147 protein-coding genes (1 of these 147 running past the window's edge) are annotated in these 174715 nt (G+C 57.0%); 73 read left to right on the top strand and 74 right to left on the bottom strand.

Going from position 1 to position 174715, the window contains the following annotated elements; genetic code table 11:
- Both SFX18_02335 and SFX18_02330 read left to right on the top strand, forming a co-directional pair.
- A partial coding sequence (locus SFX18_02335) for an IS3 family transposase (GenBank protein ID MDX1961962.1) occupies positions 1–1040 on the top strand: 1040 nt, incomplete at its 5' end.
- 275 nt (positions 1041–1315) lie between these two features.
- Positions 1316–1909 carry a hypothetical protein gene (locus SFX18_02330; protein MDX1961961.1) on the top strand — a complete coding sequence of 198 codons (594 nt, stop codon included), beginning with the start codon at positions 1316–1318 and terminating at the stop codon, positions 1907–1909.
- 1153 nt (positions 1910–3062) lie between these two features.
- Here SFX18_02330 and SFX18_02325 read toward each other — a convergent pair.
- The 4 genes from SFX18_02325 to SFX18_02310 form a co-directional block, all read right to left on the bottom strand.
- Positions 3063–6956: an AAA family ATPase gene (locus tag SFX18_02325; protein ID MDX1961960.1), complete on the bottom strand. Its 3894-nt coding sequence runs from the start codon at positions 6954–6956 to the stop codon at positions 3063–3065.
- Between the two features lie 112 nt (positions 6957–7068).
- On the bottom strand, positions 7069–8877 hold the full coding sequence (locus tag SFX18_02320) for a flagellar basal body P-ring protein FlgI (GenBank protein MDX1961959.1): 1809 nt from the start codon (positions 8875–8877) through the stop codon (positions 7069–7071).
- Positions 8878–9237: 360 nt separating this feature from the next.
- Positions 9238–9993, bottom strand: a complete 756-nt coding sequence (locus tag SFX18_02315) for a glycosyltransferase (GenBank protein ID MDX1961958.1) — start codon at positions 9991–9993, stop codon at positions 9238–9240.
- Between the two features lie 300 nt (positions 9994–10293).
- Positions 10294–10737 carry a flagellar export chaperone FliS gene (locus SFX18_02310; GenBank protein ID MDX1961957.1) on the bottom strand — a complete coding sequence of 148 codons (444 nt, stop codon included), beginning with the start codon at positions 10735–10737 and terminating at the stop codon, positions 10294–10296.
- A 299-nt stretch (positions 10738–11036) separates the two neighbouring features.
- Between SFX18_02310 and tmk the strand changes: the two genes are divergently transcribed.
- The gene (tmk, locus tag SFX18_02305) at positions 11037–11654 is read left to right on the top strand and encodes a dTMP kinase (protein ID MDX1961956.1); all 618 of its coding nucleotides are present in this window, start codon (positions 11037–11039) and stop codon (positions 11652–11654) included.
- A gap of 78 nt (positions 11655–11732) precedes the next feature.
- On the opposite strand, the gene SFX18_02300 is transcribed toward tmk, so the two are convergent.
- Together SFX18_02300 and SFX18_02295 are read right to left on the bottom strand one after the other, a co-directional pair.
- Positions 11733–12236 (bottom strand): helix-turn-helix transcriptional regulator, encoded by a 504-nt coding sequence (locus tag SFX18_02300; protein MDX1961955.1) that lies wholly within the window; start codon positions 12234–12236, stop codon positions 11733–11735.
- 49 nt (positions 12237–12285) lie between these two features.
- Positions 12286–12615, bottom strand: a complete 330-nt coding sequence (locus SFX18_02295; protein MDX1961954.1) for a hypothetical protein — start codon at positions 12613–12615, stop codon at positions 12286–12288.
- A 287-nt stretch (positions 12616–12902) separates the two neighbouring features.
- Between SFX18_02295 and SFX18_02290 the strand changes: the two genes are divergently transcribed.
- Positions 12903–13790, top strand: a complete 888-nt coding sequence (locus tag SFX18_02290; GenBank protein MDX1961953.1) for a carbon-nitrogen hydrolase — start codon at positions 12903–12905, stop codon at positions 13788–13790.
- Positions 13791–13964: 174 nt separating this feature from the next.
- Here the strand turns inward: SFX18_02290 and SFX18_02285 are convergent, their stop codons facing one another.
- Entirely contained in the window at positions 13965–15887 is a 1923-nt protein-coding gene (locus tag SFX18_02285; protein MDX1961952.1) for a LamG-like jellyroll fold domain-containing protein, read from the bottom strand.
- Between the two features lie 295 nt (positions 15888–16182).
- Positions 16183–17295 carry a fatty acid desaturase gene (locus SFX18_02280; protein MDX1961951.1) on the bottom strand — a complete coding sequence of 371 codons (1113 nt, stop codon included), beginning with the start codon at positions 17293–17295 and terminating at the stop codon, positions 16183–16185.
- Positions 17296–17547: 252 nt separating this feature from the next.
- Here SFX18_02280 and SFX18_02275 point away from each other — a divergent pair, with 252 nt between their 5' ends.
- The 5 genes from SFX18_02275 to SFX18_02255 all read left to right on the top strand — a co-directional run bounded on the left by SFX18_02275 (position 17548) and on the right by SFX18_02255 (position 22245).
- Positions 17548–18462, top strand: coding sequence for a hypothetical protein (locus tag SFX18_02275; protein ID MDX1961950.1), 915 nt, complete (start codon positions 17548–17550; stop codon positions 18460–18462).
- Between the two features lie 66 nt (positions 18463–18528).
- Entirely contained in the window at positions 18529–19365 is an 837-nt protein-coding gene (locus SFX18_02270) for a phytanoyl-CoA dioxygenase family protein (protein ID MDX1961949.1), read from the top strand.
- 265 nt (positions 19366–19630) lie between these two features.
- Positions 19631–20746 (top strand): Gfo/Idh/MocA family oxidoreductase, encoded by a 1116-nt coding sequence (locus SFX18_02265; GenBank protein ID MDX1961948.1) that lies wholly within the window; start codon positions 19631–19633, stop codon positions 20744–20746.
- 147 nt (positions 20747–20893) lie between these two features.
- Positions 20894–21718, top strand: coding sequence for a sugar phosphate isomerase/epimerase family protein (locus tag SFX18_02260; protein MDX1961947.1), 825 nt, complete (start codon positions 20894–20896; stop codon positions 21716–21718).
- Between the two features lie 263 nt (positions 21719–21981).
- Complete coding sequence (locus SFX18_02255; GenBank protein MDX1961946.1) at positions 21982–22245, top strand: hypothetical protein; 264 nt, start codon at positions 21982–21984, stop codon at positions 22243–22245.
- Positions 22246–22590: 345 nt separating this feature from the next.
- On the opposite strand, the gene SFX18_02250 is transcribed toward SFX18_02255, so the two are convergent.
- Together SFX18_02250 and SFX18_02245 are read right to left on the bottom strand one after the other, a co-directional pair.
- Positions 22591–22857, bottom strand: coding sequence for a hypothetical protein (locus tag SFX18_02250; protein ID MDX1961945.1), 267 nt, complete (start codon positions 22855–22857; stop codon positions 22591–22593).
- A gap of 71 nt (positions 22858–22928) precedes the next feature.
- Entirely contained in the window at positions 22929–25331 is a 2403-nt protein-coding gene (locus SFX18_02245) for a TolC family protein (protein ID MDX1961944.1), read from the bottom strand.
- 560 nt (positions 25332–25891) lie between these two features.
- Between SFX18_02245 and SFX18_02240 the strand changes: the two genes are divergently transcribed.
- From SFX18_02240 to uvrA, 4 genes are all read left to right on the top strand, one after another.
- Positions 25892–28336 (top strand): HlyD family efflux transporter periplasmic adaptor subunit, encoded by a 2445-nt coding sequence (locus SFX18_02240; GenBank protein MDX1961943.1) that lies wholly within the window; start codon positions 25892–25894, stop codon positions 28334–28336.
- A 231-nt stretch (positions 28337–28567) separates the two neighbouring features.
- Entirely contained in the window at positions 28568–29740 is a 1173-nt protein-coding gene (gene metK / locus SFX18_02235) for a methionine adenosyltransferase (GenBank protein MDX1961942.1), read from the top strand.
- 154 nt (positions 29741–29894) lie between these two features.
- Entirely contained in the window at positions 29895–30803 is a 909-nt protein-coding gene (locus tag SFX18_02230; GenBank protein MDX1961941.1) for a hypothetical protein, read from the top strand.
- Positions 30804–30824: 21 nt separating this feature from the next.
- Complete coding sequence (gene uvrA, locus SFX18_02225; protein MDX1961940.1) at positions 30825–33692, top strand: excinuclease ABC subunit UvrA; 2868 nt, start codon at positions 30825–30827, stop codon at positions 33690–33692.
- 92 nt (positions 33693–33784) lie between these two features.
- Here the strand turns inward: uvrA and SFX18_02220 are convergent, their stop codons facing one another.
- The 4 genes from SFX18_02220 to SFX18_02205 form a co-directional block, all read right to left on the bottom strand.
- Positions 33785–35767: a DUF1559 domain-containing protein gene (locus SFX18_02220; GenBank protein ID MDX1961939.1), complete on the bottom strand. Its 1983-nt coding sequence runs from the start codon at positions 35765–35767 to the stop codon at positions 33785–33787.
- A 167-nt stretch (positions 35768–35934) separates the two neighbouring features.
- Positions 35935–36348, bottom strand: a complete 414-nt coding sequence (locus SFX18_02215; protein MDX1961938.1) for a DUF4440 domain-containing protein — start codon at positions 36346–36348, stop codon at positions 35935–35937.
- A 228-nt stretch (positions 36349–36576) separates the two neighbouring features.
- The gene (locus SFX18_02210) at positions 36577–36975 is read right to left on the bottom strand and encodes a DUF309 domain-containing protein (GenBank protein ID MDX1961937.1); all 399 of its coding nucleotides are present in this window, start codon (positions 36973–36975) and stop codon (positions 36577–36579) included.
- 344 nt (positions 36976–37319) lie between these two features.
- The gene (locus SFX18_02205; GenBank protein MDX1961936.1) at positions 37320–38081 is read right to left on the bottom strand and encodes a Bax inhibitor-1 family protein; all 762 of its coding nucleotides are present in this window, start codon (positions 38079–38081) and stop codon (positions 37320–37322) included.
- Positions 38082–38566: 485 nt separating this feature from the next.
- On the opposite strand from SFX18_02205, the gene SFX18_02200 reads away from it, so the two are divergent.
- From SFX18_02200 to SFX18_02190, 3 genes are all read left to right on the top strand, one after another.
- Positions 38567–39640: a DUF1559 domain-containing protein gene (locus SFX18_02200; protein ID MDX1961935.1), complete on the top strand. Its 1074-nt coding sequence runs from the start codon at positions 38567–38569 to the stop codon at positions 39638–39640.
- Positions 39641–39668: 28 nt separating this feature from the next.
- Positions 39669–40670 carry a DUF1559 domain-containing protein gene (locus SFX18_02195; GenBank protein ID MDX1961934.1) on the top strand — a complete coding sequence of 334 codons (1002 nt, stop codon included), beginning with the start codon at positions 39669–39671 and terminating at the stop codon, positions 40668–40670.
- An 87-nt stretch (positions 40671–40757) separates the two neighbouring features.
- A complete protein-coding gene (locus SFX18_02190) occupies positions 40758–41816 on the top strand; it encodes a DUF1559 domain-containing protein (protein ID MDX1961933.1) in 1059 nt (352 codons plus the stop codon).
- A 79-nt stretch (positions 41817–41895) separates the two neighbouring features.
- Here SFX18_02190 and SFX18_02185 read toward each other — a convergent pair whose 3' ends face one another.
- Complete coding sequence (locus SFX18_02185; protein ID MDX1961932.1) at positions 41896–42615, bottom strand: ABC transporter ATP-binding protein; 720 nt, start codon at positions 42613–42615, stop codon at positions 41896–41898.
- Positions 42616–42786: 171 nt separating this feature from the next.
- On the opposite strand from SFX18_02185, the gene SFX18_02180 reads away from it, so the two are divergent.
- The 12 genes from SFX18_02180 to SFX18_02125 all read left to right on the top strand — a co-directional run bounded on the left by SFX18_02180 (position 42787) and on the right by SFX18_02125 (position 51892).
- A complete protein-coding gene (locus tag SFX18_02180; GenBank protein ID MDX1961931.1) occupies positions 42787–43797 on the top strand; it encodes a hypothetical protein in 1011 nt (336 codons plus the stop codon).
- Between the two features lie 125 nt (positions 43798–43922).
- Complete coding sequence (locus SFX18_02175; GenBank protein ID MDX1961930.1) at positions 43923–44435, top strand: histidine phosphatase family protein; 513 nt, start codon at positions 43923–43925, stop codon at positions 44433–44435.
- Between the two features lie 771 nt (positions 44436–45206).
- Positions 45207–45890 carry an aquaporin gene (locus SFX18_02170; protein MDX1961929.1) on the top strand — a complete coding sequence of 228 codons (684 nt, stop codon included), beginning with the start codon at positions 45207–45209 and terminating at the stop codon, positions 45888–45890.
- A 132-nt stretch (positions 45891–46022) separates the two neighbouring features.
- Entirely contained in the window at positions 46023–47138 is a 1116-nt protein-coding gene (locus tag SFX18_02165) for an SAM-dependent methyltransferase (GenBank protein MDX1961928.1), read from the top strand.
- A gap of 257 nt (positions 47139–47395) precedes the next feature.
- Positions 47396–48076, top strand: a complete 681-nt coding sequence (locus SFX18_02160) for a hypothetical protein (GenBank protein MDX1961927.1) — start codon at positions 47396–47398, stop codon at positions 48074–48076.
- Positions 48077–48654: 578 nt separating this feature from the next.
- Positions 48655–49119, top strand: coding sequence for a hypothetical protein (locus tag SFX18_02155; GenBank protein MDX1961926.1), 465 nt, complete (start codon positions 48655–48657; stop codon positions 49117–49119).
- Positions 49120–49260: 141 nt separating this feature from the next.
- Entirely contained in the window at positions 49261–49890 is a 630-nt protein-coding gene (locus SFX18_02150) for a hypothetical protein (protein ID MDX1961925.1), read from the top strand.
- A gap of 446 nt (positions 49891–50336) precedes the next feature.
- Entirely contained in the window at positions 50337–50555 is a 219-nt protein-coding gene (locus SFX18_02145; GenBank protein MDX1961924.1) for an addiction module protein, read from the top strand.
- Entirely contained in the window at positions 50552–50851 is a 300-nt protein-coding gene (locus tag SFX18_02140; protein MDX1961923.1) for a type II toxin-antitoxin system RelE/ParE family toxin, read from the top strand. The genes SFX18_02145 and SFX18_02140 overlap by 4 nt, the downstream gene beginning before the upstream one ends.
- Position 50852: 1 nt before the next feature.
- Positions 50853–51353 carry a hypothetical protein gene (locus SFX18_02135; GenBank protein MDX1961922.1) on the top strand — a complete coding sequence of 167 codons (501 nt, stop codon included), beginning with the start codon at positions 50853–50855 and terminating at the stop codon, positions 51351–51353.
- Positions 51340–51576 (top strand): DUF433 domain-containing protein, encoded by a 237-nt coding sequence (locus SFX18_02130; protein ID MDX1961921.1) that lies wholly within the window; start codon positions 51340–51342, stop codon positions 51574–51576. The genes SFX18_02135 and SFX18_02130 overlap by 14 nt, the downstream gene beginning before the upstream one ends.
- Positions 51560–51892 carry a DUF5615 family PIN-like protein gene (locus SFX18_02125; GenBank protein MDX1961920.1) on the top strand — a complete coding sequence of 111 codons (333 nt, stop codon included), beginning with the start codon at positions 51560–51562 and terminating at the stop codon, positions 51890–51892. Before SFX18_02130 ends, SFX18_02125 begins: the two co-directional genes overlap by 17 nt.
- A gap of 32 nt (positions 51893–51924) precedes the next feature.
- On the opposite strand, the gene SFX18_02120 is transcribed toward SFX18_02125, so the two are convergent.
- Positions 51925–52806 carry a biotin--[acetyl-CoA-carboxylase] ligase gene (locus SFX18_02120; protein MDX1961919.1) on the bottom strand — a complete coding sequence of 294 codons (882 nt, stop codon included), beginning with the start codon at positions 52804–52806 and terminating at the stop codon, positions 51925–51927.
- A 487-nt stretch (positions 52807–53293) separates the two neighbouring features.
- Between SFX18_02120 and ilvN the strand changes: the two genes are divergently transcribed.
- From ilvN to SFX18_02105, 3 genes are all read left to right on the top strand, one after another.
- The gene (ilvN, locus tag SFX18_02115) at positions 53294–53851 is read left to right on the top strand and encodes an acetolactate synthase small subunit (GenBank protein MDX1961918.1); all 558 of its coding nucleotides are present in this window, start codon (positions 53294–53296) and stop codon (positions 53849–53851) included.
- Positions 53852–53966: 115 nt separating this feature from the next.
- Complete coding sequence (ilvC, locus tag SFX18_02110; GenBank protein MDX1961917.1) at positions 53967–54971, top strand: ketol-acid reductoisomerase; 1005 nt, start codon at positions 53967–53969, stop codon at positions 54969–54971.
- Positions 54972–55129: 158 nt separating this feature from the next.
- Positions 55130–55405 carry a hypothetical protein gene (locus SFX18_02105; protein MDX1961916.1) on the top strand — a complete coding sequence of 92 codons (276 nt, stop codon included), beginning with the start codon at positions 55130–55132 and terminating at the stop codon, positions 55403–55405.
- A 23-nt stretch (positions 55406–55428) separates the two neighbouring features.
- Here SFX18_02105 and SFX18_02100 read toward each other — a convergent pair whose 3' ends face one another.
- Together SFX18_02100 and SFX18_02095 are read right to left on the bottom strand one after the other, a co-directional pair.
- The gene (locus SFX18_02100; protein MDX1961915.1) at positions 55429–57273 is read right to left on the bottom strand and encodes a hypothetical protein; all 1845 of its coding nucleotides are present in this window, start codon (positions 57271–57273) and stop codon (positions 55429–55431) included.
- 234 nt (positions 57274–57507) lie between these two features.
- A complete protein-coding gene (locus tag SFX18_02095) occupies positions 57508–58485 on the bottom strand; it encodes a C-terminal binding protein (protein MDX1961914.1) in 978 nt (325 codons plus the stop codon).
- A gap of 176 nt (positions 58486–58661) precedes the next feature.
- Here SFX18_02095 and SFX18_02090 point away from each other — a divergent pair, with 176 nt between their 5' ends.
- Together SFX18_02090 and SFX18_02085 are read left to right on the top strand one after the other, a co-directional pair.
- Positions 58662–59096, top strand: a complete 435-nt coding sequence (locus SFX18_02090; GenBank protein ID MDX1961913.1) for a putative quinol monooxygenase — start codon at positions 58662–58664, stop codon at positions 59094–59096.
- Between the two features lie 68 nt (positions 59097–59164).
- On the top strand, positions 59165–60598 hold the full coding sequence (locus SFX18_02085; protein ID MDX1961912.1) for a PQQ-binding-like beta-propeller repeat protein: 1434 nt from the start codon (positions 59165–59167) through the stop codon (positions 60596–60598).
- Positions 60599–60710: 112 nt separating this feature from the next.
- Here the strand turns inward: SFX18_02085 and SFX18_02080 are convergent, their stop codons facing one another.
- Positions 60711–63362 (bottom strand): hypothetical protein, encoded by a 2652-nt coding sequence (locus SFX18_02080; protein ID MDX1961911.1) that lies wholly within the window; start codon positions 63360–63362, stop codon positions 60711–60713.
- A gap of 259 nt (positions 63363–63621) precedes the next feature.
- Here SFX18_02080 and xerD point away from each other — a divergent pair, with 259 nt between their 5' ends.
- Entirely contained in the window at positions 63622–64623 is a 1002-nt protein-coding gene (gene xerD / locus SFX18_02075; GenBank protein ID MDX1961910.1) for a site-specific tyrosine recombinase XerD, read from the top strand.
- Positions 64624–64990: 367 nt separating this feature from the next.
- On the opposite strand, the gene SFX18_02070 is transcribed toward xerD, so the two are convergent.
- The 7 genes from SFX18_02070 to SFX18_02040 form a co-directional block, all read right to left on the bottom strand.
- Positions 64991–65779 (bottom strand): hypothetical protein, encoded by a 789-nt coding sequence (locus tag SFX18_02070; protein ID MDX1961909.1) that lies wholly within the window; start codon positions 65777–65779, stop codon positions 64991–64993.
- Between the two features lie 144 nt (positions 65780–65923).
- Complete coding sequence (locus SFX18_02065; protein ID MDX1961908.1) at positions 65924–67252, bottom strand: hypothetical protein; 1329 nt, start codon at positions 67250–67252, stop codon at positions 65924–65926.
- A gap of 276 nt (positions 67253–67528) precedes the next feature.
- Positions 67529–68293 carry a hypothetical protein gene (locus SFX18_02060; protein ID MDX1961907.1) on the bottom strand — a complete coding sequence of 255 codons (765 nt, stop codon included), beginning with the start codon at positions 68291–68293 and terminating at the stop codon, positions 67529–67531.
- A 181-nt stretch (positions 68294–68474) separates the two neighbouring features.
- Complete coding sequence (locus tag SFX18_02055; GenBank protein MDX1961906.1) at positions 68475–68789, bottom strand: hypothetical protein; 315 nt, start codon at positions 68787–68789, stop codon at positions 68475–68477.
- Between the two features lie 187 nt (positions 68790–68976).
- Positions 68977–70074: a hypothetical protein gene (locus SFX18_02050; GenBank protein ID MDX1961905.1), complete on the bottom strand. Its 1098-nt coding sequence runs from the start codon at positions 70072–70074 to the stop codon at positions 68977–68979.
- A 229-nt stretch (positions 70075–70303) separates the two neighbouring features.
- Entirely contained in the window at positions 70304–71761 is a 1458-nt protein-coding gene (locus SFX18_02045; GenBank protein MDX1961904.1) for a hypothetical protein, read from the bottom strand.
- 31 nt (positions 71762–71792) lie between these two features.
- Positions 71793–74246 (bottom strand): MMPL family transporter, encoded by a 2454-nt coding sequence (locus SFX18_02040; GenBank protein MDX1961903.1) that lies wholly within the window; start codon positions 74244–74246, stop codon positions 71793–71795.
- 658 nt (positions 74247–74904) lie between these two features.
- Between SFX18_02040 and SFX18_02035 the strand changes: the two genes are divergently transcribed.
- The 4 genes from SFX18_02035 to SFX18_02020 all read left to right on the top strand — a co-directional run bounded on the left by SFX18_02035 (position 74905) and on the right by SFX18_02020 (position 79157).
- Positions 74905–75678, top strand: a complete 774-nt coding sequence (locus SFX18_02035; protein ID MDX1961902.1) for a UDP-2,3-diacylglucosamine diphosphatase — start codon at positions 74905–74907, stop codon at positions 75676–75678.
- A gap of 465 nt (positions 75679–76143) precedes the next feature.
- Positions 76144–77337: a BtaA family protein gene (locus SFX18_02030; protein MDX1961901.1), complete on the top strand. Its 1194-nt coding sequence runs from the start codon at positions 76144–76146 to the stop codon at positions 77335–77337.
- A gap of 541 nt (positions 77338–77878) precedes the next feature.
- Positions 77879–78601, top strand: a complete 723-nt coding sequence (locus SFX18_02025; GenBank protein MDX1961900.1) for a methyltransferase domain-containing protein — start codon at positions 77879–77881, stop codon at positions 78599–78601.
- Positions 78602–78812: 211 nt separating this feature from the next.
- Positions 78813–79157, top strand: coding sequence for a hypothetical protein (locus SFX18_02020; protein MDX1961899.1), 345 nt, complete (start codon positions 78813–78815; stop codon positions 79155–79157).
- 268 nt (positions 79158–79425) lie between these two features.
- Here SFX18_02020 and SFX18_02015 read toward each other — a convergent pair whose 3' ends face one another.
- Positions 79426–80550 carry a sugar phosphate nucleotidyltransferase gene (locus SFX18_02015; GenBank protein MDX1961898.1) on the bottom strand — a complete coding sequence of 375 codons (1125 nt, stop codon included), beginning with the start codon at positions 80548–80550 and terminating at the stop codon, positions 79426–79428.
- Positions 80551–80859: 309 nt separating this feature from the next.
- Between SFX18_02015 and SFX18_02010 the strand changes: the two genes are divergently transcribed.
- A complete protein-coding gene (locus SFX18_02010) occupies positions 80860–81903 on the top strand; it encodes a cyclopropane-fatty-acyl-phospholipid synthase family protein (protein ID MDX1961897.1) in 1044 nt (347 codons plus the stop codon).
- 148 nt (positions 81904–82051) lie between these two features.
- Positions 82052–82420, top strand: a complete 369-nt coding sequence (locus SFX18_02005) for a DUF433 domain-containing protein (protein MDX1961896.1) — start codon at positions 82052–82054, stop codon at positions 82418–82420.
- 609 nt (positions 82421–83029) lie between these two features.
- Here SFX18_02005 and SFX18_02000 read toward each other — a convergent pair.
- The gene (locus SFX18_02000) at positions 83030–83944 is read right to left on the bottom strand and encodes a dihydrodipicolinate synthase family protein (protein MDX1961895.1); all 915 of its coding nucleotides are present in this window, start codon (positions 83942–83944) and stop codon (positions 83030–83032) included.
- Positions 83945–84077: 133 nt separating this feature from the next.
- Complete coding sequence (locus SFX18_01995) at positions 84078–85400, bottom strand: DEAD/DEAH box helicase (protein MDX1961894.1); 1323 nt, start codon at positions 85398–85400, stop codon at positions 84078–84080.
- 1211 nt (positions 85401–86611) lie between these two features.
- On the opposite strand from SFX18_01995, the gene SFX18_01990 reads away from it, so the two are divergent.
- Positions 86612–88993, top strand: a complete 2382-nt coding sequence (locus SFX18_01990; protein ID MDX1961893.1) for a hypothetical protein — start codon at positions 86612–86614, stop codon at positions 88991–88993.
- A gap of 99 nt (positions 88994–89092) precedes the next feature.
- Here SFX18_01990 and SFX18_01985 read toward each other — a convergent pair whose 3' ends face one another.
- Positions 89093–89878 (bottom strand): phosphoadenylyl-sulfate reductase, encoded by a 786-nt coding sequence (locus SFX18_01985; GenBank protein MDX1961892.1) that lies wholly within the window; start codon positions 89876–89878, stop codon positions 89093–89095.
- A gap of 313 nt (positions 89879–90191) precedes the next feature.
- Between SFX18_01985 and SFX18_01980 the strand changes: the two genes are divergently transcribed.
- Complete coding sequence (locus SFX18_01980) at positions 90192–91715, top strand: rhamnulokinase family protein (protein MDX1961891.1); 1524 nt, start codon at positions 90192–90194, stop codon at positions 91713–91715.
- A gap of 535 nt (positions 91716–92250) precedes the next feature.
- On the opposite strand, the gene SFX18_01975 is transcribed toward SFX18_01980, so the two are convergent.
- Together SFX18_01975 and SFX18_01970 are read right to left on the bottom strand one after the other, a co-directional pair.
- The gene (locus SFX18_01975; GenBank protein ID MDX1961890.1) at positions 92251–93087 is read right to left on the bottom strand and encodes a hypothetical protein; all 837 of its coding nucleotides are present in this window, start codon (positions 93085–93087) and stop codon (positions 92251–92253) included.
- 832 nt (positions 93088–93919) lie between these two features.
- Positions 93920–94180 (bottom strand): hypothetical protein, encoded by a 261-nt coding sequence (locus SFX18_01970; GenBank protein MDX1961889.1) that lies wholly within the window; start codon positions 94178–94180, stop codon positions 93920–93922.
- Positions 94181–94848: 668 nt separating this feature from the next.
- Here SFX18_01970 and pgk point away from each other — a divergent pair.
- Entirely contained in the window at positions 94849–96243 is a 1395-nt protein-coding gene (pgk, locus tag SFX18_01965) for a phosphoglycerate kinase (protein MDX1961888.1), read from the top strand.
- Between the two features lie 122 nt (positions 96244–96365).
- Here the strand turns inward: pgk and SFX18_01960 are convergent, their stop codons facing one another.
- Positions 96366–96701 (bottom strand): Hpt domain-containing protein, encoded by a 336-nt coding sequence (locus SFX18_01960; protein MDX1961887.1) that lies wholly within the window; start codon positions 96699–96701, stop codon positions 96366–96368.
- Positions 96702–96977: 276 nt separating this feature from the next.
- Between SFX18_01960 and SFX18_01955 the strand changes: the two genes are divergently transcribed.
- Positions 96978–97421: a response regulator gene (locus tag SFX18_01955; GenBank protein MDX1961886.1), complete on the top strand. Its 444-nt coding sequence runs from the start codon at positions 96978–96980 to the stop codon at positions 97419–97421.
- 36 nt (positions 97422–97457) lie between these two features.
- Here the strand turns inward: SFX18_01955 and SFX18_01950 are convergent, their stop codons facing one another.
- Entirely contained in the window at positions 97458–97841 is a 384-nt protein-coding gene (locus SFX18_01950) for a 4a-hydroxytetrahydrobiopterin dehydratase (protein ID MDX1961885.1), read from the bottom strand.
- Positions 97842–98101: 260 nt separating this feature from the next.
- On the opposite strand from SFX18_01950, the gene SFX18_01945 reads away from it, so the two are divergent.
- From SFX18_01945 to SFX18_01935, 3 genes are all read left to right on the top strand, one after another.
- Positions 98102–99013, top strand: coding sequence for an alpha/beta hydrolase (locus SFX18_01945; protein MDX1961884.1), 912 nt, complete (start codon positions 98102–98104; stop codon positions 99011–99013).
- Between the two features lie 176 nt (positions 99014–99189).
- A complete protein-coding gene (locus tag SFX18_01940; protein ID MDX1961883.1) occupies positions 99190–100206 on the top strand; it encodes a deoxyribonuclease IV in 1017 nt (338 codons plus the stop codon).
- A gap of 179 nt (positions 100207–100385) precedes the next feature.
- The gene (locus SFX18_01935; protein MDX1961882.1) at positions 100386–101615 is read left to right on the top strand and encodes a DUF1207 domain-containing protein; all 1230 of its coding nucleotides are present in this window, start codon (positions 100386–100388) and stop codon (positions 101613–101615) included.
- 107 nt (positions 101616–101722) lie between these two features.
- On the opposite strand, the gene SFX18_01930 is transcribed toward SFX18_01935, so the two are convergent.
- The 3 genes from SFX18_01930 to SFX18_01920 form a co-directional block, all read right to left on the bottom strand.
- Positions 101723–101908 (bottom strand): hypothetical protein, encoded by a 186-nt coding sequence (locus SFX18_01930; protein ID MDX1961881.1) that lies wholly within the window; start codon positions 101906–101908, stop codon positions 101723–101725.
- 304 nt (positions 101909–102212) lie between these two features.
- Positions 102213–103016 carry a hypothetical protein gene (locus SFX18_01925; protein MDX1961880.1) on the bottom strand — a complete coding sequence of 268 codons (804 nt, stop codon included), beginning with the start codon at positions 103014–103016 and terminating at the stop codon, positions 102213–102215.
- Between the two features lie 125 nt (positions 103017–103141).
- Positions 103142–103447, bottom strand: a complete 306-nt coding sequence (locus SFX18_01920; protein ID MDX1961879.1) for a hypothetical protein — start codon at positions 103445–103447, stop codon at positions 103142–103144.
- A gap of 363 nt (positions 103448–103810) precedes the next feature.
- Here SFX18_01920 and SFX18_01915 point away from each other — a divergent pair, with 363 nt between their 5' ends.
- Together SFX18_01915 and SFX18_01910 are read left to right on the top strand one after the other, a co-directional pair.
- Positions 103811–104362, top strand: coding sequence for a hypothetical protein (locus tag SFX18_01915; GenBank protein MDX1961878.1), 552 nt, complete (start codon positions 103811–103813; stop codon positions 104360–104362).
- 171 nt (positions 104363–104533) lie between these two features.
- Positions 104534–104815, top strand: coding sequence for a winged helix-turn-helix transcriptional regulator (locus SFX18_01910; GenBank protein ID MDX1961877.1), 282 nt, complete (start codon positions 104534–104536; stop codon positions 104813–104815).
- A 110-nt stretch (positions 104816–104925) separates the two neighbouring features.
- On the opposite strand, the gene dgt is transcribed toward SFX18_01910, so the two are convergent.
- Entirely contained in the window at positions 104926–106101 is a 1176-nt protein-coding gene (gene dgt, locus SFX18_01905) for a dNTP triphosphohydrolase (protein ID MDX1961876.1), read from the bottom strand.
- A 480-nt stretch (positions 106102–106581) separates the two neighbouring features.
- Between dgt and SFX18_01900 the strand changes: the two genes are divergently transcribed.
- The 5 genes from SFX18_01900 (at position 106582) to SFX18_01880 (ending at position 112478) form a co-directional block, all read left to right on the top strand.
- Entirely contained in the window at positions 106582–106956 is a 375-nt protein-coding gene (locus SFX18_01900; protein ID MDX1961875.1) for a calmodulin-binding protein, read from the top strand.
- Positions 106957–107170: 214 nt separating this feature from the next.
- Positions 107171–108214, top strand: a complete 1044-nt coding sequence (locus SFX18_01895; protein MDX1961874.1) for a proline racemase family protein — start codon at positions 107171–107173, stop codon at positions 108212–108214.
- Positions 108215–108275: 61 nt separating this feature from the next.
- Entirely contained in the window at positions 108276–109538 is a 1263-nt protein-coding gene (locus SFX18_01890) for an FAD-dependent oxidoreductase (GenBank protein MDX1961873.1), read from the top strand.
- Positions 109539–110167: 629 nt separating this feature from the next.
- Positions 110168–111145, top strand: a complete 978-nt coding sequence (locus SFX18_01885; protein ID MDX1961872.1) for a hypothetical protein — start codon at positions 110168–110170, stop codon at positions 111143–111145.
- A 529-nt stretch (positions 111146–111674) separates the two neighbouring features.
- Positions 111675–112478, top strand: a complete 804-nt coding sequence (locus tag SFX18_01880; GenBank protein MDX1961871.1) for a class I SAM-dependent methyltransferase — start codon at positions 111675–111677, stop codon at positions 112476–112478.
- A 5-nt stretch (positions 112479–112483) separates the two neighbouring features.
- Here the strand turns inward: SFX18_01880 and infA are convergent, their stop codons facing one another.
- Positions 112484–112705: a translation initiation factor IF-1 gene (gene infA / locus SFX18_01875; protein ID MDX1961870.1), complete on the bottom strand. Its 222-nt coding sequence runs from the start codon at positions 112703–112705 to the stop codon at positions 112484–112486.
- Positions 112706–113166: 461 nt separating this feature from the next.
- Here infA and SFX18_01870 point away from each other — a divergent pair, with 461 nt between their 5' ends.
- The 6 genes from SFX18_01870 to solA all read left to right on the top strand — a co-directional run bounded on the left by SFX18_01870 (position 113167) and on the right by solA (position 120102).
- Positions 113167–113493 carry a hypothetical protein gene (locus tag SFX18_01870; protein MDX1961869.1) on the top strand — a complete coding sequence of 109 codons (327 nt, stop codon included), beginning with the start codon at positions 113167–113169 and terminating at the stop codon, positions 113491–113493.
- A 192-nt stretch (positions 113494–113685) separates the two neighbouring features.
- Positions 113686–114714, top strand: a complete 1029-nt coding sequence (locus SFX18_01865; protein MDX1961868.1) for an ABC transporter ATP-binding protein — start codon at positions 113686–113688, stop codon at positions 114712–114714.
- A gap of 90 nt (positions 114715–114804) precedes the next feature.
- Positions 114805–117153 (top strand): LpqB family beta-propeller domain-containing protein, encoded by a 2349-nt coding sequence (locus tag SFX18_01860; protein MDX1961867.1) that lies wholly within the window; start codon positions 114805–114807, stop codon positions 117151–117153.
- 140 nt (positions 117154–117293) lie between these two features.
- The gene (locus SFX18_01855; GenBank protein MDX1961866.1) at positions 117294–118457 is read left to right on the top strand and encodes a tetratricopeptide repeat protein; all 1164 of its coding nucleotides are present in this window, start codon (positions 117294–117296) and stop codon (positions 118455–118457) included.
- A gap of 64 nt (positions 118458–118521) precedes the next feature.
- Positions 118522–118941 (top strand): DUF2007 domain-containing protein, encoded by a 420-nt coding sequence (locus SFX18_01850; protein MDX1961865.1) that lies wholly within the window; start codon positions 118522–118524, stop codon positions 118939–118941.
- A gap of 21 nt (positions 118942–118962) precedes the next feature.
- Entirely contained in the window at positions 118963–120102 is a 1140-nt protein-coding gene (solA, locus tag SFX18_01845; GenBank protein ID MDX1961864.1) for an N-methyl-L-tryptophan oxidase, read from the top strand.
- A 217-nt stretch (positions 120103–120319) separates the two neighbouring features.
- On the opposite strand, the gene SFX18_01840 is transcribed toward solA, so the two are convergent.
- From SFX18_01840 to SFX18_01825, 4 genes are read right to left on the bottom strand one after another with little or no spacing between them, the layout of a single operon-like run.
- The gene (locus tag SFX18_01840; protein ID MDX1961863.1) at positions 120320–120892 is read right to left on the bottom strand and encodes a quercetin 2,3-dioxygenase; all 573 of its coding nucleotides are present in this window, start codon (positions 120890–120892) and stop codon (positions 120320–120322) included.
- A 12-nt stretch (positions 120893–120904) separates the two neighbouring features.
- On the bottom strand, positions 120905–121294 hold the full coding sequence (locus SFX18_01835) for a YciI family protein (GenBank protein MDX1961862.1): 390 nt from the start codon (positions 121292–121294) through the stop codon (positions 120905–120907).
- A 5-nt stretch (positions 121295–121299) separates the two neighbouring features.
- Positions 121300–121911 (bottom strand): isochorismatase family protein, encoded by a 612-nt coding sequence (locus tag SFX18_01830; protein ID MDX1961861.1) that lies wholly within the window; start codon positions 121909–121911, stop codon positions 121300–121302.
- A gap of 19 nt (positions 121912–121930) precedes the next feature.
- Positions 121931–123013 (bottom strand): alkene reductase, encoded by a 1083-nt coding sequence (locus SFX18_01825; protein MDX1961860.1) that lies wholly within the window; start codon positions 123011–123013, stop codon positions 121931–121933.
- Positions 123014–123134: 121 nt separating this feature from the next.
- On the opposite strand from SFX18_01825, the gene SFX18_01820 reads away from it, so the two are divergent.
- Complete coding sequence (locus SFX18_01820) at positions 123135–123506, top strand: helix-turn-helix domain-containing protein (protein ID MDX1961859.1); 372 nt, start codon at positions 123135–123137, stop codon at positions 123504–123506.
- Between the two features lie 176 nt (positions 123507–123682).
- On the opposite strand, the gene SFX18_01815 is transcribed toward SFX18_01820, so the two are convergent.
- The 6 genes from SFX18_01815 to SFX18_01790 all read right to left on the bottom strand — a co-directional run bounded on the left by SFX18_01815 (position 123683) and on the right by SFX18_01790 (position 128060).
- Complete coding sequence (locus tag SFX18_01815) at positions 123683–124288, bottom strand: pyridoxamine 5'-phosphate oxidase family protein (GenBank protein MDX1961858.1); 606 nt, start codon at positions 124286–124288, stop codon at positions 123683–123685.
- 245 nt (positions 124289–124533) lie between these two features.
- Entirely contained in the window at positions 124534–125082 is a 549-nt protein-coding gene (locus SFX18_01810; GenBank protein ID MDX1961857.1) for a carboxymuconolactone decarboxylase family protein, read from the bottom strand.
- A 117-nt stretch (positions 125083–125199) separates the two neighbouring features.
- The gene (locus SFX18_01805) at positions 125200–125661 is read right to left on the bottom strand and encodes a nuclear transport factor 2 family protein (protein MDX1961856.1); all 462 of its coding nucleotides are present in this window, start codon (positions 125659–125661) and stop codon (positions 125200–125202) included.
- Positions 125662–125744: 83 nt separating this feature from the next.
- The gene (locus tag SFX18_01800) at positions 125745–126329 is read right to left on the bottom strand and encodes a carboxymuconolactone decarboxylase family protein (protein ID MDX1961855.1); all 585 of its coding nucleotides are present in this window, start codon (positions 126327–126329) and stop codon (positions 125745–125747) included.
- 112 nt (positions 126330–126441) lie between these two features.
- Complete coding sequence (locus SFX18_01795; protein ID MDX1961854.1) at positions 126442–127404, bottom strand: alpha/beta hydrolase; 963 nt, start codon at positions 127402–127404, stop codon at positions 126442–126444.
- Positions 127405–127475: 71 nt separating this feature from the next.
- Positions 127476–128060 carry a TetR/AcrR family transcriptional regulator gene (locus SFX18_01790; GenBank protein MDX1961853.1) on the bottom strand — a complete coding sequence of 195 codons (585 nt, stop codon included), beginning with the start codon at positions 128058–128060 and terminating at the stop codon, positions 127476–127478.
- 106 nt (positions 128061–128166) lie between these two features.
- Between SFX18_01790 and SFX18_01785 the strand changes: the two genes are divergently transcribed.
- Positions 128167–129114, top strand: coding sequence for an integrase core domain-containing protein (locus tag SFX18_01785; protein MDX1961852.1), 948 nt, complete (start codon positions 128167–128169; stop codon positions 129112–129114).
- A gap of 213 nt (positions 129115–129327) precedes the next feature.
- Here SFX18_01785 and SFX18_01780 read toward each other — a convergent pair whose 3' ends face one another.
- The 5 genes from SFX18_01780 to SFX18_01760 form a co-directional block, all read right to left on the bottom strand.
- The gene (locus SFX18_01780) at positions 129328–129768 is read right to left on the bottom strand and encodes a hypothetical protein (GenBank protein ID MDX1961851.1); all 441 of its coding nucleotides are present in this window, start codon (positions 129766–129768) and stop codon (positions 129328–129330) included.
- Positions 129769–130754: 986 nt separating this feature from the next.
- A complete protein-coding gene (locus SFX18_01775; GenBank protein ID MDX1961850.1) occupies positions 130755–131477 on the bottom strand; it encodes a hypothetical protein in 723 nt (240 codons plus the stop codon).
- Positions 131478–131711: 234 nt separating this feature from the next.
- Entirely contained in the window at positions 131712–134549 is a 2838-nt protein-coding gene (locus tag SFX18_01770; protein MDX1961849.1) for a calcium-binding protein, read from the bottom strand.
- Between the two features lie 739 nt (positions 134550–135288).
- Complete coding sequence (pdeM, locus tag SFX18_01765; GenBank protein ID MDX1961848.1) at positions 135289–135990, bottom strand: ligase-associated DNA damage response endonuclease PdeM; 702 nt, start codon at positions 135988–135990, stop codon at positions 135289–135291.
- 193 nt (positions 135991–136183) lie between these two features.
- Positions 136184–136324, bottom strand: a complete 141-nt coding sequence (locus SFX18_01760; protein ID MDX1961847.1) for a hypothetical protein — start codon at positions 136322–136324, stop codon at positions 136184–136186.
- 78 nt (positions 136325–136402) lie between these two features.
- On the opposite strand from SFX18_01760, the gene SFX18_01755 reads away from it, so the two are divergent.
- The 6 genes from SFX18_01755 to SFX18_01730 all read left to right on the top strand — a co-directional run bounded on the left by SFX18_01755 (position 136403) and on the right by SFX18_01730 (position 145082).
- Positions 136403–137092: an RNA polymerase sigma factor gene (locus SFX18_01755; protein MDX1961846.1), complete on the top strand. Its 690-nt coding sequence runs from the start codon at positions 136403–136405 to the stop codon at positions 137090–137092.
- Positions 137093–137140: 48 nt separating this feature from the next.
- A complete protein-coding gene (locus SFX18_01750; GenBank protein ID MDX1961845.1) occupies positions 137141–138043 on the top strand; it encodes a hypothetical protein in 903 nt (300 codons plus the stop codon).
- A gap of 111 nt (positions 138044–138154) precedes the next feature.
- A complete protein-coding gene (locus tag SFX18_01745) occupies positions 138155–140701 on the top strand; it encodes a DUF1559 domain-containing protein (protein MDX1961844.1) in 2547 nt (848 codons plus the stop codon).
- A 429-nt stretch (positions 140702–141130) separates the two neighbouring features.
- Positions 141131–142504: a hypothetical protein gene (locus SFX18_01740; protein ID MDX1961843.1), complete on the top strand. Its 1374-nt coding sequence runs from the start codon at positions 141131–141133 to the stop codon at positions 142502–142504.
- A gap of 30 nt (positions 142505–142534) precedes the next feature.
- Positions 142535–143728 (top strand): DUF6268 family outer membrane beta-barrel protein, encoded by a 1194-nt coding sequence (locus SFX18_01735; GenBank protein MDX1961842.1) that lies wholly within the window; start codon positions 142535–142537, stop codon positions 143726–143728.
- 58 nt (positions 143729–143786) lie between these two features.
- On the top strand, positions 143787–145082 hold the full coding sequence (locus SFX18_01730; protein ID MDX1961841.1) for a DUF6268 family outer membrane beta-barrel protein: 1296 nt from the start codon (positions 143787–143789) through the stop codon (positions 145080–145082).
- A 15-nt stretch (positions 145083–145097) separates the two neighbouring features.
- On the opposite strand, the gene SFX18_01725 is transcribed toward SFX18_01730, so the two are convergent.
- The gene (locus tag SFX18_01725) at positions 145098–146225 is read right to left on the bottom strand and encodes a GNAT family N-acetyltransferase (GenBank protein ID MDX1961840.1); all 1128 of its coding nucleotides are present in this window, start codon (positions 146223–146225) and stop codon (positions 145098–145100) included.
- 284 nt (positions 146226–146509) lie between these two features.
- Here SFX18_01725 and SFX18_01720 point away from each other — a divergent pair, with 284 nt between their 5' ends.
- The gene (locus SFX18_01720) at positions 146510–147757 is read left to right on the top strand and encodes a hypothetical protein (GenBank protein ID MDX1961839.1); all 1248 of its coding nucleotides are present in this window, start codon (positions 146510–146512) and stop codon (positions 147755–147757) included.
- A 17-nt stretch (positions 147758–147774) separates the two neighbouring features.
- Here SFX18_01720 and SFX18_01715 read toward each other — a convergent pair whose 3' ends face one another.
- The 15 genes from SFX18_01715 to SFX18_01645 all read right to left on the bottom strand — a co-directional run bounded on the left by SFX18_01715 (position 147775) and on the right by SFX18_01645 (position 163245).
- Positions 147775–148104, bottom strand: a complete 330-nt coding sequence (locus SFX18_01715; GenBank protein MDX1961838.1) for a hypothetical protein — start codon at positions 148102–148104, stop codon at positions 147775–147777.
- Between the two features lie 38 nt (positions 148105–148142).
- Positions 148143–148355, bottom strand: a complete 213-nt coding sequence (locus SFX18_01710) for a hypothetical protein (GenBank protein MDX1961837.1) — start codon at positions 148353–148355, stop codon at positions 148143–148145.
- Positions 148356–148555: 200 nt separating this feature from the next.
- The gene (locus SFX18_01705) at positions 148556–150034 is read right to left on the bottom strand and encodes a hypothetical protein (GenBank protein MDX1961836.1); all 1479 of its coding nucleotides are present in this window, start codon (positions 150032–150034) and stop codon (positions 148556–148558) included.
- A 294-nt stretch (positions 150035–150328) separates the two neighbouring features.
- Entirely contained in the window at positions 150329–150652 is a 324-nt protein-coding gene (locus SFX18_01700) for a hypothetical protein (protein ID MDX1961835.1), read from the bottom strand.
- Positions 150653–150847: 195 nt separating this feature from the next.
- The gene (locus tag SFX18_01695) at positions 150848–152005 is read right to left on the bottom strand and encodes a hypothetical protein (protein MDX1961834.1); all 1158 of its coding nucleotides are present in this window, start codon (positions 152003–152005) and stop codon (positions 150848–150850) included.
- 233 nt (positions 152006–152238) lie between these two features.
- On the bottom strand, positions 152239–152712 hold the full coding sequence (locus SFX18_01690) for a hypothetical protein (protein MDX1961833.1): 474 nt from the start codon (positions 152710–152712) through the stop codon (positions 152239–152241).
- A gap of 242 nt (positions 152713–152954) precedes the next feature.
- On the bottom strand, positions 152955–153923 hold the full coding sequence (locus SFX18_01685) for a hypothetical protein (protein ID MDX1961832.1): 969 nt from the start codon (positions 153921–153923) through the stop codon (positions 152955–152957).
- Between the two features lie 219 nt (positions 153924–154142).
- Positions 154143–155501: a phage portal protein gene (locus tag SFX18_01680; GenBank protein MDX1961831.1), complete on the bottom strand. Its 1359-nt coding sequence runs from the start codon at positions 155499–155501 to the stop codon at positions 154143–154145.
- A gap of 242 nt (positions 155502–155743) precedes the next feature.
- A complete protein-coding gene (locus SFX18_01675) occupies positions 155744–157324 on the bottom strand; it encodes a hypothetical protein (protein ID MDX1961830.1) in 1581 nt (526 codons plus the stop codon).
- Between the two features lie 89 nt (positions 157325–157413).
- Positions 157414–157857, bottom strand: a complete 444-nt coding sequence (locus tag SFX18_01670; protein ID MDX1961829.1) for a hypothetical protein — start codon at positions 157855–157857, stop codon at positions 157414–157416.
- 118 nt (positions 157858–157975) lie between these two features.
- Positions 157976–159136: a GNAT family N-acetyltransferase gene (locus tag SFX18_01665; protein ID MDX1961828.1), complete on the bottom strand. Its 1161-nt coding sequence runs from the start codon at positions 159134–159136 to the stop codon at positions 157976–157978.
- Between the two features lie 300 nt (positions 159137–159436).
- A complete protein-coding gene (locus tag SFX18_01660) occupies positions 159437–160759 on the bottom strand; it encodes a hypothetical protein (protein MDX1961827.1) in 1323 nt (440 codons plus the stop codon).
- A 90-nt stretch (positions 160760–160849) separates the two neighbouring features.
- Positions 160850–161479 (bottom strand): hypothetical protein, encoded by a 630-nt coding sequence (locus tag SFX18_01655; GenBank protein ID MDX1961826.1) that lies wholly within the window; start codon positions 161477–161479, stop codon positions 160850–160852.
- Between the two features lie 688 nt (positions 161480–162167).
- Complete coding sequence (locus SFX18_01650; GenBank protein ID MDX1961825.1) at positions 162168–162725, bottom strand: SseB family protein; 558 nt, start codon at positions 162723–162725, stop codon at positions 162168–162170.
- Positions 162726–163104: 379 nt separating this feature from the next.
- Entirely contained in the window at positions 163105–163245 is a 141-nt protein-coding gene (locus SFX18_01645) for a hypothetical protein (protein MDX1961824.1), read from the bottom strand.
- 163 nt (positions 163246–163408) lie between these two features.
- Here SFX18_01645 and SFX18_01640 point away from each other — a divergent pair, with 163 nt between their 5' ends.
- A complete protein-coding gene (locus SFX18_01640) occupies positions 163409–164788 on the top strand; it encodes a hypothetical protein (protein ID MDX1961823.1) in 1380 nt (459 codons plus the stop codon).
- Positions 164789–165341: 553 nt separating this feature from the next.
- Entirely contained in the window at positions 165342–166199 is an 858-nt protein-coding gene (locus tag SFX18_01635; protein MDX1961822.1) for a hypothetical protein, read from the top strand.
- Positions 166200–166367: 168 nt separating this feature from the next.
- Here the strand turns inward: SFX18_01635 and SFX18_01630 are convergent, their stop codons facing one another.
- Positions 166368–166754 (bottom strand): hypothetical protein, encoded by a 387-nt coding sequence (locus tag SFX18_01630; protein ID MDX1961821.1) that lies wholly within the window; start codon positions 166752–166754, stop codon positions 166368–166370.
- Between the two features lie 172 nt (positions 166755–166926).
- The gene (locus SFX18_01625) at positions 166927–167253 is read right to left on the bottom strand and encodes a hypothetical protein (GenBank protein ID MDX1961820.1); all 327 of its coding nucleotides are present in this window, start codon (positions 167251–167253) and stop codon (positions 166927–166929) included.
- A gap of 710 nt (positions 167254–167963) precedes the next feature.
- Here SFX18_01625 and SFX18_01620 point away from each other — a divergent pair.
- Together SFX18_01620 and SFX18_01615 are read left to right on the top strand one after the other, a co-directional pair.
- Entirely contained in the window at positions 167964–170387 is a 2424-nt protein-coding gene (locus tag SFX18_01620) for a PQQ-binding-like beta-propeller repeat protein (GenBank protein ID MDX1961819.1), read from the top strand.
- A 58-nt stretch (positions 170388–170445) separates the two neighbouring features.
- Positions 170446–172278, top strand: coding sequence for a PQQ-binding-like beta-propeller repeat protein (locus tag SFX18_01615; GenBank protein ID MDX1961818.1), 1833 nt, complete (start codon positions 170446–170448; stop codon positions 172276–172278).
- A gap of 305 nt (positions 172279–172583) precedes the next feature.
- On the opposite strand, the gene SFX18_01610 is transcribed toward SFX18_01615, so the two are convergent.
- Both SFX18_01610 and gltB read right to left on the bottom strand, forming a co-directional pair.
- Positions 172584–174071, bottom strand: coding sequence for a glutamate synthase subunit beta (locus SFX18_01610; GenBank protein MDX1961817.1), 1488 nt, complete (start codon positions 174069–174071; stop codon positions 172584–172586).
- Between the two features lie 389 nt (positions 174072–174460).
- Positions 174461–174715, bottom strand: the 3' end of a protein-coding gene (gltB, locus tag SFX18_01605; protein MDX1961816.1) for a glutamate synthase large subunit. It continues 4323 nt past the right edge of the window; only the last 255 of its 4578 coding nucleotides appear in the window; its start codon lies off the right edge, out of view — the gene reads right to left on this strand; it ends in the stop codon at positions 174461–174463.

Below are 174715 nucleotides of genomic sequence, written 5' to 3'. Positions count from 1 at the left end.
GCCAAGCTGGCCAAAAAAGACGAGGTCATCGTCGAACTCTTGCAGGACCACGTGCAGTTAAAAAAAGAACTTGGGGAGCCCTGAAGGGAGTTTGGGTTCCCCACGACACCCGCGACCAGGTTGTCGATTATGTCCACCACTGGCACGAACGGACCGAACTCCCCGTGGGCCGGTTCGTCTCGTGGCTGGGCGTGGCCAAAAGTAAGTTCTACACCTGGCGGGAACGCTACGGCAAAGCCAACGAACACAACGGGCGGATCCCCCGCGATCATTGGCTGGCACCGGGGGAGAAGGCGGCCATCCTCGACTTTCACGACCGCCATCCACTAGAAGGCTATCGGCGGCTGGCGTTCATGATGCTCGACCAAAATGTCGCGGCGGTCAGCCCCGCCAGTGTCTATCGCGTCCTCAAGCAAGCCGGGCGGTTGGACCGCAAATGGCAAAAACCCTCGAAAAAAGGGACCGGATTTGAGCAACCGCTGGCCGCCCAAGAGCACTGGCACATCGACATCGCCTACGTCAACGTGGGCGGGACGTTTTACTTCCTGTGCACGGTCCTGGACGGTTACAGCCGCGCGATTGTGCATTGGGAACTGCGGGAAACCATGCGGGAACACGAGGTCGAGACGATCCTGCAACGCGCGCGGGAGAAGTATCCGACCGCGACGCCGCGGATCATCAGCGACAACGGCCCGCAGTTCATCGCGCGGGATTTTAAGGAGTTTATTCGGGTCAGCGGCATGACGCATGTGCGGACCAGCCCTTTTTATCCGCAAAGCAACGGCAAGCTGGAACGCTACCACCGGACCGTGAAGGGAACCTGCCTGCGGGCCGGTTGTTTCGCCAATGTCGCGGCGGTCCGCCAGGCCTTGGCCAAGTTCGTCGCGTATTACAACGAGGTCCGGTTGCATAGCGCGCTGGGGTACATCGCGCCGGCGGACAAGCTGGCCGGGCGGGAAGTGGAAATCGTCGCCGCACGCGACGCCAAGCTCGAAGCCGCGCGGGAAGGGAGGCGGCAACGGCGGTTGGCGGCGGCCTAAGGCTGGCCCGGCATGAAGTCAGGCTCGTCGTGGCTTGCCGTGGCCCGATCAGCGACGTAAGATCACCAATGCCTGGGCGGAGGATAAGGCTCTGCGGGGACGCAACCTGAGCGCCGACCCAGGGTTAAAGTGAGAAGCGGCGCGCTGGCGCCCTCCCCGCTCACTTTAACTCGATGCGAAAAATCCAAACCGTGGCCACGTTAACAGACGTTGACCTAGCCCCACTCCCCATAAACCACAACCCGACTTTGTTCTGTTTACGCTGAACCAGTACAGTGGATGGAAGTGTGGAGGAAAAGTACCCCAACATCACCACCGCCGAACAACTTTATGAAAACGAACCCAGCTATGCGAATCCCGCGGATGGTGATACGTATGATTTTGATCGCTCGAATAGACGTATCATTCAACGAAATATGCGGGGTGAGTTCAAGGGGGTGATTCCGATCAAGCAAGCAAATGACCTTCATGATTTTGCAATCTCACCGGATGGCAATCACTTTACACTGGCGGGCGTCGTACTAAGCAGGCAAACAAGTGGCAAGGATGATAATGCGGATACGATGGAATGGAAAACAGTGGTAAAATTGCCACTGCCTGGGTGTCCCCCGGCGTTTACGGCCGATTCCGCCAATCTTGTCTGCCGCTGCCAAAGGAGATTCCTGTACTATTCCATTAAAGATGATGAGTTATCTGAAATTCAAGCCGAAGGCGCGGAAATCCAGGCAGCTATGGAAGACACATACGATACCACCAAGCATATTGCATTTTTAATTCAGGATTTTCAAGTTACTGCGGACATGCGGTATCTGTTGTACTCAAACTATCATAATGTTTGGGTTTTTGAATTGGACAAGGTCACCCGGTAACATACACTTTTTTAAACGAAGGAAGAGTCATGGCAGGTCAATCACAGCGTACTTTTGAATTCCTGGAATACCGAATCGCATTTTCGTTAGATGGCTCACTTTATGATGAGGAGAATTTATTCAAATGGTACAAGGATGCGGCGGGGTGGCACCGACAAAATTCCCATTTTATTTAGCGTTGCCCCGTTCTTGCTGATTCCATTTCCTTGCACACCCACGAACAACCAAACAACTTGGCCATTATGTGAAGCCGTCGTGTGCCACTGGTGGAACACCCGTGCCAAGCATTAAAATCGGGTCGAACCCGCTAAGAACACTGGCTAATACAAATTCCAAGTAATCATAGTGCGGTTATTACCCTGCTTACCCAAAGTTGACTCAACTCCGTTGGAGGAGGGGTCAATAATTTCGCCCTTTTCTCCCAAGGTTGTTCGCTGTGCTCCATCCCGTGGGCTATGATCCATTGCATGGCTAATGAATAGGGCGCTTCACGGTACTCCCTCTCCCTCTAGCAGCCTGTTGAAAAGCCTTAGTTCACATAATTTATCGTGGTTTTGGCGAACCCAAAACTCCCACTGGCCGGGCAAGTCGTTTAAGTTACAATAAGCAACTAAGTAAACTTCATGCGGTTTGAAATTGCAACCTGATCCAAGTATAAATCAAAAGCAATTGAACCACTAATCCACACTGATCTTCACTAATCCAGCCAAGATTTTCCAGCTAACATACTGTATAGATTGATTATGGCTGCAAAACGACATTCTGGATTAGTGTTGATAAGCGAAGATTAGTGTTCACAAATTCTTTTGCAATAACCTTTTTCACTTTTCACTTGCGATCTGTTGAAATGTAATTGCTGATCCAAAATGTCGTGGTTTTTACGAACAAACAGCAACCAGTTTCTGAGCATGCTGCTTGTAATTCAACAGACTGCTAGGAAAAGGCCGGGGTGAAGGAATCTACCGCGAAGCGGTTATAGTCCACAATCCTGGGTTGCAGAACAGCGGCTATCGAGGGAATATTGCTACGGTCAAAAAACTCTGTACTACGGGGTATTCTTAGCAATTGAGCATGCTGCTTCTTCCGGGGAACACCCGGCATCCAAGTCTTGCTTGCCCCTCGCCCCTATTCCCTGACCCCTATTCGTATCCGCTCACGCCGCGTCCGGGGCGGCGGTCCCAGGGGTTGCCACGCGAATCTCGCCGTTCTCATGAACATCCTCAAACCGGACCGAGACCCGCTTGCTGATGCCGGATTCCTGCATGGTGACCCCGTACAGGGTGTGCCCACAGGCCATGGTTTTTTTAGAATGGGTGACGACAATAAACTGCGTCCAGTTCAAAAATTCCTTGAGCACGCTGACAAAGCGTTCGATGTTGGCCTCGTCCAGGGCGGCGTCCACCTCGTCCAAGACACAGAAGGGGCTGGGTCGGCTGCGAAAGATGGAAAGCAAGAGCGCGACGCAGGTGAGGGTTTTTTCTCCGCCGCTCAGCAGGGAAATGTTGCGCGGTTCCTTGCCCGGGGGGCGGGCGACGATCTCGATCCCGCTCTCGAGGATGTCTTCTCCCTCTTCCAGAACGATATCCGCGCGGCCGCCGCCAAACAACTTGCGAAACAGTGACTGAAAGTGCTCTTTCACCTGCTCGAGGGTTTCTAAAAACAGGCGGCGGCTGTCCACGTTGATTTTGTGGATGATCTGTTCGAGCGCGGCTTTTCCCTGGGTCAAATCCCGAAACTGCATTGATAAATGCTCGTAACGCGTTTCCAGTTCCGCCGCCTCCTGCAGGGCTTCCAGGTTCACGCCCCCCAGGTTGGTCAGTTTTCGCCGTAGATCTGAAATCTCCTCTTCCACCGCCGCTCGTTCGCGGGCCTCTTCCGCGGTCGGGGGAGCGGTCAACTCCGCCAGTTCAATCCCGTAATCCTCGCGCAGCCGCGCGGCCAGGGTCGCGCGCTCGTGCCGGACCGCCTCGGCGGCTAATTCCCGCTTGTGCCGTTTTTCCTCTTGTTTATGGGCTTTTTGCCGCAGGCGTTGGGCGGCTTGCAGGGAGGCGGCCCGGGTTTGCTGGAATCCCCCCCGCGCCGCTAGTAACTCTTGCGTATCCTCATGAAAGGTTTCTTTCTTTAGCGTGAAGAGCGCATAATGCTGTTCATTGGCCAGGAGGGTCTCCTCCGCCTGATTGATGCGCTCCTGGGTCTCGGCGATTTGGGCGGTTAATTCCGCCAGGCCGCGCTGCCGCTCCGCCTGGTCCTGTTCAAATTGGCGTAATTGCCGCCGCAAATTTTCCACCTGCTGTTCCGTGCGGGCCAGCTCCACCTTGACGCTCATCGCTTCGCGCTGCCGCTGCTGGCGAGTTTCTTCCAGTTGATCGAGCCTGCGCGCGTTTTCTTGCTGGCGGCTTTCGGCCTGGGCTAATTGCAATTGCCCTTGCTCCAACTTTAGTTCGGCCTGGGTGCGCGTTTGGATGACGGCCTGGCTTTGCTCCGCCGCGGCCAAGGCATCCGCGGCCAACAAGCGCAATTGTTCGGCAAACTGCGCCTGGCGCTCTTGGTCCGCGCTTATCTTGGCCCGAAGTTCAGCCAGTTCCGCTTGGCATTGTTGTTCCGCCGCGGTCATCTCTTGAACGTGCCGCTCGCGTTCGCTCGCTTGTCGCTGCAACGCTTCCGCTTGTTCCCGCAAATCTCGCAAAGCCGTTTCCCCGGTTTGCAATTCTTGCCGCAATTCCCGCAACTCGCTCCGCCGCGAGATCAACCCCCCCGGTCCATGGCGCACGCCCAGGGTCACCATTCCGCTAGGCCACAGGACCTCTCCCGCGGGTGTGACAAAGGTCGGGCGCAGGGGCAATGTTTTAGCTGAAATAGAGTCCACGGTAGCGGCGGTTTCATCCCGCACAGGTTGCGTACCCCGGGGATATGCGCCGCCAGAGGGATGACTATCGGCATTCGGCTTGTCAAGCCAAGCGGGAGGGATGGGCGCCCCGGTCAAAATAACTTGCGGGGAAGATCCCTCGATGGTGGGAGCCTGGGGGTCGGGATGGTGGGGACGATGAAGCGGGTTTTGCGCGGAGTTCGCGGTAACGGCTGCCTGTGGCGGCCAAGCGCTGGCTAATTCGTGGGCGACGGATAAATCGCGCACTAGCCAGCAATTGCCAAGCAGGCGCTCAAACAGGGGGCGATACTCGCTGGCGGTCTCTAACAAATCCCGCACATGGCCCAATACGCCGGGATAAGCTCTTAAATCGACGATCGCCGCTAAGTCCGCGGCATTTTCCCGGGGGGAAGTTTCCGGTAAGTTAGCCCCCCAGGGCAAAAAACTGACCCGACCCGGCCATCTTCGCGGCGCGCGCAGATATTCGTCAAATTCGGCACTGGGGACATACACCAAGGCTTGGGCGTGTTCGGCTAAAATCGCCTCGATGGCGGGGGCGGAGGAAACCGAGGTATGAAACAGTTCGGCCAGCATGCCGCGAATCTGGCGCAAGGGTCCCGCTGGTTCCTGCCGGGCCAGGTTGAGCAGGGCCTTGACCCCTTCCTCCACACCCGCTTGCTGGGCATCCCACGCGGACAACAGTTGGGCGCGTTCTTGGAGGCGGCTGACATGTTCACTGGCGGCGGCGGCGGCCGCCTGACATTCGGCGGTCCGGGCGCGGGTGTCGGCCAGTTCGCCGCGCGCGGTTTGGCCGCGGAGCTGAAGCGCATGGAGCTGATCGGTCAACTGCCCGCGGTTGGTTAATTGGGTGGTCAAGGCCTCGCTGCAAGAGCCATGCAGGGTTTCGACCTCGGCCAGGCGGCGCAGGCATTTATCGCGGCGTTCTTCGCTTCTGGCAAGTTGCGCTTGGAGGCCGCTAATTTCGTTGGCCAGGGCGGCCACGCCGCGCAGTTGTTCCAGATACTGCGCGCGGGCTTGTTCATTTTCGCCGCGTAGCTGATCCACCTGGGCATTTAATGTGGTTAGATGGCGTTCTTCATCGGCTAGGCGACTGCCGCAAATTCGTTGCTGTTGTTGTGCGGTGGCCAGGGCGGCGGTGACTTCCTGGTGGGTGCCGGCTAAATCCCCCGCGCGCGAATGCAGGGCCAGCCATTGCCGCCGATACCGGGACAAATTTTCCTCCAAATCATGCGCCCGGCCCCGGTCCAGTTCTTGCGCGGCTTCGAGCGCGGCCAATCGTTCGCGATTGCGGGCGGCGTGGGCGGCGTCTGTTTGTAATGTCTGCTCCAGGGTTTGAATTTCCGCGTCAAGGGCCTGCGCGGCTCCCTCCTGGGCTTCGGCCTGGGTCAGCAAACCCTGCCATTCGGCATGCAGTTCGGCCAGTTCGGTCTCGTGCTGGGTGATTTGGTCTGTTAGCGAACGCCAGTCCGTCCAGGCCACCTGCGTCCGCAGGGTTTGCAGGCGTTCGGCGTATTCCTGATAGCGACGGGCCTTGGTCGCCTGCAGGCGAACGGACTTGAGGCGGTTTTCAACCTCGTCGACAATGTCCGACAGCCGCAGCAGATTTTGGTCAACTCGTTCCAGCCGCCGCTGGCATTCCAGCTTTTTAGCCTTAAAGCGGCTGATCCCCGCCGCTTCTTCAAAGATCAGCCGTCGATCCCGCGGAGAGGATTGTAACAAAATGTCGACTTTGCCCTGCTCGATAACTGAGTAAGCCTCGGTCGCGACCCCCGTCCCGGCAAATAAATCGCGAAAATCCCGCAATCGGCAAGGAGTGTTGTTCAGCAGGTACTCCCCCTCGCCGCTGCGATATACCCGCCGCGTGACCGCCACTTCGGGCGTGTCCAGACCCAACCGCCGCTGGGCATTATCAAAGACCAGCGTCACTTCGGCCATGTTCAGGGGCTTGCGCCCGGCCGCGCCATTAAAGATGACGTCGATCATCTCTTTGCCGCGCAGGCTTTTGACGCTTTGCTCGCCTAACACCCACTTGATGGCGTCGACAATGTTGGATTTGCCAGAGCCATTAGGCCCGACGACCACGGTGATGCCGGGGGGAAACTCCAGGCGGGTCCGTTCCGCAAAGCTCTTGAAGCCAACGAGTTCGAGAGCCTTGAGCATGGGAAAAAATACAAGGAACGCCGCCAACCCCTTGCGCGACACCGCAAAGGGCAAAACATTTCAGATCACTTTTATTTTACTTGGACCGAGAAGGATCGTCAGGCGGGTAACGTCAGTTTTTCGTGGAATTTTGCGGTTCTTCCGGGACTTCCAGGGGTGTTTCCACGGTTTGTGCCTGCCGACCGCCAAACAGATTAGGCAACGCCCAGGAGACTTCGTAGGCCTCATCCTCGGTATGGGCGGTGTCCTCGTGCTTGGTGCGGTCATAACGGCGGCCGGTTTGGGGCAGTTTGTCCACCTCAAAGCGGCAATTGAGCGCTTGCTGGCGGTTGGCCTCTGTTAAAAAGTGGACCACGTCGGGATACTTGCCGCCAATTTCCACGATTTTGCGGATGACTTCGCCCAGGTCATTGGGGCATTCCAGGCGTTGGTCGGGTTCGCCGGGTAAAAAGCGGCTCAGGACGATCCGTTCGGGGGAGTCGACCCGGACGATGATGCTTTGCCCGGCTTCGATGGACAAGGTGGCGGTAAGCTGGTGCGCTGCGCCAAACAGCACAATTTCGGGCCGGCCCTGGCGGGAGACGTGCACCAGCGCGGGGGCCTGGCTGGCGATGCGATGCAGCCAGACTTTGTTCCCTAAAAACTCTCCGCGAATGGCCGGGTCTGCGGCGTTCATCCCCCACAGCGCGCGGAACGCCCCGTAGCGGGTCTCCGCGCTGGGGGAGTCCAAGAGGGCCTTTAGTTCATCACTGGCGGCGATATCGTCCATTGTCGACAGCGCTGTTAGGGCAAAGACGCGGAACGCCGGTTCATCGCGGGCGGCCAGGGCCAACGGTCCGGCCGCGTGAGAATCATCCAGATACGCCAGGGCCTCGGCGGCGTAAAAACGGACTTCGGGGACGGTGGATTCCAACCCTTTGCGCAGGACGGGGACGGCTTCTTTGCCGATCGCCTCCAGCCGGATCGCCGCATTGGGAGCGGTGATCGGATCCAGCAGTTGCCGTTCCAGCAGTTCCAGCCGGGCCAGGCGCTGGGGGCTATTTTCGGACAGGGGGACCGCCCGCACCACGCGGATGTAGCGCGGCAAGTTATGCTTGTACCGGGGATGCGCCTCTAGTTCGATGTATTCATCGCTTTTGGGGTTGGCAATGCCGTGTTTAGTCCCGTGTTGATGGGTGTGAAAGCGTTTATTCAGCGCATCGCCGATTTGCTTGCTTAAAAAGACCGACTTGTCCTCGCGCTTGAGCACCAGGCCCAGCTTGCGGGCTTTTTTTACCCGAGCGCCGCTAAGGACGCGCCCCTTGGTGCGGGGGGAAGAGTCCGAGTTGTCCAGTGACGGGTTGACCAGGACCGCCCCTTCCGCTTCGGCCATGACATGCCCCGTGTGAATGGCGTTATTGACCGCCACCATCTCCTTGAGCGAAACTTCCATCAGCCAGCCGCCGCTCAGATCGGTGGTTTCGTTTCCTTCCGGCACGCGAATTTCCAAATCGAGTTCGTCGCCGACCTGCGCTCCCGGAGGAAGCCAGGTCTGCACCCACACCAACGAGGTTTGGGGACTGGCCAACAGTTTGTTCGGCTCGTGCACATTGCGGGCCAGCATGTCGGCCATCAGCTGCGACCGCTGGGACGAAGGGGGGGGATCGCTGCCGGTGTTTTTTAACCCCACGACCAGGCCGGGAGCCTCAACCTTGACATAATTGAGTCCATAAGGGCCCGAGACATCCCCAACCAGCCGCGTTTTTTCGGCGGATTCATCGTCCAGCGTGGCGATTTCCGGACTTTGGTTGCGCAAGGTAAAGGAGGAGCAGCCCAGGGTCAGGGAGACGCCCAGGCAAGAACTTCCCCACAGGGCTGCGGTCAAAAATGTTCGCCGCGCGATAACATCGCGGGGGAGCGCGGGGGGTACGCTGGATGGCATCGACAAAACTCGGGGCTAGTCCGCCGTCGGAGCCATCCACGCCAAACAGGGGCCGGGGCCGCCAGGCAACGTGGAGGGCAGGTACCGCGCGCCGGGACCATCCCTGATCCACGAGGAGAGCGCGCGGGGAGCCGAATGTGCGGAAGTCGGCAGAGGATAAAATCCACGTCCACGCCGGTCAAGAGAGATTCCCCGCTGTAGCCGCAGTAAATGCTAGCAAACACGTAGCATGGCCATCTTGGCATGAGTGGTGAGATGCCATGCGGGGTATTAGCTATCGCCTAGGCGAAGCGCGAGGGCGCCATTCATGGGCGCGACGCTTATGCTACGCTGCGGGGATGTGTATGCCACGTGGCTTGCCTATTTCCCTAACGGCAGTTGCATGCTGCCATGCAGCGGGAAGGAGAGCGGTGGCACAACCGCCCGGCTTTTCAGCAGGGATTTTTGTTTGGCCGCTTCTTGCGTCGCCAGTTGAGCGCGGTATTCATCCCGATAGCGAAACCAGATTCCCGCGTGGGGATGATTGAGATATTGTTCAAACCAGGGACCGCCGTTGGTGTAGTGGATCAGTTGCGTTTGCTCATCCATCCAATCCAGCGTGTTCCACGTTTTTGGCAGTTCGCCAATTTGCGCGTCCGGAATATCCTGAAAGCGGTGCAGGTACGCTCCGGTTTGGGTCTCGACCAGTTCCTTGGTCCAAAGCCGCAATTTGGCACAGTCCATCAGCATCATGCTGGACCAGTTTTTGCGGGGGTAGCTGGTTTGCACCGCGCCATACATTTTCACCGTGTTTGTCGGCTGATAATCATGCTGCACCACCCGCAAGGCGTAGTTGGTCATGTCCAACTCGGCCAAGGGGCGGACATCGCCCAGGCACAGCATGTCGTTATCGACAAAAAGGGCCTTGCCCTGAAAATTGCACAGATGCGGCACCAAAAACCGGCTATAAGTGAACTCGGTCGAGGCCAGCGGATCATGCGCGCGGTTCAAGCCCAGCTCTGATAACTTTAGATAGCGAATCTCCAGCGGAATGCTAGCATGCTTGCGAAAACTATAAGCCAGGACATCCGCCGGTTCGGGAAAACGCGAATCAAATCCAATAAATATGCGCAACATGCTGGCACCTGAAAGAAAGACAATTTGGCAGCAGAACCGGACGTTCCGCGAATGTCAAAGAAGGGAGTTCGCACAAACTTTGCCGCGCAATATCTTTCGGCAAGAACTGTCCGGGAAATTCAGCAATTGCCCAATTGCTTTTCGCGCGCGTAACCGCGCGCTGGGCGCGGGCCGGACTGGAAAGCTGTGACGCGGTGGCAAGGGGCGGGGAAAATCGCCAGTTTTTCCCCGGCCCGGGGAACGCTAGCGACAATGGTTCCCTTGCTAGCGGGTTTTTTAGATGCTCGAATGCTGGCTGGCTTAGGCCTGAAACGAATATCCCGAACTGGCCAATTGATCCGTCGTGGCTGTCCCCATCGTGTCGGTCCCCAGTTTTTCGCACAATTGCTGCCAGGTTTCCCGCTCGATTTCCAAGATGTCCATGACGGTGGCGATTTTTTCGGCGTCATGCTGGACATGCGCGATGACCAATTGCCGAAATAAAAAGTTGTATAGCCCGACGATCCGCCTTCCCAGCGGGTTTTGGTCGGCCCCTTGGCGCGCGGCGGACATAATTTCGGTAAAGATTTCTTGCGCTTTCAGCAGGGGCTCTCCCCCGGCGATAAACTCGCCGTGGGCGTAATCGTCCGCGGCCCGGCGACAGTGCCGCAACGCCGCGTCAATGAGCATCAATTGCAGCTTTTGGGGTGTCGCCGTCAAGACCTGTGTCGTCCAGTATTCATCACACGTCAAACGCTCTAACATGCCGTTGTGCATAGCTTGCCAGGCCACCTAAAGAGGGTTCTCGCCACGTATCCCCGCTTGCTCTTCCCCTATATCGGTCAAGGCGGAGAAAGGCTTGCGACACCCTCCCCAAAACGGGATTGGCCAATTCACCATAACTTTGACGCCTGGGCGGTTTCTTTTAACTGGGAAAACTTGGTATAAAGGGCAAGGTTTGACTTTTGGCCGCCCGCCCTCGGGCGCTTCACCCCCTGCATCCCTGTCAGGGAGTTATAGCAACCACAACCTCGCCGGTTTTTTTATATTGATTTGCCTCAATTATGTTTTTTGCATTTGATGGGTTGGATGGCGTGGGCAAGTCCACCCAGATTCAACAATTTTGCCAGTGGCTGTCGGAACAAGGCCATACCGTGGCGACCTGCCGTGATCCCGGGAGCACCCCCCTGGGGGAGGCGATTCGCGATTTGCTGCTGCATCGGGCGGAATTGACGATCGACCGGCCGGCGGAGATGTTTTTGTACATGGCGGCGCGCGCCCAATTGGTGCAAAGTGTGATACAACCCGCGCTCGCGCGGGGAGAAATTGTGGTGAGCGACCGGTATTTGCTGGCCAATGTGGTGTACCAGGGCTACGCCGGGGGGCTGGATGTGGAATTACTATGGCAAATTGGCAAAACTGCCACGGCGGGTCTATTGCCCGATCTCACTTTTGTGCTCGATCTTTCTCCCGCGGCGGCCGCAGCGCGACTGAATCGCCCGTTGGATCGCATGGAGCAACAAGGGGCGGACTTTGCCACCAAACTGCGGGCGGGCTTTTTAGCGGAGGCCCTGCGCCAGCCGGACCGCATCGCCGTGGTTGATGCCGACCGTCCGGTGGAAGAAATCCAGCAAGAAATTCGCCAAATCGCCGCCGAGGTCCTGGATTTGGATCGAGGCTAAAAGTTACTAGCAAAACCCCGATTCCACTCATCTAAATTTACTCCAGCAAGCAGAGTAGAAATGAAGCTGCCCCATGAATTATTCCCCGGGCCATATCTCTTGGCATGAGACACCTAGCGAATTAGCTATCCGCTCGATAGTGCGCCGTTGTGGTCGGCAACCACGATTGAGCAAGTTGGAAATCGCCGGTTGGCCCACATCGATCGCTTGAGCCAGCATTTCCTGGGTGATTCCTTTTTCGGCCATGAGTTGCTTAACACGGGTTGAAAAATACTCTTGCTCGGACCGCAGCGCTGTTGACGCCTCGATTCCGGCGGGAGATTTTAGCCGTTGGTGATACGAATTTAGTTCGTCGGCTGTGATGCTAGGAAATAATGCGCTCAGCAGCGCATCCGCAGCCAACTGGCGTTCGTCGTCCGTGGAGTCCTCAGCCGATAAAATAGCGCTCATTTCCAGTGCTAACTCTTGCATTTCACGGTTGCACTCGACAAAAGCTGTCAAGAACTTGGCGATTTCGCGGGGGTCGTAAGGCGCGACGGAAACGTTATTTCCGGGCGAAACATGAGAGATCGTTTGAGTCATCGTTGCCTCGTTTATGTTACCTGGATTTGTGGAATACGCGGGCGGTCCTTTAAGCCCCGGGAAGATCGGCGTAATGACGCGCCACCACGATGTCGCGCATCGCTCGAAAAGCAGCGATTTCCTTGCCTGAAAAATCGTCCCTTTTCTTTTGATATACAGTCAACGTCCAAATTCGTGGTAAAGGATCACCCGACAATATCTTGTTCGCCTTAAAAAAGATCACACGCAAATTGTTTTGTTGGGCAATCGTCTCGTGAATTCGTAATTCACCCACCCGTTTTGCTTCTAGCGATTTAATCCAATCCCAATCGATGTCAGCATCCTTTGGCCAAAATGCCAGCTTAAGGGCATGCGCGCGGATTTTTTGGTATTCGCGCATACTATTACCACAGAGAGACCAAGCACGCGCACAGGCCGAGGCCGTCGGCTTGACGTAATAACTTCCATAAAGCGACATCATCCAACCTCCTTGTCATTCATCGATACACTTATGTACAATATCACATAATCCGCCCTGTTACAAACAAAAATATCACACAAAATCTAGTCTGGTTAATCACATTCATAATGATTCTAAAACCATAAATCTATTATCATCAATGGTTTAAGTTGCTTTATTACCGTTAATTCAACCCTCTCCTCCTTTCTCAGCGTTCTATCCCGCCCATGCCAAACAAAATCACCCTGGGCCTCGTGCAAATGCGGTGCGTGGCCGATAAGCAACAAAATTTGGACAAGGCCTTAGCGCGGATAGGCGAAGCGGCCGCCGCGGGGGCTAATGTCGTCTGCCTGCAGGAACTGTTTGGCAGTCAATATTTTTGCCAGACGGAGGATCACTGCCAGTTTGACCTGGCCGAGCCGATCCCCGGCCCCGCCACGCGGGCCCTCAGCGCCGCCGCCAAAACCCACGAGGTCGTTGTGGTGGCGTCCCTCTTTGAACGCCGCGCGCCGGGACTGTATCACAACACAGCGGTCCTGTTCGACGCCGATGGCAGTCAATTGGGCCTGTACCGCAAGATGCACATTCCCGACGATCCGCGCTACTACGAAAAGTTTTACTTTACACCGGGCGACCTGGGCTTTCGCAAATTTGACACGCGGCACGGGCCCCTGGGGACGTGTGTTTGTTGGGACCAGTGGTATCCCGAAGCGGCGCGGTTAACCGCGCTGGCCGGGGCGCAGGTGTTGTTTTATCCCACGGCGATCGGTTGGCTGGTCGAGGAAAAAGCCGAGTACGGCGCGAGCCAGCATGCGGCCTGGGAAACCATGATGCGCAGCCACGCCATTGCCAATGGCGTCTTTGTGGCGGCGGTCAACCGTGTTGGCATAGAAAATGAACCAGGAAGCACGCGCAACGGGATTGAGTTTTGGGGGGCCAGCTTTGTCGCCGATCCAAATGGCAATATTCTGGCCCGCGCGTCCCATGACCAAGAAGAAACATTGCTCGTGGAATGCGACTTGGACAAGATCGACGTGGTACGAACCCACTGGCCGTTCCTGCGTGATCGGCGGATCGACGCTTATGGCGACCTGACCAAGCGGTATTTGGATTAAGAACCCCCGCCGTACATACGCGAATCGGGGCAAGGACTAGCGCACGGCAGCCAATCATGGATGCAATTTGGCGGCAACATCCTGGTTATGCTGCGCCTGGGAGAATAACGCGGGGTTACGCCCATTGTCCGCACGGTATTTATGTGCTTTGGCTTCTGCTTTGCCCTGGAACACTTACCGGTCGGCGTCCTTGGTCAGTTCAAACGTGTCGAACAAACGTTCTTCCACGTCGTAGGCCTTGAACTGAATCGTCCGGTCATGGATGACCGCCATGCAGTAATGATGCGCCCGTTTGAATTCCAAATTGAACCAGGTTCGCTGTGGTGTTGATTGTTCCAGTCCACCCCCGCCGCCGCCGCTGGTGATATAGCGGACCCCTTTCTTTTGATTAATGGTCATCCGGTAGATTGGCCAGGTCCGCTCGTACACGTGGATATGCCCGTTAAAGGCGATATCCACGCCGTATTTTTCGTACAGCGGGATCACGTGCTGCGCGTTGGTGTCGCCATAGGTTGGCTGGCCCCGGTAGTTGCCGGTGTTGTGGTCGCCATAGTCATTTTCGTCCGAGCTAAAGCAGGGATGGTGGTGGCAGGTAAACTTCCAGGTGGCTTTGCTTTTGGCCAGTTCGCTGTCGAGCCACTTGTATTGCTCCGAATTGGGCGCGAGTGACTTGTTGCTATCCACCATAAAGAACTGCGCGTTGCCGTAGGTAAAGGTGTAATAATACTCAGGCTGCGGCAAGTGAAAGTAATCATAGTACCAGTGCGAGTTCCCCTCGTGGTTGCCAATAGTGGGAAACATCGGCGCGCGGGCCAGTAACGGGTGCATCGGCTCAAAGAGGTCCTTCAGCCATTGATTCTTGGCATAACCATCGTCCACCACGTCGCCGCAATGAATCAGCATATTCGGCCGGTGCGAATAAATCCCCTCCGCGCATTTGCGCGTGATCGCGGGATTACGTTGTGTGTCGCCGATGATCCCGAACGCCCAGGCGTGTTCCGGTCCGCGATCGGTTTGCAGCGAAAAGAGGCCGCTTTGGACGCTATTTTCGGGATCGGCCTCGTCAACGCAGGTCACGCGATAAAACTGCGGTTCCCCTTGGGGCAGGTTCTCTAGGATGCAGGTGTGAATGAGACCAGGCTTATCGCTGGTGAGCTTATTGGCCAGCGGTTGCTTGGGCCCGTATTCCACGGTCATCTTTGCCGGGCGGTTGGTCTCGCACATGACGGCCATGCTGGTGCGCGTGCCAAATTGCAAATAGGGCTGCACCAAGAACTTGACTTGTTTGGTCGCGGGATTGACATATTTGGTCAGGTTGTCGTTTTTCGCCGCGATCTTAACAAAGTCCTCCGCCGGCAACGCGCGATTGTACAGTTTGGCTTCGTAGATTGAGCCTTCCAGCATGTACTTTTCATCATTGTCATGAAAAGCGCCCATGACAAACGCGGACTTGGGCGGGTAGTGGATTTCCCCCGATTGCTCCGTCGATTCAGCGTCCAACTGGCCGTTGACGTACAGCCGCATCGTCTTGCCGTCGTACACTCCGGCAACATGGTACCAGCGGCCCAGTTCGATCGGCGTTTTACCTTTCATGTAGGTTAGCTTTCCCTGGCCGTCATCTCCCCCCGTGGTCGCCAGGGCCAGGGAAAAGCGGTTATTGTTAAAGCCCAGAAGCCAACCTTGTTCGCTCCCCCCATTATCCTGGATCGTGCCAATGATCCCGCCATAGGCGTCCTCGGCGCGGGCCAGATTCACCCAGGCGGCGGCGGTGAATTCCTTGGTTGGCAGGGCGGCTTTGGCGGCGGAATAGTCCTCGGCGAGCAGCAAAAACTCATCCGTGCCGTTAAAAGTCAGCCCTTCGGCCGGGCCGAGCGTTTGCAGCTTTGGCTGGCCGACCAGTTTGGCCGTAACGTGATGCGTTTGGTCGCTGATGGCGCCGTTTTCTATCGGGTGGCCCGTGGCGACAAAGTGAAACAAGAGACCCGGTTCTTCATGATCAGGATGGGCTAACACCGTGTTGCGAAGCCCTCCCCAACACAACGCCAGACAGACCAAAAAGCAAAAACCGGCGTAAATACAACCAGGGCGAATTGGCATCGGGTGGCCTCTTGTTCGGTAACGATCGCAAAATATGTAAGGCAAATGATCCAGGAAGATCTACCAAGCCTTGATTATTCCGGTTGAGACCGCATAAGGCAACGGATTTTTGCGCGGAGCTACGTGCTATTTTACTTTGCTTCACGCAATCCACACGCGGGAGTAATAGTCTCCTAACAAATCTCCATTCCTCGCTTATTCAACTTTTCAACGACTCCCCGCTCCACCAATGCATCCTGCGCTATCTCTTGGCCCAAAATCAAGCGCGGGCGGGCAAAATTTTTAATTCCGTTGGCTATGTAAACGAACTTTTTGCCAACACCAGCGGCAGTTCCACCGTCCGGCTGCTGGTCGGCTCCCCGCCAAAGCTCAGCCAGCAGTGATTCTCAAAATCGTACAACTGACACACCCGCTGGGTATAAGAAAAGCTGCGCCAGGTGAACACATGCTTGACCGGGTGATGCGTGGCGTCCAGGTTTTCTTGCGCCTCAGGCAGGTTATACAGGGGAATGCGCGGGTCCACATGATGCGCCGTGTGCTCCATCACATTATGTATCCAGCCATTAATTCCCCTGGGAAAATGCGTGTGCGTCGTCCCCCGCACCTGGCCCAGGTAAAACGACCATTCGGCGGACTTTTGAAACCAGGGGATCGCCGGGTGGGTGTGCTGCAAATAGGTAATCAGCGCGACAAACCAGTTGCAAAAAAACATCGGCAACACCTGCGCGGCTAAAATAATCGCCCACGCGGGGGCGGGTGTCTGCCAATAACGGGCCAGGACCACCAATCCCCAGCCCTGGGCGAGAAGCATCACCACCAGCAGCAGGTCGTCCGCCAGCCACCGCAGCCGCGCTTTGCGGCGTTTGACCTCTGGCTGAATAAGCCAGATTTTTTTCCAAAGAATTTCCACCAGGTAATACAGGCCAAAGCCGGGCCAATAGCGACACAGGCGAACCCAAGCCTGCCCCACCGGGGAAAGCCGCTGGTACTCCGCCAGCGACAGCGGCGCCCAGACATAGTCCCGCGGTTGAAAATTCGTCCAGCCATGATGCACATGATTATGCGCATGCACCCAACCGGTATACGGATGCCAGGCGGGTAAGAATGACAGCCGGGCTAAAAGCTGGTTTGCCCAGCGGGAGGGGGTCAGCACATCATGCGCGGCATCGTGGGCCAGAATAAACAAGAGCGCTGCGGCCAAACTGGTTAGCAGTATTAGCGGGGGCCACGCCCAAGGGGAGGTGAGGAGGATCGCGGCCAGGGAAAGCAGATAAAATGCCGCGCTGGGGAGCCAAACCGCGGCGGCGCGGCTCCAACGGCGGACATGCGCGAACGGTGGAAAGACCGCGCGGACCTGCCCGGCGTTGGGATGATGGGGATTGATGGGAGTTCTTCGTGTAAAAAGCAATTAAATTTATGATTTGGTATTATGTCAGACAAAGCTAGCGGTTTGCCAGTGAATTTTACCGTATGATTGCGAGATATTAAAATTTGCGGATGATGCTGAGACTGTCTGCCAGTGCTGCTGTAATTTAATTTTGCGGGGTGAGCGGTTGTTACAGATTGCCAGGGACTTTTTTAGTTACCGGAATTCGAGCTGGCCGTGTGTGGCAGGTAGTGATAACAGGAGCAGTTGCCTCGTTTGCGATAGGACCACAGCATGCCGGAATCGCCTGAAACAATTACCCCGGACGTGAAGGAAGCCTATGGGTACACATTGGCCCAGATTTTGCCACTGTGGATATTGGGGTCGGTGGTGCCGCCATTCTTAAACCCGTTGCTACACCAGCTCCATTACGAATTTCTGGCTCTCATGAGCGCGGGACTCTCCGTGGGCAGTTTTCTGGGCATGACAATTTTTGTTGCTAGCTTGGTGCTATTTAGTCCATTCTCCTTTGTGAATCGAAATATTCTAAGTCAAATATTGATCGTTCTAATAGCTTTCTTTCACGCATTATCATGGAGGTTGCAAGTTTTTCCAGCGATTTGGTTTTTTCATTTGCTGTGTTGTTTTTTGGCTCAAAGTGTGTTGTTATTTGTAAAGCTATGGCTCGGTATCGAGCTCTGCTATCATGGGCGACCGATAACGTTCTCGCAGCGGCACACCCAATTTCACATCAGCCATATCCTTATGTATATGGCAATCTCGGCCCTGATGATTAGTCTATCTCAGTTCTTGATCGGGAGTATTGAAATCAAATCTGCTTTGAAAGCCATTGGTGGCCTATTTATCTTATTTGGCTTTATTACGGTACCGGGGTTTTTGATCGCGATAGCGGTTTACTTATGGACATTTTGCGGTGGCAGCTTTGTGGTCGCATTGCTTAAAAGTTTGGTTGTTTGGTTTTGCATCAGTTTTTGCCAGTACGCTTTGCTAAATTTTATCGACTTTGCTGATATGCCTTTGTATATATTTTTACCACTCAATTTCAGCATTGCACTCTGGATGGTCGCCACCGCCGCTATCCTGCGGCGAAACGGTTTTTCAGTCGGGCGCGTGGCAGGTAAGAAGGATAACCTAACTCCTACACCCCAGGGAATTGAGCCAGGGGGGAGTGACCTGCTTGAATCCTAATACTACCTGAATTATAACGCATTTCACTGCTCCGCCGCACGCCTCTTTTTTTATTCATGGTGTCTCATGCCCCAACCGCTGACTGACCAGGAAGTTCAGGAATACCACCGCGAAGGCTATTACCTGGCCCGGGGGATGTTTGAGCCGGACGAGATTGACCTGTTGCGCCGCGCGGCCAAGGAAGACCGCCAGCTTGACCAGCACAGCTTTGGCAAGGCGGATGGCGAAGGAGGAAACGTCCGGCTGTCGCTGTGGAATCATCCCGGCAACGGCATTTATGGAATGTTTGCCCGCTGCGAGCGCATCGTCGCCAGTGCCGAGAAACTGCTGGCCGACGAGGCGTACCATTACCACAGCAAAATGATCATGAAAGACGCCAAGGTCGGCGGCGCGTGGACGTGGCACCAGGATTACGGCTATTGGTACCAGAATGGGGTCATCTGGCCCAACCTGACCAGTGTGTCGATTGCCGTCGATCCCGCCACGCGCGAAAACGGTTGCCTGCAGGTTATCCCCCGCAGCCACCAGATTGGCCGCATTGAGCATGTCTTGACCGGCGACCAGGCGGGGGCCAACATGGAGCGGGTCAACGCCATTCTCGAACGCCTGCCCGTGGTGTACTGCGAAATGTCCCCCGGCGACGCGCTTTTCTTTCATGCGAATCTGTTGCACCGGTCCGACCAGAACAAATCCGACCACCCCCGCTGGTCGATGATCTGCTGCTACAACGCCAAAAGCAACGATCCGTATAAAGAGGCCCACCATCCACGTTACACTCCCCTGTCGCGCGTGCCGGATAGCGCGATCCGCGAGGTCGGGATCAAACGCTTTGCCGACGACACGGCGGAAGTCGCCTGGCTGCAAGACGCGAAGGACCAATCCGCCCGGACGCTCAGTCGTTGACGTTGGTTAAGGGGAACGGGGAATAGGGATCAGGGGATGGGGAACGGGGAACAGGGAATGGCAATTACAAAGCCGCCGATGGTATCGGCGGAATGGGAGACGAGAGACGGGAGATGGGAGACGAGAGGCGGGAGGCGAGAGAGAGGCGGGGCAAAACTTGCTTTTGCCCCCGTGATAGCAAGTTAGCAGTGAGAATGCAGAGTACGGAATGCCTGCAATTTCATTCTTCATTCTTCATTTTTAATTCTTAATTGCACACCCCCCCATGCCCCTCAAGCTCAACTACCTCCCCACGCTGCCGCGCGACCGTTCTCCCGGCATTGGCTGCATTGGCGCGGGATTTATCATGGCCGATTGCCACCTGGTCGCCTACAGCGCCGCCGGCTTTAACCCCGTGGCGATTTCCTCCCACTCCGGCAAATCCGCCCAAGCGGCGGCCAAACGGCATAAAATTCCCCACGCCACCAGCGACTATCTGGCCGTTCTGGACGATCCCGCCGTTAGCATCGTCGATGTCGCCGTCCCGCCCGATAACCAGTTTGACGTGATTAAGCAAATCGTCAAACGTAAAGGAAAAATTCGCGGCATCCTGGCCCAAAAGCCGTTGGGCGTGAATTATCCCCAGGCCAAAAAGATCGTCGATCTGTGCCAGCGGGCGGGGATCACGCTGGTCGTCAACCAAAACATGCGTTATGACCAGTCGATTCGGGCCTGCCACAGCTTGCTCGCCCAAGGGGCCTTGGGTGAGCCAGTCTTGGCCACGATCGACATGCGGGCGATCCCGCATTGGATGCCGTGGCAAGAGCGACAGGGGTGGGTCACGCTGCGAATCATGTCGATTCACCACCTGGACACGTTTCGCTTTTGGTTTGGGACGCCGACGCGGATATTTGCCTCGATCCGGCCCGATCCCCGCACGGCCAAACGCTTTGTCCATATGGACGGGATTTGCCTGTACATTCTAGAGTATGAGCGCGGCAGCCAGCATCCTGGACTGCGCTGTTCCTCGTGGGATGATGTTTGGGCGGGTCCGGCGCGCGAGGGGGCGGGGGCGGATTTGGGGATTCGCTGGCGGGTGGAGGGGACCACGGGGCTGGCACAGGGGACGATCGGCTGGCCGGAGTATCCCAAGCCCACGCCGTCGACGCTGGATTATACGACGACAGCGGGCAAGCGGTGGCACCGCCCGCGTTGGAACAAGGTGTGGTTTCCGGACGCGTTTGCAGGTCCGATGGCGGAGCTACTCTGCGCGGTGGAGGGTTCGGCCCCGGCGACGATGACGGGGGAGGATAATTTGCAAACGATGGCGCTCGTGGACGCGGCGTATCTATCGGCCAAACAACACCGCGCGGTGGAGGTGGGGGAGATAATTACAAATTAAAAATTACGAATTGAATATGGTGATTTTATTATTGCCATAAAGATTTCGACCCGCCGGGCCTAATACGTCCTCCCTACCCTCGTCCCGCGACCCCCGTCTCCCATCTCCCACCTCCCGTCTCCCACCTCTAACCTCCACTCCTCCAACATGGAACTCGGACTGATCAATTCGGCGTTCGCCCAAGCGGGCCAAGGGACCAAATTTGGCCTGGAACAGACCAAGAAAATCGGTTTCGACACGGTCGATATTTTCGCCGATCCGCTGGACATGGATGTGCGCGAGCGGCGGTTGATCGCCGAAACATGCGAAGAGCTGGGCCTTCCCATCCGCAGCGTCGCCTGCGTGGCCGTGGGGCTGATTGACTTTAATCCCAGTGTGCAGCGGTTTCATCTGGATCGCTGCCGCCGGTATCTGGACCTGTGCTATGAATACCGCTGTGCGAATTTGCTCTTGGTCCTGGGGGAATACATCTGGCAACAGGAAGTCATTCCGCCGCCGGAGCAGTGGCGCATGGGCGTGGACAACGTCCGCGCGCTTGGCGAATACGCGGCGCAACTGGACCTAAAAATCGCCCTGGAGCTTGAGCCATTTAGATTGTCGCTGATTAATGATGTGGACACCATCCTGCGGTTTATCGGCGATGTGGGCCTGCCAAACACGGTCCGGGCGAACTGCGATATTTCGCACTTGAGCCTGATGGGCGTCCAACCGGACCAGGTCGCGCGGCTAAAGGGGCTCATCGAGCATGTGCATCTTAGCGACTGCAACGGCCGCGTGCATGGGGACCTGCCGCCGGGGCGGGGCGTGGTGCCGATCCGCGAATACCTGGCCGCGATCCGCGACACAGGTTTTGACCAGACGGTCAGCATCGAGCTAGAGTATTCGCCCGAGCCGGATAAAATCGTCGCTTGGGTGGCCGAGGCGTACGACAAAACGGCGGAAATGCTGGCGGAGTTGGGCGTGCGTGGCTAAAGTTGCAAGCACCGTCCCGGTGCCGAGGTAAAGTAGCAAGCACCGTCCCGTGCCGTGCGAGTGTAGCAGGCACCGTCCCGTGTCGTGGTAATGTAGCAGGCACCGTCCCGGTGCCGTGACAAGGTGGGAGTAGGAGACGTGAGATGAGAGACGGGAGAGTTAAACTTACTTTTAGACCCGTGTAAATTTGCCAAACCATCTTAATTGCACGCAAAAAATCTATTTCGGGGGTTGCCGCCGCTCTTTCATTCTAACTGCGCATCATGAACGACGAAAATCCTTATCAATCACCGGAAATTTTGTCCTTGCCCGCTCCGAAACACAAGAGTGGGAGCAAATTGACAATTGCAATTTCAATTCTGCAATTTATCATACTTGGCTTAATTGTGATTGCCTCGCTAGAGGTGCAAAACTCGATTGATATTTATTTGGGGTCGCTGCCTTTAGTCAACAATCGTGTACCGGGATATAGCCATATCCCAGTAATTTCAAAAGCAATTTGCCGCTTAGGGGCGCACGATAAATAACTTCCCGGTGAAAACACGCCAAATATCGTGCTAGCAGGCATTCGGAGTATCATAATCCGGGTCCTTATTTTTCGAGCGATCCTTAATTATTGCATTCGCATTAGGAATCTTTGTTCTTGAAATTTTTAAGCATCTTTGGGCCTATTGGACTTCAAAGAGACATACGAAGAAACTTAATGCAACTAATTTGCCTTAACTTTGAAAATTTTGGTAGGGAGTCATGGAGATTGTATGGGCTAAAAGGGGTACGTCATATGCCCCACGTAATTTATCGCACCCATAACGCGGTTACGCGCATAGCCCCGCAGTTGTCACACAGCGGTTACCCATAAAAAGGGTACGCCCTTACCGCGCGTGTTCATACACGGAAAAGGCCAGTTCCTTGCCAAGCAGAGCGTTATCATCCAGAGCCAAAGCTTGGCGTGTGCTAACCGCCCGCAGCCCGGGGACATGTCCACTCATTGATTCGCCCGCCAATTCGATCGGCCCCCAGGGTTTGTCATCCAACGACAACTCGTATTGGCCCGCGCAGATATAACCGGGGCCAGAGGTGATGTGACCACAAAGCATCGTTTGACCATTGGCCAAATGAAAAACTTCGGCAATTCGCATTTTGAAGGATTTATCTACCATCAATAAAATTTTATCAGAAGGTATCACATTTAAACTACATTACCCCCCCTTTATCGCACCGGCGGCAGGCGCTCCGCTGGCTCATTGGGCAAGGGGGCATAGGTCGTCCGCAGGATGACCGGCGCGGGGGGTGGCGGCAAATTGAGCATGGAATTCGGGGTGGCCGCGCCTAATGGCGCCGCTGGCACGTTTGTTCTATTGCCAAATTGTCCCGGTTGAGCCGGGGAATGCGTTAAGGGGGCGGGGGACGGGATGAGTTGTGTTTCCGCCGGAACGCTCTTTGCTGTTTTAATATGCGGATTAACCGCGGCAGGCGCCGCGACACGCGGACTGGTCGGGGGGGCGGGAATCGGTTCCACACGACGAACAGGAGCAGCAGTATTTGCCGGAGGTTGTGGAGGAGCCGCTTTCCCTGGTGGGACGCTTTCCCCTGAAGTTGCGGGGGGCTGTGCTTTTGGTGGCTCTGTTCCCGCTGGCTGCGTGGCGGCCAGCAAATGCGGCTCGGTATCTTGCGGGACGGGGCCGTCATTGATGGCGGGCCCGCGACGCATGACGTAATTGAGCGGCCAGGGGGGTTTGCCCTTGCCATCGCGGCGAACGGCGTCCGCCAGGGCCTCGGTTGGCCAGGGGCCTTCCGCTAAAAAGATTTCGTTATGGTCGAGCAGCGTCCCTTTTTCAAAGTGGACGTTTTTGATCGCCAGCGAATAATCGACCAGCGACCCATGAAACCGACTTTCAGATTCGGCGGCCCGCCGCTGCGCGTCCAAGAGTAAGTCCAGGGGGGCTTTATCCGCCTCAAACGCCACCTCCACCGCCACCAGTTGCTCCTTGGCGGCGACGCGGCGGTTGTAGTTGGTCTGGGCGACCATGTAGGCCCGCTCCACTTCGGCAATCGCGTTGCTGAGGCCCAGTTGCACGTCCCGTTCTTGTTCGTGCAAAATCGCCCGGTCGCGGGCCAGTTGCAGTTGCGCGTGCCTTAAAGCGGCGTATCCCCGGCGAAAGCCGAGCGGCATGTTTAGTTCCATGCCCAACTGCCATTCCTGAAAATCGCCGCCAAAGAGGTTGTCGTAGGCGTTGTCAAACGGCCCCACGCCGACGCTGTTGGGATCGAGCAGGTTCTTGCCAAAGCCGCGCCAGCGGTAACGCCCGGTGGCATCCAGGTTGGGCAAGAGGAAATTCCGCGCGGCGACCAATTCCAGTTCGCGGCGTTTGATGATCCAGCTTTGTTTACGCAGTTCGGCCCGCCGCACCAGGGATTCTTGCAACGCCTGGTCCCAGTCAAACACCACTTTGGACATCTTGGGCTGGTCGGCGGGACGGATTAGCCGTCCATCGCTAATTGGTAGGCCAATGATCAGCCGCAGCCGCCGCTCGGCCAGATGCACGCCCGACGTCGCGCGAAAGGTGCCGCCACTGCTGCCGTTGTTGGTTTGGGTGCCGTCGACCAGCCGACCCGTAAGGGCGTTTTGGGCTTCTTCCTCAAAGCGAAAGTATTGTTCGCGGGCCTCGGCTTCCCGTTCGGCCTCGCCCCCTTTACGGCCAGTCTGGTTGAGAGCCTGCACCCGCCGCCAGCTTTCCAGCGCGGCGTCGCGAGCGGCGATTTTGGCATCCAGGTCCCGATAGGCAAAGTACAAATCCCAATAGGCGTTTTCGACGTTGCTGACCAAATCGCGCACGCCCAACTCAAAGTCGGCGATGGCCGTGTCGGTGTTGGTGCGGGCGAGGAGCACACCGGTGTAATAGCCGGGGGTGCTATTTGGCCCGGCGGTGCGATTGAACAGGGAGCCGGCGTTTTGTAACAGTGGTTGGCGGACTTCGGCCTCAAAGTTGGCGTTCCACGCACTGCCAAAGATATTGGCCGGCGCGCTGTTGGCGTCGTAGTCGATATTATGCCGCGCGGTAAACAGCGTGCCGCTGGCGGCCCGCTTTTGCAATTGCGCCTGGGCGATCCCTAGATCTTGCTTAAAAAAGTTCGTCCCGCCCCCTAGCAACAGGTTATTCAGCGCGCGGTCGTTCTTTTCCCAACTGGTGCGGGCGGCAAAGGTAGCGTCAAATTCCGATAATGCCGCCTCCACGCCAAACCGCGGGTCAAGTTCGGCGATGGCCGGGGTGTGTATGCTGCGGGTGGTGGCGGGAGAGCGCAGCACAAAGCCACCCAGGTCGCGCATCACGCGGGAATTTTGCAGGCAAAGTTGCACCGCCTGTTCCAGCGGCAAATCCCAAAAGGCCAAAGGTTGGGCGTTAATCGTGACGGGGGGGCCGGTATCCGGCGGAGGCGGGGTACAATGCTGGTCGGGGTATTCCACCCGCGTGGCGACCCGTTGGTAATGCTGAAAAGCGTCGTGGTTAAACTTGACCTGATCCTGATTCCGCGCGCAGCCCGCCAGCCCGATCGACAATATTAGCAGCCCAGAAAGCCAGGCGCGCGGCTGTAAATGTGCGAATGGGGGCATGCTGGCAAAAGTGGAAAAGTGGGCAAGGTCCGCCCAAGCGGAATCCTGGGCAAAACAGCCAAAGCTTGGTTCATCATCGGCATGCCTAAAAGCGTTAGAAGTAGAAATAACACCAAGAGCGTCAGAGATTTCCTAATTTGCCTGGTTTAGCAGGTTGGATATGCCAGCTTCTTGCCGCGTCGATCCTTAAAAAATCAAGTTTAAATCTGCTATGCCCTCGAAAATCAGGCTGATATAATAAATTTACGGATGAAATGAACCTAAATCCGCTGACGAATTTTGTTCCACAACCGTTGCTGGCCCAGGATCTTGCCAGAGTTCCGCATCCTGCTGTCAATGTGGATGTGAGCAAGCTGGAAGAGAGCCAAATGGATGACTGCCATTTGGATGCCGAGGTTCCTAATTTTGTCCCCACGATTCCAAAATTTGTGCGACGGGTAAAGTGTCGAGTTATTGGCAAAAAGAAGTTAACACCTCATCGATTGTGAGATGACTGTGTTTTTGATGAATAAATAAGACTTGTTTATTGTCAAAATAACTGTTCGTGAATCAATAACTCCATGTCTTCACGAACACAACTTCCGCATCTTCCTCCCGGATCGACTCGCGATCGTCACGAGGCCCAACTTTCGTTGGCTGAACCCGCCGACTGGGAATCGCAGCTTGCCAAGTTGGACCAAATGTTATCCGCCGGGGACATTCCCGCGTTGTGGCGTGAGATTCTGTCCAGCGCGCTAGGCATCACCCGGGCTTTAGTAGCCACGCTCGCTTACAAAAATGAGCGCTCGCGTTGGGAAATCCTGGATTCGTTGAATCTTGGTGCTGGTCTAAGCCCCACACCGAATACGCCAAATTCTGAAAATAACGCCGCTTCTCAAGAGTTAGCGGCTGATTCACAACAGACGAAAGCACCCACGGCGCAACAGCTTGCCCGTTGGGAGCAATCGCTAAATCATCACGGCACAACATCCCCGCCGGCGCTCGAACCACGTTTGTCTCGTCTCCCGGAAAACGGCAATCTTGTCACCCTCATTCAGTCCATCGAATCGGGCGAAACGCTTCTCTGGGAATTGCTTCTTCCCGCGGATTCGCCGCCGCTGGCTCCCGCCGCAACGCAGTATCTGCTGGCGCTGGTGGACATTGCCGCCGATGGTTTGCGCCGTTGGCGGCTGGCCCGCCTGCCCGACGAACATACCCGCTGGCGGACTTTATGGCGGTTGACACAGCGATTGGCGGCGGCACCCACGTTGATTGCGGCCGCGCAAACCGCCGTCCAGGACCTGACCGCCGCGCTGGTTTGCGACCGGGTGGCGATCTTGACCACTCGCGGCGAAACCGCCAGTGATCCTTATATGCCGCTGGCGGTTAGCGGCTCTGCGCGGGCGGATGCCCGCAGTCGGACCGCGCAGCTTTGGCGGCAATTGGCCACGGAATTCAGCTTGCATCCCCAACCGCGGTGGTTTGGCCATGTCCCCCCGACATACCTACAAAATGATGTCGCTTTTGCAAACTGTGCGGAGACATCCGAACAAGCCGCTCATCCAACCCCACTGACGCAGTGGTGGGAACGCTATGTCGAAGAGACCGCGGCCATTGGGCTGCTGGCGATTCCCTGGCAGGCGTGCCCTCTTCCCCCCGCTTCCCAGGCTGCGCGCTCCGACGCCACGACATCGCCCCGTGCCAACGGTCAAGTCCTTCACCCAACCCTGGATGATCAAGGGGTCGCGGTCGATACCTTGCGAATTGCGGTGCGTCTTGCTGGATGGGCGGGGCCCCCGACGGTTGATATCCCCGCCGCGGACCTGACAGAAAACCCTTTTGTCCCCCGGGGACTATTTATTATCGAGTGGTTCCAAACGCCAACCGCCAACGACGCTCTATCCCCATCCTCGGCAATATCCGGCCACACCTCCGAGCCGAAATCACTTTGGCCCCCCCTGCTCCAATCCGCCGCCGCGCAACTAGAGCAACGCCGAGTGACGGACGACTTGCCGGGTATTAAACTTTTACGCTGGTGGGGTAACGCCGGGCGGCGCGCGCGCCGTCGCGGACTGACCATGGGCCGACTGGCGGGACTAGCGGCCGTGGGTTTACTGGCCGCCCTGTGTCTGGTGCCAGCGGAACTGCAAATTACCGTCCGAGGAACATTATGGCCGCGCGACCGGCGGCAGATTTTTGCCCCGGAACCAGCTATCGTGTCATCCATTACCGTTGGACATGGCGATCAGGTCCAACAAAATGAACTGCTGGCTCAACTTGAAAGCCCCGAATTGACACAGCAGCAGTTGCAATTAATAGGGGAAATCGCCACCGCCGAAAAACGGGCGCAAAGCCTGCTAGCCTTGCGGTTGCAATCCGGATCCACGCCTAACCCGGACCCCGCCCAGCGGGAACGCCTGACCGCGGAGGAAGCCGAAATCGCCGCCACATTGCAATCCGCCCAAGCACAGTTGACGATTGTCAATGAGCGCCTGGCCAGCCTTAAACTGCTCAGTCCCATGCGGGGAACTATTCTTACCTGGAACCCCCAGTCCGATTGGCGGGGACGACCCGTCGCCAGGGGCCAGGCGCTCTTAACCGTGGCCGATTGTGCTGGGCCCTGGCAGGCCGAACTGCGCATTCCGGACGAAGTGCTGGGTTATGTAAAATCCGCCCGGTCGAAATCTGAAGATGGTTTAGCGATCACCCTTTATCCCCAGCTTAACCCGGATGTACAGTGGAGCGGCACGCTGACCAGTCTGGCCCTGCGCAGCGAAACCGATCCTGTCTGGGGGACGGGGGTGTTGGGTGTGGCCATGATTTCCACTTCATTGCACGGCAATACCCCGGATCGTTCAGCGATTAGCCTGGATAATGCCAAAAAACTGTCAACGGTAGATAGCGATGCGCATCCGGCGTTAACTCCGGGGGGCGAAGTAGTAGCCAGAATTCCCTGCGGCAGACATCCCTGGGGGTTTGTGCTCTTTCACGAAGTCTATGACGCGGTGCGCCGTTGGTGGTGGTAAGGCTATTCCCGGCAATGACTTAGGGTAATTGCTGCCTTATGCGGCGGGCATTCGCGGCGACCGCGCAAAGCGCCGCGGCCCATGTTCGGTGGGGAACGCGCCCCGCATTCCCCTCTGGCGGAAAAGTTCTTATACTCTAACTTTGATCACGGTTCAGCGATTTTTGCCTGATCGCGGCACGCCACCATTTTGGCGTTTTTTGCCCTTTTTTTGCTTGAGGAGTGGGTCAACGTGGCTTCTGGAAAATACTTGTTCACCAGCGAATCCGTCAGCATGGGCCACCCCGACAAACTGGCCGACCAAATCTCGGACGGAATTTTAGATGCCATGTTGGCCCAAGACCCGCTGAGTCGCGTGGCGTGCGAAACGCTGGTTACCACCGGCGTGGCGGTGGTCGCGGGAGAAATCACCAGCAACGCGGTGATTGATTATCAACAAATCGTGCGCGGCGTCATACGGGACGTGGGCTATACCGACGACCAAATGGGGATCTGCGCCGATACCTGCGCCGTCATGGTGACCTTGGATAAGCAAAGCCCCGACATCGCCCAGGGGGTGAACGACAACACCGCCGCGGGGAAGGATGTGGGAGCGGGGGACCAGGGGCTGATGTTTGGCTATGCGTGCAACGACACTCCCGAGCTCATGCCGCTACCGATCGCGCTCGCGCATCGGATTATCAATCGCCTGACCGAGGCCCGGCAACTACGGCATGTCAATTGGCTGCGGCCCGACACCAAAAGCCAGGTGACGGTGGAATTTGAGGGGAACAAACCAGTGCGGATCGACACGGTCGTGGTCTCTACCCAGCATAATGAGGAAGTGAGCCACGCGTCGATTCAGGAATATGTTATTAAACAAATCGTGGAACCCGCCCTGCCGGCGGAGTTGGTCAAAGGGAATATTAAATACCATATCAATCCCACGGGGCGGTTTGTGGTGGGGGGGCCGCAGGGGGATTGCGGCCTGACGGGGCGCAAGATCATCGTCGATACCTATGGCGGTTGGGGTCGGCATGGCGGCGGAGCGTTTAGCGGCAAGGACCCGACCAAGGTGGACCGCAGCGCGGCGTACATGGCCCGGCATGTGGCTAAGAACCTGGTGGCCGCTGGTTTGGCCGATCGCTGTGAAGTGCAATTGGCCTATGCCATTGGCGTGTCCGATCCGGTCAGTGTGCATGTCGATAGCCAGGGGACCGGCAAAATCAGCGATGAAAAGCTGTGTGCCATCGCCCGCGAGTTATTCCCCCTAAGCCCCAGTGGCATTATTAAGTATTTGGATTTGCGGCGGCCCATTTATCGGCCGACGGCGGCGGGGGGGCATTTTGGCCGCACGGGGAAACCGGGCGAATTTACCTGGGAAAGTACGCACCGCAAGGACGAACTGGCCAAAGCGGCCAAGTAGTTCCAGTGGCCTGTGTGTGATAACGTATATTTTGGAACTTTGGCAAGTTCCGCTACGGATTTGGCACGCAGCCTGTGCCTACCGCGATACGGAGCACGCCATGGCTTTCCCCTCGACTTTTTCCACACATCCATTCCCTCCCTCTAGCTCATCCATGCGGCCTTGGGCCTTTCCCACCTGGGCTGGACGCTGGGCCTGGGGCCTACTAGCGGCTTGGCTGGGATTGGCCTGCTTGCTATGGTTGCGGCGGATCGCGGGGGCGTTTTCTACGCCGCTGACTTGGAGGGAATATTTGCTCTTGGCCTTGCTCTGGCCGCTTTGTAGTGTGGGCTTGCGCCTAGGCCTGCGCGGCTGGACAAATTCTATCCCATTGCCAGGCAAAGATCGCGCCCTGGCGGCGCAACTCTTGCCCAGCGTGGGATTGGCGCTGCTGGGAGCGGCGGTCACCTACGGAACGAGCGCGCTGGGGATCACGCTCCTCTGGGTGGCGATAGGTAGCGAAATCTTGCTGGGGGCGGCAGGACCATGGACACTCCCCTGGCTCTCCCGGCGGCCGCTTGTACAAAGAATCCGGCGGCGAATCTTGGATCTCACACCAGAAACAGCGTCACCACTGGTAAACTCGGCACACGAAATAACCGCCGGAACGGAATCAACCGAATACCCGCAAGTCACGGAACAAATTTTGGAAATTGCGGACGATGAACGCCCTTGGCTGTGGTCGGAACCGGCGGCCACGCAGGAACAGCGGCGGCTGCGGCTGGAGAATGGCCAGGAGGTAATTGTCGGCTCGGTCCGCGTGATCCTGGACGCGACGCAAGAGTTGGCCTGGGCGCATGTGGCTTTTTGTCCGCCGCTCTGTACGGTGGCGGAGGTGGAAATCGAAATGCAGGAACCGGCCGCGGCTAAGATTAAGACCGCCCAGGTGCTGCCGCAGGGGATCCGGTTTGAAGTGAAGTTGCCACTGGCGGCCACCACACGGGAGGTTGTCTGGTCCTATGCCGCGCAAACAACCAGCACGCAAACAACAGTCACCTCACCCATCGCTGGCGGCGCTCCTTGACCAGCGCGGGAACAATCGCGGATGAATCACCCGTCCCAGTCGCCGGATGCAGCCCCCCCCAGCGGTTCCGCGCTGCGCCTGCGCGGCGCGCGGACGCATAATCTGAAAAACCTGGACGTGGACATCCCCCGCGATCGGTTGGTCGTGATCACGGGACCCAGCGGCTCCGGCAAAAGCTCTCTGGCGTTTGACACGCTCTTTGCCGAAGGACAACGCCAATACCTGGAAAGCGTTAGCATTTCCGCGCGCAAGCTGATCCAGCAGCTCGAACGGCCCGATATCGACTGGCTGGATGGCCTGCAACCCACCCTGGCGATCGACCAGCGCGCCGGCAACCAAAATCCCCGCAGCACCGTCGGCACCATCACTGAAATTTACGACTTTTTACGCGTGCTCTTTGCCCGCCTGGGCGTGCCGCATTGCCCCCGTTGCCAGATTCCCATCCGCCCCCGCCCCGCCGAGGAAATCGAGCGCGACCTGACTGAACGCCCCGTGGGGACAAAGCTGATGCTGTTGGCCCCGCGGGTATTGGCCCAGAAAGGGAAGCATCTGGACGAGTTTGAGCAGATTCGCAAGGCGGGGTTTCTGCGCGCGCGGGTGGATGGGGCGGTGGTGGATATCGATCCCCCGCCCGAGCTCAATCCCCGGCAAAGCCACACCATCGAGGCGGTGATCGACCGGATCATCATCCGCGAACAGATCCAAAAGCGGCTGGCGGAATCGCTGCGGCTGGCCATTGACCAGGGAAACGGCGCGGTCATTGTGTGCGAGTTGCCCGCTGGCGCGGAACTGGTCAAGCATCCCGATGGACGCGACGCCACGGTCTGGACCGAGACGCTGTTTAGCACGCTCTCCGCCTGTCCCGGGTGCCAAACCAGCTATCCCGAGATCGAGCCGCGCTCGTTCAGCTTTGGCAGCCCGCAAGGAGCCTGCCCCGACTGCCAGGGACTGGGCAACCGACACGAGTTGGACCCGCGACTGGTGTTGCCGGATGAAACGCGATCATTGGCGGACGGGGCCTGCGCCGCCTGGCGCGGGCTGTCGTCAAAACGGTTGGCCGCCTATCATGCCGCGCTGCAACCGTGGCTGGACGCGCATCAACTCGCGCTTAACACCCCCCTGGCCGATTATCCCGCTAGCTTGCGCGGGGAACTTTGGCGGGGTGTTCCAAATGGATTTATCGGGCTTAAGAATCTGCTGGAACAAGAATACGTCACCACGCTGCGCCCCGCGCGGCGCGAAGAACTGGCTGGCTTGCGCGCGGAAGTCCGCTGCCCCGGTTGCGACGGTAGCCGCCTGCAACCCCTGTCCCGCGCGGTTCGCTGGCAAGGGATCACCCTCCCCGAGCTGATATCCCTGGCCTGCGCGGAATTAGCCGCCTGGTTTGACAGCCTGGATGTCCCCCCCCGCGACCGCCCCGTCTTTGAGCCCTTGGCGCGGGAGATCACCAGCCGCTTGGCCTTCTTGCGGCGCGTGGGCCTCTCTTATCTGACGCTTTCCCGCCCAGCCAGCACGCTGAGCGGCGGCGAACTGCAGCGCGTCCGGCTGGCGACTAGCATCGGGTCCGGCTTGGTGGGGGTGTGCTACATTTTGGACGAACCCTCGATCGGGCTGCACCCCCGCGATAACGAATGGTTGATCGAATCCCTCCGCGATCTGCAAACCCAGGGAAATAGCGTCATCGTGGTCGAACATGACGCCGCCACCATGCTAGCCGCGGATTATTTGATCGATATGGGCCCGGGCGCCGGCGTGCATGGAGGTCGAATTGTCTCCTTGGGGACGCCGGACCAGGTTTGCGCGGATGCGGGTTCCTTGACCGGCGGCTACCTCAGCGGGCGGCTGCGCGTGCCGCGGCCAAGGGCGCGGCGACCGGTCAAAAGTTCGCGGCAATTGGTCATCAGCGGTTGTCGGGCCAACAATCTACAAAATCTGGATGTGACGATTCCCTTGGGCTTGCTGGTCTGCGTGACGGGGGTAAGCGGTTCGGGTAAAAGCACTTTGATTAATGGGACACTCGCGCGGGAGGTCGCCCGGCAGTTGCACGGCGCCACGCAGCAACCCGGGGAATTTGATAGCTTGCGGGGAGTGCGGCAGTTGGAGCGAATCGTGCGAATCGACCAGCAGCCCATTGGCCGGACCGCCCGTAGCACGCCCGCGACGTATTGCGGACTGCTGGATGAAATCCGGCGGTTGTTTGCCCTGACCAAATTGGCCAAGCAGCGCGGTTATCGGCCAAATCGGTTTAGCTTTAACGTCAAGGGGGGCCGCTGCGAGGATTGCCAGGGACTAGGGGAACGGCGCGTGGCGATGAGCTTTTTGCCCGATGCGCTGATCCCCTGCGCGGCGTGCCAGGGGACGCGCTATAACGCCGCCACGCGGGAAGTTTTTTACCGTGGACACTCCATCGACCAGGTTCTGGAACTGTCGTGCGAGGCGGCCGCGGCGTTCTTTGCCAATGTGCCGCTGCTCGCGCCGATGTTGACTTGCCTATGCGAGGTCGGGTTGGGATACCTGACACTGGGCCAGTCCGGGGGGACGCTATCCGGAGGAGAAGCGCAGCGCATCAAGCTGGCGGCGGAACTGGGCCGAGGGGCGGCGGGCAAGACCCTGTTTGTGTTGGATGAGCCCACCACGGGGTTGCACTTTGCCGATATCGCCCGGTTGTTGGAGGTTTTGCAGCGGTTGGTGGATGCCGGGCACACGGTGCTGGTCATCGAACATAACGTGGATGTGATGTTAGCCGCGGATTATCTGATTGATTTGGGACCAGAAGGTGGCGCCGCGGGGGGGCGGGTTGTCGTGTGTGGCACGCCGGAGGAAGTCGCCACCTGCGATGCCAGCCATACCGGGCGGCATTTGCACCAGGTGTTGGCGGCACTTTCGTGACAAAAACGACAGGCGGGGTTTTCCTGCTGGAAAAGCCCCGCCGGGACGAATCTACGGTTACTTGATCGTTAGCAAGTTTCCCCCAACAGGTGTTACCGGGGAGTGGCCGGGGCCTTTTGGGTTTCGACCCTCTTGGGCGGGGGAACCGCGTCCGACCCGCGCAATCCGCCAGGAGGGGGCAATGCCTGGGCGCCCGGAGGCGGAACAGCCCCTGGTGCTCCCCCGGGAAATGCGCCCGGAGGGGGCAAAGGTTGCCCGCCGGGAGGTGGTAACGCACCCGGTCCTCCACCCGGAAATGCTCCCGGAGGGGCGTTAAAGTTCGCTGGCGGCCGGGGACGACGAGCTTTTTCCTCCTCGGTCAGGGCATCGTCGATATTGACCAACTGGCCGTCGGACTTACTCGCCAAATTCCAAAACACCGTGGGGTCCACATCCGTCTTTAGGCTATACGACGCCCCGTCGGCCGTCGCGGAGATAAAGTATTTGGCATCTTTTGCACCCAGCATGGGGACTTTTCCCTTTTCCACGCTGATGTCCTCGGGCTTGGTCCAGGGAATTTCCCGGGTGGCCTCGACTACCAAGAGCGTATTGCTGGTACCGTCGGTGATGGTGGTAAACTTTGACCCGGCTTTGGCCGGTTCGGCGGTAAAAATGCCTCCCGCGGATGTCAACACATAGTAATTGCTATGCACGCTGTCGCGCTTAGCCTTGACCGAACGAAACACCGCTGGCATCTTGGCCAGGACTTTTTTGTTGTTCTCGCTATCCCACGGTTCGTCCAGTTTGTATTCATTGTACAACTTCCCATCCTCTAAAAATGGCAGGATCGCCACGCGCCAGCTATGGGGGGTCTTGCCATCCGGGCCTAGGACCACCGCCGGGGGCATATGCCCGTGCGCTTGCTCATAATTCATCATCGCGAGCGCGATTTGCCGCACGTTGTTCATTTCGCGCATGCGGTCGGCTTCGGCGCGGGCCTGCTTGAGGACCGGCTCCAAAAACTTAACCGCCAGCGGCATGAGTGTCTCGCTGGTCTTTACGGTCAGGTTGACGGTGTTGGCCGATTGTTTGATCTCCACATTTTTGACCAGTTGTTCCAGCTCGGCAAAGAACTTCTCCCCGGGCTTTTCGGGGTTATTGGCGTCCAGCTTGAGCATTTGTTGCTTGGCAACCGGTAGGAACGACTTACCCAGGGCGATCAACCCCTTGATGGTCCCTTCGACCCGCTTAGCCCCTTTTTCATCCGGGCAGATGGCCAAGGCATTCAGTTGCGGCACGGGGTAAAACTCGACACTCCCCACGGCAAAGTCGGACTGCTCCCACAGGGTGGCAAAGCTGTTAAAAATCATCCCTTCCATCCCCTCGGGCCTGCGGTCCCCCATCTGGGCTTTGACCAATTCCCGAACTTGCTTGAGATCGACCACGCCCACGAGCGGTTTGTTGGCCATTTTGGCAAATTCCGCCCCCCATTCGGGTTTATCGACGGGAGCGCCGTTGAGGGCCTGCACGGTATTGGCCAGTTTGGCATCCATGACAAAGACCAGCGTCCGGTCATCGGTCTGGATAAAGGTGTTTTGGATTTTTTCGACCTGTTGGGTTTGGGGGTTCCAGGTATCGGCCTCCCGTTGCAAGGTGGGAAAATTTCCCAGCTTTTCGCCGGGTTGAAAGTTTTTAAGCATGGTCGCGGCGTAGGACTGCAGCGCGGCGGGCGTCGCAAAGCGTATGCTAAAGCCCCCCTGGGGGGCCTGGACTTGGCGGGGGTCTGCGACCACCAGGGCGGATTTGACGGAATCCACATCGGCCAGCGTGATGCCGGTCGATTCCTTCATCTCGGAAAGTTCCTCGAACATTTTGGCCAGCTTGGCCAAGTCGGGGTTCTGCAAGGCCGGACCGGGGCTGGCCCAACCCGCAAAAAGCGGTTCGGCGGGAAGAAAGTGCGTGTTATGAACCGCGGCGGGCGCGGGGGTCGGGGCAAGCTGGGCATGAACGGGGGTGGGAAATAAGTGAACAGCCACAAAGAGGCATGCCACTGCCAGGCCAGACTTATACAAGTGATTGAAATAGGGTGTGCGCATTAGTTGATCCAATAGTGAGTGTGAAAGTGTGTGATTGAAACGAGTGTTGAGGATGGACTGGTGACTCATTCGATGACTTAAATCCAATCTTGCGATTTCGTTGGTAGTTTTTAAAGTAAAAAAATTAATGACATGTCGCGTAATTGTTAAAAATCTTTAACTCCCCCCTATCCCGGCAGCGACCGGTGCACATGCGTCAGTTTCCAGCCCCCGGACTGCTTGTGCCAGACGCGGGTTTCCTCCACCCGTTTGGTTACCGGACCGCTGGGCGTGACCACCTGCGTTAGCCGGGTGTACAGCACCAGGGCCGCGTCACTTCCCAGGGGACGGACCACGGGACTGGCCATCGTCACCTGGATCTGTGTCGCCGGGCCCCCCGCGGGGAGATCAAAATAATACTTATGAAACGGCAATCCCGTGATCAAATGCCCCAGCCCCTCCGGCTCAAAACAGGTCAGCCCCGGATCGCACAATTCGGCGTAGGTTTTCCAGTCCCCCGCAAAAATGGCGTCCAGTAACCGCTGGTTGTGCTCCAACAGGGTCGCGGTCAATTCGGTCTGTGCGGCGTGATGGTCGGGCATGGGCGATAAAATGAAAACAACAGACGGGGGGGAACGACTCCCTGAGCATGGACTCCTGGGGCATTTTCCCCGATCCCGCCCTCAAAGAAAAGCGTTTTTTACAAAATATTTATCAAGAGAACCAAACTGGCATTTCCGCCAGGTTGAGAGTCCCGCGTCCGTGTTAGCAGGGGGCCAGCTCGCCGCCAGGGATGTTTTTTGGACCCAGCCACGAAAACGCACCCGGATTTACGCGGCTTCGGGCGCGAGATGAATTTCGGGGATTAAATCGGGATCGATCTCGATTTGGGGAAATTCCTCGGTACTGGCGGCCACTTGGGCAAAGCAAGCTTCAAATTCGGACAAAAACTTTTCCAAGTCCAGGCCCAGGTAGTGGGGGCGGTACGGTTCGAGGTACCCTTTGACGCTATGGTACAGTTTTTTGGCTCCGCGAATGTTGCCATTGCCAAAATGAAACAGGCCCACGGCGGCTTGGATCAGGCCTTGATAGTATTGGCGGGCGGGTCCCCGATATTCGGTCCAAAGTTCTTCCCAGACCTCGTGCGCTTCAAAAAAGTCGCAGACGTTAAAATGCTCGATCCCCTGCAAATAAAGCGGATCGCGCGTGTCGGGTTCGGCGGGAGGCATGGGGAGCAAGTGGGAAGTAGATGGTGGAAAGTGGATGGTGAAGAGCGGAAAGGTTAGCCGCGACGCGTAGCGGAGCGCGGACCAACGCGTGGTATTGGTGGCTTGAGTTTGGAGGAGTGGAGTATGGCATTTGGTTGATGGAATTTAGTCATTAGCACATAACCCAACTAAACAGCACAAGCGGCACCGCTGATTTAACAGGGTGCCGCTTGTGTAAAAAAGTCCATGAGCCGCCACCAGTCATGATTGGCAAAAAACGCCAGGACCCGTATTGCCCATCAATCGCGGGTCGGGGCAAACCCAATCCCGCGACTGCGTGAATCCAGCCCCGCGACAGCGTAAATCTAGTCTCGCGACTGCAGCTTCATCAGGAAAATCAAAATCTGATAGAACAGCATAATGACCGAAGCAAACAGTTCGAGCGCGGCGCCCACATAACGGTCCTCGGTATAGTGATGCAGGATCATCGAGGTGTCGTACATGATGTAACCGCATGCCAGGGCGATCATCAATCCTGTAAACCAGATCCCCAGCGTAAACCCAAAGATCATTCCCACGATGATGGTCGCAAAGGCGGTGATCCCCACCACGGTCAAAATCTTGCCCATAAAGGACAAATCGACCTTGGTAAACCATACCACCGCCGTCAACCCGGCAAACACCGCCACCGTGATCAGCGCGGCTGACTCAATCAGATGCTGCCCCGGAAATGAATGATTCGCGACGTATAACAGCGGCGCCGCCACTAGCGATTGGGCCACCACGTACAATCCCAAGCCAGCGTATTGCACCGGCAAGGAAATCGCGCTATGGGCCCAGTAACTGGCCAGCCAGCTCGCGCCGATCATCATGCCCAGCAGGATGAATGTCCCGTAATGGGTTCCGTAAAAGAAACCGGTCAGGGTTGCCGCGGCAGGGGTATTTAACAGCACAAACTGCAACGCTGCAAAGGCCAGCACCGCGCCAAACATGTGGGTGTAAACCCGGCGGATAAACGTTGTGCGGGTCGATTCCTCGGCCAGGGCGACCGGTGTCCCGCCTAAAAAGGCGTACGGATTGTCCCGACCTGATCTTAGCCAATCTTGCGAATTATTATTTTCCGACATCGACAACCTCCTAAGGAAAGTGCCCAAAAATATGAATTGTGTGGGTTGAAGTTCTAAATTATTAAGTTGCCAGGACGCGGTCTGGCGTCACAGGCAGGCCGTGCAGGGGATCAAGGCCGCCCCGGGAGGGGATCTCCCCGTTATTTACCATCCTATTTACGCGGGCCGTGGGGGAGGAGTGCGGAAAGCGCGAAATATATTCGTTTGAACGCCCCAAATATACCTTTTTTCTGGGTGGTTTACCAGAAAAATCGGCCAACTAGGTAAAAAAGGCCGATCTCGTGGATTTTGCCAAATTTTGCGCAAGCGAATGCCCCCCGCAGTACGGTTATTTCGCCATTTCCTTGACTTCTCCCAAACGTGGGGAGATAATCGACTTTGGGCCAGCCCGGGCTATCAAGGGCGGGTCTGGACTTATCTCTGCAAGCGAAACTTTTTGGCGAGAGCGGGGGGCGCTAGCCATAAATTGATTCGCCAGGAACACTATGAAGGCATCTGTCAAACAACACGGCTTCACCCTGGTGGAGTTGTTGGTGGTGATTTCGATCATTGGCATTCTGGTGTCAATGCTCTTGCCCGCGGTGCAACAAGCCCGGGAAACCGCCCGTCGTGCACAATGCGCTAACAATGTGCGCAACATGACCCAAGCCTGTCTGCAACATCTTTCCCAACACAAGCATTATCCCACGGGTGGCTGGGGGTATCGCTGGGCGGGGGATCCGGATTTGGGGTTTAGCCGCAAACAGCCGGGTGGGTGGATGTACAACATCCTGCCGTTTATTGAAGAAGGTCCGCTGCATGACCAGGGGAAGGGACAGGCGCAACTGGCCAAGGAACAAGCCGCGGGCCGGCGCATGGCAACCCCTATTTCATTGTATAGCTGTCCCACCCGCCGTCGGGCCGAGACCCGCCCATTTAAAAAATTTGATTACATCAATGCCCAGGATCCGACGCAGATTGCCACCAATGATTACGCGGGCAATGGGGGGAACTTGGGTTTTGAGAACTGGAGCGGCAACCAAGTCAGCGGCCCAGAGAGCCTGACATTCTTAACCAACGTGCTAAAGAACACGCCCGGCGCGGGCAAGGCTGTGGATAATTTTTATAACGGAACAAACTTGCTGAACCATAATGGCATTACCTACATTCGCAGCGAAGTAACCGCCGCGATGGTCCGCGATGGCACCTCCAAAACCTATATCCTAGGCGAGAGGTATTTGCATTTCACCACCTATGACACGGGAAACCCATCGGATGACGACCAAAGCTGGGATTCCGGGTATGACTGGGACGTTAATCGGTGGACTGGCGAAAAGCGCGGCAATACGGTCAGTGTTATTCCCCCGCTGAATGATCAAATGGTCCCGGCCAACCGCCAAGGGGAAGGAAACCAGAACTTTGGTTCCGCGCACACGACCACCTTTAACATGGGCATGTGCGATGGGGCGGTAAAACAAATATCCCACGAAATCAATACCCGTGTGCATTTTGTGTTAGGTGGTCGAGACGACGGGCAATTGTTCAATAACGTCATGCAAAGCACGGAAAGCATTGAATAAGCTTCGCACTTTTGTAGGCATTTTTTCCATGATAAATAAAAATACACTTAACGGCTTCACCCTGGTGGAGTTGTTGGTGGTGATTTCGATCATTGGCATTCTGGTGTCAATGCTCTTGCCCGCGGTGCAACAAGCGCGGGAAAGCGCGAATCGCTTGTCCTGCCAAAATAATTTAAAAAACCTGGCGACCGCCTGTAAAAGCCACTTGCAAACACAGCGTTTTTTGCCATCGGGTGGTTGGGGGTACCGCTGGACGGGCGATCCCGACCGGGGGTTTACTCGTCGGCAAGTTGGCGGGTGGATTTACAATTTGCTCCCCTATTTAGAGGAAAACGCGCTGCATGACTTGGGCAAAGGCCAGCCCGAAGCCATCAAGCGCGAGCAAGGGCGCATCCGGACTGAAACCCCGCTCACGTTCATGAATTGTCCTTCGCGGCGCATTCCCCAAGGTTTGCCGTTCAAGCTGCCGGGACTGTTTCATAACATTAATAACCCCCGACTGATTGGACGCACGGATTACGCCGCCAATGCCGGCGATCTCGGCCAGGGGGACCACGAAGGGGCGGGCCCCAATCTGCTCAATGGCAAACCCGCCGCGATCGATGCCGCTAGTTATGCCCCGGGTTTAAATGCCACGGGGGTGATTTATGTCCGGAGCGAATGCACCCCGGCCATGATCAAGGATGGTTCCAGCAAAACCTATCTCATGGGAGAAAGGCACATCTATAGCAGTGATTATGAATCGGGTGAGGCCAACGACGATAACGAAGGCTGGAACACCGGCTACAATAACGACAGCACGCGCTGGACGCATCGTGCCCCGGAAAACGACTTTATCCGGATTAGCAACGACCGCTGGGAATTATTTGGCTCGGCGCATACCACAACCTTTAACATGGCGTTTTGCGATGGCAGCGTGCAGTCGCTAGCCTACACCATTAATAAGGATTTGAATCGGGTCCTGGGAAATCGCGCCGACGGCCAGCAGATCAATGGCCGCTTTATCGACTCGAGCGAGATTGCCCAATAAATCCCGCCACTTTTGTCATTTTTCCCTGATTTTCAACGTTTTTGCGGATCGCTCCGCGCCCATTCCGCCAACACCAAGAACCATCCGATGATCCATTCCCTGCCCGCAAATCGTTGTTCACGCCCCGTCACGCGCGGCTTTACCCTGGTTGAGTTGTTGGTGGTGATTTCGATCATCGGCATCTTGGTGTCGATGCTCTTGCCCGCGGTGCAACAAGCTCGCGAAAGCGGCAACCGCGTCCAGTGCAAAAACAACCTGCGCAACCTGGGGACCGGGGCTAAGCTCCATGAAACTGCGCAAAAGTTTTATCCAACGGGGGGTTGGGGTTGGGGCTGGGCGGGGGACGCCGACCGGGGATTTACCCGCAAGCAACCCGGAAGTTGGTTTTATAATATTTTGCCCTACATTGAAGAACCCGCGTTGCATGACTTAGGCAAGGGCGTGGTAAATCAAACCCTAAAACATCAGCAGCACGCCAAGCGGGCCGCGACGCCCGTGGCTGTCTTTAATTGTCCCACCCGCCGCCGCGCATTGACGTGGGCCATGCCCAATCCCCGTTATGTGAATATGGACAATAACCTGATACGCAACGGCATCGCTCGCACGGATTATGCGGCGAACGGAGGGGATGTGGCCTTTGCGGGAATTCCTGAATTTGGTCCGCAAGCAAATGCACTCACGTTTACCAACGCACAATGGAAACCCCTGGAAACCGCGGGAAATAATTACTCTAGGGACCACAACACCACGGGGATTGTTTCGATCCGCAGTGAGTGGACCTCCAGTGCGATCAAGGATGGCCAGTCCAAGACCTATTTGGCCGGAGAGCGCTATATTGACGCCGCTTTGTACGAAAGCGGCCAGGCCTCGGATGATGACCAAGGTTGGGATGTCGCCTATGATTGGGACAACATCCGCGGTACCCAAAATCCGCCGCAGTTTGACGTCAATGCAAATAACGGCGGCGGGGCCGACTTTTTTGGCTCCGCTCACACGACCGTTTTTAACATGGTAATGTGCGATGGCAGCGTACAAACGCTTAGTTACGATGTTAATCGCTTTGTCCACCGCGTCCTAGGTCACCGGGCGGATGGACAAATGTTTATGGGAACTTTGTACGAAACATCCTCTGTCCTGGGTCAATAATCGCTGGCAATGGACAGAAATCGCTGGCGATGCGAAGAGGCGTGTGGGGCATATCAGGGGACGTGACGTTGATGGGGGGTTACCTGCCGGAGCCAACTCCCCCCGCGCTCGGCGTTGGGGTCGTGGCCTGTCGCGGCCGCACCGCCAAATTCAATTCCTCCAGGTTGACCACCCGTTCAAACTGGCTGGCCACCTCGGGCGCGTGCGTGACCAATAGTAAGCTCACCTGGTCCTGGGCGCAGCATTCGCGAATCAGATCAATCACCCCCTGCTGGTTGCGGGTGTCCACATTTGCCGTCGGCTCGTCGGCCAAAAGCAGTTTAGGACGGTTGGCCAGCGCCCGCGCTACCGCGACGCGCTGGCGTTCTCCCACGGATAATTGCCCCGGCTTGTGCTGCAGGCGATGGCCCAGGCCGACCCGTGCGAGTAGTTCTTCCGCCCGCGCACGATCAGCCCCCTTGCTGGAAAACGTCATGCCGAGTAGCACGTTTTCGAGGGCGGAAAACGCTGGCAGCAGGTTGAACGTTTGAAACACGTAGCCAATTTTACTGGCGCGAAAGCGGTCGCGGACCGCCTCGCCCAGTTTGGTGATGTCGGTTTGATCGACCAGCACTTCTCCGGCATCGGGACGGATGATTCCCGCGATCGTGTGCAAGAGGGTCGTTTTTCCACAGCCGCTGCGCCCAACCAGGACCGTCTGTCCTCCGGCGGGAATGTCAAACTGGGTAATTTCTAATATGGGCATTTCCCCGCCGGCGGGATCACGATAGGACTTACGCAAATTGGTGATTCGCAGCATGATAAGGTACGCGGGGTGGGCGAAGTTTAGATGGCACGGGCAATTGGCTATTTAACCTACTTCCCAGGATACTAGCTAGCCAGTATCCCGGCTAGATGCGGCGGCTGGCCCCGGCAAGTCTAGGCAAATGGCAGTTTCCATAACTTTTCCTATTGTTCATGGCGGTGCCTTATGATTTTGATTGGCTGGGATGAGGCGGGCTATGGGCCGCCGCTGGGTCCCTTGGTGGTGGCCGTCAGCGCGTGGCGGGTACCGGATGATTGCCCCTGTTTAAGTTTGTATCATCGGTTGCGGCGGTTTATCAGCCCTGCGCCTCCCGAGCCTGACAACGCCGGCCCCGTCCCCCCGTTGTGGATCGCCGATTCCAAGCTCGTGCATGGGCGGGGGGGATTTTCCGAGTTAGAGCGGGGTGTCTTGTCGCTGTCCCGGGTCGCGGCCGAGTGGCTAGCGCGGCAAAGCGCCTCACCCACGGTGGCCAGCCATCAGCCAGTCTCGACCGACTTGCTAAATTTTTTGGCCGGGTTGGGGATGTTCCCGGACTCGACGCGGCAGCCGTGGGAATGGCGCGAAGAGTGTGCCCTGCCCCTCGCTCAAACCCCCGAGGAATTATTTCCCGCAGACAAATTGGCCCGTGAATTGCGGAATGAGAGTGTGGAACTGTTGCAGCTACGGGCGGCCGCGCTCTGGCCGGCGGAGTACAATGCGCAACTGGCGCGAAATGCACAAAATAAAAGCCTGTTGTTGTTTGACGTGGGGGCAAAACTGGTTCGAGAACTATTGAACCAGTATGCCGCGGAACCGGTGGAGATTTTTGCCGACAAGCAAGGCGCGCGTAATCGTTATGGGGCCATGCTGCAAAACGAGTGGGAACTGGACTGGATCAACGTGGAATTGGAATCACAGGAAGCCAGTCATTATACTTGGCGGACTGACGGCGTTTCGCGCGGGGCGCACTTTTTGGTGAATGGCGAACGGGCCTTGCCGACCGCGGCGGCCTCCATGACGGCCAAGTATGTGCGCGAATTGGCCATGCGTGGTTGGAACCATTTTTGGTGCGGGCAAATGGAACAGTTGCGCCCCACCGCCGGTTACACGGTCGATGCCCGGCGGTTTATCCTGGAGATTCGTCCCCGGCTAAGCGAACTGGCCATCGCCGATGAACAGGTCATTCGCTGGAAGTGAGTGGTGCGTGCATCAGCCGTCGGGCGCTAGCCCACGGTTCCTATAAGTAAGTGGTAAATTGCAAAACACGAGTGCGTTGATTGATATTCTGCTTCCATGCGCGAAAACACCAATCGGAACCGACCATGATCTTATACCTGATGCGGCACGCCTGGGCGGGGGACTTTGGCGATCCGCGGTATCCCGACGATCGCCAGCGGCCCCTGACCGCCGAGGGACGCAAGCGCTTTATCCGCTGGCTCAATTATCTGGAACCGGCGGATATCCGCCCGCGCGTCATATTTACCAGCCCCTATGTTCGCTGCCGCCAAACGGCGGACCTCTTGGCCGAATGGCTGGCCGACACGCACAAATATTCCGCCACCGTGATTTCAATCGATGAACTAGGCTGCGGCGCGCGTCCCCGCGATGTCTGGACCACAACCCAGGGACATCCAGCGAATGCCCTGGCCGAAGATCAGGCCTGGGTGGGGCACATGCCCGATATGTCCAGCATGTGCGGGGCTTGGCTGGGCCTTAGCGGCGGAGGGCTGCACTTTACCAAAGGGGCCATTGCCGCCATCCGTTGCGATCCGCCGCCCCAACTAGGCCAGGGGGAATTGCTATGGTTGGCCTCGCCCAAGATGGCGGATGTGTAGGGGGGGTGGAGAGTAATGGAGTTTGGAGTAATGGAGTCTGGTATTTGGTTTACACGGTGAAAGCGTATTAGGCAAAGGGGCTAGTTCGCGGAATACTCCTGTCCCTCTACGCCTTGTCACCGGAATGAAATTTTAGCCGCGCAGCGGCGTCAGTATTCTAGCCGGGGGTGCAAACCCCCGGATCGCAGGATGGATTGGACCCAGAGCCGCGCAGCGGCGGCGTGGCACACTCTCATAACCAAAAACGCACTCCAACCTGATACGACTTCGCGGCTTTAAGGCTGATTTTTTTGAATTTTCCAAATTGATTCGTGAAATTCAGCTGATGAATCGGGCCGTTGGCCCTTCCCTTTATACTTTTCCATTATCCTAGGGCGACGCTGCGCTTGCCCTAGGCTGGGATAGGTCGGGCCTTTGGCCCACAAGGCTCACTGCGGTACGGGCTTCAGCCTGTAAACCTAGAGATTCGGGGTCGGGAGTCTGACACGGTGAAAGCGTATTAGGCAAACGAGCTAGTTCGCGGCAGACTCCTGTCCCTCTACGCCTTGTCAATACATTCGGAATTCTGGCGAATTCCGCTACGCGACCAAACTTATCCGTAGCGGAACTTGCAAAAGTTCCGTAACGATCCGTTTTATTGACATCTTTATAGTGCCCCCTCGGAATTCTGGCGAATTCCGCTACCATTCCCCGGTTGCACTTTTTTTTAGTAGCAGGCTATACTGCGGTGCAACTTTGCTATTTCCTTGATCTTTTCCCAGGTGGAATCTTATGGACAAGACGTTTCCAGCGGCCGTGGCGGAGTTTCTTGGCACGTTTACACTCGTCTTTCTCGGCGCGGGGGCGGGGGCGCTGGCTGGCAGCAACGGCGCGGGGATCGTCGGTGTGGCGCTCGCCCACGGCTTTGCCTTGGTGGTAATTATCTACACCTGGGGTTGGATTTCCGGGGCGCATGTCAATCCGGCGGTGACCCTGGCGCTACTGCTCACCGGCAAAATTGACATTGGCAAGTCAATTGTTTACTGGATCGCCCAAATGGCGGGCGGTGCCGCCGCTGGCTATCTGCTGCTGTATATTCTGGGACCCGATAGTGACCTCGGGCAAACGCTCGGCTCGCTCTCTCCGGGAAAAGCCAACGCCGACCCCACCAAACTGGTCGTTGTCGAGGCTGTCCTAACCTTCTTTCTGATCTGTGCGGTCTTTGCCAATGGCGTCGCGCTCAAAAGCGGCAACATCATCGGCGTGGCCATCGCCTTTACCCTGGTCGCGGATATCCTCATGGGCGGGGCACTCACCGGGGCCAGCATGAATCCCGCCCGCACTTTTGGGCCGGCACTTGCCAAGAATGACCTTTCCTACCTGCATTTGTACATCATCGGGCCCGCCATCGGTGCGGTCGTGGGGGGCATTTTGTACAATGTGATGTTCCTCAGCAACGAGCCTGAACAGCGCTAAGTTTGCCCCCATTTTATTTTCATACCCTAGGGCGGCGCTAGGGGTGCTAATGGGCAGGGCAAGCTGGTAAACTGGGTAGTTTGTGTTTATTCCTTTTCGTGCAAATACCCATTTGCCCAGGTCGCTTGCCTTATGGCCGCCGCGCCGCGTTTTTTACTGGCCACGTGCCAACGGGGGGCCGAGGCTCCGTTAAAACAAGAATTGGCCTTACGCTGGCCGGGCCTGTCCGCCAGTTTTTCCCGTCCGGGATTTGTAACGTTCAAGGTTTCGCCGGATTTGGCGTTGCCAGACGACCTGGATCTGGGAACGACGTTTGCCAGATCATGGAACTGGTCGCTGGGCAAGCTGGCGGGGTCGCCGGCGGAATGGGGGGCCCAAGGGGAAACCGTGGCCCCGCGGCTAGCGGAAATGGCGGCTAAAAGCCACGACGCCCTGGATAAGCAGGGGACGCTGTTGCCGTTTGAGCAAGTGTTTGTCTCGTGCCGCGATGCGCAGACCGTGGGGGATCACGGTTATGAGCCGGGGCCGACCGCGGAAACGATCGCCGCCACGGAATTTTTGCGGACACTGTTGCCCGGGGAAATCTTGCGTAGGAATAGTGATGGGGACGCGCTGCCGCTGCGCGCCGGACAGCGGGTGCTGGAGGTGATTCAGGTGGAGCCCGACGAATGGTGGTGTGGGTGGCACACGATCCGCCGGGGAGCTCCCTGGACGCGCTGGCCGGGGGGAATCTTTCAGTGTGAGCCGCCGCCGGATATGGTCTCGCGGGCGTATGTGAAAATGCGCGAAGCGCTGGCCACGTGGCGGTTCCCGATTGAACGGAACCAGATCGCGCTCGAGATTGGCAGCGCGCCCGGCGGAGCCAGCCAGGCGCTCTTACGCGCGGGGTTGCGGGTCATTGGCGTGGATCCGGCCCAAATGGACGAGCGCGTGTTGGCGGAGCGAAAGTTCAAGCATTGGCGCAGACGCGGGCATGAAATTCGCAAAACAGCCTTGCGCGGCGTGCGCTGGATCACGGCGGATATCAATGTCACCCCGCAATATACGCTGGACACCATCGGCGGCATCGTGACGAACCAGCATGTGCGGGCCGAGGGATTGATTTTGACGCTGAAGCTGCCGGACTATCGACTGGCGGCGGAATTGCCCGATTTTTTGGCAACTGTGAAAAGCTGGGGGTACGCCCACGTGCAGGCCCGGCAACTGAGCCACAATCGGCAAGAATGCTGCGTCGCGGCCTTACGCTAGGGAAAGTGCCGGAATTTTCTGGCAATTTTCCAGTATTCGCGATCTTAGCGTTATAGGACTGATTTGGCGGATTATGGAGGGACAACCTGCAAAATCGTTGACATGAATAAAATTAGCAACTAACCTTCAGCTTAGCTTTTACGTCATTTTGTGTTTGCTTTTTTGGGAAACGCTACTGAGTTTCACACCTTTTACGGGCCACTGATCCGCCAGCGTAAAGGATTTCGCGCCGGAAAGCAGGCCCACGGAGTTGCCTCATGAATTTCAATTTGGGTTGGTTGCGTCCATTGTGGTTGGGCGTGATGGTCGCGGGCATGTTTTGCCAGACAAGCGGGATGGCTGTCGCGGCGACAAGCACTTACACATCTTCCGCGGATTTCTTTACCGCGCTGGGGGCCACCCCCTTTGTGACCGAGACTTACGAAAGCTACCCCATCAACAGCACGATTCCCGCGGGCACGCTACTTAATGGAATCAACTATGATTCCTTCCCCATCGGCGCGGATGGCCGCGTGGATAACAATTACAATCGCCTGGGGGACGCCAGTCTGGCTTTGCAGCGGGGACTGAATAGCTTTGCCTTTTTCTTTCCGGGCGAAAGCTTTAGCGTCACGTTTGAAAATCCCGTCTACGGCGTCGGGATTTTCTTTAATGTGGTTGAGAGCCCGGTGGATTCGTTATTTATTAATACGCCCGTGGGGAATGCCCTAACCGGTGGCGCGACCTACGATCAAGGCACGCTGTATTTCGCGGGATTGATTTCCGATACGCCGTTTAGCTCGGTGACGATCGGTGGCGATGCGACGATTGGCAGCGGGTATAATGTGGACAATTTGACGTATGTCACCAATCCCATTCCCGAACCGAGCGCATGGATGGTCACGGCGGGACTATTGGGTCTTGCCTGCTGGGTGCGCCGCGGGGCAACCCGGGCGTAAGGGGTTGGGGTGGGTAGCCGTAGGTCGGATCACGATCCGACATGACCGTGGTGTTGTATCAACGATTAATCAACTCACCCAGGTTTGTTCGCTCCGCTCCAACTCTTGGGCGATGATACACGGTATTGCCCATTAGCAGGGCGTAGCGAGGTACCCCCTCTCCCACCGGAGAGTGCTGGGGAGAGGGAACTCTACCGCAACGCGGTTACATAACTCAGCCCTGGGTTGCCGCGTAGCGGCTACCCAGGGGGCCATAATACAAAAAGTTCAACCGCAACGCGGTTGCGTAAATTCCGCAACTAACAATCAATTCTTCGTGCCTTTACAAAATGCCAGCCACGCTTTATTTAGCTAGATAGAGTATTATTTTGAATTTGCAATTTGTTGACTCTTGGTATACGCACCACGGTACGATAAGAGAAAATTGCTTTAATGCTGAATTGGGCCATATAAGTAGCCGCGTGGAAGGCGTGAATGAGGCAATATTTGGCAATTAAAGGTCGTGCCCATTGAGATCATTCCCAATATCCAACTGCGTGTTCTGCTTTGTTGTCCTGCTGTTTGCGTCGTGGTGCGTGATGACCGTTATTCACGAATCGGGGCATGTCGTCTGCGGGTGGCTGGGGGGCGGGACATTGCGGGAAGCCGATCTTGCTCCATGGCGCCTGCCCCAGAGTCGCTTTGCCCCCGATCCTCAACCGCTTTTCACGCTATGGGGCGGTCCCGTGATTGGCGTGTTGGCGCCATTGATCGCCGCGTTGGTCATCAGGCAGCGCTGGATGTGGTTTATCGCGTATTTTTGTATCCTGGCGAATGGCGTGTATTTGGCCATCGCTTGGATGTCAGGGCATCAACAGCTCGACACGGCTCGTTTGCTGCGTCATGGCGCCAGTCCCATTTCGATTGCCGCCTTCTGTGTTGTCACTATCGCCATTGGTTACGTAGGCTTTCGGAGAGAGTGCCTTGACCTGCTCGCAGACGGGCAAAAAGATCGCGATGCGCCAGGGAACGCCGAACCAGACGTTGGAACGGACACTCGATAGCAAGCTATGGTATAATAAGCCAGTCGGCCGCGGTTTGGACGATTATTTCCATTGTTTTGATAGAAAGCGAGGATACCCGCCTTCGATTACGCAAAACTTGAGTTAGCAATTTCCATTAGCAGTCAATGTTACAAGCTGCTGATGTGGATCAGCGACGCCATTGACAAAGGATTGATTCAGCCTTCTAGAGTTGCTCATCACTCCGGAGGACCGGAGGCAGCGACAGAATGGCTGCGGTCCAATTACCACCATCTTCCCAATCATCTACGTCCGCAAGAAGAAGAGCTCGACGAATTTGGGGCCTTCTTCAGCACGTACCTTTTGTCGTCATTTGACATCGTTGAAAAACCGGGGACAAAGGGAATTGGTCCAACACCAGTATTATGTCGATGTGAACTTTGCATGCGAATCGTCAATGCATCCCACCTGCATCCCAAGAAGCTTTACGCTAGGGATAAGCGACGGGCGGATTATTTGATGTCAGAATGTATTGCGGAGCTGGCCAGCGAGAATGGGTTAAAGATTGATGAAGAGATGACGACGCGTCTCGTGACTGATGAAAAGACGAGGAGAAATTGTGCGTACCTTGCGTATGGTCATTGGCTGATCAAACGCCTTTCCGGCGAATCGGATGGTCCCGCTATACTTGCGCTCTGGCGACTGATCGCGTGGGACTCACGCGGTGGCATGCGCAGCGGATTCACGCTACAACTGAATGACTTTCACATGGCTGAAACGGAACTAATCTCGACAATAAAAAACGCGATATAGCAATCAAATTCAACGGAGTGTGGCCCGCTGACGCATACCATTCAGCGGCGGAATGATCACCACGGACTTGGTTTCCCAGATAAGGAGAATGTTATGGCCGACGAACAATCGCGTCCTTGTCCCGAGTGCGATGGGACCATGGCCCCGATTCAGCTCCACGACAAAACGCACCCCACCGGACACCACCAGGCCGTCGAGTACTCGCTGCCCGGCGGCCGGCCGAGCTTTTGGCTGGGCCGCTACCCGGTGGCCGGGACAGTCGCCGCGTTCATGTGTGGCGAGTGTGGGCGGATTAACCTCTATGGGATGTTAAAAGCCTAGTAACGCAGGAGATAGTCGCGATAATCCAGACGCTGACTTTTTTTGCGGCGGAGGATTTGCCGGGAATTTTGAGAAATGCTATCCTTTAATTCTAAGCATCCTCTTTTCCAATACACATTGTTAACATGGCAAGCATCACTTCCCTCGAATTCTTATCGATTCAGGAAAAATTGGCGTTGATGGAAGAACTCTGGGCGGATTTATCCCGCCAGCCCGCGGATATTACCACCCCCGCTTGGCATGGCGGAGTATTGGCAGAGCGCATTGCGGCTGTTCAGGCTGGCCAAATACAATTTGGCGATTGGGAAGCGGCTAAGGAACGCTTACGAAAGCGTTGCTCATGAAGATTGTAATTCTCCCGCAAGCCGAACATGATCTAGAAATAGGCGCGGATTTTTATGAATCACAACGTGAAAGACTGGGTAAATATTTTACCGATTGCCTGCTTACAGATATTGATTCGTTACTCATCTATGCGGGAGTGCATGAACGGGTGCAAGGGTTATATCGTTGTAATTCCAAAAGATTTCCTTTTGCAATTTATTACGATATTCGCGAGAACGAAATCGAAATTTACGCCGTCCTTGATTGTCGGCAAGACCCCGATAAAATTTCCGCTAAGCTCAAAGGCTTAAAATGACATGGAACAGTTTATCGAGCTCCATGACACGACTCTGGTATCGGTTACCAATACTGGCCACGAGACTCAAGTGGAGCTTTTGGCCATGCTGCATCGATCGCCCAATGATCCAGAAAAGCATACAGTTTGGTTACAGCTGGTTATACTCTCGTTATCTGTGAGTAAATTTACCCCGCCTCCCGCGGATTTGCCGCTATGGATAGCGGATGGTTTCTTGCGCTTGAACGACGTTGTGCATGAGAATGTCATTCCCGATATTCGTGAATTTCAAGGTGATATTGAGCTTGCAGTTGTCTTGGTAAGTAGCGAGTCCTGGACTGTCCGGGCCGATGCCCTGCAGATAAAATATGTGGGGGAGCCAAAATTTTTAGAAAAATTCCCAGCTTGCCCCATATCATCGATGGATCATAACGTGGTCACCGTCAATATAAGGCATGTTACCCATTGCCAATCTTGCCTAAAGCAGAGCGTTCAAGTAAAATATAATTATGAACTATCGTGAACGAATTATCATCGATCCTGAAATTCGGAGTGGCAAACCGTGCATTCGCGGCACGCGCATCGCTGTGGTGGATGTTTTTGATTATTTAGGAGGCGGTCTCTCCATCGCGGAAGTGCTGGAAGATTTTCCCGATCTAACTTATGAGGACATTCAAGCCTGCTTTGCTTTTGCCGCCGATCGCGACCGCCGTTTAACTATCGTGCCGCATGAAGCTGCTCTTTGACGAAAATTTATCGCCCAAGCTGCCGAGATTGTTAGCGAATCTGTATCCAAGTAGTGTGCATGCCCGTGACTGTGGGCTTTTAGGTGGCACTGATACCGCACTCTGGGAATTTGCGCGAGATCAGGGGTATTGTCTGGTTTCCAAAGATAGTGATTTCCAGCAACGCAGTTTACTTTATGGTCATCCGCCAAAGTTCATATGGCTAAGGATTGGGAATTGCAGTCTATTGCAGCTAAAGGATTTGCTAACTTTTCATCACTTAGAAATACATAAATTTGAAATTGATCCCTTAACCTCAATATTGAGTATTTCGTAGTTATCCTACTGCTATTCTCTAGTACACCTCCACTACTCCCGCCTCAAACTTCCGCTCGTAAATTCCCGCTCTCCTGCCGGCAGTTGCAGTCGTAACGCCCCGTTCGTCGCGATCCCCAGGCAGCGGCCGATGTATTGGGCGGTCCCCTGATACAGCGTCAGCGTTTCGCCCCGTTGCAGACAGTGCCGGTCAAATTCCTCCCCCAGACGTTCCGGGTGCGCATACAGTAGTTCCAGCGCCGCGCGTAGCTCCGCCATCCAAGCGAGTAAAAATTGCGTGTGGTCGAGCGCTTCCCCCGTCAGGTCCACCAGAGCGCAAGCGCTTTCCCGCAACTCGACTGGCGATGGATTCTCCGCCACTAAAAATGAATTATTGGTGTTCACGCCCACGCCGATGATCAGCCGGCCTCCGGGGAGCGCCTCGATTAAAATCCCCCCCACCTTTTTGCGGGAAAATTGCCTGCTGGAATCCGCGGTCCCCGCCGTGGAACCAGCCGGGGCTATCAGCGATGACCGGGAGTTCTGAGCCACGTCACAATACAGATCGTTGGGCCAGTGCAGCCCGATGTTGATTTGGGGGGAAGTTTGCTGGATGACCTCAACCAGCGATACGCCCACGGCCAGGGATAATTGCGGCACCGGTTGGTTGGTACCACCAAATTGGCGCGGGTCCAGCAGCAGACTACAGGCCAGCGCGCCCGCGCCGGTCCACCAGCGATGGCTTCCCCGTCCCTGACCGGCGGATTGTTCGTTAGCCCCGATGAGCAGCGGTAATTCTTGATCCGGCAGCGTCTGGCTGTGTTGGCGGGCCAGGATTTGCGTGGAATCCAACCGCTCATGCCATTCCACCCGCCGCAACCACGATTGCGCGCATAATGTCTGAGCGTTTGGTGCTTTTAATGTCGCGGGATGCATGGATTTGGGATATTTCCTAGATGCAAAGGGGACGCACTGTATTACCAGGATTATCGATTACGGGAAAAATGAAAAAACTCCGGCAGGGAAAGCAAACATACGGCGGACCGTGGACCCTCACGATTATCCCAGGCCGTGGGCAAATTCAATGCGGCAATGCCAAAAATAAAGCCGCTGCGGTCCGAACCTCGCACCCGGGGGAGTGCTCATGGCACAACGAAGCATCCTTTTTGGCAGAGGGCTGGAACCAGCCTGGCCCATCGAATCTTGTTGGCGGACCCTGGATTTTGGCGAATTTTTTGCCGCTCGGACGTCCGCCAACTAAGAAAATTACCGCATTTTCAGGGAAACGCCGGGCCAATCTCCCTGCGTCCTACCCTTGTGGCCAGCGGCAGGCCCGATTATCCTACTGGTTTAGCCAATTTTGGGGAAAGATTTCCCCGATCCAGTAATTTTAGGCCATTTTTTATTTTACACGAGCGGCATCATGAGCCAGCGCCACGTTCTTTCGGCAGTTGTCCAAAACGTCCCGGGCGTTTTGGCGCATATCTCAGGCATGTTAGCCAGTCGTGGTTACAATATTGACAGTTTGGCGGTGGGAACGACCGAAAACAAAGAATTTTCGCGGATGACGCTGGTCGTGGTGGGTGATGACCGCGTCCTAGAGCAGGTGCGCCGCCAACTGGAAAAGATCGTCACGATTGTAAAAGTGGACGATTTTGTCAATCAAAACTATATCGAGCGGGACCTGATGTTGATCAAGGTCAAGGCTCCGGGGGGAGCCCGTAGCGAGATTCGCGAATTGACGGATATCTTTCGGGGGCGGATCGTGGATGTGGCCCCGCGCGAGGTCATCATCGAAATCAGCGGCCAAGAACGCAAGGTCGAGGCGTTTATCGACCTGATGCGTCCGTTTGGCATTTTAGAATTGGTCCGGACCGGGCGGATTGCCATGGTGCGCGGCAACAACAAGCTGGAAGAGGAAATCCCCAGCGGCTTTGAAATGCCCGTGGATGACGAAGTCGTCCGCGGTTCCTTTGCCTAACTGAACTCTCCCTCTTGCCAAACATCCCGCGGTTATCCCGTTGCGGGATCGGCGGCTTATCACTGTATTACATTACCCTTATTTGTTTCCACTTTTTTCCCCATCCAAAGACTCCATGGCCGCGACCATTTACTACGACAAAGACGCCGATCTGTCCCATTTGCAGGGAAAAACCATCGCCATTCTGGGCTATGGGTCGCAGGGACACGCCCAGGCGCAAAACCTGCGTGATAGCGGGTTAAAAGTCATTATTGGGCAGCGACCGGGGGGGCCGAATTATGAATTGGCCCAAAGCCATGGTTTTCAACCGATGAGCGTCGAGGAGGCTAGCAAGGCGGCGGATGTGATTAACATTTTGCTGCCGGACGAAGTGCAAGGGGACATTTATCGGCAGCATGTCAAGCCAAATCTCAAGGCTGGCAATGTGCTGATGTGCTCACACGGGTTTAATGTGCACTTTGGCCAGATAGAGCCCCCGACCGGGGTGGATATTGTGCTGGTCGCGCCCAAGGGGCCGGGGCATTTGGTGCGGAGTGAATTTGAAAAAGGAGGGGGCGTGCCGTGCTTGATCGCGTTGAGTCCCGGTGCCAGCGAAACGAGCAAAAAGATCGGCTTGGCCTATGCCAAGGGGATCGGCGGCACCCGCGCTGGCGTGATCGAGACGTCAATCGCCGAAGAGACCGAGACTGACCTGTTTGGCGAGCAAGCGGTGCTGTGCGGCGGCGTCAGCGCGCTGGTCAAGGCTGGTTATGAGACGTTGGTCGAAGCGGGTTATCAGCCGGAAATGGCCTACTTTGAATGCATGCACGAGCTCAAGCTGATTGTGGATCTGTTTTACCAGGGGGGCCTGAACTACATGCGTTATAGCGTGTCGAACACGGCCGAATTTGGCGATTACACCCGCGGCCCCCGGATTGTGACGGAACAGACCAAGGCCGAGATGAAAAAGATTTTGCACGAAATTCGCAGCGGCCAGTTCGCCCGCGAATGGATTTTAGAAAACAAAGCCAACGCCCCGGCGTTCAAGGCGACCCGCCGCCAAGAACGCGAACACCCGATTGAGGTCGTCGGTAAGCAACTTCGCCGCCTGATGAGTTGGATCAAAGCGAAAGAAGTGTAATGTAGCCGGCATCGTCCCGATGCCGGAGTGCTAACGTAGCTGCCATCGTCCCGCTGCCAAGGCTAGGGGATAGGGGTCAGGGAACAGGGGTTAGGGTCAGCGAGCAAGCGACAATGCAACTTTTTTTACATCCAATTTTTAATTCATAATTACTGCCCATGTCCGCTCCTTTGCAGCCCGCCGTTTATCATCCCGCCAATTTGCAGGCGGGGGACACCGTGGAGGTCACGCACGAGGTCAAAGTTGGCCTGAAACGCTGGTCCACGGTAACCCGGGGAAAGGTGCTGCGGATTGAGCGCCGTCGGCATGGTTTGCACTTTCGCCGCAATCCCGACGACAAAGTCTATAGCGATCTTTTGGTGCTGGACCGGGGGGATGGCGAACTAACCACCGTCACCTTGGACGAATTTAGCGCGGTGCGCAAAGTGGGGTAGTATGCGGGTCAGTTTGGCGCGCTTTACCCGTTATTTTCCTTGAGTCCCAGTCGGGCCAGCCACCTGCCCCCGAACGATTTTTTATCGGCGTCGCTCTTGGGCGGGGAGTTATCTTGCACTTTGACGGGGGGCGGGGGAGTATTGGGAAGATGTTGCAATCTTTCCTCAAGTTCGGCGCGGTCGCGGGCCAGGCGCGCCCGTTCCAGTGAAATTTCCACTTCGGCGGCACGTAATTTATCTCGCCACTCGTCTTGGGCGGCCTTGAGCCGTTCCCGTTCGGACAAGATCAGTTCGTCGTGGTCGAGTACGTTAGCCACCGCCGCGGCCCCCAGGGCCATATCGCCCAGGTTGTTGCTTTGCTCCTCCAGCAATTGGCGCAAGTCGGCGATCTCGCGATCCTTGATGGCGACGATTTCCGTGGTTTTTTGGATGGCGTCTTCGACTTGCAGGCGTTCCTGCTTACTGATTTCGCCGTCGCTGGATTCCAGTTCGGCCAAGAGTTTCTTTTTCATCGATTCCCAACTGCCGCCACCAACGTCAACTTCGCCGGTGTTTTTTCGCGCGGCAGATAGCTGGGATTCTAGTTCGGCGTTTTTGCGTTTGAGTCCGCGCACATCGTCAAGCGCCATTTCAAACCGCCGCTGCAGGTCGGCGATATGTTCGGGATCTTCCTCGACGGCGGCTTGCTGCGTTAGCTTGATTTCGGCGGCGGCAGCGCGTTCTTCGGCCGCCTCCAGACGGGCTTGCAGCGCGGTTCGCTCGGCCACCAGCGCGCTCCATTCGGCGGCGTGCAGGTCCGAGTCCGCGTTCTGCAATTCGGCGGCCCGCACCCGATCGGCCAGGGCGTCGCGCTCTGTCCGCAAGGATTGCCACTGTGCCGCTTGTCCGCGCAGCTCTGCCAGTTCCGCTTCGATCTCCGCGGGCAATCCGGGATGGGGGGCGGGGGCCTGTTCGAGCAGCGCTTGCGCGGCCAATAGTTCCTCGGCTTGGGTGGAGATGGCGGTCTCCAATTCGGCAATCCGGCTTTCCAGTTTTTGCCGCTCTGGCTGCCATTCTTCCTCGCCGGACTTGGTTTTTCCCCCTTTGGCGGCGGCTTGTTTGCGGGCTTGCTCCAGCTCTGACCGCATTTGGCGGGTTTGTTCGGCGTGTAGAGTTTCCTGTTGCTGCAGTTGGGCCCGCAGCGAGGTCAACTCTCGTTCGCTCTCTTTGCGGGTTGTCTCGCGCAGCACGTCGATCTCGCGCCGCTTTAGCTCCAATTCGGTCAATTGGGCCGCGCGTTCCGCTTTTAGTCGATCCGACACGCGCTTGCGCTGCTCGCGGGTTTCGGCTTTGCGGGCCTCCAACTCGGCAAATTCCCGCTCCAGGCGCTTTTGTTGTTCCTCAAACCGCTGCTGGTCCCGCTTGCACTGTTCGGCCTCCGCTTCAAATTCCTCGCGGTCGGTTTCCAACTGTTGCCGCTCTTGGCGGTTTTGCGAGGCCAGCGCGGTTAATTCCCCTTCTTGCCGGGCCAGCTCTCCCTCTCGTTCTGTCAATTCCTGGTCCCGCGCGCTTAGCTCTTCCGCCCAGCTTTGCAGTTGATTGGCGGTCTCGGTTTGGGCGGTGACCAATTCCTCTTGCTGTTGGGCCAGTTCGTTCCGGCTGGCGGACAGTTTTGCCCGTTCGCTGTCCAGTTCGACGGCCAGTTCCCGCTGGATGGTCTCGCTGAGGGCTTGAATTTCGTTGTTCAGGCGGTTGCCCAGATCCTCGACCCGGCCCCGGCCGCGCGCCAGCAATTCCACGACCTTCCGCCGCTGGTCCTGCAAATACAGGCCCAGTTGGTCGCTGGAAAGTTCCGTCGACGGTGTCGCGCTCTGTTGAGGTACTTCCATGGATGCGTGCCGTGACTCTGTCCGCGTGACGCGCAAGCCAAAACGGCCGCCGCCCAGAACTTCACGCGGGAAAGAGTATCCCTTATTGAGCTATAGGTTACGAAACGTCCATGAGCAAGCAAAAACGCCGGGATCGGAGCGGAATGGGGGGGTTGTATCCGTGGTGGCGGATATGTCGTTTATGACGTTGGCGGCAACGCCGCGACGGCGAGGGAAAAAGAGCCCGCGACCAGGTCAAGAATGCCCGCCAGCCCCCAAGGTTTGCGGGTTGACCACGTTTTCTGGCGTTTTACCCGTCAGCCGGTCCGCCACCTGCCGCGCCGCACGGCTGCGCAGATTTGCCAGCGACTCGCGCGAGACAAACGCCGCGTGCGGCGTCACTATCACCCGCGGGTCATTGTAGGGAGCCTGAGTCAGGTCCGGCGGTTCCGGGACTTGCACATCTAGTCCAGCTCCAGCGATTTTATTGGCCGCCAATGCCGCCGCCAGGGCCGCGTGATCAACCAAGCCCCCGCGCGAGGTATTAATCAAAAACGCTGTGGGTTTCATCTGCGCCAGCTCCGGCCCGCTGATCATATCCCGTGTTTCGGGTGTCAGCGGTACATGCAAAGAAACATAGTCGCTGTTTCGCAGCAATTCGGGGATGGCCGCCCACGCGGCACCCGGGGGAAGCTCGCGGCGGGTGCGGCTGTTGACCAAGACGCGCAGGCCCAGCGCGAGGGCTTTTTGTGCCAGTTTTTGGCCGATATTGCCATAGCCAAAGATGCCCAGCGTTTGCCCCTCCAGGCGGCGCAGCTCTGGCCCGGATTGCAGTTGATAGGTGCCCGACTGGGTGGCGTGATGGTAATGGCCAATATTGCGCCCCAAGGCCAGGAGAATCGCGAGCGTGTGTTCGGCGACTTCGATCAGGCAATAATCCGGCACATTAGTCACGGGAATGCCCAGTTGGGTGCAGCGGGCGACGTCGATATTATCCAGGCCGATCCCCAGACGACTGACAATTTTCAGGCGGGGGCCGGCGTCAATGACGCTAGCGGAAACTTGCGCCCAACATGTCATGATGGCATCCGCCGATGTGGCCAGGCGGGCCAGCGTGGCGGGCTGGGTGTCGGGGGGGACGATCAATTCGGCGTCGATCTCCCGCAGGGTTTCGCGCTCGATGTCAATCTCGGGCCAGGCATAATCCGTGAGGAGTACTTGAAAACGGGGCATAAGGCAAAAGAAAAAAAGTACAAAAACCGTAAAATCACCGTCCCGCCACTTTACCAAAACCCGCCCGGGAAAAAAACTTGCCATCTTTCTTTGAGCGCGATTCTCCCCTAAGATAACACAAGTTTGCTGATTGCGGGATTTGGATGTTTTTTTACATTTCACGCGGAGAAAAAATCATGCGGTCATGGTTGCTGGCGCTGGGGTTATTGGGCTGTGGATGTTGGCTGGTCACGAATGGTTTAACCGCCAAAGAGGATCAACCGGCTCCCGGATTGCCGGAACAATTGGCCAAGCTGGGCCTAGCGGACAAAACATTTACCCTGATCGTGGAAGTCAAGGTCAAGCCGGAGAGCATCAAAAAAATGGAAGCCCTGATGGTCAAGGCGGCGACAAACACCCACAAAGAACCAGGCTGCGAGATGTACGACATTCACCGCGATCCGGCCAATCCCGGGACGTACTACTTTTTAGAGCGTTTTCAGGGGGTCAAGGGATTGCAGGCCCACCTGGATACGGACTACACCAAGGAATTGTTGGCGGCGTTCGGCAGTGAAGCCGCCAGCCCGCCGCAGATCAAGATTATCGAGCAATTTAGTCCCGCTAAAAAGTAAGCAGGGGATTGCCGGTCGTTCCCCGCGTTTTTTCTATTATCATTCCTGTCTTACCGCGAGCTTGCATCATGTTGACCCGCGTGCAAAATCTCAATACCGATTCTTCGGACTTGGCTGCCATGTTTTCCCGCAGCCGTGCAGGTTCGTTTTCGGGGAGATTGTTATTGCTGCTCGTGACGTTTTTATTGCTAACCGGGGCTTGGGGGGCGCCCGTCCTGGCCGAGGATTGGCCCCAGTGGCAAGGCCCCCGTCGGGACAGCGTTTGGCAAGAAACCGGTTTGCTAACTAAATTTCCCGCCAGCGGGCCTAAGGTGCTCTGGAAGGCCCCGCTCAACGTGGGTTATGCCGGACCGGCGGTGTCGCAGGGAAGGGTGGTGGTGTTGGATTTTGCCAACGAAGAACCGGATATCGTCGGCCTGGGTTTTCAACAAAAGAAAATTCCCGGCCAGGAACGCGTGGTCTGCCTGGACGCCAAGACAGGGGACAAACTGTGGCATCACGCGTACGAAACAACCTATAACATTCAATATCCCAGCGGCCCCCGTTGCACCCCAACCATCCATGACGGTTTGGTCTACGCCCTGGGGGCGATGGGTGATTTAACCTGCCTGCGGTTGGCCGACGGGCAAGTCGTTTGGTCCAAAAACTTTGTCAAGGATTTTGGTTCCGAGGTTCCTGTTTGGGGTTATGCGGGTCACCCGTTGGTCCATGGCGATTTGTTGATTGTCAGCCCCGGGGGCGAAGGGAACAGTACCGTGGCCTTTGACCGCAAGACCGGCGCGGTGCGCTGGAAAGCGCTTACCGCCAAGGATCCGGGGTATTCTCCCCCGACCGTGATCAAGCATAACGGCCAAGAGCAACTGCTGATCTGGAATACCGATGGCCTATTTTCACTTAATCCCCTCACCGGCGCGGAATATTGGTCGCTGCCGATCAAGGTTGATTACAACATGCCCGTTATGACGCCGCGACTCGCGGGGGATAACCTGTTTGTGAGCGGCGTGGAAGCCACCAGCGCGTGGATCGCCCTAGGCAAAGCCGAATCAGGCGGTGGAAAAAGCCCCACGGCCGAAATTGCCTGGCGGGGCACGCCCAAGAACTCGCTGGCGACGGTGAATAGCGCCCCCTTTGTACAGGGGGACTATGTGTACGGCAGCCATGTCAGCGGGCCGTTCCGTTGTGTCAAACTTGCGGATGGTGCGGTGCAATGGGAGGCATTTGAACCGACCGTGGGTAAGGACCTGGGGGGACAAAAAAGCCGCAGCGGCACGGCGTTTGTGGTCAAAAACGGCGAGCGATTTTTAATTTTTAGCGAGACGGGAGATTTGATCATCGCGCAACTCTTGCCGGAAAAATATACCGAAATCAGCCGAGCCAAGATCATCGAACCAACCGGCACCGCCTGGGGCCGGGCCTTGGTTTGGAGCCATCCGGCCTTTGCCAACAAATGCGTCTTTGCCCGCAACGATAAAGAAATCGTGTGTGTGTCGCTAGCGGAATAGCGAGGCAGTTAAATTAGGAATTACAAATTTTGGCATTTGCCCGCGGTAGTTTTCGCGGGCATTTCTGCATTCTGATCCCCCTCGCCCCTGATCCCTGTTCCCCTACCCCTCCTTACCGCCGCATCGATTCTCCCCGTACTGATTTTGTCAGCTCCTCGTAATCGCGCGCTTTATCCGCGTTCCCCATAGTCTGATGCATCGACGCCAAATTGCCATACGGAACGCCCAGGGCTGATTCCGGCAACGCGTGGGCGTGGACGGCTTTGACCATCCAGTCGATCCCTTGTTCGGTCAGGCGGACCGCCTCGGGCTGGCGGCCAATCTCCCAGTAGCTCAGGCCTATACTGACCAGCGTTTCCCCTTGACGGCCCCAGTCAGCCGGTTGGGCGTTGATGGCGGCCCGTTCCAACAGTGGCAGGCTTTTGTCATACCAATAAGCGGCGGTTCGATGGTCCGCTTTATCCAGGGCAAAAATCGCCCCAATGCGAAAGTAAAGCCGTCCCAGGACAAAATCGTCGTGGTCGGATTGCTCGCGGGTTTGGCTTCCTTCTTCCAGATACTTGACCACTAGCGCGCTATTCGCCAGGGCATGGCTTTGCACGCCGCGGGCTTGATCCGCTTGCAGCGCGTCGTACAGCGCGTGGCCCAGCTCCCAATCGATCTGGCGTTTGCGCCAGGGATCGTTGGTATCGGCCAGCAATTGCTTGCTGGTGGCAAGCGCTGATTTGGTCCAGGGGGTGGGATCTACGGTACCTTGGGTGCCAGCGCAGGCGGCCAGCGCCTGCCGCGCGACGGCCAGCCGGGGATAGGCATCCCAACCTTCTTCCTTGATTAAGTTGTTTGCAACCGCCGTGGATCGTTCCAGCCACTTAGTTACGGCAAATTCCTTATTCTGAAAGTTCCCCCAGGCGATGTCGTTGGCGGTGGCCAGATTTGCGTTCAGTAGTATCTGCTTCATCGTGCGGCGCAGCTTGGGATTGGCCGCCGTGATGTGCGCCTCGGCCAGTTTGATCGCCCGCAGGTGATGCTCCAGCGCCAAGGTGTAGTCCCGCGCTTCCCCCAGGGTGTAGGCCTCTCCCAGGTGGTATTCCGCCGCAGCCTGGATATCGGGGGATAAATCCGGCATTTGCAGGACATTCTTTAGCGTTTGCAGCGCTTGGGCCTCGCTGCCGGTGGACAGCCAGACTTCGGCCTGGGTCACCATCCAGCGTGGTTCGTTAGGTTCGGATTTGCGTGCGGATTGCGCGGCGGCGCGGGCGGCGGTGTGATGCCCCAGGTCCTTGTAAATTTTGGCCAAATACGCCCAGGCGGACGCGCATTTGCCATTTAGCCGCAAGGCCTGTAACAAGTCCGCCGTCGCGCGTAACGGCTGCGTCGGCAGGTCTTCCTCAGCCCGCCACACAAACATGTCAGCGGAAAGGGGTTCCAGCAGAATCGTTTTTACCGCCGTGCCGGCGTCATCCAGGCTCAGGACGACTCCCCGATCGGGAAAGGAGACGCCCAGGGGCAATCCCGCGTCATCGGTGATAATGACCGAACGCAGTTCATCCAGGCCCAGCTGTTTGAGCGCGGCGTCGGGGTCCAGGGGAGTGCCCGTTTCAACCTGAATCGCGGCGACTTGTTCGTGGTGGATTGTGACTTCCAGGTATTCAAACGGGGGAAAGTCAAACCGCGCGGTCCCTTGACCTTCTTGGATCCTGGTTTCGCGCGGTTGGCCAAATTTGGAAAGCGCGGTTTGCCAACTGCTTTTGCCCGGCTGAATACCGTCCATCTCGGATGCTTCCGGAGAAACGGATTTTAGTGTTTTTAAATCCCGCTGGCGCAGGGCGGCCATCGCCGCGGCGTCTGCGGCGGGCCGCGCGGTGGAATTCGCAGTTCGGGCGCGGGATAGCGCGGCCAGGTTGGTGACGGGGCGCACTTGGGAATCGACGGCATTCCCGCGCGGTGTTTCGACTTGTCGAGGTGTTTGGTCTGGAAAGCCAGGAGTGGAGGCATTTGCCCCGCTATCAAGTAACGGGGCGGGGGGATGCTCGTCCGGCGGCAAATCAAAAGGGGCCGCGCTGCTCTCTGGATTTCCATGGGGGGAAAGGGCTGTCTCGGTTTGGTCCTGCGCCCAGGAAGGGGGCGCGCTCGGGTCCATCGGCGGCTGATCCTCCGCCACCGCGATGGCGCGGGGCGGGGTGTAGGCCAGGGGATTGCCGGGTCGATTAGCCGGGGGGGCCTCCGGAGGAGCTAATTCCTGGACGGGTGGGGCGGGCGTTGACCAACTTGCCGCGGGGGGAGCGGTTGTAGTGGGTGCCGTGCCGGTGGGCGTGATCTTTGCGGGAAATTGGGGAACGGGGTTGGAATTAACGGCGCCAGGAGCAGACTTTTGTAATGTTTGGGGAACGGTCGCGGGATTTAAATGGGGCCGAGGTTGGCGAAAAAGCGCCGACGGACCACTTTGCGGAGGGGTCTTTTGCCCTGGACGGGGCAAGAGCGACGGTGGCGCGGGAGGGTCCGTGTTCACCGGCCCACCCGGAGAAAAGTGGGGAGATTCCCCGGAAGGCATTCCCCGCGCGGCGTTCGTTTCCCGTGGGTGCCGGGACAAGGATTCCCCCGAATTCGTGGCGGAAAGCTCGGGTAGCGGGTCGTTGCGGACCGCCGGACCGGCATAAAACTGCTTCCCTTGCGCCGCGGATTCTGGCAGGCCCAGGCCCGCCAGCAGCAGCCAAACATGCCAGCAGTTTTTCCACATATCCAGTTCCTCCTGAACAAACCGCATTCGGGGATCGGCCCGCCAGGGCGCGTTCCATGCGCGCACCGCGACAGGCAGTTTTTGTCGGGGAAAAGGTTACCCAGGTTGCCGGGCAGCGTAAAGAGCATTCAGGCTGGCGCGGCTGCGCGGGGTGCGAAAGTGACGGCTGTTGCTTCCGGAAGTTCCGCATAATCGTTGCTGTTTGCCAAGTTGCCAAGGTTGCTAGCAAAGTTGGACTAGGGGGGAGCGTGCCTGGGTGTCGATGAAACCACTGGAGCAAGCACTTATGGCAAAATCTCAAATCCCCAAAGCAACGCCAGCGCTTCCAAATGCCGTCCCTTCCTCCACGCGGCCCGGGGTACCACCCCGCCCGGCAGCCCCCATCAGCGCGGGAACACGGTACGTGGCCGCTTTTGTGGATTATTCCCGCACCGAGTGCCACCTGGCCGAAAACACCGTCGCTGCCTATCGGCGTGATCTGAGTAAATTTGCGCAGTGGCTGGGGAACCGCCCTATTCCGCGTTTGACGATCCAAGAGCTATCCGATTATGTCGGTTGGCTGGGAAAAAAATCGCTCGCTCCCGCCAGCATCGCGCGGCATCTGGTCTCGCTTAAGCTCTTTTTTCGGTATTTGCAGTTGGAAGGGGTCTTGCGGGAGAACCTGGCCGAACTTTTGGGCAGTCAAAAGTTGTGGGAGCGCGTGCCAAAGGTATTATCGACGGGGCAGATTGACGCGCTGCTGACTGCTCCCCTGCCCCGCGACAAGTGCTGGCAGCGGGACCGCGCGCTGCTCGAATTGTTGTACGCCACCGGCTGCCGCGCCAGCGAGGTTTCCAACCTGCGCGTGGGAGATCTGCAACTCAAGGAGGGATATTGCCGCTGCCGGGGAAAAGGGGACAAGGAGCGAATCGTCCCGCTAGGCCGCCGCGCGATCGAGGCGATTCAGGCGTATCTAACGCAGGAGCGGCCGGCCCTGTGGGAAAAAAGCGCGGCTAGGCAGATTGGCGGGCCCAATTGGCTGCTGCTGACTCGGCGGGGATTGCGCTTTCGCCGCGAGCGAATTTGGGAGTTGGTCAAACAATATGCCTTGCGGGCGAATGTGCCCGCCGCCATCAGCCCCCACACGTTGCGGCACAGCTTTGCCACGCATTTGTTGGCGGGAGGGGCCGACCTGCGACTGGTTCAAGAAATGCTAGGCCACGCCAGCATCGCCACCACGCAAATTTACACGCACGTCGATCCCGCGCGCCTCAAAAAAGTGCACCAGCAGTTTCATCCCCGTGGGTGAGTCGGGAGACGGGAGGGTTGGGGGCAAAAAAGTGGGTGGCGGAAAACGAGCCTGGGCGAGGGCCCCGGAGGAAAGTGAGAATTCAGAATGAGGAAGTCAGAATTGCAGAAATCCCAGTCTGCATTCACCCTGCATTTATATGGGCTGGCGAGAGAGATGATGAAAAAAAGCCGCCGATGGTATCGGCGGAATTCGGTTTGGGAACTGGTCTGAGGGGTGAGGAGTCAGACAGACCACGGATCGTAGAATAAGGTCGCTCCAAAAGAGCGAATTCTTAAAAGAAAAAATCCACCAACGTAAACGTCACCTCTCAGATAAAAGCAGCTTGCCGCGGCCCCAATTTGTCATTCGTAACTCGTCATTAATATTACCGTTTTTCAGCTGCTTCTAGAACGTACAGCACTTCGCCGCTGGCGTCGACCGCTTTTTGATTTGAAAGCTTGAACGTACCAGTAAACTTCTGCAGAAATTCGCTAAAGTTGATCCCCTCTTTTCCGTCCAAAAGCACTAGCACCCGATCGGTGATTTTGGGATTACCGCCAAAGCAACAATCCCCTTTATCACGACAGAGCAAGAACGCCGTAAGTCCCTGCTTTTTTTCGCCGGGATATATAAAGCCCTTTAAAAAGACATCTTTGCCATCCCAGGATTTTAGGTTCTCATACCAGCCTTGGGGGTTGCGTTCATCCGGTTGCAGGTCGGCAAAATTCAGCCGAACAAATCCGGTCGGCACCTCGGTGGCATATACATACACATGGTAGCCCAACCCGCCAACCAACCCTACCGCCGCCAAGCCCAGTCCCAGCATGGCATAAACGCCGCCGCGCATTTCTCCATTGGATTGGCTAATCGAGCGTAGCGCGAAACATGCCAATCCTCCCGCAATCAAGGGAACCACGCCGATGAGCGGTTCGATAAAGGTTAAAAGTCCCAGCACCGCGACGACCACGCTTCCGACGGCCAACAGCGACAACGGCTGGTAATCTTGCCAGTCGTCGTCATTTGAAGAAGGGGCGGGGTCGTTTTGTAAGGTCGTCTCCCCCGGATAAGAGTCCAACATTTCCGCCATGACCGGTACATCCCTCCCCTCGGTGTCAGCTTTGACTCTTTCCAGGGTGTCCGTCGCAGGCAGGGAGGCGGTGGCGGAGGAGAGCATGGCTATTTCCAATAAATAAAGTCCACGGGAAAGTCCTGGTCGATCGCGATTTTGCGGGATATGGCATCCATAGCCGGTAATTCGGCAATCCTTTTACGCAATGCGCTTGCAGTTTGTTCAAAAGTTCCTAAGCAGTTCAATGTGTTACTTGGTGCGAAATTCTGCTGCCGAGGGCGTGTCGGAGGAGGTCGGGGAATTTGCTTTTATCGCGGAATCGCCCGGGGGTGGGTCGGAGCTGGGGGTTGCCGGGGGACTGGCTCCCTTAACGGGGGCGGTGGCTCCTTCGGTTTTTTTGGCTCCTAATCCGGGGATTGCGCGGAAAAGCTTGGCCCGTTTAAAGGCATCCGGGTCGATCCGCTCCATTTCCAACAAGTTTACCTTGGCCTGGGGATGGGGGCAGACCTCCATAAATTTGACGGCTGGCTCGCGGACAAAGGGGGCCTCGCCGTTTTCGTCCTTATATAAGGCCATGATCTGGTCCATGCTGTCCCAATCTTGCCAGCGCGCCAGATCGGGAATCACCAAATCGGCGTACTTGGGATATTTCAGCCATTGTCGGACAATCGGGATGATTTTTTCCCGCGAAATTTGCCCTCCGTCGTCCCCGTGATAGCGCAGGGCCAGCAGTACCCGATATAGTTCGGTGAATTTATCCCCTTGAAGACCGGGGCGGATCAGTTTTTCATCCAAGAACGCCAACCCCGACTCTCCCCGGAGTGTCAAATACGCCCCCGACAACGCGTCCAGACGTTTGCGCTGGCGATCATCCGCGCTAGTCATTCGCTGTTCTAACAAGGGGACGTCGCCTAAATCCCCGCACAGGCCCAACAATGTGTAATTGAGGGCAAGCTGGCTTTCCTCGGACTCGATATTTGCCACTCCAGACCGAATTTGCGCCAAGTCAAATTTACTTTTGACCGCTTGCAAATCCTTGTAATCCGTAATGGCAAATTCGTTATAGGCATCCTGCCGGACAATGGGATCACCGGATAACAAATGTTTTTGCAAGAGCACCGCCCGCTCTCCCCGATCCTTGGGATACTTGAGCACGTCAAAAAGGTATTTTTCCAACTCGTCGGTCAGCGTGATCGGCGTGGACCATTCTTGCTTGGGCTGCAATGCCCCATATAGCAAAAACTTTTTTCCCAAGGGTCCGTCGCCAAAATAAATCGCTTCGATTTCCATTCCGGCCTGGATGACCCCGCCTCCCTTGATGACATGCAGCACTTCAAAGGTTGCTCGGGGGGGATTTAAATTTTGGGTTTCGATGGCCGTTTTTTCCGGCTCAACGGGCAGTTTGACCAGTTTGGCCGTTACCGCTAGATCAGCCAAGTCGATCTCTTCGGTGAACGTGGCGTTGATCGCCCCGCAAAAGGGGCAAGCCAGCGCTCGACCGGCAAACGTGGAAATCAGCAGCAGATTCAGGACCGTGGTAGACCATCCGGCCCACGATCGCTGGTTACGTAAGCTCATCACAACAATCACCTGGAAGGTTTAGGGGAGGAATGGTTTGGACTTATTCTATTTTAGAAAAGTATGCCTAAGGAAACGAAGCCCTTGCCCCACAAAAACAAAAAATGAGCCAAGTTTTTTGACAAACTTGGCTTACGTGGTGGTGATTTGCGCTGTGTTTTCCCCGCCCAGTATTGCAAAAGCAAGGTGCCAGCGGTCAAGCCACCGGGACGGGAAAGGTGGCAGTTCCGCGTTGTTTATGTTGTTGTTACGTGGAAAGTGGAACAAGCAGACAGGTTAACGCCAGTTTTGCGTGGCTCCGGGGATTGCCATCGGCTGGCCCGTATAGGGATTGATTTGGTAACCGGCGGTTGAGCCATAAGGCCTGCCCGTGTAAGGATTTACCCCGCCATAGCTTTGTTGATATTGCCCTGTCAGGGGGTTATAAGTGGTGCTGCTGCCGTTTACCTGGCCTGTCAGGGGGTTATACGATTTGAGGTACGTCGATTCCTCTCCCGTCAGGGGATTGACCACCTTGGCCGAGGTTTGAACTTCACCCGTGTAAGGATTGCGGGTAACCGTAGTCGCAACTTGTTCTCCTGTCAGCGGGTTGTAGCTTTGATCGCCATAAACGGGACCCACCGGACGATAGCTGGTATAGGGTTGCGGCGGAATTCCAGGTCGCACGCGGTCCGGCCGGTAGGGACTTTGACCGAGGGGATAATTACCCAGGTTAGGGGGATAATAGCCCTGCTGGTAACCAGGGAGTTGCTGGACCTGGTATTGTCCGGCTTGGGGATATTGTACAAACCCAGGATTAACGGCAGCCGGGGCGTGGTACACCTGCTGACCACCGGTATAAGGATTCACCCGTGACAGCGTGGTTTGCGTTTTACCTGTAAAGCCATTATAGGGGACGCCATTGGGCATGCGCTGATAACGCTGGATTTGACTGCTATATCCGGGAAATTGGGCCTGTGCGGCCAAAGGCAGGCACAGAAATAAGCTAGCGGCGACAGTGACGGTAAAGCATGGCCAGCGATTGTATTTTATGTAAAGCATGGTGACACCCTTTCCAGTAAGGTGTGACAGAGAAGATTATCCAGAATGGCCGACGCAATGTGTGTAATCGCGTCACTTTACCTATCTTAGCGATTATGCCAGCGGAGAGGGGACAAAAGAAATTTAAATCCGCCTTTTAGGGTGGAGATTATCTTTGATTGCCAAGGTGGTAATGGGGCAATTATTGCGCCCCGGTGGCCTTAAAAAAGACTTCGGGCTTGAGTTCCGCCTCTCCCACCTTGCTCAGGTCCACCTTGCCCCGCAATTTAAGGGCATCGCCGATCCTGCCGTCCGGGTCAATTGAGTAAAAATACAACGTGGCGTTGCGGGTGTTGGTAACAATCAGATTAGTCCCGTCGGAAGAAACCACGCGAAACTCGGGATAGTTGGCCACGCCGACGGGGGCCGGATTCTGGCCTTCCCCGCGATTGGTCATGAGGCACACCATTACCAGGGCAATACCCGCCACAATCAGGGTTGTTTTATGAAAATTCATTTTCGCATCCTCCCCAAAGAAAAATACAGTGATCGACACGTGGTAGATAACGGCCGCCGCGATGCCTTGCCAGGCGAAACACCTGATCCTGGCAGAAGAGGCCCGTCCCGAAACTCCCCTTGTTATATGCCGCGGTTACAGCGGTGGCCAGCAATAGGCAAAGATTTTCCCCACGAGGGAAGAATTTTTAGCGATAGTTTCCCGGTACCGCCGTTTGTCCAACCGTGGCACTAGGGGAGCTGCCATAAGGAGTTGTCCCCGCGCCAGCGGGATAACCAGAACTGGGCGGATATCCTGGGCTGGCGGCATAACCGGAATTGTTAGGGAGCGGCTGCAAGGGGGAAGCTTGTCCACTGTAGCCCATGGGATTTGCCACGCCGGCGTTCGTGATCGGTTGAGGATAGGATTGCGCAGGCGCGCTAGGGGGAGGGTAATTGGGAGCTGGCTGAACCGGCGCAGGATAGGTCCCCGGATACGGCTGGCCATAGCCATTTGTCGGCGGGGGGGCTGGCGCATAACCAGGAGGCGGGTTTGTCGCCGGATATGCCCCGTAATACGCGGGATTTTGCGCAGGTTGGTAGGGTGGATTGCCGGGTTGGGGTTGCTGTGTGCTGGCGGCGGGGTTACTCCAGTTGGGATAACCCTGGGCAGGCGGGGTGGCGGCGGGATATGCGGGTGGGTAATTCCCCGGTGGCGTATTCGCCCAAGAGGAAGCTGCCTGTTGCGGTGTGGTAAATCCCCCCGGGGCTTGGTAACCGGCGTTGGGATTGGCGGGGGGTTGAGCTTGATAGCCAGGCGCAGAGTGATACCCCGTGGTATTGGAGGCGGCGTAGCCCCCGCCGGTATACCCCGCGGGGGGCTGGTTCCAATTTTGCCGGGGAGGTAAAGATGTCTGCGGGGCTATGGCGGATCCTGGGGAATTTGTCCAGCCGCCTAACGACACGGCAGGATTCCCCTGTTGGCTAGCGTTAGGACCGCTAGGTTGATTCGTATTCGTGGCGGCCACTTGGGGTCCGGCGGTCCCTAGCGGTTTTCCTTCCCGCAGATTTTTTATCTCTTGCAGGGTCTTATCCTTATATTGATTCAGCTTGACCCGGTCCAAACGCAAACTAGGAGTGCCGTTCTCCCACGAAAGCGAAATGATGCCCAGGGTCAGGCCCACGATGAGGACGATTATTGTTAAGCGAAAAAGCGTGGAGTTTCCCAAGACGATGCGCGCCGGTGGCGGCAATGTCGTCCCCGCCAGATAGGTGATGGTGTCGAGGGTATTGTTGGAACGGGCCATGGGTCATCCTTGACTAGCAAACACGGCGTGCCGTGTCCGCAATAATTTGGCGAGTGGTTCGCCGCCACAAATCCGGCTAAGCCGCGCAACCGGCAAGCAGAGAGATTTCGCGGGACGCAAAATCGTCCCGCAACCCGCCGAATGTGTCAAGGTCGATTACCGCCATCCCGCTAGCTAGCAAAAAGGTGCCGTACCTAAGATGCGGCGGGATCAAACAGTCGGCGAGGGGTTATTGCACCCGATCATGCAGTACGGGGGGGAGTTCGGCCAGGGGTAATTGCCAGGCGGCTGTGGTCCGCCGCTCTTGCCATTGGGTGCAGAGTTCGTCACAAGCGGCAACCTCGGCGGGGCAGCGGTCAACCACGTTATTGACTTCAGCATCGTCATCGGGATGGACATACAGCCGGGAAGTTGTCAACTCGGCTTGTTGCCCGGTGGGCAGCGACCTCCAGTAACGCCAATGCTCCGTGGAGACACCCAGCGTTTCCCTCCCCCCTTTTTCCTGGGGAGAGTTATCCTCCATCGCGGCTTGGCCAATTTGCGCAAGCAGGTACTGCCGATCGCGCAACGGGCGGGTCACCTCGGCCACGCCATCCAACCACGATTGACCGCAAACGGCGGCTGGCCAGACCGTCTCCCCTTTTAGATCGGATGCAGGAAGTGGCGCAGCCAGCATCTGTTCTAGCGTGGGCCGGATATCGCACGGTTGGGTCAAACCAACCAACCGCTCTCCCGCTCCGCTCCCCCATTCTGGCATGAATCCGGTAAATCCCCGGGGAGGGCGCAGCATGCCCACACAGGAAGTGAGTTCGCGATGGGGAAGGGGTGGCGTCCGCCCCCAGACGCCATGTTCGGCCAGGGGATAGCCGCCGCTGGACAATAAAAGCCACCACGCGGCGGCGGTTGCGGAAAGTTGCGCCGCGTTGTCGCTAAACGCCGCCAGGCATTCATCAAGCACCTGAATTTGCGCCGCGTATGATTGTCTGCAACCGAGGAGTAAATCAGGATCGGGATCCAGCGTGAAGCCCCGTGGCGGCAGCAGATCGCGCGGCGGATCGGGATCATCCTCATCCGCCAGTGCCCCCCGCATCTCATACGGAGCATCCCAGGTGCGCAGCAAACTGCCGGTATGCAGCCAGACAGCCCAGGGTTGAGGAGCGGCGGCCAGAGCTTCGGTCAGGGTGGCAAAAATCTGGGCGAGTTGGGTGCCGGTCCAATCGCTGGCGGCGGTCGCCGGCAAGGGGAGTTCCAGCCAGAGTTGCTCGACAAATTCGCTAGCCGCGGGCAATTGTAAAACCGCCGGTTCATCCGTGATAAGCAACGTATGATAACCGGCCGCGCGTAATTTTTGCCATAAGAGCGCGCTATTCGACGACAATGATGGCCGTGGCTGGAAAGCTGGCCCAGACACGGGCGGGCAGTGAGTGTAGAGGCTTTCCAAATCGTCGGGTAAATTCATTAGCCAGGCGGGAAAACCGGCCCAGGCGGCGGTGGTAAAGTCCGCGGCAATCTGACTAATGGCGGGATCGGCGGATTGGGCCGCGCGGTCCAGGTGTAAGCGTTCAAGCAGCAATGACTCCGCCGCCAAGCGGTTCCAGGCGGGTGTCGCCACCCACGTGTTGCCATAGGGGCCTAAAAACGCGGGTTGCAAGCCATCAAAGACCAGCGTCAGCAGATTATGGGGCATGCGGTTATGGAAAAAATTGCGGAAAACCCGGTTATTTGACGGGAACGGGATCGACAGGTGAAAAGTCCAGCGATTCCACCGCGACGGGGGGCGCGTTTGCCCTCGCTCGCAAATACAATTCCCAACCGCTGGGGACCAGAATCGTCCGCACAACCAGCGTATCCAATAACACGCCTAAGGTCAGCGCAAAGCCCAATTCGACGATCGAGCGCAGTTCCCCGGCAATCATCGCGACAAACGACGCAGCCATGATCAGCCCGCAACTGGTGATGATTCCCCCCGTGCGGGCCAATCCCCGGCGCAGGGCTAGCGCGGGGGGGTGGCGTTCTTGCTCTTCCAGTACACGGGTAACCAAATAAATATTATAGTCCTGACCCACCGCGATCAGAATCACATATAAAAACAGCGGCACTTTCCAGTCGATGCCGCTGGTGCCCGCCCCCCACCACCAGGTAAATACCTGCGCCGTGATGCCCAGGGTGGCAAAGTAACTGACCAGCACCGTCACCATCAGATAAAAGCATAACAGCGGTTGGCGCAGCAAGACAAGCGTTACGCCCAGCACGCCCAACCACGCCAGGATCATAATCCGATTTTGATCGCTGTTGGTTACCGCGGCCAAGTCGCGGGTGGCGGCGGTAATCCCCCCCAGATGATAAGTCAATTCTGGCCACGCGGCGGGGGAACTTTGTATTTCCGCCAAGACGGCTTCTATTTCTTGCAAAGCCGCGACTGCTCCGGGAGAGAATGGGTCTTCGATTAATTGCAGTTCAAAGCGGGTGGCCTGGCCCGCCAAGGGCCCCGTGGCACTGAGGTAGTAATCCCGCGCGGCTTGCGTTTTTTCCGCTAGTAACAAACTGGCGCGTCCCGGCCGCAAAAGATCCGCCACGCGGGGTGTAGCCCCTAGGGGTTGAGTTAAACTGCGCACCACCGCGACACTAGGCAGGTTGCGCAGCTTGTGGCTAAGTTCGCGGATCCATTCTTTGCCCTCCTCGCCAGCCAGGCTTTTTTTGGAACTTTCCACGATCAAGGTGACCGGTCCGGTCATGCCCGCCGGAAAGTGACGGCTCAGTAGTTCAAATCCTTGTACTCCGGGTCGCTCTGAACCGAGATCGCGCATTTGATCGTAACGCACGGGCACCTGCCAACCCCACCAGACCGGCAAGGCAAATAATGCCAGCGTTCCCAACCAGCCCAGCCCCGGATAGGCCAAAACGCGGTCGCTGAAACTGCGCCAAAAGCGATCCGACGCCGTCAACCCCGCCAGGGATAACGCGGGCGGGGCGATGAGGTGGTTCCCCTGTAAAAATTTGTTCCGCTCGCTCGGGGGGGCGGAACCCCAGCCCGCATTCCAAAACAGTCCATTTCCACAGATCAGCAGCAGTGCCGGGGCTAGCGTGATCGAGACTAAATAGGTAATTAATAAGCAACCGGCGATGGCCACCCCGGCGATTTGAAATTTGCCAAAATCGGCAAACGCCAAAATCCCCACCCCGACAACCGTCGTTAACGCGCTCCCCAATAGTGCCGAATGCACCCCCGCCACGGCGGAGTCCAGCGCGGCGGCATGCCGCAGGCCAGGAGGGCTAGATGCAACGCCATAATGGAGTTCTTCTTTATAGCGGGCGATCAAAAATAGGCAGTAATCCGTTCCCGAACCAAACACCAGCACCGTGATGAAGATGCGGACCGTGGTAAACAGCTCCCAGCGCAAGCCAAGATGACTCCACAGGTTGTGCCATTGCGTACTCCAGGTTAATAAATGGATCCCGCACCACCAGGCAACGCCAATGGCCGCCAGCGGCACCAACGCCAACAACGGGGCGCGATACACCAATAGCAAAAATCCCAACACCAATGCGATGGTGATCCACTCGGTCGCTTGCAAGCTTTCACGGGCGGCGGACAGCAGATCCGCCCCCAACACGGTCGATCCCGTCAACCCCCAGGCCACTCCCGGCATAAAATCCGACTGCTGCGCGACATCCTGGCCCGCCTGCGCCACGAATTGTCGAGCCAACTCCACCAAACGCAGATTATCCACCTCCATAAAATCCTGCCGCACTTGGGCCATGACCAGGATCGCCCGCAAATTTCCCTCTTCGTCCGCCGCCTTTAGTTGATTCCCCACCACTTCGGTGTGGTGCGTCCATACATGCGAAAGCCGCAGTTCCGCGGCGTTCTCTTGCCAGGCCTCCGCCACCTGGGCGGCAAATTCAAAGTCGCTGGCGGTTAGCGTCGCGCTCGAGGATGACGGGTCAAGCGGGTCCCCCTCGCGCGCCACGACCAATACCAACTGACTGCGGGCATTTTGTTCGGGAAAAGCCCGCGCCAGCAGGGCCTGGGCCCGGGGGCTGGTCATTTCTTGGGGAAGATAGCTCAGGTTGTCATCATGGACGACCTCGTCCCAGGGAGGAGCCGCCAGGCGCAGCATGATCGCCAGCCCCACCCAGACGATTATCCAAATCCATGACGACGCACGCATGCCAATTGCCTTATTTATCCACACACTAGCGTGGAACACCCCGAACTTGGCTAAGAGCAGTCATAACTAATGGTCAAACCCCCCTATTGGGAAATCCTTGACTCGCCTTATCGTAACATAATTTAAATACCCGTAGGTAGCCTGTCGCAAAACTCCCCGCAACACCTCTCCTGGCACGGGTGGGATGGCCTGGATGTTACACGCTAAGGGCCTGCTAGCATGAAATTTATCTCCCGCTGGCTGCTATTTGATCATGCAAAAATTCGGGCAATTTGATAAAAGTGCCACCAGAAACGGGGAATTCACCAACAAATTTTCCACATTCACATAAAACTCATCTGCTCCACATCCTGGCTGAATTCTTGCGGACGATAATAGTGATACAAGGTTGTCCTGAAACAGTGCCATTTTTGAGGATGCATTGGCACGATCAGGCCAGTTGGATTTGTTAGGACAGGTCGGTTTTGCTGGGTTCGTCTGTTTTGTTTGGTATGTCAGGGTTTGTCGACTGCGTCAGGGAAGACGTTGGCTCGCAACCAGGCTGCCCCTCTGGGATTGCGGGTAGTCGCCGCGCCTCTCTTCCCCCACCGGTATGGCTTATTTCAAGGGCCACAACATTTCGCCAGAGACCACAATTTTCGCAAAGAGCGATTTGCCCATGCGACATTTTGACACGGTCGTGATCAGCGACCTGCATTTGGGTGCCAGAAATTCACGGACGACTGACATCCTCCATTTTTTAGGTAGCATCCACGCCGAGCAGTGGATCGTGAACGGCGATTTATTTGAAGACCCGCGGCTGCGTGGTCTGCGCTGCGCCGATGTGGCGGTGTTGGACGCCTTGCGGGGAATCGCGGCGCACTCGCAATTGATTTTGCTCAAGGGAAACCACGACCCCGAGCCCCACTGGTATGGCGGACTATTGGGCCTGCCAGTTCGGGAGGAAATAACAATTCAAGTTGGATCGCGGCGGTATCTGGTTTGTCATGGTGATCGCTGGGACGGGGCGATGCAACTACCCGGCTGGTTGATTGGCATTGCGGACGCCATTTATTTGGGATCGCAGCGGATTGATCCCTCGCATCGATTGGCCAAGGTGCTGAAGCGCAAATGCAAGACATTCGTCCGCGCTGTCAAGAATTTGCGCGAGCGGGCCGCCGCTGTTGCCCGCGAGCGCGGATTTGACGGGATCATCCTGGGCCATACGCACATGCCGGAGGATGTGCACCTGGAGGGCGTGCATTATTTGAATAGCGGTTGCTGGACCGAGCGGCCGACGGGATACATAGGCGTGCGTCAAGGTCGGGCGGCATGTTACTCTTGGACGGGACAGCCCGAGGGGCGGATCGAATCACGGGACTACGTGCCAGCGATCGAGAGCGCGACGCGGAAAGAGTTAGACCCGACCGGTTGGGCTTTGGCGGGCGTGTAAAGCTGTACAATGCCGCCGATGGGTGGCGGGAGACGGGAGGCGGGAGACGGGAAGTTTAGCCGCGACGCGCAGCGGAGCGCGAAATGACGGGAGACGGGAGTTAGTGGACAAATGTCAGGGAGATAGGGAGCTGGGGCAGAGGTGCGGAGGAGACGCAATCTCAAATTTAAAATTATCAAATCTGAAATTTGTAACTAGTAATTCGTAATTTGTAATAAATTGGATGCTTAGGTTGACGAAGCGGCCAGCCGAGGGCTATTCTGCTAGAGTGGATTGGGGACAGGGGATCGCCTGGCGGAGCCAGCACGCGGTAGTCGGCAGGTACGGTGGAACCAAGACCAACAGGGAGGTTGCCATGCCCGAAATTCCAAGGAATTCCCGCTCCTGCGGCGAACATCCCCCCCGCTGCGAATCTGTCTCGCGGCGGAAACTCCCAACCGAGTTTGACCAGCAAAGGAATCCGGAATGCGATTGTGGGAAAGCTTTCAACAGCGTTGTTTTCATTGGGTCCATGGTAGTAATCTGGTTTACAACGCCTGCTGGGAAGATCCCCGGCTCGATCGCGTGGCCCTCCAGTTGGGTCCCGCCGACACCGTGGCTGTGATCACCTCCGCCGGTTGCAACGCCCTGGACTATGTGCTGCAAAGTCCCCGGGCCGTGTACACCATTGACATGAACCCCCGCCAGAACGCCCTGCTCGAACTCAAGCTGGCCGGCATCCGCGCGCTCGATTATGAAACCTTTTTTCGGATGTTCGGCCAGGGAAAAGTCGCCAACCCCCGCCAAGTTTACGAACAACAATTGCGCCGGCACCTGTCGCCAGTGTCGCAAAAGTATTGGGACCGCTTTCATTACTTTTTTTCCGGACGCGGATTTCGGCCCTCGTTCTATTTTCACGGCACCGCGGGAGCCTTTGCCCGGGGCATGAATTTTTACATCGACCGGTTGGTTCGCTTGCGCGGACCCGTGCAGGACTTGCTCGCCGCCGGATCCGTCGCCGAACAGCGCGACATTTATGAACGCCAAATCAAACCCGTCTTTTGGAGCAAGCCCCTTCGCTGGGCGTTAGGCCGCAACTCAACCCTCAGCATGCTGGGCGTTCCCCCGCCGCAAGTCAAACAAGTCGAAAAGCACTTTGGGGGGATCGCGGGCTTTATGCAATCCTGCGTCGAGGCGGTCTTTGCCGAACTCCCCATCGCGGATAATTATTTTTGGCGGGTCTACCTGACCGGCTCTTATACACCGGACTGTTGCCCCGAATACCTCAAACCCGAAAATTTTGCCAAATTACAGGGGGGACTGGTCGATCGCGTCCGCCCCTACACCGGCACGGTCGAAGAATTTTTGCTGCAACATCCCGAACCCCTCACGCGACTGATCTTGCTGGACCACATGGACTGGCTGAGCACGCACCGCACGGACCTATTGCGCAGCGAATGGCAGGCCATTGTCGAGCGGGCCGCCCCCGGCGCGCGGATTTTGTGGCGCAGCGGCGGGCTGGAAACCCCCTTTGTCGATGAACAAATCGTCCAAGTCCACGGGCGAAATGTCAAAGTGGGCGAGCTCCTCACCTACAATAAACCGCTGGCCGAGGAACTTCACCGCCAAGATCGCGTCCACACCTATGGCTGCTTTAACATCGCCGAACTGGCGGTGTGAGTGAGGGAGACGAGAGACGAGAGACGAGAGACGCGGGTGGCAGGGGTCGAGCCTTGGCGAGGACCCTGGGTGAAGTGAGAAGTAGGAATGAGGAATTCGGAATTGCTGCAATTCAATTTTACCTTCTGCATTCATACTTCTGCCTTGGAATTGGGGGCAAGCCTCGGCTAGCTCCCCGTGGGTATCGAAGGGGCAGGGTAATTTGCATCATTCCTAAGACTCCCCACCAATACTTACCACCCACTATCCACTCCCCACTACCCACTAACATTTCATTTCGCGCGGCGGTCGCGCGAAACTTGGTACGGATGCCATCACCCGGAACGGACGTATGCGGCTATTAACCCTCACCGGCGGCCCTCCGCGGCCACGAACTGCCGACTGGCGGCGATTGCTGCTATAATTTGTTCCATCACCCCAGGGAGCGTCACCCCCGGGGTGGCGTCGCTTATGCTGTTGACTTGCACCACCGCGCTTGCAGTATCCGGCGCAAAAACCCGCCTTCCCAGCCTGGAAGACCTTTTGGCCGGCGCCCTCCGTTATGTCACTCACGCAAGATTTAAAAACGCTCTATCATTTATCGCTCTCCCCGATTCGGGGACAGACCCACGCCGAACGGCTGAAAAGCTTTTACGGCAAACAGGCGGAAGGTTACGACGACTTCCGCCGCCGACTGCTCCCCGGTCGCGAAACCCTCTACCGCGCCCTCCCCGCCCCCGCTGGGGGACGCTGGCTGGAAATGGGTGGCGGCACCGGGGCCAATCTCGAATTCCTGGGCGAGCGGATTCGTGACCTGGGCCATGTCGATATTGTCGACCTGTGTGGGCCGCTGCTGGAGATCGCCCAGCGGCGGATCGCCGACCGGGGTTGGACCAACGTCCACACCACCGAATATGACGCAACCACTTTCCAGGCCGAACCTTATGACGTGATCACGTTTTCCTACTCGTTGACGATGATTCCCGACTGGTTCGCCGCGCTCGAGCGGGCCACCGCGCTGCTCAAACCCGGCGGCATGCTGGGCGTGGTCGACTTTTACGTCTCGCGCAAGCATCCCGACCAGGGGCGTGCCCGGCATGGCTGGCTGACCCGCAGCTTTTGGCCGTTTTGGTTCAACCGGGATAATGTGTTTCCCAACCCGGACCATCTGCCCTATTTGCAGCGGCATTTCACGCTGGAACTGCTAGAGGAAGGCCGCGCCAAGGTTCCGTATGTCCCCTTCGCCCGCGTGCCGTATTATGTGTTTGTGGGACGGAAGGGGTGAGAGGGTAGTAGGTCCCGGCCGCCGGACGGGACTGATGCGACGAGAGCGCGGGCGACGTCAACAAAGCCGCCGATGGTATCGGCGGAATAGAGGGACGCGGGGTGCGGGACGTGGGTTGTAGGAGACGGAGGCAAACTTTCCCGCTCCGTAGGAGCGAAATCTTTATTGCGATCGGGCAACGGCATAAAATCTAATAATCAACAGCCCCCCGATGGAAAATCCCTACCAGTCCCCGCAAACGGTTGATACACCCCCGCGAGTGGCGGCGGATGGTAAAAAATCACTCTTGCCGCTGATCAGCCCGGTACTGGTATTTTGGGTGGGGTCTGCGTTTTGGCATTACGTGACCACCTCGATCATGTTCAAACGGTCTGCAACCATTTTTGATTGGTTTATCCTCGCCGCAAATCTGATCGCCCTTCTCCCCCTGGCCTGCTATTGCGCCTGTTACGGAATTCATGCGCTCCAGCGCCACCTCGTGACGGTGGTAATCATCGCGATCTTATTGGGCGTGGAGCTTGTCGTGGTACTGGTCTGGATTGCGTTTTTTAGTTAGAAAGGGGGACTTGCTAGATTCATTATTCCTACTTCTCACTTCTCTCCACGGGGTCCTCGCCGTGGCTCGACCACCAGCCACCCGCGTATTAATTAAGAATGAAGAATTAAAAATTATGAATTGATTCCGGTCATTCTGCATTCATCATTCTGAATTCTACACTTGCCATGCTGGGGGCTCGCTAAGGCTCGAACGCCAGCCACCGTGCTGACGACTTTGCTCTCATCTCCCACCTCCCTGCCTACCAGTCCCGTCCGGCGGACGGGACCTACAAATATTCCCGCCAGCCGCGCTCCTCAAGCTCCTTAACCACTTGGCGGATGCCTTCCTCGTCTTGTTTGCGGGCGACCAGCGTCGCGTCCGCCGTGCGGACCACCACGCAATCTTGCAGGCCCAGCGTCACGATCAAATGTTCATCGTCGCTGCGGACAATCGTGCCGGTGGTGTTGATGCCCAGGTGTTTGGCACGAATGGTATTGCCGGCGGCATCGGCCCCTTCCAGTCGGGCGATGGCCTGCCAACTCCCCACGTCGTCCCATTGAAAAGGAGCCTCGATCACCAGCACATCGCGGGCGTGTTCCATGACGGCGTAATCGATGGAAATTCCCCGCATCGCGCTAAATTCCCGCTCCAGCACGGTGGCAAAGTCCGGCCGGCCCAGGGCCGCCTGGATGGTCATCAGTTGCCGCGCCAGTTCTGGTTGATAGCGGTGCAGCGCGGCCAAAATGGTCGCCGCGCTCCAGACAAAAATCCCGGAGTTCCACAAAAATTTGCCCGATTCCAGGTACTCCCGCGCCACGCTGGCGGCGGGCTTTTCGCGAAAGTGGGCGACGCGGCTCACGACCAGATTGGCGGCAAGGCCGCCGGGCGCGGCGGCGGGCAGATCGCTGTTGGGGACGATGGCCCCCCGTTCGATATAGCCAAAGCACTCCGCGGGGTACGTCGGCTTGATGCCAAAGGTTACAAACCGTTCAGGGCGTTGGCGGACGATTTCCGCCGCGGCCATGATCGCCTGTTGAAACAGTTCATCACTGTGAATCACATGGTCGGAGGGCATGACGGCCATGATCGCTTCCGGATCGCGGCGCAAGAGCGTTATCGCCGCCAGGCCAATGCACGCCGCCGTGTCCCTTTTGCACGGTTCGACCAACATTTGTCCGGACCGCGGCGGGGAGGCCCAGCCGGGCAATTCCTGGCGGATCGTATCCGCCAGGGCGTGCCCCGTGGCAATCCAGACCCGTTCGGACGGTATGATTTTGCCCAAGCGATCAATCGTGGCGGCTAACAGGGTCCGGTCCCCGGCCAGTTTTAGCAGTTGCTTGGGCCGCAGGTTGCGGCTGGCGGGCCAAAAGCGGGTTCCCGACCCTCCGGCCATGATCACGGCATGCAGCATGGCGATTCTCCCGGAAGTAAATGGCAAAGTTGAGTGGGGTGCATCGCGCGGAACGCGAGTGATTTGACGTAGCGGAACTCGCCCGAGTTCTGGAATTGTTCGTAAAACGGAATTCTTGCGAATTCCGCTACTTGTGGCGAATGTGAAAGGTTTAAGTTCTAAGTACTAGTGACAGGATTGTCACAATTCGATTGACGCCCATAATACACTTTAGCATAAGCGGCATTTTTTCCCCAGGGGAATCGCCGGGGCAAAGTTTGCGGCCGCGGCGTTGGCCCGTCATGCGACCTATCTTTGGATCATTTGTCAATGTCATTCACCGTGGAACTGGCCGAGCGGGGCTGGCTGCCGGATGCCGTGCTGCGCTGGGGGATGAGGCGATTGTTAGCGCAGCGTTTGCGCGACTCTGTCCCTAAAAATGGGGGGGGCCGCGCGGCGCAAAACCGGCAATTGGCCGCGGAGCTGTGCGCCGGACCGATCGCCGTCCAAACCGCCGCCGCCAATGAGCAGCACTACGAGGTTCCCGCCCGTTTTTTTGAATTGATTCTAGGCCCCCGGCTGAAATACAGTGGTTGCCTGTATCCCCCCGGCGTGTCGGACTTGGCCGCGGCGGAGGAAGAGATGCTGCGGCTAACCTGTGCGCGGGGGGAAATCGCCGATGGTCAGCGGATTTTGGAATTGGGCTGCGGCTGGGGGTCGTTGTCTCTCTGGCTGGCGGAGCATTATCCCCATGCCGCGATCACCGGAGTTTCCAATTCCCACGGCCAACGCGCGTTCATCATGGCGCGGGCCCAAGCGCGGGGACTAAAAAATCTATCGATCATCACGGCGGATATAAATGACTTTGTGCCGACGGGCCAGTTTGACCGGGTGGTCAGTGTGGAGATGTTTGAGCATTTACGGAATCATGAATTGCTTTTAAAACGAATCGCCGAGTGGTTGCAACCGGAGGGGCTGTTGTTTGTGCATCACTTTTGCCATCGGGACGCGGCGTATTTGTTTGAAGAAACCGGTCCCGCGGCTAGTGGCCAAAACTGGATGACGCGGCATTTTTTTCGCGGGGGAATCATGCCCAGCGCGGATTGGCTAAGCCACTTTGATCGCCATCTCAAGTTGCGCCGGCAATGGTTGGTGGATGGTAAGCATTATTGCCGGACGCTCTTGGCATGGCTAAAAAACCTGGATGAGCGGCGGGCCGAGATTGTCCCCTTGTTGGCGGCAACGTATGGTCCGGGGGCCGCCCCGCGCGTGCTGCAACGCTGGCGGATGTTTATCCTGGCCTGTGCCGAGTTATTCGGCTATGCCGATGGCACCGAGTGGCAGGTGGGACATTATGTGTTGGAGAAAGTGTGACAAACGAGGGAAATCTTTATACCAATAGGCAGAGTTGTCGGGTACCTTGGCACTTTCGCTAAATTAGGGGTATAATTAATGCAACTAAAACATTGATAAGAACCAAAAATGATCCTAATTCCGTCACCAGCGGATGCAAAAAGCGGACATGTCGCCAGAAACCAACAATTCCCCCATTATCAACCGTGGACGCGGTCCGGAAATCTCTGGAACCCGCATTACCGTGTATGATATTTTGGATTATCAGCAGCAGGGTTGGACGCCGCTGCAAGTCGCCGCTTTATTTCGTATTAGTTCTAAAAAGATACAAGCCGCTTTTGAATATATCGAACTGCATCGTGAATCGGTTTTAGCCGAGTACCAACAAATTTTGGCACGTCAAGAAAATTACGCCTATCAACCGGCGGACCTCGCCCGGATCGAGAAGGTGCGCCAGGCGGCCGCGATTCGGTTGGAGGAAATCCGCGCAAAAATACGCAATACATATAACGATGCCAAAGATCATGGCGGATCATGACGTGGAAGGCCAACTACAAGTGTTGATCCATATTTGGTCGACACCTGTTTGGCGAGATGTCGCCGGTGCTTGTTTTGAATCGCTGGAGACATTTGCTAGTTTAGGTCTTTCTCCAAGCGCGCAAGATTCCAGAAATATGGCATACTTGCCAGTCGCAAGATACTATCTTAATAACCGGCAATCGAAATGCCGATGGTCCCCATTCGTTGGAATCTACCATTCGTGAGTACGGAACGTCGAGCAGCTACCCCGTCATTACCATTTCCCATCCCGACCGAGTTTTGCGCGACCGCGATTATGCGGAACGCGCAGCAGTCCAGTTGCTAGAGTTTCTGTTAGAAATAAAATCACTCAGAGGAACGGGGCGCCTGTATGTTCCCTAACTGAATTGGCATGGACTATCGAAGAATTAGCATTCTAAAAATCTCTTGAACACTAATTTGCTCTTAACCACGCTAATCCAGCCAAGCTGACAGTAGAAACCGACCAAGAGCGGTTCGCGCGTGGCAACCCAGTTGCGTGGCACCCCGCAAATCCACGCTTTGAGGCCAAATCACGTGGAATAACCGGGGTTTTGTCCGTATGGAACGTGCGTCAGTTCATGGCGGATCATGACATAACTGGCCGCGTATCCAATCCCCGGCGAATGATGCGCAAGATGCGATCCCGTTCCTCGCCGACCAGGGGCAACCGCGGCGGACGGGTCAGTTCATTGCCATAGCCACAAACTTGCACGGCCAGCTTGATATATTGCACCAGCTTGACATGAGTATCTAGGTGCAGTAACGGCGTGTACCAGCGGTACAGTTGGAGCGCCGCCTCCCACTGGCCCGCCTGCGCGAGATCCCACAGGCGGCGGTTTTCCACGGGAAAAGCGTTGACCAGCCCGCTCACCCAGCCCTTGGCCCCTAGTAGCAGGCTTTCCAGTATCAGATCATCCACGCCGCAAAAAAGGATATAACGGTCATTGCAGACATTGCGGATGTCGGTGATCCGCCGCACATTATCGGAGGATTCCTTGACCGCGACAAACTTGGGTTCGTCCGCCAGTTCCAGCAGCAACTCCGGCCAAAGGTCCACATGGTACGCCACGGGATTATTATAAATCATGATCGGCAGATCGCTGGCCCCCGCCACCGCGCGAAAGTGCGTGACCGCCTCCCGCGCGTCGGCCTTGTAGATCATCGCGGGAAGCACCATTAGCCCATCCACGCCGATCGCACTGGCGTCCGCGGCAAACCGGCAGGCCGCCCGGGTCGTGGTCTCCGCCACACCGGAAAGCACCGGCACCCGCCCGGCCACGTGTTCCACCACCGCCCGCAGGACTTCCCGTTTTTCTTCCGCTTCCAGGGCCGTGTTTTCTCCCACCGATCCTAGCATGATCAGTCCATGCACGCCGGATTTTAGCATGACCTCGACGTGTCCCAGCGTGGCGGGCAAATTAAGGCCAAAGTCATCATGAAAATGGGTGACGGCGGCGGGAAAAACTCCCTGCCAGTTGGCGGCTGCGGCAAGTAGGGACATGGATCGCCAGGAAAGAATAAATGGCCGGTAACAAACAGCTTCTGGCCAAGGAGTGGCCAAAAAAAGCGGTCACCGACCAATGTAACAAAAATCCGCCCGGGGGAAAGAATGATCCGGCGGCCTGGGCCTGATTTTAAAGCGCGCGGCGGTATTTTTTACGCACCTGATTGGCGGGGCCCGAAATTTTTGATTCCTCTGGCTCGCCAGACGGAAAGCCATCCCCCACAATTTTACCACGCACCGGGCTGGCATGGGGGCGGCTGACGGCGGCAAAGCCCTCGATCTCGTCCCTGATCAACTGCTTATTGATGCGCACTTCGATCCGCGTGAGTTGGGGGCCTTCTTCCGGAGTGACAAATGTGTAGGCCACCCCTTCCCGTCCCATGCGTCCCGTCCGGCCCACACGATGAACGTAATCATCGCAAAATTCGGGGACGTCGTAGTTAATAATGTGCGAAATCCCCGACACGTCGATGCCCCGTCCCACGACATCCGTCGCCACCAGGGCCAACACCGTCCCCGCGCGAAAACCGGCCATCACGCGGTCGCGGGCTCCCTGGCCCAGATCGCCATGAATGCAGCCGACTTGGTGTTTCAATTTTTTGGCCAGCTTGGTGTATACCTTGTCCGTGCCGCGCTTGGTCCGGCAAAAAATGATCGCCTGGCGGGGCTTTTCCCGGAATAGCAGCCGGCACAACAGGTCGAATTTGCGGTCGGCGTCCACCGTAAAGTAAAACTGCTCGATCGTGTCGTGCGAAATATCCTTGGGCGAGAAATTCATCACCTGCGGATCGATCATGTACCGCTTGGCCAGTTTTTCGACCGGCGGGGGGACCGTCGCGCTCAGGAGCAGCGTTTGTCGCTGGGTGGGACAGCGTTTAAGGATTTTTTCAATATCGGGCCGAAAGCCAATGTCCAACATCCGATCCGCTTCGTCCAGAACGACCGTGGTCAGTTGATCCAGCTTCAGCGTTCCCCGACCCAGGTGATCCAGCACCCGTCCCGGCGTGCCCACCACGACTTCGCACCCTTTTTGCATCTTGGTGATTTGCGCCTTGATCGGTTTGCCGCCATACAAGGGAACACAGTGGATATGTTGCCCATGCGACAGCTTTTCCACTTCGTCCTTCACCTGTACCGCCAATTCCCGCGTGGGGACGAGGATTAGCACTTGCACGGGAGGGTGTTTTTGCCCCCCTTTGATCCGTTCCAGCACGGGTATCACAAAGGCGGCGGTCTTGCCGGTCCCGGTACGGGCCTGGCCCAGGACATCCCCCCCTGCCAGGGCCACGGGAATGAGGCCAGCCTGAATCGGTGTGGGCGAGGTATAGCCCGCATACTCCAAGGCTTTTTGCATCGCCGGAGAAAGGGGCATGTCCCGATACAACAAGGGAGTGGCCGGTTCGACCACGGGTGCTACAAGAGTGTCAGCGGAAAGCTCGATGGCGGAATTCATACCTAAAAAAAGTGATCCTGGATGAGACCCTCATTGCGCAGGATCGAAACCTAATGAAAAATAATCTGTCCCCTCTAAAATAGCTTGCGATGGGGCAATTGGTCAACGTGTCAGCCCCTTTAAAAGCAGAACGAACGCTTGGTCAAAAGCTATCGATGGGGCGTTAGTCAAACCACCCGCAGGGCGTTTGGCATGGGTTTTTTTACCCTTTTAACCGACGGCCAGCTCCCACCGCGTATCGAAAAATCAAGCGTTGACGGAACACCAAGCAGCCCAGAGAAATTGAATTAAAGGCCGTCCAGACCAAGTCGCGCCGCGAAAAATCTATGTTAAACTGGGTAGTTTAGATCCTTTTCCAGCGGAATGATAAGAGACCCCAAGGTCTTTTTAGTAAAATTTCCGTCTCTGTAAAGATTCATAAGTGCATGAAAAATATAGTCTTACGTCGCTAATAAAAGACTAACACGATATTGTACAAAAATGCCTAGGTTAGCCCTTGGCTTTTTGATACACCTGTGTAATATTGCTTGTGTTGGCGGTTAGGAACTAGAGGTTTTCTCTTGTTGAGACACATTTGGGACTGACCAGCCGACAAATTGGATATGCGAGAGAGTTGAGAACATAGCAGCGAATCATAGACCTGTTTCCCCTGCGGATCTTCTTCCCCCTACTCCCGAACGCAGTTGAACGGTCTATTTGTAAAGCACTCCAGCGCCCCCGCTGGAGTGCTTTTTTTATTGGCACAAAGCCACCGATGGCAGTAGGTCCCGTCCGCCGGACGGGACTAGTGTGACGGGCGACGTTTACCGCGCGCAGCCACACAAAGCCGCCGATGATATCGGCGGAACTGGCGGTTGCTCGTCAAACTCCACATATCTATTACTCCAAACTCTATTGAGCTAATTCTCCAGTCCCCTCACCCCGGCCCTCTCCCGATGGGAATTTTTTACATAAGGGAACGTCGCTATCGGGAGAGGGAGGAAAGCAGGGAGACGGTAGGCTGCTCCTCCACTGCTCCACTTCTCCATTACTCCACTCCTCCACTCGTGGCCGAAATGATTTGCTAGCATGGGATTTCGCAAAAAAATCCCTGTTGGGGCAATCGCCGCGTGTCGCTATGATTGGCCCGTTTTCTTTTTGAAATAGTTTTCCGCGCGCGTTCCGGTCGCAAGTTCTTTACGCCCACGCGCCTTAGAGCAGGAGGCTCTGTCATGGCAAAAATATCCGCCGGTTGTTGCAGGTTGGGTCTCATCCTGGGCGTGACGCTTTCGCTGCTGGCTGAATTTGCCCGGGCGGAAGAAGCACTTACCTGGCCGGGCATCAGCCTGGCGGAAAGTGTCCCGGTGTGGACTCGCGTGCCAGTGGTTTATAGCTCTGTCCCTGGCGACTCTGCACAAGAGTGGGAAGATAAACCATTTGCCTCTTACCTTGCATTTTCGCCTTACAGTACTCCGATCAGTATTAAGTTTGTGGTGCCGGGCAAGGAAAAACATAATCCCCCAAATATGAGCCGACTTGTACAACTTGGGGCTGTCCGGATAGTAGAATCTTTTGCGGATGGGTCTTCAAGATTGTATGACTCCCCATGGGAAAACCTGGGCCAAACTTGGGGGGATACCGTGGCCGAGTCATTGTTCGGCCTAAGTAACCGGCATGCCCAGATTGCCAACCATGCCTCTCGACATGCGAGGAATGACTACATCACGCACCCCGCTTTACAAAATCCCTTTGTCACGGGCGAGGCGGCTTCCTGGAAACCTGATAGCGCACAGGTGACTCGGACCCCATCCGCTGGTTTATCCACTCCCACGTGTCCCGGGTGTCCCGCGGCAACTGTGTGCGCGCCAGCCGCAACTTGTCCCCCTCAAGTCGCGGTGATTCATAATCCTTTTGTCGCCCAAAATGCTGGCGAATGCTCCGCTTGTCCCGCCACACCGCCAGAGTTGACCGATATACCTGGCCCACTGGGGGTCCTTCCCTGTCCCGCGCCGATTGCCGCGACGGAATGTGTCGGGATGATCGCCGCTTGTGAGGGTTGCATCGGGGAAGTGGACCCGCTAACGGCTATCGGTGTCAGTGCCGATCCTTCTTGCGCGGCCAACCCGCAAGCGGGGTCCTGGTCTACCGAAACTAATTGGATTGCGGAGCATGGACCACGGGACTTGCTAATCACCCAGCATCACAATATCCCCCTGGATCACGCCATTCCCGCGCCCCTTTTGGAAAGCTCGCCCGTCGCGACGGCACCGCTGAGCACCAATGCCGTGTTGCCATCTGCCGGTGATCCCATCACGGCCACCAGCGCCCCGCAAGAGCTGCCCGTGCCGCCGGAAATGGCGGCGGAATTATCCGGTACGGATATCGCGCTGGTGCAGTCCATTCACCGAGCGCTACGGCACGATATCTACGCCCAGGCACCTTTGTTGCACCCGGATCATCCGGCTGGGGAATTGATTCTACCTGGGAGCATGTCCCAGGTCGAAAAAACTTCTTCGAATTCGACGGCACTGTTGGGCGTGATTGCTGATCACGATGACGACTGCCCGGGCAGCGGACGAACGGATATTCGGCAAGTTACCTGCGAAGTTGGCCAGGAATGTGTTTGTCCGCCAGGGGTCGCGTGCGGCCAATGCCCCGCCAGCGGCACTTGTACACAGCAGAGTCAGTGTGCCCAGCAAGGGAATTGCCATCAGCAGGGCCAGTGTACTCAGCAGAACCTATGTGCGCAGCAAGCGACTTGTACCCCGTCAGCGCAATGCGTGCAGCAGAGTCAGTCTCCGCAGCCCGAAATTTTTACAGAAAGTGACATTTGCGGCTTTACGACTCGCCAGTCTGCCATGACAAATTCGCAGTGCGCAACAGGTAACTGTCCCAGCGGCACTTGCATTTCTAGTGGCGTCTACTTTGAACAAGAAGACTGCACTAGTGAGCCAGGGGAGCCGATCGCGGTTCCTGGTGGTGGGTGTGGAACGCATCTACCGGATACACTCTATGGTTGTCCTCCCCCCGTGGCACCTTCCCCAGCGATTGTGGGGGGTCCTCAACCACCACAGGCGTTTGATCCCTTTCGGAATGGCAACACGCCTGTGCCGTTTGCCCCCAGTCAATTAGGCCAGCCTGGGGAACAGGTTTATTCGCAGCCGATGATGGGTGGGGGCACTGCCGAAATACCTTGCTTGCCTCCGGCACCGCCGCAGACAATGGCGCAACCCGCCATGCCACGATTTCCCGCGGCAGCGCCGTATGCCACCCCACCGGTGCTGGATCCTCTCCCCCCCACTTATATTGCTGCACCGGTGTTTGGCACGCCTCCCACCTTCACCTATAGCACTCAGCCCGTGTATAGTGCGAATCCCAACGGTGGCGAACACCCCGGTCAGGCCGCGGAACTGACGGTTGTATATCGTCAGTTGGACCAATTGGCCGAACGGATGGAAGACCTGCAGCGGTACGCCGACGCGGATCGTTTGCGGGCCATGGCCGCGGAATATCGCCAACAAGTCCGCATGCTAGGCCAGCGAGGAAATGCCACCGCGGCGCATTGGGGTGTGGGACCAACGCCGACGCCACCGGGAATGCATCCGGCTTATTAAGCAAGCGCGGCTTGATTATAGAAAATGATCACATTCAATAAGAATCCCGAGGCGAGCCGTTCGTCCCGGGATTTTTTTATAAAGTGATTCAATGTAGAGTCATTCCGCGGTATGCAGGCCGCACTCTTTTTTGGCAAAGCCGCTCCAGCGCCCCGCGCGTTCGTCCTCGCCATCCATGACTGACCGCGTGCAGGGCCAGCAGCCGATGCTGGTATAACCCTGGTCGTGTAGCGGATTGTAGGGGATCTTATTTTCCGTGATCCACTTCCAAATGTCCTTCTTGGTCGCGTTGGCCAACGGGCTGATCTTGACTAGGCCAAACTTTTTGTCCCAACCCACGATCGCCGCCTTGGCCCGGTCGGGGCTTTGGTCCCGGCGGATGCCGCTCATCCAGGCGGTCCAACCCTGGCTGGCCTTGCGCTTTAGTACGCTGATCTTTCTGTCGAAACAGCACTGATCGGGATTGGTCTTATAAATCGGTCCGCCATGCAATGCCTCATACTGGGCGACGGTGGTTTCCGGCTGGGTCAATTCCACTTCGATCCCGTACTTTTGGGCGATTTCATCCCGCAGCTTTAGCGTTTCGGCAAATTGATAGCCCGTGTCCAGGTTAAAAACATGCACGTCTTTATTGATCCGGGACAGCATCCACAAGATCACGCACCCCTCGGGACCAAAGGCGGTCGCCATTGTCAGCTTGGGGTAGTAGGTTTGCACCGCCCAATCCAGGATTTCTAGCGGGGTGGCGGATTCCAGGCGTTCGCTCTGCCCCCGCAATTCGTCCAAAAAATCAGCGGGGGGGAGCGACGGTAATTCGGGACGAACGGCGACGGGCGAGGGAGTTTCCAACACTTGGAACAAACCAGGAAGGGCGGGGGCTATCATAGGGCACCACAAACACAGGAATGGAATGCCTAATATTACTTATTTCATAAACATAGTCAACAATGATCGGTACGATAGGATTATCGGCAAGGTTTGACCTGTAACATCAGGGATAACGATTGTAACGCGCGGGGAAAAGGCTATGCATAACATGGACTTTGCGTTTAACTCTATTATTGACTTAGTCTTACGCTAATTATTTTGCCATTCTGCCAGATCCTTGTTTCAAAGCCTAAATTCGCTATTTTGAAGCTCTATCAACCCTGCCAGATTCTCGGCAAGGTCCAAATCCCAATTTGGCGGAGCTTTTCTTATGTCGTACGCGGTTTGTCTGGCTATCGATTTGGGAGCCTCCAGTGGGCGGCACGTCGCGGGCAGCTTTGACGGCCAACGGCTGGAACTGGCCGAACTGTACCGCTTTGACAATGGGCCGACCCTGGCCGCCGGGCGGATGTATTGGGATTATTTGCAACTCTGGACCCAACTGCAAAATGGCTTAAAAGTCGCGCACACCAATTACACCGATCAAATCCGCTCGGTCGGCGTTGATACCTGGGGCGTGGACTTTGCCCTGCTCGGCCGCAATGGCGAGATTTTGTCCAACCCCGTCCATTACCGCGACCCCCGAACCACGGGCATGCTGGAACTGGCGGAGTCGATCGTCCCCCGAGCAGAAATCTTTGCCGCCACGGGCGTGCAATTCATGCCCATTAATACGCTGTATCAACTGCTGGCGATGCGTGTGGCCGACTCCCCGGTCTTAGCCGCGGCCCAGACATTCCTGATGATGCCGGACCTGTTTCACTGGCTATTGAGCGGACAACTGGCCAACGAATACACCAACGCCACCACCACGCAAATGCTCAACCCCCGCACGCGCGGTTGGGCCGTGGATTTATTGCAGCGGCTCAATATTCCCACGCAAATGCTAGGCGAGCTGATTCAACCGGGGACGGTGCTGGGGACGTTATTACCCGCGGTGCGCGACTCCACGGGGCTAGGCAATGTCCAGGTTATCGCCCCTGGCACACATGACACCGCGAGCGCCGTCCTGGCGGTGCCGGTGGATGGATCAGCCAGCGCGGCAGATCCCGCCAATAGCGGTCCCGGGCTGGATTGGTGCTATATCAGTTCCGGCACCTGGTCGCTCATGGGCGTGGAAGTCCCCCAACCGATCATCACTGAGCGTTCGCTGCAATGCAACTTTACCAACGAAGGGGGCGTCGGCCAGACGACCCGACTTCTTAAAAATATCGCGGGTCTGTGGCTGGTCCAGGAATGCCGCCGTATCTGGCGCGCCGCGGGGGAAGATCACGATTGGTCGGAGCTGGCCGCGCTGGCCGCCCAGGCCGAGCCGCTTCGCTCGCTAATCAATCCGGATGATCCGGTCTTTTTGGCGCCGGCCAATATGCCCGCCGCCATTCAGGATTTTTGTCGCCGGACCAATCAGCCGGTTCCCGCCACGCCGGGCCAGATCATTCGCACCGCGCTCGAGAGTCTGGCGCTGCGATATCGGCAAGTGCTTGGCTGGTTGCGGGAGCTGACCGGGGGACCGATCCGGACGATTCATATTGTGGGGGGAGGCAGCAATAATGCGCTGCTCAATCAAATGACTGCGGCCGCGACCGGCGCGCGGGTGATCGCCGGGCCGGTCGAAGGGACGGCCATCGGCAACGTGCTGATGCAATTGATCGCCCTGGGGGAAGTTGGCAGTATTACCGAGGCGCGGCAAATCGTGCGGCGGAGTTTTTTGGTCGAGGAAATCACCGCGGGACCGGGACTGGGCACCCCGGCGGAATGGAACGGGGCAGCGGAGCGGTTTGCGAAGTGGAAATAGGGGGGGTGGGCAGGGTTGTTCGCTACGATTCAACCGCTGGGCTGATTGAGAACCGCGTTGCGGTATCCTCTCTCCCTTTGGGAGAGGGCCGGGGTGAGGGAATCATCCGCAACGCGGTTAAGAAACTTAGCCCTGGGTTACCGCGCAGCGGTTACCCAGGGAGTACCGCAACGCGGTTGTGTGGAACTTATTCCGTCGCGGGTGGCATCGGAACTTGTTCCGGTGTGCGCAGCACAAGAAGCCCACAGGATAGAGCGAAAATATTTGAAAAACTGCTTCCGTCCGCTGCGCTGCTCAGGAACAAGTTCCTGAGGTATCCGATAGACACGTGGGCGCTAACCAGGGGTACCCGGTAAGCGGCGCCAAAAGATGTTAAATTCCCATGTTATCATGCTTTATAAATGCCTCATGAAGCAACGCGGCCCAGGAAATCTTTCCTGGGCCGCTCGCGCTTCTCCCGCAAGGCGAACGATTTTTGGTGTCTTCCCAAACTCCGCCTTACAGGGGACTTCCTATTAGTGATAAACCAACCGGCCTAGCGATGGTCGACGACCGTTGGGCGGGTGAGTTTGCCTGGTTTGAAGTCGCTACCGAGGGAACCGCCAACGGCAGAGAAGAACTGATCGATCGGGCTAGCGCCGACGCCGACCACATCGGCGGGCCGTTGCGAGCCAGGTTGCCAGTTGACCGTGAGGCCGCCGTTGGCGCTCGTGCCATGCTGGGGACGACCACCCATGGGCCGGCCGGGCTTTGGTGGGTCTTGGACGGGGACGCGGATTCTCGGCGGAGGATTATTGGCCATCGTCGTGAAGTTCGACAACGGATCAACCTGCGGCGCGTTGCCGTTTCCGGCCCCGCCGGCGGGGGCCTTAGCCCGAACCCAATGATTGCCGGTCCAAACGTAACCTGGCTTGGCGGCGACGGGATTCGAGACGACGACCGGCAATGTATTGTTGGGGCCTTCGGTACCTTTGAGCATGTTTGGCCGATTCGGCTTCAGGTTTTGCAGCGTGATCCCCTGCGATTGCAGTGGTTGGGGATTTAAGTGCGTCGAAAACGGTTTCGCATTTTTCGGCGGTATCTGTTTTCCCAACCCAGCCGAACCGTGCGGTAAATTGAAAGGCCGATTCGACAGCAAGTTCTTTGTCGTGATCCCCTGGGCCAGCAGCGGCTTCTTATTCGACGCGTGATTGTGTGATGACGAACCGTGGCCGCCACCCAGCAGGGCTTGGAACTTAGGCGACGACTGAAACTGTTGCTGCTTGGCGAACTTGGGGGAGGAATTTTGCTGCTTATTATTGTTATGATTGCCTGCCCAAGCAGGACTGGCAACAAGCGTTAGAATAGCCAAAAGTAGGGAAGCCTTTTTCATGGGTCACCGTGTTTTCCTTCAAAAATGGGTGGGGTGAGTTGCGTGACCGTTGAATCACGACCGCATCCGATCAAGCGAAAACCGGTGGAAAATGTTACAGGGCTGATACAAAATGCTAAATAAGCGGGGTTTTGCCCTAAAACCTCTACGCCAAAGGGGCTTTGTCGAGTTGTCTTTAGGTTTAATCCTAGTACTGTCCCTTTCCCTGGCAGACAATACTTTTCAGGTAAATTACTAACCGGTAGTCCGCGGTTGGCACCGGAACTTGTTCCGGTGTGCGCAGCACAAGAAGCCCACAGGATAGAGCGGAAATATTCGAAAAACTGCTTCCGTCCGCTGCGCGGCTCAGAAACAAGTTCCTGAGGTATCCGATAGACACGTGGGCACTAACCGGGGGTACCCGGTAGCTAAATAAACGACTCAGCTCAGCAGTGGCGGGGCACCGGTGAGCAGTGGTCAAGAAAACACATCATATCCCGCTGTCTGACGCCCTGTCTTTTTCAGCGTCTTGCTGTGCTCCCCGCCGATCCCATGCCGTGCCGAGCAGTTCAGCAGCCCAGTGAGATACCACGAACACCGGGACGAACCCAATGGCAAGCCCGACCGCCGTAGTCACAGCATCAGCCCACATAAGCAACGTGGTGGCCGCTACGCCCAGCGTCAGAGACAACAATGCGGCCCCGATTATATGGTCGCGCTGAGACATTATCGCGAGGTCCCACCCTGCTGCCACTGAACCAATAAATATGTGTTGTTAATACTTTGAAAATAGCCGCACGGTCGCACGATGTCAATTTCTAAATGCTCTAACGACGCCTACTTCGCTATGCCTTTACTCCGCGGAGCCGCTGCCGAGCCAGAAGCAGATCGCGGCACCGACCAGTCCGACCGCAGTCAACACGCCGCAGACCCACCACCCACCCGGCTGCATCTGTTCGCCGCTGCAAATGGTCAACATCATCCAGAACACGCCGATAGCGGCGAAGAATGCGAATACAAGGCCAATCGCGTTGGCTGGTCGCCAATCCCGAGTCGCGTCGGGAATGGCGTCGCCCACGCCCTTTACTACGTCTTCAAACCACTCGTGCGGCATATGATCACCCCCTCGCCAATTAACTAATCATTATGTGATCTGCGTACTTTGAAAATATCCGCACAATCTTACCCTGTCAAATTCTTAATACACTAGAAGTTGCCTTGCATTCACCATCACGAATTGATTAGCTAGCGCGAAATGATTTCACAGGTGGGATTGACTGATTCTTACGCGGTGTAGTTTTAATCGAGGAAATCACCGCAGGAACGGTATTAAGCAGGGCAGCGGATGGGGGCGGGGAGTTTAAGCGTTTACCCATTTACTCTGATCCATGCTCAGCGTTGTGGTGTTTACCTAAAACAACCTAGATGAATCGGGCCGTTGGCCCTGCCATTTATTACATTTCCATTATCCTAGGGCGACGCTGCGCTTGCCCTAGGCTGGGATGGGTTGGGCCTTTGGCCCACGATAACCAACCGCCGTTCGATCACACAGCAGCAACTCCCCTTAAACCTTAATAAACAACTATCTTTCACCCGGAATAGTCCCATATTGCCTTGACCCGTCCTAGAAATAGCAAAAATCATCGCGGAATGAAAAGAATATATCGGGATGAAACAGCAGTCACATTTTCAACCCACCCCGCCCCTGCCAAGAGGCCAGCGGATTTGCTAAATTTACAGTCTATTTCCCCACATATTTTCCCGTAACGGTCATTTACCATCATGCCAACACTCTCCACCTCCCAGGCCAAAAACCTCATCCTCACCCTGCTCAATGCCAATCCCGACACGCCCAAGCGCGCCTTGGGCGAGTATTTGGCCGCGATTCCGCGGTTGGCCAGTTTGGCCGATGTTCCCAGCGGGACGCCGGTCCTGGTCCGCGGGGATGTTGACGCCAAACCGGGCAAGATCATCGGCGAGGGGGACGAACGGCTCCGCAGCATGGTCGAGACGCTCAAATTTGGCCAAAGCCGCGGCTGGAAGCAAATCATCATGGGCCATATCGGCCGCAAGCCTGAAGGCTCGCTCAAGGACGTGGCCAAACGCCTGGGCGAACTGCTGAACTGCGAGGTGACGTTGATCAGCGATTGGTGGGACGAAGCAACGCAAACGGTCTTACCGGCGGTGACGGCGACGATTGCCGTGGCGGCTCCGGGAAGTATATTGGTTTTGGAGAATTCGCGTAAATACAAGATCGAGCGTGTGCTGTGGGACGCCACGGCGGAAGACGCCGAAAAGCTGGCCCCGGCCCTGGCCAAGGTGGCCAACGAAGTCGCGGAAAAGATCGCGCGGGTGTATGTTAACGAGGCACTCTCCGCTGGCAGCCTGGACACCAGCAGCACCATTCTGCCCGCGGCGATGGACCGCGTGGCCCTGGGGAGCTATGTGGCAAGCGAGTTTGACGGGCCGATGCAGCAGTGCCTACTGGCGGAGTTGGTCGTCTTTAGCGGATTAAAGATCGACAAGCTGGACGATCTGCAGGCGATGATCGACCGGGGAACCATCAAATGGGTGTTTGCCGCCGGGTCGCTGGCCATGGCGCTGCGCAAGGCCGATGGCGAGCTGGCTGGTCGGCCGGTCAGCATTGGCGTGGCGGAGGACCCCGCCCATGCGGATCAGCCGTACTTTATTCCCGTCGAACGGGTCGAGCAAGCCAAGCGTATGCTGACCGAGGGGCGTGCCAAGGGGATCACCTTTGTGCTGCCGGTCGATTCGATCCTGCAGGATGGCCGCGCGGTCGAGAACATCGGCCCCGGCGAACAGCAATTTGACATTGGGCCCAAATCCTCGGCGCTCTTTAGCGAAAAAGTGGGCGAATTTTTGGCCGCGAATCAGGCGCGCCTGGGCAAGGAGAACAGCCCCGTGGCGTTTCATAATGGCGTGTTTGGGATGTTTGAGGATCCCCGCTTTGAAGAGGGGACGCGCAAGTTTGTCAGCGAACTCAAAAGGCTCAAGGACGCCGGCGTGCGGGTCTTTGTCGGCGGCGGCGAAGGGGGCAAAGCCCTGGAAAAATACGGCCAGCCAGACTGGGTGACCCACTGCTTTACCGCCGGCGGCACGGTGCTGAACGCGCTGGGAAGCAACCCGGTGCCGTACTTGCAAGCGCTGGCGAGGTAATTACGAAATTAATTACAAATTAAGAATTAAAAATTACAGATGGGGGGCTGAGCTAGTTGGCTCAATTTTCCCTAAGCTTAGCACTTCCCACTATCCACTATCAACTATCAACTCACCTCCCCTTACCCGCCAATGCGGATCCGCCCACAGACATCGATGAGTTCCTCATACGACTTACGGATGTCATGCTGCGGCAGGGCGTTGCGGATCCCTTTTTCCAGGCGGGCGGCATACGGTGTGATTTGGTCAAAGCCGTAACTGCCGGCAGCCCCTTTTAGTTGGTGGGCCAGGCGGGCCAGTTGGTCCCAATCTTGATTGTCAAATTGATTTTGCATGTCGCGCACACGGCTTGGCATTGCCTCGACAAACATTTCGATAATCTCGCCCAGGTCGGGATCTTTGGCCAAAGAAGAAAACAGCAATTCCGCGACTGGATTTTCCAAGACGACCGCGTTCATACAAGACTCAAAAAAGAATGAAATTTGTGACAAAACCGCTCACTACAAATTTAGGTTATTTTTTGGACAGAGGTGTGGAATAACCATACCGCGCGACAAATGCCGCTTGACGCTTAAATTAGACGGCGAAATCGCTGAGCGGATGTTTCTTGCGGTTAGCCGCAGTTTTACAATCAATTTATATTATAAGATAAAAATATCCAATAATTATTTAATTGGTATGCGTCGGGGCAAGGGCCGCACATGCCACTTTTCTTATTTTAAGGGGCAGCCGCGATGCAGTCGACGCGCACATTGGTTTTGCACATTGATGACGATATAGAATTTGCCTCCGTGCTGCAGGAACGGTTGCGGCCACTGGGCTATGACACCGTGCCGTTGCATGATCCCACCATGACCGAGGCTCATCTGCAAACCGGCAAATATCGGCTGGTGTTGCTGGATAATGATATGCCGTATATCTCGGGACAGGAGTTGCTGCCGCGCATGAAGAGCTATGACGGCGGACTCCCCGTGATCATGGTGACAGACTTAATCAGCTTGGCCAACGCGATGGAGCTGCAACAACTAGGGGCGGAGGCTTGTTTCTTTAAGCCCGTGGCCGATCTAGCGCGCTTAACCGCGGCGCTGGACCAAGCAGTGGCCAAGCTGGATTGTTGGTGGACGTCGCTGGAGGAGCTAAAGGAGCTGCGCGCCGCGGCGGAGCTAAGCCGCGTTTGACCCACGCATCCGCGCAAGGCCGCGCCGCGCGAAGAGCTATGATGCGCTCGCGTTACTCGCTAGCGGCAGCGCATCGATCTTTGCCGCTAAAATAAAATCATTTTCACTCAGTCCGCCAATCGCATGGGTGTAAATTTCGATGCGCGCCTGGCGGTAACGGGTCAGATGTAAATCCGGGTGGTGCCCTTCCGCCTCGGCCAGTTGGGCGACAGCCTGAAAAAACTCCATCCCCGCCATAAAGTTCCGCATCGTCCATTCTTTGGCCAGCCGCTGACCATCCGCGGTGAGCCGCCAGCCGTCTAGTTGGGTGAGTTGCCGCGCGGCTTGCTCGGGGGTGAATTTGGGGATGCCCCCTTCGCAGGGAACACACTTCTTGGCCGTTAATTGGGCGGGTGTGAGATCGCAGGCGATTTCAGTCATGGCAATTCCTGTCTTGGGGGGGTAAAGACTTTCCGCGCGAGCTAGTTTTTTGTGGAACTACGGGCATTTTTGCGATGGAGAGGAGATAAAATCAAGCGCGGCGGGGAACGATTTTGAGAAACTTATTATCTCGAGTATGTAATAACATGTTCCCCCGCCCGATTTGCTCTCCTTTGCGCCAGGCGTTATGCTAAGCACGTAGTTTCCCACGGGGGCTTGTCCAACTGATGGTTTGTGCTTTTAGCCGGAGATTGTTTCCCATGCATGTGTCCGCGCGCGTTTTGTTGATTGCCGTTGCCGCCCTCTGTTGGCAAGGGGGGAGTGGATTGCTGTTTGCCGCCGAGCCGATCATCGTCAACTTGTGGCCGGAAAAGGCCCCCGGCGAAACGACCGAGCTTGCTCCGGAAAAATTCCTCGAAGCCAAGCCCAACGAAAAGTCTGACGTCCAGCGCCTGACCAATGTCAGCCAACCCACGCTGACGATCTATCGCCCCGCCGCGGATCGGGACACCGGCGCGGCGGTGGTGATTGCCCCGGGCGGAGGGTACAATATTTTGGCCTGGGATCTGGAGGGGACGGAAGTCGCCAAATGGTTCAATTCGATCGGGGTGACCGGCATTGTGCTCAAGTACCGCGTCCCCAAGCGGGCCGATGACCCTACCAACCGTTTGCCATTGATGGATGCGCAGCGGGCGATTAGCCTGACCCGCGCCAACGCAAAGGAGTGGGGCATCGATCCGCAACGGATCGGCATGCTGGGTTTTTCCGCCGGGGGCAACCTTACGGCCAAAACCGGCACCCAATTTGAAAAGCGCAGCTACGACGCGGTGGATCACAGCGACCAGCAAAGCTGCCGACCGGACTTTGTCATGCTTATCTACCCGGCTTATCTGGTCGAAAAGGACAACCCCACCCAGTTGATCACCGCGGATGTCCCCCTGGGCGAGGCGACTCCCCCGTTTTTTATGGTTCACACCACCGATGATCCAGTGACGCCGCTCAGCAGTGTGATGCTGTACGCCGCGCTGAAGCAAAAGAATATTCCCGTCGAAATGCACATTTATCAATCCGGTGGGCATGGCTACGGCTTGCGTAAAAGCGAGCTGCCCATTAGTACCTGGACCGACCGGGCCGAAGACTGGCTGCGGGCGAGAAAACTGCTGGAAAAATAAGCCGGCCGTGTAAGGATACTCAATGAAGAGAACTGGTCGCGGACATGGGGTTAATAACTTTTGCGGATTTTCGCGTTCACCCCCGACGCGGAACACTATTTCGCCAATGCCATCGGCGGCTTTGTGGTTAGAGCCTGCTGGCGTTCTCACCCCTCCTCCCGTTACTTCGTCCTACTATGCCTCTCCTTGGCGCGCATCAGTCAATCTCGGGCGGGTATTATCGCGCTGTCGAGATCGCGCACGCGTGTGGTTGCCAATGTGTGCAGCTCTTTACAAAAAACAATAACCAGTGGCGCGGCAAACCCATCACGCACGACGACGCGACTCGGTTTCGCGATAAGCTGGCGGAACTGCGCATCACGCACCCCATTGCGCATGATTCGTACCTAATCAATTTGGCAGCGCCGGATGACGCCCTGTGGCAAAAATCAATCGACGCCTTTACCGAGGAATTGCTGCGGGCGCAGCTTTTGGGCATTCCGTATGTGGTCATGCATCCCGGGTCATTCACTACGACCAGCGAAGCGGTCGGACTGGCCCGCGTCATCGCCGCCCTGGATAAAATCCATGCCGCCGCGCCAGACTTGTCCACAATCACGTTGCTAGAAACAACCGCCGGTCAAGGGACCAACCTGGGCCACCGCTTTGAGCATCTGGCCGAAATTTTGGCGGGGGTCCGTCAACCCGATCGGTTGGGCGTATGCGTGGACACTTGCCATATTTTTGCCGCGGGTTATCCCCTTGCCAATCCCGTAGACTATGCCGAGACCTTTACCCAGTTTGACAGGTTGATTGGTTTGTCCCGGATCAAGGCCTTTCATTTGAATGATAGCAAAAAAGGATTGGGTAGCCGCGTGGATCGGCACGAACACATCGGCCAAGGTGAGATAGGGCTGGCGGGCTTCCGCAATTTACTAACAGATCCACGATTTGCCCACATACCCATGTATCTGGAAACGCCCAAGGGGATGGGTAGTAAAGAGGGTTTGGAGCTGGATCGGGGGAACTTGGGTGTTTTAAGGGAATTGGCGAATTCCGTAAATCATGCTGGCGTAAAGTCGGCACGGACTGGCGTGCTACAGAAAGGCGCGTCTACCGCCGATATCTTGCCTACAGATATCTTGCCTACAGTGGAACAGAGCGCGCCCGGGGCGCGATCCCGCACTCGGCGTTCGCCGGGCAAAATCCGCTAGCGGCGCCGGGTCTACCCCGCGCCCGTGGGACAGAATGGCGGAGTGCCGGCGGTTAATCTGAACTGCTCTTGGTGGAACTGGCAAGGGTCTGCATACTTTGCCCTCAAAAATACAAAGCCCCGGCTGCGGTCCGCGCGCTGGATTGCGCCCCTTTTGTGCCCACAGGGAGTCAACCTGTTTTGCAACCGACGAAGCCATCACTGCGAAAAATCTGGCGTTGGAGCTGGGTTTTTGCGCCGGGACTTTGCTGCACCTTATTGCCAGCGCAAAGCCTACCCCCGGGCAATTCCCTTTCCGCGTCCCCGGTCTCGGCCAGCCCGGCCAATCTGTCCGGGCCTCCGCCGTTGGTAACGGATCCGACTGGTGCCAATCAGCAAAGTCAAACCGAATATTGGCAAGCCGCTGGCCAGCCCCAACCAGCGGAGCCAAGCCTGCTCAAGAGTCATTTTCCTTCGCAATTTGACGGCGGAGGCGAACGATCCGCCGCGCAAAATGCCGCCGCGGCGGCGGTTCTGCCGCGCAACGGCTGGCGGCCCATCAGCGCCGAGTCCGACAATTGGTCCCTGGATCAACCGCAAAGTGATCCGCTGGCAGCATCCGCCGGCGAGCCCGCCGGGGTAAATGGCGACAATGGTTCCCAGGGGGAGGAACCTTGGTCCGTCCAATGGCTCCCCGAAGGTCTGATCTATCGTTCATATCTGGCGGGCGATCGCGAATCGCGGTTTCGCGGCTTCTTTTTTCATGAAAAAGATTACGGCTGGTTGTGGGATATCACGCTGGGGGGGCGGGTTGGCCTGTGGCGGTATGGCAACACTGACGCCTATTTTCCCGAAGGCTGGCAAATCGACCTGGAAGGGGCAGCCCTTCCCCGGCTCGATTTTATGCATGATATGAATTTAGTCTCGGTCGATTTTCGCGCGGGACTGCCGATCACCTATGGGGTCGGTCCCTGGAAAACCAAAATGGGCTATTATCACCTGAGCTCCCACCTGGGCGATGAGCACATGCTGACTTTTCCCAGCGTGCCACGTTATAACTACGCCCGCGATGTGCTGATCTTTGGCCAATCGTATTATTACACGCCGGAACATCGCATTTACGCCGAAGTGGGCTGGGCGTTTTTTACGGATGTGTCGGGGGAGTGGGAAATGCAGTTGGGTTGGGAATACGCCCCGGCGGTCCCCACCGGCCCCCGCGGCGCCCCCTTTGTGGCCTTGCACGGTCACTTGCGCGAGGAAGTCAACTACAGCGGCAATTTTGTCACACAAGTCGGCTGGGCCTGGCGGGATGGACCGAGCGCGCGGCTATTTCGCGTGGGCTTTGAGTACTTTAATGGCCTGAGCGACCAATACCAGTTTTGGAATCTCTTTGAAGAAAAACTGGGCCTGGGCCTGTGGTATGATTTTTAGAAGGGACCATGTGCCGCAACCGGCGTGCAAGAACGAAATGACAAATCAATCCGCGCGCGTTTAGGTCGCCTTTGATGATACCGCTGGCGGGACTGGCAGAGGCGCGCTTACCGCTTATTCATAAAAAAGAGCGCTCCAAAGACCGCGCCGCCGACCGCCGCGCCGATCAGCAGATTAACCGCCAACATGCCATAAGAAAAATTAGTGTAGTTGATCGCAAACTGCAAAATCATCACCGTGATACTGCCCACGCAAACGGGGATCAGCACCATATTTTTTGTCGCTTCGTCCATAGCACTCTCGGGCGTGTCAAAAATAGAAAATCGGGGTCGTGGTGTGGCGTTAACGGGGGCCGGGACCGGCCATCCCGCGAATGTCCCGATTGTAAATGGCGGTAAGGGGAATGGCAACAGGGCGTGCTGGTTAGAAGCAGCTATTCCATTCAGCCACGGATAGGCACGGATCAAACACGGATAAAGTGTATTTTTTGATCGCTGCTGTATTCATAAACATCCGTTCAAATCGGTGTTCATCCGTGGCTGAATTTGCGAATTCTGAACTGTGTGTCCCCGTCAATGCATAAAAAAGCATACCCCCTTACTCATCAAACTTGGGCTCGTCCCCCGGTTTATCGGTTTTCTTTTTGGGTGTGTCGTCCCCTTCGTCAAAGCTCGGCTCGTCGGAGCTTTTATCCGATTTATCCCCCGCCCCCTTGGCCGGCATTTCGCCATCCTCGTCAAAGGAAGGCTCGGCACTGTCGGCCACCACGCTAAAGTCGATGTTGTCCGTATTTCCCCCCGGGGTGTCCGAAATAGCCATTGAGTTAAACAGCGCGACCATGGCGGGCCAGTTCTTGGGGGATTGGTTTTCGTCCGCCCGCAGCTCGACCAGATACAGCTTTTTCTTTTCGGCGGTCGCCAAATAGACAATTTCGGTGGTGGTCTTGGCGGCGTGGTTTACTCGAAACAAGACGCCATACCGATCCCCCAGCTTGATCAGCTTGTGGGGCTGCACGATTTTGTGCCCCTTAAACTTGCCAAAGTAGGGCATCTTTTTGACATAGTCGAGAAACTCTTGCTTGTTGGCGTCAGTCACTTCGTCAAAGGGGGAGTTCTCGGAAAAATCCAGAATGGCCAGCGTGGGATTTCTGCTGGCGTTGGCCGGACGCATGATGATCGCAAATTCCTTTTTCTTATTTAGGGTTTCATTCCAATCCTTGGGAAAACCGACTTTGAGGAAGCCCCCCGCGATCGAGACGTTGGCCTTGGAATCATCCAACTCCGCCGGTGTGACCGAGGCCGGAAATTTGTCGACTTTTTTGACGGTTGTGGTTTCCTCGCCACAGCCCGGCAGGCACAATGCGGCGCATAGTAATGCCATCATCCACAAATTCAAGCGCATAATTCCACCTCTTGCCCGATCCACCCAGAAACAAAATTGACGCTTAACGGTTTAGTTCAGACATCCCCCCGGCCCGCAACTTATCCTTTTCGCGCTCTCTACGTTCCACGATACGAAGGGATTGGCTACTCCTCAATGACTTCCTTAACTTTTTGGACAAAATGCGGCGTCTTTGCGCTGGTCGAGAGTTCCTCCGCCTTTTTCTCGGCTTTTTTTAGCTCGGCATACTCAAACAGCGCCACGCGCTTCATCGATTGATTGAACACCCCCCAAAATGCCTTCAAACGCACTTCCTTGGGCACTTTCTTGGCTTTTTTGGCGGGGGCCTTTTTAGCTTTTTTGGCTTTGGTGGCGCCAGCTTCCCCTTCCAGGGCTTCCGCCGCGTCGTTTTCCGCCCGCAATTCCTTTCGATTTACAACCCGTCTGGCCATAATTTCCACACCTGTCGGTAAAAAATGCAAATCGTCCTGGCCTGAACCTCTGGCCAAGCTGGTAATGGTTGTCGCAATCCTAAGGCCCAGGATAAAACGACCGCAAGGGTCTTGTTTTAGCCGGGCCGGGACTGAGGATCAAAATTTATTTTACCGACCAGCGGGGGTTCCCGCCAGCGACTTCCGCGTGTAAAGCGTGAAACGGCAGAAGTTTACCGTCGATCACCCGCCTTCTACCCCTCCGTTGGAGCATAAAACCTGTAAAAAATTTGCCCGCCGCGCTTGAAATTGTGCCAGGGTATTGTGTACCAATGTACACTATTCTTTTGTTTTCTCTCCCGGCATTTTTTCCACGAGGTTTTTATGGCGCTGTCTGTTCCTCTTGGTCGGCGAACCCCTGCTGCTAATCATTTGGTTGCCCTGGCTGTTCCCGCCTGTCCGCCTCTGACCAGGGGGAGACGGCAGGATCTGTCCCCCCTTTGTCCTTTCGCGGCCCCTTCCCGCGCGACTTTTGGCGCGGATGCCGCTCCATGGCCAAATTCTTGGGAAATCGTTCCTCCCGCCTGGCCGCTGGGGGAGCGCCTGATATGGCTGCTGCTAGGCGCCGCCCCCCCTGCCCCCGAGTACGCGGTGGGCAAAGTAAGCCGCAGCCCCGCAGTAACAGCCACCGTTGCGGAAGAGGATGAGCCGGGAACCGAATCCACGCCGCGGGAAGACGAGTTTGATGATGAATGGGAAGAAACCGTGGACGATGAGGAAGCTTATAGCGCGAATGATGCCGACTATGGGTCGGCCGCCGCGGGTTACGCGCGCACCGCCGCGCTGGCCTGGATTGAGGAGGACTGGGAAGAACCCGAAGAATCCCTGCCCGAAGAGTGCGATTATTGGCTACCGGAAGGCGACACCTGGGACTGAGCGAGGGAATAGGGAACAGGGATGAGGGGTAGGGAACAGGGAATACAAAGCCGCCGATGGTATCGGCGGAACGGGAGGCGGGAGACGAGAGACGCGGCAAATTAGGGTTAGCCGCGACGCGAGTTCGTTCCGTGCCTACACTCTGAAATCTTAAATCTGAATTTACCAACCATGCTCAAGCCAGGAATCGTCCGCGAGGTGGAAATTTTATTAGCTGACGGTGGCTACTCGCAGCGGGCCATCGCCGCGCGGCTGGGCATTAGCCGAGGAACCGTGCTGGCGATCGCGCTGCGCAAGCGGACCGAGCGGTTGCACAATCCCGCCGTCCGCCGCGCCGAGCACTTGGCCCTGCAACCGACCGCCCCCCCGGTGCGCTGCCGCGGCTGTGGCGGCATGGTGTACCTGCCCTGTGTGGTCTGCGCGGTGCGGGGGGGAGTATCGACTTTGCCCTAAATAAAATAGTACGGGCTTTAGCCCGTTAACCAAGTTGTGTATAGTTTGGTCCGCGAGCCAAAAGAACTCAGGAGTTGTCCAATAATACACGGCTTTTTAAGGAATGCCCCTTACCCCCCACTCAGCCTTCCGTGCTCGGCCAGCGCGAATCGGTCCGTCATGCCGGCGATGTAATCCCCGATGGCCCGGGGCAGGCCAAAGGTCCCCGCCCAAATTTGAAATTTTGGCGGCAATAATTCGGGCTCGGCCAGATACACCGCAAACAGCGTCCGCAACTGCGCTTCGAACTGACTGCGCGCGGACAGTAGCTGTGGATGCCGATACACGCGTTCGTATAAAAACCGCTCTAATCCCAGGCATAATTCGGTCAGCTCGCTACTCATGCCAATAACCCCGGAGCCGCTTGTGGCCGCGTCGGTCGCGGTGACATCTGCTCCCCCCAAGCGCGCCTGACTGGTTTGGATCAAATCGACGACTTGGAGATTGATAAGTTCATGCACGACGGCCTGGCGCAACTCTCGATTATCCAAGTTGGCGTGCCGAGCGCGAACTTGCCGCGCGGCCAACGCCCAGAGCGGCACTTCATTCAGTTCAGCGAGAGAAATCAACCCATAATGCAGGGCATCGTCCGGGTCGTGCGAATCATAGGCGATGCTGTCGGCCGCATCGACCACGTCCGCTTCCACGGTTGCTATCCTAGCTAGCAACCCGGATTGCCCGGCTAACGGATTGGCCACAGAGTTTTTGACGCGGCGGGCCTGTCCCGCCAGCACTTCCTGGCTCAGGTTTAGCCCCGGATACCGCGGTGTCCGCTGGGCTAGTAGCGTGACAATCCGCAAGGCCTGCGCGTTATGGTCAAAGCCCCCCTGCCCGGCCAGGCAGTCGTCCAGTGCATCCTCTCCGGCGTGACCAAAGGGGGGATGTCCAATGTCATGCAACAGCATCAGGGCTTCGATCAAGTCCTCATTTAAGCGCAGGACGCGGCCAATCGTCCGCGCAATAGAAGTCCCCTCCAGCGTGTGTGTCAACCGTGTGCGGTGGTAATCCCCTAGTCCATGACCAGTAAAAACCTGCGTTTTTTGGGCCAAACGCCGAAACGCGGCGCAATGCAAAATGCGGTCGCGGTCCCGCTGAAACGGCCCGCGATAAAGATGGGGAGGTTCTGGGTGGACCCGTCCCCGACTGTGTGCGCTTGCCATCGCGTAAGGAGCCAAGAGCGCCGCCTCACGCGCTAAAAGCCAGTCTGGCGTGCTAGCACTTTCGGATGATTGGGAAAGTTGGCCCATGAAATTCGGTTGATGCTGTCAGGTTGCTCGCTATCCTATTAGTCAAGTCAATTTTATAGCTCGTGGTGGTATTTTGGCTATCGCACAAAGCCGCCGGTGGAGTTGGCGGAGCTGGAGACGGGAGGCGGAGTGTGGGGGAGCTGGGGTGCTGGGGAGAGGGGGGAACAGAAATACAAAGCCGCCGATGGTATCGGCGGAACGAGAGGCGCGGGTCGAGAGATGGGAGGTAGGGACACTTGCGTGCTAGCACGTTTTTTGGCGACAAACTTTACGGCGCTTACCCCGCCGGAAAAGTCCCGCCACTCTTGCCTGTCCGCACAGTTCACCTGGGCGGCACGCCTTGACATTCCTTTGGAAAAATGTGCCCTTCGTAACGAATCTTCGCTGCATACCGGTCTTAGCGATAGTCGATGACCTGCATAGCGGAAACGAGGACCTCGCGACCGCTGTGCCCGTCGATTTTTCCCAGGAGTCGTTTTCATGTTGCGTCGCTGCTTGATCCTCGTGGCGTTGACCGCCGCCGCCTGGGCCTTTGCCGGTCCCAGCGAATGTTCCGCCCAACAGGCGTTCGGTCGCCAATGGGCCCATACATACAATAGCCAGGATTGGGATCGGTTTTACCACTATCCCTACGTGTATTACCCTCAGAATTACTATTCGAAGGAATACTACAAAAGCTCCGAGAGTTTGTACTTTCGGTATCCCCCGGAAATGCGAGTGCCGGTGTACAACCGCCAATGGCATAACATGTTCCCCGAAGGGGCCACTTGGAACCGCTACATCCACACCTATCATGGGCCTCCAGGCGGCGGCAAATACCACAGCGGCCATCACTTTATCCTGGACCAGTTTTAGTCGGTTGGCTGGATCAATTTCGCGGGTGGCTCGACAAGGCTCGCCCCCACCCACCCCCAGCTTATTTAGTGATTTAAGAGAACACTCGCAGGGGACCCGCCAAAATGGGTCCCCTGCGGTCGTTTGTGGGGGAGAGGATATCTACTAAAATGCTTCTAGCAGCAATTTTTTGTTTTCAACTCTATATTTCGACAGCAAAACATATACGCCCCCCATGCATCCAACCCTGCAATATCTCGACACCCATACCGCGGGCGAGCCCACCCGCGTGGTTTATGCCGGCGGGCCGGAGCTTGGCGTTGGCCCCTTGTCCAGCCGCGTCGCGCAGGTGCGCGCAAACCTTGACCAGTATCGCCGGGCTCTCATTCATGAGCCCCGCGGCTGGCCCGTGCTGGTCGGGGCCTGGCTGGTCCCTCCACACAATCCCGCCTGCACCCACGGTGTTATTTTCTTTAATAATGTCGGCTACCTGGGCATGTGCGGCCACGGGCTGATCGGCGTGGTCGCGGCACTGGCACACTTGGGTCAGATCACGCCCGGGGAATGGAAATTTGACACGCCCGTGGGTGAGGTGGGTGTGATGTATCACACTGATAAGCGCGTGACACTAACCAATGTTCCCAGTTATTGCCACGCGCGGGATGTCGCGGTGGACGTGCCGGGAATCGGCGCCGTGATGGGTGATGTGGCCTGGGGGGGAAATTGGTTTTATTTGATCGAACAGCATGGCCAGCGGTTGGAGCTGGCCAACACCGCCGATTTGACAGAGTATTGCCTGCGTGTGCGGCGGGCTCTGGCCGCGAGTGGAATCACGGGGGATGACGGGGCCGAGATCGACCATATTGAGCTATTTGGGCCGCCGGTCAATCCGGCCAACAATAGTCGCAACTTTGTGTTGTGTCCCGGCGGCGAATACGACCGTTCCCCCTGTGGCACGGGGACCAGCGCTAAACTGGCCTGCCTGGCGGCGCGGGGCAAACTGGCGGCGGGACAACCCTGGCGGCAAGAAAGCATCCTGGGGACGGTATTTTCTGGGGAATATCGCTGGGAGGGGGAATCTGCTAAGCTCGAAGCAACGCGGCATGAGGCAGCGCGGGAACATTCATCCCCAGCACCGAGTCATATCCCGCCGGGTCTGACATCCTGGCCGGATATTGGCAAACCAATGATCCTGCCTAGGATTACCGGTGCGGCCTATGTCACCAGCGCGGCGACGTTGGTGCTGGACCCGGAGGACCCGTTTTGTTGGGGCCTCTAAAGCGGTGGCGATTGTATTTTTGGCAGTGGCTGAATGAGCCGACACTTTTAATGAATAGCTTATGGTTTCCGCGGTGAAGCAGGTTGTGATTGTCGGTGGCGGGGTCGTTGGCGCGGCATGCGCGCATCATTTGGTTCGGGCGGGTCTACGGGTCACCGTGGTCGAAAAAGACCGCTTTGGCGCGGCTTGCTCCCATGCCAACTGCGGGCTGATCTCGCCCAGCCATGTGCTGCCGCTGGCCGAGCCCGGTGTCTTGGGCCTGGGACTTTCCGCCATGTTTGCCGCAAATGCCCCCCTGATGATCAAGCCCCGCTGGAGCTGGGATTTGTGGCAATGGCTGGTGCAATTTGGCCTGCGATGCAATCACCAGGATATGATCGAAAGCGCGATCGCCATTCAGGCGCTGCTTAACTCTTCGCGCGGGTTGTACGAGCAAATGCTGGAAAGCGAAGGCTTTGACTGTGATTGGCAAAAGCGGGGGGGCCTGTTTGTCTATCGCACGCGGGGGGCCTTTGAAAAATTTGGCGAGGTCAACCGCCTGCTGACCGAGGTGCTGGACGCCGGGCATCGCCGGATCGAACCGGACGAGCTAGCCGTGATGGAACCGGCGCTCAAGCCAGGTTTGGCGGGAGCCTGGTTTTATGAGCAAGACGCCCATCTGCGCCCGGATCGCCTCATGGCAAATTGGAAAGAAAAGCTGCGCGGAGCGGGGGTGGAAATCCTCGAGCAATGCGAATTCCGCGGCTTTATCGCCAGAAATGAGCGGGTCGCCGCGGTCCAGACATCGCGCGGGGAATTTGCCGCCGATCACGTGGTCGTCGCCGCCGGTGCGCTTACGCCGTTTTTGCAAGAGCACCTAGGTTGCAAGGTTCCCATTCAACCGGGTAAGGGTTATTCATTAACAATGTCGCGGCCCCGGATTTGCCCCACGCATCCGCTGTTGTTTCCGGAACATCGCGTGGCGGTCACACCGTGGCAAAGCGGGTATCGGCTGGGGTCGATCATGGAACTGGCCGGGTACGACGCCACTTTGCATCCGGAGCGGCTGGAACTACTGCGGGGAGGCGCGCGGGACTACCTGCATGAGCCTTATTGCGAACCAGTCGTCGAAAAATGGTTCGGTTGGCGGCCCCTGACCTGGGACAGTAGGCCCATTATCGATCGCACGCCCCTCTATGAAAATTGCCTGATTGCCGCCGGGCACAACATGCTGGGCCTGAGCATGGCCCCCGCCACGGGCAAACTGGCGATGGAACTGATCACCGGCCGCCAGCCGCATATCAATCCCCGGCCGTATCGACTGGCGCGGTTTCAAACGATCTGATGTCGGTAGCGTAATTCGCTAGAATTCCGGGATTCACGGCGTAGCGGAATTCGCAAGAATTCCCCTAACTGACACATGAAATTCTTTATAGCCACGGATGGGCACGGATTTTCACGGATGATAGGCACCGCAGCCCCCAAAACCCTTGACCGCCGTTACTATACGCTTTCTAGTTAAATGTAGTGCGGCTAGCAATTTGTGAAGGTACCCAGCATTCATGGGTTAAAACTAGGTGACGCAACCGCGTTGCGGTAGAATTTTTTGGCTTGCGGTATTCCCTGGATAGCCGCTGCGCGGCAATCCAGGGCTGAGTTCCGTAACCGCTTCGCGGTACCCATTTACCGCAACGCGGTTCTGGAACATAGCCCACGGGTTGGAGCGCAGCGAACAACCCTGGGAAAAAGGGCAAAACCAAAGAAATCCTACTCCAACGGAGTTGCGGAATCTCTTGGTAAACTGGGTTAAAAAACCGCGCTATGATTACTTGCGGTTAGTATTAGTTTTCGATTAGCCCACTCTTCGTTGTTGCCATTCGATTGCAAACATCCACAGGATCAAAGACAATATCACCTGCGGAAACTAAGAACTTCCACAACATTGCCACAACAAACAGTAAAAAGGGGCCGCTCATGCGTTGGCAAAAATTGGGGTTGGCGGGGATGCTCTGGGTGATTGCGCTTTCTGCGCCGGGCTTTGCCGGGGGGGCCATGACCTATGATCTGCGGTTTGAGGATGGGACCCGTGTCAAACCAGCCCAGGTCGGCAGCTACATTGTCAAACTATACGCGGTGATCGACCGGGGGGATGACACCTATGAAAATGATTCGATTACTGGCGGCTTGGTGAATATCTATAGCGAGAACACCGGCGGCGGGTCGGTTGTGCCGGGGACCAATAGCGGTGTCACCGCGCGCAGCTTGCCGGGAAGTCCGGAATTGCCGACGCCGAATTTGAGCTTCGCGACAAACAGGGATACAGCCGGGGACTTACAGCGTGATATGAATGGTGTCCTACCGCCTAATTCCAATTTGGCGGAAGTGGTTTACGTAACCGATGGCATTTTAGATTGGGGGGCGGATGAGCGCTATATTAATGCGGGTGGCAATGCGAGTATCACAAATCCTAATTTAGCAAATTACTTTCAAGGAGGAATAATCCCACCAGTCCCTCCGAGTACACAATCAGGGGTGACACGTTCCTACAACTGGAGATTTACTCAGCCATTTTTTCCAGGAACAACACTCAATGACGGAATCTCGCAAGCATCGGTAGTCCGTCCCAATGCCTGGGAAGTTCTGATTGGCCACTTTACAATCACGCTCAACGCAGTTGCCCCCGGTGGAACGACTAAATTTACGCCATTCTCCTATCATCGGAATCGTGCTAATTCCCAAGCGCCTTCTCCTGCGGGAGGAGCAAATTACAGCCAAGATGGCTCTTTTTCAAATAGCTTACCCGGACGTATCAATGAGCCCTTCCTCCCCGGCTCGTTCACCGGCGTGGAATTTATTCCCGAACCCGCTCCGCATCTCTGGCTGGGGTTGCTGTTCCTTATTGCGATCGTTTTTCCAAGGTTGCTACGGACCAAATCCACGGTAAAACAGTAATATCAGTGCATTTCAGTTGAACAGGCGGCAGGGGAATGCGCGGAGCGTTACAAACGAATTACCCCGTGAGACTTTGTGTTATCTCGGCGTCTCCGTGCTAAAAATCCCTCTGCTTCCTCTGCTCCCTCTTGTTCAAAATCTGAATTCCGAGATTTGAAATTGGTGATAAAATAAATCAGTTTGCCATCCCACAAACTCACTCTTCGTTACCTTCGTTAACTTTTGTAAAATTCTATTCTTTGAACAGGAGGTAGCGGAGAGAGCAGAGAAATACAGGAATTGAAATCTCTGCTCCCTCGTGTTCAATATCTGAATTCCGAGATTTGAAATTTCAGAATAGCAGCCATCAGAGTCTATCTTAGTTACCTTCGTTAACTTTTGTTAAAATACCTTGAACCAAGCAGTGGTGCGAGCGGAGTAAAACCAACAATCTTCTCCGTGAGGCTCCGTGTCGACTCCGTTACTCCGTGATAAAATCTCTTCGTGCACAATTATCATAGCTCTCTTCTCTCCCTCCCCCAGCAACTCCATGCCGCAATCGACTTCTTGGTATGCCCTGCCGCGGTATTATGACATCGCCATGCAAGGGGAGACCGCGCTGGAGGCGGAGTTTTTGCCATTGGCATGGAAGCGATACGCCCAGCGTCCGGTGCGGACGGTCCTGGAACCGGCGTGCGGCACGGGGCGGCTGCTGACGGAACTGGCCGCGCGGGGGTATCGCCTGCGCGGTTTTGACCGACAGCCCGAAATGGTCGCCTACTCAGCTGACCGTTTGCGCCGCCACGGCTTGCGGGGGAGCATCAATGCCGGAGATATGGCGGATTTTTCACTATCCCGGCCGGTCGATGCCGCATATTGCCTCTTGGATAGTTTTCGGCATTTGTTATCGGAGCAAACGGCGCTCGCCCACTTGCGGTGCATGGCGGCGGCGGTGGCTCCGGGGGGAATCTACACGCTGGGCTTGCACCTGTTGCCGCCGGACGCCAGTCTGGACTGCACCGAGCGCTGGAGTGAAACCGCGCGGGGGACGCGGGTCACGACCACACTGCGGGTGGTTGCCGCCAGCCGCAAGTTGCGCACCGAGCGACTGCGTATCAGCATGTTGATAAAACGCCGCACACGCGCGGGGGTGGAAACGAGCGAGCGTTATCGAGACGAATTTGACTTGCGGCTCTATACCGTCGCGCAGCTAAGGCAGCTTTTAGCCAAGGTCCCCGAGTGGGAACATGTGGCGACGTACGACTATTGGTACGAACTGGACTCGCCGTTGCCGCTGGATAACCGCTTAAATGACGCAGTGCTAGTCCTGCGCCGGCGGAAAATGGGAATGTAGAGAATTTAGCGTTCGCGAAAGACGATCCGCCCTTTGGTCAAATCATACGGCGAGAGAGCGACTTTGACCTTATCCCCCGGCACGATCCGAATAAAATTTTTACGCATCCGGCCCGCGACATAGGCCGTGACAATATGCCCCCCATCCAGCTGCACATGAAAGCTGGTGTTGGCCAGGGCTTGTAAAACAACCCCTTCGAGTTCGAGGGCTTCTTCTTTTTCCGCCATAAGCTCCGCGGGCAATTCCCAATAAAGCAGGGTTAAATATCAACGAACTCGGGGCTAGCCAAGTTTGGGTACTTGGTGGGGGCAAAATACATTGACCAGCGGCAGTTACCAATTTCGCTGGCCAAAAAAACAACGCCGCTGGCAACTGTTAAGTACGACAGTGACAACAGTGAATAGCGCCAGCGGCCCTGATAACTACCCGACAAGTATGCAATGCTCCCGCCTCAAGTCCTTGCATTATAACACTTAACGGGCAAACGTCCAGCGGTGTCAAAGCGCTCCCGGGAAGCGAAGTTCATCGGGGCAAAAGACGTTTTGCAGAGTCGCGGCGAATGCGAAAACCATCAAAAACCGGGTGGGTGTTTGCCAAAGCGGGGCCGACCCGTACATTGAACAAAGGGCCCTGGCTCTGCTGTGCCGGGGGTTAAAGACAATTTATTGTTAATTCGTGCCCAAAAGCCATGCAAAATCCGTACGAATCTCCGCAAGTGACGTCCGACCGGCCGCGCCGCTGGCTCATGGTGACCGTCATTTTGTTCCTCTGGTGCGTGTCGGCGGCCATCGGCGGATTTTTATTGGGCATGACGGTCTATTTTTTGATACCCGGTTTTGCACCGTTGCGGCAAAGTCCGTGGTGGCAAGTGGCTGGCACCTTCGCGATCGGGGGGATCGTCTTGGCCCTGCCGATTGGCTGGCAACGGACCGCGCGGCTCAACCGCAAATTGCACGACATCCATCACCGCCGCCAGGAATTGCTGGATCAACTACGCAAATCCGGCAGGGAATAAATTTTTCTGGCGGAAAGTTCACAAATTGGCAGTTCACGAAGCCTACTGTCCTGATAAGCGCAGATCAGCGCTAATTCGTGGCAAAAAATTACTACGAAGTCTGTTTTGTTTTCCCGCATCAGACAGTGGAGCACTAAAATGACATTATACCTGTGTTGGTAATCAACAATGATCAACCTTTCCCCATCCGTTATGCGTTCCTCCGTCATTTCCGTCTCGCGACTGACAAAGACCTTTGTGTCCGGCTGGTGGAAACCCCGTCTCGTCCCGGCGTTGGGCGGCGTGACCTTGTCCGTTTCCCGGGGCGAAATTTTTGGCCTCCTGGGGCCCAATGGCGCGGGAAAAACCACCCTGATCAAGGTGCTCTTGGGCATTGTGCGCAAGACCGCTGGCCAAGCCGAAATCTTGGCCCTACCCGCCGGGTCGTTGGCCGCGCGGCGGCGGATTGGCTACTTGCCGGAAAATAACCGCATTCCCCGCCACCATACCGCCGCGACCGCACTCGAATACTATGGCGGGCTAAGCGGACTCTCCCCCCGACAAGTCAAAGAACGCCAGCCCGCGCTACTGGATTTGGTCGGCCTGGGCCGCTGGGCCGATACGCCCGTCAGACAATTTAGCAAAGGGATGCAACAACGCTTGGGCCTGGCACAGGCGATTCTTCATGATCCCGAACTAGTCATCTTGGACGAACCGACCGATGGCGTGGATCCCGTGGGCCGGGCGGAATTGCGGGATGTGCTGCTGCGGTTAAAGCAAGCGGGTAAAACGATCTTTCTCAATAGTCATCATTTGCAAGAGATGGAATTGGTCTGCGATCAAGTCGCGATCATGAACAAAGGGGAAGTCGTCCGCCAAGGAAGACTAGCGGAGTTGACCGCGCATTCCCAATTACGGTTAACCATGCGCGGTAACGTGGCGGCCGTACAGCACATCCTGGTTGAACTGGGACACGGAAAAGCCATGGACCAGCTTGGCTCCGACGTGCCCCGCTCATCCAGCGAGACAAATTCAGCCGAATCCACGCCACCGGCCCCCCTTGCCTCCACAATTATTTCTCATTCCTCCGAACAATTGACGGTGAACTTGCCGGATCTGCCCCAGGCCGGTTTAGATCAGATCATCGACGCCTTACGCGCGGCAAATGTCAGCGTGGTCGAGCTAACACGACACCGCCAGACCCTGGAAAGCACGTTTTTGGCCGCGCTGGAAAAAACATAATCCCCCCACTCAGCCAGCCGCTTCACGCGGGGCGGCATACCCCTGGTTGGGGGCGCTGCCGATCTTTTACAACATCGACATTCCGGTTTTATGCGTCCTTATTTGGCCATTTTGAAAGATTCCTTTCGCGAAGCGCTCGCCTCGCGCGTGCTGTGGATCTTGCTCTTGATTACCGCGGTGGTGCTGGCTGGCTTGGCGGGTTTTGGGCTGGAGGAACGGGCCGGAGCGTATTTTGCACCCAGCGATTTATATGATCCGCTGGGACTGGCCAAGTCCTGGCAGACCGCTGGCAAACGGGGAGAGAACACCCCCGCGGGGGTGATATGGCGAGCATTGGACGAGGATGCCCGGGCGCGTTTGGCGGATTTGCTGGCGACGAATGCGCCGGCCGAGCGATTTGTCGATCCGGTGCAGGGAATTCTCAATCGACTGTTGCAAGCGCGGCAGTTAGATCAGCAACGCGCGTGGCCGCAAGAGCGCCTGGATGCGGAGGCGATGGATTTGTTGCGTGAAGGGGCGGAGCATCTAAACGCGGTGGAGCTAGCGCGGTTGAATCGGCTGCTATTAGAAGCGGCCTTTCCCCGCGAACTGGCTCCCAGCCGCGAACGGGAACTCTTTATCAATTACTACGGATTAGAGATTCCCACGGGGGGCTTGCCGCTGCTCCGGCGGGATTATCTGATCAAAACCGCCGCTGGCATCATCAGTAGCTTCTTTCTAGGATTTCTCGGCTTGTTCGCGGGCCTGATCGTCACCTCGGCCCTCATTCCCCAGACCTTTGAACCCGGCGCGGTCGATTTACTCCTGAGCAAGCCAATAGTGCGCGTCGGCCTGTACCTGACCAAATTTGTCGGCGGGTGCATGTTTGTGCTGTTGAATACCCTGTTTTTGTTAGGGGGGTTGTTTGTGCTGGTGGGGCTGCGGCACGGAGTGTGGATGTGGACGCTCCCCTTGTGCGTGCCGGTCTTTTTATTTTGGTTCATGGTGTTTTATTCGGTCTCCGCGCTGATCGGACTGTGGTCCCGAAACGCGATCGTGGCGGTGACGATCACCATTTGCCTATGGGGGGTCTGCGCGCTCCTGGCCTTTGTTAAAAAGAGCGTCATCGAAGGGGCGCTGTTGGATCCCACCCGCTTAGTGCAAGTGACCGCCGTCTGGGGTGAATCCTCCGCCAGCGAGCCAGGGGAATTATTTTCGCTAGCGGAATCCGGGCAGGTCTTTCGCTGGAATGTCGAAAACCGGCATTGGGATGAAATCCTCTTGCCTGACAACCCTCGCCGCCTGCGCGCCGGAGGCGGAAGCGCGGTCGAGGCGGGACCGCTCTATCACACCGCCACCCAGCGCTTGATCCTGGCGCAGCGGACCGCCCGTCGCTGGAATAGTTGGGTGGGGGGGGGAACGCCGCTAATCTATGGCGGGCCCGAAGACCAGTTTCGCCGCCACGAAGGCCCCCCCGCACCCGCCGGAGCGTGCCACTTGGGCCAGGATGCCGAAGGCAACCTACTGGTGGTCGGAATGAACGGCCTCTGGCGGCATCCGGGTAATTTTGCCACGGTGGCCACTCCCGAAAAACGCGGGGCAAAAATCCTCGGTGTGGAAATCACCCTTCCCAATTTTGCCCAGGGGACTCCCGCTGCGGAATTTACGTTGCTCACGCCCACGCAAACCTGGGTTGCCCCAATCTCTGCGGCAAGTAACCCGACAGGGACCATCTGGGCCGTATTTCAGCGGGGACGATTGCAGGTATTTGAACTGGCCACCAGTGGCCTGAACGAGGGGCGGTATGTGGAAACGAGGCAGCAGGCATTTTCCGGTCATGAACAGGGTTTGGTCGCCTTGGCGGATAAGACGGTGTTAATTGCCTTGGACGATGGGCAAGTGGTGCGCTGCGACCTGCCGACGTTGCAGCGGGTCTCTACCCAGACGCCGGTGGCGGGCGTGCCGGTGCGATTTTTAGAGGCCGCGCCGGATGGCCAGCGGGTGACAGCGGTATTGCACGATCGCAGTTTGTGGATATACGAGGTGGCGGCGGACCGCTGGACCAGGGCCCCCGTGTCCGGGCAGGGGGACATCTCGGCCGCCAGTTGGGATGCCGCGGGGCAATTATGGGTGGTGGACGCCTGGCACCGGGCGACGCGCTATCAAGTGCCAAAATGGACGTCCTCCACCGTGGTTCAGAACGACGCGCATTGGCTAGAGTTATTGGATTTATATCTGCTCCGGCCGTTGTATGCGTTTTTGCCCAAGCCCGGCTCGGCCGATGCGCTGGTCAATTATTTGCTAACCGATCAGCAGACATCCTTACGGGGTCAATTGACCGGCGGGCTGCGCGCCACGCGCGAACTGACCCAAATTTGGGAGCCTTTAATCTCGCACGCGGTTTTTTTGGCATGCATGCTGGGCCTGGGCTGTTGGTTTATCCATGTGCGTGATTTTTAACTGGGAATTGTCCCTAATTTAGGTAAAGGGATCTTGTTGGTCCCTGTGGTCGCCTTGATCCCCGGTAAGATGCGCGCTAGCATGATTGGTGGCGTCAATGAAAGCGTATCAAATTTTTTACAAATTCAAGATAAATAACCATGCCAAATCGACAAGGAGAAAAACGCGGCGGTGTTGCCAGAATGTTGGGGGCATCCGCAGCCTGCGCGGGATTATGGTGGGCAATAGCAGCGCCCTGCGGGGCGCAAGATAACGACAAGCCGGGCCCCTCCGCGCCATCCCCTTCCGCCGCTATTACCATTCCTCCCGCCCCCGCGCAGCCAGCGGCGGGGGATAAATCGTTGCCAAAGCCCAACCAGGGATACTTGGGCAAGTTGGTGATCCTGCACACCACGCTGACTCCAGCGTATGGCCAAGGGGGAGAAAAAAAATATCCCTTAACCATCGGCACGGTGCTTCAGGTCCATGACGAGCGCCTGGTGGACGGCACATTATACTTGCAGACGCGCGGCGGAGTCTTAAGAGCGCAGGATGTGCTCTTGTTAGAGACCGCGGTGGAGCAGTTGTCACAGCAAATTGCGACAGCGGCGGAGCAACAACAGCCCGCGGGCAAGCTGCTGCACCTGCGGGGCCTGGTCTATCATAAACAGGGCAAGTTTGACCGCGCGGGAGAGGACTTTACCCGGGCGATCGTGGATGCGACGCCGCCCCCCGCGGAGTCGCTGCTGGCCCGCGCGGAAGCGCGCATCGAGGCCCATAAACCGGACGAAGCCCTGGCCGATTGCGCGGACCTCTTGGCGGCCAACCCCCAATCCGCCCCGGCGCTGACCTTGCGGGCCTGGGCGTATTACTCCCTCCAAAAATACGATGACGCGGCCAAGTCCGCGGCCAGCGCGGTGGAGTCCGATCCGGGTTATGATTTGGCCTATTTGATCCGGGGCTGGATCGCCGATGCGCGGGGCGAAACGGCGGCGGCCATGGCCGACTTTGAAAAAGTGTTGCAGCTGAATCCATTGTCCGCCGCGGCGAGAAACAGCCTGGCCTGGATCAAGGCGACCAGCCCCGAGGCAAAATTTTATGATCCGTCCAATGCGCTGAAGCTAGCGCAGGCCGCGTGCGACTGGGACGCTTATCGGAATCATGCGTTTTTGGATACCTTGGCCACGTGTCAGGCGGCGAATGGCGACTTTGCCGCGGCGATCAAAACCCAAACGGCCGCCATCGCCGCGGCCCCCGCGCGCGAACAGGCCGACCTGCAAGCGCGGTTAAAATTGTTTCAAGAGCGCCGGGCGTATCGAAAGTAGCATCACACACGAACTCCAAGGTCCCTTTTGCGGGAATCTTGGTTATCCGCCAGGAAAAATACCCATGTCCCTCGAGAAACCCGTCGTGGTCTATCGGGCCTTAAATAACATTCAGGCCCGCATGCTCAAGCAATTTCTCGAAAGCGAGGGGATCAACGCATTCGCCATCGAGGATGTCACCAATATCTATCAAACCATCTGGGGGCCTGGCGTCGCCACCCAACTCTATCGACCCAAGGTGCTGGTCGACGCGGCCGACGCCCCCCGCGCCCGACAACTCCTGCGCGAATTTGAGGCCACAGCCCAAAACTCCACCCCCGGCCCCAACGCCCTGGATGATTCCGCCTGGGTGGATGTGCTGTGTGATCAATGCGGCGAAATCGCCTCTTTTCCACCGGATATGCCTCCCGAGCAGTGGTTGTGCCCGCATTGTGACAATACCACCGTGCTGCCAGATGATTCCCCCGATCTAGAACGAGATTAACCTACTTTAGCGCGGACTGACATGGCCCAGGTTTTTGACACGATTGTGATTGGCGGAGGAGGTATGGGCTCCGCCGCCGCCGCCGAACTGGCCGCGCGGGGAGAACGCGTGCTCGTGTGCGAGCAATTTCCGTTAGGGCATCATCTGGGGAGTTCCCACGGCCACACCCGCATCATCCGGCAGGCCTATTATGAGCATCCCGACTATGTCCCATTGTTGCTGCGGGCCTACGAAAGGTGGGCCGAACTGGCCGACCACGGCGGGCAACAACTGCTTTTTCCATGCGGACTGCTAAGCATTGGCCATCCGACGGGCGAATTGATCCAGGGGATTCAGCGTTCCGCCGCAGAGCATCAGTTGCGAGTCGATCCCTACACCGCCGGGCAAATTCAACAGCGCTGGCCGCAATTTACCATTCCCCAGGAACACGTGGGCCTATTTGAACCCGCGGCCGGATATTTGCTGGTGGAGGAATGCGTGCGCGCGTATCTGCGATTGGCCTCCGCGCGGGGCGCGGCGCTGCTAGAGAATGAAGCCGTTATTTCCTGGCGGGCGGGCCAAACGGATGTCTCCGTCCGCACGATCCACGGAGAGTATCACGCCGCCCGGCTGATCATTACCGCCGGGGCCTGGGCCGGACATTTGTTGGCGGGGTTGGGTCTGCCGCTAACGGTGATGCGGCAGCTTTCGCATTGGTTTAGCCCGCCGCCGGGGGGGATGTGGACAGCGGATCATTTTCCATGCTACATGGTCGAAACCCCCGCTGGCGCGTTTTATGGCTTTCCCCATGTGGACCAGCGCGGGCTTAAGGTGGCCCGGCACTATGGAGCGCGGGAACTGCCCGGGCCGGAATACGTGGACCGCGCGATTGACCCGGTGGAGGCTAGTCCCGCCCAGGCGTTTTTTGCGCGGTATTTGCCGCACCTGGCCGCGCAACCGTATGAGAGCGCGGTCTGCCTGTACACGCTGACGCCGGATCGGCATTTTGTGATCGACCGGCATCCCCAGTGGCCGCAGGTGGTGCTGGCGGCGGGATTTTCCGGTCATGGGTTCAAGTTTGCCAGCGTGGTGGGAGAAATCCTGGCCGATCTGGCGTTAACGGGCAAAACCGCGCTCCCCATTGGCATGTTCGCCATGAATCGCTTTGCCGGGGAGAGGTGAGTCGCGGTCGGTATCGATCATGGTGGCATTCTCCTCTTGGGATTGCGGTAGACTCCACCTTTAAGCAACTGTTGCCTTTATAAAGACTGGAACAAGATTTTTTAAGCCTGTCACTTGCTAGTCATCCACTTCTGGTCGGACCTGCCGGGAGATTGCCGGGAATGACTCGCGCTTGTCTAGGAACTGTTTCCATCCATAGAGCGGCTTAGGCAATTTATTAGGGCATTGTAAATTGCACGCCATACTTTTTAGCTTGAGCCACAGCCTTAGTAATGTCATCCGGTGTGATCACAGGGGCGACCTTCGAATCGGGCGTGGCGGCCTTACCAATGTCGAGAAACCATTGCTCGAATCCACCGGGCGTGTAGGTTAGCAGCATCCGTGTTGGTTCATCTGACACATTTTTGAAGTAGTGCTGCACGCCCCGTGGCATGTGGACGAAATCACCAATCTTTACGTCGTACTGCTTTCCACCCAGCCATGCCCTTAATTTGCCTTCGAGAACGAAGATAGTCTCGTCTTCTTTTGTATGCGTATGGGGAACGGGACCTGCTCCCGGTGGAATAAAATCCTCAAAAACGGAATAGGCGCCACCTGTATCCGCAGCCGTGACCATGACAGTGACAAGAACACCCATCGCCCAAACCTGAGTACCATCTCCCTTGCTGACGATTTTGGGTATGCCTGAGTTTGGCTTATCTGCACCCTGAGCAAGGGCAAACTGAGGCAAGATAGATGCGGTAACAATTCCGCTTGCGGTGTTCGTCAAGAACGTGCGACGGTCACCCATGAAGACTGCTCCTTATTCAACCGAAAGTTTTTGATCGGATAATCGAAATACAAAATTCATGCATCCATCATTCAAGAGCCAAGGACTGATTGAGAATGTTCTAGCACCTGATCGATGAAGTGGGTCATTTTCGGCGATTCGGGTTGCTTCTATGAGAGATGAAACATTATAGATCAACAGGCCGTCTCCAGACCATGAATCCGGGTCTTCGTTAAAAAGCGGACCCGCCATGAAAAGTGTTCCATTGGCCTCCAGTGTTCCCAGGTATTCTAAGTGAGCTTGGATATTTTCCTTAATCGGAGCGAATCCTCCTTTTGCCTTGGAGGTAACGACGTAAAAAAACTTCCGGAGCCGCCCCTCGCTGGCTCTTAAAGCATCGATAGCGGACTTGTTTTCACGCATAAACGTCACCTTAACTTTGGTTGGATACTTGGCAAAAGATCGCCGAACAGAATTCCCAAAAGTTGCTCGCCTTCGGGTCGGCTCCAGTCTTGAGCAAGTTCGGCAATGAGCGTGTTTGTTGCCGTTAGCACGACGCCTTCACGCTCCATTCGACGTCGAGACATTTCTTCCGACAAATCGAATGGTGATCCCGAGGCATCCATCACGGCCTGAACAAAAAATCCTTCTCGTACGGCACTAATAGCTGGAAAAACCAAGCAGACATCAGTCGTGACCCCAGCCATAATTAGATGTTGTCGATTCGTGCTTCGCACCGCAGCGACGAATTTTGGGTCATTCCATGCGTTGACGGTTCCCGCACGCCGGACACGCTGCTCAAATTCAACTTGCAGCATCGTTTGTAGTTCCGGCATAAGCGAGCCCTGCACATTGTCTTCCTGCGAGCTAGTGAGAATGATTGGCATTCCCAGGATTTTCGCTGTCTTGGCTAATGCCAGTGTGTTGCGCCGGACCAAATCAAGAGGCAGGTTCTTAATCAGTTGCATTGTGCCCACTTGATGATCGATGAGCAGCAACGCCGCACTGGAGGAAGAAAATGTCGGATCAAGTCGAGACATGATACGGTTCCCGCAAAGGTTACGAATCTAGGAATGGATAATCAGTGTAGCCCTTTTCATCACCCCCGTAAAACGTCGTGGGATCGGGGGTATTTAGGGCTGCTCTCTTTGCGAATCGATTTGGCAGATCAGGGTTGGCAAGAAACAACCGTGCAAAGGAAACGAGGTCGGCATCGCCACGGGCCAGCACGGCCTCGGCCTTGGCCTGATCGTAGTCCTGATTGACAATTAACGTGCCTTCAAAGTACGGGCGGAATACACTGACTGGAATAGCCTTACCGCCATGCCGGAGGTCGGAGGCACTCGCTTCCATGATGTGAACATAACCGATACCCATTTTGCTCAAGGCTGACACGGCATGCGTGAAAGTTCCCACGGGGTCGCTGTCTCGCATTTCGTTGTAGGTGTTCGACGGAGATAACTTGACTCCCACGCGATCCGCTCCCCAGACTTCCACCGCGGCAGCGGTTACTTCCAGCAAAAACCTTGCCCGATTCTCGACCGAGCCGCCGTATTCGTCCTGACGCCGGTTCGTACCATCTTGAAGAAACTGATCGGGCAAATAACCGAATGCTCCGTGAATCTCCACGCCGTCGAATCCGGCCTCCTTGGCATTTTTCGCCCCTTGTCGGTACTGATCCACAACGTCAGGAATCTCGGAAATCTCCAGCGGACGTGGGACCTCGAATGGCACACCCCCATCGCCTCGGAACTGAAGCGTCTTTCCATTAATTGCAATTGGCGAGGGAGCAACCGGCAGTTTGCCATTGTGAAAGAATGAATGCGAGACCCTTCCGCAGTGCCAAAGTTGGAGGAAGATTCTTCCGCCAGCATCATGGACGGCTTTGGTAACAAGCTTCCAGCCAGCGACTTGCTCCTGGGAGTAAATCCCCGGCGTTAAAGGGTAACCGATACCTTGCGGGGAAACCTGAGTTCCCTCAGCCACGATGAGACCTGCCGAAGCCCGTTGCCGATAATACGTGGCGTTGAGTTCTGTGGGAATCCCCTGCTCCCCGGATCGGCTCCGAGTCATCGGCGACATCACCATGCGATTGGGAAGTTCGATAATGCCAAGACGGCAAGGGGTCAAAAGATTGCTCACAACTGACTCCTTTAAACTTTGGTCAGACTACAGTCTTCTCAATCTGGCCAAATTAGGTTATGGTCAGAAACGTGTCAATTAGGAACTTTTTGGTGCCATAGGCACTTAATGGAGACCAGAAATGGATAAAGTCCATGTACCATTGTGCATTCTCGATGAAAACTGTCCACTAAGGCAAATGTTCGATTTAGTGGGAGATCGCTGGACGAGCAGCGTTTTGTTTGTAATTGGCGAGGATGTGAAACGGTATAGCGATCTCCAACGACAGATCCCAGGTGTCAGTAAGAAGATGTTGACGCAAACATTAAGGAGACTGGAACAAGCTGGTCTCGTCTCCCGTAAAGTTTACCCCGTCGTGCCGCCAAGGACGGAATACCGTTTGACGGCGCTTGGAAAAAGCATTTTGCAACCGGTGACTGCCTTAGCGGACTGGGCAGTGAAGCATCAGCGTGAATTGAGACTCATGCGAAAAAAGGATAGTGCCAAGGAGTAGACCCATTTCTAACCGAAGTCCTATTAGTCAATCGCTAACGTGCATTTTGTGCAGTTGATAACGTTCCATGTTTGACTGGTTATTCAAAGAAAGAATATCTTTATTCTTACTATGTATTCCGTCGCCCCGCTTCAGGCTTAAGTTTCTATTGCTCGTATTCAAGGGAATTGGCTGCACTAAGATTTCCGGAGCCGCTGCACTTCGGCTTCTAGTTCCGCGATTCTCTCTTGCAGTTGCTCAATTACCGGCGCTACTTGCTTTTGTGAAAATCGCTTGTGAATGTGCTGGGGACAGTTCACGTCCCAAGCCTCAATCTCAAACAGGATCGCCCGCTCGACCTTGCCGGGATACAAAGGATCGCGCAGGCGCTCCAACAGCGCCGGATCGTTTTCCACCACGCGGGCCTGGCCCCAAAGCTTGATGCGGCGGCTCTGGGCGTAATCCATCAAAAAAATAAACGCCCGGGGATTGTCGCGCAAATTTCCCAACGTGATGTACTGGCGATTGCCGCCGAAATCGGCAAAGCCCAAGGTACGCTCATCCACTGGCTTGAGAAAGCCGGGCGAACCCCCCCGATACTGGATATAGGGTTGCCCTTCGGCGTTCGCCGTTCCCAGATAAAACATATCCAATTCCGAGAGGAAAGCTTTCAGTTCCGGGGTCACGGTGGTCTGCCAGCTCCCTCCCTGTTCCATCCGGGCATAGCTTGCGCGGGAGCCTTTTTCGGTTTGAATGGCTTTTACCGCGGGGGTAAACGCAACATCGCTGGAATAATCATACATGACGAAAATCCTAGGAAAAAATACAGGGGGGCGGAGCGGAAAAATCCCGGTAAAGATTCGTCGTTCCGCCATCACCCCCCGGATCGTCTTACGGCAAAAAAATCGCGAGGGTCAAAGCGAGTGTGACTCATAGTTATAAATTCGAGTTGCGCAAATCAGCCGCTAGGCGCTAGCTCACGGTTCATTGTACTCCCACCGCGGACTAGCGACCTCTGGTACAGCTAAAACTAATTGTTGACACAGCACTAGCGCGAAAGGGGAGGTGCCGGCGGAAAATCGACGGGAACCCGCGTCACGCCGTGCAAATAGTTCGTGATCACTTTGTCTCCAATAGTGATAATAATGTCGATGACGTTCTCCCGGGTATAACCCGCCTCGAGCAAGGCCCTGGTCTGTGATTCAGCAGGTTTGCCGCGTTGCTCGGCAACCTCTTTGACAAACGCCGCCAGGGTTTGCAGGCGCGCGTCAAAAGTCACAACTCCCCGGCGAATTTCCAACACTTGCGCGTCGGTGAACCCCGCCTTTTTTCCTAGGATCGTATGGGCCGCCAGGCAGTATTCGCAGGCGTTGACCTGGCTGACAACCAGATTGATCACTTCGCGCTCTTTGCCGCTGAGCGACGACTTCCGGTTTTGGAGCGCAAGGTAATCGCCAAGTGCCGTCGGACTATGGGCGAATGTCGCGTACAGATTGGGAACCATTCCCAATCCGCTTTGAAGCTTGTCAAAGATCGCGCGATTTGACTCGGAAACATCAGCGCGGGCGGGGACGGAAAATAGATGGGACGTGGACATGGTACTGTTCTCCTCAAGCGAAAAAGTGGTAATGGAGTGACAAGGCGGAAAATTCAACCTGATCACTGAAATAGGGTATGCAACAGGAACTGGAACGGATTTTGCTATTCTTGCAACTCACTTGACCAAGGGGATTCCCGCGTCAGCGGCGGGCCGCGGTCCCGGGGCTGGCCACATAAACTTCCGATCGATGATTTTGATCGGCACGTCGTTAATGCTCGCCTCGCGACGCTGCATCAACCCATCGTCGTCAAATTCCCACAGTTCGTTGCCATAGGCCCGAAACCATTGGCCAGTCGCATTGTGGTACTCGTACTGAAAGCGAACGGCGATGCGGTTGTCTGTGTAGCTCCACAGCGACTTGGTAAGGCGGTAATCGAGTTCCCGCTCCCATTTATGGGTCAGAAACTCTCGAATTTGATCCCGGCCACGTAGGAACTGATCCCGATTTCGCCATTCCGAGTTTTCGGAATAAGCCAGAGCCACTTTATGCGGGTCACGGGTGTTCCACGCATCTTCGGCGACGCGGACCTTGGCGGTTGCGGTTTCCAACGTGAAGGGTGGGCGGATAATGGTCATGTCAGGCTCCTTAATCTGGATATAAACAGGAGGAATTGCCGGGGACTGGGGCATTCCAGTTCCCCGGTCAATTCGTGACAAGCTTAATGCGTCGAACAAGCGGCAGTGCCGCAGGTCGTCGTCGAATGGGCAGCGACCGGTTCGGCCCTGGGTATGTCAAGTTCCGTGTCGGCCACGTTATTCAGGAAGTTCGTCAAGCAGCCCAACACCACACTGGCCACGATCTCCACGATTTCAGCATCGTCGTACCCAGCCTGGCGGACGGCGGCGAGTTGCAGATCACTGACCTTGCCCCGGCTTTCCAGCACGTTATGGGCGAACGCCAGCGCCCCCTTGGTGCGCTGGTCCGCGGAATTGCCGGTGCGACCCGCCAAAATGTCGGCGGCGGATAGACCCGCCGAAGGAGCCACGGCGCTGAGGATCGACGTGCAGTAATCGCAGGAATTCGTTTCGCTGGTCGTAAGCTTCACTTGGTTGTGCAGTTTAGCGCCCAGCTTGGCTTGACCCATGGCCGTGCTAAAGGCAAGAAAACTATCGAGGACCGCGGGGGAATTGGCCATCACGAGGGCGGTGTTGGGAATCATTCCAAAGGCTTGCTGCACGGTATCAAGCAGTTCCTTTGTGCGGCCTTGGGCGAGTTGCGGGTTGACGGAATTGAGGCGTTGCATGATTTTTCTCCAATGGATAGGACACGGGGGTTGGTGGTGTCGGGCAATGTGCCCGACACCGCGTTAAGGGACAGACAGGTCTGTATGATTCGCTTGCAAAGAAGGAAGCGGGTTATTTGTTCAATTGCTTGCCCAGAAACTCGTGCATCAACCGGGAAATCTGTTCGCCATCTTCTTCGAGGGCAAAATGTCCTGTGTCGAGCAGGTGGAATTCCAAGTTCTTTAGATCTCGTTGGTAAGGATGCGCACCGGCGGCGGGAAAAATTTGGTCGTTCTTTCCCCAGACAATCAGTGTCGGCGGTTGGTGCTTGCGCAGGTATTCCTGCCATTTCGGATACAAGGGGGGATTGCTGCCGTAGCTGTGGAACAGCGCCAACTGAATCTCTTGATTACCGGGGCGATCCAAAAGTGGTTGGACATGCCTCCAAGTGTCTGGACTGATCGTTTCCACGTCGCGGACACCGGTGGTGTACTGCCACTTGGTGGCTTCGAGCGTCAAAAGCGAGCGCAGTCCGTCCCCTTTGGCCTTGCTACGATCTTTCCAATACGCCTTGATTGGTTTCCAAAAATCGTTGTCGATCCCTTCGTCATAGGCATTGCCATTTTGCACGATCAGGGCTTGCACGCGCTCCGGGTGCTTCACGGCCAGACGAAAGCCGACCGGAGCGCCGTAATCCATCAGATAGAGCGAATACTTTTTCAGGCCAACCTGCTCGGTGAATTTCTCGATCACGCTGGCCAAATTGTCAAAGGTGTAATCGAACTCATCCACAGATGGGGCCGAACTGTAGCCAAAACCGGGGTAGTCCGGGGCGATGACATGGTACTTGTCTGCCAAGGCGGGAATGAGGTTGCGAAACATGTGCGACGACGTCGGGAATCCATGCAGCAACAGGATGGTGGGTGCGTCTTTGGGACCAGCCTCGCGATAAAAGATATCCAGGCCGTCGATCTTCACCGTGCGGTGAAATACTTGCGCAGTCGGTGCCTGCGGTTCTTTGGCCTGGGCGGATAAGCCCCACGACACGAAAACGGCGACAACCAGGGGAAGGGGATACTTTCTGAGCAGGTTCATGATTCAGTCTCCGGGGAAAGGGTTAAAATATAAACAGACAGGTCTGTTTATTGAAATGTAAAAAACTTTGGTTAGTTTCTCTGGGCCTGGGCTAACAAAGTCACGGCTGCTTCCCTGGCCGTATCTGCCGGTTTGGATGATTGCTGTATCACGGCGGTTACAATTGCCCCCTCTACCAGCAAGGCAATGGCCGGAGCCATGGTTTCCGCCAGTTTTTCTCCCGCGACCAGGGCCACGGTTTGCTTTAACATGTTATGGAACCGGTCTTTGTGGCAGGCGGCAAACTGTGAGCCTGCATGCTGGGCGTCAGCCAGTTCCACGCGGGCGTTAATGAACATGCAACCGCGAAAGCCGGGGCTTTCGAACCATTCCTTTAAGGCCGCAAAAAAAGCGTCCAATCGGTCCAGTCCCGCCGCCAAGTGCCGTTCCTGCCAATTCTGGAACATGGCGTCAAACTTTTGCTCCCGGTACTGCAGGACAGCCAGAATCAGGTCGTCCTTGGACGGAAAGTGGTTGTAGAGCGACATTTTCGCCACTTCCGCGGCGGCAATGATGCGGTCGATCCCCACGCCCCGGACACCTTCGGCGTAAAACAGCCTTTCGGCGGTTTCCACAATCCGCTGGCGAACTTCAGGTTTGTTAGTTGTCTTGCTCATGCCTTAAATATACAGAACAGTCTGTATATCGTCAAGGGGGAGTGAAAAAATTTTCTAAAAAAGTCCACCCCGCATCACGATCTCCCCCCGGGAAAAGCACCGACTGGTGCGGTTTGCGCAGAAACTGGGCGGAAAGGTGCTGCGGCAGCTCACGTCCATTGTGGTCCCGAGCACCCTGTTGGACTGGATTCGGGCGGAAAAGAGGGGTGGAAAAAAGTCGCCTGTCAACCGTGGCCGACGCCGGACCCCGGAACAAATCCGCCGTCTGATCCTGAAACTGGCGAAAGAAAACCAATGGGGCTACACCCGTATTCTGGGGGAACTTAAGAAACTCGGTATCCACTCGATCTCGCGGAATACGGTCAAACGCATCTTGAAAGACGCCGGCCTGGAGCCGGGACCGAAACGGGGCGAGGGAACGTGGGATGAGTTCCTCAAACAACACGCCTCGTCGCTGTGGCAATGCGACTTTTTCTCCAAGCGCATTCTGACAGCGCGGGGGATTCGGGATGTGTTCGTGCTGGCGTTTTTGCACGTGAAAACGCGCCAAGTCATCCTGTCGCCGGCGACTTTGCACCCCGATGAAACTTGGGTTGTCGCCCAGGCCGAATCGTTTGTTAAGCAGGCGCGCGACAAGGGGCTGCCGATCAAGTACGTGCAGCGCGATCGCGACTGTAAGTTCACCAAATCGTTCGACGCGCAACTGAAAAGGAGCCGTGTGAAAACCATCAAGAATTCCTACCGCTCTCCCAACACCAATGCCTTTGTAGAGCGGTTCATTCAATCCATCGAACAGGAATGTCTGGACCGGTTCTTGGTTTTTGGGACGCAGCACATGGATCATGTGTGCCGCGAGTACCTGGCTCATTACCACGATGAGCGGCCGCACCAGGGAATCGGGATCGAGAATGAGCTTCTGATTCGCGCCAAGCAACCCGGTCGGCCGAAGACCATACAAGTCCCCATCGAAAACCAGATCGTGCCGCTGGCCGAAGTTCGGTGCCGGCAACGACTCGGTGGGCTGTTGAAAAGTTACAGCCGCCGCGCGGCGTAGAATCTCTTGAGCATGGTCTCTTTTCAGCCATATAACCGCGCTACCGGTACGCGCAATGGATGAAAATCCATTCCCGGATGGTTCTTTTAGTGCTGGTTGCTGTCGTTTTGTTGCAATCTTCGTCACAGGAACTTCAGTTTTCACTAACCATTTTTGTTGCAAAAGTCACGCGACTATTTTTGGCACAGGGCGAGAGGTATATCTCTTGACATTTCACACTCGCTCAAGTCGAAACACGATGTCATCAAAGTCATCGTCTGCAAATCCATCATTACATTGATACCGTCGGCCGTTCGGTAGTTCCTCAACAATCATGGCTGCACCGTTGTGACCTCTCTGTAGGAGTCCATTACCAGTATCCCATATGTTCATTACCAAACATTCACCTTTTTGAGAGTGAACTTTAAGAACTACCTCACGGGGAGACGTGTCCTGCCAAAGCACAATCTCCGCAGCCGTTTGTTTGTTTACCTCAAACGTTCCGTCTGTGCTAAGGTGAATACCTTGTCGCCAATTGCTATGAACACTTTCGAAGATCACCTTGATCTCTTGTCCGTCATTTACTTGCAATCGATCAAACAGATTGACAACTTGTCCGTCATAGTCAACTGGACATCCATTTGATTGTTTGAAAAATCTTTCGAATACAGCCATGGTTTTTCCTATCGTCGAAATGGGTCCAGTGCACGATGTTGGTCTGGTGTTACCGGAACGAAATCAAATAAGCCTCCCTCACATTGGGGAGGAGTGTGATGCAGTTCCATACTTTCCCAGCCTCCAGTGCGCGGGTTGAAATATTGCGGTGCCAAACCTTTCTGCATTCGAGCTACGTTCTCCGCACTGTAATTACTAGGATTAAAGTGCGCCTCGTTCTTCCAAAAACGTTGTCTGACGGCATCCCACGACGGAACATTACCTTTTGCCGTGAGATTGTTGATTGGATCGCCAACTTTCCATCCTTTAGTAGTGTTAGGAAGCGTAGGGCCAGTTCTTAGTGGCGCCGCCACTGGCCTTGGCACCGCAGTCGGTCTTGGCGTCGCGGCAGGTTGGCACTGACGAATGCGATTTATTTCATTATAGCCATGCCCTGTTCTTGCTGACAGCCATTTCCTTGCACCCTAGGAACAATCAAACAACTTGGCCATTTTGTAAAACAGTCGGGTGCCACTGGTGGAACACCAGTGCCGAGACGGGAGCTTGATGATTTGAGACTGACGGGACTTCGATAAGGTAACGATCAAGAATCTCTTAGTTGTTAGAGATTGCATACCCTGTGGCAAGCACTGGCAAAATGCCAGTGGCACACTTCGGCTTTTTCATAATGGCGAAGTCTGGTGCAAGGAACTGGAACCGGCAAGAGCAGGGCCAAGACTTGCTGAAATGGGAAACTTCAACGGTGCCACTGTTCTGCCCCAACCGCAAGAGAAAATAGATCGCAGGTTGAACCTTAATCAAAGTTCATTACCCGTTCAACTCCCTCTAGTCGCTGCGCGACACCGGTAGGCTACGCCAACCCGTGCTACCCCGCTGGCAGGACCGTGCTGAATCACGGCGGGAAATTCGGTTACGTGATATTAAATCCAAAAAAATGCTGTTTGCGGCTGAGCCGCCTAGAAAAATTTGATGGTACCAACTTTACCTTAACCAGTGCGGCGGCGCAGCAGCGGCAAGGCGGCGAAGGGAATCGCGCAGGAAGCGATTATTACCGCGGATGGCTCGGGGATTTGCTCAAACCGTAGCGTGAACGAATCGAGCGAGGTCGTGCTGGTTGACGACAGCCCCGCGGTAAACACATTTACATTCGCGACTACCTGGGATTGTGGCGCGAAGGACATCGTGTCGGAAAGTTGCAAGAACGGAGTCTGGTCATCGACCATGACCAGTGACGTGGCCAAAGAACTTGCCGCCGGGTCGGTGAATTCGGTCGTGATAAAGCCCAGACCATTATTAACCCCAAACCCTGTCAACTCCAGCGTTTCACCTCCGATCACCACGCCGCCATCGAGCGAGGAGACCCGAAACGAGAAGAGCAGGTCGAGCGTGTTGACACCGGCCAAGGCCAACTGTCCATTGGCCGTGAACCGCAGTCCTGGGTTTAGTGGATCGTTCGCGAGCGGATCGACCGTGATCAAGGCAAAGTCCGGCGGACTGCCATTGGTCAAGGCGACCGCCGTCAATTGCCAATCGCTGAAGCGCAGATTGCCATCGTCAAGGCTGCCGCCGTTCAAGAGATCCTGGAAAGTTGCGGCATTAACCGCGGGGGAGAGGATCCCCCAGCAACAGAGAGTCGCCACTAAAATGAAAAGCCTGCTCGGCAGAGTTTGAATTGCCGAACGTAAAGCGGGAAAACAGGAAGTGTTCATGATTGTACTCTGTCGGTGTAAAGTCATTAGCGGGGGAATTCGTGTTAATAAAAGCGTATTTGTAGTGTCGGAAATGTTCGTTAGGCCAAGCTGTCAACGTACCGTACATCCTCTTGGTCATTATGGTTGCACAACAACCGCACGGCAAGGACATGTAATTCCCTGAAATACAACGGTATTCGGGACATTTTTCAATTTTTAATGGCGGCGATGGCGATGACGGCAATTCGCAAATCAACTTTGAAGAACTATATTACTGCCCGCACCACCATCGAGGACATCCACCCCCGGTCCGCCGATGAGGACGTCATCGCCATCGCCGCCAAGAAGCGTATCGTTGCCGTCTCCGCCGACAAGAATATCGTCATCGATTCCGCCGTCAGCGGTCAACAGAATACCGCTCGCCGCCAAGCCCGAGGCTTCTATCACGTCGTCCCCCGCCAGGGTGTTGACCGTCAAGCGATCGTTGGCCACTTCAGCGGTCGTGATATTAACCTGAGCCGCAAGCCCCAAGACCGATACGTTGCCAGTGTCTCCGATGATCACGGCCACATCGTCGCCGCTGGTGCCGTTGACGATGACATTATCCGCCGCCCCATCGCCTGCATTACCGCCCAGGGTGCCTGCCAAATTGAGATTTACCTCGGTCACATCGGTGCCGGAGAGGTCGTTGACCGTGATCGAATCGGCTCCGCCCAGAGCGTTAAAGTCAATAGACTCGACATCGTTGAGGTCCATGAGGACATTGGCAATGTTGCGAAAGAACGTGACGCGTCCGCCATTGGCGGAGATCGTGATGGCCTCGGCTACGTTCGCTCCATTAAATAACATTGTGTCGTTTCCAGCCTGCCCTTCGAGGGTGTCGTTGTCGTCGCCGGGGTTCCACACGAACGTGTCGTCGCCAGCTCCCATCAGGGCGGTGTCGTTACCGTCGCCGCCGTTGATAAAGTCGTTCCCCTCGCTGCCAAGGAAGAGGTCGGCCCCCAGACCGCCGTTCATGGTCAGCGCTAATCCGGTGGCCTCCAGTGCAGAGGCGTCGATCACGTCGTCACCCCCTTGGCCGTTTAAGGTGAGCTTATCGCTCGCCCCGTCGATCTGGAATACATTCACCCGGGCTTGCAGTCCGAATACCGACACCCCGCCCGAATCCCCAAACGCGCCGAACACATCGGCGCCATTAGTGCCGTTCACTGTCACGGTGTCTACCGCTCCGTCCCCGCCGCCGTTCGGTCCGCGCAGGTCAAAGTTGATAACAGTCACGGCCGTCCCGGTCAGGTCACCGACGATCATGTTGTCCGTCCCGCCGAGCGCCCGGAATTCGATTACCTCGGTCTCGTTCAGGTCCATCGTCACGTTGGCAACGTCGCGTAGGAACAACACTCGGCTGCCGTTGGCTACAATATTGATGTTCTCGCTGGCATTGCTACCAAAGAACAGCATGGTGTCGTTATCGGCCTGGCCCTCGATCGTATCGTTGCCATCACCCGGATCCCATTGGAACACGTCGTTCCCGTCCCCCAAAAAGGCCACATCGTTGCCATTGTCGCCAAAGACGAAATCGTTGCCAGTTCCGCCCAGAAACGTGTCAGCTCCTTGGCTGCCCAGCAGCGTGTCGTTCGCGGCTCCGCCGTCGATCGTCAGCTTGACGACTCCCGCGGGCAGCGTGGTCGCCGTCACCCCGTCATTACCGCCAAGGGAGTTGATAACGAGCGCATCGTTTACCCCTTCGGAATTGGTCGCGTTCACTTGGACCGCCAAGCCCGTGACAGCGAAACTCGTGCCTGCGCCGAACACGTTCACAACATCGTCGCCGTTCGTCCCGTTGACGATGACGACATCCGCCGCGGCATCGCCCGCGTTGCCGCCAATCGCGCCGGCCAGATCGATGTTCACCACTTGGGCATCGGTCCCTGTAAGGTCGTTGACGGCGAGCGTGTCCGTGCCGCCGAGCGTGTTAACATCAAATTGCTCAACGTCATCGACGTCCATCACGATGTTGCCCAGGTTGCGGGTAAAGCGCACGCGGTTGCCGTTGGCCGAGACGTCGAAAATTTCGTTCCCCGCGCTGCCGTTAAAGAGGAGCGTATCGGTGCCGGCTTGACCTTCGATCGTGTCACTACCGTCCCCCGGATCCCATTGAAAGACATCGTCGCCGGCTCCCAGGAAGGCCACATCGTTCCCCTGCTGGCCGTCGATAAAGTCATTATTGTCACCGCCGAGCAACACATCGGCGCCGTTGCTTCCCAGCAGCGTATCGTTCCCCGCTCCGCCGTCCACGGTGATCTTGATCAACGCCGCGAGATTGCCCGTGGCGGAGAACGAATCGTCGCCGCCATTGGCGTTGAGGACAAGATTCTCACTTGTGCCGATATCGATGGAAAATGGGGCTGGATCTGTCCGGTCAAAACGCACGCGCGTTCCGTTGGCCGTGGTTGTGAACACTTCGGCGCCGCCGCCGCCGTTCACTTCCACGGTATCAATCCCGCCGCCCCCTTCGTTCAGGTCGGTGTCGTCTCCGGGATTCCAAATCATCCGGTCATCGCCGCTTTCGCCAAAAATCTGATCATCGGCGTCGCCGCCGGTGAGCGTGTCGTTATCCGCGCCACCAAAGAGGAAATCCATGCCACCACGCCCCAAGAGCGTGTCGTTGCCGGCTTGGCCAAAAATCTGATCGGCGCCCGAACCGCCGATGAGCGTGTCATTGCCAATGCCGCCAAAGAGATTCGCCCGGGGCAGTGCGCCGTTAGCTTCGTTCAACGTGACGACATCATTGCCGCCCAGACTCAAAACTTGGATGAGCACGGTATTCGCCACAGTCGGCGCGCCACCGAGGACGCCGACCGCGCCCCCATTGATCAGTATGCCGCCCCCCACGTTGCGGCTAACTTCAATCGTGTTGGGCAGATTGTCGCCCAACACGGTCAACACGCTATTCGAGAACGTCGCACTGACCGCCAGTAGTCGCCGCGATTCCAGCGCTTCCAGGCCGGAGCCGATTTTTCGCCTGCGGGAATGGTGTCGGGTGAAGTTACTGGCAATGAGATTACCCAGGAGTCTGCGGAGTTTTAACATGGGGGAAATCGCTTTCGATGATGATGGCCTGCCACGGTCTTGTCATTAGAGTAAACACGTGTGACTCAAGACTTGCACGGCCTAGTGACCTCTAGTTCAATTTACCGCGTCAGCTACTTTGCCGTGGTCGTTCCCTGCGTTTGCCATCGGTGTTTCCTGTCGTGCTGGTAATGTCATCTCGCTGCCGATCGCATTGAGCATATCGACGCATGCTGACGTTTGGTATGGACGACCAAGCATCCAGCAGATTCGCGCCTGGCCGAGCGTGAATCACTTCTGAACCATCGGTGATATTGACACAGTGAATCGTTTCCTGCGCACCCTGTTGAAGGAAACAGTTGTCAATCTAGAATCTCGGCGCGTGTTTCGCAAGGAAATTCTATACCAAGAAACAGTCTTAGAATAAAAATGCCATGTTATTGCCGTGTGTTTAAATTGTGTGATAACTATTTGGTGCACCCGGGTTTGCGGTGGGTCGGTGCCATGAGAATTAACCTTAAGAGGGGCTGGGGCACCACCAATAATGGCAGTAAGCCCATATTTCCACCGCCAGGAACTAGTTGAGACAGTTCTCAAGAGATCGTGTGAAGGTCTTTTCGGTCAGTGGAGAATGGCAAAATATTATCTTGCGAATTTGACCCCGACTGTCGCTTACCCACACTATAGCCGGATTGAATTAAAGCCCGGTCATCAACGCCAAGCTGCAATAGATGCGGGGATTGATCTATAAATCCCCCCCTTACGTCTTTTGCGGCGTACTCTTGCGCCGGGAGGGGCGGTGGTTGGCCGTTACCGTGCGGACTTCCACGACTTCGTCCGGGCCGATGGCAAACAGCCGATCCCCCTCGACCGCGGTAACACACTTGGCTCCGGTAAATCCGCCAAAGGCCGGCAGCACGCACATACGCGGCGTCACCCAAAAGCAAGGGGACCGCATTCCCCCGCCGCAACTTTCGGCCAGGCGAATCGCCGGATGCAAATGCCCCGCCAGCACATAGCCCCCGGCCTGGTCCAGCGGTTCGTGCGCCAGCGTAAAAGGCTCCGCCGCCGCGCCGGGATTTTCACACGCGATGTTCCATTCCGGCGGAGGATCCCCCGCGGCCCGGTCGTGGTTCCCCCGTATCAGCCGGATGGACACTTCCGCGCAACCAGCCCGCCACGCCGCTAACAGCGCCACCGTCTCCGCCGATCGACCTCGCGCCGCATGCCAAAAATCCCCCAGGATCACCAGTTCCTCCGCCTGGGTGGCGGCCAACAGCGCTGCCAGTCGCGCCAGGTCCGTGGCGGTGTTTCCCGTGGGTATGGGGATGCCGTGGCTCTGAAACGTGGCCGCCTTGCCAAAATGCGTATCCGCAATAAACAGCGTTCTTTGCCGGGGCCAAAAGAGTGCCCGTTCGCGCAGCAGGCGGACTTCCTCCCCCGCCAATTCGATCGTCAACATGCAACCTCCGTGATCAATGCAATAGGTATTAGCTTAGTCTAACAAAGCGACAACCTCCTCGCCCAGGGTCCGTCCCGCGTATTTGCCGCTGCGGCGGGATGCTAGCAGGAGCGCTGTGGTGGCTGCCATTTTCCCCCTAGTGTTCCGCGTTCCGGCGTAGGTTTCAGCCGGGGTCAGTATGCAACGCACCAATTCATGCGGCAAAAACCCGCCAGTATTGCGGATCACTGGCAAAAAATGATTCGCAAAGAGGGCTGGTGCATGCCAGAATAAAAAAATCAGTCGCGGTGGCTAAATTCTTGGGATGACGCGACGCGGCTGGCGTCTTTTCCATGTTCGCGGGGCTAAAAATGCCCAGGGTGGCGCTACTGAACGCCTTCCTGGCTAATAACGACAGGTTGTCAGGCGGATCATGGCCGTATCACGCGAATTTTTGGCGGAAGTGCAGCAAAGGCGGGGATCGCCCCGCCCTTCCCTGGCCGTACCGCCATCCCTGGAGTTATCACCCCCTGTTGATCCACTGTTGTCGGATTTACCCACGGCTGTTGCGTCCTCCCCCACCCCTTCCCGGTCAGAGTTGCCTTCCTTGGCCCCTGCCGCCAGTTCCCAGTCGCTGCCAACCATCCCCTCCTGTTGGACCGGGGAGGAGCTGGCCGCCATCTGGGATGCGCAGCACCTGGGCCTGATCCTGTACGCGCGGCAATGGTGTCAAACGCCAGAGGACGTGGCCCAGGAGTCGTTTTGGCAGTTGGCCTGTTTGGCGGAGCGACCGCAGGATCCGACGGCATGGCTGTACCGCGCGGTGCGTAATCGGGCGATCAGCGCGTTACGGGGTGAAATACGCCGTCGCCAGCATGAGGCAAATTATGCGCAGTCGCGGCCGGAGTGGTTTTGTCCATCGACCGCGGCTGGACCCTGGAGCGCCGTGGAAGTGCAGGCCGCACTACAAAAGCTGTCCGAACAACAGCGTGAAATGATCGTGCTGCACCTGTGGAGCGGGTTGACTTTTGAACAAATCGCCACCGTGACCAACACCAGCGGCAGCACCGCCCACCGGCAATATGCCGCTGGTTTACAAGCATTAAGAAAACTCCTGCAATAATCCCCCACCGGGGTGAAAAACGCATTTCATTTTACTGGCGAGTTTATCATGGAACCTACATCGTTATCCGCCGCGGATATCGCCTTTGCCGACCAATTGCGGCAACTACGGCCGGGCGGAGACATTCGGGTCAATTCACCGGCAGTTATTTCATCGGCAATCAGCTCGCCGGCAGTCAGCGCGCCGCAAAGTGCGAGTGCCATCACGGATGTTCGGGCCAATGTGCTCTTTCAAGCGGGCTGGTGCGCGGCCCTGGCCGCTATCGAGCGGAATCATTCGCCACTGTTGGCGGGAAGTAGTTTGCCGACAGCCGTTAACGGACATTCCACACCACTTGTTTCCACTACGATTCCCACAGCTGTCACTGCGACACAGTCACCCTCTAGCCCGTCCGCACGAATGCCGTTGGCCTGGATGGCGACCTGCGCGGCGCTCTTGTTGGCCTGTACGGGACTGTTGGTTCTGCAAGTCTGGCAAATCCAGACTGGTCAGTTGGCGTTTGGCAAGGTACGCCCGGCGGATCATGACACGCGTCCATTGTTGGGCAATTCCCCCGGTTCCCCGCGGGTCTCCCCGTCCCTAGTGCCGGGCAATGTTGCCGTGCGTGGCATGACGGATAAAGACTTGTCAGTGGCCGCAACGCCACAATCTCCTAGCGTGGATCTTCAGGCACCGATCCTTGTTCCCCTGACGACGGGTCAATTTGGCTGGCTGGGCCAACTGTCGGTGATTTGGGGGGGGTGGCTGGGCCCGCCGACGCCGCACATCAACATTCGTTCCGCCCAGGATGTTGCCCGCCAGCCAAATTACTGGCAGGTACGGCATAATCTGCACTTGCCTGATTTGGGGCGGACTTTTTCGGGTTCAAACATTTACACGGGATCGTCTGGCACGCAAGGGCAGCAAGATTTGCTTTGGCAAGAGGTCGAGGCCGACCTGCGGCAGCTATGACGCGTGGGATGGCGCAGAGCTGGCGTTTGCGCGGCGGCCCGGTGGAATGTTGGCGGTTGGTTGAGTTAGTAATCTTTGTGTTCCTTACAGCTTAATTTTTACAGGTGCAGCATGTCGATATTGAGAAAATCTTCGCGCGGGAAACAGATGTTCCGCGCGGCCAGTTTAGCCTTGGGCCTGGTGGCCGCGGGGGGATGGCGGCCTCCGATCATTCACGCGCAAATTGCGTCGCAGCCGGAAGTCGCCGTGGCACCGGGAAATACCACCGTGGCGAGCGGGGATTTGACTGTCAATGCCGGTTCCATGGCAACCCCCGCACCGACTGTCGCGGTGTTAGCCGGTCCGAGTCCAGGAGTTCCCCCGACGCTTTCCGCCGCTCCGATGCCTGCGCAGCCAACCGCTACTCCCCCCGCCGCGCCGCATACGCCGGTAATTCTATTGCAATCCGATACCCAGCCAGTCCCGGTCTTGCTGGCGCCGTCGGCCTTGCCCGTGCCGGCGTTAAAGGTTCGCCTGCTCCCCCAGGAAAGTGAGTTGTTGCCTGGCGATGCGGCGGCTTATTACACCAAGGCGATCGTGTTTTTAAATTCCCACGGTGGCAAAGACGTTGGTGAAAGCCAAAGCCGCATCAGTGATTGGCTGGAACTGCCGCTGGAAAAATTTCCTCTGGCCGCCGCCAAGCAAGAACTGGGCAAATACCGTTCGGTCATCAATTACCTGCATTACGGCGCGGTGCGCCGGGAGTGCCATTGGGCGATACCCATTCATGACGGGCGGGAGAATCCGATTGCGATATTATTGCCGGAAATTCAGGAAATGCGCAACTGTGCCAAAATTTTGGCCCTGCAAGCGCGGGTGGACATCTTGGAAAACCGCCCCGTCGCGGCACTGGATTCCCTGCGCAGCGGATATGCCCTGGGTCGAAAATTGGGGGAATCCCCTATTTTAATCAATAGCCTGGTCGGCATGGCCATCACGCACATCATGAATCGGGAATTGCTCAATCTGCTTTCCGTGCCGGAATGTCCCAATCTGTACTGGACGATCACCGCGCTTCCCACTCCGCTGATTGACACGCGGCCGACCATTGATTTTGAGATGAACATTTTGTTTCATATTTTTCCCGAAATGGCCAAGCTGGACAAGGAAGAACACGCGCCGGAGGAATGGAATCGCCTGTATGGCACGTTGGTGGTGCGGTTGCAGTCATTAGGCCGGGAGATCGGAGTGGATATGCCGGCCTCGCTGGGGAATGATGTTTCCACCGCGTTTCTAGGGACATTGGCGCTGCCCGTGGTCGGTCAGCGAGCCAAGGAAATGTTGCCAGAGTTGGGCTATGACAAGTCCGAAATCGCCAAGATGTCGTTTGCGCAGGCTTTTTTGACGCAACTGGTCGCGCAGTATAAGCAAACCCGCGATGAGATGCTCAAGCTGCAATTTTTGCCGATCCAAGAGTTCGCAAAATTAGGCTACAGCGACAAAGAGGCGATCGAACAGGCCCGTCGACGGGAGATCATCCCCCTCGCGCAGTTGCTGTTGCCCGCGGTAACGCAAGCCCGGTTTAGCGCGATCCGGTTGGAACGGGCAATGGCGCTTATGCGGGCGATCGAGGCGCTGCGCCTGCACGCGCAACAACAGCAGTCGCTGCCAAAAAGCTGGTCCGAAGTGGCAGCCGTGCCGGTGCCGCTGGATCCGTTGACCGGGCAGCCTTTTACCTATGTGTATCACGGCCAAACCGCGGTGATCGAGGCCCTTAGTCCCGCGGGACGGCCAGGCCAGGATTTGCGGTACAAGCTGAGTTTGGCCACGCCAGAACAAATTGCAACCCGCACCGCCCTGGTTGCGGCGAATCAACCGGCGGGGGCGAGTATCACGCCCTCCGTGGCCGAGGTAAAGCCCGCGACACCCGCATCCCCGTCGAACGCGGCCGCGACTGCCGAAAAACCAGCCGCGACACCGCTGACCGGGCCGGCGGTCGCGGGCAAGTTGAAATATCATGAAACGGATTCAAGTTGGAATCCGATTGTCCAGGCCCGGGCCGCCGCGCGCAGGTCGCAATCATTGAACAATATGAAGCAACTGGGGCTCGCGATGCACAATTATCAGGATGCTCATAAGACTTTTCCCTCACCGGGCAGCGTGGACAAAAATGGCAAGCCGCTATTAAGTTGGCGGGTGCATCTCTTGCCATATATCGAACAAGACGCGCTTTATCGCCAGTTCAAGCTGGATGAACCGTGGGATAGCGAGCATAACAAGAAGTTAATTGAGAAAATGCCGCAACTGTATGCCTCGCCCTTGTCGCAGCCCCTCCCCGCGGGCAAGACCTGTTATCAACTGCCGGTCGGACCGGACACGATGTTTTCCCAGGTTGGCAGCGGACCTCAGATGCGGGACATCACCGACGGCACCTCCAACACCATTCTGCTGCTCGAGGTCAGCCCCGATCGCGCGGTGGAATGGACTAAACCCGCGGATTGGGAGTATGACGCCGCGGGGAAGGAGCCGCTGGCAGGTTTGTTTGGCATGCGGCAGGGGGGGTTGCTGACCCTGTTTGCCGACGCTTCGGCCCGGGTGATTGCCCCCACGATTGACGCCGCGGTCCTCCAAAAATTGTTAACCAGCCGCGGCGGGGAGCCGATTGAAGATCTGCCTTAGTAAGGCGTTTAGGCTATTGCCTTATGGCTTTAGCGTGCGTGTAGGCGAATACTGGCGGCCCCGGGCCGCCAGTATTTTTTTTATCCTTCTCGCGGAAAAAATAATTGGAGAGGGATTAAGTGCCGCGATTCGTTGCGAGTAAGGTAGCAAAAGTGACGGATGAACTTGGATTGTGGGATTCGTGATTGATCGGAATTACTCGCGAACTCCTCCCGCATGCCGCCGATACCATCGGCGGCTTTGTTCCCTATCCTCCTGTCCCTTCCCCCCTATCCCCTCTGCATCGGTGCTAGCGTGCCATTCCTTGATTAACAGCTAGCAGCGGGTGCCGGTGTCGGCAGGTCTTGACAAGAACTTGAGAAAATCTTATTCACTAGGTCCTTTTATTTTTGCGTGACTCCACGCGCTCGCTTTTTGCCTTGGTGACGTATGCGCCGGCTGTGGCTATGTCTGCTGTTGGTGACGGGGCTGTCCGCCGCGCAGGCCCCCGCGCAGACACGAATGCAGCTTCCCAGTCAATTGCCGGTCAACAATGGCGTGAATCCCACTTATTCGGGCAGTGTGCCGTATAACACCGCGCCCTATAACACCGCGCCGTACAACGGTGCGCCCACCGCCGTCCCCAACGGTTATGGCGCGCCCGCTTACTCCCAGCCCGCTTATGGAGCGGCGGATCCCTTTGCCACGACGGCCCCTTCCCTCAACAATGGCGGCTTTACCACCAATCCCGGCGCGGTCTCAACCCGCGCGGCCCCCCCTTTTGTGGGGAGCGGCAGCGTGCCCCCGGGCTACACTCCACCAGGCGTTGTCCAGCCCGGATTTGGCCAGCCTGTCTATGGCCAACCGGGAGCCGTGATGGCACAGCCAAATGGTTTTTCCGCGGGACCACCAGGCACCGCGCCGTATTACACACCCGGCGGACCGCAGTATTTGTTTCCCGAAGGCTTTCCCACGATGGACATTCCGCAGTACCAATACAGCAATGAATGGACGCGGCTTATTCAGCGCATCCGCGCTTCGCATGGCTGGATTGCGGGAGGGGACGGCGTGCGCGATCTAGGCGTCAATAGCACCGATACCAATGTGACGTTTGATATTCCGTTATTTAATTTGCCGGATCATTTTTTGATCACGCCGGGGTTCGGGTTGCATTTGTGGGATGGGCCGATCAACACCGGGCCAGGCGCGCCGGACCTGCCCGCACAAACCTATGACGCGTACCTGGACGTGGGTTGGAATCCCAAATTTACCAATTACTTTGGCGCGGAACTGGGAGCACGCGTCGGCGTATACACCGACTTTGACCATTTTTCCTCCAATAGTTTGCGCGTCATGGGGCGCGGCCTGGGCGTGGTCAATCTCTCCCCCACCCTGCAATTCAAGCTGGGCGTCATTTATATCAATCGCAATGATATTAAGCTGCTCCCCGCGGGGGGACTCATTTGGGATCCCTCGCGCGATCAACATTGGGAAATCTTTTTTCCCCGGCCCAAGATCGCCTGGCGGCTGAGCACGGTGGGGAACTTTAATCTGTGGATGTATGTCGCGGGGGAATACGGCGGCGGGGCCTGGACCATCACCCGCACCTCCTTTGACGGGACCACGGAATTTAACGACGATTTTGACTATAACGACTTGCGGGTGATGTTGGGGTTTGAGTGGATTCCCGAGACAAAATCCGGACTGAGTGGATTTATCGAGGCAGGTTATGTCTTTAACCGCGAGTTGTACTATGTCAGCCTGGTTCCCGAACGCTTTGATTTAGCCGACTCATTCATGATTCGAGGGGGATTTTCGTTTTAATTTCGGTGGGCACTCTTATCTTTGTTACACTTGCCGCATCTTTTTCGCTGGTTTCTGGCGTTGGTCCTGGCCCATGGGGTCGCGCCGACGCACGCGCAAAATTACACCGACCATTCGGATCCTCCACCCGACTATATCGTGTCCGACAGCCCACACGCTGTTTCCGCAGGGGAATATGATGGCACGAGCGATTCCTCGCCTGGACAGCATCCCGTTGCCGATGTTGATCCGTGGTCGGTGGAGCCGCCCACCAGCATGTCCCCGGAGACCCCGGTGGAATCCGTGTGGAGCCAGTCGGCGACACCAAGCGCCACCGCGGTGGTCATGCCGGATTATGTTTTGATCCAAGAAGCGTCCGCCACGAACGACCCGCTTTTACTAGGCAGTAATACCCTCTACGTGCAGGATTTTGACATTACCGAAAGCGATTTGCCCGGCATCGTGCGGCAAGAACTGTTTCAAGGCGTCAAAAGCTCGGCCCGCTATTTGCCAGACTGGAACAGCAGCGGGTTTACCCAACTAGAGTTGGAAAATTCGGCCACGCTGGCCATGCCCTTTCCCGACTGGAACTCCGCCTTGCTGGTCTCGCCGAATATAGATGCCTATCTCCTTAGCGGTCCGGAAGCCCCCGATTTGCCGCCGGGTTTGTACGGTACTTCGCTCGAGGTGCGTTACCTGCGCCGTTTGTCCGACCGCATCACGCTCAACAGCAGCGTCAAGCCGGGCTGGTTTTCGGACTTTCGCACCAACAGTACCCAGGCGATCCGCGCTCCCGCTCAAAGCTTTATTATTTATGACATTTCCCCGCAGTGGGAATTTATCGCGGGGCTGGTGTATCTAGACCGGGACGATGTCAATTTTTTGCCCGCGATCGGGTTTATCTGGACTCCGTCGCCAAATGTGCGCATCGAGGCCATGATCCCCCGCCCCGGAGCCTTCTTTCGCTTCCGACAAACTAGCCGCTTTGATGATTGGCTGGCCATCAGCGGAGAGTTTGGCGGCGGGCAATGGGCGATCGAGCGGGCCGATGGTCGCGACGACGTCCTTTCAGCGCAAGATTACCGCCTGGTCGCCGGTATTGAACGACGCAGCCGCGCGGGTGGGATGGGGTGGGTGGCCGAGGCGGGTTATGTCTTTGCCCGCAAGTATCAATACCAGCAAACCGGCGATCCCGACTACGAACCGGCCGATACCGTGTTACTGCGCTTGGGCGTGAATTATTAATTCTTTGCCGCGCGGTTCCCCGGGGACGCGCCGCGGATAATTTTTTGAAAGAGAATTTATGCGTAAGAATCCGTTGTTTTGCCAAGTCGCGCGGTGGGGTGTCTTTTGGCCGCTGTTGCTGGGGACGGCGATTTTTTCCACGGGCAACGGGACCGCGCAACAATTGCCTATGGCTGGACAAAGCGGGCCAGCCGTCGCGCCAACCCTGGCGGGAGCAAGCGCCAGCGGGACACCAACAGGCGGGCAGCAGACTTCCACTCCCGCCTTTGGGGCATATTCCACCATCGAACCCGCGTCGTTCTTTCCGCCGGGGTATCCCAGCGGCTATCCCGGACCCACCACGGCCGAGGGGGCGCCCCTGGGCTATGGACGGGGAGGCGGTCCGCCACCCGGATCGGCGGGGGCGGCCGTGGCCTATCCCGGTAGCGAGCCGCCATTTGATCCACCACCGCTGGTGGATGGTCCCGCCACCACGGTGACCCCGGAGGCGGTGTTAATTGACGAAAGCTGCGATACCTGCGAGTCCCCCTCTGATCAGAATCCGCGGCCGCGCGGCGGGCCACCCCGCGGGGTAAAGCCTGGCATGCTACAGGCGATCAATATCAGCGCGACCTATTTGCCCGATCTGGCTGATGATGGCTTTTCGGTATTGGATCTGGAGCACAGTTTTACGCTGGGATTTCCGCTCCCCAGCCGCGAATCACCTTTGCTGCTGTCTCCCGGCTTTAACGTGCATCTGCTCGAAGGCCCCGCCGCGCCGGATTTGCCCTCGACCCTGTACGATGCCTATCTTTCGATTCGCTGGCTGCGCAAGGTCTCCGACCGCTGGATGCTCAATGCCGCGGTCATCCCGGGCTGGTACTCCGACTGGCAAACCGGCAGCGATGACGCGCTCCGCGTCCCGGCGCAGCTCTTTGGCATTTATGAATGCAACCCCCAACTCAAGGTCATCCTGGGCGTGGTGTATCTTGATCGCCAGGATATTCCGTTTTTACCGGCGGTGGGTTTGATTTATTCACCCAACGAGGACACCACGTGGGAATTTGTGATGCCGCGGCCGCGCTACCTGCGCCGAATCCGCGCGACGGGTCACAGCGAGGACTGGCTGAGCATCAGCGGCGAATTTGGCGGGGGACAATGGGCGTTCCAGCGCAGCGACAACACCACGGACGTCCTGTCCGCGCGGGATTATCGGCTGCTGATTGGCTGGGAACGAAAGCGATTTGACGGCGGCTGGGGGATGAAGGCCGAACTAGGTTATGTCTTTAGCCGGGTGTACGAATTTGAAAGCGAAACCACGCCCGATTACGAACCGGGAGACACGCTGGCCGCGCGATTGATGCTGATCTATTAGTTTGGATATTTGCGGTTAATCCGCATCCACTAGACCGTCATACAATCGATAGGTCTTGTCCAGCTTTGCCCCCCCCTTTTCCAGACTGGCGCGGGACAGATGGTTGGACTCTAGCACCCAGGAGAATTCCGCTTCTTGGATGCCCCATTCCATTACTTTGGGGACCAAGCCATTTAAGAGGACCAGGCCCAGCCCCCAGCGCTGGTATTCGGGAATGACATTGGCGCTGATGACGCGCATCTGTTTGATGGCGCGGCGATTCCACAAGAGGCGTAAAAAGCCAAAGGGAAAGAGCCGCCCGTTGATTTGCTTGATGCGGGGGTTATAGTCCAACAGGGCAAAGCAGCAACCGACGGGCTGGCCCTCGATTTCGGCGATGATGGACAGTTCTGGCACGATCAAATGCTTTAACCCAGCGGCCAGATGGCGGACTTCCCCTTCTGATAATGGCACAAACCCCCAAGTATTGACAAGCGATCGGTTATAGATATCCAGGAACATTCGGACTTCGTCCAAGAAGCGGCGTTTATCCAACGCGCGCAGCTTGACGCCAAAGCGTTCCTTCGCGGCGTCCACCATCGACTGAAGTTTTTTATCCAGCGTCCCTAGCATATTGACATGGCCATAAAACGCATACAAATCCTGGCTTTTGGCTAGTCCGCAGCTTTCCAGGCGGGCCGCGTAGTAGGGTTTGTTATAGCTCATCATAAAGGCGGGCGGTTTATGAAAGCCGTCAACCAACAAGCCTAGTTCATAGTTAAGCGAGGGATTGACCGGTCCGCGGAGCGTGCGCAGTCCGCGGGCGCGGCTCCAATCGCGTACGGCGGACAAGAGCGCGGCGGTGATGGCGGGATCTTCGCCCGCTTCGTAAAAGCCAAAAAACGCCCGTTCCTCATGATAGCGTTGATTATGCGCCCGATTCTCTATCGCGGCGATCCGGCCCACCACGCGGTTTCCCTCGCGGGCTAAAAAAGTTTGGATCGCGGCTTGATCGTAAAAAGGATTAGGTGTGTAATTAAGTGCTTCGCGGATGCTGACCAAGAGGGGTGGAATCCACAGTGAATCCCCCGCGTAATGCCTCCAGGGAAAATCCACAAACTGCCGTTGCTCTTGCCGGGTATGAACGGGCTGGACTGTAATCAAGGCAACTTCCCGCGACAAAGTAAGTCGTGCAAATTTGTAAGTCGTGCAAACGACGCGTGTCCATGAAAAATTTTCGCGGCATGCGCCTGCCCCACGGGGCAATATAGGGGATTTTGAGTTGGCCGCCGGCTAAAGCGTGATTATAAATTTAACGCGCGTTGCCCTTTCCGCAAAGTTGTCCTATAAAAAAGATTCATCCACCAGGGGGCGGATTTCGGGTGACTTGACCGCTTTTGGGCAGTTCCCCTGGTAAATCGCCCCGCATTTGGGGTATACCAACTGCTATGAGCAGCGAAACGCATCTCGGCCGCAACCGCTTGATTCATCAGTTGCACAAATCGTGCGCCCCGACGGTTATTACGGTCACGGGGGGTGGCTCGCTGGCGATCTCCGACCTGCTTTCGGTCCCCGGATCCGCGAAAATGCTATTAGCCGCGCATGTTCCCTACTCGGCGACGGCGCTCGGCCGGTATTTGTTGGCGACACCGGGGCAATTTTGCAGTGTGCGCACCGCGCGGCAAATGGGCATGGCGGCCTGGCGGGAGGCGCTCTCCCTGGCGCGGGAAGAGCTTTTGCTGCAGGATTCGCCCCCCCGGCCGGTTTCCCCTTTTCTCCCGGTGATCGGTCTGGCGGCCACCGCCGGACTTATTAGCAGCCGTGTCAAGCATGGCGCGCACCGCATGCATGTCGCCTGGCAGACCTGGGAAGAAACCGGTTCCTGGTCGCTGGAACTGCGCAAGGGGGAACGCGACCGCGAACAAGAAGAACGCGTGGTGGCGGACTTGTTGCTGGCGGGACTGGCCCGCGCCGCCGGTGTTGCCACGGCGTACGCGCCCACCCTGCTCGAGGGGGAACATATCGTCGCCAAACTGACCACCGGCCTTCCCGCCTGGCGCGATGTCATTGGCGGCAGGCTGCGCGCCTGCGCTAGCCACGGCCTGGAACGCGTCACTTCCGAACAAACACTCTCCGGCGCGAGATTGGTTTTTCCCGGATCCTTTGAGCCGCGCCACACCGGACACACCGCCATGGCCGTGTACGCGGCGCAGCGGCTGGACTTGCCCGTAGAATGGGAAATCAGCCTGGTCAACGTGGAAAAACCCCCGCTCGATTACACAACCATCGCTGAACGCGCCGCGCAGTTCACCAAAAGCGAGTGCCTATGGCTAACCGCTGCTCCCACCTTTGTCGAAAAATCGCGGCTCTTTACCGGAGCTACTTTTATCGTGGGGGCCGATACCGTCGAACGCATCGGCCAGCCGCGCTATTACGGCGGTTCCACCGCCGAGATGCTCGCGTCCTTGGCTGAAATCGCCGCCGCCGGTTGCCGGTTTTTGGTCTTTGGACGGCGCAATCCGCGCGATAACAAATTTGAATCCGTCAGCCAATTGCAACTGCCCCCCGAATTGCTCGCCCTGTGCATCGAAGTCCCGGAAGCCGATTTTCGCATGGATGTCTCTTCCACCGATCTGCGGTTGGACTCCGAATTGATCCCTCCCAACCCGGAGACGGCCAGTCCCGCGTCCCCCTAAGCCCGCTTTTGGCATAGTTAAGTTTCTATCAACCGGCATAGGCACGACCAACGCGAACCCTCGACCGCGTACTGCACCTCGCGAATCAGCCACCGCCGCGCCTCGGCGTCAATAATCTGATCATTTGGCCGGGGCGGGGCAATGTCGGTCAGTTCCAAAAGGTGAAACCGCGCGTCTTCGCCGTGAATCATCCCATTGACCTGGTTAAGCAATGATAAACTCAGCGCGCGGTGCAGCGCGTGGGGGATCACCTCCTCCACCAATGTGTCAAACCGCCGCAACGTCACCTGTTGCTGCAAATCCGCCACCAACCGCAAGTCCGTCGTGGGATCAAATGTCGCCATCATGCTATCCTATGCTATGAAAAACCGGTACGTATCACAATTTAGGTTAACCCCGCGGATTGTACCTCGTACACCTCCTGGTCGCGCAGCTTTTGGTCGCACCAATCCACCGTCTGTTGCAGCGACAGCGCGTAACTCTCCCACGCCACGCGCTGGCCATCAAGTTCATAGGTCGGCTTCGGTGAAAAACGTAAATCCGCAAGCTGCTGCAAGCATAAGCTCTTGATCAACGCGTATTGTTGAGTATCTGTCATGGGCGGTGTGAAGGATGAAGTAATAGAGAAGTGGAGAACTGTATTCATCTCACTCCGTGAGATGTTTTATGCTTTATAGTCCATGCTTAGAATTGCAGCACGCGGGGAAGAGTGCGCTGATTACGCTGGCACGTATTACATGTCCGCGCACCGCTTGTCCCACCCTCGATTTCGAAAAACCATATACCATACACCGTAAACTAAACTCCCAGCCAACGCTCCGCCGCGCGGTTGGCGCTCTGGCTGAGGCCGGGACCAAAGGCGAGTTGCTGGCCAAACTGGTATTGGCCCATCCCTTGAACAATCGCCCCGGTGATAAATGCCCCCAGCGCGACTTTATCCCGCGCCGGTACATCGTCAAACCAGGTATTCGCCAGACCGCTTTGGACCGTCAAGCCCACGGCCTGCCCATTGAGGCGCAGGGCATAACCATCGGTCCCGCCCGTCGCTCCCCGCCAATTCAGCACATACCGCTGACCCAGGGTTAACGCCGAGTTGCCAATCACAAAGCCATTCGGCGCGCTTTGGTTGCGTATTCGCAGGCGCGGCGTTAGCACATTGGATGTGTCCTTGTAAAATAAGCTAAACGCATAACGGTCCGTACTGCCGCTAACTCCGCTGGCCAATAGCCCGTGATCATAAGGAGAGCCGGGCGCGCTTTCGAGCGCGAGGGGGACCGCCACTTGCAGCAGATCCCCCGTCGGCGCGGTTAGCCAATCACTGATTGTGCCGCTAAGAAACTGCCGCCCATGCGTGCGCCAACCGGGTTTCCCCGTGATCTCGCTTTCCGACCAGCGGGGGGCGGTGCCCAGCGGAGCGGTTAGCACCAATTGTCGCGGTCCGCGGTCGCGTACCTCGGTGGTTAGTAAACCGCTGGCCACGGTCCCATTTTGTTGTTGCAAGGTTAACCCAGATGGGCCAGAGTCCGCGCGCGCGCCGCTGGATTCTTGCAATTCCCACGCCGCGGCCGGCGCGGCTAAGCCAGAAATCCCCGCGAGTTGGGCATGGCTGTGTCCCGCGCCGGTGTTATATAGCGCGCTGGCCTGCGCCGCGGATAAGGCCACGGTCCACAAGCGTAATCGCTGCATACCGGCGTCCAGTTCACGACCGGGCAAGCCCGCGAACCGACCCACCTCCAGGGGGACCGTCGGCAAAAAGAGCGTGGCGGGAATGGTCCCGCTAAAGGTCAACGACTGAGCCACGCCATCCAGGTAAACCTTCAGTCGATCGGCGGAGGTAGCGCCACCGCCGTTATAGACGACGACACATTGGGACCAGTCGGCGGCCAATGTCGCTTGGGGTGTCACGCCCGAGGCGATTACCGAAAAGTTGGCGTTCAGCGCCAGGTAGACCTTGATGGAGTTGCCGCCGTTTACTCCATCGCCGCTACTAATATTCCAGCCTCCTCCCCCGCTGGTGTTATATGACCCATGGCCGACATAAGCGCGATCCAATCCCAGGCTGACGCTATTTTTCCAGAACTCCACCGTCAAGGCTGTCGTGGCCTGCAAAGGGGCCGCCGCGGGAGTGCTCAGGTACGCGCCCGTCGCGCGGCGAAATTCGGCCACGCGGCTCAGCCGCATGCCATTCGTCCAGCGGGGATCCAGCCAAAGCTGTAATTGCCGAAAACGTCGCGGATCAAACGCTCGCGCTCGAAGCTGCAAATGGGATGGGGGCATGGTGGGGGTATGGAGGAATGGAGTATGGCTTTTGGTTTTTGGTAAGGAGGGTCTAGCGACAAACGGTATTGAATTCTTGCGGGCCAACGGCCGGACCTATCCCAGCCTAGGGCAAGCGCAGCGTCGCCCTAGGTTAGATTAAATTCAAAATGGCAGGGCCAACGGCCCGATTCATCGTCTACAGTGGTTGCAGCAATGGAGTGTGGTATTTGGCTGTTGATATTTAGTAAGGAGGATTTCGCGACGAACGGTATTGAATTCCGAGCATAACTCTTTCACAAATCTGAAATCAAATCACCCCTTGAGCACGACTTCCACGCTGCCTGTGGTGTTCCCCACCAACCTCAGCGCGCCAACCGCGGCCACGGCCTCGGGCAAGGGATGGCATTGCCCAGCCGCCACGGTCCAGGCCGCCGCCAGGCCCTGCGCATCATATAGCGGCAGATACGTTCCCCCCGGCTCGCGCGCGGCATAGGGGGTCAGTGTGGTCAGGCCAGAACCCGAGGGGATCAGCACCGATCCTGCCGCCGCCTCTCGCAGGTCCAACTCGGTACATTCCGCCAATGTGGCCGAGACATTCACGTTTATAAAAGCCAGCGTGGCTCGTCGAATACGCATGGTTGCTCCTTTGCAAAAATTTGCAGTGCAGATTATCGTGCGGGCGATAGCCCGCGTTTGGTGCGGCAGCAACCGAGGGCTAGCGCCCAGCGGCTGATTTGCCCTACTCGAATCTAACGCTTTCACAACTACTTGACCGTCACGGCGGACAAGGGACCGACCTGGTCCCTTGTCCGCGCTGACACGGGAGCCGCGTTAAGGGGCGGAACATTTGATAACGCAGCGCGGATTGAGTACCGCCGCCGCGCCCCGTTCGCTGGCTTTAAACCGCAGGACAATATCCTGGGCAAAGTCCGCCTCGCTGCCGACCGCGGATTGAGTCACGGTGATCGGCCAATTTTCCATATAGGCAAACGCCTTGCGAAAATCGCCCAGATACCAGTGCTTTTTGGCTGTGTCCGCCGCCACGCCACTAGCGACCAACCGCCGATACGCCAGGCGGCTGTCATACACGCGATAGTTGGCCAGCGGGTTGGGCGCGCGGGTGTTGCTGGATCCATCGGCTTGTTCGATAAACGTGGCTCCGACGACCCGTTGCGCGATGTGGCGATAGGCGGGCATGACCAAAATGCTATTCGCCTGAATCAGGATCGGCTCGTTGGTGTTGGGGTCGAGCATTTCGGCCAGCAGTTGTTCGGCGGCGTCAATATCCGTCCAATCGACCAGCTCATTCGTGGAAAGGACATTCTTCCAGGGCGTGCTGGTTTGATAAGTGTTATGACTTGCACCGCGCCACTTGTAGTTGTTCGTCACGCCTAGCGCGACATCCAGCAAGCGTTTTTCTTTATTGAGGCCCAGGATTTCGCCCACTTCGCCGGCCCGCTGCAACACCAAATGCGTGCGGTCAAAAAAGATCGCCTCGCGCGTGACCGGCACGATCAGGCCCCGTTTGGCGGTGCTGGGCGTTTCGATATAATCCTCGCCAAAGCCGGCATGGGGGTAGGGCATGCCGGGGGCGATTTCCGTCACGCTGTCGGCCAGATTCGCCGCGCCGGGGAGCTTTTCGCCATCCAGACGAGTAGGAATGGTCTCGACCAGCCGCGACATGACAAAGCTTTCGTGGCGGTAGGCATCCAGGATGCGGTTGTAGATGATTTGGCCGGTCACGTTGAGGAACGCCGTCAAGTCGACGCCGTCACCCGCTTCCAAAAGCGCCACGCCGGCGCTCTGCCGCGGGTCAAGCGCGCGGACCCATTCCCCCCCATCGGGGATCAGGCTTTCCGCCAGATCGCGCAGGGAAAAATCCGTGGGTTGGAGATGCCGTTCGGTCAATGCCGCTCGTAAATGCGATACCGTGGCCGCCGGCCCATCAAGGTCATAACGACGTTTCAGTTCACGATAGGAAATAGTCATGGAGTCGTAGTGAAGGTTGGAGAAATGTGATCATCACACTCCGTGTGATGAAAATGAAAAAAGGTTGCTCCTCGAAGGGATAAATGATTGTTCTGCCTCAAAAGCCCTTCATGCAGATCCTCTCACGGAGTGAGAGGAATACGTAATCATCACACTCCGTGTGATGAAACGATTTTGGTTTATGGATTTAGTTGCAAAATCTGAAATTGGAAATTTGCAAATCTCAAATCTGCTTACGCCACGGGTTGCGGGCCGCCATGCACGACGGTGCTGACGATCTCGATCAAGGCCTTGGTCCCCGCGGGAGAATTTCGCTGCACGCAGCGTCCGACCGCCAGATTGACCGTGGCGACGGTTTCGATTTGCTGGTTGAGCAGCGCGGTTCCGCCGGAGTTTTCGCTGGCTCCAAAGAGCGCGCCGACCTCGCAGGCGGTGGAGGGGCAATCAAATTCAAAGACGCCCCGCGTGGCCACGCGCACCGGCGCGGTATCGCCCGCGCGGGACCGTTGCAGGGCCACGCCGGCGAACTTGTCGTGAAAGGCTTCTTGATTGGCGGCTTCGGTGCCGGCATCGGCCTGGGATCCGGCTGGTTTGGCGTCATCGGTATCCAGATAAACCAAATCGCCAATCTCAATCACTGTGGCCGAATCAACCGGCAGCATCACCGGTTGCGTGTCGCCATAACGCCAACGCATCATGTTTGCCATAAAACAGGTTCCTTAGAGTAAAGTGTGCAGTCAGAACAAAAGAATTTTGGATCAGACATCTCGCAGCAAATTCAGCCCGCAGCGTAAGCAGGGGAGATAATCATTCAGCCCGCAGCGTAAGCAAGGGACAACGCCAGCCATTTCGGCGACAGAGTCACCAACAGATCCCTCGCTGACGCGTCGGGTAATATCGGGGACAGAGTCGCCTCCTACAGGTCCCTCGCTGACGCGTCGGGCTAAAATCACCGCCCCGCCATAAGCAACGCCCTGGCGAATGCCTTGCCCCGGCTGGTTGTCGATATTTCCGCGGGCCCTCCCGGCTCAGACCCTTGCTCGCGCGAACGGGGAAGGTTAAGAAAAACAGCGCTCTTGCATGGTTCCCAGGCAGAGGATCCTTGTGTGGCAAGCTCCGTCCCCCAACGCCGCGCCTCCCACAATAGCTCCGCGCGGGCGCGGACCAGTTCCCGCACATCCTCGTCACACGATGCATTTTCCAGGGCCTCTAGCCAGGCATCATCCACAATCGCCCGCGCCGGCCCACGGGCTTCCGCGGGATCGGGCAAACCCGCGGAGCGCAGCGCGCGGGCGATGAGCAAGCGCCGCCGGGCCAGGCGTTCGGCGGTTTGGGCAGATTGCAGTTCCGCCTGCAAACGCTGATTATCGGCCTCTAAAAGCGCGAGTTGCGCGGCTGGAGCGATAACCTCGAGGGTTGGAGAAGGCTCCGCTTCAAACAGGCCGCGCGTCGTGGCGGGATCAGCCACCAGGTCCACGCTTTGCACGGATAAAATCTCCTCCACGATCAGCGTCTCTCCCTCTCGCCGCGTGCGCGCCATGACATTATGCGACAAACCGACCTGGCTAGGCGCGTGCTCGGCATCCCATAGCAGTTGTTCCGCCAATGGATGCCGGGGGTTGTAGCACAAATCGGCGTACAAGCCCCGCGCGGGTTCGTAGCGGACATTTTGTAAATGCCCCAACCGGTCTTGGTAATCGCGTGGACCGTGCGGCGCCCCCTTGGGGTGGTTGATGTTTACCTTGCCATTGGCATAGAGGGGGACGGCTTGTTCGAGCGCGGTCGGCGTGTATTGCCGTCCGTTGGTAGAGTTTAAACCAAGCACCTTTACTCCGCGCAGGCAATTCGCCGCGCGATCGATCCGGCTGGTGGCGGATAACGCCGCCGCGTATTCAATCAAGTTTTCTGAAGTGGACATAGTAGCTGTGAAAAAAGGAAAAAGTAAGTTGATAGTCCGAGGCGGCGGCGAGGGATCTGTAGGAGGCGACTCTGTCGCCGATAGGGGACGTGTTGACACAGGCTGACGCTGTGGGCTGATGTCGCGTCTCTCGTCTCTCGCCTCCCGTCTCTCGTCTCCCGCCTTCCGTCCCTTGCTAACGCTGCGGGCTAAGGCACTGCGGGCTAATACGCGCCGGGCTTAAATTGCCGCGTGGGCTTTCCGTAAGGCTTGTTCCTGGTCATAGTCCAAGCCCGTCTGCTGCGACCAGGTTTGCGCGGACAAGATGCCGCTTTGATATTCAATTCTGCGTCGTTGTGTTTCTTGCAGTTGATCGCGCACGGCCAGCGATGGCGGCACGGCGGTAATTTCGCACAATTCCAGCGTGTCCCGCGGCAGACGGCCCGCCGTGATGGCCGTTTGCAGTGCTTTTTCTAGCACGACCTGGTCAGCCGCGACTTGCTCCGCCTGGAGGCGGGCGAACATGCGCATCGCCGGACCTTCGGCGATCATCGTCGAGCTGTAGTTTGCGTTGGAGGCGTCGCTCGTTAGCATAAATTCTGGCATGACCAGCCGGCTGGCAATCGCCCGCAGTTCCGCCTGCAATATCGCGACATAACTGCCGGCGTTAAGTTGCGCGGCGGGAAATTCATATTCAATGCTGCCGGGAGCGTCCAAGATGGTCCCCGGCGAAAAATGCTGCCATGTTCGGCTGCGCGCACCGCCGCCACTTCCCATGTTCGGCGCGGTGGCATCGGCTTGTCCCGCCACAAAGGCCTCCACTCCGCCGCGTCCCGCCGCCCGATGCTTGCGAATCAACGCGATTGCCGATTGAATCTCGGCCACGGTGCTCATGTTCCGCAGCAGCTTTTCGGCACGGCGCAGATTCTTGCGTACTGGATAAAATAGCGGCATCCCGCGCAGCACATTGGCATCGACCCCTAGCTTGCGATGCTGAATTTCATCCGCGGGAACGATGCTCCCGTCAATCAAATACGCTTGTACGGTCTCAACATCCTGGGGGAGAGTCATGATCCCCAGCCGCACACCCGGTTGCGCGGCATAGCGGGGGGGCGTGGCCACCGCGGCCGGTTCGACAAACCGCAATTGCAGGACACCGGCGGGACTGGTAAAGAAGCGCAGAAAGACCTCGCCATCGCGGTCGCGGCGGCGAACAATCTCGGCCTGGCGCAGCGGCCACTGATTTTCCCGCAAGAAGCGATTCAGCTCTTGCATCGCGTCCAGTAGCAGCGTCCGCGCGGGCTGCTGGCCGCGAACCGCCGTCACGCGATAAGAATGCCCCGGCCCGACGATAAAGTTAATCCGGTTTTCATGCCCATTGATGGCAAATTCATTAGTAAGGGCCAGCATCCGGCAATGATTGCGGGTTTCTTGTAACTGCGCGGCGGATGGGATCGTCATGTCGCCAGGCGCGGCATCACTGGCGAGCGGCAGCCAGGCGGCGGAGGCATCGTCCAGGAACGGCTCGTGCGGATCGACCAGGGTGTCGAGTAGCGCGGACCAAGCTTCGGTCAGGCGTTGGGAAATTGGGGAGGGCATGGTGCAGTAGTGGAGTATGGAGAAATGGAGTACGGAGGAGTGGTTTTAGGAATATGGTTTTTGGTTGCTGGTATTCAGTAAAATGGAACCAGACATTAACGTGACTCTGTTCATGTGGGCCAACGGCCCAATGCATGTTCTATGTCGTGTCATTCTGTGGGACATCGCGGTCGTGAAGTAATGGCCCGAGCGTTGATTATTTCGGCTTGTCCCCCCACGGACTTGTCTCACCTTGCGGACTTTTATCCCCTTAGTAGATTGCCTCCCAGGCCGTCGGCGGCTGGTTCGGTTAACCATTCGCAGGCCAGGCGCAGGGCCAGTTCCGCCGCGTCGGGTCCGTCGTCATGCGCGCCATGCGGAAAGTCCCGCAATTGCTCGACCAGCAGCTTTGTGCCGGGGCAATTTGCTAAAAACCGTGCGCGCTGCTGAGCAAGCAGCGGCCCCCAGCGACGGATGCGCACTACCTTGGCCAGGGTGTTTTCAACGGGGATCACGGGAATGGCGGGGAGGCCCTGGCGGGTCAGCTCGGCAATCAATTGCGCGGCCAGTAGTTCTTGAAATTGATTGGCCTCGATGCCTAGCACCTGGGGTTGAAACTGCCGGTACCAGGCGATGCCATCGGCGACCAGGATTTCGGTGGTACGGCGCGACAAGTCCGCGGCCACATAGACCACACCGCGCGGATCGATCGCCAGACGCACAATGGCCGAGTAATCTCCAACGCGGTCCGTGCGTCCCTTGCTGGGATCAATGGCGATCGCCCGCACCCGCGCGTCGCGTGGCCATTCGTCAAACCACAGATGATCGCCAAAGTATTCGGCGGGCCATTCGCAACTGTCGGGGTTGGCGGGGATATTTTGCTTTTCGCGGTCAAACGCGACGCGGCCCCCTTCGCACCGCTGCCGCATCAGCGTGTACAGGTCTTCCTCGGCGGGCCACAAGAGTTCCACGCCCGCCTCCATCTCCGCTTGATGTTCCTCATAATATCGCAGCGCGTCGGCCGCCGGATCGGGCAGATCGCGATTGCAATAAATCCGCTCCCAGGCCGCCCAGAGATCCATCCGCGTGGGCCACTTTTCTATAGCGGCAAAGGTGCGTGACTGCCAGCCGGCGGTGCGCGTCAGCTCGAGCGCGAGCGCGTCCCGATGCAGCGCCGTCGCCAGATTGACGATGTTTGTCCGCTTGGTTCCAGCCTTGAGCAACATGCCAAAGAACCAACGGCGGGAAAGCTCGCGCAATCGCGGCGACAAGGCATGCCCATCATTTTGTAAATCATCGCAGAGTATCAATCCGGGGCGGGCGGCGCGGTGGCGTTTGCCCCGGACGCGTTGACCGGTGCCGATTGCCTCTAGGGTGACGCCATTGCGCAGTTGCAGTTGCATCGCGCGCCAGACTGGTCCCGCGCCGCAGGTCACGGGGTACGCGCGTGCCAGGCGTGTGTTGCAGGTTAGCTCCGCCCGCAGATTGGCCAGATGCCCGGCGGCCTGAGCGCGGGTGTCGCTGACAATCCAGATGAACGGCACCTGACCGGTTAGCGCCGTGCGCAGGACATAGGCCAGCGTAACCAGCGTGGATTTTGCCGCGCCGCGGGGAGCCAGCACATTTAGCCGCCAGCCATTGTTCCGCGGTTGATCCAACCATTCCGCCAGCCAGGTGTGCAGATGCGACGGCGTCCGGCGAAAGTGCTCTGGCAGATAGTATCGCCCCCAATTCAGCAGATTTGCCTCGCGCTGACGCCGCCGCCGCGTACCGCGCGATCGCTTTCCGACGATAAGCCGTTCTTGCCATTCGGACTGTATTTGCCCTAGCAATCGGCGTTGCATAGAGTTGAAAAATACCATAGGGAAACGCGGAGAAAAAGTTGCGAGCCAGAATAAGTGCCGTCCGCACTGAAAATGTAAAGGGGTTATTCTTAATGCGGTCCATGCGCGGTCATCAATTCAGCTAATTGACGTTCAATACGCTGCCGCGTGCGTGCCTGGGGTATTTCGGCGGCCAGGATTTTGACCAGGTGCTTGACAAATCGAGCAAGTTCCACGCGGGTGAGTGTGTCAGCCTTGCGGGGACCGTAGCGCGCCGGATACATTCGTTCGAGCGCCCAGGCCGCGGCGCGCCACTGTTTGGGATCGCGGGCGGCGGTGAATAAGCAAGTCAGCGTGTCCAACTGCGGCCGCAACTGGTATTGCCGCAGTTGCGTGGCAAACCGGGGATCGGCTTTTGCAGCGGCTTTAATATCCTTGACCAGGCAACCACAATGGTCGGCGGCCATTTTAAGCGTTCCCCCCACGGCCAAGATGGTGCCGATCGCTTGCTGTTTGGCCTTGGTCAATTTGCCCGCCCCGGCGGATTCTGGCATGCGTATTCTCCCGCTGGTGCGTTGTACTCATCACACTCCGTGTGATTCAGGTGTCTAAAAAAACAGCGGTCATTACGGGAAATCATGCTTGTTTTATAGTAAATTCCCGCTGTTCCTCTCACGGAGTGAGAGGATTACACTCGCCCACATAGCTAAATGTTACCGTGGGTCGTCCGTATGAACCGCGAAACGTTCCTTCAAATGCGGGCGACCCGCGTTGGCCATACTTGTAAACCGCCGTGCAACGCCAGCAGGGCGAGCGGCGGCAATGCGCGATCAGCGCCGGATGCGCGCCGGAGATGTTCATCCGCAGCCCCTGCCGCTGGTAGCCCGCGGCTATCGCCTCCGCCAGTCGCATCCCCAGCCCCAGGCCCTGGAAGTCCGGCAAGACCACCAATCGCGTGATCCGCCATAGCCCGCGGTGGCCAAGCGCCGGTAACACCGCGCAAAATCCAACGGGCCGCTTATTCCACAGGGCGACATAACATCGCGCTTGTGGCGATAACTTGCCGCTTAGATAGTGATGGTGGCGAAATAACCGCCAGGCTCCGTTGTCATAACGATAGATCTCGCAACTGATGGGGGGCCGCCGAAGCGACCTCCGTGCGAATTGTCCCGTCCCCATATCCAACGTCCAATCCGGCGCAAGCCACACGGCCACGTCGTCATGGCAGGTGACCGCGACAAATCGACAGCAAAGATGCTCCCGGCGTATCGCTTTTGCCACTGTCGCCGCCACCATCCGCGCCGCGGTCCGATCAATCGTGCTAGAGAACTCGTCGTAAACCACCGTCGGTATCGGCGGTGGGTCTTTTGCCACGGATGTCATTTTGCCGGGTTCGGCGACCGACTTGGCAAAAGCATGCGCCAAATCACACCGAAAGCGCTGCCCGGTGCTTAGCACATGATACGGCTTGAGCCACGCCGGAATGCTCCCTAGCCCCACGGCGGTTAGCAACCGCGCGAGCTGACGGGTGGTTAACTCGCCCAGGCTATCGATGATGGCCCTGTCGCGCGGCCAATCAGCCGGGGTGGCAACACTTTCACCAAATAACTGCCGAGCGACGCTAGATTTGCCACTGCCCGAGGGACCCGTGATTAGCCCGATTCGCCAGGGCCGCCGGAGGTCGGGTAAATCACACACGATGCATTCAGTTAAAGTCTCCGCCAATGTCAGACCATACTGGCCGGCGATTTGTCGCGTGCGAAAGGAATCGGCCAGTGGCGTCTGCCGATGCAGGTGCAATTGCAGGGAAGGCAATAGAGGTTCAATAGGCATCATTAATGGTCCCTGGCTAACGCTGCGGGCTGAAATGTGGCGGGCTAAGTGAATGCGATCAACCGCAAGCGGTGCCCTTGCGCTTTTAATTGCGCATAGAGCGCGGCTTGTGTGGGTTCGTCGGGACATTCAATCACAATCTGAAACAATTGCGGTATGGTTTTCTCAGACTGGATACGCTGATGAGATTTGGGTAAAGGCTTTTTATTGGACCTTGTACCGGCATGATTCACGCATGTCATCGCGATGATTCTCTTTCTATGAGGTATATTGCTTGCGATTCCTCGACCACGCCAGCATTTATGTATTTGTGGGAGGCGTATCGCTTTTCAGCAGTTTGGCCAGCAATTCGCGCAATTGCGACAGCGACTGTTCATCGAGTAATAACCGCTGGCCGCGGGCCTTGCGCCATTGACGAACAAGCGCCGCCAGCCAAATGCCGATCGCCGCCAGTCCGGCCCAGTTAAAGCCGAGCGTAAAAAACGAGAGTAATGCTTCCCAGGGAAAGGTTTGCAGGTCAGCCTGCAAGAGCGGCAGCAAGCGGCGGTCGAGCTTGGTTTCGATGCGTCCTTCGCTGGTGGTGATGACCGCCGGCAATTCGCCGGGGGAAATGGGATATTGCGCGGCGTCGCGAATATCCAGCAGCCGCACGATCAGGCCGGGGCGTTCTTTTTGCAGCCGCTGCAATACCGCGCGGACGCGCGCCCAGGTCCGCTCATCGGTCATACTGTCGGCGAATTTGTCGACAATGACGACCGCTTCGGGGTGTTGGGGGAACGGACCGGGGACAGCGGGAGCGATTCGCGGCGCGGGGGATGGTGTGGGAGCGGGATCAGGTTGCGGCGCGGGACGCGCGTCCGGATCCACCTGCGGAGGAACGACCAATGGCCCTGGCGCCGGATCATGAGGTAGCGGTTCGGGAATCGCGGGAGGCGCAAATGGAGCAGGCGCTGCGTTGCCGAGGTCGCTCGGCTCATCGGGAATCAACGTGTTGGCAGTGATTAAGGGGAGGTGATTGCTGGACCGCGTATTTGCCGATACGCCGGTTATCAGCGCCGCGTCAGCCGGGGTTGCCTGGTGTTTGGTGGCATAGTCGGTGATCGCCGTGCGGAGTTGCCGTGCCAAGGCGGCGGCATCACCGCCATAACCGGTCTTTTGCAGGACGACCGTAGCCGCTGGGCCATAGCGGCCGTTGCGGGGGGGTTGCACCAAGAGCGTGGGATAACCCCGCAACCGAATTTTTTCCCATCGCCAGGCCTGCGTTTCATCCTCGCGGGCATACACATTAAAGTGAGCCCAGGACTCTGGGGGTTTGGCGGGCTGGACAAACGCCAACAGCCGGGGATCCTGGCTCAGATCGGTCAATAATTGCTGACACGGCGGACAATTATCCTGCTTAATGACGGTGATAAACCATTTGTGGTCGTCATCCGCGGGGGGTGCCAGCGCCGCAAGCGCGGTTTCGGAAGCGGCGCTTTCGGTGGATTGTGCGTCCCCTGTTACATACTCGACGGTATCACCCCGACGGTGAATTTCTTGAACGTCAATTTCCGGCCCCGTGGTGACTTGGGCCGCAAGTTGCAACAGGGGAACAAACAATAAGCAGCAGAATGTGAGTCGCATGGGAAGAAAGTGGATGGTGGTTAGTGGGTAGTGGTTAGAAATGGAGTAGAGGAGATGTGGAGTAGTAGATCGCCGCTGGTTAGCGCAAACCTACCACCAGCGGCGATACTGCGGCACGGCTGGACTGGCCGGAGCATCTAGGATCACCACCCAGGGACCGCCACTGGCATGCAGGCGGCGAAATTGCGCGTCGGAGTAATGATCGATCCGTTGGGGGGAGTTGTTATTGCAGACCTGCCAACTGTTGGTCGCGGGGTCATAGCCGTACAGCGTTTGAAAGTGCGCTGGCCCCGCGGCCATGGCCGCAAATCGGCCCGTCCGTCCCGCCCAACGCAGCCAATCCAGCGTGGTGGCGCCGGTGATGTTGTACAGGGGAATGCCGCGACGACGGGCGTAGTCGCTAACACGGCTGGGCCAAGAGCCGCCGCGGATCGCGGGGCCGTAGGGGGTGTTCCAGAGTAGGGTGCTGGCGGCGGGAATGTTGGACCAGACACCGCACATGCCGATACTGCATTGCACGCAAGAGCCATCGGGATTGCGGTACCATTGGCGGACAGCGGGGGGAAGCTGCATCATTTGCGCGGCGGGCGGAGCCAGGGAAGCGGGGGATCCGGCGCGTATTTCGGCCGCGATGCCAACACGACAACTCCCCGCAAGCACCGCCGCGCCGGCAAAGATGACTTTGATACAGATAAGCGGCCAACAAAGCTGTGCGCGCATGGCGTCCCCTTTTTATGTGGTTGGTGCGGGAGCTAGATTCCGGTCAATGGCGCGTGTGTTTGCCCAAACCGAAATTCAGAAATAGTGCGGGCGACAGCGGTTTGCGGCATAGGCCGCAGGTCGGCCACCATCAATAAATGTACATAAGTACATTTGCAATACGCGTGACTGTAGCACAACCTTTGGCACAAAATCAAACACAAAGGATGGAAAATTTTGAGAAATTTGGATAAGCAATCAGCCCGCAGCGTGAGCAAGGGGCAAACAGCATTTCACCCCGCAACGCCAGCCTGGGAGCAAATTTACCTCACTGTGTTTATCACGATTTTCGTGTTTGGGGCTTTGGCACGAGACTTATAGCTTAAGAGCCAAATTGAGAGTCTCCCAGTAGAATGAATCGGACTTTTGGCCCGCAAAGGGATTAAATGCCCTTGAACCAAAGGGAGTCCTGCCAATGCAAATTTTTGGACAGCACTAAAAGTTTAGGTGTTATTTTTACAAGGCGTCTAAACCTGCTTTACCTGAACACACCACTACCTCAACAAACAACCCAGGGTTGCGCTGCAACCCTGGGTTGATAATAAATGGTCCAAAGAGCGCGGCAGATGAAATTACCGTGGCGGTCTTATCGCCTACGGCCGGGTCAAACGGGCACTCGCAACAAAAGTCCGCGCTCTCCGCGCCACGCTTAGGCGTTGGACGGCGGCGGAGCCATGCCGCCCGCGGGATTCATTGATTGCGCGGCCGCGGCTTGTTGTTGATTCCAGGGGGCCTTGGACCAGTCAATGTTGGATTTGGCTTGTTGCACGCCCGGAGCATGCCATTCAAAGCCGATGGGGCAGCCAGGATTCACCGCAATGCCGATATTGTTATTGAGGGATTGCACAATAAAACCGGCGTGCATGCCCAGGGCATGTTTAAACTGCGGAAATTGTTCGACAAACGGCTTGACCCGTTCGGCGGAGGTAAAGGTGACCACATATTGCTGGCCGTCCCCTCGATTAAAGGTAACCGGGGAGATTTTATTCATTTGGGGCGGATTGCCGGGGTCTTCATTCAGCAGAACCAGCACATGGTTGTTGATGAATTGATTGAGAAAAACTTCCATCTGCATTTTGTTGGTGCAGGCGGCTTCGAGTAATTGTTCGAGGGGCGAAGTGGCAACAAACGCGGGGTTGGCGGGGGTCAGGCCACCCGCTTGATTGGAAGACATCGAACCAGTCGGATTAAATTGTTCGTTGGACATGGAATTACCAGACAGACAAGGAAATGAAAAACCAAAACACGTGGAATATCAACAGGCCCGGAATAACAGCCCAACGCTACATCCCGCCATCCGTGCTTGGTAACGATCCGGTCCGATCCCACACCAAAAATTTAACAGATATTATCTTAAACCCTAGGCCAACGGCTGGCAAATTCGCTGACATAATTTTATGAATGAGACATGCTGGGGGAGCCAGGGTGCCCGTTATAGTCCGCAGATACCGCATAATTGCCGTCTGGCGGACCAATCAGCCGCGGGTTTTCCGCCATGTCGATGGGGCAAATCTAAATCCGGCTTTCATAAAATACTGACAATTTTGACACATTGTAATCGGCATTGACGACTTTTAATGCTCTCCCTATGATCCCCCCCCGCCGGGAAGCCGCGCCGTAATCGTCAATCGCGGTAGTTTGCCATCATCCGCCGCGGGCAGCCACAGGCCCCCTGCTAGCAGGCGGGGGTGGACCGGGGGCGGGGTCTTGAGGAGCGGGATTGCCAAAACTTTGCGGAATATATGGATTTCGCGGGTTGCCCGCCCGATAGTGAAAATAGATACCCGCTCGGCTATCAAAAAACTCATCAAGTTGCCCGGATAGACGCGGGAGAATGGCAAATCCGGTGCTAGCGGATGTTTCCCGAATCACACACAAGGAAGTGCGTGTATGCGTTGCAGCAAAGTTCAGTTGGCCGCCTTGATCGCCGTTAGTTTGGGTGTCAGCGGTTGCCAGTCCGGCGGCGGCGGCAGTTGGAGTTGGAATCCCTGGGCCAAAAAAGATACCGCCCTGGCCGGCACCGGCAAGCCCAATCTTCCTTCGCGGGAAGCCCTGGCGGATAACACCACAACCAACACCACCAAGGGAACCTCGACAGGCGCGTCCACGCCAGGTGGCACGCCCTCTACCTCCACCCTGGCCGCCGGCAACGCCAATTACCCGCAAACCTCCACGCCGGTGGCAAATTACACGCAAGCCCCCAACACGCCTTATGGTCCGGCACAGGTGGTCATGGGAAATGCCACGACGACGCCCGGAGGACCAACCAGCGCCGCGGCCTACACCGCGATGAGTACCCCCTCTACGCCCGCTTATCCCGCGCAGGCAAATTACATGGCCAGCGGTTTTGGGTCGTATAATCAACCCGGCGCTATGAATCAAACCGGTGCCGTCAATCCCACGGCGACCATGGCCCCCGGCAGTGGGGTGGCCCCGGCCAGTTATCCCGCGAGTAACCCCGCTGCGGGGAGCGCGCCCGCCGGTGGCTTATATCCTTACACGCCCCCCAGCAATCCGGGATTTGCCCCGAATACCAGTGGTGGCACCGGCTATCAAGGAGCGGCGACCGGTAGTGGTTGGAACAACAACGCCGCCACGACCTCCGCGACAGGCACGGTATCTTCCACCGGTTATCCTTTGTCAACAACACCGGCTGGCGGCACCCCCTTTAACAGCCAAGCGGGTTTGGACGCGGCGCAAAACAACCAATCGATCGCCTCGGCCAGTATGGCTGACAAGCCAAATTACCAGCCGGGAAACAATGGCTATCAAGTCCCTAACTATCAGTACGGCAACCGCGGGGTAACGACTGCCGCCGCCGCCAGTTCTTATCGCCCCGGCGGGACCAGTAATTACAACTATTTAGGGACGGCGGGATCTACCACCGCTCTGAACAATGGGCAGCAGGGAAATACCGTACAACCGGCGAACTATGAAGCAACCCCTGGCACAGCCACACAAAACGGCAGTTTGGCCACGCCCACGACGGCGAGCGGCCAATACAACATGAATGCCCTGCAGGCCAGCGGCAGTCCCAATTTGCCCGCCGCCGCCAGTGGCAGCCTGCCGAGTGGCGTGGTTTGTGAAAACGGCGTTTGTCTGCCGGCAAATTCCTTAACTGCCGGTGCCGGCAGCTCCCCCACGGGGGCCAGCCCGGCAACAACCGCCACGCAAGGTTATTCACACAGTTACCTGCCCGCCAGCGGCGGCACCGTTGGCAGTGGCACCGCCAATGGCGGAACAGGCGCCTCGGGCAGTCTGTATCGCTAATCCCGCCTCCGTCGGCTGGGCATGGGAAGAGAGCCAATTACCAACGCGCTTTTCCCCACATGGCCAAAAATCGGCAAACGCCAAGTCAATAAACCCCGCGGGCTTTCCCCGCCGGGGTTTTTCTGCCGTGTTACCCCTCAAATTCGCTTGATTTTTGGCACGGGTGCATGCTATAAGGGAGCCTGACCTGCCGTCATGGGAATTTTATGGCGGTGTCAGCACGTTTTGCTATTCCCCGTTTTTTGTGTGGGAGTCCGCTACCGCATACATTCTATCCCCCCTTTGCGCGGCTCTTTTGCCGCATCTTTTTGGGGTGTTTCGGTGTTTTAGTCGGGTAATTGCTGGTTAAGTTACGAACCGGCGTTGCCACGATACCCCTGCAGTCACGATTGCCCTGGCTTTTTTAGACGTTTTGATGGCAAATCGCGCCTATCCGAGGGGACAGGTAATTACCATACATGAAGACGATCTCTGCGTGTTACCGGTATCGAAGGCGATATCACTTTTGGGCTAACAGATCAACTGACGATTCAACTTTGTAAAAGGGTCAAGCATGTCGGCATTCTTTGGTCAGTTCAGCGGAACGGGGCGGCGGCAAATTGGCTGGCGGCGATTGTTACTGATCGGGTTGCTGCTGCTGGCGGGTGGCGGTAGCGTGGCCCAGGCCATGCCCATAATTTTGTACAATTCCACGACTGGCCAAAAGCCGCAAGACCAGGGTTGGTTTTATTTGGCCACGGGGGCGACGACTTTTGATCCGCCGCAGTCCGTGATCGAAAACAACCTGGGGAACACCATGCTGTTTGACACGGCCGATCCCATAACCGATCGCGCCGGATATAGCCGCATTCCCGGCGTCACGCCGGTCCCTCCGGGTGTGGTGCTGGACCGCACGCTGGGTTATTCGCTAAGCATCAACGTGCAAATCACCAACGAAAATCACAACACCAATGACCGCGCCGGTTGGAGCTTGATCGTGCTGGGCCACGACAATCGCGGGATCGAAATTGGTTTTTGGGAGGATCGCGTCTTTGCCCAAAGCACGACCTTTACCCATGCCGAGGAAGCACTCTACGACACCACGGCGGCGATCACAAATTATACGTTATCGGTGTTTGGCGACAGCTATGCGTTTTTTGCCCCGGGCATGGCCAACCCCATGGTGGGGCCCTTGCGGCAATATCCCAGCAATGGTTTTCCCTCTGATCCGTATGGGCTAAGTAATTTTATTTTTGTCGGCGACAACACTTCCTCCGCCGAAGTTCAGGCCCTGTTCACGCAGGTGGGTTACTCCCCGGTGGTGCCAGAACCAAGCTGGTGGTGGGGAGCGGCCAGCTTGGCCGCCGCGGTCTTGTGCGGCCGCCACGCCACGCAGACACAAAGGGCCGCGCGGATACATAGCGCCGCGTAGGCGCGCCACTAATCCCGCGCAGCATCTTGATAGGACTTTATCAGTTTAAAGCACCACAAACAGCCTAAAATAATTAACGCCAAGTGAATGTCCGGGGACATTCGCTTGGCGTTGCTGTTGATAATCACCACGAATCTGTCCTGCGCTGGCGGTTGTTAAATTAGCTGCTTACCACGGGCCGCGAATGTAATACACGCCAAACTGGTTGGTGTCGCTGGGCCAATAGGGGGGATGCCGAAAGCGATAACCGCCAAAGCCCCCCCCGCCAGGATAGCTGCGGCCATACTGGTGAAAGATCGGGGTGTTCCGCATCCCGCCGACACCCCACGCGTAGTGTGTTTGGTATTCGGCATTGGGCGGGACAACCAGGGCGTACGGCTCGCCATAGGCTTGATGGGCGTACTTGTTATGCCAGGGCAAACCCTGGCTCACGTTTACCGCCTGTTGACTGGCGGTTAGGTAGGGCTTGGTGTAGGGATATTGGGCATGGGCTGTGGACGCCGTCCCCAGCGCAAGCACCAATCCAGCCACTCCGGCCAACAGGAAACGGTTCATAGGGATGTTCCCAAGGGTAAATAAATTTAAGGGGGGGAAAGTTGTTTGATCGCTGGTCGTGCGGCGGTTTGGTGTCTCTGATCTCAGGTTTTAAATCTCAAATCTCGGATCTCAAATGCAGTATCTCAAATTTGAAATTTGAAATTTACCTACGGAGTTGCCTCCTACCCGCTTACCACCAATGAATCTTCGCGCGGGTAACGCCGCCGTAGGGACCCCAGGGACGATAATAGGTCCGGTGGTGCTTGTACAGCATCTCGTGCGGCATCAAACCTTCATATGTGATGTAGGTATGGCCCACGAATGCCGGTACCGGCCGGGGGGAGACGTACAGTTGGGCACCAATAGCTCCGGCATCGCCACAGGGGACGCCGGGGACATAATAATTGCGACCAACATCGGCGGGAGAGCCGGGTTGGCAATACTCAGCGGCACTACATTCGGCGGACAGGCTGAGCACGCACAGGCAGGCGGCAGCCAAGAGGGACAGTGATTTCATGACGGAACTCCTTTTCCGGTAAAGATTTATTGTTTTATGGCCAAATTCCCTCACTGTTAGATGCGGGATTCGGGCCAGCCGTGTCAAAGCGATTTCCCCCGCCTGGACGCGACAGATTCTCGGTCTGTATCAATGATGTCGGATATTCCCGCCTAGGGGGATGAACCCGCGCTCGGCAGGGTGCGGAACCGTTTTTTACGGACAATTCCGCAGTAACGGAGGATTCGTTGTAGCAGTTCCCAGTCCTACGATCCGCAAAATTTATTGCTTTTACAGCACATTATTCCCAAAGCCATGGATCGCGGATGACCGCAATTCCGGCAAAATACAGCCGCTTTTCACCTTGTGGCGGTCAAATCGTTTGCTGACGGTTTGCTTGCATTTAGTCCCCAAATTCTTTAATTTAGTTGTAGAGTCCCATCTTTCGATTGCCAGTCAGTATGACTCCTTTTGGCTTCCCGTAGCGTGGGAAATTTCCCACGACCCGCCCAACATCCCACCTGTCACGTTCGTAGGGAAAGAGTAAATTGCACTGCCAAAGCTCACTTTGCATGACGGCAGTACCAATGGCACTCCCCCGCAGTTTTCCAACCTGGGTCATTGATAACCCGAGCCTTTGATATTGGTCCAACCCGAGTCAATAAGAAGAGGGAATGATGTCTTCCACCCCAATCGTTGTTTCAACAAGTAATGTGCCTTTACAGAAATTCATGCCAATTCTTCGCGCCTGCTTAAGCTTTCTGCTGGTTTTATCTGGACTAAGTCCCTTATTTGCCCAAGTGACCGCAAAAAATCTTGGTGTAGCGGCTTCCGCGCCACAGGGCAAGGCCGCCCCCGCCCCCCTTAGCGTTGCGGCTGTCAACGCGTCGGTTTCGTCTCCCGCCGACTGGCCGAATTGGCGTGGCCCCGATCAAGATGGCGTTTCTCGTTCCTCATCGAACTTGGTTAGTACGGTTGATTTGCGTTCGGGCAAGAATGTCGCCTGGAAGAACGAAGAGGCGGGGGGCATCTCCACGCCGATTATCTACAAAGGAAAGCTGTACACCATTGTCCGCGACGCCCGCGAGACGAACCGCGAAATGGAAAAAGTGATTTGCCTGGACGCGGCGACCGGGAACAAAATTTGGGAAGCCAAGCATAACGTGTATCTGTCGGACGTGCCCGCGGAGCGCGTCGGTTGGTCCTGCTGTGTGGCCGATCCGCAGACCAACACCATCTTTGCCCAGGGGGTCAATGGCTACTTTGCCTGCCTGGACGCCGACACGGGCAAGGTTGTGTGGGATCGCTCCCTGCACGAGGAATTCGGCGCGCTGAGCACGTATGGCGGGCGGACCAACGTGCCGGTGGTCTTTGACGATATGGTCATCGCCAGCGCGGTGGTGATCGGCTGGGGAGAGATGGCCCGCCCTGCGCACCGCTTTCTCGGTATGGACAAGCACACGGGCGAAGTCCGCTGGTTTAACGGGACGAAGGAACTTCCCGAGGACACGACCTATAGCACGCCCGTGATCAAGGTGATCGACGGCCAGGCGCAAATGATTTTTGGCAGTAGCGACGGCAGCGTCTGGAGCTTTCAGCCCCGGACGGGCGTCCCCCTGTGGAATTACAAGCTTTCCCGCCGCGGCATTAGCGTCTCTCCCTTGGTCGTGGGGGATACGGTGTACATCGCCCAAGGGGAAGAAAACATGGACAACACGACCATTGGTTGCGTGGCCGCCATCAATGCCAAAGGGGCAAAGGGAGACATCACTGATAAAAAAGAGCATCTGTTGTGGATGCAAAAGTCCGTCATGTGCGGCAAAAGCTCGCCGGTGATCCATAACGACCGGCTGTACTGCGTGGATGACTCTTCCAATTTGTTTATTCTGGATGCCAAAACCGGGCAAACCATCACCAAACGCCCGATCAAGCTAGTCGGAGCACTCACCCGCGCCAGTCCCCTAGTTGCGGATGATAAAATATACATGCCGACGACGAGCGGGCTGCACATTTTGCAGCCGACGGCGGAAGGGGCCAAATTCTTGCTAAAAGCGCGGCTCGACCCCGTCGACGAGGTGAGTGGCTCGATGATCGCCAGCGAAAATCGGGTTTATTTGCCGACCAATCACGCGCTGTATTGCTTTGCGGATGGGGACCCCGCGGCAAGCGCGTCCCCGCCCCCCATCACTTCCTCCCCCGAACCCCCAGTTAGCGGCTCCGACACGCCTTCACATGTGCAGGTCGTCCCCTGCGAGGTCCTGATGCAGCCGGGCGAAGCCCAAAAATTCAGCGTGCGGCTGTTTAATGCCCGCGGTCAACTGCTGGGCGAACAGTCCGCCACATTCACGCTGGCCGGACCGGGAGAGATCACCCCGGAGGGGAACTTTACCGCGGACAAATCCGCGGCGCATGTGGCGACAGTTCTCACGGCCAAAGTGGGGAATTTGACCGGCACCGCGCGGATTCGCGTGGTCCCGCCGCTGCCTTGGAAATTTGATTTTAATAGCATTCCCCTGGCCGAGGTAACCAATCCCGTCACCAAGGCCAAATCCATCGAGGGGGAACCGGTTATTACCTGGGTCGGCGTGCGGCACCGCCACAAAATTCGCGAAATCGATGGTGAAAAAGTCATGGTCAAGGTCACCACCATTCCTCGCGGCACTCGCAGCCAAGGGTGGCTGGGTCCATGGAACATGACCAACTACACGATTCAGGCCGACCTACGCGGCCAGGCGGTCAAGGCCATCGCCGAAACCGACCAAGGTAAGCAAGAGATCATCAAACTTCCCGATATGGGACTGATCAACATGCGTTACACGTTGGACATGATGGGGGATAGCCAAAAGCTGCAACTGCGCAGTTGGACTAGCCAGATCAAGACCCGCTTTAGCAAGGATTTGCCGTTTGCCTGGGAAGGTGGAAAGTGGTACACGATGAAATTTAGCGCCCATGCCGAAGATGGCAAAGCGATCCTGCGGGGCAAAGTATGGGAACGGGGCCAGCCCGAACCCCAGGAATGGCAAATTGAGGCCGTCGATGAAACGCCCAACGTGGTCGGCTCGCCGGGCCTGTTTGGCAATGCCAGTGTGGCGGAAATTTACATTGATAACTTGCAGGTGTACCCCAATCCACCGACGACCGTCAGCCAAAATTAGCTGGACACCAACTCGATCCAATTTTTTCAACATCCACTTGCCTTAGTGAGTTTTCCTTATGCCTTGTTGTTTGCATTCCCGACTGTTTTTGGCTATTGCGGTTTTGCTTAGCTTCAGCTTATGCGCCGGAACTGCCAGTGCCCAACCCAAAGCCGCGGCCCCCACGACCCCAGCAACTCAGAAAGCCCCAGCCGCCAAGAGTGCTGCCACCCCGAATGTCCCCGCCAAGAGTATCCCCGCCCAGGGTATCCCCGCCACAAAACTGGTTCCCGCCACCAAAATTGCCCCCGCGAAAGGACAATTTTCGGCGCAATACCAAGTTCAACCCGGCGATTGGAATCAATGGGGGGGAAGTCCCGGCCGCAATAACGCCCCGGAGGCGAGCAACCTCCCCACGGAATGGGAAATCACGATGGATCCCTCCACCGGCAAATTTGTTCCGGAAAAATCCAAAAACATCAAATGGGCCGTGCCGCTGGGTTCCCAGACTTATGGGAATACCGTGGTCGCCAACGGCCAAGTGTATGTCGGCACCAACAACGGCGCGGCTTATCTCAAGCGCTATCCCGCGACGGTGGACCTGGGCGTGTTGCTTTGCTTTGACGAAGCTACCGGCAAATTCCTGTGGCAGGACTCCAGCGAAAAACTTCCCACAGGCCGCGTGCACGATTGGCCGTTGATGGGGATTTGCTGCTCGCCACTTATCGATGGCGAACGCTTGTGGTATGTCACCAGCCGGGGAGAGGTCAAATGCCTGGACACCCGCGGCTTTCACGATGACGAAAACGACGGCTCCGTCAAAGACGAAAAGTTTACCGCCAAGGACGAGGCGGATGTCATCTGGAACTTTAACATGATGAAGCAGTTGGGCATCTCACAGCATAATATGTGCTCGTGCTCGGTCACGATCGCCGGGGACTATCTGTTTGTGCTGACAGGTAATGGCGTGGACGAGGGGCACACGAATTTGCCCGCGCCCAAGGCGACCTCGTTTCTGGTGCTTAATAAAAACAATGGCCAGGTCATTTGGGCGGATAACACTCCGGGCGAAAACGTCCTGCATGGGCAGTGGTCGTCTCCCGCCTTTGCCGAGATCGGGGGCATTCCCCAACTGGTGTTTGGGGCCGGCGACGGCTGGGTGTATAGCTTTGACGCCCGCGGGGAAAACGGCAAAGCCAAACTCTTGTGGAAATTTGACTGCAACCCCAAGACTGCCAAGTACACTCTGCAGGGGGCGGATCGCAACCATATTATCGGCACGCCGGTCATCTATGACGGGCTGGTCTATGTGGCGGTCGGGGAAGACCCCGAACATGGCGAGGGGCAAGGCCACCTGTGGTGCATTGATCCCTTAAAAAAGACGGATGGGTCGGACGTCAGCCCGGAGTTGGTGTTTAACACCGCCGATCCGCAGACCCCGATTCCGCACAAGCGCAACCAGGCATGCGAGAAGGAAAAAGGGGATTTCACCCGCGCTAATCCCAACTCTGCGGCGCTTTGGGAATATGCTAGCCATGACGCCAATAATGACGGCAAGCTGGACTTCGAGGAAAAGATGCACCGCACAATCGGCACCGTGGCGATCAGCGGCGATTTGCTGTTTGTGGTGGACTTTAGCGGGTTAGTGCATTGCCTGGACCGTCAGACCGGCGTCCCCCACTGGACGCACGATATGCTGGCGGTTTCTTGGGGTAGCCCGCTGATCGCCGATGGCAAAATGTACTGCGGCGACGAAGATGGCGATATCACCATCTTTACCGTCGGCAAGGAAAAAGACGTGCTGGGCGAGATCAACATGGGCTCGGCCGTGTATAGCACGCCCATTGTGGCCAACGGCGTGCTGTATATCTCCAGCAAGAATTACCTCTTTGCCATTGCGGAGCCAAAGTAAGTCTTTTGCAACGCCAGGCAGAAAAGATTTAGACGATCACATAACCACGGAATCATCGCCAGGAGATCGGGAGCGGAGAAATTCCGCTCCCTGATTTACCGGCGATAATCCGTGGTTTTTTTTTCACAAGGGAAGAGGGGCCGAATATTGGCTTTACCAATAAATTGGATGGATCTCGGGCCGCTCAATGCCACTCCGCATGAATCGATTTGTTGGTCATCGGGTTTCTACTAGCCAATTCATGCGGGCATGACGCCTGTGTTCGTCTGACTTGCGCCCCTACCGGACATGAGCACATTGGCCCCTTACCGCCACGCGTAGTCCCCCGCGTTGACACTGGGCAAATGGCTGACGCCCATCAGGTATTTGTCCACGGCGCGGGCGGCTTCGCGCCCTTCGTGAATCGCCCAGACGACCAGGGATTGACCCCGCCGTAGATCCCCGGCGGCAAACACCCCCTCACGGCTGGATTGAAACTCGGCGTTAGTTTTGACATTGCCGCGGGGATCCAGCTCCAACCCCAAATCCGCGATCGGGCCGGTCTTTTCCGGGCCGACAAAGCCCATCGCCAATAGCACGAGCTGCGTGGGCCAGGTTTTCTCGGTGCCGGGGACTTCCTTGCATTGTTGGCGGCCGTTTTCGTCGGTATACCATTCCAATTGCACGGTTCTGAGCGCGGTCACATTTCCCTGGCCATCGCCGATAAATTCCTTGGTCGAAATGCTGAATTCCCGCTGGCATCCTTCTTCATGGCTGGTGCTGGTGCGCATAATCGCGGGCCAATAGGGCCAGGGGGTATTGACGGGGCGCTGGCTGGCGCGGGGGTAGCTGCCGACATCCGGCGGCGGGGGCATCAGTTCAAACTGGGTCAGGCTTTTGCAGCCGTGGCGATTGCTGGTGCCGTCGCAGTCGCTGCCGGTATCGCCACCGCCAATCACGATCACATCCTTGCCGGCGGCGGAAATTTGGCCGGGCACCTCGTCCCCCTGGTTGACTTTGTTTTGCTGCGGCAAAAAGTCCATGGCAAAATGGATGCCCGCCAGCTCGCGGCCGGGAATCTTGAGGTCGCGCGGGGCGGTCGCGCCGCCGCACAACAAGATAGCGTCAAACTCGTCGACCAGTTTTTGTGTGGGGACATTCCCCCCGATATTTGCCCCGCACTCAAAGACCACCCCTTCGGCGGTCAGTTGGTCGATTCTGCGCCACACGCGCCATTTTTCCAATTTGAAATCGGGAATGCCATACATGAGCAGTCCCCCCGGCCGGTCGGCGCGCTCAAACACCGTCACGCTATGTCCCGCACGGTTGAGTTGCTGCGCGGCGGCCAATCCCGCGGGGCCGGAGCCGACAATCGCCACCCGTTTGCCGGTTCGCTCCAGCGGAGGCTCCGGTGTAACCCAACCTTCGTCAAAGGCGCGGTCGGCGATGGAACATTCAATCTGCTTAATGGCGACGGGGTCTTCGTTGATACCCAGCACGCAGGCTGTTTCGCACGGAGCGGGACAGACGCGCCCCGTAAATTCGGGAAAGTTGTTCGTCGCGTGCAGGCGTTCGCTGGCCTCCCGCCAGTTATCGCGAAAGACCAGATCGTTCCAGTCGGGAATGATATTTCCCAGCGGGCAGCCGGTATGACAAAACGGCACACCGCAGTCCATGCAGCGGGCACCCTGCGTGCGGAGTTCTTCCACCGGCAAGATGGTCAAAAATTCGTTGTAATGGCGCAACCGCTCGGCCACCGGCGCTTTGCCGCTGACCTTGCGCTTGAACTTCATAAAGCCTTTGACGTCGCCCATGGTATGCCTGTGGTATTTGGTTTTTGGTTGGTGGTATTTGGTTGATTGTCCAATATTCAATCTCAAATCATAAATTTAGATTGAACAGGAGGAAGCTGAGAGAGCAGGAAAGAACACAAATTAATTTTCTCCGTTAGCTCCAATGCCTCTTGTTCACACATTCTCTGTAATTCCGCAATGGTATTACCAATCAGCCGTATGCAGATTTCAAATTTCAATCCATCCTGACTGATTCGGAACAATCCTTTTCTGTCCGGGTTCCTTCCGGGTATCGTCGTATTTGTTAAGCGGCAGCGACAATAGTTCGGCTATAAAACTGTAGTCGCCAATAAATTCGGCGACAGAGTCGCCTCCTACAATACAGTCGCTTCCTACAATACGTTTGTCTCCTACATGCTCCCCACCTCTTGCAAAACTTGCCGTGCGCGGGCTTGTTCGGCTTCTTTCTTCATTTCCGCCAGCACGCGTTTGTAATCGGTTGGCATCACCTTAAAGAAATGCCCGGAAAGAGACTCAAAATCATTCAGGATGTATCGCCCCCGCGCTGATTGGGTAAAGTCGATATGCTTGGCCAGCATCATTTGCAGGTATTCGCGGTCGTCATCGTTCAGATCCTCCAGCTCGACCATTTCTTTATTGACCAG

The sequence above is a fragment of the Pirellulales bacterium genome, assembly GCA_033762255.1.
Lineage (GTDB): Bacteria > Planctomycetota > Planctomycetia > Pirellulales > JALHPA01 > JANRLT01.
This window is presented reverse-complemented; position numbering and strand designations above follow the sequence as displayed.

What these genes read in the sequence shown, in the direction of transcription:
- SFX18_02325 (MDX1961960.1), bottom strand. Translation starts at nt 6,956, where the DNA reads ATGCTCAAGGCTCTCGAACTCGTTGGCTTCAAGAGCTTTGCGGAACGG.
- SFX18_02320 (MDX1961959.1), bottom strand. Translation starts at nt 8,877, where the DNA reads ATGCCATCCAGCGTACCCCCCGCGCTCCCCCGCGATGTTATCGCGCGG.
- SFX18_02315 (MDX1961958.1), bottom strand. Translation starts at nt 9,993, where the DNA reads ATGTTGCGCATATTTATTGGATTTGATTCGCGTTTTCCCGAACCGGCG.
- SFX18_02310 (MDX1961957.1), bottom strand. Translation starts at nt 10,737, where the DNA reads ATGTTAGAGCGTTTGACGTGTGATGAATACTGGACGACACAGGTCTTG.
- tmk (MDX1961956.1), top strand. Translation starts at nt 11,037, where the DNA reads ATGTTTTTTGCATTTGATGGGTTGGATGGCGTGGGCAAGTCCACCCAG.
- SFX18_02300 (MDX1961955.1), bottom strand. Translation starts at nt 12,236, where the DNA reads ATGACTCAAACGATCTCTCATGTTTCGCCCGGAAATAACGTTTCCGTC.
- SFX18_02295 (MDX1961954.1), bottom strand. Translation starts at nt 12,615, where the DNA reads ATGCGCGAATACCAAAAAATCCGCGCGCATGCCCTTAAGCTGGCATTT.
- SFX18_02290 (MDX1961953.1), top strand. Translation starts at nt 12,903, where the DNA reads ATGCCAAACAAAATCACCCTGGGCCTCGTGCAAATGCGGTGCGTGGCC.
- SFX18_02285 (MDX1961952.1), bottom strand. Translation starts at nt 15,887, where the DNA reads ATGCCAATTCGCCCTGGTTGTATTTACGCCGGTTTTTGCTTTTTGGTC.
- SFX18_02275 (MDX1961950.1), top strand. Translation starts at nt 17,548, where the DNA reads ATGCCGGAATCGCCTGAAACAATTACCCCGGACGTGAAGGAAGCCTAT.
- SFX18_02270 (MDX1961949.1), top strand. Translation starts at nt 18,529, where the DNA reads ATGCCCCAACCGCTGACTGACCAGGAAGTTCAGGAATACCACCGCGAA.
- SFX18_02265 (MDX1961948.1), top strand. Translation starts at nt 19,631, where the DNA reads ATGCCCCTCAAGCTCAACTACCTCCCCACGCTGCCGCGCGACCGTTCT.
- SFX18_02260 (MDX1961947.1), top strand. Translation starts at nt 20,894, where the DNA reads ATGGAACTCGGACTGATCAATTCGGCGTTCGCCCAAGCGGGCCAAGGG.
- SFX18_02255 (MDX1961946.1), top strand. Translation starts at nt 21,982, where the DNA reads ATGAACGACGAAAATCCTTATCAATCACCGGAAATTTTGTCCTTGCCC.
- SFX18_02250 (MDX1961945.1), bottom strand. Translation starts at nt 22,857, where the DNA reads ATGCGAATTGCCGAAGTTTTTCATTTGGCCAATGGTCAAACGATGCTT.
- SFX18_02245 (MDX1961944.1), bottom strand. Translation starts at nt 25,331, where the DNA reads ATGCCCCCATTCGCACATTTACAGCCGCGCGCCTGGCTTTCTGGGCTG.
- SFX18_02240 (MDX1961943.1), top strand. Translation starts at nt 25,892, where the DNA reads ATGTCTTCACGAACACAACTTCCGCATCTTCCTCCCGGATCGACTCGC.
- SFX18_02230 (MDX1961941.1), top strand. Translation starts at nt 29,895, where the DNA reads ATGCGGCCTTGGGCCTTTCCCACCTGGGCTGGACGCTGGGCCTGGGGC.
- uvrA (MDX1961940.1), top strand. Translation starts at nt 30,825, where the DNA reads ATGAATCACCCGTCCCAGTCGCCGGATGCAGCCCCCCCCAGCGGTTCC.
- SFX18_02220 (MDX1961939.1), bottom strand. Translation starts at nt 35,767, where the DNA reads ATGCGCACACCCTATTTCAATCACTTGTATAAGTCTGGCCTGGCAGTG.
- SFX18_02215 (MDX1961938.1), bottom strand. Translation starts at nt 36,348, where the DNA reads ATGCCCGACCATCACGCCGCACAGACCGAATTGACCGCGACCCTGTTG.
- SFX18_02210 (MDX1961937.1), bottom strand. Translation starts at nt 36,975, where the DNA reads ATGCCTCCCGCCGAACCCGACACGCGCGATCCGCTTTATTTGCAGGGG.
- SFX18_02205 (MDX1961936.1), bottom strand. Translation starts at nt 38,081, where the DNA reads ATGTCGGAAAATAATAATTCGCAAGATTGGCTAAGATCAGGTCGGGAC.
- SFX18_02200 (MDX1961935.1), top strand. Translation starts at nt 38,567, where the DNA reads ATGAAGGCATCTGTCAAACAACACGGCTTCACCCTGGTGGAGTTGTTG.
- SFX18_02195 (MDX1961934.1), top strand. Translation starts at nt 39,669, where the DNA reads ATGATAAATAAAAATACACTTAACGGCTTCACCCTGGTGGAGTTGTTG.
- SFX18_02190 (MDX1961933.1), top strand. Translation starts at nt 40,758, where the DNA reads ATGATCCATTCCCTGCCCGCAAATCGTTGTTCACGCCCCGTCACGCGC.
- SFX18_02185 (MDX1961932.1), bottom strand. Translation starts at nt 42,615, where the DNA reads ATGCTGCGAATCACCAATTTGCGTAAGTCCTATCGTGATCCCGCCGGC.
- SFX18_02180 (MDX1961931.1), top strand. Translation starts at nt 42,787, where the DNA reads ATGATTTTGATTGGCTGGGATGAGGCGGGCTATGGGCCGCCGCTGGGT.
- SFX18_02175 (MDX1961930.1), top strand. Translation starts at nt 43,923, where the DNA reads ATGATCTTATACCTGATGCGGCACGCCTGGGCGGGGGACTTTGGCGAT.
- SFX18_02170 (MDX1961929.1), top strand. Translation starts at nt 45,207, where the DNA reads ATGGACAAGACGTTTCCAGCGGCCGTGGCGGAGTTTCTTGGCACGTTT.
- SFX18_02165 (MDX1961928.1), top strand. Translation starts at nt 46,023, where the DNA reads ATGGCCGCCGCGCCGCGTTTTTTACTGGCCACGTGCCAACGGGGGGCC.
- SFX18_02160 (MDX1961927.1), top strand. Translation starts at nt 47,396, where the DNA reads ATGAATTTCAATTTGGGTTGGTTGCGTCCATTGTGGTTGGGCGTGATG.
- SFX18_02155 (MDX1961926.1), top strand. Translation starts at nt 48,655, where the DNA reads ATGACCGTTATTCACGAATCGGGGCATGTCGTCTGCGGGTGGCTGGGG.
- SFX18_02150 (MDX1961925.1), top strand. Translation starts at nt 49,261, where the DNA reads ATGTGGATCAGCGACGCCATTGACAAAGGATTGATTCAGCCTTCTAGA.
- SFX18_02145 (MDX1961924.1), top strand. Translation starts at nt 50,337, where the DNA reads ATGGCAAGCATCACTTCCCTCGAATTCTTATCGATTCAGGAAAAATTG.
- SFX18_02140 (MDX1961923.1), top strand. Translation starts at nt 50,552, where the DNA reads ATGAAGATTGTAATTCTCCCGCAAGCCGAACATGATCTAGAAATAGGC.
- SFX18_02135 (MDX1961922.1), top strand. Translation starts at nt 50,853, where the DNA reads ATGGAACAGTTTATCGAGCTCCATGACACGACTCTGGTATCGGTTACC.
- SFX18_02130 (MDX1961921.1), top strand. Translation starts at nt 51,340, where the DNA reads ATGAACTATCGTGAACGAATTATCATCGATCCTGAAATTCGGAGTGGC.
- SFX18_02125 (MDX1961920.1), top strand. Translation starts at nt 51,560, where the DNA reads ATGAAGCTGCTCTTTGACGAAAATTTATCGCCCAAGCTGCCGAGATTG.
- SFX18_02120 (MDX1961919.1), bottom strand. Translation starts at nt 52,806, where the DNA reads ATGCATCCCGCGACATTAAAAGCACCAAACGCTCAGACATTATGCGCG.
- ilvN (MDX1961918.1), top strand. Translation starts at nt 53,294, where the DNA reads ATGAGCCAGCGCCACGTTCTTTCGGCAGTTGTCCAAAACGTCCCGGGC.
- ilvC (MDX1961917.1), top strand. Translation starts at nt 53,967, where the DNA reads ATGGCCGCGACCATTTACTACGACAAAGACGCCGATCTGTCCCATTTG.
- SFX18_02105 (MDX1961916.1), top strand. Translation starts at nt 55,130, where the DNA reads ATGTCCGCTCCTTTGCAGCCCGCCGTTTATCATCCCGCCAATTTGCAG.
- SFX18_02100 (MDX1961915.1), bottom strand. Translation starts at nt 57,273, where the DNA reads ATGGAAGTACCTCAACAGAGCGCGACACCGTCGACGGAACTTTCCAGC.
- SFX18_02095 (MDX1961914.1), bottom strand. Translation starts at nt 58,485, where the DNA reads ATGCCCCGTTTTCAAGTACTCCTCACGGATTATGCCTGGCCCGAGATT.
- SFX18_02090 (MDX1961913.1), top strand. Translation starts at nt 58,662, where the DNA reads ATGCGGTCATGGTTGCTGGCGCTGGGGTTATTGGGCTGTGGATGTTGG.
- SFX18_02085 (MDX1961912.1), top strand. Translation starts at nt 59,165, where the DNA reads ATGTTGACCCGCGTGCAAAATCTCAATACCGATTCTTCGGACTTGGCT.
- SFX18_02080 (MDX1961911.1), bottom strand. Translation starts at nt 63,362, where the DNA reads ATGCGGTTTGTTCAGGAGGAACTGGATATGTGGAAAAACTGCTGGCAT.
- xerD (MDX1961910.1), top strand. Translation starts at nt 63,622, where the DNA reads ATGGCAAAATCTCAAATCCCCAAAGCAACGCCAGCGCTTCCAAATGCC.
- SFX18_02070 (MDX1961909.1), bottom strand. Translation starts at nt 65,779, where the DNA reads ATGCTCTCCTCCGCCACCGCCTCCCTGCCTGCGACGGACACCCTGGAA.
- SFX18_02065 (MDX1961908.1), bottom strand. Translation starts at nt 67,252, where the DNA reads ATGAGCTTACGTAACCAGCGATCGTGGGCCGGATGGTCTACCACGGTC.
- SFX18_02060 (MDX1961907.1), bottom strand. Translation starts at nt 68,293, where the DNA reads ATGCTTTACATAAAATACAATCGCTGGCCATGCTTTACCGTCACTGTC.
- SFX18_02055 (MDX1961906.1), bottom strand. Translation starts at nt 68,789, where the DNA reads ATGAATTTTCATAAAACAACCCTGATTGTGGCGGGTATTGCCCTGGTA.
- SFX18_02050 (MDX1961905.1), bottom strand. Translation starts at nt 70,074, where the DNA reads ATGGCCCGTTCCAACAATACCCTCGACACCATCACCTATCTGGCGGGG.
- SFX18_02045 (MDX1961904.1), bottom strand. Translation starts at nt 71,761, where the DNA reads ATGCCCCATAATCTGCTGACGCTGGTCTTTGATGGCTTGCAACCCGCG.
- SFX18_02040 (MDX1961903.1), bottom strand. Translation starts at nt 74,246, where the DNA reads ATGCGTGCGTCGTCATGGATTTGGATAATCGTCTGGGTGGGGCTGGCG.
- SFX18_02035 (MDX1961902.1), top strand. Translation starts at nt 74,905, where the DNA reads ATGCGACATTTTGACACGGTCGTGATCAGCGACCTGCATTTGGGTGCC.
- SFX18_02030 (MDX1961901.1), top strand. Translation starts at nt 76,144, where the DNA reads ATGCGATTGTGGGAAAGCTTTCAACAGCGTTGTTTTCATTGGGTCCAT.
- SFX18_02025 (MDX1961900.1), top strand. Translation starts at nt 77,879, where the DNA reads ATGTCACTCACGCAAGATTTAAAAACGCTCTATCATTTATCGCTCTCC.
- SFX18_02020 (MDX1961899.1), top strand. Translation starts at nt 78,813, where the DNA reads ATGGAAAATCCCTACCAGTCCCCGCAAACGGTTGATACACCCCCGCGA.
- SFX18_02015 (MDX1961898.1), bottom strand. Translation starts at nt 80,550, where the DNA reads ATGCTGCATGCCGTGATCATGGCCGGAGGGTCGGGAACCCGCTTTTGG.
- SFX18_02010 (MDX1961897.1), top strand. Translation starts at nt 80,860, where the DNA reads ATGTCATTCACCGTGGAACTGGCCGAGCGGGGCTGGCTGCCGGATGCC.
- SFX18_02005 (MDX1961896.1), top strand. Translation starts at nt 82,052, where the DNA reads ATGTCGCCAGAAACCAACAATTCCCCCATTATCAACCGTGGACGCGGT.
- SFX18_02000 (MDX1961895.1), bottom strand. Translation starts at nt 83,944, where the DNA reads ATGTCCCTACTTGCCGCAGCCGCCAACTGGCAGGGAGTTTTTCCCGCC.
- SFX18_01995 (MDX1961894.1), bottom strand. Translation starts at nt 85,400, where the DNA reads ATGAATTCCGCCATCGAGCTTTCCGCTGACACTCTTGTAGCACCCGTG.
- SFX18_01990 (MDX1961893.1), top strand. Translation starts at nt 86,612, where the DNA reads ATGGCAAAAATATCCGCCGGTTGTTGCAGGTTGGGTCTCATCCTGGGC.
- SFX18_01985 (MDX1961892.1), bottom strand. Translation starts at nt 89,878, where the DNA reads ATGATAGCCCCCGCCCTTCCTGGTTTGTTCCAAGTGTTGGAAACTCCC.
- SFX18_01980 (MDX1961891.1), top strand. Translation starts at nt 90,192, where the DNA reads ATGTCGTACGCGGTTTGTCTGGCTATCGATTTGGGAGCCTCCAGTGGG.
- SFX18_01975 (MDX1961890.1), bottom strand. Translation starts at nt 93,087, where the DNA reads ATGAAAAAGGCTTCCCTACTTTTGGCTATTCTAACGCTTGTTGCCAGT.
- SFX18_01970 (MDX1961889.1), bottom strand. Translation starts at nt 94,180, where the DNA reads ATGCCGCACGAGTGGTTTGAAGACGTAGTAAAGGGCGTGGGCGACGCC.
- pgk (MDX1961888.1), top strand. Translation starts at nt 94,849, where the DNA reads ATGCCAACACTCTCCACCTCCCAGGCCAAAAACCTCATCCTCACCCTG.
- SFX18_01960 (MDX1961887.1), bottom strand. Translation starts at nt 96,701, where the DNA reads ATGAACGCGGTCGTCTTGGAAAATCCAGTCGCGGAATTGCTGTTTTCT.
- SFX18_01955 (MDX1961886.1), top strand. Translation starts at nt 96,978, where the DNA reads ATGCAGTCGACGCGCACATTGGTTTTGCACATTGATGACGATATAGAA.
- SFX18_01950 (MDX1961885.1), bottom strand. Translation starts at nt 97,841, where the DNA reads ATGACTGAAATCGCCTGCGATCTCACACCCGCCCAATTAACGGCCAAG.
- SFX18_01945 (MDX1961884.1), top strand. Translation starts at nt 98,102, where the DNA reads ATGCATGTGTCCGCGCGCGTTTTGTTGATTGCCGTTGCCGCCCTCTGT.
- SFX18_01940 (MDX1961883.1), top strand. Translation starts at nt 99,190, where the DNA reads ATGCCTCTCCTTGGCGCGCATCAGTCAATCTCGGGCGGGTATTATCGC.
- SFX18_01930 (MDX1961881.1), bottom strand. Translation starts at nt 101,908, where the DNA reads ATGGACGAAGCGACAAAAAATATGGTGCTGATCCCCGTTTGCGTGGGC.
- SFX18_01925 (MDX1961880.1), bottom strand. Translation starts at nt 103,016, where the DNA reads ATGCGCTTGAATTTGTGGATGATGGCATTACTATGCGCCGCATTGTGC.
- SFX18_01920 (MDX1961879.1), bottom strand. Translation starts at nt 103,447, where the DNA reads ATGGCCAGACGGGTTGTAAATCGAAAGGAATTGCGGGCGGAAAACGAC.
- SFX18_01915 (MDX1961878.1), top strand. Translation starts at nt 103,811, where the DNA reads ATGGCGCTGTCTGTTCCTCTTGGTCGGCGAACCCCTGCTGCTAATCAT.
- SFX18_01910 (MDX1961877.1), top strand. Translation starts at nt 104,534, where the DNA reads ATGCTCAAGCCAGGAATCGTCCGCGAGGTGGAAATTTTATTAGCTGAC.
- dgt (MDX1961876.1), bottom strand. Translation starts at nt 106,101, where the DNA reads ATGGGCCAACTTTCCCAATCATCCGAAAGTGCTAGCACGCCAGACTGG.
- SFX18_01900 (MDX1961875.1), top strand. Translation starts at nt 106,582, where the DNA reads ATGTTGCGTCGCTGCTTGATCCTCGTGGCGTTGACCGCCGCCGCCTGG.
- SFX18_01895 (MDX1961874.1), top strand. Translation starts at nt 107,171, where the DNA reads ATGCATCCAACCCTGCAATATCTCGACACCCATACCGCGGGCGAGCCC.
- SFX18_01890 (MDX1961873.1), top strand. Translation starts at nt 108,276, where the DNA reads ATGGTTTCCGCGGTGAAGCAGGTTGTGATTGTCGGTGGCGGGGTCGTT.
- SFX18_01885 (MDX1961872.1), top strand. Translation starts at nt 110,168, where the DNA reads ATGCGTTGGCAAAAATTGGGGTTGGCGGGGATGCTCTGGGTGATTGCG.
- SFX18_01880 (MDX1961871.1), top strand. Translation starts at nt 111,675, where the DNA reads ATGCCGCAATCGACTTCTTGGTATGCCCTGCCGCGGTATTATGACATC.
- infA (MDX1961870.1), bottom strand. Translation starts at nt 112,705, where the DNA reads ATGGCGGAAAAAGAAGAAGCCCTCGAACTCGAAGGGGTTGTTTTACAA.
- SFX18_01870 (MDX1961869.1), top strand. Translation starts at nt 113,167, where the DNA reads ATGCAAAATCCGTACGAATCTCCGCAAGTGACGTCCGACCGGCCGCGC.
- SFX18_01865 (MDX1961868.1), top strand. Translation starts at nt 113,686, where the DNA reads ATGCGTTCCTCCGTCATTTCCGTCTCGCGACTGACAAAGACCTTTGTG.
- SFX18_01860 (MDX1961867.1), top strand. Translation starts at nt 114,805, where the DNA reads ATGCGTCCTTATTTGGCCATTTTGAAAGATTCCTTTCGCGAAGCGCTC.
- SFX18_01855 (MDX1961866.1), top strand. Translation starts at nt 117,294, where the DNA reads ATGCCAAATCGACAAGGAGAAAAACGCGGCGGTGTTGCCAGAATGTTG.
- SFX18_01850 (MDX1961865.1), top strand. Translation starts at nt 118,522, where the DNA reads ATGTCCCTCGAGAAACCCGTCGTGGTCTATCGGGCCTTAAATAACATT.
- solA (MDX1961864.1), top strand. Translation starts at nt 118,963, where the DNA reads ATGGCCCAGGTTTTTGACACGATTGTGATTGGCGGAGGAGGTATGGGC.
- SFX18_01840 (MDX1961863.1), bottom strand. Translation starts at nt 120,892, where the DNA reads ATGGGTGACCGTCGCACGTTCTTGACGAACACCGCAAGCGGAATTGTT.
- SFX18_01835 (MDX1961862.1), bottom strand. Translation starts at nt 121,294, where the DNA reads ATGCGTGAAAACAAGTCCGCTATCGATGCTTTAAGAGCCAGCGAGGGG.
- SFX18_01830 (MDX1961861.1), bottom strand. Translation starts at nt 121,911, where the DNA reads ATGTCTCGACTTGATCCGACATTTTCTTCCTCCAGTGCGGCGTTGCTG.
- SFX18_01820 (MDX1961859.1), top strand. Translation starts at nt 123,135, where the DNA reads ATGGATAAAGTCCATGTACCATTGTGCATTCTCGATGAAAACTGTCCA.
- SFX18_01815 (MDX1961858.1), bottom strand. Translation starts at nt 124,288, where the DNA reads ATGTATGATTATTCCAGCGATGTTGCGTTTACCCCCGCGGTAAAAGCC.
- SFX18_01810 (MDX1961857.1), bottom strand. Translation starts at nt 125,082, where the DNA reads ATGTCCACGTCCCATCTATTTTCCGTCCCCGCCCGCGCTGATGTTTCC.
- SFX18_01805 (MDX1961856.1), bottom strand. Translation starts at nt 125,661, where the DNA reads ATGACCATTATCCGCCCACCCTTCACGTTGGAAACCGCAACCGCCAAG.
- SFX18_01800 (MDX1961855.1), bottom strand. Translation starts at nt 126,329, where the DNA reads ATGCAACGCCTCAATTCCGTCAACCCGCAACTCGCCCAAGGCCGCACA.
- SFX18_01795 (MDX1961854.1), bottom strand. Translation starts at nt 127,404, where the DNA reads ATGAACCTGCTCAGAAAGTATCCCCTTCCCCTGGTTGTCGCCGTTTTC.
- SFX18_01790 (MDX1961853.1), bottom strand. Translation starts at nt 128,060, where the DNA reads ATGAGCAAGACAACTAACAAACCTGAAGTTCGCCAGCGGATTGTGGAA.
- SFX18_01780 (MDX1961851.1), bottom strand. Translation starts at nt 129,768, where the DNA reads ATGGCTGTATTCGAAAGATTTTTCAAACAATCAAATGGATGTCCAGTT.
- SFX18_01775 (MDX1961850.1), bottom strand. Translation starts at nt 131,477, where the DNA reads ATGAACACTTCCTGTTTTCCCGCTTTACGTTCGGCAATTCAAACTCTG.
- SFX18_01770 (MDX1961849.1), bottom strand. Translation starts at nt 134,549, where the DNA reads ATGTTAAAACTCCGCAGACTCCTGGGTAATCTCATTGCCAGTAACTTC.
- pdeM (MDX1961848.1), bottom strand. Translation starts at nt 135,990, where the DNA reads ATGTTGACGATCGAATTGGCGGGGGAGGAAGTCCGCCTGCTGCGCGAA.
- SFX18_01760 (MDX1961847.1), bottom strand. Translation starts at nt 136,324, where the DNA reads ATGGAAAAGACGCCAGCCGCGTCGCGTCATCCCAAGAATTTAGCCACC.
- SFX18_01755 (MDX1961846.1), top strand. Translation starts at nt 136,403, where the DNA reads ATGGCCGTATCACGCGAATTTTTGGCGGAAGTGCAGCAAAGGCGGGGA.
- SFX18_01750 (MDX1961845.1), top strand. Translation starts at nt 137,141, where the DNA reads ATGGAACCTACATCGTTATCCGCCGCGGATATCGCCTTTGCCGACCAA.
- SFX18_01745 (MDX1961844.1), top strand. Translation starts at nt 138,155, where the DNA reads ATGTCGATATTGAGAAAATCTTCGCGCGGGAAACAGATGTTCCGCGCG.
- SFX18_01740 (MDX1961843.1), top strand. Translation starts at nt 141,131, where the DNA reads ATGCGCCGGCTGTGGCTATGTCTGCTGTTGGTGACGGGGCTGTCCGCC.
- SFX18_01730 (MDX1961841.1), top strand. Translation starts at nt 143,787, where the DNA reads ATGCGTAAGAATCCGTTGTTTTGCCAAGTCGCGCGGTGGGGTGTCTTT.
- SFX18_01720 (MDX1961839.1), top strand. Translation starts at nt 146,510, where the DNA reads ATGAGCAGCGAAACGCATCTCGGCCGCAACCGCTTGATTCATCAGTTG.
- SFX18_01715 (MDX1961838.1), bottom strand. Translation starts at nt 148,104, where the DNA reads ATGATGGCGACATTTGATCCCACGACGGACTTGCGGTTGGTGGCGGAT.
- SFX18_01710 (MDX1961837.1), bottom strand. Translation starts at nt 148,355, where the DNA reads ATGACAGATACTCAACAATACGCGTTGATCAAGAGCTTATGCTTGCAG.
- SFX18_01705 (MDX1961836.1), bottom strand. Translation starts at nt 150,034, where the DNA reads ATGCCCCCATCCCATTTGCAGCTTCGAGCGCGAGCGTTTGATCCGCGA.
- SFX18_01700 (MDX1961835.1), bottom strand. Translation starts at nt 150,652, where the DNA reads ATGCGTATTCGACGAGCCACGCTGGCTTTTATAAACGTGAATGTCTCG.
- SFX18_01695 (MDX1961834.1), bottom strand. Translation starts at nt 152,005, where the DNA reads ATGACTATTTCCTATCGTGAACTGAAACGTCGTTATGACCTTGATGGG.
- SFX18_01690 (MDX1961833.1), bottom strand. Translation starts at nt 152,712, where the DNA reads ATGGCAAACATGATGCGTTGGCGTTATGGCGACACGCAACCGGTGATG.
- SFX18_01685 (MDX1961832.1), bottom strand. Translation starts at nt 153,923, where the DNA reads ATGTCCACTTCAGAAAACTTGATTGAATACGCGGCGGCGTTATCCGCC.
- SFX18_01680 (MDX1961831.1), bottom strand. Translation starts at nt 155,501, where the DNA reads ATGCCCTCCCCAATTTCCCAACGCCTGACCGAAGCTTGGTCCGCGCTA.
- SFX18_01675 (MDX1961830.1), bottom strand. Translation starts at nt 157,324, where the DNA reads ATGCAACGCCGATTGCTAGGGCAAATACAGTCCGAATGGCAAGAACGG.
- SFX18_01670 (MDX1961829.1), bottom strand. Translation starts at nt 157,857, where the DNA reads ATGCCAGAATCCGCCGGGGCGGGCAAATTGACCAAGGCCAAACAGCAA.
- SFX18_01665 (MDX1961828.1), bottom strand. Translation starts at nt 159,136, where the DNA reads ATGCCTATTGAACCTCTATTGCCTTCCCTGCAATTGCACCTGCATCGG.
- SFX18_01660 (MDX1961827.1), bottom strand. Translation starts at nt 160,759, where the DNA reads ATGCGACTCACATTCTGCTGCTTATTGTTTGTTCCCCTGTTGCAACTT.
- SFX18_01655 (MDX1961826.1), bottom strand. Translation starts at nt 161,479, where the DNA reads ATGCGCGCACAGCTTTGTTGGCCGCTTATCTGTATCAAAGTCATCTTT.
- SFX18_01650 (MDX1961825.1), bottom strand. Translation starts at nt 162,725, where the DNA reads ATGTCCAACGAACAATTTAATCCGACTGGTTCGATGTCTTCCAATCAA.
- SFX18_01640 (MDX1961823.1), top strand. Translation starts at nt 163,409, where the DNA reads ATGCGTTGCAGCAAAGTTCAGTTGGCCGCCTTGATCGCCGTTAGTTTG.
- SFX18_01635 (MDX1961822.1), top strand. Translation starts at nt 165,342, where the DNA reads ATGTCGGCATTCTTTGGTCAGTTCAGCGGAACGGGGCGGCGGCAAATT.
- SFX18_01630 (MDX1961821.1), bottom strand. Translation starts at nt 166,754, where the DNA reads ATGAACCGTTTCCTGTTGGCCGGAGTGGCTGGATTGGTGCTTGCGCTG.
- SFX18_01625 (MDX1961820.1), bottom strand. Translation starts at nt 167,253, where the DNA reads ATGAAATCACTGTCCCTCTTGGCTGCCGCCTGCCTGTGCGTGCTCAGC.
- SFX18_01620 (MDX1961819.1), top strand. Translation starts at nt 167,964, where the DNA reads ATGCCAATTCTTCGCGCCTGCTTAAGCTTTCTGCTGGTTTTATCTGGA.
- SFX18_01615 (MDX1961818.1), top strand. Translation starts at nt 170,446, where the DNA reads ATGCCTTGTTGTTTGCATTCCCGACTGTTTTTGGCTATTGCGGTTTTG.
- SFX18_01610 (MDX1961817.1), bottom strand. Translation starts at nt 174,071, where the DNA reads ATGGGCGACGTCAAAGGCTTTATGAAGTTCAAGCGCAAGGTCAGCGGC.